General features: G+C 38.5%; 207 protein-coding genes, 1 tRNA gene, 1 pseudogene and 2 riboswitches (2 of these 211 only partly in view). Of the genes and pseudogenes, 132 read left to right on the top strand and 77 right to left on the bottom strand.

Annotation, left to right across the window (positions count from 1 at the left end; genetic code table 11):
* Both CWD90_RS03385 and CWD90_RS03380 read right to left on the bottom strand, forming a co-directional pair.
* Nucleotides 1–527: the 5' portion of a sugar phosphate isomerase/epimerase family protein gene (locus CWD90_RS03385; RefSeq protein ID WP_205161194.1), read on the bottom strand. It extends 340 nt beyond the left edge of the window; the window shows 527 of its 867 coding nt (coding positions 1–527); it begins with the start codon at nucleotides 525–527; its stop codon lies off the left edge, out of view.
* 28 nt (nucleotides 528–555) lie between these two features.
* Entirely contained in the window at nucleotides 556–3,474 is a 2,919-nt protein-coding gene (locus CWD90_RS03380) for a PVC-type heme-binding CxxCH protein (protein ID WP_103474510.1), read from the bottom strand.
* A gap of 456 nt (nucleotides 3,475–3,930) precedes the next feature.
* Between CWD90_RS03380 and CWD90_RS03375 the strand changes: the two genes are divergently transcribed.
* A complete protein-coding gene (locus tag CWD90_RS03375; protein ID WP_103474509.1) occupies nucleotides 3,931–4,641 on the top strand; it encodes a GntR family transcriptional regulator in 711 nt (236 codons plus the stop codon).
* 94 nt (nucleotides 4,642–4,735) lie between these two features.
* Here the strand turns inward: CWD90_RS03375 and CWD90_RS03370 are convergent, their stop codons facing one another.
* The 7 genes from CWD90_RS03370 to CWD90_RS03345 all read right to left on the bottom strand — a co-directional run bounded on the left by CWD90_RS03370 (nucleotide 4,736) and on the right by CWD90_RS03345 (nucleotide 12,340).
* Nucleotides 4,736–5,695 carry a phosphotriesterase family protein gene (locus CWD90_RS03370; protein ID WP_103474508.1) on the bottom strand — a complete coding sequence of 320 codons (960 nt, stop codon included), beginning with the start codon at nucleotides 5,693–5,695 and terminating at the stop codon, nucleotides 4,736–4,738.
* 3 nt (nucleotides 5,696–5,698) lie between these two features.
* Complete coding sequence (locus tag CWD90_RS03365; protein ID WP_103474507.1) at nucleotides 5,699–7,060, bottom strand: FAD-dependent oxidoreductase; 1,362 nt, start codon at nucleotides 7,058–7,060, stop codon at nucleotides 5,699–5,701.
* Nucleotides 7,061–7,120: 60 nt separating this feature from the next.
* Nucleotides 7,121–7,915, bottom strand: a complete 795-nt coding sequence (locus CWD90_RS03360; protein WP_103474506.1) for a sugar isomerase domain-containing protein — start codon at nucleotides 7,913–7,915, stop codon at nucleotides 7,121–7,123.
* Nucleotides 7,916–7,965: 50 nt separating this feature from the next.
* Nucleotides 7,966–8,751 carry an SDR family NAD(P)-dependent oxidoreductase gene (locus CWD90_RS03355; RefSeq protein WP_103474505.1) on the bottom strand — a complete coding sequence of 262 codons (786 nt, stop codon included), beginning with the start codon at nucleotides 8,749–8,751 and terminating at the stop codon, nucleotides 7,966–7,968.
* A 166-nt stretch (nucleotides 8,752–8,917) separates the two neighbouring features.
* On the bottom strand, nucleotides 8,918–10,120 hold the full coding sequence (locus CWD90_RS03350) for a Gfo/Idh/MocA family protein (RefSeq protein ID WP_103474504.1): 1,203 nt from the start codon (nucleotides 10,118–10,120) through the stop codon (nucleotides 8,918–8,920).
* A gap of 500 nt (nucleotides 10,121–10,620) precedes the next feature.
* Complete coding sequence (locus CWD90_RS22960) at nucleotides 10,621–10,794, bottom strand: hypothetical protein (protein WP_157941149.1); 174 nt, start codon at nucleotides 10,792–10,794, stop codon at nucleotides 10,621–10,623.
* A 310-nt stretch (nucleotides 10,795–11,104) separates the two neighbouring features.
* Nucleotides 11,105–12,340, bottom strand: a complete 1,236-nt coding sequence (locus CWD90_RS03345; RefSeq protein ID WP_103474503.1) for an alkaline phosphatase family protein — start codon at nucleotides 12,338–12,340, stop codon at nucleotides 11,105–11,107.
* Between the two features lie 236 nt (nucleotides 12,341–12,576).
* Between CWD90_RS03345 and CWD90_RS03340 the strand changes: the two genes are divergently transcribed.
* Nucleotides 12,577–12,651 (top strand) — tRNA-Val (locus CWD90_RS03340).
* A 27-nt stretch (nucleotides 12,652–12,678) separates the two neighbouring features.
* Here the strand turns inward: CWD90_RS03340 and CWD90_RS03335 are convergent.
* Both CWD90_RS03335 and gldJ read right to left on the bottom strand, forming a co-directional pair.
* A complete protein-coding gene (locus CWD90_RS03335) occupies nucleotides 12,679–13,953 on the bottom strand; it encodes a UDP-N-acetylmuramoyl-tripeptide--D-alanyl-D-alanine ligase (RefSeq protein ID WP_103474502.1) in 1,275 nt (424 codons plus the stop codon).
* Nucleotides 13,954–14,018: 65 nt separating this feature from the next.
* Nucleotides 14,019–15,674, bottom strand: coding sequence for a gliding motility lipoprotein GldJ (gene gldJ, locus CWD90_RS03330; RefSeq protein WP_103474501.1), 1,656 nt, complete (start codon nucleotides 15,672–15,674; stop codon nucleotides 14,019–14,021).
* Nucleotides 15,675–16,113: 439 nt separating this feature from the next.
* Between gldJ and porV the strand changes: the two genes are divergently transcribed.
* From porV to CWD90_RS03295, 7 genes are all read left to right on the top strand, one after another.
* Nucleotides 16,114–17,259 carry a type IX secretion system outer membrane channel protein PorV gene (gene porV, locus CWD90_RS03325; RefSeq protein ID WP_103474500.1) on the top strand — a complete coding sequence of 382 codons (1,146 nt, stop codon included), beginning with the start codon at nucleotides 16,114–16,116 and terminating at the stop codon, nucleotides 17,257–17,259.
* Between the two features lie 87 nt (nucleotides 17,260–17,346).
* Nucleotides 17,347–17,832 (top strand): cytidine deaminase, encoded by a 486-nt coding sequence (locus CWD90_RS03320; protein ID WP_103474499.1) that lies wholly within the window; start codon nucleotides 17,347–17,349, stop codon nucleotides 17,830–17,832.
* Nucleotides 17,833–18,028: 196 nt separating this feature from the next.
* Entirely contained in the window at nucleotides 18,029–19,027 is a 999-nt protein-coding gene (gene pdhA, locus CWD90_RS03315) for a pyruvate dehydrogenase (acetyl-transferring) E1 component subunit alpha (RefSeq protein WP_103474498.1), read from the top strand.
* 4 nt (nucleotides 19,028–19,031) lie between these two features.
* Nucleotides 19,032–20,669, top strand: coding sequence for a pyruvate dehydrogenase complex dihydrolipoamide acetyltransferase (locus CWD90_RS03310; protein WP_103474497.1), 1,638 nt, complete (start codon nucleotides 19,032–19,034; stop codon nucleotides 20,667–20,669).
* A 259-nt stretch (nucleotides 20,670–20,928) separates the two neighbouring features.
* A complete protein-coding gene (locus CWD90_RS03305) occupies nucleotides 20,929–21,954 on the top strand; it encodes a M28 family metallopeptidase (protein ID WP_103474496.1) in 1,026 nt (341 codons plus the stop codon).
* Nucleotides 21,954–22,634: an SDR family NAD(P)-dependent oxidoreductase gene (locus CWD90_RS03300; protein ID WP_103474495.1), complete on the top strand. Its 681-nt coding sequence runs from the start codon at nucleotides 21,954–21,956 to the stop codon at nucleotides 22,632–22,634. The genes CWD90_RS03305 and CWD90_RS03300 overlap by 1 nt, the downstream gene beginning before the upstream one ends.
* A gap of 15 nt (nucleotides 22,635–22,649) precedes the next feature.
* Complete coding sequence (locus tag CWD90_RS03295; RefSeq protein ID WP_103474494.1) at nucleotides 22,650–23,291, top strand: HAD family hydrolase; 642 nt, start codon at nucleotides 22,650–22,652, stop codon at nucleotides 23,289–23,291.
* A gap of 18 nt (nucleotides 23,292–23,309) precedes the next feature.
* Here the strand turns inward: CWD90_RS03295 and CWD90_RS03290 are convergent, their stop codons facing one another.
* Nucleotides 23,310–24,353: an AI-2E family transporter gene (locus CWD90_RS03290; protein ID WP_103474493.1), complete on the bottom strand. Its 1,044-nt coding sequence runs from the start codon at nucleotides 24,351–24,353 to the stop codon at nucleotides 23,310–23,312.
* A gap of 190 nt (nucleotides 24,354–24,543) precedes the next feature.
* On the opposite strand from CWD90_RS03290, the gene CWD90_RS03285 reads away from it, so the two are divergent.
* Genes CWD90_RS03285 through CWD90_RS03275 form a run of 3 tightly spaced genes read left to right on the top strand, consistent with a single transcriptional unit; the run spans nucleotide 24,544 to nucleotide 27,699 of the window.
* The gene (locus CWD90_RS03285; protein WP_103474492.1) at nucleotides 24,544–25,146 is read left to right on the top strand and encodes a SprT-like domain-containing protein; all 603 of its coding nucleotides are present in this window, start codon (nucleotides 24,544–24,546) and stop codon (nucleotides 25,144–25,146) included.
* Nucleotides 25,147–25,156: 10 nt separating this feature from the next.
* Nucleotides 25,157–26,236: a mannose-1-phosphate guanylyltransferase gene (locus tag CWD90_RS03280; protein WP_103474491.1), complete on the top strand. Its 1,080-nt coding sequence runs from the start codon at nucleotides 25,157–25,159 to the stop codon at nucleotides 26,234–26,236.
* Between the two features lie 2 nt (nucleotides 26,237–26,238).
* Nucleotides 26,239–27,699 (top strand): DUF389 domain-containing protein, encoded by a 1,461-nt coding sequence (locus tag CWD90_RS03275; protein ID WP_103474490.1) that lies wholly within the window; start codon nucleotides 26,239–26,241, stop codon nucleotides 27,697–27,699.
* On the opposite strand, the gene CWD90_RS03270 is transcribed toward CWD90_RS03275, so the two are convergent.
* Together CWD90_RS03270 and CWD90_RS03265 are read right to left on the bottom strand one after the other, a co-directional pair.
* Nucleotides 27,696–28,463 (bottom strand): ABC transporter ATP-binding protein, encoded by a 768-nt coding sequence (locus tag CWD90_RS03270; protein ID WP_103474489.1) that lies wholly within the window; start codon nucleotides 28,461–28,463, stop codon nucleotides 27,696–27,698. The genes CWD90_RS03275 and CWD90_RS03270 overlap by 4 nt on opposite strands.
* Nucleotides 28,463–29,200 (bottom strand): MlaE family ABC transporter permease, encoded by a 738-nt coding sequence (locus tag CWD90_RS03265; protein WP_103474488.1) that lies wholly within the window; start codon nucleotides 29,198–29,200, stop codon nucleotides 28,463–28,465. Before CWD90_RS03265 ends, CWD90_RS03270 begins: the two co-directional genes overlap by 1 nt.
* Nucleotides 29,201–29,314: 114 nt before the next feature.
* Between CWD90_RS03265 and pafA the strand changes: the two genes are divergently transcribed.
* Nucleotides 29,315–31,021, top strand: coding sequence for an alkaline phosphatase PafA (gene pafA, locus CWD90_RS03260; protein WP_103474487.1), 1,707 nt, complete (start codon nucleotides 29,315–29,317; stop codon nucleotides 31,019–31,021).
* 36 nt (nucleotides 31,022–31,057) lie between these two features.
* Here pafA and CWD90_RS03255 read toward each other — a convergent pair whose 3' ends face one another.
* The 4 genes from CWD90_RS03255 to gcvP form a co-directional block, all read right to left on the bottom strand.
* Entirely contained in the window at nucleotides 31,058–31,912 is an 855-nt protein-coding gene (locus CWD90_RS03255) for a glycosyltransferase family 2 protein (RefSeq protein ID WP_103474486.1), read from the bottom strand.
* A 112-nt stretch (nucleotides 31,913–32,024) separates the two neighbouring features.
* Nucleotides 32,025–32,594, bottom strand: coding sequence for a methyltransferase (locus tag CWD90_RS03250; protein ID WP_103474584.1), 570 nt, complete (start codon nucleotides 32,592–32,594; stop codon nucleotides 32,025–32,027).
* A 109-nt stretch (nucleotides 32,595–32,703) separates the two neighbouring features.
* Entirely contained in the window at nucleotides 32,704–33,762 is a 1,059-nt protein-coding gene (locus tag CWD90_RS03245) for a 3-oxoacyl-ACP synthase III family protein (RefSeq protein ID WP_103474485.1), read from the bottom strand.
* A 168-nt stretch (nucleotides 33,763–33,930) separates the two neighbouring features.
* The gene (gcvP, locus tag CWD90_RS03240) at nucleotides 33,931–36,780 is read right to left on the bottom strand and encodes an aminomethyl-transferring glycine dehydrogenase (RefSeq protein WP_103474484.1); all 2,850 of its coding nucleotides are present in this window, start codon (nucleotides 36,778–36,780) and stop codon (nucleotides 33,931–33,933) included.
* Nucleotides 36,781–36,919: 139 nt separating this feature from the next.
* On the opposite strand from gcvP, the gene CWD90_RS03235 reads away from it, so the two are divergent.
* A complete protein-coding gene (locus tag CWD90_RS03235; protein WP_103474483.1) occupies nucleotides 36,920–37,750 on the top strand; it encodes a UbiA prenyltransferase family protein in 831 nt (276 codons plus the stop codon).
* Here CWD90_RS03235 and CWD90_RS03230 read toward each other — a convergent pair.
* Nucleotides 37,739–37,966 carry a hypothetical protein gene (locus tag CWD90_RS03230; RefSeq protein WP_103474482.1) on the bottom strand — a complete coding sequence of 76 codons (228 nt, stop codon included), beginning with the start codon at nucleotides 37,964–37,966 and terminating at the stop codon, nucleotides 37,739–37,741. The genes CWD90_RS03235 and CWD90_RS03230 overlap by 12 nt on opposite strands.
* Nucleotides 37,963–38,523: a sigma-70 family RNA polymerase sigma factor gene (locus tag CWD90_RS03225; protein ID WP_103474481.1), complete on the bottom strand. Its 561-nt coding sequence runs from the start codon at nucleotides 38,521–38,523 to the stop codon at nucleotides 37,963–37,965. The genes CWD90_RS03230 and CWD90_RS03225 overlap by 4 nt, the downstream gene beginning before the upstream one ends.
* A 72-nt stretch (nucleotides 38,524–38,595) precedes the next feature.
* On the opposite strand from CWD90_RS03225, the gene CWD90_RS03220 reads away from it, so the two are divergent.
* The gene (locus CWD90_RS03220; RefSeq protein ID WP_103474480.1) at nucleotides 38,596–38,955 is read left to right on the top strand and encodes a rhodanese-like domain-containing protein; all 360 of its coding nucleotides are present in this window, start codon (nucleotides 38,596–38,598) and stop codon (nucleotides 38,953–38,955) included.
* Between the two features lie 66 nt (nucleotides 38,956–39,021).
* Nucleotides 39,022–39,432 (top strand): PH domain-containing protein, encoded by a 411-nt coding sequence (locus CWD90_RS03215; protein ID WP_103474479.1) that lies wholly within the window; start codon nucleotides 39,022–39,024, stop codon nucleotides 39,430–39,432.
* A gap of 7 nt (nucleotides 39,433–39,439) precedes the next feature.
* On the opposite strand, the gene CWD90_RS03210 is transcribed toward CWD90_RS03215, so the two are convergent.
* The 4 genes from CWD90_RS03210 to CWD90_RS03195 form a co-directional block, all read right to left on the bottom strand.
* Complete coding sequence (locus CWD90_RS03210) at nucleotides 39,440–39,880, bottom strand: hypothetical protein (RefSeq protein ID WP_103474478.1); 441 nt, start codon at nucleotides 39,878–39,880, stop codon at nucleotides 39,440–39,442.
* Nucleotides 39,881–39,937: 57 nt separating this feature from the next.
* Nucleotides 39,938–41,956 carry a M3 family metallopeptidase gene (locus CWD90_RS03205; protein ID WP_103474477.1) on the bottom strand — a complete coding sequence of 673 codons (2,019 nt, stop codon included), beginning with the start codon at nucleotides 41,954–41,956 and terminating at the stop codon, nucleotides 39,938–39,940.
* A gap of 61 nt (nucleotides 41,957–42,017) precedes the next feature.
* The gene (gene purE, locus CWD90_RS03200; RefSeq protein WP_103474476.1) at nucleotides 42,018–42,512 is read right to left on the bottom strand and encodes a 5-(carboxyamino)imidazole ribonucleotide mutase; all 495 of its coding nucleotides are present in this window, start codon (nucleotides 42,510–42,512) and stop codon (nucleotides 42,018–42,020) included.
* 15 nt (nucleotides 42,513–42,527) lie between these two features.
* Nucleotides 42,528–43,682, bottom strand: coding sequence for a 5-(carboxyamino)imidazole ribonucleotide synthase (locus CWD90_RS03195; RefSeq protein WP_103474475.1), 1,155 nt, complete (start codon nucleotides 43,680–43,682; stop codon nucleotides 42,528–42,530).
* 144 nt (nucleotides 43,683–43,826) lie between these two features.
* On the opposite strand from CWD90_RS03195, the gene CWD90_RS03190 reads away from it, so the two are divergent.
* From CWD90_RS03190 to CWD90_RS03180, 3 genes are all read left to right on the top strand, one after another.
* Entirely contained in the window at nucleotides 43,827–44,942 is a 1,116-nt protein-coding gene (locus CWD90_RS03190) for an adenylate kinase (RefSeq protein WP_103474474.1), read from the top strand.
* Nucleotides 44,943–45,110: 168 nt separating this feature from the next.
* A complete protein-coding gene (gene obgE / locus CWD90_RS03185; RefSeq protein WP_103474473.1) occupies nucleotides 45,111–46,112 on the top strand; it encodes a GTPase ObgE in 1,002 nt (333 codons plus the stop codon).
* 166 nt (nucleotides 46,113–46,278) lie between these two features.
* Nucleotides 46,279–46,806: a DUF4136 domain-containing protein gene (locus CWD90_RS03180; protein WP_103474472.1), complete on the top strand. Its 528-nt coding sequence runs from the start codon at nucleotides 46,279–46,281 to the stop codon at nucleotides 46,804–46,806.
* Between the two features lie 104 nt (nucleotides 46,807–46,910).
* Here the strand turns inward: CWD90_RS03180 and CWD90_RS03175 are convergent, their stop codons facing one another.
* The 4 genes from CWD90_RS03175 to CWD90_RS03160 form a co-directional block, all read right to left on the bottom strand.
* Nucleotides 46,911–47,285 (bottom strand): DoxX family membrane protein, encoded by a 375-nt coding sequence (locus tag CWD90_RS03175; protein ID WP_103474471.1) that lies wholly within the window; start codon nucleotides 47,283–47,285, stop codon nucleotides 46,911–46,913.
* A gap of 78 nt (nucleotides 47,286–47,363) precedes the next feature.
* Complete coding sequence (locus CWD90_RS03170) at nucleotides 47,364–53,447, bottom strand: alpha-2-macroglobulin family protein (protein ID WP_103474470.1); 6,084 nt, start codon at nucleotides 53,445–53,447, stop codon at nucleotides 47,364–47,366.
* A 241-nt stretch (nucleotides 53,448–53,688) separates the two neighbouring features.
* Nucleotides 53,689–54,474, bottom strand: coding sequence for an SDR family oxidoreductase (locus tag CWD90_RS03165; protein ID WP_103474469.1), 786 nt, complete (start codon nucleotides 54,472–54,474; stop codon nucleotides 53,689–53,691).
* 41 nt (nucleotides 54,475–54,515) lie between these two features.
* Nucleotides 54,516–54,833, bottom strand: a complete 318-nt coding sequence (locus tag CWD90_RS03160) for a cupin domain-containing protein (RefSeq protein ID WP_103474468.1) — start codon at nucleotides 54,831–54,833, stop codon at nucleotides 54,516–54,518.
* Nucleotides 54,834–55,129: 296 nt separating this feature from the next.
* On the opposite strand from CWD90_RS03160, the gene CWD90_RS03150 reads away from it, so the two are divergent.
* A complete protein-coding gene (locus tag CWD90_RS03150; protein WP_103474466.1) occupies nucleotides 55,130–56,491 on the top strand; it encodes a UDP-N-acetylmuramate--L-alanine ligase in 1,362 nt (453 codons plus the stop codon).
* 135 nt (nucleotides 56,492–56,626) lie between these two features.
* The gene (gene murI, locus CWD90_RS03145) at nucleotides 56,627–57,418 is read left to right on the top strand and encodes a glutamate racemase (RefSeq protein WP_103474465.1); all 792 of its coding nucleotides are present in this window, start codon (nucleotides 56,627–56,629) and stop codon (nucleotides 57,416–57,418) included.
* 22 nt (nucleotides 57,419–57,440) lie between these two features.
* On the opposite strand, the gene CWD90_RS03140 is transcribed toward murI, so the two are convergent.
* Entirely contained in the window at nucleotides 57,441–57,932 is a 492-nt protein-coding gene (locus CWD90_RS03140; protein WP_394335815.1) for a dihydrofolate reductase, read from the bottom strand.
* 5 nt (nucleotides 57,933–57,937) lie between these two features.
* Nucleotides 57,938–58,324, bottom strand: coding sequence for a 2TM domain-containing protein (locus CWD90_RS03135; RefSeq protein ID WP_103474463.1), 387 nt, complete (start codon nucleotides 58,322–58,324; stop codon nucleotides 57,938–57,940).
* Between the two features lie 56 nt (nucleotides 58,325–58,380).
* Here CWD90_RS03135 and CWD90_RS03130 point away from each other — a divergent pair, with 56 nt between their 5' ends.
* On the top strand, nucleotides 58,381–59,463 hold the full coding sequence (locus tag CWD90_RS03130; RefSeq protein WP_103474462.1) for an aminotransferase class V-fold PLP-dependent enzyme: 1,083 nt from the start codon (nucleotides 58,381–58,383) through the stop codon (nucleotides 59,461–59,463).
* A gap of 154 nt (nucleotides 59,464–59,617) precedes the next feature.
* Nucleotides 59,618–59,914: an isoamylase early set domain-containing protein gene (locus CWD90_RS03125; protein ID WP_103474461.1), complete on the top strand. Its 297-nt coding sequence runs from the start codon at nucleotides 59,618–59,620 to the stop codon at nucleotides 59,912–59,914.
* Between the two features lie 84 nt (nucleotides 59,915–59,998).
* Here the strand turns inward: CWD90_RS03125 and CWD90_RS23685 are convergent.
* From CWD90_RS23685 to CWD90_RS03085, 8 genes and pseudogenes are all read right to left on the bottom strand, one after another.
* Nucleotides 59,999–60,279 (bottom strand): annotated as a pseudogene (locus tag CWD90_RS23685) (DUF427 domain-containing protein).
* Nucleotides 60,280–60,336: 57 nt separating this feature from the next.
* On the bottom strand, nucleotides 60,337–61,308 hold the full coding sequence (egtD, locus tag CWD90_RS03115) for an L-histidine N(alpha)-methyltransferase (RefSeq protein ID WP_103474460.1): 972 nt from the start codon (nucleotides 61,306–61,308) through the stop codon (nucleotides 60,337–60,339).
* Nucleotides 61,309–61,317: 9 nt separating this feature from the next.
* The gene (gene egtB, locus CWD90_RS03110; RefSeq protein WP_103474583.1) at nucleotides 61,318–62,478 is read right to left on the bottom strand and encodes an ergothioneine biosynthesis protein EgtB; all 1,161 of its coding nucleotides are present in this window, start codon (nucleotides 62,476–62,478) and stop codon (nucleotides 61,318–61,320) included.
* 158 nt (nucleotides 62,479–62,636) lie between these two features.
* A complete protein-coding gene (locus tag CWD90_RS03105) occupies nucleotides 62,637–63,461 on the bottom strand; it encodes a thymidylate synthase (protein ID WP_103474459.1) in 825 nt (274 codons plus the stop codon).
* Between the two features lie 335 nt (nucleotides 63,462–63,796).
* Nucleotides 63,797–65,257: a NupC/NupG family nucleoside CNT transporter gene (locus CWD90_RS03100; RefSeq protein WP_103474458.1), complete on the bottom strand. Its 1,461-nt coding sequence runs from the start codon at nucleotides 65,255–65,257 to the stop codon at nucleotides 63,797–63,799.
* Nucleotides 65,258–65,278: 21 nt separating this feature from the next.
* Nucleotides 65,279–65,908 carry a bifunctional nuclease family protein gene (locus CWD90_RS03095; protein ID WP_103474457.1) on the bottom strand — a complete coding sequence of 210 codons (630 nt, stop codon included), beginning with the start codon at nucleotides 65,906–65,908 and terminating at the stop codon, nucleotides 65,279–65,281.
* A 90-nt stretch (nucleotides 65,909–65,998) separates the two neighbouring features.
* Nucleotides 65,999–66,967 (bottom strand): electron transfer flavoprotein subunit alpha/FixB family protein, encoded by a 969-nt coding sequence (locus CWD90_RS03090; protein WP_103474456.1) that lies wholly within the window; start codon nucleotides 66,965–66,967, stop codon nucleotides 65,999–66,001.
* A 138-nt stretch (nucleotides 66,968–67,105) separates the two neighbouring features.
* Nucleotides 67,106–67,852 carry an electron transfer flavoprotein subunit beta/FixA family protein gene (locus CWD90_RS03085; RefSeq protein WP_103474455.1) on the bottom strand — a complete coding sequence of 249 codons (747 nt, stop codon included), beginning with the start codon at nucleotides 67,850–67,852 and terminating at the stop codon, nucleotides 67,106–67,108.
* A gap of 186 nt (nucleotides 67,853–68,038) precedes the next feature.
* On the opposite strand from CWD90_RS03085, the gene CWD90_RS03080 reads away from it, so the two are divergent.
* The 6 genes from CWD90_RS03080 to CWD90_RS03055 all read left to right on the top strand — a co-directional run bounded on the left by CWD90_RS03080 (nucleotide 68,039) and on the right by CWD90_RS03055 (nucleotide 77,187).
* On the top strand, nucleotides 68,039–69,016 hold the full coding sequence (locus tag CWD90_RS03080) for a pyruvate dehydrogenase complex E1 component subunit beta (RefSeq protein WP_103474454.1): 978 nt from the start codon (nucleotides 68,039–68,041) through the stop codon (nucleotides 69,014–69,016).
* 169 nt (nucleotides 69,017–69,185) lie between these two features.
* Nucleotides 69,186–71,681 (top strand): DUF5686 family protein, encoded by a 2,496-nt coding sequence (locus CWD90_RS03075; protein WP_103474453.1) that lies wholly within the window; start codon nucleotides 69,186–69,188, stop codon nucleotides 71,679–71,681.
* A gap of 69 nt (nucleotides 71,682–71,750) precedes the next feature.
* Nucleotides 71,751–72,281 carry an inorganic diphosphatase gene (locus tag CWD90_RS03070; RefSeq protein WP_103474452.1) on the top strand — a complete coding sequence of 177 codons (531 nt, stop codon included), beginning with the start codon at nucleotides 71,751–71,753 and terminating at the stop codon, nucleotides 72,279–72,281.
* 114 nt (nucleotides 72,282–72,395) lie between these two features.
* Entirely contained in the window at nucleotides 72,396–74,810 is a 2,415-nt protein-coding gene (locus tag CWD90_RS03065) for a sodium-translocating pyrophosphatase (RefSeq protein ID WP_103474451.1), read from the top strand.
* A gap of 85 nt (nucleotides 74,811–74,895) precedes the next feature.
* Complete coding sequence (locus tag CWD90_RS03060; protein WP_103474450.1) at nucleotides 74,896–76,146, top strand: MgtC/SapB family protein; 1,251 nt, start codon at nucleotides 74,896–74,898, stop codon at nucleotides 76,144–76,146.
* 18 nt (nucleotides 76,147–76,164) lie between these two features.
* Nucleotides 76,165–77,187 carry an App1 family protein gene (locus CWD90_RS03055; RefSeq protein ID WP_103474449.1) on the top strand — a complete coding sequence of 341 codons (1,023 nt, stop codon included), beginning with the start codon at nucleotides 76,165–76,167 and terminating at the stop codon, nucleotides 77,185–77,187.
* Nucleotides 77,188–77,258: 71 nt separating this feature from the next.
* On the opposite strand, the gene CWD90_RS03050 is transcribed toward CWD90_RS03055, so the two are convergent.
* Nucleotides 77,259–77,873 carry a deoxynucleoside kinase gene (locus tag CWD90_RS03050; RefSeq protein ID WP_103474448.1) on the bottom strand — a complete coding sequence of 205 codons (615 nt, stop codon included), beginning with the start codon at nucleotides 77,871–77,873 and terminating at the stop codon, nucleotides 77,259–77,261.
* A 199-nt stretch (nucleotides 77,874–78,072) separates the two neighbouring features.
* On the opposite strand from CWD90_RS03050, the gene CWD90_RS03045 reads away from it, so the two are divergent.
* The 34 genes from CWD90_RS03045 (at nucleotide 78,073) to CWD90_RS02880 (ending at nucleotide 119,127) form a co-directional block, all read left to right on the top strand.
* Nucleotides 78,073–78,915 (top strand): GLPGLI family protein, encoded by an 843-nt coding sequence (locus CWD90_RS03045; protein WP_103474447.1) that lies wholly within the window; start codon nucleotides 78,073–78,075, stop codon nucleotides 78,913–78,915.
* A gap of 53 nt (nucleotides 78,916–78,968) precedes the next feature.
* Complete coding sequence (locus tag CWD90_RS03040; protein WP_103474446.1) at nucleotides 78,969–81,656, top strand: TonB-dependent receptor; 2,688 nt, start codon at nucleotides 78,969–78,971, stop codon at nucleotides 81,654–81,656.
* A 245-nt stretch (nucleotides 81,657–81,901) separates the two neighbouring features.
* Nucleotides 81,902–83,158 (top strand): methionine adenosyltransferase, encoded by a 1,257-nt coding sequence (gene metK / locus CWD90_RS03035; RefSeq protein WP_103474445.1) that lies wholly within the window; start codon nucleotides 81,902–81,904, stop codon nucleotides 83,156–83,158.
* 75 nt (nucleotides 83,159–83,233) lie between these two features.
* Nucleotides 83,234–83,344, top strand: a riboswitch (SAM riboswitch).
* A gap of 155 nt (nucleotides 83,345–83,499) precedes the next feature.
* Nucleotides 83,500–84,792 (top strand): O-acetylhomoserine aminocarboxypropyltransferase/cysteine synthase family protein, encoded by a 1,293-nt coding sequence (locus tag CWD90_RS03030; protein WP_103474582.1) that lies wholly within the window; start codon nucleotides 83,500–83,502, stop codon nucleotides 84,790–84,792.
* A 133-nt stretch (nucleotides 84,793–84,925) separates the two neighbouring features.
* On the top strand, nucleotides 84,926–88,312 hold the full coding sequence (gene thrA, locus CWD90_RS03025; RefSeq protein WP_103474444.1) for a bifunctional aspartate kinase/homoserine dehydrogenase I: 3,387 nt from the start codon (nucleotides 84,926–84,928) through the stop codon (nucleotides 88,310–88,312).
* Nucleotides 88,313–88,508: 196 nt separating this feature from the next.
* On the top strand, nucleotides 88,509–88,832 hold the full coding sequence (locus tag CWD90_RS03020) for a GIY-YIG nuclease family protein (RefSeq protein ID WP_103474443.1): 324 nt from the start codon (nucleotides 88,509–88,511) through the stop codon (nucleotides 88,830–88,832).
* 298 nt (nucleotides 88,833–89,130) lie between these two features.
* Nucleotides 89,131–90,300: a trans-sulfuration enzyme family protein gene (locus tag CWD90_RS03015; protein ID WP_103474442.1), complete on the top strand. Its 1,170-nt coding sequence runs from the start codon at nucleotides 89,131–89,133 to the stop codon at nucleotides 90,298–90,300.
* A gap of 94 nt (nucleotides 90,301–90,394) precedes the next feature.
* Entirely contained in the window at nucleotides 90,395–90,805 is a 411-nt protein-coding gene (locus CWD90_RS03010) for an RrF2 family transcriptional regulator (RefSeq protein ID WP_103474441.1), read from the top strand.
* 226 nt (nucleotides 90,806–91,031) lie between these two features.
* The gene (locus tag CWD90_RS03005; RefSeq protein WP_103474440.1) at nucleotides 91,032–91,301 is read left to right on the top strand and encodes a DUF2061 domain-containing protein; all 270 of its coding nucleotides are present in this window, start codon (nucleotides 91,032–91,034) and stop codon (nucleotides 91,299–91,301) included.
* Between the two features lie 38 nt (nucleotides 91,302–91,339).
* Nucleotides 91,340–91,963, top strand: coding sequence for a phosphoadenosine phosphosulfate reductase domain-containing protein (locus tag CWD90_RS03000; protein WP_103474581.1), 624 nt, complete (start codon nucleotides 91,340–91,342; stop codon nucleotides 91,961–91,963).
* Between the two features lie 122 nt (nucleotides 91,964–92,085).
* The gene (gene cysD / locus CWD90_RS02995) at nucleotides 92,086–92,985 is read left to right on the top strand and encodes a sulfate adenylyltransferase subunit CysD (RefSeq protein WP_103474580.1); all 900 of its coding nucleotides are present in this window, start codon (nucleotides 92,086–92,088) and stop codon (nucleotides 92,983–92,985) included.
* Nucleotides 92,986–93,060: 75 nt separating this feature from the next.
* The gene (locus CWD90_RS02990) at nucleotides 93,061–94,308 is read left to right on the top strand and encodes a sulfate adenylyltransferase subunit 1 (RefSeq protein ID WP_103474439.1); all 1,248 of its coding nucleotides are present in this window, start codon (nucleotides 93,061–93,063) and stop codon (nucleotides 94,306–94,308) included.
* Between the two features lie 110 nt (nucleotides 94,309–94,418).
* Nucleotides 94,419–96,509 (top strand): HEPN domain-containing protein, encoded by a 2,091-nt coding sequence (locus CWD90_RS02985; RefSeq protein WP_103474438.1) that lies wholly within the window; start codon nucleotides 94,419–94,421, stop codon nucleotides 96,507–96,509.
* A gap of 2 nt (nucleotides 96,510–96,511) precedes the next feature.
* Nucleotides 96,512–97,345, top strand: coding sequence for a uroporphyrinogen-III C-methyltransferase (cobA, locus tag CWD90_RS02980; RefSeq protein ID WP_103474437.1), 834 nt, complete (start codon nucleotides 96,512–96,514; stop codon nucleotides 97,343–97,345).
* Nucleotides 97,346–97,423: 78 nt separating this feature from the next.
* Nucleotides 97,424–98,488: an NAD(P)/FAD-dependent oxidoreductase gene (locus CWD90_RS02975; RefSeq protein ID WP_103474436.1), complete on the top strand. Its 1,065-nt coding sequence runs from the start codon at nucleotides 97,424–97,426 to the stop codon at nucleotides 98,486–98,488.
* 158 nt (nucleotides 98,489–98,646) lie between these two features.
* Nucleotides 98,647–98,800, top strand: a riboswitch (SAM riboswitch).
* A gap of 190 nt (nucleotides 98,801–98,990) precedes the next feature.
* Entirely contained in the window at nucleotides 98,991–100,004 is a 1,014-nt protein-coding gene (locus CWD90_RS02970; RefSeq protein WP_103474579.1) for a homocysteine S-methyltransferase family protein, read from the top strand.
* Nucleotides 100,001–100,942 carry a pyridoxal-phosphate dependent enzyme gene (locus CWD90_RS02965; protein ID WP_103474435.1) on the top strand — a complete coding sequence of 314 codons (942 nt, stop codon included), beginning with the start codon at nucleotides 100,001–100,003 and terminating at the stop codon, nucleotides 100,940–100,942. The genes CWD90_RS02970 and CWD90_RS02965 overlap by 4 nt, the downstream gene beginning before the upstream one ends.
* 43 nt (nucleotides 100,943–100,985) lie before the next feature.
* Complete coding sequence (gene metH, locus CWD90_RS02960) at nucleotides 100,986–103,700, top strand: methionine synthase (protein WP_103474434.1); 2,715 nt, start codon at nucleotides 100,986–100,988, stop codon at nucleotides 103,698–103,700.
* Between the two features lie 341 nt (nucleotides 103,701–104,041).
* Nucleotides 104,042–104,995 (top strand): methylenetetrahydrofolate reductase [NAD(P)H], encoded by a 954-nt coding sequence (gene metF, locus CWD90_RS02955; protein WP_103474433.1) that lies wholly within the window; start codon nucleotides 104,042–104,044, stop codon nucleotides 104,993–104,995.
* Between the two features lie 141 nt (nucleotides 104,996–105,136).
* Complete coding sequence (locus CWD90_RS02950) at nucleotides 105,137–106,234, top strand: acyloxyacyl hydrolase (RefSeq protein WP_103474432.1); 1,098 nt, start codon at nucleotides 105,137–105,139, stop codon at nucleotides 106,232–106,234.
* 120 nt (nucleotides 106,235–106,354) lie between these two features.
* Complete coding sequence (locus CWD90_RS02945; RefSeq protein ID WP_103474431.1) at nucleotides 106,355–107,089, top strand: head GIN domain-containing protein; 735 nt, start codon at nucleotides 106,355–106,357, stop codon at nucleotides 107,087–107,089.
* Between the two features lie 115 nt (nucleotides 107,090–107,204).
* Nucleotides 107,205–108,281 carry a serine hydrolase domain-containing protein gene (locus CWD90_RS02940; RefSeq protein ID WP_103474430.1) on the top strand — a complete coding sequence of 359 codons (1,077 nt, stop codon included), beginning with the start codon at nucleotides 107,205–107,207 and terminating at the stop codon, nucleotides 108,279–108,281.
* Between the two features lie 218 nt (nucleotides 108,282–108,499).
* Nucleotides 108,500–108,856, top strand: coding sequence for a hypothetical protein (locus CWD90_RS02935; protein WP_103474429.1), 357 nt, complete (start codon nucleotides 108,500–108,502; stop codon nucleotides 108,854–108,856).
* 320 nt (nucleotides 108,857–109,176) lie between these two features.
* Nucleotides 109,177–109,641, top strand: coding sequence for a hypothetical protein (locus CWD90_RS02930; RefSeq protein WP_103474428.1), 465 nt, complete (start codon nucleotides 109,177–109,179; stop codon nucleotides 109,639–109,641).
* A 140-nt stretch (nucleotides 109,642–109,781) separates the two neighbouring features.
* On the top strand, nucleotides 109,782–110,141 hold the full coding sequence (locus CWD90_RS02925; RefSeq protein WP_103474427.1) for a hypothetical protein: 360 nt from the start codon (nucleotides 109,782–109,784) through the stop codon (nucleotides 110,139–110,141).
* A 77-nt stretch (nucleotides 110,142–110,218) separates the two neighbouring features.
* A complete protein-coding gene (locus CWD90_RS02920) occupies nucleotides 110,219–110,716 on the top strand; it encodes a VOC family protein (protein ID WP_103474426.1) in 498 nt (165 codons plus the stop codon).
* Nucleotides 110,717–110,796: 80 nt separating this feature from the next.
* Entirely contained in the window at nucleotides 110,797–111,591 is a 795-nt protein-coding gene (locus CWD90_RS02915; protein ID WP_103474425.1) for a 3-keto-disaccharide hydrolase, read from the top strand.
* A 99-nt stretch (nucleotides 111,592–111,690) separates the two neighbouring features.
* The gene (locus CWD90_RS02910; protein ID WP_103474424.1) at nucleotides 111,691–113,028 is read left to right on the top strand and encodes a Gfo/Idh/MocA family protein; all 1,338 of its coding nucleotides are present in this window, start codon (nucleotides 111,691–111,693) and stop codon (nucleotides 113,026–113,028) included.
* Nucleotides 113,029–113,186: 158 nt separating this feature from the next.
* Nucleotides 113,187–113,885: a RadC family protein gene (gene radC, locus CWD90_RS02905; RefSeq protein ID WP_103474423.1), complete on the top strand. Its 699-nt coding sequence runs from the start codon at nucleotides 113,187–113,189 to the stop codon at nucleotides 113,883–113,885.
* Between the two features lie 92 nt (nucleotides 113,886–113,977).
* The gene (locus CWD90_RS02900; RefSeq protein ID WP_103474422.1) at nucleotides 113,978–115,273 is read left to right on the top strand and encodes a polysaccharide deacetylase family protein; all 1,296 of its coding nucleotides are present in this window, start codon (nucleotides 113,978–113,980) and stop codon (nucleotides 115,271–115,273) included.
* Nucleotides 115,266–115,955 carry a YjjG family noncanonical pyrimidine nucleotidase gene (locus CWD90_RS02895; RefSeq protein WP_103474421.1) on the top strand — a complete coding sequence of 230 codons (690 nt, stop codon included), beginning with the start codon at nucleotides 115,266–115,268 and terminating at the stop codon, nucleotides 115,953–115,955. The genes CWD90_RS02900 and CWD90_RS02895 overlap by 8 nt, the downstream gene beginning before the upstream one ends.
* Nucleotides 115,956–116,016: 61 nt before the next feature.
* A complete protein-coding gene (locus CWD90_RS02890; RefSeq protein WP_103474420.1) occupies nucleotides 116,017–116,559 on the top strand; it encodes a hypothetical protein in 543 nt (180 codons plus the stop codon).
* Nucleotides 116,556–117,992: a DUF5723 family protein gene (locus CWD90_RS02885; RefSeq protein WP_103474419.1), complete on the top strand. Its 1,437-nt coding sequence runs from the start codon at nucleotides 116,556–116,558 to the stop codon at nucleotides 117,990–117,992. The genes CWD90_RS02890 and CWD90_RS02885 overlap by 4 nt, the downstream gene beginning before the upstream one ends.
* Nucleotides 117,993–118,245: 253 nt before the next feature.
* Nucleotides 118,246–119,127: a hypothetical protein gene (locus CWD90_RS02880; protein WP_103474418.1), complete on the top strand. Its 882-nt coding sequence runs from the start codon at nucleotides 118,246–118,248 to the stop codon at nucleotides 119,125–119,127.
* 25 nt (nucleotides 119,128–119,152) lie between these two features.
* Here the strand turns inward: CWD90_RS02880 and CWD90_RS02875 are convergent, their stop codons facing one another.
* Nucleotides 119,153–120,430 (bottom strand): replication-associated recombination protein A, encoded by a 1,278-nt coding sequence (locus CWD90_RS02875; RefSeq protein ID WP_103474417.1) that lies wholly within the window; start codon nucleotides 120,428–120,430, stop codon nucleotides 119,153–119,155.
* A gap of 145 nt (nucleotides 120,431–120,575) precedes the next feature.
* On the opposite strand from CWD90_RS02875, the gene CWD90_RS02870 reads away from it, so the two are divergent.
* Nucleotides 120,576–121,319, top strand: a complete 744-nt coding sequence (locus tag CWD90_RS02870; protein ID WP_103474416.1) for a rhomboid family intramembrane serine protease — start codon at nucleotides 120,576–120,578, stop codon at nucleotides 121,317–121,319.
* 37 nt (nucleotides 121,320–121,356) lie between these two features.
* Here the strand turns inward: CWD90_RS02870 and rlmB are convergent, their stop codons facing one another.
* The 4 genes from rlmB to CWD90_RS02850 form a co-directional block, all read right to left on the bottom strand.
* Nucleotides 121,357–122,100 carry a 23S rRNA (guanosine(2251)-2'-O)-methyltransferase RlmB gene (rlmB, locus tag CWD90_RS02865; protein ID WP_103474415.1) on the bottom strand — a complete coding sequence of 248 codons (744 nt, stop codon included), beginning with the start codon at nucleotides 122,098–122,100 and terminating at the stop codon, nucleotides 121,357–121,359.
* A 179-nt stretch (nucleotides 122,101–122,279) separates the two neighbouring features.
* The gene (locus CWD90_RS02860; RefSeq protein ID WP_103474414.1) at nucleotides 122,280–123,173 is read right to left on the bottom strand and encodes a hypothetical protein; all 894 of its coding nucleotides are present in this window, start codon (nucleotides 123,171–123,173) and stop codon (nucleotides 122,280–122,282) included.
* Nucleotides 123,174–123,190: 17 nt separating this feature from the next.
* Nucleotides 123,191–124,891 carry a SusD/RagB family nutrient-binding outer membrane lipoprotein gene (locus CWD90_RS02855; protein ID WP_239986443.1) on the bottom strand — a complete coding sequence of 567 codons (1,701 nt, stop codon included), beginning with the start codon at nucleotides 124,889–124,891 and terminating at the stop codon, nucleotides 123,191–123,193.
* Nucleotides 124,892–124,902: 11 nt separating this feature from the next.
* Nucleotides 124,903–128,055: a SusC/RagA family TonB-linked outer membrane protein gene (locus CWD90_RS02850; RefSeq protein ID WP_103474413.1), complete on the bottom strand. Its 3,153-nt coding sequence runs from the start codon at nucleotides 128,053–128,055 to the stop codon at nucleotides 124,903–124,905.
* Between the two features lie 580 nt (nucleotides 128,056–128,635).
* Between CWD90_RS02850 and rpsL the strand changes: the two genes are divergently transcribed.
* The 38 genes from rpsL to ctlX all read left to right on the top strand — a co-directional run bounded on the left by rpsL (nucleotide 128,636) and on the right by ctlX (nucleotide 153,608).
* The gene (rpsL, locus tag CWD90_RS02845; protein WP_031445118.1) at nucleotides 128,636–129,010 is read left to right on the top strand and encodes a 30S ribosomal protein S12; all 375 of its coding nucleotides are present in this window, start codon (nucleotides 128,636–128,638) and stop codon (nucleotides 129,008–129,010) included.
* Between the two features lie 77 nt (nucleotides 129,011–129,087).
* On the top strand, nucleotides 129,088–129,564 hold the full coding sequence (gene rpsG / locus CWD90_RS02840; protein WP_103474412.1) for a 30S ribosomal protein S7: 477 nt from the start codon (nucleotides 129,088–129,090) through the stop codon (nucleotides 129,562–129,564).
* A gap of 9 nt (nucleotides 129,565–129,573) precedes the next feature.
* Nucleotides 129,574–131,706 (top strand): elongation factor G, encoded by a 2,133-nt coding sequence (gene fusA, locus CWD90_RS02835; protein WP_103474411.1) that lies wholly within the window; start codon nucleotides 129,574–129,576, stop codon nucleotides 131,704–131,706.
* A gap of 11 nt (nucleotides 131,707–131,717) precedes the next feature.
* Entirely contained in the window at nucleotides 131,718–132,023 is a 306-nt protein-coding gene (gene rpsJ, locus CWD90_RS02830; RefSeq protein WP_010230113.1) for a 30S ribosomal protein S10, read from the top strand.
* A gap of 157 nt (nucleotides 132,024–132,180) precedes the next feature.
* The gene (rplC, locus tag CWD90_RS02825) at nucleotides 132,181–132,801 is read left to right on the top strand and encodes a 50S ribosomal protein L3 (RefSeq protein WP_103474410.1); all 621 of its coding nucleotides are present in this window, start codon (nucleotides 132,181–132,183) and stop codon (nucleotides 132,799–132,801) included.
* Complete coding sequence (gene rplD, locus CWD90_RS02820; protein ID WP_103474409.1) at nucleotides 132,801–133,430, top strand: 50S ribosomal protein L4; 630 nt, start codon at nucleotides 132,801–132,803, stop codon at nucleotides 133,428–133,430. The genes rplC and rplD overlap by 1 nt, the downstream gene beginning before the upstream one ends.
* A 7-nt stretch (nucleotides 133,431–133,437) precedes the next feature.
* The gene (rplW, locus tag CWD90_RS02815) at nucleotides 133,438–133,728 is read left to right on the top strand and encodes a 50S ribosomal protein L23 (RefSeq protein WP_103474408.1); all 291 of its coding nucleotides are present in this window, start codon (nucleotides 133,438–133,440) and stop codon (nucleotides 133,726–133,728) included.
* Nucleotides 133,729–133,737: 9 nt separating this feature from the next.
* Nucleotides 133,738–134,562: a 50S ribosomal protein L2 gene (gene rplB / locus CWD90_RS02810; RefSeq protein WP_103474407.1), complete on the top strand. Its 825-nt coding sequence runs from the start codon at nucleotides 133,738–133,740 to the stop codon at nucleotides 134,560–134,562.
* A gap of 13 nt (nucleotides 134,563–134,575) precedes the next feature.
* Nucleotides 134,576–134,854, top strand: a complete 279-nt coding sequence (rpsS, locus tag CWD90_RS02805) for a 30S ribosomal protein S19 (protein ID WP_026810026.1) — start codon at nucleotides 134,576–134,578, stop codon at nucleotides 134,852–134,854.
* A gap of 3 nt (nucleotides 134,855–134,857) precedes the next feature.
* Complete coding sequence (rplV, locus tag CWD90_RS02800; RefSeq protein WP_103440712.1) at nucleotides 134,858–135,265, top strand: 50S ribosomal protein L22; 408 nt, start codon at nucleotides 134,858–134,860, stop codon at nucleotides 135,263–135,265.
* Nucleotides 135,266–135,275: 10 nt separating this feature from the next.
* Complete coding sequence (rpsC, locus tag CWD90_RS02795; protein WP_103440711.1) at nucleotides 135,276–135,998, top strand: 30S ribosomal protein S3; 723 nt, start codon at nucleotides 135,276–135,278, stop codon at nucleotides 135,996–135,998.
* Between the two features lie 20 nt (nucleotides 135,999–136,018).
* Complete coding sequence (rplP, locus tag CWD90_RS02790; protein WP_103474406.1) at nucleotides 136,019–136,438, top strand: 50S ribosomal protein L16; 420 nt, start codon at nucleotides 136,019–136,021, stop codon at nucleotides 136,436–136,438.
* 17 nt (nucleotides 136,439–136,455) lie between these two features.
* Complete coding sequence (rpmC, locus tag CWD90_RS02785; RefSeq protein ID WP_103474405.1) at nucleotides 136,456–136,647, top strand: 50S ribosomal protein L29; 192 nt, start codon at nucleotides 136,456–136,458, stop codon at nucleotides 136,645–136,647.
* A gap of 13 nt (nucleotides 136,648–136,660) precedes the next feature.
* The gene (rpsQ, locus tag CWD90_RS02780; protein WP_031445107.1) at nucleotides 136,661–136,918 is read left to right on the top strand and encodes a 30S ribosomal protein S17; all 258 of its coding nucleotides are present in this window, start codon (nucleotides 136,661–136,663) and stop codon (nucleotides 136,916–136,918) included.
* A 2-nt stretch (nucleotides 136,919–136,920) separates the two neighbouring features.
* Nucleotides 136,921–137,289 carry a 50S ribosomal protein L14 gene (gene rplN, locus CWD90_RS02775; RefSeq protein WP_066424974.1) on the top strand — a complete coding sequence of 123 codons (369 nt, stop codon included), beginning with the start codon at nucleotides 136,921–136,923 and terminating at the stop codon, nucleotides 137,287–137,289.
* Nucleotides 137,290–137,302: 13 nt separating this feature from the next.
* The gene (rplX, locus tag CWD90_RS02770) at nucleotides 137,303–137,617 is read left to right on the top strand and encodes a 50S ribosomal protein L24 (RefSeq protein ID WP_103474404.1); all 315 of its coding nucleotides are present in this window, start codon (nucleotides 137,303–137,305) and stop codon (nucleotides 137,615–137,617) included.
* Between the two features lie 2 nt (nucleotides 137,618–137,619).
* Nucleotides 137,620–138,171: a 50S ribosomal protein L5 gene (gene rplE, locus CWD90_RS02765; RefSeq protein ID WP_103474403.1), complete on the top strand. Its 552-nt coding sequence runs from the start codon at nucleotides 137,620–137,622 to the stop codon at nucleotides 138,169–138,171.
* Nucleotide 138,172: 1 nt separating this feature from the next.
* Nucleotides 138,173–138,442, top strand: a complete 270-nt coding sequence (gene rpsN / locus CWD90_RS02760) for a 30S ribosomal protein S14 (RefSeq protein WP_103474402.1) — start codon at nucleotides 138,173–138,175, stop codon at nucleotides 138,440–138,442.
* A 67-nt stretch (nucleotides 138,443–138,509) separates the two neighbouring features.
* Nucleotides 138,510–138,908: a 30S ribosomal protein S8 gene (gene rpsH, locus CWD90_RS02755; RefSeq protein WP_103474401.1), complete on the top strand. Its 399-nt coding sequence runs from the start codon at nucleotides 138,510–138,512 to the stop codon at nucleotides 138,906–138,908.
* A gap of 20 nt (nucleotides 138,909–138,928) precedes the next feature.
* Entirely contained in the window at nucleotides 138,929–139,471 is a 543-nt protein-coding gene (gene rplF, locus CWD90_RS02750) for a 50S ribosomal protein L6 (RefSeq protein WP_103474400.1), read from the top strand.
* 11 nt (nucleotides 139,472–139,482) lie between these two features.
* A complete protein-coding gene (rplR, locus tag CWD90_RS02745) occupies nucleotides 139,483–139,839 on the top strand; it encodes a 50S ribosomal protein L18 (protein WP_103474399.1) in 357 nt (118 codons plus the stop codon).
* 7 nt (nucleotides 139,840–139,846) lie between these two features.
* Nucleotides 139,847–140,371: a 30S ribosomal protein S5 gene (gene rpsE, locus CWD90_RS02740; protein WP_103474398.1), complete on the top strand. Its 525-nt coding sequence runs from the start codon at nucleotides 139,847–139,849 to the stop codon at nucleotides 140,369–140,371.
* Nucleotides 140,372–140,384: 13 nt separating this feature from the next.
* On the top strand, nucleotides 140,385–140,564 hold the full coding sequence (rpmD, locus tag CWD90_RS02735) for a 50S ribosomal protein L30 (RefSeq protein WP_072865343.1): 180 nt from the start codon (nucleotides 140,385–140,387) through the stop codon (nucleotides 140,562–140,564).
* A 15-nt stretch (nucleotides 140,565–140,579) separates the two neighbouring features.
* Nucleotides 140,580–141,032, top strand: a complete 453-nt coding sequence (gene rplO, locus CWD90_RS02730) for a 50S ribosomal protein L15 (protein ID WP_103474397.1) — start codon at nucleotides 140,580–140,582, stop codon at nucleotides 141,030–141,032.
* A gap of 12 nt (nucleotides 141,033–141,044) precedes the next feature.
* The gene (secY, locus tag CWD90_RS02725; RefSeq protein ID WP_103474396.1) at nucleotides 141,045–142,388 is read left to right on the top strand and encodes a preprotein translocase subunit SecY; all 1,344 of its coding nucleotides are present in this window, start codon (nucleotides 141,045–141,047) and stop codon (nucleotides 142,386–142,388) included.
* Between the two features lie 3 nt (nucleotides 142,389–142,391).
* Nucleotides 142,392–142,607, top strand: coding sequence for a translation initiation factor IF-1 (gene infA, locus CWD90_RS02720; protein ID WP_013751343.1), 216 nt, complete (start codon nucleotides 142,392–142,394; stop codon nucleotides 142,605–142,607).
* Nucleotides 142,608–142,616: 9 nt separating this feature from the next.
* Nucleotides 142,617–142,733, top strand: coding sequence for a type B 50S ribosomal protein L36 (ykgO, locus tag CWD90_RS02715; RefSeq protein WP_013621733.1), 117 nt, complete (start codon nucleotides 142,617–142,619; stop codon nucleotides 142,731–142,733).
* Between the two features lie 2 nt (nucleotides 142,734–142,735).
* Nucleotides 142,736–143,110: a 30S ribosomal protein S13 gene (rpsM, locus tag CWD90_RS02710; protein WP_103474395.1), complete on the top strand. Its 375-nt coding sequence runs from the start codon at nucleotides 142,736–142,738 to the stop codon at nucleotides 143,108–143,110.
* A gap of 13 nt (nucleotides 143,111–143,123) precedes the next feature.
* Entirely contained in the window at nucleotides 143,124–143,516 is a 393-nt protein-coding gene (rpsK, locus tag CWD90_RS02705) for a 30S ribosomal protein S11 (protein WP_103440698.1), read from the top strand.
* A 103-nt stretch (nucleotides 143,517–143,619) separates the two neighbouring features.
* Complete coding sequence (rpsD, locus tag CWD90_RS02700; protein WP_103474394.1) at nucleotides 143,620–144,225, top strand: 30S ribosomal protein S4; 606 nt, start codon at nucleotides 143,620–143,622, stop codon at nucleotides 144,223–144,225.
* A gap of 19 nt (nucleotides 144,226–144,244) precedes the next feature.
* The gene (locus CWD90_RS02695; protein ID WP_103474393.1) at nucleotides 144,245–145,237 is read left to right on the top strand and encodes a DNA-directed RNA polymerase subunit alpha; all 993 of its coding nucleotides are present in this window, start codon (nucleotides 144,245–144,247) and stop codon (nucleotides 145,235–145,237) included.
* 56 nt (nucleotides 145,238–145,293) lie between these two features.
* Nucleotides 145,294–145,827 (top strand): 50S ribosomal protein L17, encoded by a 534-nt coding sequence (rplQ, locus tag CWD90_RS02690; RefSeq protein WP_103474392.1) that lies wholly within the window; start codon nucleotides 145,294–145,296, stop codon nucleotides 145,825–145,827.
* A gap of 97 nt (nucleotides 145,828–145,924) precedes the next feature.
* On the top strand, nucleotides 145,925–147,037 hold the full coding sequence (gene carA, locus CWD90_RS02685; protein WP_103474577.1) for a glutamine-hydrolyzing carbamoyl-phosphate synthase small subunit: 1,113 nt from the start codon (nucleotides 145,925–145,927) through the stop codon (nucleotides 147,035–147,037).
* A gap of 119 nt (nucleotides 147,038–147,156) precedes the next feature.
* Entirely contained in the window at nucleotides 147,157–148,449 is a 1,293-nt protein-coding gene (gene eno / locus CWD90_RS02680) for a phosphopyruvate hydratase (RefSeq protein ID WP_103474391.1), read from the top strand.
* Between the two features lie 151 nt (nucleotides 148,450–148,600).
* Entirely contained in the window at nucleotides 148,601–150,142 is a 1,542-nt protein-coding gene (locus CWD90_RS02675; protein ID WP_103474390.1) for a glycogen synthase, read from the top strand.
* Nucleotides 150,143–150,267: 125 nt separating this feature from the next.
* Entirely contained in the window at nucleotides 150,268–151,551 is a 1,284-nt protein-coding gene (locus CWD90_RS02670; RefSeq protein ID WP_103474389.1) for a citrate synthase, read from the top strand.
* A gap of 100 nt (nucleotides 151,552–151,651) precedes the next feature.
* Nucleotides 151,652–152,566: a dimethylarginine dimethylaminohydrolase family protein gene (locus CWD90_RS02665; protein WP_103474388.1), complete on the top strand. Its 915-nt coding sequence runs from the start codon at nucleotides 151,652–151,654 to the stop codon at nucleotides 152,564–152,566.
* Between the two features lie 112 nt (nucleotides 152,567–152,678).
* Nucleotides 152,679–153,608 (top strand): citrulline utilization hydrolase CtlX, encoded by a 930-nt coding sequence (ctlX, locus tag CWD90_RS02660; protein ID WP_103474387.1) that lies wholly within the window; start codon nucleotides 152,679–152,681, stop codon nucleotides 153,606–153,608.
* Between the two features lie 4 nt (nucleotides 153,609–153,612).
* Here ctlX and CWD90_RS02655 read toward each other — a convergent pair whose 3' ends face one another.
* Together CWD90_RS02655 and CWD90_RS02650 are read right to left on the bottom strand one after the other, a co-directional pair.
* Entirely contained in the window at nucleotides 153,613–155,106 is a 1,494-nt protein-coding gene (locus CWD90_RS02655; protein ID WP_239986442.1) for a BCCT family transporter, read from the bottom strand.
* A 147-nt stretch (nucleotides 155,107–155,253) separates the two neighbouring features.
* Nucleotides 155,254–155,679 (bottom strand): hypothetical protein, encoded by a 426-nt coding sequence (locus CWD90_RS02650; protein WP_103474385.1) that lies wholly within the window; start codon nucleotides 155,677–155,679, stop codon nucleotides 155,254–155,256.
* A 295-nt stretch (nucleotides 155,680–155,974) separates the two neighbouring features.
* Here CWD90_RS02650 and argS point away from each other — a divergent pair, with 295 nt between their 5' ends.
* The 4 genes from argS to CWD90_RS02630 all read left to right on the top strand — a co-directional run bounded on the left by argS (nucleotide 155,975) and on the right by CWD90_RS02630 (nucleotide 165,087).
* Complete coding sequence (gene argS, locus CWD90_RS02645; RefSeq protein ID WP_103474384.1) at nucleotides 155,975–157,759, top strand: arginine--tRNA ligase; 1,785 nt, start codon at nucleotides 155,975–155,977, stop codon at nucleotides 157,757–157,759.
* A 198-nt stretch (nucleotides 157,760–157,957) separates the two neighbouring features.
* A complete protein-coding gene (locus tag CWD90_RS02640) occupies nucleotides 157,958–160,243 on the top strand; it encodes a LamG domain-containing protein (RefSeq protein ID WP_103474383.1) in 2,286 nt (761 codons plus the stop codon).
* A 151-nt stretch (nucleotides 160,244–160,394) separates the two neighbouring features.
* On the top strand, nucleotides 160,395–161,663 hold the full coding sequence (locus tag CWD90_RS02635) for a Gfo/Idh/MocA family oxidoreductase (RefSeq protein ID WP_103474382.1): 1,269 nt from the start codon (nucleotides 160,395–160,397) through the stop codon (nucleotides 161,661–161,663).
* A 22-nt stretch (nucleotides 161,664–161,685) separates the two neighbouring features.
* Nucleotides 161,686–165,087 carry a DUF1080 domain-containing protein gene (locus CWD90_RS02630; RefSeq protein ID WP_103474381.1) on the top strand — a complete coding sequence of 1,134 codons (3,402 nt, stop codon included), beginning with the start codon at nucleotides 161,686–161,688 and terminating at the stop codon, nucleotides 165,085–165,087.
* Between the two features lie 160 nt (nucleotides 165,088–165,247).
* Here the strand turns inward: CWD90_RS02630 and CWD90_RS02625 are convergent, their stop codons facing one another.
* The 3 genes from CWD90_RS02625 to CWD90_RS02615 all read right to left on the bottom strand — a co-directional run bounded on the left by CWD90_RS02625 (nucleotide 165,248) and on the right by CWD90_RS02615 (nucleotide 169,333).
* Nucleotides 165,248–167,809 carry a TonB-dependent receptor gene (locus CWD90_RS02625; protein WP_103474380.1) on the bottom strand — a complete coding sequence of 854 codons (2,562 nt, stop codon included), beginning with the start codon at nucleotides 167,807–167,809 and terminating at the stop codon, nucleotides 165,248–165,250.
* Nucleotides 167,793–168,701, bottom strand: coding sequence for a FecR family protein (locus CWD90_RS02620; protein WP_103474379.1), 909 nt, complete (start codon nucleotides 168,699–168,701; stop codon nucleotides 167,793–167,795). The genes CWD90_RS02625 and CWD90_RS02620 overlap by 17 nt, the downstream gene beginning before the upstream one ends.
* 119 nt (nucleotides 168,702–168,820) lie before the next feature.
* Nucleotides 168,821–169,333, bottom strand: coding sequence for an RNA polymerase sigma factor (locus tag CWD90_RS02615; RefSeq protein WP_103474378.1), 513 nt, complete (start codon nucleotides 169,331–169,333; stop codon nucleotides 168,821–168,823).
* Between the two features lie 114 nt (nucleotides 169,334–169,447).
* Between CWD90_RS02615 and CWD90_RS02610 the strand changes: the two genes are divergently transcribed.
* From CWD90_RS02610 to CWD90_RS02590, 5 genes are all read left to right on the top strand, one after another.
* Complete coding sequence (locus tag CWD90_RS02610) at nucleotides 169,448–171,208, top strand: hypothetical protein (RefSeq protein WP_103474377.1); 1,761 nt, start codon at nucleotides 169,448–169,450, stop codon at nucleotides 171,206–171,208.
* Nucleotides 171,209–171,347: 139 nt separating this feature from the next.
* Entirely contained in the window at nucleotides 171,348–172,685 is a 1,338-nt protein-coding gene (gene ffh, locus CWD90_RS02605; protein WP_103474376.1) for a signal recognition particle protein, read from the top strand.
* Nucleotides 172,686–172,736: 51 nt separating this feature from the next.
* Complete coding sequence (locus CWD90_RS02600; protein WP_103474375.1) at nucleotides 172,737–173,138, top strand: four helix bundle protein; 402 nt, start codon at nucleotides 172,737–172,739, stop codon at nucleotides 173,136–173,138.
* A gap of 18 nt (nucleotides 173,139–173,156) precedes the next feature.
* Nucleotides 173,157–174,041: a bifunctional 5,10-methylenetetrahydrofolate dehydrogenase/5,10-methenyltetrahydrofolate cyclohydrolase gene (locus tag CWD90_RS02595; RefSeq protein ID WP_103474374.1), complete on the top strand. Its 885-nt coding sequence runs from the start codon at nucleotides 173,157–173,159 to the stop codon at nucleotides 174,039–174,041.
* Nucleotides 174,042–174,226: 185 nt separating this feature from the next.
* Nucleotides 174,227–175,294, top strand: coding sequence for a sensor histidine kinase (locus CWD90_RS02590; protein WP_103474576.1), 1,068 nt, complete (start codon nucleotides 174,227–174,229; stop codon nucleotides 175,292–175,294).
* A 116-nt stretch (nucleotides 175,295–175,410) separates the two neighbouring features.
* Here CWD90_RS02590 and CWD90_RS22955 read toward each other — a convergent pair whose 3' ends face one another.
* Nucleotides 175,411–175,560 (bottom strand): hypothetical protein, encoded by a 150-nt coding sequence (locus CWD90_RS22955; RefSeq protein ID WP_157941148.1) that lies wholly within the window; start codon nucleotides 175,558–175,560, stop codon nucleotides 175,411–175,413.
* Between the two features lie 211 nt (nucleotides 175,561–175,771).
* Between CWD90_RS22955 and CWD90_RS02585 the strand changes: the two genes are divergently transcribed.
* The 5 genes from CWD90_RS02585 (at nucleotide 175,772) to CWD90_RS02565 (ending at nucleotide 181,294) form a co-directional block, all read left to right on the top strand.
* On the top strand, nucleotides 175,772–176,935 hold the full coding sequence (locus CWD90_RS02585; protein WP_103474373.1) for a dipeptidase: 1,164 nt from the start codon (nucleotides 175,772–175,774) through the stop codon (nucleotides 176,933–176,935).
* A 162-nt stretch (nucleotides 176,936–177,097) separates the two neighbouring features.
* Entirely contained in the window at nucleotides 177,098–178,285 is a 1,188-nt protein-coding gene (fabV, locus tag CWD90_RS02580) for an enoyl-ACP reductase FabV (protein ID WP_103474372.1), read from the top strand.
* Between the two features lie 61 nt (nucleotides 178,286–178,346).
* Nucleotides 178,347–179,207 (top strand): alpha/beta hydrolase, encoded by an 861-nt coding sequence (locus CWD90_RS02575; protein ID WP_192877979.1) that lies wholly within the window; start codon nucleotides 178,347–178,349, stop codon nucleotides 179,205–179,207.
* Nucleotides 179,208–179,469: 262 nt separating this feature from the next.
* Nucleotides 179,470–180,441, top strand: a complete 972-nt coding sequence (locus CWD90_RS02570; protein ID WP_103474371.1) for an aldo/keto reductase — start codon at nucleotides 179,470–179,472, stop codon at nucleotides 180,439–180,441.
* Between the two features lie 16 nt (nucleotides 180,442–180,457).
* A complete protein-coding gene (locus CWD90_RS02565) occupies nucleotides 180,458–181,294 on the top strand; it encodes a sugar phosphate isomerase/epimerase family protein (protein WP_103474370.1) in 837 nt (278 codons plus the stop codon).
* Between the two features lie 60 nt (nucleotides 181,295–181,354).
* Here the strand turns inward: CWD90_RS02565 and CWD90_RS22950 are convergent, their stop codons facing one another.
* The 4 genes from CWD90_RS22950 to CWD90_RS02550 all read right to left on the bottom strand — a co-directional run bounded on the left by CWD90_RS22950 (nucleotide 181,355) and on the right by CWD90_RS02550 (nucleotide 184,861).
* Complete coding sequence (locus CWD90_RS22950; protein WP_157941147.1) at nucleotides 181,355–181,780, bottom strand: VOC family protein; 426 nt, start codon at nucleotides 181,778–181,780, stop codon at nucleotides 181,355–181,357.
* A gap of 104 nt (nucleotides 181,781–181,884) precedes the next feature.
* Nucleotides 181,885–182,724, bottom strand: coding sequence for an alpha/beta fold hydrolase (locus tag CWD90_RS02560; protein ID WP_103474369.1), 840 nt, complete (start codon nucleotides 182,722–182,724; stop codon nucleotides 181,885–181,887).
* Nucleotides 182,725–182,737: 13 nt separating this feature from the next.
* Nucleotides 182,738–183,286 carry a hypothetical protein gene (locus CWD90_RS02555; RefSeq protein WP_103474368.1) on the bottom strand — a complete coding sequence of 183 codons (549 nt, stop codon included), beginning with the start codon at nucleotides 183,284–183,286 and terminating at the stop codon, nucleotides 182,738–182,740.
* 63 nt (nucleotides 183,287–183,349) lie between these two features.
* Nucleotides 183,350–184,861, bottom strand: a complete 1,512-nt coding sequence (locus tag CWD90_RS02550) for a helicase HerA-like domain-containing protein (RefSeq protein WP_103474367.1) — start codon at nucleotides 184,859–184,861, stop codon at nucleotides 183,350–183,352.
* 356 nt (nucleotides 184,862–185,217) lie between these two features.
* On the opposite strand from CWD90_RS02550, the gene CWD90_RS02545 reads away from it, so the two are divergent.
* The 5 genes from CWD90_RS02545 to CWD90_RS02525 all read left to right on the top strand — a co-directional run bounded on the left by CWD90_RS02545 (nucleotide 185,218) and on the right by CWD90_RS02525 (nucleotide 197,122).
* Complete coding sequence (locus tag CWD90_RS02545) at nucleotides 185,218–189,300, top strand: hybrid sensor histidine kinase/response regulator transcription factor (RefSeq protein WP_239986441.1); 4,083 nt, start codon at nucleotides 185,218–185,220, stop codon at nucleotides 189,298–189,300.
* A 703-nt stretch (nucleotides 189,301–190,003) separates the two neighbouring features.
* Nucleotides 190,004–193,219 (top strand): SusC/RagA family TonB-linked outer membrane protein, encoded by a 3,216-nt coding sequence (locus tag CWD90_RS02540; protein WP_103474365.1) that lies wholly within the window; start codon nucleotides 190,004–190,006, stop codon nucleotides 193,217–193,219.
* Nucleotides 193,220–193,234: 15 nt separating this feature from the next.
* Complete coding sequence (locus CWD90_RS02535) at nucleotides 193,235–194,950, top strand: RagB/SusD family nutrient uptake outer membrane protein (protein WP_239986440.1); 1,716 nt, start codon at nucleotides 193,235–193,237, stop codon at nucleotides 194,948–194,950.
* 31 nt (nucleotides 194,951–194,981) lie between these two features.
* A complete protein-coding gene (locus CWD90_RS02530; protein WP_103474363.1) occupies nucleotides 194,982–195,785 on the top strand; it encodes a hypothetical protein in 804 nt (267 codons plus the stop codon).
* A gap of 227 nt (nucleotides 195,786–196,012) precedes the next feature.
* The gene (locus tag CWD90_RS02525; protein ID WP_103474362.1) at nucleotides 196,013–197,122 is read left to right on the top strand and encodes a glycoside hydrolase family 16 protein; all 1,110 of its coding nucleotides are present in this window, start codon (nucleotides 196,013–196,015) and stop codon (nucleotides 197,120–197,122) included.
* Between the two features lie 106 nt (nucleotides 197,123–197,228).
* Here CWD90_RS02525 and CWD90_RS02520 read toward each other — a convergent pair whose 3' ends face one another.
* The 8 genes from CWD90_RS02520 to CWD90_RS02485 all read right to left on the bottom strand — a co-directional run bounded on the left by CWD90_RS02520 (nucleotide 197,229) and on the right by CWD90_RS02485 (nucleotide 202,596).
* Nucleotides 197,229–197,627 (bottom strand): response regulator, encoded by a 399-nt coding sequence (locus CWD90_RS02520; protein ID WP_103474361.1) that lies wholly within the window; start codon nucleotides 197,625–197,627, stop codon nucleotides 197,229–197,231.
* Nucleotides 197,602–198,975 carry a PAS domain-containing protein gene (locus CWD90_RS02515; protein WP_103474360.1) on the bottom strand — a complete coding sequence of 458 codons (1,374 nt, stop codon included), beginning with the start codon at nucleotides 198,973–198,975 and terminating at the stop codon, nucleotides 197,602–197,604. The genes CWD90_RS02520 and CWD90_RS02515 overlap by 26 nt, the downstream gene beginning before the upstream one ends.
* A 508-nt stretch (nucleotides 198,976–199,483) precedes the next feature.
* Nucleotides 199,484–200,095, bottom strand: a complete 612-nt coding sequence (locus CWD90_RS02510) for a MarR family winged helix-turn-helix transcriptional regulator (protein WP_103474359.1) — start codon at nucleotides 200,093–200,095, stop codon at nucleotides 199,484–199,486.
* 54 nt (nucleotides 200,096–200,149) lie between these two features.
* Nucleotides 200,150–200,413 carry a DUF2024 family protein gene (locus CWD90_RS02505; RefSeq protein WP_103474358.1) on the bottom strand — a complete coding sequence of 88 codons (264 nt, stop codon included), beginning with the start codon at nucleotides 200,411–200,413 and terminating at the stop codon, nucleotides 200,150–200,152.
* A gap of 65 nt (nucleotides 200,414–200,478) precedes the next feature.
* Nucleotides 200,479–200,712, bottom strand: a complete 234-nt coding sequence (locus CWD90_RS02500; RefSeq protein ID WP_103474357.1) for a thioredoxin domain-containing protein — start codon at nucleotides 200,710–200,712, stop codon at nucleotides 200,479–200,481.
* Between the two features lie 126 nt (nucleotides 200,713–200,838).
* Entirely contained in the window at nucleotides 200,839–201,486 is a 648-nt protein-coding gene (locus tag CWD90_RS02495) for a cation transporter (protein WP_103474356.1), read from the bottom strand.
* Between the two features lie 136 nt (nucleotides 201,487–201,622).
* Nucleotides 201,623–202,111, bottom strand: coding sequence for a GNAT family N-acetyltransferase (locus CWD90_RS02490; protein ID WP_103474355.1), 489 nt, complete (start codon nucleotides 202,109–202,111; stop codon nucleotides 201,623–201,625).
* A gap of 56 nt (nucleotides 202,112–202,167) precedes the next feature.
* Nucleotides 202,168–202,596, bottom strand: coding sequence for a DUF1801 domain-containing protein (locus CWD90_RS02485; RefSeq protein WP_103474574.1), 429 nt, complete (start codon nucleotides 202,594–202,596; stop codon nucleotides 202,168–202,170).
* Nucleotides 202,597–202,999: 403 nt separating this feature from the next.
* On the opposite strand from CWD90_RS02485, the gene CWD90_RS02480 reads away from it, so the two are divergent.
* On the top strand, nucleotides 203,000–204,337 hold the full coding sequence (locus CWD90_RS02480; RefSeq protein WP_103474354.1) for a Gfo/Idh/MocA family protein: 1,338 nt from the start codon (nucleotides 203,000–203,002) through the stop codon (nucleotides 204,335–204,337).
* Nucleotides 204,338–204,651: 314 nt separating this feature from the next.
* On the opposite strand, the gene CWD90_RS02475 is transcribed toward CWD90_RS02480, so the two are convergent.
* The 4 genes from CWD90_RS02475 to CWD90_RS02460 form a co-directional block, all read right to left on the bottom strand.
* Nucleotides 204,652–205,374, bottom strand: a complete 723-nt coding sequence (locus tag CWD90_RS02475; RefSeq protein ID WP_103474353.1) for a diguanylate cyclase — start codon at nucleotides 205,372–205,374, stop codon at nucleotides 204,652–204,654.
* A gap of 330 nt (nucleotides 205,375–205,704) precedes the next feature.
* The gene (locus tag CWD90_RS02470) at nucleotides 205,705–206,283 is read right to left on the bottom strand and encodes a YdeI/OmpD-associated family protein (RefSeq protein WP_103474352.1); all 579 of its coding nucleotides are present in this window, start codon (nucleotides 206,281–206,283) and stop codon (nucleotides 205,705–205,707) included.
* A gap of 308 nt (nucleotides 206,284–206,591) precedes the next feature.
* A complete protein-coding gene (locus CWD90_RS02465) occupies nucleotides 206,592–206,987 on the bottom strand; it encodes a hypothetical protein (RefSeq protein ID WP_103474351.1) in 396 nt (131 codons plus the stop codon).
* 87 nt (nucleotides 206,988–207,074) lie between these two features.
* Nucleotides 207,075–207,986, bottom strand: a complete 912-nt coding sequence (locus tag CWD90_RS02460; protein ID WP_103474350.1) for a DUF5996 family protein — start codon at nucleotides 207,984–207,986, stop codon at nucleotides 207,075–207,077.
* A 408-nt stretch (nucleotides 207,987–208,394) separates the two neighbouring features.
* Between CWD90_RS02460 and CWD90_RS02455 the strand changes: the two genes are divergently transcribed.
* Entirely contained in the window at nucleotides 208,395–209,582 is a 1,188-nt protein-coding gene (locus CWD90_RS02455; protein WP_157941146.1) for a hypothetical protein, read from the top strand.
* A gap of 437 nt (nucleotides 209,583–210,019) precedes the next feature.
* Here the strand turns inward: CWD90_RS02455 and CWD90_RS02450 are convergent, their stop codons facing one another.
* The 3 genes from CWD90_RS02450 to CWD90_RS02440 form a co-directional block, all read right to left on the bottom strand.
* Complete coding sequence (locus CWD90_RS02450) at nucleotides 210,020–210,745, bottom strand: polysaccharide deacetylase family protein (protein ID WP_205161193.1); 726 nt, start codon at nucleotides 210,743–210,745, stop codon at nucleotides 210,020–210,022.
* A complete protein-coding gene (locus tag CWD90_RS02445) occupies nucleotides 210,732–212,516 on the bottom strand; it encodes a glycoside hydrolase family 9 protein (RefSeq protein WP_103474348.1) in 1,785 nt (594 codons plus the stop codon). Before CWD90_RS02445 ends, CWD90_RS02450 begins: the two co-directional genes overlap by 14 nt.
* Nucleotides 212,517–212,769: 253 nt before the next feature.
* Nucleotides 212,770–213,819 carry a ligand-binding sensor domain-containing protein gene (locus tag CWD90_RS02440; RefSeq protein WP_103474347.1) on the bottom strand — a complete coding sequence of 350 codons (1,050 nt, stop codon included), beginning with the start codon at nucleotides 213,817–213,819 and terminating at the stop codon, nucleotides 212,770–212,772.
* Nucleotides 213,820–214,024: 205 nt separating this feature from the next.
* Here CWD90_RS02440 and CWD90_RS02435 point away from each other — a divergent pair, with 205 nt between their 5' ends.
* Nucleotides 214,025–214,657 carry a 7-carboxy-7-deazaguanine synthase QueE gene (locus CWD90_RS02435; protein ID WP_103474346.1) on the top strand — a complete coding sequence of 211 codons (633 nt, stop codon included), beginning with the start codon at nucleotides 214,025–214,027 and terminating at the stop codon, nucleotides 214,655–214,657.
* Between the two features lie 558 nt (nucleotides 214,658–215,215).
* On the opposite strand, the gene CWD90_RS02430 is transcribed toward CWD90_RS02435, so the two are convergent.
* From CWD90_RS02430 to CWD90_RS02405, 8 genes are all read right to left on the bottom strand, one after another.
* Nucleotides 215,216–216,430 carry a DNA polymerase Y family protein gene (locus CWD90_RS02430; protein WP_103474345.1) on the bottom strand — a complete coding sequence of 405 codons (1,215 nt, stop codon included), beginning with the start codon at nucleotides 216,428–216,430 and terminating at the stop codon, nucleotides 215,216–215,218.
* A 389-nt stretch (nucleotides 216,431–216,819) separates the two neighbouring features.
* Nucleotides 216,820–216,990 (bottom strand): DUF6747 family protein, encoded by a 171-nt coding sequence (locus CWD90_RS23165; protein WP_192877978.1) that lies wholly within the window; start codon nucleotides 216,988–216,990, stop codon nucleotides 216,820–216,822.
* 414 nt (nucleotides 216,991–217,404) lie between these two features.
* Nucleotides 217,405–217,536, bottom strand: a complete 132-nt coding sequence (locus tag CWD90_RS02425; protein ID WP_262494939.1) for an acyl-CoA thioesterase domain-containing protein — start codon at nucleotides 217,534–217,536, stop codon at nucleotides 217,405–217,407.
* A 455-nt stretch (nucleotides 217,537–217,991) separates the two neighbouring features.
* On the bottom strand, nucleotides 217,992–218,162 hold the full coding sequence (locus CWD90_RS23160) for a DUF6747 family protein (RefSeq protein ID WP_192877977.1): 171 nt from the start codon (nucleotides 218,160–218,162) through the stop codon (nucleotides 217,992–217,994).
* A 1,160-nt stretch (nucleotides 218,163–219,322) separates the two neighbouring features.
* Nucleotides 219,323–220,189 (bottom strand): acyl-CoA thioesterase II, encoded by an 867-nt coding sequence (gene tesB / locus CWD90_RS02420; protein WP_103474343.1) that lies wholly within the window; start codon nucleotides 220,187–220,189, stop codon nucleotides 219,323–219,325.
* A gap of 43 nt (nucleotides 220,190–220,232) precedes the next feature.
* Nucleotides 220,233–221,774: an acyl-CoA carboxylase subunit beta gene (locus tag CWD90_RS02415; RefSeq protein WP_103474342.1), complete on the bottom strand. Its 1,542-nt coding sequence runs from the start codon at nucleotides 221,772–221,774 to the stop codon at nucleotides 220,233–220,235.
* 45 nt (nucleotides 221,775–221,819) lie between these two features.
* A complete protein-coding gene (gene accC / locus CWD90_RS02410) occupies nucleotides 221,820–223,298 on the bottom strand; it encodes an acetyl-CoA carboxylase biotin carboxylase subunit (RefSeq protein ID WP_103474341.1) in 1,479 nt (492 codons plus the stop codon).
* A gap of 13 nt (nucleotides 223,299–223,311) precedes the next feature.
* Entirely contained in the window at nucleotides 223,312–223,791 is a 480-nt protein-coding gene (locus CWD90_RS02405; RefSeq protein WP_103474340.1) for an acetyl-CoA carboxylase biotin carboxyl carrier protein subunit, read from the bottom strand.
* Nucleotides 223,792–224,406: 615 nt separating this feature from the next.
* Between CWD90_RS02405 and CWD90_RS02400 the strand changes: the two genes are divergently transcribed.
* The 8 genes from CWD90_RS02400 to CWD90_RS02365 all read left to right on the top strand — a co-directional run.
* On the top strand, nucleotides 224,407–224,913 hold the full coding sequence (locus CWD90_RS02400; RefSeq protein WP_103474339.1) for a c-type cytochrome: 507 nt from the start codon (nucleotides 224,407–224,409) through the stop codon (nucleotides 224,911–224,913).
* A gap of 19 nt (nucleotides 224,914–224,932) precedes the next feature.
* A complete protein-coding gene (locus CWD90_RS02395; RefSeq protein WP_103474338.1) occupies nucleotides 224,933–225,514 on the top strand; it encodes a fasciclin domain-containing protein in 582 nt (193 codons plus the stop codon).
* A 34-nt stretch (nucleotides 225,515–225,548) separates the two neighbouring features.
* Nucleotides 225,549–227,510, top strand: a complete 1,962-nt coding sequence (nosZ, locus tag CWD90_RS02390; protein ID WP_103474337.1) for a Sec-dependent nitrous-oxide reductase — start codon at nucleotides 225,549–225,551, stop codon at nucleotides 227,508–227,510.
* 131 nt (nucleotides 227,511–227,641) lie between these two features.
* Nucleotides 227,642–228,286: a hypothetical protein gene (locus CWD90_RS02385; RefSeq protein ID WP_103474336.1), complete on the top strand. Its 645-nt coding sequence runs from the start codon at nucleotides 227,642–227,644 to the stop codon at nucleotides 228,284–228,286.
* 18 nt (nucleotides 228,287–228,304) lie between these two features.
* Nucleotides 228,305–228,739 (top strand): nitrous oxide reductase accessory protein NosL, encoded by a 435-nt coding sequence (locus tag CWD90_RS02380; RefSeq protein WP_239986439.1) that lies wholly within the window; start codon nucleotides 228,305–228,307, stop codon nucleotides 228,737–228,739.
* A 122-nt stretch (nucleotides 228,740–228,861) separates the two neighbouring features.
* Nucleotides 228,862–229,155 carry a cupin domain-containing protein gene (locus CWD90_RS02375; RefSeq protein WP_103474335.1) on the top strand — a complete coding sequence of 98 codons (294 nt, stop codon included), beginning with the start codon at nucleotides 228,862–228,864 and terminating at the stop codon, nucleotides 229,153–229,155.
* Complete coding sequence (locus CWD90_RS02370; RefSeq protein ID WP_103474334.1) at nucleotides 229,155–230,393, top strand: nitrous oxide reductase family maturation protein NosD; 1,239 nt, start codon at nucleotides 229,155–229,157, stop codon at nucleotides 230,391–230,393. Before CWD90_RS02375 ends, CWD90_RS02370 begins: the two co-directional genes overlap by 1 nt.
* Nucleotides 230,390–230,686, top strand: partial view of an ABC transporter ATP-binding protein gene (locus CWD90_RS02365; RefSeq protein WP_103474333.1) — the beginning only. The gene runs 414 nt beyond the window's last position; the window shows 297 of its 711 coding nt (coding positions 1–297); it begins with the start codon at nucleotides 230,390–230,392; its stop codon lies beyond the right edge, outside the window. Before CWD90_RS02370 ends, CWD90_RS02365 begins: the two co-directional genes overlap by 4 nt.

The raw sequence follows: 230,686 nt of genomic DNA, 5'->3' as shown, positions 1-230,686 counted from the left end.
CCTAGGATTATACCCTTGTCTTCCGCCTTTTCCGATACTTTTTTAAGTCTGCGAATCGTTTCTTGGGTGCCTTCCAAATCGTGCTTGAGGTCTCCCTTGTGAAAGAAAGCCAATAATACTACTCCCACGCCCATCTTTTTGGCAACATCTATACTATCTGAAACCCATTGCTCTGCTCGTGGGTCCGATTTATATGGAATGTTGTTCATTTCGCCAATGGCAATTCCTCCAATTTCAATTCCGTATTCGGAGCAGGCATTTTTATATTGTTGTTGAATCCTTTCATGTCTTAAATGCATATTGTTGCCCAGATTCCCCAAGCTGATCTGAACACCATCCAATCCGATTTTTTTGCCAACTTTTATAGCCTCTACTTCCGACATTTTTTGAATGGACCAATCGCAGGCTCCAATCTTAAATCGCCGTTCATTGTCCCTGGCAAAAACTTCATACGCACCTAAAATACTTAAACCGAATATTCCAACTGAGGATTTTAATACATCCCTTCTTGTTATTGAATTGCTCATAAACACATTTTTTAAATGGATCTAATGTCTATAGATTGCTATTTTTAAGCGTTAATAGGTAGGCGGAAAGATCGGCTAAATCTTGTTCCGTAAGACCTAGGGATATTGCATTTGGCATGATGCCCATTTTCATTTTCTCTTTGCTTTCAATGTCGTCAGCCGCTATAACCATCTGTTTTCCGGTCATGTCCTTTAGGACAGTAGTTTCTCCCTCTGAGAGCAGAAAACCGTACAGGGCCTGACCACTTATTGTTTTTATCATAACTGGTTCGTAACCAAATACGATGGAAGCGTTGGGATTAATAATGGCATCCAACAAAGCTGTTTGGTCGAATTTTTCTCCTATCGAAGATAGATCTGGCCCAATGTCGTTACCTGTAGTTCCGTTTTTATGACAGCTTATGCATTTTGAGAGGAAAACATTTTCACCTTTTGCAGTATCTTCCTTTAATTTTAAGAGTGCAGGTATAGAAAATTGCTTCCCCCCGGGTTTTGAAAAATGCTCACTGGCCAAAGTTCGAATTTCCAAGGTAGGGTTGTTGAAAATGTCTTCGGAAATTCCATTGATTATTTCACTTGGAAGTTTATCCATAGCGGCTAGATTTATCAACAGCCGACCTCCGATCAAACTCCCGGCCATTTCTTTTCCTGCGTTGATTCTTTTCGCTATGGTCGCTTCTTTGTTCAAAAGGGTTTCTTGTAAACCTGCAATTTCATCAGGAATACCATAGCCTTCACCGCTTTCTGCTTGCCAGTCCCATAGGGCATGCCAGTCGTTGCTCTTTCTGAAATTTAGCCACCATTGGGCCATTTCCTTTACAGTATTGTCAGAGCTTGATTTTTGAATGTCGAACATGGCAGCTACTGCATCCCGATCATTAATAAAGGCAAGGGCATCTACAGCTTGAATCTTAAGTTCAGTGGATAAGCCCTCCGCAATGGTCCTGTCTTTTAAGGCATTAATGGCCGATTTTGGATGAATACGCCAAACAAGTGACGCAAAGGCATCTGACCATTTGGATGGGTCTTGGGGTTGGTCATTAAGAATTTCTTGATAGATCATTTCTTCCTTTCCGTCCGCAGCCATTCCCAATGCTTCCAGATACCATGCATCGTTGCCATCATAGCCGTTAAATAATTCCTTGATCAATTGGCCACTATCCTTCCAAGACTTGTCGCGCAAGGAAATAGCGACTTCCCTTCTTACTTGTGGTGAAGGATCGTGGACCGCAATAGAAGCAAAATCTAAAAAGGATTCAGAATCATCTTTCAAGGCACGGTAAGCTACTAGCCTTAATCGTGGGTCCGCTTCATTTTTCAATATGTTTTTTACAATCACTTTTCCTTTGGATCCAAGATTGGACAACAGCCAGATAGCCCGTGATTGGTGATAGGGATTGTCTGAATCCAATATTTTTTTAATCTCGTCCAAGACTTGTTCACCTTGCTCTAATAATTTTTCATAGCCTTGGCTTCTTACATTAATTGCGGGATTGAGGAGGGCCGAGATCTGGCCTTCGGTAGTGGTCAGATCTATTTTCGGGGTTTTAAGTACTTTTCCTTTAGGGCTAATTCTATAGATTCGGCCGTAGCCCAAGGTGTCTTTCATCTGGTGACCACCTACCACTGGATCGTACCAATCGGCTACGTAAATGGCGCCATCTGTTCCAACGGCTACATCACTGGGTCGGAACCACTTGCGTTTATCCTCATCAATATCGTTCCAAACATAACCTTCGGTAGATTCCTGTGTTGAGGTAATTAAATCGCGCCTATTTAGGTCAAATCCAGCGCCTTGGGGTGAAGGTTGGTACGCAAATATAACATTGCGCCCGGCATCGGCACTTAAGAGCATGCCCCTATATTCTGGACCAAAGGCGTCTCCTTCATAGACGACTACCCCGGTTGGAGAACCTGCTCCTGAATTATCCCCAGCGGGCATAACACCTGGATCTTCCTGGTGCCAGTGGGCAGAAAAAATGTCCTGGTCCGGTTTGCGGTCCGCCTGCCAGGTGCGTTTGCCGTTAGCATTAAAATAACCAGCGTTGCCACCTTCCATAAGCCAACTTACCCTACAGGTCACTACTTGGTCATCATTGTCGTTTTGCCACATATTACCATAAGAATCCAACGCCACCTCGTAGGAGTTTCTAAAATTGTGGCCAACAACTTCTAGGCCGGTACCGTCATTGTTCATTCTCAGGGCGAGACCGCCAACCCAAATGCGGCCATCATCACTGACCTGTGCGGGCTCATTTTTATCGTTGTATGGAGTTCCCCCAGTATAGACGCTTCCAGAACGGAGTTCCCAACCGGCTTTATCGGTTACACCGTGGGGTCCGGCATTTCCAGTATTGAAATACCATTTTCCGTCTGGACCTACGACGAGCGAATGTAGGCTGTGATCATGGTCGAAGCCGCCAAACCCAGTAAGAAAAGCTTCTTTTTTGTCGGGCACGTCATCCCCATTTTCGTCGGTGTAGACAAATAAGGTGGGTGCACAGGACACGAACACCTTGTTTCCAACCACTGCTATGCCCAAGGGGGCCACTAGGTCTTTATCCTGGACAAATACTTTGGAGGTGTCGCTTATCCCATCCCCATCTGTATCTTCTAGAATCATTACCCGATCTCCTTGGTCGAAATTTAGGTGGTGTTTTGGGTCGTTATTAAAATCCCTATAATTAACAGCTTCGGTAACCCAAATTCTTCCCTTTTCGTCTACATCCATATTTGTCGGATTATATAAGGAAGGGGATTCTGCCCATAAGCTCACTTGCCATCCTTCTGGCACACTAAAATCATTGTCAATATTAGTTTGGAAATTAAGTTCAGGGGTTGTGTAGTTCGCATTTCTAGGATCTGTGCACCCTGTAAAGGAACAGACCATGGCGGTGGAAATACCTAGAGATAATAATTTGACTTTAATTCCCTTTATAAATCCCATATGGAAAATTGATTATTTTAACATGTGCATACAAGTTAAAATTTAATTTCAAATTACAGGACATTTTCCGTGAAAAATTGAGATGGCCATTCTTAGTTTAATATGGTTGGGGTTGGTTTTTATAATTGCGCCAAGTGATAGAGATGTGTTGAAGTCGTCTCCGTGGGCCAGATAATTTGTTTTTATTGTAAAAATCTAAAAATCAACATTATATATGTTTGTTTAAAGCTCGGGAAATGATTTATCGTTTATGGTGTTATGATGGTTGGGTCAATGAGTTAGGAAACAAGCTGGGGATAGTTTATTTTTGTAGTGAGTACAAATCAAAATTCTCTCAATAATTAACTTGTCTGTACAATCTTTGCGGTTTATATGAAGAGGACTTCATTTACGTTGCTCTTGTAAAGTGGCTGAGGGATAATAAATTTTAGGATTAGAATACCAGTATATTGAAAAGTGAAAAAGATAAAGAAATACCATCAGATTCAGGAGTATATAAAAAAAAGGATACAAACACAAAAGTATCCGCCCGATAGTTATTTGCCTTCGGAAAATGAATTTTGTGTGCAGTTCAGCACTACTAGGACAACGGTTAGAAAAGCCTTGGACGAATTATTGAAGGAGGGTTTTATAGAGAAGGAACACGGTAAGGGCAGTAAGGTCCTGGAGCGGGGTAAATATTTAGGACTATTGTCTGTCAAAGGTTTTTCGGGTTCCACGGATTATAATGTAAAGACCAAGGTGACGGAAGAGCCTAAAATAGTGGAATGGGATCCAGTTATAGTTTTTCCTTTATCCGAAGATGAAAGAAGTTCACAATGCGTTTATTTTCAAAGAGTACGCTACATAGAAGACAAACCAGTGGTCTTGGAGAATAATTGGTATGCCTTGAACGCTTTGGAGCCCATTAAGTCAGATGAATTTGTAGAGGGTTCTTTTTTTAAAACCCTTAGTCAAGAATACTTAATAGAGATAATGGGGGCGGAACAAGAATTAAGGTCGATAGCCGCTACCAAGGAAATAGCAGACAAATTAGGGGTGGAGGTTGGTGTCCCAATTCTTCATATCTCCATTAGGTTTAGGACCAGTAGGCCTAATTTGAACCTTTATGGGGATTTGTATTGTAATACCGCTGAATATCCCATAAGAAATAGTTACTTTCTGTAACACAAGGGTTTTGTGTTTTCAATTGGTTAGAACCTTATTTTAGATGCTAACGATCCAATCCATTGGATAATCAATTGCCGGTCAACGCATGGGATTAGGATTTGGAAAAGGCATATAATCTTTTGGGATTGTCAAAAAATAATTTCTTGTAATGGACTTCCAGTCCTTTGGATTTTAGGAATGTGGGGATAGTTTCGATAAGATAATTTAATCCTGGGCCACCTCCGTAACTTTTCCAATAGGCATTTTTGGCCATATCCATTCCTAAGGTAATTTGATCGGGATATTCGGGAAGAAGGTGTTCCAAGAGTTTTAAGGTATAGTTGGGTTCGTTTTCTTTCCAGCGAAAGGCACTGTCGTATTCCACTCGAACTCCTATATCGAGTACGGCTTTGTTGTAGTTGATTTCTTTTGCTCGATCTACATGGGACAATACCACATGTTCTAGGTTTGCTCCCAATTTTTTAAACAGTTTGGCTTGTTCCAAGGCCTGATTTCCAAAATTGGTATGTGTTAAAATTGGGGCTCCTGTTTCCAAATGAGCATTGACCACTGCCCTGAAAATTTTTTCTTGATGCTTGTCAATAGGGTTATTTCCTGTAGCCAATTTTATAAGTCCTGCTCTATATTCAGTCCTCAATACATTAGGTCCGGAATAATCAAATTGATCAATGCCGTTTTCAATATCCGCGATAAAAAGTTGAGACAATTGATCTTCTGTATAGCTAAATCTCCAATGATTTTTGGGATAATAAATCTCCAAATGGATTCCTGTGGGCACAATGATATTTACCCCACTCAACCGACTTACCTTTACAGATTTCAATATATTACGACCACAATTGGCGGGCATGGTATCTACAACGGTTCTACCTCCCTCCTTATAAAAATTTTTTAGCTCCTTTGAAATTTTATCTACATCGTTCAATAAAAATTCTGGGTGTGCGGCGGTTACATAACTATCTTCTATGATAATATGCTCATGGGAATAGGTCAAACCCATTTCTGAAGTTGGCTTGTCGCCCAAAACAGTTCTAAAGAATTCTTGAGACATATCTTATTTATTATTTTCCCATCCGTTTCGGGATGTATCCGCTACTTTATCAGGCATTTCTAAAATTGCACCAACTGCTATCAAAGCATCCTGTAGTTTATTAAAATCGATATTTTTTGCATTTTGATCGGTATCCAAAGAGATCTTGGCAGCCAGACCGGCTGCCTGCCCCATACTCATGGTCTGTGCCATTGATCGGCAAGAAGCATGGGCATCATGGGTGGCCGAGAAGCAACGGCCAACGACCCAAGTATTTTGACTCTCTTTGGGTACAATTGTACCGTAGGGAACCCCATAAGCTCCTCCTTTGGGTACATATTGCCAAAAAGTTTCCGAATCTCCCTTGTCCGATTTGCGATGGTCTTCTATCGGGGCGCCGCAAAGAAAAATTTGATCATCGAAGGTCTTGGCGTTTATACAGTCTTCTTTTGTAAGGCGATATTCGCCGAATACCCGTCGTGTCTCCCTTACTCCAATTTGATGGGAAAGCCCTATGATCTTGGCATTTTGATATCCAGGAACTTCCGCTCTGAAAAAATCTTCAAAAATAAAGGATTGCCGGCGACCTTCTATTTCGGCCTTGGTAATGCCTTCTAAATCCAAAGGGTCTAGATCTACCACTTTTACGGCCACAGTAGAAATGCATTTGGGCTGGCACATTTCATGTGCGGAACCTTCCTTGCGGGGAAGGCCATAAGTTTCTTTTTCATAAGCTTCTGCCATCTTCTCTTTCAACATTTTTTTTCCTCCTGCAGCCTCGTATTCTTTCAGTTCTACATTGGCCATACGGAAGGTAGTGGTCATACTTTGGGCTGATTCTTTTTCGCCGGCACGTTCATAAGGGATACCTGCCCAATGACAATAATCCGCGTCACCCGATGCGTCTATAACCCTTTTTGCTGTTATGGAAAAAAAGCCAATTCCTTTATGGAAAAAAATGCAAGTGGATGTTTCTCCCGCCTTTTCCACTCCCACTAATGTTGAATGATAGTAAATTTGAACCCCATTTTGTTGTAAAAGATGGTCCCAAACGAGTTTTAGCTTTTCCGGGTTGTAATTAACACCTGTACCGGCACCATAGGTATTGGGCCTTAGGAAAATATCACCGGATTGGTTTAAGGTATTCACTATTGTGTCGGGGATGCCACCTGCAATTTTTTTTGGAGATTCTGATGGAGTGAAAAAACCGTAAAAGGTATCCAGCATCTGGGTTGAGGTGCCACCTGGAAAACCATAACGCTCCACTAATGTAACTTTGTGTTTTCCTTTCGATGCGGCAATGGCTGCGGTAGAACCTGCGCTACCGCTCCCAATAATGAGGATGTCTGTGTGAAACGATTTAGAAATTACGGGAGAAAAGTTCATGATGATTATTAGTTAAAATCCAAAAAGGGAATAATAACATAGCATATAGGTGCTGCGCTATTAAATTTCACTGGATTTGTTCCCTATATTTTGATATAATTTTGCTATCAAATGGGCGTGTTCGTCATAAGCCGATTCGAAAAGGTCGACGGCGCGTTTTTCACCTACAATTTTACCACTGCTCAATACTTTAGGCGATTTTCCATTCTCATGTAATATTTTGGCGACCTCCGCTTTGATACAATTTATAAGCATAACCCCGCCTAAGGTAGAACCAGGTGCAACGGGAGAGTCCAAGCCCTCTAAATATATCATGGCATCGCCCAGAGGTGCTCCTGTATCCAATACAATATCTGCAAAATCTGTTAATTTTCTACCATCCGATTTTTTTGAGGTACTACCTTCCAGATGCAGTTTACTTACCAAGGCTACTACCTTTATATTCCTTTTTTGAAATTCTTCTGCCATTTCAATAGGAACCACATTGCACCCACTAGAGGATATAACCAAGGCGGTGTCCTGCGGACTAGTGTCAAAATTACGTAGAATTCGTGCGGCCAAGCCGGATACATTCTCAAGAAACATGGCTTGACGCTGCCCATTGGCACCGACCACCAAATTATGAAAGGATAAAGAAAGTTCTACTATAGGGTTGAAGCCAGGAAAGGACCCATATCGTGGCCACATTTCTTCCACCATCATTCGGCTGTGGCCAGATCCAAAAAGGTGCACCATTCGTCCATCTAAAATGGATTGGGCAAAAATTTGGGCAACTTCTTGAATCTTCGATTCCTGTTCCGCTATAACGGAGATAATTTCTTTACCCTTTGCTAGATACTCTTTTGTTACGCTCATTTTTAAATTATGCTTTTGTATTCTTTAATTGAAGTCCTGTCAAATGTATTTTAACCATACTGCCCTTCGCTAATGCTCCAGCCTCCATCTACAGCTAAAACTTGTCCGGTGATGAATTTAGAATCTGGATGTAAGAACATTAATACGGCGTTGTTGATGTCCTCCGAAACCCCGGGGCGCCCTCCGTCCAAGGGTTGTTTGGTTTTGAGGAATTCTAAAATTTTATCATCTTTTATTGCCCTTTGGGCCATAGGGGTAACAAACAGACTTGGGGCAATAACGTTTATTCTGATATTGTGCTCTGCATAATAGGCTGCAATCGATTTAGAAAAACCTAATATGGCTGATTTGGCCGCGGCATAGGCATGGGTGGTGAAATATTTAGGGGAAGGGGAGTAGCCCAACACTGACCCCATATTTAAAACGGTTCCCGATTTTTTATGTTCAAGGAAATAATTTATTATGGCCTGATTGGACAACATTAGGGAAGTCAGGTTTAGTTCCATGGTTTTGTTCCAGCCTTCCAATGTTAGTTGATCCAATGCTCCATCACCCCATTTTCGACCACTTCCACCGGCAACGTGAAATAGTCCACTAATGTATCCAAAGGTCTTATGTGTTATTTTAATGGCTGTTTTAATGGTCTCTGGGTTGGTGGCGTCACCATCCATGCTAATGCTGCCCATACCTAGGATTTCCTCCGCTTTTTGGCAATTTTCGGAGTTTCTTCCAACTACCATTAGGTTGGCGCCTTTTGCCTTTAAGGCGATGGCAGCGGCCAGTCCCATTCCGGTTGTGCCGCCCATTATTATATAAGTGCTGTTTTTAAAATCCATAGTACTTTGTAAGGTAATCCATAGATGCTTTTTTCGTAAAGGGCATGTACGCCACGTAGTACATTTATGTTTTATTTTTAAAGTATTCTCTACCTTATAGTAGGTCTAATTACTCCGATAATGATTGGAGCAAAAGTTACTTATTACCGACTTGGGCAATATGATTTTATCTTTTGCCGTGGGTTACTTTTTGCGTAACTACACCTGTTTGTTTATGTTTTAATATCGCTTTAGTGTCCCCGTTGGGTAACACTTCTTCCTTTATTAAATAGTGGTCATCATCAAAGGAATTCCATTTTTTTTCGATTTCTTCAGGTTCATCACCCCGCCAATCCTTTAAAATAACGGGCTCCCATTGTTTGGTATCTGCAGATTTGAAAGCCGCATCGAGAATGGCATTCACGACATAACCATCATAGAATGTTTCAAGAGGCTGTCTTTTTTCTTCTATAGCAGTAAACATATCGGTAAACATATGGGGATAACCAAGTTCGTGCGATTCGTCTCCAACGGGAAATAGCCAGCCGGAATTGGATTCTGCCTTTTCGGCAACATAGCCATCACCTCCTTTTCCTGTGGTGAACATTTCAAAGCCGGTCCGTAAAAAGCTATTGATCCAAATGGTGCCTTCTGTGCCCATGACCTCGTCCCGGAGATCCATTCCACCACGGAACGTCCAGCTTACTTCAAATTGCCCAATGGCACCGTTGGCATATTTTACGAGTCCAATGGCATGGTCTTCGGCATCTATGGGATGTACTTGGGTGTCCGCCCAGCACATGACTTCCAAGGGTTTTATATTTTTACCAATAAAATTTCGACTAATTTCCACACAATGGCAACCTAAGTCGATAATAGCGCCTCCTCCAGATTTTTCCTTGTCCCAGAACCAATCACTATGTGGCCCAGGGTGCGTTTCCCTTGATTTTGTCCAAAGTACTTTACCAATGTCACCACGCCGTATACTTTCCATGGATTTAAGGAATTTTGGGGTATAGCATAAATCTTCCAGATATCCTCCAAAAATGCCAGCTTCCTCTACGAAGTCCAACATGCGTTTGGCTTCCTCGGCCGTACGTCCTAAAGGTTTTGTGCAGATGACATGTTTTTTAAATTTGGCACATTCGCGTACAGCTGCTTCATGTAGATGATTGGGTAGGGATATAAGAACCACCTCAACCTCAGGATGTGTAATAGCTTCTACCATTGAGGTAGTGTAGTGCGGTAGGTTATAATCGTCTGAAAACCGTTTGGCGTTTTCCTTATTTCGTGAGAAGACCATCACCAAATGATCTTTTCGTCTTTGTGAATGTAGCGATTCGGCATAAAATCGGGCAATGAAGCCAGAGCCTAGCATGGCAATTTTCATATAGGTGCTTTTTGTTTTTATCGAGCTCTATGGTCTGTTTCTAGGTGCGTATTTTCAATTGACATTTTTTCACCAAGTAATTCCTATTATCTAGAAGAAGTTAGTAAACAAGTTTTAAAACGTGATTAAGTAAATATAATAATTTTACTTGTACGTACAAGTTTTAAAAGAAAGAAGTTTGGTTTGTACCACATGATCAAATTGAAGTTTTGAGAATCGAGGCCTTTTGAATGGATAAATTACCCATTTAATTAAAGACCGTATATGTGGCATTTAATCACGGTATAATTAGAATTAGGATAGGGGATGCATGGCTTGAAGAAATGAGTGAATTCCCAGAACTCAAAATCGATTTTGAAAATATTAAATTGTTAAGGCAAGGATAATAAAAATAACAAGAATGGCAGATGGTGATATAGACTACTATCTACGGCTTTTGGGAAATCATTAAATAGTAGCCCATATCGTTATAATGTGCTATGCCGTGAAGGAGTAAAAGTTTAAAATTGATTCTTTGGCCCCTCATTGTTTTTTCTGTTTTCCAAATCGTAAATGGAATCCAGGTCTATCGTATGGATCCTTTTTGAAAAAAACATTCCATGTAGAATTACTAAAATAGTTCCTCCTGCAAAGCAAAGATTCAGTATGAGTATAATGCTTATGATCTGTGACATGATAATTATTTTTTAAGGTTATACAAATGTCGAAAACAGGGGAAGCTCTATGTTATATAATTATTACAATCAGTTATATAATTACACTAAAATGGACGGTTTAAAAACCGAAAGTGCTTTTATATTTTAATTGGAAAACTAGAGATCCATTCTAATTCTTACGGAAGATAGTAAGTATATGTAATCCCTTGAACGGGAATTGTATAGTTGGTAAGATTTTCTGCACAATCTGCTTAAAAGTAAATGGTTGTTCAATCGGGAAGTGATCTATTTTTATGTTTGGGGTGTATGCCTAAGCAGATAAGAAGCCTTATTCCAAAATAATCCAAGTATTGGACGAATTGTGCTTTCCCTCGATTACTATTTTATAAAATTTGGAGGAGTATTTGCCTAAATTAATTTGTGTCCTATTGCTACTGGCCTTTACTTTTTGGACTAATTTATAACGGTCGTTAATACCATTTTTAAAACCGTTTCGGGTACTTAGATAAACTTTCAGTTTTTCATTGCTGTTGTAGCTTTTCCAGCTAAGGGTTAACTCTTTTTCTTGGAGGGTTGCCTTTAAATCGCTTATAGAAATCGGTCCTGTAATGGATACCCCATCTATTTCGAAAACTCGATCGCGCTTTGGTGAAATTCCCAAACTTCTAATCATGGCAGGCAAAATATCTACTATACCAGGTGTACCTTTCCTAAAGTAATCGTTTACATCGGGAGAATTGGTTACGATCCATGTGGAACGCTCCCGTTCTGTTTGCCCACCATGTCCCTTGCCTGTTTCTTTGTCTCTCCCATGATCAGTAGTGATGAATATTTGCCAATCCTCGCTATAGTTGTTTTGTCTATATTCCATAGCTTCCGATAGTCGCCCTATTTGTTGGTCCATAATGCTTATGGCGTTATGAAATTGCTCGCTGTCTCCATATCGGTGTCCCATATCATCCGTATATTCGAGGTACACCCATGAAATATCCGGACTTTGGTCCTTGATGTATCTAGCGGCCTCATTAACTACTTTTTCATCAATTTTATGAATGTACTGTCGGTCTTCGTCATGGGGAAAGTTTAGGGTGTCCAATTCAAAGCCATCATAATGATAATTTAAGAGTAGGTGATCGGTTTGCGGTAGGCTCTCTCCGACGAGTTTTGTTCTATTGTCCAACCAAGTCGAGAAAATGGCTGTTTTCAATTCGGGCTTATGTTCTTTTGCATATCTAAAAACAGTCCAATAATTATAATTGGGATCTTTAATACTGTTGCCCCATACATTGTGTTTATTGGCCCAGGTGCCGGTCAACAAACTATTGTAACCCACTGCTGAGATAGTAGGCGTTTCTGAATAGCCGTCCTTTATGCCTCCAACATAGGCACGGGTATACCCGCCCACCTTGGCAATTGCATCCAAATTAGGTGTGTCTAATTTTTCTATGACGTCTGCGGAAATGCCATCTACAATAACAAATACTATTTTTGAATTTTGATGCTGTCCAAAGAGGGCATGGCTATAAATAAAACTGAATAGAAGAATTACAATGGAATATTTCAAGGGTTCGGCTTTTTCTTGTTCATTAAATTTAATATGTGCGGTATAAATTTAATTTTATTTATTTTCTATTGGGGGCTCAGTCTTAAAAGTTTTTCTATTTCTCTATGGTTGAAGAAATAATTATGCCTATTTGGATCCTATAATAAATTTAATTTTGGAAAAATATTGCATAAGGTTGTTTTAAACTCTTAAAATTGGTGTAATTTTGGCGCACTATTTTCTGTAATTACAGTAATGGGGTATTAGCTCAGTTGGTTTAGAGCGCTGCCTTGACAGGGCAGAGGTCACTGGTTCGAATCCAGTATGTCCCACAAAAAAAACACCTCGATCTTAATTGGCTATAAGAAATCGAGTATCCTTTCCAAGGCCATGCCTCTGGACCCCTTAATAAGTATCGTGGCGTGGTCCAAAGTATTATTTTGAAGTAATTCCATTAGCTGTTCAAAAGATTTGTATTTGTTTAGGTTACTTTTTGTTTTAAAAAAGTTCTCCCCTATTAAATACACTTGGTCAAATTTCATTTCCATGGCTAGATCGGAAATATCTTGATGTTCTTTTTCTGCGGTTTTCCCAAGTTCGAACATATCCCCTAAAAAAATAATTTTATGGTCGGCCTTTAATTGCTGAAAACTTTCTAGTGCAGCAGTCATACTTGTAGGATTGGCATTATAGGCATCCAATATTATATGATGCCCATTTTTATTAATTATTTGGGAACGATTGTTTTGTGGTGCATAATTTTCTAATCCGTCTTTGATTTTAACAATGTCCACATTAAAATATTTCCCTATTAAAATAGCTGCACAGCAATTGGTGAAATTATAGCGACCTACAAGTTGAGTCGAAATATTGGTATTGTCAACTGCTATCTGAACAAATGGATCGGCACCAATAAGCTTTATGTTAAAGAATTGGGTGTCATCCTGACTATACCCGAATTTTTTTACTACAGAACCTAGTTTGTTTTTTTGAATTGGATCATCTGCATTAAAGAAAATCGATTTATCATGGCTAGTAAGATAGTCGTATAGCTCGCTCTTGGCTTTAATAACTCCTTCCTCGCTACCAAATCCCTCTAAATGTGCCTTTCCAAAATTGGTGATATATCCGTAATCTGGCATTGCCAATTGGCAGAGGAAATCTATTTCCTTAGGGTGATTTGCTCCCATTTCCACAATAGCTATTTCGGTATCAGGAGCTATTGAAAGTAGGGTTAATGGAACGCCTATGTGATTGTTTAGATTGCCCTTAGTTGCAATAGTTTTATATTTTTTTGAAAGCACATTGGTAATGAGTTCTTTTGTAGTTGTTTTACCATTACTCCCAGTTAGACCAATTACCTTTGCTTTGCAATAATTTCTATGAAATTGAGCTAAATTTTGGAGTGTTGTAAGTACATCCTTAACTAATATTAGATTGGCATTACCGGCAGTTTTCCCTTCATCTATAACAGCGTATGCAGCACCCTTTTTTAAAGCTTCCGCTGCGTACTCATTTCCATTGAAATTATCACCCTTTAGCGCGAAAAAGAAACAATTCTTACTAATTTTTCTAGTGTCGGTACAAACCTGTGGGAACTTTAAAAAAAGTTGGTGTATTTGCTCTACTGTCATAAATCTAAGATATAAAAAAAGCCCTTTTTACAAAGGGCTTCTTAATATTTTTTTGAGCGTAAAACCTATTTGGCTTTCTTGCCTCTTGGGGTCTTGTTTTTTGTCTTGGATTTGGAACCTACTCTAGACATGGCACATCTAAATCCGATATAATCCGTTGCCATATATTGAGGTAAATACCTTCTTTGTGCTGGGTCTAACCAATAGGCCCTATCTCTCCAAGATCCACCTTTGAAAACCCTGACCTCGTCATTAATCAATGAGGTCCTGTTGTTGGATTTGTCATAAGCCCTTATGATATTTCCTGTGGAGTCCACTTGTACTTTGCTCACTGGGGAGTCGTACATTTTCTGTTCGTCCTCTTCTCCCTCACTAAACCTGTCGTAAAATCTTGTAGACCCCGGCTCGCCATCTCTATACCCACGGTTGTCACTTGATGAGAAATTAGTTCTTAAAAAGGTTTCTTTTTCATCTACAGGCACCATTTTTATTTCTCCTGGTAAATTTACTGCTACAATTTTTCCGTTTGGTAAGGTATCATAAACTATAGAATCTCGAATTACATTTACTTTTCCATCTTTTCCAATGGCCGTTTTCATATAAACGTTCCCTCGGTAATAGTTAAAGTCGCTCACCTCATCATCTACTATGGGTCGGTAAACATCTGCCACCCATTCGGCCACGTTTCCAGCCATGTCATATAATCCAAAATCATTTGGTTTGTAAGACTTAACTTCTGCTGTTATATCCGCACCGTCATCTGACCATCCGGCAATTCCGCCGTAATCACCTTTGCCTTGCTTAAAGTTGGCCAATTGATCTCCTCTGCCAACTCTTTGACCGCTTCTGGTATAGTCACCTTCCCAAGGATATTTTTTTCTTCCTCTATAGTTGTTGTATTCCCTACTTCCAATTTGTGCCTGGGCTGCGTATTCCCATTCTGTTTCCGTAGGTAATCTGTATTCTGGCAAAATTATTCCTGAACTTCTTTTAGCAAATACGGAAACTGAATCCTTCTTCATTTTTCCTTGTAAAGAATCTATTTGGCCGTTATACACAGATTCCGGCTTATTCAAATAGGCCTCAGTGCTAAAACCTCCTTCAGCCTCGCCGTTAATTACTTTGTATTTAGCCTCTTCTGAAAGATAGCCTTCCCTTTCCAACATTACCTCATTAACTCGGTCTGTCCTCCATTCTGCAAATTGTGTTGCCTGGATCCAACTAACACCTACTACAGGATATTCCGCATAAGCTGGGTGACGCAGGTAATTATTGGTCATAGTTTCATTGAACCCCAATCTGTTTCTCCACACCAAGGTATCTGGTAAAGCCCCGGTGTAAATATGTACATATTTTGGGTTTTCAGGGGGATATACACTCTTTAGGTAATCTAAATATTCCAAATACATTACATTGGTTACCTCAGTCTCATCCATATAGAAAGACTGTACGTGCTGCGAAGTGGCAATGTTGTTCCATTCGTGCATTACGTCATCTTGAACCTGTCCTTTTGTAAAGGTCCCACCTTCTACAAAGACTAGACCAGGCGCAGTTTCTTGCTCTTTAAAGTCTGAATTGTACTGAAATCCACCTTCCTTGGCGTTGATATTCCAGCCGGTAGCTCTTGAAACATTTTTTGAGGAGGATGAGTTTTTACAACTTGAAAAACCACCAGCTACAATAGCGCAAGAGAGTACAACTTTGATGAATTGTTTTTTCATAATTAGGACTTGAGTTCAAAAGACAAACTTCTTCTTAAAGGAGTTTGCGATTCATATTTTATTAATATTTTGTGTCGCTTTCGGCATATAAAACGATGATTAAGGCATAATATTTTGTTAATAGAAAAAAATTAATCAAATTATTTAAAATGCCAAAGCATCGCTTAACATCAATAACGACTTAAAATTTATTATAGTATGGACAATTGATAATTCTTCAAAAAATATCAATTATATGAATTTAGATGCAACCGTTTACTACAATAGTTATTCATATATTTATAACATGACCTTACAATAGGTATAGTGGGCTATATTTTTTTTGTAGTTTATATAAGATATTTGGAAAAAGGGCGTTTGACTATAATGAACCCAAATGAATAAATTTAGGTTTTATGGAATTATGATAGGAACCAAATCTTAATTATAATAAGTAAAAATGAAAAAATTATCACTACTTTTCTTACTCCTAATAGTGTGTAAAGTTTCTGCACAGGAAGACAGGGTAATTACAACAGCTGTGCCTTTTTTGACTATTGCTGCAGATGCGAGAGCATCAGGTATGGGAGATATGGGGGTTGCCACTTCTACAGACGCCTTTTCGCAACAGTGGAATCCCGCGAAATTTGCCTTTGCAGAAAGGAAAATGGGAATCGGACTTAGTTATACCCCTTATTTGGAAAGTATAATAACGGATATAGCATTGTTAAGTGCCAGTTTTCATAGTAAGATCAATGAAAGAAGTGCCTTTGCGTTTGGGATTAGATATTTTACTTTAGGAGAAATTGAACTTAGGCAATTTGCTGGTGATCAGGCAAGATTGGCCAAACCCAATGAAGTTGCTTTTGACGGATCCTATTCCTTAAAACTTAGCGAAACCTTTTCCATGGCCGTTTCAGGGCGATATATCAGCTCCAATCTCAAATTGCCAGATAACGGCAGCGAGGATTCTAAAGCGGCGAGTTCTTTCGCAGTGGATGTTTCTGGGTATTATCGGTCAAGGGAAATAGCTTATAGTAGCTTTGATGGCCGATGGAGGGCAGGTTTTAATGTTTCAAACCTTGGAAGTAAAATTAAATATGATGATGCTGGCCAAGAGAATTTTCTACCTACCAATTTGAAAGCCGGTGTTGGATTTGACTTTATTTTGGATCAAGATAATGTATTGGGGCTAACTACGGAATTTAATAAATTGTTGGTGCCAACACCACAAGATTATAATAATGATGGTGTCATAGATGGAACTGATAATGACCAATATCAGCAAACTACTTTTTTTGAAGGAGTTTTTAAGTCATTCGGTGATGCACCGGATGGTTTTAGTGAAGAGTTAAAAGAACTTACTTGGGCGCTTGGAGCGGAATACACCTATCAAAATGCGTTTATGTTAAGGACAGGTTATTTTAATGAAAGTGATTTAAAAGGCTCAAGAAAATTTTTCACCTTAGGTGCTGGATTTAGATTTAAATCGGCTCAAGTGGACTTGTCTTATTTATTCTCTTCTTCAAAGGTGAGAAACCCTCTGGAGAATACGTTGAGATTTTCCCTTACATTTAATTTAGGGGAGGAATTTTTGAATGATTAAGGTAATAAATCGTTTATAGTTTTAAGTAAAACCTGCCCACAAGCAGGTTTTACTTATTTTTGACTAATTGTATAGCGTTGATCAAATATGAATATAAGAAGGATATCGTTCGATCTTGTGGTTTATGAATCTGCCCGTGAACTTGAAGATCAAGATCAAATACTACTGAAAGAGGCAGTGATAGCGAGGAAAAAAGCCTATTCCCCTTATTCGAAATTTAATGTTGGTGCAGCCGTATTATTGAAAAATGGCGAAATTGTTACCGGTAACAACCAAGAAAATGCGTGCTATCCATCAGGCTTATGTGCAGAAAGAGTAGCAATATTTTATGCTTCTTCAAAATTTCCAGGAATTGCTATTCAGAGCATTGCCGTAAGCGCTACCTCTAAAAATTTTGTGGTCAATAAACCGGCGGCGCTTTGCGGGAATTGTAGGCAGTCCGTATCTGAATACGAAATAAAACAAAATAGCCCTATCTCTATAATCATGTCCGGGGAGACGGGAGAGATATTAAAGTGTAGCTCTGTTTCTGATATTCTTCCTTTGGCATTCAATAGTACTTTTCTTGGTTAGATTTAAAAATTACTGCATTATGTTTTTAAATTTCAGCAATTTCTCAACTATTCCCTATTTTGTTGCATATAATAGCATTATTGGAAGCTTTTGATTTAATTTTTTTTCCTATTGATTTATATATGTATTTTTGTTCTCCATTTTTGTCTTAAACTTGTTTTTGATAAATGCGAAATACTACATAAATTATCAATTAATGGAAAAAATAACCAAAGAGGTCTACCTTAAATGGTATGAGGACATGCTGTTCTGGAGAAAGTTTGAAGATAAACTTGCCGCAGTATACATTCAACAAAAAGTTCGTGGATTTTTACATCTTTACAATGGACAGGAAGCTGTTCTTGCAGGAGCATTGCACGCAATGGATCTTACCAAGGACAGGATGATTACCGCCTATAGGAACCATGTTCAACCAATAGGGATGGGTGTTGATCCCAAAAAAGTAATGGCCGAACTCTACGGTAAAGTTACCGGTACTTCCCAAGGGATGGGTGGGTCTATGCATATTTTTTCCAAAGAACACCGTTTTTATGGTGGCCATGGCATCGTAGGTGGTCAAATTCCTTTGGGAGCTGGATTGGCTTTTGCAGATAAATATTTCAAGAGAGATGCCGTAACCTTATGTTATATGGGTGATGGTGCGGTTAGACAAGGTTCACTTCACGAAAGTTTTAACTTGGCAATGCTTTGGCAATTACCCGTTGTATTTGTTTGTGAGAACAATGGCTATGCCATGGGAACATCAGTCGCAAGAACTTCACATTCAACGGAAATTTGGAAATTAGGTTTGGGATATGAAATGCCTTGTGGACCTGTAGACGGAATGGATCCGGTTACAGTGGCCAAGGAAATGAGTAAAGCTATTGATCGCGCCAGGTCTGGAGGTGGTCCAACTTTTCTGGAAATGAAAACCTATAGATATAGAGGTCATTCCATGTCGGATGCCCAACATTATAGAACAAAGGATGAGGTTGAGGAGTACAAGAAAATCGACCCAATATCCCAAGTATTGACGGTTATAAAAGACAATAAATATGCTTCGGATGCCCAGATAAAGGAAATTGATGCCAAAGTGAAAAAGTTGGTTATAGAATGCGAAAAATTTGCGGACGAATCGGATTATCCGCCTGTAAGTCAATTATATGACATGGTATACGATCAAAAAGATTATCCATTTGTACAACATAAAATATAAGTAAATGGCAGAGGTAATAAATATGCCAAGACTTAGCGATACCATGGAAGAAGGGACTGTTGCTAAGTGGCTAAAACAAGTAGGGGACAAGATAGAAGAAGGTGATATTTTGGCGGAGATTGAAACCGACAAAGCAACCATGGAATTCGAATCTTTTAATGAAGGAACTTTATTATATATTGGAATTAAGGAGGGAGATTCAGCACCGGTAGATACACTTTTAGCCATAATTGGTGAAAAAGGAGAGGATATTTCAGGATTGTTGAACAATTCTTCCTCAGATGCCAAGGAGGAAAAACAAGAGGAACCTGCGCCTGAGACCGTTGAAAAGGAGGTGCCACAGGCAAAAAGTGAAGCTGCTAAAATCCCTGAGGGGGTGGAAATAGTAAATATGCCACGCCTTAGTGATACTATGGAAGAGGGAACAGTTGCCAGCTGGTTGAAGAAAGTTGGGGACGAAGTTGAAGAAGGGGATATTCTAGCCGAAATAGAGACCGATAAGGCTACCATGGAATTTGAGTCTTTTTATTCAGGTATCTTACTGTATGTAGGTATTAAGGAAGGGGAAACAGCACCCGTAGATTCTGTACTTGCCGTAATTGGACCAAAGGGTACGGATGTTGATGCTGTATTGAGTGCAGGTTCTGCTGCAAAAGTAGAAAGTATTCCCGAAGAAACTAAAAAGTCTGAAAGTGCTTCTGCCAACAATAAGGAATCTGCGGTTATTACCACTAATGATGGTCAAAGAATTTTTGCATCGCCATTGGCCAAGAAAATAGCTCAGGATAAAGGAATTAATTTAGGGGAAGTTAAGGGCAGTGGAGATCAAGGTAGAATAATAAAAAAGGATGTTGAGGAATATCAGCCTGCTCAGAAAACGGGGGAAAAAGCAGTGTCTCAAGATAAGGCAGTGTCTTCACAAGCTGCTGTAGCGGCGCCTATTAATTTGCCAGTAGGGCAAGAGGGAACTGAAGAAGTGAAGAACTCTCAAATGCGCAAGGTAATTGCCAAGCGTCTGGGAGAATCTAAGTTTTCCGCACCGCATTACTATTTGACCATAGAGGTTGATATGGACTATGCCAAGATTTCAAGAGAACAAATCAATAGCTTGCCAGATACCAAGGTTTCTTATAACGATATGGTGGTAAAGGCTTGTGCTATGGCGTTAAAAAAACATCCACAAGTAAATACCTCATGGAACAATGATACTACAAGATATAATCACCACGTGCATATAGGAGTGGCAGTTGCGGTTGATGAAGGTCTTTTGGTGCCAGTATTGAAATTCGCCAATCAAATGACGCTAACTCAAATAGGTGCTTCAGTAAAGGATTTGGCAGGTAAGGCAAGGAATAAGAAAATTAGTCCAGCTGAAATGGAAGGCAGTACTTTTACCGTTTCTAATTTAGGGATGTTCGGGATTTCTGAATTTACCTCAATTATTAACCAACCTAATTCTGCCATACTATCTGTCGGCGCAATTGTCCAAAAGCCAGTAGTTAAAAATGGACAGATCGTTGTTGGGAATACCATGAAGGTAACCTTGGCATGTGATCATAGAACAGTTGATGGAGCCACAGGGGCCCAGTTCTTGCAAACACTAAGGGCATACTTGGAGAATCCGGTTACCATGCTGGCATAGTCCCAGAAAGGTATTTTCTTGCTCTGAATTTTTGGGTTAAGGCGTTTGTAGCCATTGAAAGAGGGAATAACATCAAGATAAAGTCCATAAACAATAATAGAAAAAGCATCCTGATTTTCAGGATGCTTTTTTATCTTTAAACCTGTATCATTTCTTCTTGCTATATGGTTTTGTTTGTGCATCTAACATGCCTCTCGTTAGCCTTGGAATGAGAATGAATATTTTTTAATAAGTATACAAAATCATTAAAAATTATTATATGAAAAACATAATTAGTCTTGCAATCCTTTCTCTAATTGTGGGTTGTGGTGCTACCAAGATAAACGAAACCGTAAGGCTAACGAATGGGGCCAATGGGTCTAGCACAATTAGCAATGATGTGGCTATTCTAAACGTTGCAAAGGAAGGCTCTATGTTGGATTTTTCTACCGTGGAAAGGGTAGGTGGAATAATAACCTATTTGGCTTCAGATGAGCTAAAGGGAAGGGAAGCCGGTACTGAGGGGATAGAAATGGCTGCTGAATACATAGAAGAAATTTTCGAAAATAATGGGATTAGGCCCTATTTTGAAAGTTACAGGGATACCTTGACCAATTTTGAGAAGCCAGCGTATAATGTGGTGGGGTATATTGAAGGCACGGACAAAAAATTGAAAAATGAATTTGTAATAATTGGTGCACACTATGACCATATAGGTGTAGCTGTCCCTGTATCCGATGATCTTATTGCCAATGGAGCCAATGATAATGCTTCGGGGACCACAGCCGTTTTAGAATTTGCTCGTTATTTCGGAAAATTTGGAAAGAATAAACGCAGTATAATTTTCGTCTTGTTCAGTGCCGAGGAAAAGGGACTCTTAGGGTCTAAGCACTTGGCTAAAAAACTCAAAGATCAAAATTTAAACCTATACGCCATGCTTAACTTCGAAATGGTTGGAGTTCCTTTGGTAGGGAAAGATTACTTTATGTATGTAACTGGATATGAGGAATCTAATTTGGCGGATATCTGCAATGGCTATGCCAAAGAGAAATTGGTTGGATTTTTACCTACAGCAAAAGAATTCAATTTGTTTCAGAGATCGGATAATTATCCGTTTCACAAGGAGTTTGGAGTTCCTTCCCAGACCTTTTGTACCTTTGACTTTACCAATTTTGACCACTACCATAAGGTAGGTGATGAGGCTACCATAATGGATTTTGATCATATGGCCTTATTGGTAAACAAAACTATTCCGATTTTAAAAAATATTATAAACTCCCCTACTAGGGAAATAGAATACAAATAATGGCGAATATTATAATTACAGGAAGTAGTAGGGGAATCGGTTTTCAAATGGCGCAGTTATTCGCCAATGAAGGGCACAAGGTGTTGGCCCTGTCAAGAAATAATTTGCCCATTGCGGCATTGGAACATTCAAATATCTCCAGTTTTTCCTTTGATTTGTCAAATTTGGCGGATTATGACCAGTTGGATGATTTCTTGAAAAAGAACTGGAAACAAGTAGATGTTCTTGTAAATAATGCTGGCAAATTATTGAATAAGCCATTTTTGGAAACCTCTATGAAAGAATTTGAAGAGGTGTACAAAGTCAATGTTTTTGGAGTGGCAAGCATTACTAAAAAAATAATCCCGCTGATGCCCAAAGATGGACATGTGGTTACCATAAGTTCTATGGGAGGTGTACAGGGTAGTGTGAAATTTCCGGGATTATCTGCCTACAGTTCCAGTAAAGCCGCCGTAATTACAATGACAGAATTATGGGCGGAAGAGTTTAAGGAATCCGGACCATCATTTAATGCGTTGGCCCTTGGAGCCGTGCAGACAGAAATGTTAGAGGAAGCTTTCCCTGGCTATTTGGCACCTACCACCGCTTTGGAAATGGCAAACTATATAAAGGATTTTGCACTTAATGGAAATAAGCTTTACAATGGTAAATTGCTACAGGTTTCCAATTCCACTCCTTAAATCATCTGAAAGATAATGAAAGAATACAAGTGTATTATATTCGATTGTGATGGGGTTTTGGTTGATAGCGAGGTGTTGGGTAATCAGGTGTTTGTGGATATGGCCAATGAAAATGGGGCTGAGATAGATATTTCCTATGCCATGCAGCATTTTAAAGGTGGTTTTTTAATGGACAGTATCAAACAAGTGGAGGCGATCATCCAAAAATCATTGCCCTTGGATTTTGAAAGAGAATATCGCCATAGATCCTACCAAATATTTTCGACGCATCTTAAACCGGTAGATGGTATTCAGGCGGTCCTGGAGAAATTGACTGTTCCGTTCTGTGTTGCATCCAGTGGCCCCCAGGAAAAAATTAAAAAGAATTTGGCTACTGCTGGTCTATTGTCCTTTTTTAATGATAATATCTACAGCTGTTATGATATTGAAAAATGGAAGCCCGATCCGGCAATTTATTTACATGCTTCAGCAGCTATGGGTTTTTTGCCCAATGAATGTCTGGTAATAGAAGATTCCTATAAGGGAGCGCTTGCAGCCACCTCTGGAGGATTTGATGTGTATGGGTATGATCTGCACAATGAAGATCCCAATTTTGAAAAGGAAGTTACCAAAACATTCGAACAAATGAAGGATTTGATATCCTTGTTAAAACTGTAGTCCACTGCCTTTTTTTAGTTAGGTTTTTAGTGGTTTGTTTCCGGAGATAAGACTGGCTATTGTTTTGGTTTGAGGAAATTGTTCCAGAATAATCTTGATAAAAACGGTAATGGGGATGGCCATAATTAATCCTGGTACGCCCCAGATATAACCCCAAAGCATCAACATTACCAATACGGTAATTATGTTTATAGAAAAGGACTTGCCCATAAATATAGGTTCCAATATTGATCCAAACAGAACCTGTACCCCGGTAATAGAAATCACAAAGAATAAAAGGGTACTTGAAGGCTCCAATTCAACGAACGCAAATAATGCTAGAAGGGCTACAGAAATGATGGATCCCACCATTTGAACAAAATTTATTGCAAAAGCGAATAACCCCCAAAAAATAGGGAAGCTTACGTCAAAAAATACACATGCCAGCCCAAATCCTATTCCTGTAAAAAGACTGACCAAGAATTTTACCTTAATGAATTTAATAATATCTTTTTCCACTTTAACAAATGTTTTAACCGAGGTATGCTTTTGTTTTAGAAGGGTGTTGTTCATTAATTTTTGGACGTTAATGGATTCTGCCAGCCAAAGCACTACAAAGAATACCGTCATTAAAATCATGGTAAGCGTATTTCCAATGAAGTCCAATGTTGTCCCAAAGTTCTTCATCATACTTTCTTTGGGGATAATATTATTAATGATACTTTCTTCCTTGGAATAGGGTATGCCTAGATAGTCCTCCATGCCTATTAATAAGGCTTCTAGTTTGGTCTCCGCTTTTTGGAAAAACGCATTGTCGGCAGATAGAATTTCCTTACTGGTAAGTTGAACTAGTTCCCCGCCAATTTTCAAAGCTCCTATAAAAATCAGTATAACAATAAAAATACTGATGGGTTTGGATACCTTCTTTTTGTTTAGCCAACGCATGATCGGCAGGAACAATAGTGCGATAAACATAGAGAAAATGAGGGGGATGAAGATAAATGAAAGAAGTTTTAGCAAATAAAACACTAGGGGCACTACGATAATAAGGAGTAGCTTATTGGTGGTTCTTAAATCGTTCATATATAATATAATAGTTATTTTTTTCAATGATTGTTGGGAATACAAATTTAGTTGAAAGAAGTTGTCTTTGGTAGTTAATAAAAATGTAAATATTGACTATTATCCTATTTTTCATCAAGGTTTAACTTAATTGTGGATAAATTCTTTGTGTTAATTCGATTAAGATCTTTTAATTTCTAATTTTGTTGCTATGCAGGACACTTTGGAAAAGTATCTTCCTGAAAGGGCGGTAGGTTTAAGTATGGAACTTATAAGGGAAAACGGCGTTCACCTAAAGATTGTAAATCAGAGGGTTACCCGTCATGGTGATTATAGGAGGATGCCCAATGGGACTCATCAAATTACTGTCAATGCTACTTTAAATAAATATCGATTTTTAATTACTTTGGTCCATGAAATAGCACATTTGGTTGCTTTTGAGAAATATGGTCGGAAAATAAAACCCCACGGCTTGGAGTGGAAAAGGTCATTTCAATATTTAATGTTACCATTTTTAAGGCCAGAAGTCTTCCCTACTAATCTTTTGCCTATGTTAGCCAGCCATTTTAGAAACCCAAAGGCGAGTAGTGATACGGATGCTAAGTTGTCATTGGCCTTGAAACAATTTGATATTCAGGATAAGGAAAAATCCTATATTTTTGAGCTGCCGCATGGCAGTATCTTTAGAATATATAATGGTAAACTATTTCAAAAGAAAAATAAAAGGGTAAAGCGGTACGAATGTGTTGAGGTGGCTACTGGCAGGGTGTATCTTTTTCAACCCAATGCCGAGGTAGAATTAATAAAAGATTAGAGAAGAGAATATGAATAAAAATTATTATGCCGTTTTAATGGCTGGTGGAGTGGGGTCCAGATTTTGGCCAATAAGCACAACTGCCTACCCTAAGCAGTTTCATGATATGTTGGGAACAGGGGATACCTTGATCCAGAAGACGTTTAAAAGGTTGTCCAAATTTATTCCGGTCGAAAATATATTAATCTTGACCAATGAAAGATATAACGAACTTGTCATTGAGCAATTGCCAGATATACAACAGGAACAAATAGTGCTGGAACCGGCTATGCGCAATACGGCTCCATGTATACTGTATGCTGCCCTAAAAATTCAGAAAATGAATCCCGATGCGGTTATGATTGTGGCTCCCAGTGATCATTGGATAGAGGATGAGGAGGCATTTGCCAAAGATGTTATAACCTGTTTTGATAAATGTAGTGAAGAAAATGTCCTATGCACCTTAGGCATAAAGCCAACTTTTCCCAATACTGGTTTTGGGTATATAGAATTTGACAAGGCAAATGATGCACCTTTAAAAAATGTGCGACAATTTAGGGAAAAGCCAGATTATGAAACCGCCAAGGATTTTATAAAACAAGGAAATTTTTTATGGAATGCCGGTATTTTTATGTGGAGCGTAAATACCATAGTTAATGCTTTTAAAAAATTTCAACCAGAACAATATGCTTTATTCCAGAGTGGGATGGAATATTACAATACCAACAAGGAAAGGGTTTTTATCAATGAAAATTATCCTAGGGCAGATAACGTGTCCATTGATTATGCGATTTTGGAACCCTCCAAAAATATTTTTGTCCTACCTGCTTCTTTCGATTGGAATGATCTAGGTACCTGGGGATCCCTCTACGATAAGTTGGATAAGGACGATAATAATAATGCTTTGGTGAACTGCCAAGTTTTGGCCGAGGATGCCCAAGGGAATATCATCCGCTCCCCAAAAGGTAAGATAATAGTCATTGATGGCCTAAAAGATTATATTGTAGTGGACAAAGAGGAGGTTTTACTGATATACCCTAAATCTAAGGAGCAGGACATAAAAAAAATACTTGCCAAGGTAAAGGATAAATTTGGGGCACATTTAGGATAGTTATGGAGGAAAATTTGAATAAGGATAAGAATCAGGTAGTGGTCGAAGGTAGCCGTGAAGACATTAAGAAGGATTTTAAAGGGCTGTTGGGAAGCACGAAAAAATTCCTCAGCGATTTGCTCGACATTCGTCAGAACACCGATCAAGAGGCAACCAAGGAATCTATTATTGCGGATATTCCTTTTAAAGGACATACCTCATGGATTTTAATTTGTTCCATTTTTATTGCCTCTGTAGGGCTTAACGCCAATTCCACGGCGGTAGTCATAGGTGCGATGTTAATTTCGCCCTTAATGGGTCCTATTTTAGGTATGGGGCTGTCATTGGCCATCAATGACATTGATACCTTAAGGCGGTCATTAAAGAATTTCGCTGTGATGGTAGCGCTAAGTGTTATTACTGCTTTTTTATTCTTTTACCTATTCCCTTTAAGAGATGAGTCTTCAGAGCTTCTAGCACGTACTGAACCAGATATACGAGATGTTCTGATTGCCTTTTTTGGGGGATTGGCGTTGGTTATTGCCCGTGCCAAAAAAGGTACCATAGCTAGCGTTATTTTTGGTGTGGCCATTGCCACAGCATTGATGCCGCCTTTATGTACTGTTGGTTTTGGGTTGGCAATAGGGAATTTTGGTTATGCCACTGGGGCCATGTATCTCTTTACCATAAATACCATTTTTATTGGGTTGGCCACTTTTTTGGTCATAAAATTATTGCGTTTTCCTATGGTGCGCTATGCCAATTCACAACGTAGAAGGTTCATAGCCAGAATGGCATCAATAGTGGCAATTTTAGTAATGATTCCTGCCGGATTTACATTTTACGATGTGTTTCAGGAGTCTCTATTTAAAAAAGAAGCCAATCAGTTTGTGACCAATAATGTTGTACCCTACAAATTGCCCGGTGAGGGCCGGTATTTAGAGAATTTAACCGACATTCAATACAATCATGGGAAGGATGGTTATATAGAATTGGTATTTATGGGGAACGAAACCGTTCCAGATAATGTGATTGCCACTTGGAACTCCCAGAAAAACACTTTTAATAAGCTTAAAAATGTGGAATTGAAGATTGTTCAGGGATCTAAAAATTTGGAATTAGATCAAATGAAGTATGTCAGCGAATTGTACGAATCCAAAAAAGCGGAACTACTCAGTAAGGAACAACAAATTCAGGTTTTAAAGGAGGAGGTTGGCAAAATGAGCAAAATTGTTGATCAGCAGATTCCCTTTCAGGAAATTAGCGCGGAAGCCAAGGCGAATTACGAAAATTTAACCAGTTTGGGTTTTTCATATACCATTACAACAGACTTTAATAAACTGGATACTATCCCTGTTTTTAATGTTCAGTGGAAAAAAGGATTGCCTGCAAAGCAAATAAAAACGGATTCCCAAAAGCTAACGGAATGGTTGCGTTTAAGGTTAAAGAACTCTAAGGTTCAGGTCCGGGAGGAACAAACCTAATTCCGTTCTTCAATGTACATCTGGCGTACTTTTTTAAATAATTCCGAGGAATATACGAAGTCGGTTACGGCTTCGTTATCGGTTTTAAAAATTTCCTTGTTACTGCCTTCCCACTCCTTTAGGCCATTTTTAAGGAATATTATCTTTTCACCAATTTCCATAACAGAATTCATGTCATGGGTATTGATTACAGTGGTAATGTCGTATTCTTGGGTTATTTCGTGAATAAGATTGTCTATGAGGATAGCCGTTTTGGGGTCTAGTCCCGAATTGGGTTCATCACAGAATAAATATTTTGGATTCATTACAATGGCCCTTGCAATAGCAACTCTTTTCTGCATACCTCCAGAAATTTCCGATGGATATTTATGATGGGCATCAACCAGATTGACCCTTTTTAGTACAAAATCTACCCGATCCTGCATTTCTGATTTGGATTGTTTGGTAAACATGCCCAGGGGGAACATAACATTGCCTTGGACTGTCATGGAATCAAAAAGAGCACTTCCCTGAAAAACCATTCCCATTTCCTGTCTTAAATCCCTTTGTTCTCTAGTCGATAGTTTGGCATACATTTTTCCATCGTAACTGATAGAACCCTTTTCAGGAGTGAAAAGGCCTAAAAGGCATTTTAAAAAAACTGTTTTTCCCGATCCGCTTTGCCCTATGATCAAATTGGTCTTGCCTTTTTCAAAGCTGGAACTGACACCTTTTAAAATATGCGCGTCTCCAAACGATTTATGAATATTGTCTACTTCTATCATTAGCCCAAAAGTAATTGCGTTAAAATGTAATTTACAATAATAATAACAACACTAGTCCAAACAAAGGAGGTAGTACTGGCCTTCCCAACTTCTAAGGCCCCTCCCTTCATATAGTATCCGTGAAAGGACGGTATGGTGGCAATTATTAGTGCAAATACTATTGATTTAACAAAGGAATAAGTGATATGAAAGGGAATAAAGTCTAATTGTAGACCTTCAACGAAGTCTGCACTGGAACTGAAGCCTCCGAAAACACCTGCTGTCCATCCTCCAAATATACCCACATACATAGCTATTGCAATCACAAAGGGATAAAACAACATGGCTATTATTTTTGGAAAAACCAGATAATTCAATGAGTTTACGCCCATAATCTCTAGGGCATCAATTTGTTCCGTTACTCTCATTGTACCTATACTGGACGTTATGTAGGACCCCACTTTTCCAGCCATAATAATGGAGGTGAATGTAGGTGCAAATTCTAGGATTACGGATTGCCTAGTGGCAAAGCCGATTAAATTTCGAGGAATTAGCGGGTTGGTTATGTTCAATGCCGTCTGTATGGCAACTACTCCCCCTATAAAAAAAGAAATGAAAATAATAATGCCCATGGAACCATAGACCAATTCGTCAATTTCCTTTAAAATTAAAGTTCTCATTACTGACCATTTGGTGGGTTTTTTAAAAACCTCTATGATCATAATAAAATAACTGCCGATGGATGCAAGGTAATTCATTCAATATGTGATATTGCTTAGGAATGTAAAAATAACAATATTAAGAATCATTTAACTTCCATTTAAAATTTAAAGGTTTTATTTCTATATTTTTGTTTTTTTAAAAATTTAAAAATGCAAAATAAAAGTCTACTGCTATTATTTTTATTGCTGTTTGTGGGATTTAATCCTGGGAAGGTGAATGCGCAACGCAAATCTAAAAAAGATAAGGTTGAGTCCTTAAAGAACAAGGAGGTAATCGCTGTGCCTAATATTGCTACAACACCGAAATTAGTGGTCGGAATTGTAGTAGATCAGATGCGGTACGATTATTTAACTCGTTTTTGGGATCATTATGGAGAAGGCGGATTTAAGCGATTGGTAAATGAGGGCTTCAATTGTAAGAATAATCATTTTAATTATGCGCCAACGGTAACCGGTGCTGGACACGCTTCTGTTTATACGGGGACAACTCCATCTGTACATGGTATAATCGCCAACGATTGGTATGATAAATATGCCGATGAAAGTGTTTATTGTGCAGGTGATAATAATTATAATTCTGTTGGAACATCTTCCGATGCCGGTAAAATGTCCCCACATAGAATGCAAACAACCACAATTACAGATCAAGTAAAGTTGCATACCCAGATGAGGGGGAAAGTAATTGCCATTGCGATAAAGGATAGAGGAGCTGTTTTGCCTGGTGGACATGCTGCGAATGGGGCTTATTGGTTTGATGGAGGAGATGCAGGTAACTGGATTACTAGTTCTTATTATATGAACGAATTGCCTAAATGGGTAACTGAATTTAATGCGCAAAAAAGTGTAAATCAATACAAAAAGCCTTGGACCACCTTGAAAGATATGAATACCTATTTGGAAAGTGGTACGGATAATAATCATTATGAGGGGCTTTTTAAAGGGCAGTCCACTCCAACATTTCCACATGATTTGGCAGCTTTGTGGGATGATAATGGTAAGTATAGTATCCTAAAAAGTACCCCCTATGGGAATAGTTTAACAGCTGACTTTGCCATAGAGGCAGTTGATAAGGAATTACTGGGGGCAGATAGTATTACCGATTTCTTGGCTATAAGTTTTTCAAGTACGGATTATGTTGGGCATAAATGGGGGGTAAATTCTAAAGAGGTTGAGGACACCTATTTACGTCTGGATAAGGACTTGGCAAGGCTATTTAGTAGATTAGATCAAAAGGTAGGTTCTGGGGAGTATACTGTTTTTCTAACCGCGGATCATGCCGCCATTGATGTTCCCGCTTATTTAAGGGATCAAAAACTTCCGGCAGCGGCCTTGGCGTCCGATAATTTTAATAATAGACTTTCGGAATATCTGAAATATACCTTTGGGACTACTGATATTTTGAAGAATACATCCAACAATCAATTGTTTCTAGATTATAAGGTTATTAAAGGTTTGGATTTGGAGATAGCTGAAGTAGAGGAGGCTATTGCGCTGGAGTTAATACAATATGATGGCATATATAATGTATTTACGGCCAATCAGATGTGGCAAAATCAATATACAAGAGGACTCCCCTACATTGTTCAAAATGGATACAATCAAAAACGTTCTGGAGAGGTATTGATGGTCTTCGATCCTGGAAGTGGGAAATACGGAGATACAGGGTCAACACATGGTTCTCCATGGAATTATGACACTCATGCACCATTGTTATTTTATGGGAAAGGGATAAAGAAAGGGAGTACGGTTAATAGAACAGAAATTCCTGATATAGCTCCTACCATAGCAGCTTTAATGGGAATGAATGCTCCTTCAGGTACTACAGGAGAGCCCATTGCAGAGGTAATCAACAAATAGTAATACAAGTATAAATATAAAAGCCAAACTTTTCGTTTATTTGAAAAGTTTGGCTTTTATATTTCTCCATCTTAGCTGGCGAATAAACTTGCCTTCTATAGGGCTTACCAAAAAATCTGCTTTTTCTTTCCTTGCTAAAAGGTAGCCTTGCAGGTTATCCAAAAATGCCTTTGGTTTTTTTTGTTTTAGGGCCATTTTTAGGGAAGCAATCAAGGTAATTCGAAAACCGTACCTCATAGTATACATCGCTTTTCCTTGAAGTAGTTTGGCTTTTTTGTTATAAGCATTGCCTAATGGTCGTAAGTGTTGGGCATGCAAGGAAGTATCGGTATATATGTTATAACCGTTATATTGGGACAACAACTCGTCAACCGTATCCCATCCCATGGCGGTCTTTAGTCCCCCAATGGTCTTAAAACAACTTTTTCTATAGGCTTTAAATGCACCACGGACATGATTTTTATCCATAGGGTGATTTAATTTCCATTCTCCGTTTTTGTCCTGTTCAAAGATAAATCCGCCAGCTATACCAATTTTTGGGTCGTTTGAAAATATCTGGGCTATTCTTTCGAAATACGTATCTGGAAGAATGATGTCGGCATCTAATTTCACTAAAAAATCATAGTCGTCATCTAACAGTTCCAATCCTTTGTTAAAAGCATTGACGACTTTACTGCCCGGCATATGGGCAGTGGAGGATTTGGTGTTGACCTTGTGAACAAATTCATGTTCTGAAGCAAAATGGTCTATTATCTGCTCTGTCTTATCTGTTGAATTATCATTTACTACAATAACTTTTTTTGCAGGCATGGTTTGTTTCACCACAGATTGCAGACTTTCCTTTAAGAATAGGTCTTCATTATGTGCAGGGATAATAATATAATAATTCACCTGTATAATTGTATTTGTTTTCTAGTTTACTAACCTATAAGATGTGTGCATTGCACAGGTTTAAACATTAGATGTTGATCGTTATTCGCGTTTCTTGCTGATGGTGCATTTCCTAATTCTTTTCGCGCTCATGGGCTCCAATGGAATTTGCACGATGTCCGGCTATTCTTTCCGCGTAAACAATGTAATATCTAGGGGTAAAACTCCTTAACAGAGGTCTAATACCTATTTTTTTGACAGGATTGGTCCATTTTGCCCGATCCTTTATTTCCCAACCCGCCTTTTCAAGTAACCAGTCAAATTGCCAGTCCTCAAATTCATGGTAGTGTCTATCCCATGCGTCGGTCTTACTTCTATATGCTGGTGAAAACCATAATTTTAAAGGAATGCTCGCCACCAATCTATCTGTTTTTACTTGGCTGAGAATATTTAATGGAGCTAATAAATGTTCAAAGATTTCGAAGGCTGTTGTAACTTCAGCTTTTGTGGACAGTGCAGAAGTAAAATCAAGGTCCAAATCTTCTCCCTTTGTATTTTCTACGGTGTATCCATTTTCTTTCATAATCTTGGAAAAGGGATTTTCAATGCCAAGATCTAATATGGATTGGTCCGTGGATACATGTTTTTGAAGAAAAGCTAGGGTATGTTTAAAACGTTTATTTGGAAATGTTTTCTCGTACATCAGTTGTAATCCGGTTTGTGGTTTAAAATTGTTCGTTTTGTGGTTTACCAAGGAATAACCCAATAACCAGAAACAAAGATATTAGAAAAAGCGTATAGCGGACCTGGGATTAAACCCTATAAACTATGGCGTTTATGTTCATGCCAGCTCCAACACTGGCAAATATAACAACATCTCCCTTTGTTATCGATTGATTTTCCATTTTTCCATTTTTCACCATATCAAACAGGGTGGGTATTGTAGCTACTGAACTATTTCCCAATTTCTCGATACTCATCGGCATTATGTCATCGGGCATTTCCATATTGTAAAGTTTGTAAAAACGCTTTACTATGGCTTCATCCATTTTTTCATTGGCCTGGTGAATGAATATTTTATTTAACTCGGAGATAGGAACACCACTTTTGTCCAAACAGTCCTTCATGGCCTGAGGTACATGGGTTACGGCAAATTCATATATTTTTCGGCCGTACATTTTTATATACCGCTTATCTTCCTTGGTAGCTTTGGAATTTGACTCGCCGAAAAATAAATAGAACGCTTCCTCATTGGCATAGGTTGCACTGTTGTGGGCCAATATTTGGCCAGCACTATCTTTTGCTTCCAAAATGGTGGCACCAGCGCCATCAGAATAGATCATGGAATCTCGGTCGTGCCTATCCACTACCCTTGATAAGGTTTCGGCTCCTATGACAAGACATTTTTTTGCAATGCCACTTTTAATGAACGCATTTGCTTGGATGAGACCTTCAATCCAGCCTGGACAACCAAATAGGAGGTCATATGCGACGCATTTGGGGTTTTTGATTTGTAATTGGTGTTTTACCCTTGTCGCTAAACTCGGAAGGGTGTCCCCTTGGGATCTGCCTTCGGTTACATCACCAAAATTATGTGCAAAAATTATATAGTCCAGATCCTCTTTGTCAATTTTAGCATCGGCGATAGCCTTTTCTGCCGCAAAAAATGCCAATTGGGAAGTGTTTAGGTTATTTTTAGCATAGCGTCTTTCGCTAATTCCTGTGATACCCTTAAATTTTTGAATTATTACTTCGTTTTGATGTGTAAAAGGACTGCCATCTTCATTTAAAAAATCATGATTTTCAAAATCTGAATTTTTTGTTACAATGGATGGTAGGTAAGAACCAGTGCCAGTAATTCCAATGTTCATAATAATATGTGAATTTAAAAGTATAAATATAAAACAATTGACCTTGGAGGTTGATTGCGCATAATATTTGATATGATGTCCAAGATTATACTGCTTTTAGATTTAATAAGAAAAAAACCTTTCAAATTTAATTGAAAGGCTTTAAAAGGCTTTGTTTCATTGAGGTCTCTATGCTTCCATGTAAGCCTCCATAGGTGCGCAGGTACATATTAAATTACGGTCTCCATATGCGTCGTCCACTCTCCTTACACTTGGCCAAAACTTGTTTTCAATAATATAAGGCAATGGGAAGGCTGCTCGTTGTCTAGTATATGGAAAATCCCATTGGTCACTGGTTATCATTTCCAAAGTGTGTGGGGAATTTTTCAGGGCATTGTTGCTATCCTCAATCGAAGCAGCATCTATTTCTTCACGAATAGAAAGCAAAGCACTGCAGAACCGATCCAATTCAGCTAAGCTTTCGCTCTCTGTGGGCTCGATCATAAGTGTCCCGGCAACAGGAAAAGAGACTGTAGGTGCATGAAAACCATAGTCCATTAATCTTTTTGCAATGTCGGTAACTTCTATGCCATTTTCTTTAAAGGGTCTACAGTCAATAATCATCTCGTGGGCCGCCCTTCCTTTTTCTCCGGTATAAAGAACGTCGAATTTTCCATTCAGTTTATTTTTAATGTAGTTTGCATTTAGTATGGCTGTCTTTGTGGACTGCGTTAAACCGTATTCCCCCAACATTTTTATATATCCATAGGATATAAGACAGACAAGAGAACTTCCCCAAGGTGCTGCCGATATAGCTGTAATTGCCTTGTCTCCTCCTGTTTTTATTATTGGGTTTCCGGGCAAGAACGGAACCAATTGCTCTGCTACACAAATAGGTCCCACTCCAGGTCCACCACCACCGTGCGGTATGGCGAATGTTTTGTGCAGGTTTAAGTGGCAGACATCGGCACCAATGGTTGCGGGGTTGGTCAACCCAACCTGTGCGTTCATATTTGCTCCGTCCATATAGACCTGTCCACCATTATCATGGATCAATTTTGTTATTTCCTTAATAGAGGATTCAAATACACCATGTGTGGAAGGATATGTTACCATTAAAGCAGAAAGATTGTCTTTGTGCAAAGCAGCCTTTTCTCCTAAATCGGTTACATCTATGTTGCCATTTTCATCGGTTTTGGTTACCACTACCTTCATTCCCGCCATAACAGCAGATGCAGGATTGGTGCCATGGGCAGAGGCAGGTATAAGGCATATGTTTCTATGGCCTTCCCCTCTGGATTCGTGATAGGCCCTAATTACCATAAGGCCTGCAAATTCACCTTGTGCTCCAGAATTGGGTTGTAAAGAAGTTCCGGCAAATCCGGTGATAATATTAAGGTCTTTTTCCAGTTCTTTTAAAATGATTTGATATCCCTCCGCTTGTTCAATTGGTACAAAAGGATGAATATTTCCCCAGCGAGCAAGGCTAATAGGGAGCATTTCCGAAGCCGCGTTCAACTTCATGGTACAGGAGCCCAAGGAAATCATGGAATGGTTCAATGCCAAATCTTTTCTTTCCAATTTTTTTATATACCGCATCAATTCGGTTTCTGAATGATAGGAATTGAATACAGCATTCTCCAAATACGTTGTAGTACGGGTGAGGTTGTTTTCAATCGCAGATTGGGGCAGCAGTGCATTTAAAGGAATAGACTTCTTTCCAATAGCTTCGGCGAAAATAGTTACTATTTGTTGCAGGTCTTTTAAGGATGTAGCCTCGTTTAAAGAAATGGATATGGTGTTTGCATCAATATAGAGGAAATTAACCTCGTACTTTTCGGCAATGGGCCTAACTTTTGAAGAATCAGCTTTTATGCTTATGGTATCAAAGTAAGAAGTATTCGTCTGATATAGGCCTAATTTTTCAAGACTTTCGGCCAATGTAGTAGCGGAAGAATTTACTTTACTTGCAATATATTTTAATCCTTTTGGTCCGTGATACACTGCGTACATTCCTGCCATTACGGCCAATAGTACCTGGGCTGTACAAATGTTGGATGTGGCTTTGTCCCGTTTAATGTGCTGTTCTCTGGTCTGTAAAGCCATCCTCAAAGCGGTCTTGCCATCAATGTCCTTGGTGACACCTATAATTCTTCCAGGAATACTTCTTTTGTATTCTTCTTTTGTTGCAAAAAAGGCCGCATGGGGACCTCCATAGCCCAAAGGAATGCCAAAACGTTGAGTGGTCCCTACCACAACATCTGCACCAAATTCACCTGGAGGAGTCAATATTGCCAAACTCAATATATCTGCCGCCACGGCAACTTTTATATTTTTTTCTGCAGCACTGGCTATAAATGGAGCATAATCATGGACTTGACCATATTTTCCAGGGTATTGTAATAGAGCGCCAAAATAATCATCGCTGAATTCAAATTCTTGGTGATTGCCAATAATTAAATCTATTCCCAAAGGTGTTGACCTTGTTTGTAATAAGGATAATGTTTGAGGTAATATTTCCTCTGAAACGAAAAATTTTAAAACATTATTTTTCTTTTGGTCTCTACTTCGAACATCGAATAACATGGCCATAGCCTCTGCAGCGGCGGTACTTTCGTCCAAAAGGGAGGCGTTGGCCAATTCCATTCCAGTGAGTTCCGCAATTACGGTCTGAAAATTCAATAAGGCTTCCAGTCGACCTTGGGCAATCTCGGCTTGATAGGGAGTGTAGGCCGTATACCATCCGGCATTTTCCAGAATATTTCTTTTTATCACGGAAGGAGTTATACTTTCATGATACCCTAATCCGATATAGGATTTAAACACTTTATTCTTCTCTGATAAATTTTGAATGTGGGACAAATACTCGTGCTCATTCATGGGCTGGTCCAAAGCCAAAGGTTTTGCAAGACGTATATCGTCTGGAATGGTTTCGGAAATCAACTGGTCCACGGAGTTTACATGGATGGTTTTCAGCATTTGTGGAAGGTCCTCTTCTCTAATGCCTATATGGCGTAAGGCAAATACGTCTGTCCTCATAATTTAAGCTATTTTAATCAAAAATATAGGTGAGCAAAAATACTCATTATTTATGTTTATTTTGCAGCTTTTACCTCGAACTCGTTCAAAGTTTTTAACTAAAAGAAGAGGTTATAAACACTATTGTTATTTTTAATTTATGAACTGGCTTAAATACATATTTCATTTTTATTTGGATGCCAGTATACATGTTGCCATATCAGTTTTTGCATTTATTGAAATTACCTGTGTTTTTTTTGGACTGTCTAGGGACAACCATATCTCGTATTTGGCTTTTTTTGGAACAATTGCTTGTTACAATTTTGTGAAATACGGGGTGGAGGCTAAAAAGTATTTTTTAGTAGCTAACGCCTATCACAAAAATATTCAAGCATTTAGTTTTATTGCGGGAGCCCTTGCCTTATATCATGCTTATTTTATGTCTTTTGATACATGGATAGGAATTGTCGTATTGTCAATTTTAACTAGTTTATATGCCATTCCTTTATTGCCTAACACTAAAAATCTTAGAAATTTAGGGGGACTTAAAATTTTTATAGTTGCTTTGGTCTGGGCTGGTACAACGGTCGTTCTGCCGGTCATTGCTGCAAATAAGACGATGGACTGGGATGTTGGAGTGGAGGGGGTGCAACGATTTTTGATGGTCTTGATCCTAATGGTGCCGTTTGAAATAAGGGACTTGAAATATGACGATCCAGAACTTAAAACTTTGCCTCAAAGATTTGGTTTTATAAACACAAAAGTATATGCAGCTTTGGGCGTTGTAGTTTTTTTCTCTTTAACCTTTCTCAAAGACGACTTAACATACTTGGAGGTTATAAGCAAAGGGGTGGTGTTTTTAATGTTGGGAATATTTATGTTTATTACTAAACGAAAACAAACTCCATATTTTGCCTCTTTTTGGGTAGAGGCTATTCCTATTTTTTGGTGGGTCTGTATTTTAGGGTTGGATACCTTTTTAGGCCTTTGATTTTAAATTCTCTTTCATCTTTTCTTTTTCTTCTATAGGAAGTGTTTTAAGACTGGCTTGGGAACAGAGTGTAGTTAATTTTGTATTCTTACTGGAAAAAGTTTTGCAGGTTTTACAAAACAACAAGTGAAGTCTGATCTTGATTTTCTCAAGAAAAGAGGCTTCCCTATACTGTACTTTCGTGCAAATTACTTCAACATCCTTACAGGTCTTCATATTTTAAACCAATTGTTATTCAGGCAATCCATGAGAACAGTTCTTGCTCTGTGGATTATAACCCAAAGGTTAGACGGATTAATTTCTAGCTCCTTACATACCTCTTCCGTACTAAGTCCGTTTATGGTTTTAAGGGTAAAGGCCAGTGCGTGTTTTTTTGGAAGCTTGGAGATACAGTCCTGAATGGCCAGGCCTAATTCCTCGTTTTCTATTTGACTATTTTCCAATAGACTCATTGGGTCCGCTACTTGTTCTTCCAAAAAGTTGCTATCAGCCTCACTATTTTGGTTTTGGGTGATGCGGATCATAGATTTCGCTTTTTTGGAGTTTATTTTGCGATAATGATCAATTACCTTTCTTTTTAAAATTGAAATCAACCAAGTGCGTTCGGCAGCCTCCCCTTTAAAATTTTTAGCCGATTTTAAACCAGCAAAAAAGGTCTCCTGTACCAAATCTTTGGCTATTTCCGAATCGTTAACCCGACTTACCGCATAATTAAAGAGGTAATCGGAATAACTATCGACCCATATATCCGGATTTAATTCTTGTTTTGTCATACCTGTTTGTCATTTCAAAAATAAGTGATTTTTCTGAAGTAGAATTCTTATTTTTGAATAAGTAAATAAGATATGAGAGCAATATTTCTTTTTTTGGTAGTATTAATACTGCAAACAGGTTGTTCGCAGGAAGCTGTGAGCAAAATGCCAATAACCGATTTTAATCAAGAATTACTTGATAAAGGGATTTTGGTAGATGTACGGACTCCAGAGGAATTTGGGGCCGGGCATTTGGAGAATGCCGAAAATGTTAATTGGTATGAGCCTAATTTTATGGAACATTTTAGTGCCGTGGACAAAGACAAAACAATATATGTGTACTGCAAGATGGGAGGCCGAAGCCTTAAGGCTCAGGAAAAGCTAAAGTCCATGGGCTACAAGCATGTAGTGAATTTGGAAGGCGGCTATGATGCGGTTAAAAACGGAAATTAATGTTAGGGTCTAAGTCTTACTATTGAAAGCGCCGAAAACCCCATTAATTGGTATACGGAATTAAATATGGTAAAATATAAGTCAAAAATTGGTTGGTTTCTTGTTCCGGTTATTGTGCTTATGGTGGTTGCTCCTGTCTACTTAATGATAAATAATTCTGATGGAGTTGGTCCAATAATTTTATTATTGACCTTTCTTTTTATTATCTATATTTTTTTGTTTACCAATTATGAGGTTGATGACAGTGTGTTCCGTGTTAAAAGTGGATTTCTGATCAAACGGACCATTCAAATAGATACCATTACAAAAATTGAGGCAACCAATAACCCCATTAGTGCCCCGGCTGCTTCATTGGATAGGCTGGAGATTTTTTACAATACATATGAAAGTGTTATCATCTCTCCAAAGGAGAAACGTGCATTTATTGCCCATTTAAAACAGCTGAATCCCAAGATAGAGGATAGATCCGGACTGTAAATGAGGATTAAGACGATATATAATGTAGAAGATTGTTTATAAAGAGCCAAGTAAATACAGAAGCAAATAAGATAAATAGTGCGTTCATGAAATAACTACCAATCTTAAATAAAGACTTCTGCGGAATTTGGTACATCGGGTAGTACGCTATCTGTGTAATAACTTTGCCAATCCAATAGGCTGCTATCAAACCAGTCAATGCAAGAGCCAATCGTGATCCGTTTTGTAAATCACTTGTTAGAAGTATTGCGATTAATCCAAATGAAAAATTAAGACCTTGGATGTATCGGCCATAGGTTTTGGCTATTTCTTGGTTGAGAGGCTTTAATTGTTTTACATCGTTGTACCAATCAAATACATTATGACGTATGTACGGATAGATCAATGCAGTGAAGATCTGACCAATACCTCCCAATATAATTAGCCAATCCGGTACATTAGTGTTCATAAAATAATATTGCAGTATTATATGAGGGTTTTATAATTATTAGAGCACGATCAGCAATTAACTTAATAATCCGGCCCTTTTCAGTAATGCCTCGATCTTTGGTTCGCTTCCTCTAAAACGTTTATACAATTCCATCGGCTTTTCTGTACCTCCTTTAGAGAGTACATGCTCCTTGAATTTAGTTGCCACCTCCTTGTTGAAGATCCCCTTTTCCTTAAAGTATGCAAAGGCGTCGGCATCTAATACTTCCGCCCATTTATAGCTGTAATAGCCTGAGGAATATCCTCCTTGAAATATATGGGAAAATGAGGTACTCATGCAGGTTTCCAGACATTCGGGGTATAGATCGGTATCCTTAAAGGCTAAACTTTCTTGAGCCTTAACATCCGTAATCTTTGACGGATCCGTCCCATGCCAGGACATGTCCAACAATCCAAAACTTATTTGTCGCAATGTGGCCATTCCTTCTTGGAAAGTTGCCGAGTCTTTTATTTTTTGAACCAATTCCATTGGAATTACTTCGCCAGTCTGGTAATGGGTTGCAAACAATTCCAGGGCCTCTTTTTCGTAACACCAGTTTTCCATTACTTGACTCGGGAGTTCTACAAAATCCCAATATACGGAAGTGCCCGAAAGCCCTGGGTAGACCGTATTCGCCAACATACCATGTAATCCGTGTCCAAACTCATGAAATAAGGTGGTTACTTCATTGAAAGTAAGTAATGAAGGTTTGCTAGCGGTAGGTTTGGTGAAATTGCAGACATTGGAAATATGCGGGCGTACATTAATTCCGTTTTGTACATATTGCGATTTGTAAGAAGTCATCCAGGCCCCACCCCGTTTTCCCGATCTTGGGTGGAAGTCGGCATAAAATAACGATACAAGATTTTTGTCCTGATTGTAAATGCGATAAGTCTTTACATCTGGGTGGTATTTGTCTACATCAAAAACTTCTTCAAATTGCAGGCCAAATAATTTTTCGGCCACTTTAAATACTCCTGCAATTACATTTTCCAGTTTAAAATATGGTTTAAGCTTTTCATCGTCCAGATTGAACAACTTCTGCTTTAATTTTTCAGAATAATAGGCGCCATCCCATTTTTCCAATTGGTCTATACTATCTAGGTTTTTAGCAAAATCTTCCAACTGGGTATATTCCCTTTCTGCTGCAGGTTTTGCCTTTTCCAACAATTCGTTAAGGAAATGATATACCTTTTCCGGGGTTTCCGCCATACGCTCCTCCAATACGTAATGGGCATGTGTTTTATAACCCAATAAGTTGGCCCTTTCATGCCTGAGGTTGGTAATCTTGATTATGTTTTTCTGGTTGTCCAAATCATCATTATGAAAACCTTTGCTTCCAAATGCAATGGACAATTCCTTGCGTAATTTTCGGTTGTCGGCATATTTCATAAATGGAATATAGCTTGGATAATCCAAGGTAATCAACCAGCCATCTTTGTTCTTTGCTTTTGCCAATTGGGCGGCAGCTTCTTTTTCTCCATCAGGAAGACCGGCCAAATCCTCCTCATTGGTAATGTGCATTTCAAATTTGTTGGTCTCGGCCAAAACATTCTCTCCAAATTGAAGCTTTAATTTGGATAGTTCGGTATCAATTTCCCGTAAGCGATTCTTTTTATTCTCAGCTAAATTAGCCCCGTTTCTACTGAAACTTTTATATTTTTTATCTAATAGGGTTTGTTCCTCAGTGGTTAATTCCAAAGTATCAATTTGGTCGTATACGGCCTTAACGCGCTTGAACAATTCAACGTTCAAGGTAATGTCATTACTGAATTCTGAAAGCAGTGGAGAGACCTCTTGGGCTATTTTCTGGATTTCTGGATTGGTCTCTGCGGAATTTAAATTAAAAAAAACACTGGATATCCTGTCCAATTGCTGTCCGGTAAAATCCAAAGCTTTTATAGTGTTTTCAAAAGTGGGAGACTCCTTGGTATTGACAATAGCGTCTATCTCGGCCTTAGCGTCATCTATTGCCTTTATTAATGCAGGTTTAAAATGCTCATTTTTAATCTTGGAGAATGGAGCTGTATCGAAAGAGGTTAACAACGGATTCATTTTGGGGTGTTGTGTTTTTTAATTTGGAATTGGAATTCTTAAATATGTCACTTAATGCAGACTACTTTGTGCTTTTTTTCATTTCTTCTGCGCCGGCGATTACCTTTTGCTTAAGGCCTTCCTTGTACAGGATAATTTTATCCAGGACACATTTATCCGAACTTCCGATAATCTGTGCAGCCAAAATTCCGGCATTTTTTGCGCCATTTAGGGCTACAGTAGCCACAGGGACTCCGCCTGGCATTTGAAGAATGGATAGGATAGAATCCCAGCCATCTATAGAATTACTGCTTTTTACAGGAACACCGATCACGGGTAAAGGAGACATGGATGCCACCATTCCTGGCAAGTGGGCTGCGCCACCTGCGCCGGCAATGATTACGGAATATCCTTTTATATGGGCATTCTTGCTAAAATCGAACAATTTTTCCGGTGTACGGTGTGCCGATACAATATCAACATCTACCTCAATATCAAAACCTTTTAATATATCAATGGCTTCTTGCATAACAGGGAGGTCGCTAGTACTACCCATAACTATCGCTACTTTACTCATATCATTGAAAATTTCTTATTCGCTTATCACTTTTATCGTGTTCTTTACTTGTTCGGCTATTTTTCTAGCCTCACTAATGTCGTTGTTTACAATGGTTACATGACCCATTTTTCGAAAAGGCCGGGTCTGCTTTTTTCCATATATATGAGGGGTGACACCTTCTAGTTTCAATATTTCCTCCATATTTTCATAGACAACATTTCCAGTGTGTCCTTCGGCTCCAACCAAATTCACCATAATACCAGCAACTTTACTGGCAGTATTTCCCAATGGAAGGTCCAAAATAGCTCGGATATGTTGTTCAAATTGATTGGTGTAGCTGGCTTCTATACTATAATGACCACTGTTGTGGGGTCTTGGAGCTACTTCGTTTACCAAAATTTTATTCTCTTGTGTCTGGAACATTTCTACTGCCAAAAGCCCAACATGTTTTATTTTATGGGATAATTGTAACGCTATTTCTTGAGCTTTTTCCGCCACCTTGGCATCTATCCTGGCAGGACATAATACATATTCTACCTGATTGGCCTCGGGGTGGAATTCCATTTCCACTACGGGATACGTCTTAACTTCCCCACTGGCGCTACGGGCGACAATAACGGCAAGTTCATTTTTAAAATTTATCATCTCCTCGGTGATGCATTCTCCGGAAGGAAGACCGTTTAAATCTTCCAATTTACGAACTACTTTAACCCCTTGTCCATCGTATCCAAATTGGGTAGCTTTCCATATAAAAGGAAATTTCAAACCTCCATTGGTAATACTGTCCTCAATCTCACTCTTGTAGGCGAAACGCTGAAAATCTGCTGTGGGTATACTATTGTCAATGTAGAACAATTTTTGTTTTGCCTTGTTTTGTATAATGCGTAATGCACCGGTCGGCGGAAATACCTTTAAGCCTTCATCCTCCAGTTTTTCTAGGGCATCCAGGTTTACGTTCTCGATTTCAATGGTTAACAGGTCTACTTTTTTGCCAAAGCGGTATACCGCATCAAAATCCATTATATCACCTTTAAAAAACTCATTGCAGGCTATTTTTGAAGGGGCTTCCTCAGACGGGTCCATTACCTTGGTATGGATGTCAAATTTTCTTGTTTCGTACAAAAGCATCTTACCTAATTGACCGCCTCCTAGTATTCCTAGTTTAAATTCAGAAGAAAAATAGTTCATTGGAAATGATTCGCTTGTATTAAAGTAGATTGTATATTAGGAACAAAAATACATCTAAATCTTAGAAACTAGGCTTAGACCGTTAAAAAAGAGAAATCAAAGTGCTATATTTGGCATCTTAAATTTATTATAAAAACAACAGCCTTGATTAAGCTACACGACAAATATTTTAAGCCTTTTATAAGTGAAGGTGAAATTATGGCCGCAATTAAAAAGATTGCAGACCAGGTGGCTGTGGATTATAAAAAGGAAACTCCCATTTTTGTGGGGGTCCTCAACGGCGCCTTTATGTTTGTTTCAGACTTTTTAAAGGCTTATCCATACCCTTGCGAGGTATCCTTTGTACGCTTAAGCTCCTACCAAGGACTTACGTCTACAGGAATAGTGGAGACCTTGTTGGACGTTCCCGAGAATATTGAAGGTCGCAGTGTTATTATCTTGGAAGATATCATTGATACCGGTAGGACCGTTAAAAAATTAATCGACTTATTTTCCAATACCAAGGTAAAGGAATTTAAAATTGCCACCTTGTTTTACAAATCTGAGGTTTATAACGGGGAGTATGATATAGACTATTTTGGTTTGAAAATCGAGGATAGATTTATAGTGGGCTATGGATTGGATTATAATGAATTGGGAAGAAATTTAAGAGAAGTATATCAACTAAACCAAAAGCACATGATAAACCTAGTTTTGTTTGGAAAACCTGGTGCAGGAAAGGGCACGCAGGCTTCATTTTTAAAGGATAAATATAATTTAAAACATATTTCTACAGGAGATGTTTTTCGTTATAACATTAAAAATGGTACGGAACTGGGCACATTGGCAAAATCTTATATTGACAAGGGAGAATTAGTACCCGATGAGGTTACCATTAAGATGTTACAGGACGAGGTAGAAAAAAATCCTGAAGCCAGTGGATTTATCTTTGATGGTTTTCCTAGGACAACGGCTCAAGCCAAGGCATTGGATAATTTTTTAGTAACAAAGGAAATGAGGATTGATGCGACCATTGCTTTGGAGGCTAACGATGAAGTATTGATACAAAGATTATTGGAGCGAGGTAAGGTAAGTGGCAGGACCGATGATCAGGATGAAAAAATGATACGTAACCGTTTTGATGAATACAATGAAAAAACAGCCCCCTTAAAGGATTACTATGACGATCAGGGGAAATTTCATAGTGTAAACGGAATAGGTTCTATTGAGGATATTACTAGCCGCTTGGCAAAAGTAATTGAAGAGTTACAAGCAATTTAAGATCTGGCCAAAAGCGAGTTTTAAGTCTAGGCAACAATCGTCATTAATAATGAAGGCCTTGGTTGGTTTGTATAATTGGAACCTACAGCGATTTTAGGGTTTAAGGTGTTGAATTATAGACATATGGTGGCCAGGTGTTGATGGACCATGGATAAATAAGCTAAAAAAATGACTGAAGGAAATTTTGTGGATTATGTAAAAGTGCACTTGGAATCCGGTAAAGGAGGAAAAGGTTCTGTGCATTTACATAGGGAAAAGTTTATAACAAAAGGTGGGCCAGACGGTGGTGATGGTGGTCGTGGGGGTCACATTATTGTCCGAGGCAATAAAAATTTATGGACTCTATTAGGGTTTAAATTTACAAGGACTTTTAGGGCAGGTCACGGTGAACATGGTAGTAAGAACCGTAGTAGTGGTGCTGATGGCCAGGATGTATATTTGGACGTACCCTTAGGAACGGTCATTAAAGATTCTGAGACCCAAGAGGTGTTGATGGAGATTACCGAAGATCAGGAGGAAAGAATTCTTTTGGAAGGCGGTATGGGGGGTCGAGGTAACTGGCATTTTAGAACAGCTACCAATCAGACACCCAGATACGCACAACCCGGTGTTAGTGCACAGGAATTGGACCTTATTTTAGAATTAAAAGTATTGGCAGATGTTGGTTTGGTAGGTTTTCCAAATGCGGGTAAATCTACCCTTTTATCTGTACTTACTTCTGCCCAACCTAAAATTGCGGATTATGAGTTTACTACTCTAAAGCCCAATTTGGGAATTGTAGAATACAGGGATTTTAAAAGTTTTGTTATTGCGGATATTCCCGGTATTATTGAAGGCGCAGCGGAAGGGAAAGGACTTGGGCATTATTTTTTAAGACATATAGAACGGAATTCTACTTTACTATTCTTAATTCCGGCCGATAGCAAGGATATTTCCAAAGAATACGAGATTTTGCTAGATGAGCTTCGAAGATATAATCCAGAGTTGTTGGACAAGGACAGATTGATAACAATTTCTAAGTCGGATATGCTGGATGAAGAGCTTATTTCGGAGATGAGGCTTGAGCTGGACAAGGATTTTAAGGATATTCCATATATGTTTATTTCATCGGTAGCCCAGATGGGACTGGTAGAACTAAAGGACAGACTATGGGCAATGCTAAATAAATAATTTCATTTATTTTTTTGAACAGATAGCTATTCAAGCTACCTATTGCCTTGCGTTTTAACGAATACTTACCTTCATAAAAAACGGCATTAATAATTTTTGCTATTTTAGAGCATGTTTAAGAAATTGTACACAATCTCTTAAACATGCTCGTATAAAAATCTGAATAATGAAAAGTATAATCCCATTCGTGTTATTGGTCTTTTTAGTTTCTTGTAGTACTATTCGTGTAAATTATGACTACGATAGGGACACCGATTTTTCTAAATATACCACCTATAATTATTATCCGGATATGGATATTGGTTTAAGTGAATTGGATTCTAAAAGATTATTGAGGGCCATAGATTCCATTATGCGCGGTAAAGGCTTTTTGTTGTCCGAAGAGCCGGAATTTTTAATAGGAATTATGAGTAGGTCTTTTCAAGCACCAAGAAACAATACCGTAGGTGTGGGCCTAGGTGGAGGTGGTAGAAATGTAGGTGGAGGTATGTCTATAGGAATTCCAGTGGGGGCAGCAAATGTTGAACGGGAAATTCAGATTGATTTTGTGGATAGCCAGAAGGATGAACTATTTTGGCAGGCCATTACGGTAAGTTCCCTTAGGGAAAATAGTTCTCCCAATGAAAGGGAGCAAAAACTACAGGCATTGGTTGCCAAAACCTTTGAAAAATACCCGCCAAAAAGTAGAAAATAAGTTTAATACAATCTACATATTAAATATCTGTAATATTGTTAATAAGAAGCGGGACCAATAATTTGGTCCCGCTTCTTATTTTTTGGAATATTTTTTATTAAAAATTATGGTCTAAGTATATCCTTATATCTGTCCTTGTAGGCGTAGAGCATCACTATATTAAGAACAAGCAAGACTAAAGTTAGGCCAATGGAACCTGGTTCCAAAAATGCATTGAACAATAATGCATTTACCGAAACGGTCATAAGGATAATCATCATCAAAGCACCAAATTTGTTTGTCAATAATGAAAGTCCGGAAAGAATTTCCACTATGGCTACCACATAAAGGGTATTTGTACTCATTAAAGCTGAAAAATAGTTCATAGCCGCTTCGGACATTTGCCCTGCAGGCATAAAATGTAAGAATTTATTCGCCCCAAAGACGATAAGGAAAAGTCCAAAAACAAAACGCAATGCAATAAAAAAGGTAGAGTTCATAATTCTTTGGTTTTATGTTAGTTATTTATGAAATTATGAAAAAAAGCAATACCTTTTTATTAATCTTATGTTTTTTTGCTATTCCACTGCAATTCTTGTCCCCTCACTATGGCTACTAAATTCTGGTGCATACATACTTTGTATCGTAGTAATCCCATTACTGAAATCACCTGCATTGTTAACCCTTAAGTCATATTCGAATACATAAACTCCTTTTGGCAAATAGTCGAAAAAGAAATTTGTGCTGGCATCTTTAGTGCTCTCATAGAAGCCCAGTCCGTCTTGCCATTTATAACTGGAAAGTACATTGATGGGTTCCAATCCAGCAGCTCTCATATCTTTCATATGCACAAATTCCATGGGTCTATCTGCCCTTAATTCAATTCTTATTCGAACCAAATTGCCCACATTTAATCGTGTTTCGTCATTGATTTCCGATATTACCTCACCCGTATCTGTGTTCGTTTTTAAGAACACTTTCTTTTTTAATTTCAAAGGTGTATCTGCAGTCGTAATTTTGTCCAAATCCTCAAAATATTGCCAGTACAAGGCTCCCCAGGCAATTCCATTTCCTTTTTTAACAAGTTGAACCTCCGCCATTTTCGGAACTACTTCGTTTTTGGTCCAAGTGGTTTTAAAATATCCAGTACCGGCTTCCACTTTAACATTATCCAGTTTGGAAGCTTCAATTTTTTCTCCTCCCACCGTTACCTCAACAGCATCCGTTATGGATAACCAGTCACTTCCCTGCAATAGTAGTGCATATACCGCATCTGTGGTCGCTTTTGTAGTTTTCCATTGGTTGGTCTGTTTGTGCTTTAACAACCATATTTTAAGGTTGTCTATAGTTTTAACATCGTTTTTAATTTCAGAAAAAGCTTCGATCAATAGTGCCTGGGTCTCTATTGGTGCTTGGTGCCAATGCCAGGAATTGGTGTTTTCTTTCCAATACATACCCAATTCTTCACTAGTAATACTATTTTCTTCCAAGGACTTGATTATTTTATTGGCAGTTATTGTATCATTATTTCTGTATAGGAAAAGGGAAAGAAGTCCCTTGGAATACAAATCCCGCTTTACCCAAAATTTTTGCGCCTGTGTTTTATAGTATTCCATAATTTCATTAACCTTTTTAGGGATTAAAATGTCTGGAAAAAAACTGCGCATATATAGGTAATGCAGCTGGGTCTGGCTCAAGTGATCATCGTTCAGACTTCTGGCGTATTTTTTCATTTGCTCGTATTCCTTTACAAACTCCTTGTCCAAATAAGCAACCGCATTTTCTGTTATTTCCTGTACTTTAGGGTCAACGCCTTTGTTGGTCCCGGATGCTCCTTCTCGTCCTTCGGTGGATGTTAGTTTTTTAAGATGCCCTAAGCCAGTGATAATATGTTGTGTGATAAACCGGTTTTCCGGACCGCCATTAAACCAAGCCCAAGCACCGGATGACATTTGGTTCTGTTCTAGTTTGTTAAGGGCATTGGTCTGATTATTCTTCAATTTATTAAGATCAAAGAGCAATGCTATACGCTTCTTTTGTTCGCTTTCAGATTGGGCATCTCGCAGCCAGGGTGTCTCCTGAATTAAAATCGATTTTAATTCTTGATTCTTCTCAAGATTGCTCAATAAGGCATCTGAATTGGCCCATTGCTTAAATACCTCTTGGATTCTAGGATTGGAATTGGCAATGTATCCACCCAAGGTGTAGGCATAGAATCTCGAAAATATTTGCTCATTACAGTCATAAGGGTATTCCATTAAATAAGGTAGGGCTTGTACCGCGTACCACGCTGGGTTGGAAGTTATTTCCAGGCTAAGTTGGTGATGCTTTAAGGTAGTGGAATTGATATTTTTAAGTTTTTCCAAAGTAAAGGTCTTTGTTTCATTACCTCGTACCCACATTGGTAAGGTTTCGGTAACCAACATACGGTTGGTAAGTACAGGGAGTACATTTTGTTCCCCATCACTAAAATCGCCCGCTTTTGCCATTACTTTATATTGGATTGCTTCAATTCCTTCTGGAATTTTTAGGTTCCAGGATACTTGAGTATTTCCCTTGGCATCTACGGTAAAGGAATTTTCGGTTTTAGCTGTTCCTAGACTGTCATCAGTAATCAATAATTCATGGGTGATATCTTTACCGCTTAGGGCATCCAGCAATTCCAGCCTCGCTATTCCATTAAGCGATTTGTCCGTAAGGTTAGCAATTTTTGTGCTTATAATTATTTTATCGCCCTCACGTAAAAATCGAGGTACATTGGGGGTAACCATCAATTTCTTTTGCGTGACCGTTTCCAAAGTAGTAGTGGCACTTTGCAAGGTTTTGGTATGTGCCAGCAACTGTAATTTCCACTTGGTTAAAGCTTCGGGCGTTGTAAAGCTGAAAGTCACATTACCATCTTGATCGGTCAGCAGTTGAGGGAAGAAAAAAGCCGTCTCTTGAAGATTTTTCCGAATCTGAATATCATCAAACCCATCCTTTTCAACATTGTTGTCCTGTGGAACTTGGCTGCCCGCCTTGTTTTCTGGAGCTGGTGTCCCAAAACCGGTCACTACTGTTTCTTCCAGGGCTTCACTATCCGCTGATATTTCCATTATGGCACCCGGGGCACTGCTCTTCATCATCATTCTTTCCCTCCTGGCGTAGCCATATCCAAAATGGAAGTCGAACCAATCCAAGGAGTCATAATACTGAGGGTCATAGGCGAAACCGTCCCCAAAATTTAAATAGGTGTTAAAAGAGGTAATCCCGTAACTTTTATTGGCATTCAGATTCCCGTGGGTATAATATTGTCCTCTGTAATTGGGGGAAAAATTCCAATGATGCCCTTGAAAAGCATCCAATGAGGCGTCGTACATACTGGCCAGCAATTCTGCCGTTACCTTATCTCCTTTAGGCCCTTTAACTTTAAAGGACCAAGTTTCTTCCGCTCCAGGAAGTAACTTATCCCTGAAAGTAAGCGTTTCTATTTCAAGGTCCGAACTGGGGTAGGGAACAGCAATGGAAAGGCTTCCCGTTTGAAATGAATTAAATGCTGAGTAACTATAACTTATGGCAAATCCACCTAGGTCGTCCGCCGTAACGGGAATTTCGATAGACTTAGAATTATTGTGCAATTCAATGATATGGGTTGCCACAACTTTCCGGTCTTTTTCAATGAATACGGAGATAGAAATATCCTCGGCACAAGAGAGGAAGCTAAGCTGTACTTTATCCCCTATTTCATAAGTACTTTTGTCCGACTTGATTTGAAAAAGCTGATTGTCGGCCAACTTCTTGTCGTTATCACTGTATAAAGTAGTTTGCGTAATATCCTTTACCAGTTGTCCAAATTTATCCTTAGTTTCCAGTTCTATGACATATTTACCGGACATCCATTTTTTAATGGTACCTAGGCTAATTTCCTTAGATTTTCCTGTATCAAAACTGGAATCCCATACCAGTTCACCCTTTTCCCAATAGGCGGAATTGTCTTCCTTACCAAAGGCTTCATGCGGATAAATTTCCTTGAATTTGGACTTTCCAAAGCCATCATAATCAGGCGCTGCCCATGGTCTTGGTCTTAAGACATTGCCGGGCGCTTTTAGTTTATACATTTTCAAGGTTCCTTGTGCTGGAACAAATTGCCCGTTTAGGTTATTGGTGGAAATAGTAATCTTAGGATTCTTTATATCCTTATTTAGGAGGTCTGCAATTTGGATATCAGCGGTAAGCGCATGATATCCAACGTTGATCATGGTAGTTGCACTATGGGTCTCGCCATTGAGGTCTGTGACGTCAGCGGTAACTTCATAATTAAAGGTGGGTAAATTTTCTTTGGCAATACTTAGGTCCGGTAGGGCCTTAAAATTAATGGTGTATTTTCCATTGGCATCAGTAATTATTTTGCCATGGGCAATTTCTTGAGGGGTGCCATCAAAATAGGGTAGGTGCCAATAATACCATTTTGGATAATAGACTACCCGGCGTACGGTGTAACTTACCTTGGCGTCGGTAATAAGGCTTCCTGCATAAGCAGTGGCCTTACCTTGAACGGATATACTATCATTAACCTTGTAAGTCTCCTTAACCGGATCTAAGGCGGTTTCAAATTTGGGACGTTTGTATTCTTCCACTAAAAAATAACTATTACCGCTAATATCAACTTCTTCAGAATCTACTTTCAGATAATAATTACCTGTAAGTCCGTTGTTGGGTAATATGAATTCTCCTGAAAAGGAACCATAATCATTGGTCTTAAATTCTTGTTGGGCAACTTCTTGATGGTTAACATCTATAAGGCTTACCGTTAATTTAGTTTTGGTAAGTACGGAGGATTTATCATCTTTTTGCACTATCGCCAATCCTTTAAAATATAAGGGTTGTCCCGGCCTGTAAATGCTTCTGTCCGTAAATAAAAAACAGGAATAGAGGTTGTCTCCCTCCCCTTGGTCATAATTGCGATTAACATAAAAGTCATCAAAGAAGGCCTCTTCATCTTTTGCGCTAACCAGGATATCTACATTGTTCCAGCGCTGGTTAGATAAGGGAAGGGTTACCATGCCTTTTTCATTGGAAATCAAAGTCTTGGTCAGTACAGGTCTTTCGTAGTTTAGATTATAGGAGAATTTTAAGGTAGCCCCTGAAATGGGTTTTCCGTGGTTGCGATCAATTAGCTGGAAGTGATGATCCGTGTTGGTTTGACTCTCTACCAATGCCAGATTGGTGACTTGGATAGGGCTAAAGGAGAAAGTTGTTTGTGCATCAGGATTTGGGAGGCCTAAAATGATATAGGACCCGTCCGCCAATTCAGGTAAGGGAATTTCAATTTTATGGGATTGATAGTCCTTTTCATTAATGAGTTTTGCATCCCATTTTTTAACTTCCTTTAGCTTTTGAATAAATGCTAATTTCTTGTCCTCAGGATATAGCTCGTTAAGCTGTTTTATTTCCTTTTGGGAAATCTTGCGAGCTGATAAAAAAATCTCATTCAGGTTTTTATATTCTACAAGTATACGCGAAGGCTTGTTGGTCGGAATATATCTTTCCCCGGTCAATTGAATGTCTTTGGAAAGAATCTCTGATTTTAAAGCTTTACATTTTTCTGCGCCCCTAGTATTTGGAAATTGACTTATAACAGATTCGCAAACTGCCAAGGCTTCTTTCTGTTTCCAGCGGTGTACTTCTTTGGTATTAGGTTGATAGGTATTACCCCATTCGCGGTACAACAATGCAATTTCATATAGGTATAAGGCTGAGTTTTTATTATTTCCTAGTGCTTCGGCCGTGTTCTGCAACACCTCCAAATACTGTTGGTCCTTATTCTGGAATACGGCATGTTCCCTTATATATTTTATTCGTTCTATATCAACATCCACAAATGCCAAGCTTGAGGGGTCCTTGGAGTGCATCTCCAAGAGTTGCTGATAAACCAATATGGCCCTGGCTTGCAGAGAAGTTTCGTCATCACTACTAATTTTTTGTTCAACAAATTGTTTTGCTTCAAATAGTATTTCGGGCATATCCAGTTCAAATTTATCAGCTGGCCGTGTAATACTGGTTTCACTTGTCTTATAAAAATCCAAGGCTGAATGGGCTAAAAGATCAAACAGGGTAGGGCGAAAAGTTTCCGAGCCTTTTTGTTCTGACAAGATTTCTTTGAACGAAGCTACTTTTAGCTGTTGTAATTTCGATGAATTCTGTAATGAGGCAACAAAATGTATGCTAATTTCATGGAAAATAGTGGTTAGGTCCCAGGTTCTAAAGTCAACAGAATCTACTTTTTTCTTTGTTTCTGTACGGTCGTAGAATTGATATCTATTTTGTTGAAAATATTGCCAATACATATTCGCCAAATAACTTTCCAGAATATTGGTGGTGGGGAATTGGCTTTGGGCTATTTCCAATTTAAAGTCTTGCACTATTTTTAATTGGGCATCTTCCTCTAAGGTTAAGGCGTATTTGGAGGTGTATAAAAGGGATTTTATGATCTCAACAGAATTCTGCTCTTTTTGGGCCTTTTTGGAAATTAAGGCTACAATATTTAGGGCGGATTTTGTGAGTGCCTCCTTTTCAAATTTTTGTACCCTTTCCCAAAGCGCTGTATAAGAATCGTTGATAGATTGGGAATGTCCCATTTGAGAGAATAGAATTATGGTGAATATTGTTGCTATCTTTTTCATCGTAATAATTTAAGAAACAAAATTGGGCTATATATTATGGTATCGCAAGGGTAAATGAGTAAACTGTACTTTTGAATGAGCAAACCGACCTTGAAGTGCTTAGATGCAAAAAGAATACCAACGTTGCTTCCGAAGTACACCGATTTTTTTCTCAGTCTATAGAAGCATTAATTTCCTTTAAGAGCCCAATACTTTTGGGCAAAGTTGGAAACGCGGGGAATTCTGTTCCGAAGCCAACAATTTATAGAGATTTAAGCAACCCACCATCTATTGGAATATTGGTTCCGGTTATAAAGGAGGCGTACTCGGATGCTAAGAAAGTAACCAAATGGCCATATTCCGCTGGATTGCCAAATCGGCCAACAGGAACATGGGTGAGCATTTGCTTTTCAACTTCAGCAATCGGAATACCCAAGGATTTAGCCTTGGCACCATTAAGTTCTTTTAACCTTTCCGTATTAAAATATCCTGTCAAGGTACTGTTCACTGTAATGTTGTATTGGCCAACATCGGAAGCCAAGGTTTTGGACCAGGTAACTACTGCGGCCCGAATGGTATTGGACAGCGCCAAATAGGACAAAGGTTCCTTTACCGAAACAGAGGCTACGTTAATAATTCGTCCATATTTCTGGGCAATCATTCCCTGGAGGGCCTGTTCCGTTGTAAATACCACGGTCTTAAAAAGTAGGTTGAACGCATCTTGATAATCTTCTGATGTTTTTTCCAAGACCCCTCCCGCTGCGGGTCCCTGGGTATTGTTAACCAAAATATCAACTGTATTTGTTTTAAAGAAATCAGCAATAGTTTGCTTATAGCTGTTAAGATTGGAATTATCTATCACCAAATACTGGTGGCGTTGCCCATTATCAGTAGGAAGATTTGATACGAGAGATTTTAATTTATCCTCACTACGGGCCATTATTGTTACACTAGCGCCACTTAGTGCCAACTGCTGGGCAATGGCCCTGCCTATTCCGCGGCTACTGCCACCTATCAATGCTTTTTTATTTTTAAGTGATATGTTCATCCTTTTTAATTTTTAAACCCGATCCCTTTAGGAAGGGCCTTTTATTTATATTCTTCCCTTGTTGGGCTAAACACATCCATTAATTTACAGGGAGTCAGCGCTCGCCCACTATGGGGAATATTTGAAGGGATTATTACCAGGTCTCCTGGTTCGTAGGTGTTGGTAATACCGCCCAAAGTAAATTCAAATTTCCCTTCGAGCACTTGCATTACCTGCTCGTTTATATGTTTATGCTCTGGAACTTTAGCACCTTCTTCTACTTCCCAAAAGGCCAAACTCATATTTTGTGCATGAATAAGTTTTCCATGATAGCCGGGCATAATTTCCTTAGAAACAATTTCTGCAAGTTTTATTTTCATCAATTGGGTTGTTTGGTACTAAATTAAAAAATAATCAGGTTTTAACGATGCTTTTCGGTCTTATTCGTGAGGTCCGTATTTCAAAAGCCGCAGGCGTGTTGAAATGGGATAGTCGAACGAACCCCGCCTTTTTGGCGGGGTAACTGGTTTAATGTCTCGACCCTTAGATAGGTTCCTTCAAGGGTCCAGGGCAACTTGGGTTTGAAGCTATTTATTTTCCTTAAAATGAAACCTTTCAATAACATTTTTGATAGCCTTGAACAATGATTATCTTTACCCCTTAAATTGATTTTTTCATGCATATTCATTTTATTGCCATCGGAGGCAGTGCAATGCACAATTTGGCCTTGGCATTACATCATAAAGGGTATATTATTTCGGGAAGTGATGACGTAATTTTTGAACCTTCCAAAACTAGGTTGAAAGCTAAGGGGCTTTTACCAGAACCCTTTGGCTGGTTTCCGGAAAAGTTACACTCCAATTTGGATGCGGTAATTTTAGGAATGCACGCCAAGGCAGATAACCCAGAGCTGTTAAGGGCACAGGAATTAGGATTGAAAATATATTCCTATCCAGAATTTTTATATGAACAATCCAAAAATAAAACTAGGGTTGTCATTGGGGGAAGCCATGGCAAGACCACTATTACCTCTATGATCTTGCATGTGCTAAATTATCATGATAAACCAGTAGATTTTATGGTTGGAGCACAACTGGACGGATTTGATCGCATGGTGCACCTTACCGAGGAGAACGATTTTATAGTTTTGGAGGGGGACGAATACTTGTCCTCGCCAATAGATAGGAGGCCAAAGTTTCATTTATATAAACCCAATATTGCCCTTTTAAGTGGAATAGCTTGGGATCATATTAATGTATTTCCTACCTATGATAACTATGTGGAGCAATTTCGAATTTTTGTGGATAGCATCGTAAAAGGAGGGAGTATTACCTATAATGAAGAAGACCTGGAAGTAGATAAGGTGGTAAAGGCATCCGAGAATGCTATTCGAAAACTCCCATATCATACTCCTCAATATGCTGTTGAAAACGGACAAACTATTTTGGAGACTCCAGAGGGGCCCATGCCTATTGAGGTTTTCGGGAAGCATAACTTGAACAATTTGGCGGGGGCAAAATGGATATGCCAAAATATGGGCGTGGATGAGGATGACTTTTATGAAGCAATAGCATCCTTTAAAGGGGCTTCCAAAAGATTGGAAAAAATTGCAGAGGGAAAGACCGCTGTTGCCTATAAGGATTTTGCCCATTCACCGAGCAAGGTAATGGCCACGACCATGGCCGTAAAGGAGCAGTATCCGAATAGAAAATTAATTGCATGTTTGGAATTACATACCTATAGTAGCTTTAATCCCGAGTTTTTAAAGGAGTATAAGGGTGCGCTGGAAGCCGCCGATATAGCAGCGGTTTTCTATTTGCCGGAATCGGTTAAAATTAAAAAGCTAAAAGAGGTGACCCCAGAACAAATTTCAGAGGCCTTTGTTCGGAACGATTTACAAATTTTTACAGAGGCCGAAATTTTCAAAAATTTTGTTTTTGGTCAGGAATATGACAACTCAGTACTACTTTTAATGAGTTCAGGAAATTACGGTGGATTGAATTTAGAAGAGGTTAAAGAGATGGTGGAATGTTATTAAATAGGCATTATTCGTTTGAAATTATGTTAAATAAAGGTGACCAGGGTTTGAGGCAAAAGGATTTTAAATTCGATTAAAGAACCTTTGCAAAAAGCAATATTAATGTAACTTTATGGCTGATTTATCTTTTTTTAAATGAATAAAGGTCCTATAGGTATTTTTGATTCGGGCATTGGAGGCACTTCAATTTGGCGTGAAATCAATAAGATTCTTCCACATGAATCAACAATTTATTTGGCCGATAGTAAGAATGCCCCCTATGGTGAAAAATCAAAAGAGCAAATTCTACAACTTAGTATTAAAAATGTTGAATTACTTTTAAAAAGGGGTTGTAAGCTTATAGTTGTTGCCTGTAACACGGCTACTACTAACGCCATTAAAGAGCTTAGGGCCAGCTACAGCATACCACTTATAGGAATTGAACCTGCTATTAAGCCTGCAGCCTTGAATTCCAAAACTAAGACTGTTGGAGTATTGGCTACAAAGGGGACTTTAACAAGTGCCTTGTTCAATAGTACTTCGGAAATCCACGCTAATGGCATAAAGGTGCTTGATCAAGTTGGTACAGGCTTGGTGGAGCTTATAGAAAAAGGAGAGGTTCATACCCCCAAAACCCGGGAGCTATTGCAAACCTATTTGGAACCAATGTTAAGCCAAGGGATGGATCAATTGGTTCTGGGGTGTACTCATTATCCATATTTAATACCCTTGATAAGGGAAATTTTACCAAATAATATTGAGATTATTGACTCTGGGGAGGGGGTAGCCAAACACACCAAAAACGTATTACAGCAATTTTATTTACTAAACAGCTTGGATCAAGAAGATATAGAACATCAATTTTTTACAAACGGGGATATTTTAGTTTTAAAATCCTTTTTAAAGGAGGATAGGGTTCCTTATAGGGCAGAATATTTGGACTTTTAACTTTTTGCCTTAGTGGTCGTTATTATGACTTTTTCATATACGTTAAATAAGTGAAATCATATTTATGTCGCTCATCCTTAGGGTGGTAATCTTCTTTTGTCAATTGCCATTTAGCTTCGTCAAAATCAGGGAAAAAGGTGTCCGCTTCAAAAGACCCATGCACTCTGGTAAGTTCTATTTGGTTAGCATGCTCCAATCCAAGCCGGTAGATTTCGCCTCCTCCGATAATAAAGGATAAGGAGTCGCCTTTTACCAAGTTCAATGCTTCCTGAATGGAATGTACTACAATGCAATGGGTATGGTTTACGGTATAGTCTTTATCCCTGGTGATAATAATATGGGTTCTATTGGGCAAAGGTTTAGGGAAGCTCTCGAAAGTTTTTCGACCCATGATTATTTTATGCCCTGAGGTAAGACTTTTAAACCGTTTAAAATCGTCGGGTAAATGCCACAATAGGTCGTTGTCTTTGCCCAAAGCGTTGTTTTCTGCGGCAGCAGCTATGATAGATAGAATGTTCACTATTCTTTTTTTTTATTAATGTTGGATAAAGGAAAGTCGGTTTCGATCTCCTTCTGCAATTCGGCTATTTTATGTTTTTGTTTTAAGACCAATTTTTCGCGTTGCGCCCGCTCCCATTCCAAGCCCATGAATTTTGTGGTAACAAATACGTTAAAGATATGAATGGCGAACAAAAAGGCCCAAAAGGTAATGGCCCAGACGAACCAGTTGTATTCCACGCCATACTTAAGTATTTTATTGATGATGATCAGAAATACACTTCCGATCAAAAACACCACAAAGTGGCTAAACAGATTCTTTTTTTGTTTTATCCTAGTTTGAGCATGTTCCAAGAGTTCATGCTGCTCAATTTCTATAAGTGATTTTTTTTTATTCTTGAAGAACATCCTAATTCCTATCTTTAGACAAAGATACCATAAATACAAATTTTACATCTTTGGATATGCAAAAGATTATTAAACAATTCCCAGTTTTAAGTCAATACACCTATGTAAATACAGCCACCTCAGGTTTGCTTTATGATGGTCTTCTGGATTGGCGTCAGGAACATGACCTTGATTTCCTTATTGGAGGGAGTATGATGAAAATGAAAAGTAATGTACTTATTTCAGAAACCAGAAATACCGTTGGAAAATTCTTTGGCTGTAAGGCTGAAAATGTAGCTTTGGTACCCAATTTTTCCATTGGACTCAATTTATTATTGGAAGGAATGGGAGGCAAAAGAAATGTATTGTTGTTGGAAGGGGATTATCCTTCCGTTAATTGGCCTTTTGAGAATAGGGAGTGTACCACCTACTATGTAAAGGTCACCGAGGGTTTGGAGGAAGATATTTATAACAATATCAAATCCAAGAACATCAATGTTCTGGCCCTAAGCTTGGTGCAATGGTTAAATGGCATCAAAGTTGATCTGGAATTCTTAAGGAATTTAAAAATGAAGTTCCCTGATCTCTTGATCATAGCGGACGGTACTCAATATTTGGGTACCGATATTTTTAATTTTGAGGATTCAGGAATAGATGTTGTAGGTGGCAGTTCCTATAAATGGCTTCTTGGAGGATACGGAAACGGATTTATGTTATTTGCAGATGAAACAGCTGCCAAATTTACTTGTCGCTCTGTTGGTTTTAATTCGGCAAATGCGTATTTGAATGGCAAAGATAAGGTGTCCTTCGCAAAACAATTTGAGCCTGGACATTTGGATACATTTAATTTTGGGAGTTTAAATTATTCTCTAGGGTTTCTATCGGGCATTGGTATGGAGACTATTTCGGACCAAATTAAAAAGCTATCTAAAAAGGCAAAAATGGAGTTTGGGAATTTAGGGCTATTAGAAGATTCCGTTGTAAAGCGAAAAGAACATAGTTCTATTTTTAATATTTCGGCAAATAAGGATATATATGCTAAATTATTGGAGAAGGATGTGATTTGTGCCCAGCGGGGAAACGGTATTCGTTTAAGTTTTCATTTCTACAATACAGAAAATGAGATAGATAAGATTATAGGAATCCTTAAGGAAAAATAGTAAATGTTAATTTCTTAGGAATTTTGCCCTGTTAAATTATTAAAGTAGGTCAATTGTTAAACTTATTTTAAGAAAATGATAAAAATGACATTGGTCATTGGTAATGAGGGATTTAATGATGTAATTTTGCACTTTAATCTAAAATTTAGAGGTTATGGGAATTACAAAACAATATTTAAAGAGTAAGCCAGTATGCAAGGTAACTTTTTCAGTTCCTGCAGAAGATGCCAAGAAGGTTGCGGTTGTAGGAGATTTTAATAATTGGAGCCCAAAAGGTAGTGCACTTAAGAAATTGAAAAATGGAACCTTCAAGGGGACTTTCGATTTACCTAAAGAACAAACATATGAATTTAAGTATATAGTGGATGGTAATTTCATTAACGAGGCTGAGGCTGATCGTTACCAATGGAATGAATTCGCTGGTGCTGAGAATTCAGTTTTGGAATTGTAATTATTTATATCTGATACCATTGATATTTAACTTCAATGGTATCAGATTAATGAGAATATTTATTTATCATCGTTCCTTTAGAACTTATTTTTCTACAGTAACCCCTTTCCAAAATGCGATTCTTCCCTGAATCGATTTCGCTAGATCGCTTATTTCCGGATAATACCAAGCCGCATCATTGTTCTTTGCACCATCCACCATTAATTATAATAAGAAGCAGAACCTTTCCAAGGGCATATAGTGTGGGTTGTGCTAGGGGAAAAATACTCCGTTTTAATACTATCGGCAGGAAAATAATGGTTGTTCTCAATAACAATGGTATCATCACTTTCCGCAATTATCTTACTATTCCAGATGGCCTTCATTGTTTTGGTTTTTAATGTTGTTCATATAAATTTTTCTTTTGGGGATATTCCTTAATTCTATTCTTTTATCAGGATATAATTCTTAAAATACTTCTTGGAATCCGTGAAGGCATTCAAAACTTTTAAGCCGGCCTCATTTGCCAAGTTGGTAATGTCACTATCATCATATTTCTGGGAAATCTCGGTATGGATTGTTTCCCAAGCCTCAAAATTAACGACTAAGTCAATAGATTTTATATGGATTTCTTGTGCTTCTTTGGATACCAAATAACTTTTCGCCGTACCAGTTTGCGGATCATAGGTTTCCCAATGCAAAAATTTGTCCAATTCAAAATTCCCTTGCAATTCCGAATTTATTCTCTTTAGTAAATTTTTATTGAAGGCTTCCGTAATTCCGGCCGGATCGTTATAGGCATCCAAGATGGTCTGTGGATTTTTTTTCTGATCGCAACCCAGTAAGATCATATCATCAATTTCCATAGATCTTTCTAACTCCGACAGGAATCCAAGAGCTTGGTCATGCAATAGATTTCCAATATTGGAACCTAGGAAAAGGATTATATTCCTGGAATTCCCTTCCTTTCTTATGGCTTTTAGGGTTTCAATATAAGTGCCCTGTCTTGTCTCAACATTTACGGTTGGGTAATCCAAGGAAAGGGAAGTTTCCAATTGGTCCAGGGCATTTTGGCTAATATCGATAGGAATATATTTAAAATCTATTCCGGTACCCGATAATTGCTCTAATAATATTTTGGTTTTGGTGCCATCACCAGCCCCAAGTTCCAATAAATTTATGCTAGTGGTTTCTTTTGCAAACAGGGCCGTTATTTGAGCTTTATTCAAATCCAATATGTTGTATTCACAACTGGTTAAATAATACTCTGGCATATTCATAATTTGCTGAAAAATCTTATCACCTTTATGGTCGTAGAAATATTTTGAGGATAAGTGCTTTGGGAAATCCGTTAGGCCGTTATATACATCCTTTTGGAATTTAGTGTCAAGTGCTGTTATTGTTTGTTGTTCCATAAATTATTGTTATTTGGCCAATCTAATCCCTGTAAATTGCCATCGTAGATTGGTCGGAAAGAAATTGCGATATGTGTGCCTTGCATGTTTTGCTGGTGTGGCAATAGAACTACCTCTAAGCACCTTCTGGTTTACCATAAACTTGCCATTGTATTCGCCAAGGGCGCCGCTCGCTTTTTTATAATTTGGATAAGGTAAATAGGCGCTTTCCGTCCACTCCCATCTTTTGCCCCAATTAAAATATTGGGAGGCTATTTCCCATTCAAATTCTGTTGGTAAGCGACAGTTTTTCCATTGTGCATAAGCATAAGCCTCAAAATAGGATATGTGGGTAATGGGCGCTTCCCAGTCTATGCTTTGCAGTCCATTTAAGGTGTAATTGTGCCAATCATCATCTATTTGGTGCCAATAGAGCGGGGCGTTGATTTGATTGTTCTTAACCCAATCCCATCCTTCGGCATGCCATAGGTCAAATTTTTTATAAGCATTATCCTCCATAAAAGCTAGGTATTCCAAATTGGTCACCAACTTATTGGATATGGAAAATGGTTGGAGATACACCTTATGAAAGCCTAGTTCATTGTCATAACAAAATTCATCGGAATTATGTCCAATACTATAGATGCCCTCAGCAATTTTTACCCATTCCTGATTGTAATCATCAGGGATATGTTCTTTGTGGGAAGACGAAAATACTGGCAAAAGTGGATTATTGCCAAGTATATATTTAATATCCGTTAATAATAATTCCTGATGTTGTTTTTCGTGATGGATGCCTATTTCGACCAATTCCTCAATCTCCCTCGTTATTCCCTGATCTAAAAACAGCTTCATGTTTTGTGTAACATGGGTCCTGTACTCATAAACTTTGGCAACCGAAGGTCTGGAAAGGTTGCCGCGATCGGCACGAATTACTCTTTTGCCTACCGTTTCATAATAGCTATTGAAAACAAATGAAAAGTTGGAATCGAATGATTTGTAGTCGTGAAAGTGTTTTTTGAGGATGAATTCTTCAAAAAACCATGTGGTATGGCCCAAATGCCATTTTGGGGGAGAAACATCTACTATAGGCTGTACCACATAATCCTCAATTTCCAGAGGCTTGCATATGGTTTCAGTATGCTTTCTAGTTTCTAAAAAAAAATCAGTTATCTGACCTGTAAGGACCATATCAATATTTATCCCTAAATTAAGAAATGTACGCGACTTATGATTAACCCAAAAAAACAGGGAATTAACCCGTTTCATTTTGTAACAGGTTTTTGACTATCACTGAGAATTAGTCTAGAAAAAAAGTTTTCCTTACACTTCTACTGAGGAATAATGTTTTAAATGGCTACTACTGCTTTAATATGTGGGTGCGGGTCGTATTCCAACAAACTAAAATCTTCAAATTTAAAGTCGAAAATGTCCTTTACATTAGGATTTAAAACCATTTTTGGCAAAGGCTTGAGGGGACGACTTAATTGCAGGGCAACTTGTTCAAAATGGTTGTTGTAGATGTGTGCATCGCCAAAGGTATGAATGAATTCGCCAGGTTGCAATCCGCAAACCTGTGCCATCATTAAGGTGAATAGGGCATAGGATGCAATGTTGAACGGAACACCTAAAAATATATCTGCACTTCTTTGATATAATTGACAGGACAATTTTCCGTCGGCAACATAAAATTGAAAAAATGCATGACATGGGGGCAATGCCGCTTTGCCATTGGCGACATTCTCCGAGAATGATAATGAGGTGTCTGGTAGAACACTCGGGTTCCATGCGGAAACCAACATACGACGACTGTTGGGATTGGTTTTAAGGGAGTTTACGACTTCTTTTATCTGATCTATCTCGTCACCATTCCAATTGCGCCACTGATATCCATAAACAGGACCTAAATTACCGTTTTCATCGGCCCATTCATTCCAGATCCTAACACCGTTTTCTTGTAAATAAGTAATATTGGTATCTCCTTTTAGAAACCAAAGTAATTCGTGGACAATGGATTTTAGGTGTAGTTTTTTTGTGGTTACCATGGGAAAGCCATCCGCTAAATCAAAGCGCATTTGATAGCCAAATACACTTTTGGTGCCCGTTCCGGTCCTATCTCCTTTTTGGGTTCCATTTTCCAATACATGGTTTAGTAAATCGTGATATTGCTTCATATGCCTTAGCCTTGTTAATCTCCAAAAAGGAGGGAGTATAGTTTAGATTTTAGTCTAAAAAATTGTCTAGCAAAATTAGGTAAATCTACCTTGGGTACGATGTTCTAAGGTTTGAAGTTATTAAATTTTATTAACGGGAAATAATGCGAATATTTCCGTGTTCAGCAAATCTCTGGATTTGTTTTTTTTTACTCACTTAGTGAGATTTGAATGCTCTGCACTTGTCCGCCTAAACGGAACGGGCAGGCCTGCCGTTCCGTTCAGGCTGGATTCGAACTACTTTTAGTAGTTTCCTTTCGATGCCTCATGGGCGGGCTTGCCTTGAGGTAATTGACTTATCCCAAAATCATTCCCGCTATAGTAGCGGAAAGTAAAGAGGCGATAGAACCTCCCAGTACTGCTTTCATGCCAAATTCGGACAAGGTTTTTCGCTGACCTGGCGCCAAGGAACCTATGCCCCCTATCTGAATTCCAATAGAGGCGAAATTGGCAAAGCCACATAACATATAAGTGGCCATGATAATTGATTTGTTGAATGAGAAATGAGTACTGTTGGCTATATTTTTTAGTTCTGCCAATTGTATGTACCCAATGAATTCACTGGCAGCCAATTTAATGCCCAAAAGTTGCCCCATCAGCATAATATCTGTGGAATCTACTCCGATAAGCCACATAAGAGGAGCAAATATGGTCCCCAGTATGGCTTCCAAAGAAAACTTCTCATAAGGTGAATTGGAGGCGATCCATGGGTTTAGGTCCGTAATATCGCCTGTCCAATTTAATATACCATTTATCATGGCAATAAAAGCAACAAATACTAAAAGCATAGCGCCGACATTTACCGCTAATTTTAAGCCCTCTGTAGTTCCGTTGGATATGGAGTCTAGTATATTGGAACCAATTTTTTCATTGGAAACATGTACCTCAGTGTTTATTTCTTCGGTTTGAGGATATAAAATTTTGGAGATAACAATGGCACCTGGTGCTGCCATAACCGATGCGGCCAAAAGGTGTTTGGCGAACTGTAGCCTAAGGATGGGATCGTCTCCTCCCAAAAAGCCAATATACGCAGCTAGAACGGCGCCGGCCACAGTGGCCATGCCGCCTATCATGACCAAAAGTATTTCGGACCTAGTCATCTTTTCCAAATAGGCCTTTATTAGTAAGGGAGCTTCCGTTTGTCCTAAAAAAATATTACCGGTAACACTTAAACTTTCTGCACCCGAAATCCCTAGTGTTTTGGTTAATAACCATGCCAATGCCTGAACTACTTTTTGTATTATTCCCAGATAGAACAAAACTGAGGTAAGTGCAGAAAAGAAGATAATGGTCGGCAGGACCTGAAATGCAAAAATAAATCCAAAGGTATCCATGTCCACTACCAATCCTTCAAAAAGAAATTTACTGCCTGCTCTGGTAAAATCTAAAATACTGACAAAAATTTCCCCGCCAAACTCAAAAATTTTCGAAACAAAACTAAGGTCAAATCGATACCCAAAAGCATTAAAGCCTATTTTGTCACCAATAAGAATGCAAATGGCCAGCACAAGTTGGATAAAGAGTCCAATTCCTGCTGTTTTCCAATTGATAGCTTTTTTGTTGTTACTGAAAAGGTAGGCAATAAAAATCAAGGATAACATTCCTAAAATCCCTCTCCAAATACTTTGAAAAGATATGCCTTGATTGGGTATGATTTCCAAGCTGCTCTGTAACAGGTTGGGGTTGGGTATTTCTTGGGCGAAGGATGGAAAAGCTATAAAGCAGAAAACAAATAACACCCAAAGTTTATTTCTCATCCAATAATTATTACAGGTAATTTATTTGCGTTTGGAGATTTCATCCCTAAGTTTAGCGGCTTTTTCGTAGTCTTCACTGGCAACGGCCTTGTCCAGCTCCGCATACAATTCTTCGAGGCTAAGTTCTTTGTAGCCATCTGAAGCCCCGGTATTTATTTCTACGGTTTCTCCTTCTTGAAGTATTTCGTCAACCATAATACTGTCGTCAGAATCTTCTTTGTCCTTCTCTTTTGAAGAAAATTTCAGGAAGATACCAGCTTTGTCCAGAATGGTTTTATAGGTAAAAATAGGGGCATTGAACCTTAATGCCAAAGCAATGGCATCACTTGTCCTAGCATCTATGATTTCCTCTATTTTATCGCGTTCACAAATTATGCTCGAATAAAAAACCCCGTCTACCAGTTTGTGGATGATAACCTGCTTTATAACGATATCAAATCGGTCCGCAAAATTTTTAAAAAGGTCGTGCGTAAGCGGTCTTGGCGGCTTAATTTCCTTCTCCAGGGCAATGGCTATGGATTGGGCCTCAAAAGCACCAATGACGATAGGTAGTTTGCGGTCACCATCAACTTCATTCAATATAAGGGCATAGGCACCATTTTGCGTTTGGCTATAGGATATCCCTTTTATTTTTAATCTAACTAAACTCATAGAAATTTATCAACTAAAAAAGGCTGTTCAAAATACTGGACAGACCAAGTATATTTGAGCAGCCCTTTAAGGGGCACAATTTAACAAAAATTAAGCGTTTTGTGCCTTAAATTCCTTTAATTTTTCGATTAGCTTAGGAACAACTTCAAAAGCATCACCTACAATACCGTAGTCGGCGGCCTTAAAAAATGGGGCCTCAGGGTCTGTATTTATGACTACTTTTACTTTGGAAGAGCTAACACCTGCTAAATGTTGAATGGCTCCGGAGATACCAATGGCAATGTATAAATTGCTGGCTACCGGTTTTCCTGTTTGGCCAACATGTTCTCCATGAGGTCTCCATCCAAGGTCAGATACAGGTTTGGAACATGCTGTTGCCGCTCCCAATACTTCCGCTAATTCCTCTATCATTCCCCAGTTTTCCGGGCCTTTAAGTCCTCTTCCTCCTGATACCACTATGTCCGCATCAGCTATAGTGGCCTTTCCGGCTACTTTGTCAATTTCTACGGATTTGGTAGTAAACAAATCGTCGGCCAAGCTGGGGTCAAAGCCTTCAACTACGGCAGTAGCCTTGTTTTCTTTGCTTCCAAAGGCATTGTTGGAAACTCCAATAATTTTAACTTCAGAACTAATCTCGGTAAAAGCAAATCCCTTATTACTGAAAACCGTTCTTTTAACTTTAAAGGGATTAGTACTTTCCGGTGCCGAAACTACGTTGGGCACATATCCGGCCTTTAATTGGGCTGTTAAAATAGGAGCTAAAAATTTAGTGTCCGCACTGGAGCTAAGAATAATCACCTTTGCACTTTCTTTTTGCGCAGCCTGATTTACAACTTCCGCAAATGCTTTTGCGTTAAAGGTTTTAAGACGGTCATTAGAGACGTTCAAGACCTTGGAGATGCCAAAGTCACTTAGGCTTTCCGCTTCATTGGCGTTAATTGATATTGCTGTAGCAGTAGTGCCCATTTGTTTCGCTACCTCATATGCGTAGGAGGCCACCTCATGGGCATTCTTTTTGAATTTCCCGTTTTCGGATTCTGTATATACTAAAACTGACATAATTTTTAATTTTTTATATATGCGCCTAGTGTCAAAGTTGTAATGTTACTGGGCATTGTTATTTTTTTCTTTATAATTATGACAATAGTGCTATTAAAGTCTTTGTCATTGTTGGAAGCTCTTAAAAGAAAGGTAACTTTATATTACCTTCGCTTCGTTGTGCAATAGATTGATCAATTCGTCTATATTGTCGGCATCCACCAATTTAACTTGGCCTTTAGGTGCTGGCTTCTCAAATTTAACGTCGTCTGTTGATTTGTTGGCCGAAATTGGTTCAACTACATTTAATTTCTTTTGTCGTGCCATCATGATTCCTCTCATATTGGGAATTCTTAAGTCACTTTCGGCAACTAAACCTTTTTGCCCGCCAATTACCAATGGCAATATGGTCGTTATTTTTTCTTTTCCACCATCGATCTCCCTCATAGCTGTGGCATTGTTACCCTCTATGTCCAAACTAATACAAGTATTGACGAAATTCATTCCTGACAAAGAAGCTAAGATTCCTGGAACCATTCCACCATTGTAATCAATAGATTCCCGTCCTGCGATCACAAGGTCGTATTCTCCGTTTTTTACGATTTCTGCCAACTGCTCGGCTACATAATATCCATCGGTAGGAATGGCGTTTATGCGTATGGCTTCGTCTGCACCTATGGCAAGGGCCTTTCTTATGGTTGGCTCGGTATTAGCCTCGCCTACAGTGGCTACATGCACGGTAGCACCTTGTTTCTCTTTAAACCACATAGCACGGGTAAGACCAAATTCGTCATTGGGATTAATAACAAATTGAACCCCATTGGTGTCAAACTTTGTGTCTCCGTCAGTGAAGTTTATTTTGGAAGTAGTGTCGGGGACATTACTTAGGCATACTAAAATTTTCATAAATTAATATTTTGTTGACCGTTAATTAAGAAATGGAGGCTAAGATACTTAATAATTTTTAAAAATACTATGCATGCATAGTATTTTTTTGAAGTATTTTTAATTATGAACCACTTAATTTTGACATATTATTTCCTATTTTTGCTTGCGCTTTTAGCATTTTAATATAAAGATTCCATTTTACAGATGAAAACACTACAGTTTAGGGAGGCTATACAAGAAGCAATGTCCGAGGAGATGAGGAAAGACGAGTCCATTTATTTAATGGGTGAGGAAGTTGCTGAGTATAACGGAGCTTATAAGGCTTCTAAGGGAATGTTACAGGAGTTTGGACCGGAAAGGATAATAGATACCCCGATATCCGAGCTTGGGTTTTCCGGTATAGGTGTGGGTTCTGCTATGATTGGCAATAGACCAATTATAGAGTTTATGACCTTTAATTTTGCTTTGGTCGGGATAGATCAGATTATCAATAACGCTGCTAAGATTAGGCAAATGTCCGGGGGGCAATTTAATTGCCCAATAGTATTTCGGGGTCCTACTGGGTCAGCTGGACAATTAGGAGCAACCCATTCACAGGCATTTGAGAGTTGGTTTGCCAACTGTCCTGGACTTAAGGTGGTAATTCCTTCAAACCCAAAAGATGCCAAGGGCTTGTTGAAATCTGCAATTCGCGACAATGATCCGGTAATATTTATGGAGTCTGAACAAATGTACGGCGATAAAGGGGAGGTTCCAGAAGGTGAGTTTACTATCCCATTGGGAGTTGCTGATATTAGGAGGGAAGGTACGGATGTTACCATCGTATCATTCGGTAAAATTATTAAAGAAGCGGATAAAGCGGCCGAAGAATTGGCCAAAGAAAATATAAGCGTAGAAATTATTGATTTGCGTACAGTTAAGCCATTGGACTATGAGGCGGTTTTAAAATCGGTAAAGAAGACCAATAGATTGGTTATTTTGGAGGAAGCTTGGCCTTTTGGCAATGTTGCCACTGAAATTACTTATCATATTCAGGCCAACGCATTTGATTATTTGGATGCGCCTATAGTGAAGATCAACACAGCAGATACTCCAGCACCATATTCTCCAGTATTGTTGGCGGAATGGTTGCCAAATTATGAAGATGTTGTAAAGGCGGTTAAAAAAGTATTGTACAAGTAAACCGTATCTTAAATTAGACTATTAGCTTCGTTAACTTATGGTTGACGAAGCTTTTATATTATAAATCAATTTAAATAGGTAAGAATAGTACGTAGGTTACGTCTATTGGTTCGGTTCTCAAATTTAACGGAAAGGAACTATATTTTTAGAAGTCCGTTTATATTATAAAATGACAAGAAACCTTATAATCTTTTTTTTATTTATAGTTCAATTATCCATATCCCAGACTAAAGTTGGCGGTATAGTACTGGACGAAATGGGCGAACCTGTTGCCTTTGCCAATGTTTTGTTCAAGGATTCTTCGGAAGGGACCATTACCAATGATAATGGGCGGTTTTATATGGAATCAGACAATACCTATACGACCTTATTGGTGTCTTTTATTGGTTATGAAACCAAAGAAATAACCCTTACATCAAAAGTCACCTACAATATGAATATTGTACTGGCAGAGTCCAGTGAGCAGTTGGATGAGGTGGTAGTTTATTTTGGCAAAACTGACAAGAAAAATAATCCAGCCATAGATATCCTAAAAAAAATATGGGCCAAAAAGCGGAAAAATGGGGTCCATATGTTTAAACAATATCAGTTTGACAAATACGAAAAGGTAGAGTTTGACCTGAATACTATAGATAGTGCCTTAATGAAAAGTAGGGTTTTTAGGGGGCTTGAATTTGTTTTTAATGATTTGGATACCTCACGGATAACAGGGAAGACCTATTTGCCAATTTTTTTGAACGAAACCTTCGCCAAGGTATATGGCAACAATGAGACGGGCGCGGTAAAGGAAGATGTGCTTGGCAGCAAGAATTCGGGATTTAACAATAATCAGGCAATAATTGCTTTTATAGCCGATTTGTATTCCGATTACGATATATATAATAATTATTTGAAATTTTTCGATAAGAGTTTTACCAGTCCCTTGTCTAAAACCGGTGTTGATACCTATAACTATGTCTTGGCAGATAGTGCCTATATAGATAACAAATGGTGCTATAATATTATCTACTATCCGCGTAGAAAGAATGAATTGACCTTTAAAGGTGACTTTTGGGTGAATGACACTACTTATGCGGTGAAGAATATAAATTTAGCCGTTACCAAAAGTGCCAATATTAACTGGGTCAAGGAGATTTATATTGAACAGGAGTTTGATGTGGTCAATGATTCCGTTTTTCTGTTGACCAGGGATTATATGTTGTCCGATTTCAGCTTTAATAAAAAAGAAAATTCACGGGGGGTATATGGTAAGAGGACTACGGTCTACGGGGACTATAAATTTGATCAGCCCAAGCCAAATGAATTTTACAGGGCAAAAACTGATCCCTTTGACCCGCTGGTCTTAAACAAGGAAGATGATTTCTGGGCAACCAATAGGTTAGAGTCTTTAAATGCTGATGAAAAAGGGATATATAAATTGTTGGATACCTTAAAAACGGTGCCCAAATTTAAAAGCTACTATAATATAGTGAGTATCTTGGGTTCCGGCTTTGTGGAGATAGATAAGTGGAATTTGGACCTGGGTGATGTTTATAGTGTTTTTGGCTACAATGAAGCGGAAGGGATACGTCTCAGGGCAGGGGCAAGAACCTATTTTGGACAAAATGATCCATGGCGACTTCAAGGTTACGTTGCCTATGGTTTTGGGGACGATAAATTTAAGTATGGAATTTCCGGGAAATGGCTGGTGGATAAGAAATCCAGGTTTATAATTTCAGGTGGTAAACGTAGGGATATAGAACAATTGGGAATAAGTTTAACGGCCACTAACGATGTCTTAGGAAGGAGTATAGCCTCATCCTCTGTGTTTACTGTGGGTTCCAATGATAGGCTTACCAATATTGATCTTAGCACTTTTAACTTGGAAATGGAGCCTGTCACTAATTTTAGGATAGGGGTAGGGGGTTCCTATAGAACACTTAGTTCTGCCTTGCCGAATGCCTTTAATCTAGATTATATAGACCCTTCTTCACCCACAGGTTTATCTTCAGAAATTAATCAATTTGATCTCTCTACAATTCTAATATACACTCCCGGAAAAAGAACCATAGGCAATGGGGTGGAAAGAAGGGATGTGAATGATAACTACAGTACCTTGTTTTTATCCTATACCAACGGAATTAAAAACTTTATTGATAGTGATTTCGATTATAAAAAGGTGCAATTTAGTTATACCCAACCTTGGCAAGTTGGAGGTATTGGAAGATTGCTAAGTACGGTGGAAATTGGTAAAACTTACGGAGAGGTGCCATTGGGCTTGCTTAATGCCATACCTGGAAACCAAACCTTTTTCTCCGTGTACAATACCTTTTCCAATCTTGATTTTTACGAATTTGTAACCGATACCTATGTATCGGCCCATTTGGAACACAACTTTAATGGTAGGTTCCTTTCTCGAATTCCTTTTATGAGAAACTGGAATTTGAGAGAAATAGTTGGTCTAAGGGGTGTTTGGGGCGAACTTTCGGACGAAAATAAGGCCTTGAGCTCACCGGCAAACATTCCGTTGATGGCACCAAATGATAAGATATATTGGGAGTACTCCGTGGGTGTTGGCAATATATTGAAGATATTAAGAATAGATTTTAACTTTAGGGGCAATTATTTGGAAAACCCCGGTGCTAGGTCTTTTGGGGTAACGGGATCTTTCGGATTTCACTTCTAATGTATTTAATTGTCCGTTACCTGATATTATTTTGTTATTTTAGAAAATTGTAAGATTAAACATAACCATATGAGCAGTGAAGAAATTACGTCGTTCGATGTATTGATTGAAATACCAAAAGGGAGTAGGAATAAGTATGAATACGATTTTGCCTTAAAGAAGATAAGATACGATAGAATGATTTTTTCATCCATGATGTATCCTGCTGATTATGGCTTTGTGCCGGAAACTCTGGCCTTGGACGGCGATCCATTGGACGTGCTGGTTTTGGTTACGGAAGCAACGTTTCCTGGATGTGTTATGGAAGTTAAACCTATTGGTGTCTTTCACATGACTGATGAGAAAGGCCCGGATGAAAAGGTAATTTGTGTGCCGGTATCAGATCCGATTTGGAACAAAATCAATGATTTAAATGAATTAAATCCGCATTTAATAAAGGAAATAGAACATTTCTTTAAGGTTTATAAGGATTTGGAAAAGAAAAAAGTCGATGTTGGTGGATGGGGAGAGCAACAAGAAGCTAGGGAAATTGTAGCAAAATGTATACAAAGGTTCAAGGATAGCGATGTGCCAAAACAAGATGTAAGCATAAAGTATTAAACCTTAATTTTTTAAAAAGTCAAAAAGCAATATCATGGAAGTGATATTGCTTTTTTTATTCTCCCATATTTTACTATTTTTGCCCCTCAAATTATATAACAAACAATCAAACAAATGGAATCAATAATTATTTACTTGCCAATAATTATGGCATTGGTAGGTCTTGCTTTTATGGCGGTAAAAAGGTCTTGGGTATTAAAGCAGAATGCTGGAGATGGAAAAATGAAAGAAATTTCAGATTATATCTATGAAGGGGCCTTGGCTTTTCTTAAGGCAGAATATAAATTATTGACCATCTTCGTTATAGGGGCCAGTATTGCATTGGCTGCAATTTCATTTATAGTACCTACTACACATATTCTTATAGTAGTAGCTTTCATTTTTGGAGCATTCTTTTCTGCACTGGCGGGTAATATGGGAATGAAAATAGCAACAAAAACTAATGTTAGAACAACACAGGCTGCTCGTACCAGTTTGCCACAGGCATTAAAAGTTTCCTTCGGTGGAGGAACTGTCATGGGACTTGGAGTTGCAGGTTTGGCCGTATTGGGTTTAACAACTGCTTTTATACTCTTATTTCACTTCTTTATGAACGGTACATGGACTTCAACAGAAGACATGACGATAGTTCTTGAAACATTGGCAGGTTTTTCTTTAGGGGCAGAATCCATAGCCTTGTTCGCGAGAGTTGGTGGAGGTATTTATACCAAAGCGGCCGATGTAGGGGCGGATTTGGTTGGTAAGGTAGAGGCAGGAATTCCTGAGGATGATCCACGTAACCCAGCTACTATTGCAGATAACGTTGGTGACAATGTTGGGGATGTTGCAGGTATGGGGGCCGATTTATTTGGTTCGTATGTGGCTACCGTATTGGCGGCTATGGTGCTCGGAAATTACGTTATTAAAGACATGGGCGGTGCCATTCAGGATGCCTTTGGTGGAATAGGACCTATTTTATTGCCCATGGCCATTGCTGGCTTTGGAATTATTTTTTCCATTATAGGAACAATGTTGGTTAAAATAAAAAACAACGATGCCAAGGAAAAGGAAGTGCAAGGTGCCTTGAATATTGGCAACTGGGCTTCTATAGCGTTAACCTTGATTGCCTGCTTTGTGTTGGTAAAGTATATGCTGCCAGAAACCATGCAAATGGAGTTTTTTGGTGAAGGGTTAAAGGATATTTCTTCCATAAGGGTGTTTTATGCCACTGTTATTGGTTTGGTTGTAGGTGGGGTTATTTCCTCAGTTACTGAATATTATACAGGATTGGGTACAAAGCCGGTAATGGCCATAGTGCAAAAATCCAGTACTGGTGCCGGAACCAATGTTATTGCCGGTTTAGCAACGGGGATGATTTCTACATTTCCAACTGTTCTAATATTCGCTGCGGCAATTTGGTCTTCCTACGCCTTGGCAGGTTTTTATGGGGTAGCATTAGCAGCTTCAGCAATGATGGCTACTACAGCCATGCAATTGGCTATTGATGCGTTTGGACCTATCTCTGATAATGCCGGTGGTATTGCGGAAATGAGTGAGCAAGATCCTATTGTAAGGGAACGTACAGATATATTGGATTCCGTAGGGAATACCACGGCAGCTACAGGAAAGGGATTTGCAATTGCCTCTGCTGCATTGACTTCATTGGCCTTATTCGCAGCTTATGTAACCTTTACAGGTATCGACGGAATTAACATTTTTAAGGCACCAGTTCTTGCCATGTTGTTTGTAGGAGGCATGATTCCAGTAGTTTTTTCGGCATTGGCCATGAATTCTGTAGGTAAAGCGGCTATGGATATGGTTTACGAAGTGCGTAGACAGTTCAAGGAAATTCCTGGTATTATGGAGGGTACAGGAAAACCTGATTATGCCAAGTGTGTGGATATTTCTACCAAGGCGGCCCTTCGCGAAATGATGTTGCCAGGAATTCTGACCATTGGCTTCCCTATAGCAATTGTTCTTTTAGGTAAATTGGTTTATGGAAGCGACAATCAGATGATTGCTGAAATGTTGGGTGGTTATATGGCAGGGGTTACCGTTTCTGGTGTACTTTGGGCCATATTCCAAAATAACGCCGGTGGTGCTTGGGATAACGCAAAGAAATCTTTTGAAGCTGGTGTTGAAATTAACGGTGAAATGACTTATAAGGGATCGGATGCCCATAAAGCAGCTGTAACAGGGGATACGGTTGGTGATCCATTTAAGGATACCTCAGGTCCTTCGATGAACATTCTTATTAAACTTACCTGTTTAATAGGGTTGGTAATTGCCCCCATATTAGGAGGTCATGCTGAGACAGGATTGACAGAGCAAGATGTACAGATGGAAATGAATGTGAAATCCCCGGAATTGGCTCAAGCCGTTATTACCTATACCACAACAGTAAATGGTGAGACCAAAAAAGAGGAGAAAACGTTTAAAGGAACGGCTGAAGAAGTAAAGGTCCAGCTGGAAGCTTTTGAAAATACTACAGTAAAATCCAATAAGAACGGAAGTAAAGTCGTAATAGAAAAGGTAGAGATTAATAAGTAAGTTGTATAACTTATTTTTTGGTATTATCTTAAAAACCCCGTTGATCGGGGTTTTTACTTTTAGGGTTGTTAATACGTTACGGTAAATGGATTATCATGATTTAAGCACATTGGGTATTGCCTTTGGATTAGGGCTGCTGGTAGGTCTTCAGCGTCAGAAAGCCAATAGTGAAATGGTAGGGGTAAGGACATTTACCCTTATTGCCGTTTTGGGTGTATTGGCGGGATTCTTAAGTAGGGATTATCAAAATCCGTTTATTTTACCGGTTCTCGGTATAGCTGTAACCGGTTTACTGATAGTTGCCAACATAATTAAATTAAAGACATTTACTAATCCGGATATTGGACAGACAACGGAAGTGGCTGCCTTGATGATGTTTGCTATAGGAGCTTATTTGGTGATGGGCGATAGGGTTTTGGGTGTAATAATGGGTACTTCCATGGCAGTGCTACTCTATGTAAAGGAAAGATTGCATGGATTTATAGATAAACTACAGGAAAAGGATCTGGCGGCCATAATGACCTTTGCTGGTATATCATTGGTGGTGCTGCCTATTCTGCCAAATAAAACCTATGGACCATATGAGGTGCTAAATCCTCAAAACATTTGGTTAATGATAACCCTTATTGTAGGGTTGAGCATCTTAGGGTATTTTATTTATAAGTTCGTAGGAAAGAAAGTTGGAATTATTTCAAATGGTGTTTTAGGAGGCTTGATTAGCAGCACGGCAACTACAGTAAGTTATGCCCGTAAAACTAGAGATACTGCATCTATAAGCAAAATGGCAGCCTTTGTAATTACAACTGCTTCGGCAATTGCTTTAGCTAGGGTAATGGTGGAAGTGGGTGTAGTAGTGCCGGAAAAAGTGCCTGAAATGCTACTGCCTTTATTGTTGGAATTTGTGGTTATGGCCGTTGTATGCGTTGGATTGTTTTACAGTATAAATAAAGATTCGGATACTGATAGAATGCCAGAGCCAAATAATCCCGCCCAGTTTAAAAGTGCATTGATCTTTGGATTGCTTTATGGTGCTATTTTATTGGCCGTAGCATTTGCCAAGGAGGAGTTCGGGAACGAGGCTTTGTATCTGGTTGCAATCATTAGCGGGTTAACGGATGTAGATGCCATTACCCTTTCTTTGTCCCAACTTATAAAAACCGAAACATTGAACACATCCACTGGCTGGCGACTTATTCTTATTGCCTCCATGTCCAATTTAGCTTTTAAGGGGGTTGTGGCTAGCGTGTTGGGAAGTAAACAGTTAGGGCGATGGATCGCAATTGCCTTCGGAATTGCTATTACTGCAGGAGTGTTATTAATCTGGTTATGGCCATAGAATTTATATTTTTAAACTATGGGATTATTTAGTAGTCGAGACCCTTTACAGATTATTGTTTTTCAAACATATGGCTCCAATACGCATTTGTATGTTAAGGGACGTGCCTTGGAAGACGAAAATATTGACCTTACCAAGAAGAATTTTATCCACCTTTTAATTAATTCCTGGAAACGCTTTGAGACAGATGTAATAGGAAACTGTACTCTAGAAATAAAGCTTCCCAATGGTGCTTTAAATGAGTTTGAAACGGATAAGGAAGGTTATTTTCTGCTGGCCCTGGATAAAACCGATTTGCAATCCATGTGCAATAAGGAAGGGTGGTTGGCATTTGAGGTTTCATATGCCGATAGATCCCTAAAGAGAAATATTCAGCTTGAAAACCGATTTCCTGGGGAAATGTTGATTCCTTCTAAGGATGCCGATTTTGGGGTTATCAGTGATATTGATGATACCATTCTGCAAACCGGTATGGTGTCCTTATTAAAATGGCGTGTTTTGTACAATACTTTCTTAAAAACCCCGGAAAGAAGGATTCCCCTAGCTGGGGCGCCGGAATTTTATCATTTGTTGCATAGAGGGGATTCTGGAGATAAGGCGAACCCTATTTTTTATGTAAGTAACAGTCCTTGGAATCTATATCTATATCTAGAGTTTTTTTTAAAGAATAACAATTTTCCAAAAGGCCCCATTTTATTGAGGAGCTTAAGCTCATTTTTTAAAAGAAAAAAGTTAAAGGGCCCCGATGATCGACCACATAAAATCAACGAAATTTTAAATATCCTTAAAACTTATCCCAGACTTTCTTTTGTACTTATTGGAGATGGTGGCGAGAAAGATGCAGATATCTATTTGGAAATTGCCCAAAGGTTTCCAAATAGGATCAAGGCCATTTATTTACGTAGTGTTAAGCATAAGAAAAAAATGTTACGGGTAGTTGGTTTGTTTCAGGACAACAAAGCCATACCCGTACTATTGGTAGAGGATAGTGATCAGGCTATAAAACATGCCAAAGAACAGGGACTGATCATTAAAAAGTAAATCTTTTCCTTGTTGTATAAAACTCGTTTCAGTAAACCAGGGTATTTTAATCTCTAATAAAGTCTTAAGATTTAAAACAGGCCGTTGATCTCGGCGTCAATTTTATTGATCACCAAACCTAAATCTTCGGGCTCGTCAACAAAATTAAGTTTATCTACATCAATGACCAAGAGATTGCCTTTTCCATAACTTTCGGCCCAAGCCTCATAGCGCTCGTTCAATCTACTTAAATATTCAATGGAAATACTATTTTCATATTCTCGTCCCCTTTTATGAATTTGATTTACCAAATTGGGAATGGAACTTCTTAAATAAATCAGTAGGTCTGGGGGTTGCACCAATGTTTCCATCAATTCAAAAAGACTGGTATAGTTGTTAAAATCCCTGTTCGTCATTAACCCCATGGCGTGGAGGTTTGGCGCAAAAATATGTGCATCCTCATAAATGGTACGATCCTGTATGGTGTCTTTACCGCCTTTTCTAATCTGTATTATTTGTCTATATCTGTTATTTAAAAAGTAAATCTGGAGATTAAAGCTCCATCTCTCCATTTGATTGTAAAAATCGTCCAGATAAGGATTGTCAACTACATCTTCAAATTGGGCTTCCCATTGGTAGTGTTTCGATAATAGTTTGGTCAAGGTGGTTTTGCCAGCCCCAATATTTCCTGCAACGGCGATATGCATAGGTTTTGTAATTATGGTTAGTGTTGTGCTCACTTATAATTAAGTGGTACAATATACGAGATATCGTGTGTATGTTAAAATCTTTGATAGATTATCCGATAAAAAACTTATACGGAGGGATAATTGTTTTTTTTATTGGTTTTCTGATTAAACCATAACCTATAATTGTAGTCTTAAGGTTGACTTAAAATGTAAAATAATGAAAAATTTCTATTTTTTCTCTTTGATGCTAGTTGCATCGCAAATTGGAATTTATGCCCAGGACTTTCAGGGCGAAGCAACTTATTTTAGTAAGACCACGGTAAATATGGATTTTGACGGTCGGCAAATACCCGAAGATCGCAAGAAGGAAATAATGCAAAGGATTAAGGCAGCCAACGAACGGACCTATATTTTAACCTTTGACAAATCCGCCTCTATTTATAAGGAAGAAGAAAGATTGGAGCAACCAGGCAATGAAAGAGGTGGTGGTCGATTTGGAATGATGGGCGGAGCCGGTGGCGATTATTACAAGGATGTGAAAGAAGGTAGGTATTTAGTTAAAAATGACCTTTTTGGAAAGATTTTTTTGGTTGATGATGAATTGCCAAAATTGGAGTGGAAACTTGGAGGAGAGTCAAAACAGATTGGTAATTATACCGCCTTTAAGGCTACGGCCACCAAAACTATAAAAAGACCCAATATACGGGCAATTTTTAGTAGGGGTAGGGATAATAATGAAAACAAAGAAGAAGAATTCACAGAAAAGGAAATCGAGATAATTGCTTGGTATACGCCAGATGTTCCAGTAAATCAAGGCCCAGGGGAGTACTGGGGGCTTCCTGGTATTATTTTGGAAGTAAAGGATGATATTACAGTTATACTGTGTACAAAATTAGTGCTCAATCCAACGGAGAAGAAAGAGATAAAGGCACCCAGTAAGGGAAAAACGGTTACCCAAGAGGAATATGATGAAATTTCCAAGGAAAAGATGGCAGAAATGAGGCAGAATTTCCGTCGTGGTGGTGGTGGAGGTAACAGAGGCGGAGGGGGAAGGCCTTAATAATCCCTGGTACTTATTTTCATAATTAATCATTTTTATTTTACTCTTTAGAGATGTATAAAAAGAATTTATATTCGTTACTGGCTGCCTTTTGCATTTTTTCAACGGCTTTTTCACAGGAAATTACCCTTACGGGAATAGTTAAGGATTCTACAGGAGTAGGAATCGATATGGCAAATGTTATCGCCATAAATACGGAAACAAAGGCATTGGAATCGTACGGCATCACAAATCATAGTGGGTTGTATAAGCTAAACTTAAAATCGGGCGCCAATTTTAACGTTCGTATTAGTTATTTAGGTTTTAAAACGGAGGATTTTTCCTTTACGGCACCTACCAACGATGCTAATAAAGATATTGTTCTATATGAACAAACCAACCAACTGGATGAGGTTGAGGTAACTTATGAGATGCCTATTTCTGTCCGGGGCGATACTATAGTTTATGATACGGATTCTTTTGTAACAGGTACCGAAAAGAAGTTAAAGGATGTATTGGCCAATTTACCTGGTGTGGAAATTAATGACGACGGGCAAATAGAGGTGGAGGGTAAAAGGGTTACCAAAGTAATGGTAGAGGGCAAGGATTTTTTTGACGGGGATTCCAAGTTGGCCGCAGACAATATTCCAGCCAATGCCCTTGATAAAATAGAGGTGCTAAGAAATTTTAATGAAGTAACCCAGATGAAGGGGCTAACCAATGATACGGACAATGTGGCCCTGAATATAAAACTCAAGAAAGGGAAAAAGAATTTTTGGTTTGGTGAAATAACTGCAGGGTATGGTACCAACGATAGTTATTTGGCCCATCCAAAACTATTTTATTACAGTCCTGATTATAGTATAAACATAATTACCGATCTTAATAATATAGGTGAAGCACCTTTTAATAGGAGGGATTACCAAAGCTTTACAGGTGGATTTAGAAACTTAGGTAGTACAAGTGGAAGTTCAATAGATATTGGAGGCGATGGATTGGGGCTTTCCAGTCTTCAAAACAATAGGGCCAAGAATATAAACACGAAGTTTGCTGCGGTCAACTTTAGTTACTCCCCCATAGAAAATTGGGATTTAAGTGGTTTTGGTGTTTATTCCTATACAGGGACCTTGATGGAAAACCAAACTCGACGAGTTTATATATCCTCCAACGAGACGGAGGATGCCACCACGGCAACAGATCAAACCGCACATTTGGGTTTGGCCAAATTTAGTTCCGTTTATAAACCCAATGAAAGATTGCAAATTGATTACGATGTACTTTTAAAGAAATCGGACGACTATGAATTGCAGAATGTGCTTTCCATTTCCAATATTACGGATGAAATTACGGAAACCAAGAAGCAGAAACCAATTTCTATAAGTCAAAATGCCAATATTTACTATACCTCCCTAAACACAAAAAATATTATTGCCTTTGAGGCCCAACATGTCTATCAGGATGAAGATCCTTTTTATAATGCCATTAGGGATAATTTTGCGTTTACGGACATATTTCCAGTAGATGAAGGTCAGAATATCTACAACCTAAACCAAGGTAAAAATACAATAACCAACAAGGTGGATGCCAAGGTGGACTATTATTTGGTTACAGGTATGAAAAGTAATTTACAATTTACCTTGGGCACCACTCAGAGTCGTCAAAATTTTAATTCAAATATTTTTCAAATATTGGATGGGGGAGAAGCATTGGATTTTACGGAAACCGAATTTAACAATGATGTTACCTATTCCATTTCGGATTTGTATTTAGGTTTTCATTACAAGGTAATTGCGGGAATTTTTACTTTTAATCCAGGCGCTACATTGCATCAATACGGGGCTAACAATACCCAGTTGGGAACAACGGTAAAGGATAATCTAACCGCGCTGCTGCCTGACCTATATATTAACGCACAACTAAAAAAATCGGAAAACATTCGATTTAATTATAGGGTTTCAAGATCTTTTACTGATGTCAATAATTTTGCCGAAGCCTATGTCCTTAATAACTACAATTCGGTTTATTCTGGTAATAGGGACCTGGAAAGCGCTTTGAACCATAACTTATCTTTGAACTTTTTTAGTTTCAATATGTTTAATTTTACCAACATATTTGCCAATGTTACGTATACGAAACGAATAGATGCGCTTAAAAGTGCTTCGGAAATTATAGGTATTAATAGGATTGGCACTACCATAAACTCAAACTTGGAAGATGAATCCTTAAGTGCCAATAGCAGGTATCAACGTACTTTTGGAAAAATAAAGGCATCTGTAGGGGCCAATGTATCCTGGTCCGCCACAAATAACATCATAGATTTGCAACCAAGAAAATCGGAATCGTTTACTCAAAATTATACCTCTTCACTGGCTACCAATTTTAAGGATGCCCCCAATCTAGAGGTGGGGTATGGATATTCGGTAAATAATTATGATAATGGTGGACTTGCTACTACCTATTACACAAGCAGGCCCTTCGCCAGATTGGATGCCTCCTTTTTAAAAAGCTTTATTTTTAACTTGGATTATGATTATTATAAGTACAATGACAAGGAAAATACCATAGATAACACCTATAGTTTTTTGGAGGGCAATTTAACCTATCAGAAAAAAGACAGTCACTGGGAATTTGGAATTAAAGGCACTAACCTTTTGGATACAGCAACGTTGAACAGGGATAGCACCAATGAGTTGTATTTTACTACTTCTTCTTACTTTATTCAACCGCGTTATGTCTTGTTCACGGTAAAGTATGATTTATAGGATAGAACAAGGTAAATTTTAAAATAGTTGTTAAACATTTTTAGATACGTCAAGAATTCTTGTACTTTTGTACCCTAATATATCGAGGAAGGATTTGACTGATTGCAACCTCAAGTGCTGAAATAGGTTCGGCATAACAAAATGCTAAAGCAGTTTCTGTTGTTTATGTCTATTAAAGACTGTAACATCCACTCTTCTTTAACATGCTTCGTCAAATTCTTATTAATTTTATTTAGAAAGGATTTATGGCATATTTATTTACTTCGGAATCGGTTAGTGAAGGGCATCCAGATAAGATAGCGGATCAAATTAGTGATGCATTATTGGATAATTTTTTAGCTTTTGACTCGGAAAGTAAGGTGGCTTGTGAAACTTTGGTGACCACTGGTCAAGTGGTTTTGGCCGGGGAGGTTAAAAGTCACACCTATCTTGATGTTCAGCAAATTGCAAGGGATGTCATTAATAAGATTGGTTATACGAATGGCGATTATAAGTTTAGTGGAGATTCTTGTGGCGTAATTTCATTGATCCATGAGCAGTCCAAAGATATAAGCCAGGGAGTAGATCGTGGTTCTAAAGAGGAACAAGGTGCAGGAGATCAAGGTATGATGTTCGGCTATGCCACTAAGGAAACGGACAATTATATGCCCTTGGCCTTGGATATATCACATAAGATATTACAGGTTTTGGCCGATTTGAGAAGGGTTGGGGATAGTATAACCTATCTAAGGCCGGATGCAAAGGCACAGGTAACTATTGAATATTCCGATGATAATGTGCCGCAACGTATAGACACTATTGTAGTCTCTACCCAACATGATGAGTTTGATAAGGACGATGAACTGATGTTGGCCAAAATTAAAAAGGATATTATCTCAATTCTAATTCCAAGAGTAAGAGAACAATTACCGGAGAATATACAGAAACTTTTTAACGACACTATAAAATATCATATCAATCCAACAGGGAAATTTGTAATTGGTGGGCCCCATGGTGATACTGGTTTAACTGGAAGAAAGATCATTGTGGATACCTATGGAGGCAAAGGTGCCCATGGCGGAGGTGCCTTTAGTGGAAAGGACCCCAGTAAAGTGGATCGCAGTGCTGCATACGCGGCAAGGCATGCCGCCAAGAATCTTGTAGCTGCCGGTGTTGCTGATGAAATGTTGGTTCAGGTAAGTTACGCCATTGGCGTAGTAGAGCCAACCTCAATATTTGTGGATACCTATGGGACGTCTAAAGTTGGTTTGAGTGATGGTGAGATTGCTAAAAAAGTCGCACAATTGTTCGACATGCGCCCGTTTGCCATTGAGGAACGATTGAAACTTAGAAATCCAATTTATTTGGAAACAGCAGCTTATGGGCACATGGGCAAGGAGCCTAAATTTGTTGTAAAGGTTTTCGAATCGCCTTATAATGGGCGTATAGAAAAAGAAGTGGAATTATTTACTTGGGAGAAATTGGATGCCGTTGATTTGGTGAAACAAGCCTTCAATTTATAATTTTTTTAAAAAGATTAGGAGAAAAGAATTTTCCATACCTATATTTGCACACCTAAAGTTCAAACACTTATTGAATTGTTATCAAGAAAGGTGGAGGGAATAGACCCTTTGAAGCCTTAGCAACCCTTTAGTCATTTATTAAAGAAGGTGCTAAATTCTACCTAAATGCTGCTCCAGAATTAATTGGAGATTTTTGCAGTGTCCATGGCAGATAACACTAACGGTTACTTCTGTAATTGACTTTCTTTTTAACTTTTTGATTTTACAATATTGCATTGTCCGCATTATTTGTTTTGGCTTTTTATTTTAGCTATTTTAATAATATAAAAAAACAAGAAATCATGAGTACTCAAAAATTTTCAACAAATGCATTGCATGCTGGACATGACACAAAATTAACAGCTGGAACCAGGGCTGTACCCATTTATCAAAATACCGCCTATGTATTTAACAATTCTGATCATGCGGCAAATCTTTTTAATTTGTCAGAACCTGGATTTATCTACACCAGACTTAACAACCCAACCAATGATATTCTAGAGCAGCGCTTGGCGGCTTTGGAAGGTGGACTTGCAAGTGTAGTTACCGCGTCAGGTACAGCTGCTATTTCAACAGCATTATTGGTTTTATTGAAAACAGGTGACCATATTGTGGCTTCTAGTAGTCTTTATGGAGGTACTTATAATTTATTGGCAGTAACCTTGCCTAGATTTGGTATAACGACCACTTTTGTAGAGCCTGGGGACGAAGAGAATTTTACTAACGCCATTCAGGAAAATACAAAGACAATTTTTGTGGAATCTTTAGGGAATCCAAAATTGGATGTATTGGACCTGAAAGCGATATCTGAAGTAGCTAAAAAGGCAAAAATACCTTTTATTGTAGATAATACAGTGGCCACTAGTGCTTTGGTGAAACCTATTGAACACGGAGCAAACATTGTTATACATTCACTTACAAAATATATAAACGGAAATGGCACCTCTATGGGTGGTGTTATTGTTGATGCAGGTACCTTTGATTGGAGTAGTGGAAAATTTCCAGAATTCACAGAGCCATCTGCAGGATATCACGGATTGGTTTATCACGATGTTTTAGGGGCCGCTGCCTTTATTGCAAAGGTTAGAATAGAAGGCTTAAGAGACCTTGGCGCCGCTTTGAGTCCGTTTAATGCCTTTCAGATTATTCAAGGATTGGAGACTTTAGAACTGCGTATCAAGAAACATAGTGAAAATGCATTGGAATTGGCGAAATGGTTGCAGGATAGGAACGAAGTGGCATGGGTGAACTATCCAGGTCTGCCAACCAGTCCTTATTATTCGTTGGCCAAAAAATACCTTCCAAACGGACAAAGTGGTATTGTGACCTTTGGAGTTAAGGGAGGGTTTGAGTCGGCGAAAAAGGTTGTTGACGAAACCAAATTATTCTCTTTATTGGCCAATATAGGGGATACTAAATCTTTAATTATCCACCCAGCCAGTACTACCCACCAACAATTGGATGACAATGCCCAACAAACAACAGGAGTTACAAAAGATCTGATACGTCTTTGTGTAGGTTTGGAGGATATTGAAGATATAAAGGCAGATTTGGTGCAAGCCTTTTCGGTCATTGATAAATCGGTTTTGGCGTAAAAATGATTTTATTTTTTTATGGTCATTGATTAAGTAATATGGGAGTGCAGAATTTAATATCTCAAGGCACTCCCATATCATTTAAAAAGCAATGCAGTGTTCTTTCAGGAATAATTACTTGTACAAATAACTTATGCTACATCATATTTCAATAAACAAATACATTACTTATAGCGGCAAAACATTGGACATTAACTTGTCTTACGAAGTCTTTGGCCTTCCCTTGCATTCCGCACCAATTATACTGGTAAACCACGCCCTAACAGGTAACTCTGATGTGGCTGGAGAAAATGGTTGGTGGACGACATTGGTCGGGGATGGTAAATGTATAGATACTAAGAAATACACTATTCTTTCCTTTAATATTCCAGGGAATGGGTATGATGGATTTGTTATAGAAAATTATAAGGATTTTGTAGCGAAGGACATTGCCAAAATTTTTCTTTTGGGATTGGAGGCTTTAAAAACAAGTAAGCTTTATGCCCTGATAGGCGGTTCTTTAGGGGGGGGTATAGCTTGGGAGATGGCAGCTTTAGATCCTCATTTAACGGAACATCTTATTCCAGTAGCGTCCGATTGGAAGTCTACGGACTGGCTAATTGCCAATTGCCAGATACAGGAACAGTTTTTAGTGAATTCCAAACAGCCGGTGCATGATGCGCGTATGCATGCAATGCTGTGTTATAGGACACCTGAATCTTTTAATGACCGCTTTAAAAGAAGTACCAATGAGGAGTTGAAAGTCTTCAATGTGGAGAGTTGGTTAACACACCATGGTAAGAAGCTACAAGAGCGTTTTCAATTGTCTGCCTATAAATTAATGAATCAATTGTTAAAGACCATTGATATCAATAGGGAAGGGGAGGAAGCCTTTATTAATCTTCAAAATAGCGATACCAATATCCATATCATTGGAGTAGATTCAGATCTTTTTTTTACGGCCCAAGAAAATAAGGATACCTTTAAAAAATTGGCCCAAGCCAATAGTAATGTAACCTATGGTGAAATTCATTCCCTTCACGGGCACGATGCCTTTTTGATCGAGTTCAATCAAATGGAGGAGTTGTTAAAGGGCATTTTCGACCGAAACGGCAGGTCTAAAAAGGTGAAGGTGCTAAAGTTCGGCGGCAAGTCTTTGGCTAATGGAGAAGGACTGGATAGTGTTTTGCGGATTGTTACCGATAAGGTGGCGAATGGTGAAAATATAGCGGTAGTGGTCTCCGCTAGGAATAAGGCTACTGATGAATTGGAAGCCATGTTGAACAAGGCCGCCAAGGGGTTGGATTATGCAGAGGATTTTGAGCTATTTGAGAAATATCAACAGCATGCCTATGGCAATGTCAATCTCTCAGAGGAATTTAAGGGATTGGTAAAATTGTTTGAAGGGGTAGCTCTGTTAGGGGATTATAGTCCTAAAATAAAGGATCAGGTATTGGCATATGGAGAATTGCTCTCGGCAAAATTGGTAACAAAATTACTTATAGGGAAAGGGGTCAATGCCAAATTTATGGACTCCAGACAGCTTATTAAAACAGATTCCAATTTTGGTGATGCAAAAGTTCTGGAGACTTTGTCCAAAGAAAATGTAAAAAGGGAGTTCGGTAAATTGGAACTTGATGCCGTAATGGTGACTACTGGTTTCATTGCCTCCAATGAACTTAACGAAACAACTACATTGGGTAGAAATGGGAGTAATTACTCGGCCGCTTTATTGGCCAATTACTTAAATGCAGAGGAGCTGCAGAACTATACTCATGTAGACGGCATTTTTACGGCTAATCCAGATTTGGTGGCAGAGGCAAAAAGAATTTCAGAACTTTCCTACAGTGAAGCCAATGAATTGGCGAATTTTGGCACCAACATCCTGCATGCGAAGACAATTATTCCATTAATAGAAAAGAATATTCCACTTCGGATCCTAAATACCTTTAACAACGATAATGAAGGTACTTTAATAAGTGCCAAGACCAGTAAGGAAGGTATAAAGTCATTGTCCGTAATAGAGAATATGGCCTTGATTAATTTGGAAGGCCGAGGTCTATTGGGCAAGGTTGGGGTAGATGCCCGTATCTTTAGAACAATGGGCAATAATAATATTAGTGTAAGTATTATTTCTCAGGGATCCTCTGAAAGGGGTATTGGTTTAGTGGTGGACGCTAAAAATGCCAACTTGGCCAAAACTTCTTTGGAAGAGGAATTTCAAACCGATTTTAAGCTACAGGATATCAATAATATTACCGTGGTTGATCAGGTCTCCGTTATTTCTATTGTAGGTCAGGATTTGAGCACTTTTCATAAGCCTTTTAATGCCCTTATTAAGAATCAGGTAGTTCCATTGTTGTTTAACAATACCATTTCGGGCAAGAATGTAAGTTTAGTGGTTAAGAAATCGGATCTGCACAAGGCCCTTAACGTGGTCCATGGTCAAATTTTTGGCATAAGTAAAAAAGTAAATTTGGCCATATTTGGCCATGGAAATGTAGGTGGTACCCTCATTGATCAAGTGCTTAAGTCTAACAAGACTATCGAAAAAAGAAAAGGGATTAACATCAACGTTTTTGCGGTTGCGAATTCTAAGAAGGTTTTGTTGAATAAAAATGGGATCTCTAAAAACTGGAGAACTTCCATGAAAACCAAGGCAGTGCCTTATAATTTAAACGATATATTCAAGTTTGCAAAGGACAATCATTTAGAGAACCTTATTGCGGTAGACAATACGGCCAACGAGGACTTCGTAGCTTCGTATTTTGATTTTGTGGACAATGGTTTTGATTTGGTGTCGTCCAATAAGATTGCGAATACCTTGCGTTTCGATTATTATCAGTTGCTCAGGGAAGAACTTGCTAAGAATCAAAAGCAATATTTGTATGAGACCAATGTTGGTGCTGGATTACCATTGATAGATACAATCAGGTTGTTGCATCTCTCAGGTGAGAATATTACAAGAATTAAAGGAGTGTTCTCTGGGTCTTTGAGTTATATTTTTAATACTTTTTCGGAAAAGGATGCCCTGTTCTCTACAATTTTAAAAGAAGCTATGGAACTGGGATACACAGAACCAGATCCTCGGGAGGACCTATCCGGTAATGACGTGGGAAGGAAATTATTGATTTTGGCCAGGGAATTGGACCTTAGCAATGAGTTTTCAGATATTCAAATTGAAAATTTAATTCCTGAGTCACTTCAAGGTGGCGAAGTAAAAAGCTTTCTGGAGCAATTGGATATTTTGGATGAAAAATTTAGTAGGATAAAGAAAGCACAAAAACCAAATCACGTCTTGCGTTATGTGGGCGATCTATCAGGCGACCTGCAGAAGGAAAAGGGAAAATTGGAAGTTAAATTAGTGTCTGTTCCCAAAGAGAGTGCGCTTGGACAAATAAAAGGGTCCGATTCCATTATTGAAATTTATACAGAATCGTATGGGGAACATCCATTGGTTATTCAGGGAGCGGGTGCAGGTGCGGCAGTTACAGCCAGAGGTGTTTTTGGCGATATTTTACGAATAGCAGAAAAGGGCTAGGTATTTGTGGCTTCGACTCCGCTCAGCCGTTGAGGAATGCCGGAGATTGAGCGTAGTCGAAATCGGGTCTGATTTTAGAATGAAAGAATTTGGATGTGGCTTCGACTCCGCTCAGCCACCGGGGATAGTCGGAGATTGAGCGTAGTCGAAATCGAAATTTGCTTATTTGAGATAGAATAGTTTTAATTTTTTAAAGGTGAATGGTTTCCTGTACATATTGGAATGCTCAGATGGAAGTTATTATTGTGGTAGTACGGTGGATTTGGACAAGAGGTTAAAGGAACACAATGATGGAAAGGGGGCTAACCATACAAAAAAGAGGCTTCCTGTTAAGTTGATGTATGTAGAGGAGTATGATAGGATTGATAAGGCATTTTATCGTGAAAAGCAAATTCAAGGTTGGAGTCGAAATAAAAAGGAGGTGTTGATAAATGGGGATTTAGCTAAATTAAATGGCCTTGCTGAATGTAAAAATGAGTCCCACTTTAAACATTATATAGAGGAGAAGTTTAAACCATAATCGATTGGTGGCTTCGACTCCGCTCAGCCGCTGAGGAATGCCGGAGATTGAGCGTAGTCGAAATCGGGTCTGATTTTAGAATGAAAGAATTTGGATGTGGCTTCGACTCCGCTCAGCCGTTGAGGAATGCCGGAGATTGAGCGTAGTCGAAATCGAATCAGGTTGTGGGCCTACATTATGAATATCCCTACCAACAGGTCCAGCTAGAAAAATTGACCGGGATTACAGTTGGCATAAAAATGAAATAAATGCTTATCCTTTACGATGGATATTATAAGAATTTGATAGATTAGAAATAATGAAGAAGAATTTTAAATTTGAAACGGAAGCGATACGAACCCAGACAGAACGTACCCAATTTCTAGAGCATTCCACCCCCTTGTATTTAACCTCGAGTTTTATTTTTGAGGATGCAGAGGATATGCGTGCCTCGTTTGCAGAAGAAAAGGATCGTAATATTTACTCTAGGTATAGCAATCCCAATTCCTCCGAGTTTATAGATAAGGTTTGTAAGATGGAAGGGGCTGAGGATGGTTTTGCCTTTGCGTCGGGGATGGCGGCGGTGTTTTCTACATTTGCGGCCTTGTTGGAAAGTGGAGATCATATTATTTCTGCTAGAAGTATTTTTGGGTCAACCCATAGTTTGTTTACTCAGTATTTTCCTAAATGGAATGTTTCCACGAGCTATTTTAAAATAGATGAGCTGGATAAATTGGAGGGATTATTGACCCCTAACACCAAAATAATCTATGCGGAATCGCCCACCAATCCAGGAGTGGATGTTTTGGACTTGGAAGAATTGGGTAAATTCGCCAAGAAGCATAATTTAATATATATCATAGATAATTGCTTTGCATCTCCCTATTTACAACAGCCCATTAAGTTTGGAGCCGATTTGGTAATCCATTCCGGAACCAAATTAATGGACGGACAAGGTAGGGTGTTGGCAGGGATTACCGTTGGGAGCAAAGCTCTAATAGATAAGGTGTATCGCTTTTCAAGGATTACAGGCCCTGCCCTGTCACCTTTTAATGCATGGGTACTGTCCAAAAGCTTGGAAACTCTGGCGCTAAGGGTAGATAAACATTGTGATAATGCGTTAAAATTAGCTGAATTTTTAGAAGAGCACCCGAAGATTAACTGGGTGAAATACCCCTTTTTAAAATCGCACCCTAATTATGAAATAGCTAAGAGACAGATGAAGGCTGGTGGTTGTGTTGTGGCTTTTGAGGTTAAGGGAGGGGTAGAGGCCGGACAAAAGTTCTTTAATGCCATTAAAATGTTGTCTTTGTCCGCAAACTTAGGGGATTCTAGAAGTATAGTTACCCATCCAGCGTCGACTACACATAGTAAATTATCTCTCCAGGATAGACTGGCATCTGGTATTACCGATGGTATGGTCAGGGTATCGGTAGGATTGGAGCATATAGATGATATTATTGAGGATATATCCCAAGCGCTGGAATAGTCTGTATCTTTTAAGAGCATCGCATGTTCTAAATCTGATTTTGTAAAATAAGGATGGGTCTTAGACCAATGTTAATTTTCCTTATCTTCGCTGAATGCTTTCCAAAAAGACTAAATACGGATTAAAGGCACTAACCTTTTTAGCGTCTCAAAAAGGGCGTTCACCTGTTCAGATTTCTGAAATAGCCAAGCATGAGAACATTTCTCAGAAATTTCTGGAAAGTATTCTTCTAACCTTGCGAAAAACAGGACTTCTGGGTTCCAAAAAAGGAAAGGGTGGAGGTTATTACCTTATAAAAGAACCAAAGGATATCCCCATGACTACTGTCATGAGGGTTTTGGAAGGGCCTATAGCCATGGTGCCCTGCGTGAGTTTAAACTTCTACGAAAAATGCGAGGATTGCCCAGATGAGGCCAGCTGTTCTGTGCATAAATTAATGTTGCAGGTGAGGGATAGTACTTTGGAAGTTTTTAGGAACAACACTCTTGCAGATTTGGTTCCCTGAAGTGGGGCGTACGACTTAAATTTGCTATAATTCAATGTAAATTGTGTAGTAAATACTTTATAAAGCTTTAATAATCTTCAAATTTTAATGGACTTTTTTATTAATCTACTAAATTTGTAGGGTAAGTTGAATTTTATGAAGCTTTTATCATTGTGTTTTGAAAATAATTTCTATTTTTGCTTACTCTATTAAATCGATAGGGTAATAAATTTAAGTTTTTTATCATATGATTGCTGATCAATTAATTGCAAATAATAATACAGGTACTGCAACTAAAAGCTATAAGGCTGATAAGAGAACCGAAAATCCCAAAAGGAGTATTGCTAAATCTATTAGTTGGAGAATTATTGGAACGTTGGATACCATCCTAATTTCTTGGATCGTTACAGGAACCATGACCGTTGCACTTTCTATAGGGGTCGTGGAGTTGTTTACCAAGATGTTGCTATATTTCTTCCATGAAAGGATTTGGAACAAGATTAGTTGGGGAAGGTAGAGGTAATTAAATCCAAAGAATTTAAAGAATCAGAGACAATGGCATTTACAGAGGAACAAATACATAAATTAAACCAACAGTTTAAGGGTATACCACCGGAAGAAATAATTTCTTGGGCTATTCAATATGCCGAGAATCCATTGGTGACAACAAATTTTAGGCCTTATGAAGTGGCTATTTTACATGCGGTAACGGATGTTGCCCCTAATATTCCTGTGGTTTGGTGCGATACTGGTTATAATACACCAAATACCTACAAACATGCCGAGGGGTTAATTGCAAGGCTACATTTAAATGTAAAATTATATGTTCCCAAACAAACGTCCTCACATAGGGATGCGGTAATGGGAATTCCTGGTATAGACGATCCTAAGCATCAACTTTTTACGGAACAGGTTAAATTGGAACCTTTTAGAAGAGCTATGGAAGAGCATAAGCCAGATGTTTGGTTTACAAATCTTAGACAGGGACAGACTGCTTTAAGGGATTCTTTGGATATTTTGAGTTTAAGTAGAGACGGGGTCTTAAAGGTAAGTCCGTTTTATCATTTTAACGATAGTCAATTGGATGCTTATCTCCTGGATAGGAATTTGCCCAATGAGCATAAATATTTTGACCCCACCAAGGTTTTGGAAAATCGGGAATGTGGGCTGCATACCTAAGAAAAGAATATTAACAATTGGCGAATGCTTCCTTTGGAAGAAAACCAATTAAAGACATAATTATTGTGAGCATTGTAGAATCAGGATTGGAAACAGTAGTAGACGTGAGCGAATCAAATGAATTGGAAGTATTGAATAACAATGCTTTGGAGAACGAGGCAATTTATATTTTAAGGGAAGTTGCGGCACAGTTTGAAAAACCAGTGTTGCTTTTTTCGGGTGGTAAGGATTCCATTACCTTGGTGAGATTGGCGCAGAAAGCCTTTTTTCCAGCTAAAATACCATTTCCTCTAATGCATATAGATACGGGACATAATTTTCCGGAAACCATCGCTTTTAGGGATAAGTTGGTTAAGGAGTTAGGTGTTGAATTGATTGTTCGTAACGTTCAGGATTCCATAGACCAAGGAAAAGTGGTAGAAGAAACTGGAAAATATTCCAGTAGGAATATGTTGCAGACTACTACCTTGTTGGATGCTATTGAAGAATTCAAATTTGATGCGTGTATTGGTGGAGCCAGAAGGGATGAAGAAAAGGCACGTGCCAAAGAGCGTATCTTTTCGGTTCGTGACGATTTTGGACAATGGGATGAAAAAAATCAACGTCCTGAATTGTTCGATATGTTGAACGGTCAGATCGAATTGGGTCAGAACGTAAGGGTTTTTCCTATCAGCAACTGGACGGAATTAGATGTTTGGAGTTATATCCAACAAGAGGATATAGAAATACCTTCCATCTATTTTGCGCATAAAAGAAATATCTTCCTAAGGGACGGATTTATATGGTCGGCAGAAGATGATGTGGTTTTCCGTGCTGAAGATGAAAAGGTGGAAGAGCGCATGGTGCGCTTTAGAACTGTTGGGGACATGAGCTGTACTTCGGCGGTATTATCCCATGCGGATACCATTGAAAAGGTGGTAGGTGAAATTAGGGAATCTAAGATTTCGGAAAGAGGAGCTAGGATAGATGATAAGCGATCCGAAGCCGCAATGGAGAAAAGAAAACAACAAGGATACTTTTAAAATCGGCAGTTGAGGTAGGTTGACGCTCGTAAAAATTGTCAATGGAATACTAGCCAATTACAAAACACAAAAGAAATGGAAGTACTAAAAATAGCAACAGCAGGAAGTGTAGATGACGGTAAAAGTACCTTGATCGGGAGATTGTTGTATGATACAAAGTCGCTGACAGACGATAAGTTGGAGGCCATAGAAAAGACCAGTAAGCAAAAAGGGTATGATTATCTTGATTTCTCTTTGGCAACAGATGGTTTGGTAGCAGAGAGAGAACAAGGAATTACTATAGATGTAGCCCATATTTATTTCTCCACACCCAATAAGAGTTATATCATTGCGGATACTCCTGGTCATGTGGAATATACGCGTAACATGGTTACTGGCGCTTCTACCTCACAGGCTGCCATCATTTTGATCGACGCCAGAAAAGGGGTGATAGAGCAAACGAATAGACACTTTTTCATCAATAACTTATTGAGGATAAAAGATGTTATCGTGGCCATAAATAAAATGGACTTGGTTGATTACTCAGAGGAAAGATATAATGAGATCAAAGCTGATTTTGAGGAACTGATGAGTAAGCGCGATTACCAAGATCAGAAAATCACCTTTATTCCCGTGAGTGCGCTTAAAGGCGACAATGTGGTTAACAGGTCAGAGGAAATGACGTGGTACAAGGGACAAACGTTGTTAGAGCATTTTGAGGGATTGGATAGAAAGGATATCTATAATGTTGGAACTCCTAGGTTTCCGGTTCAATATGTGATACGCCCTAAAACAGAGGAATTCCATGATTTTAGAGGATTTGCTGGAAAGGTATATGGCGGTGAACTTAGTGTTGGTGATGAAGTAGTAGTCTTGCCATCTATGACCAAATCCAAGATCAAGGATATTTATTTTTACGACAAAAAGTATAAAACAGCAACAAGACGTTCATCAGTGACTATAACATTGGAAGATGAAATCAATGTTAGTAGGGGAGATATGTTGGTCAAAGTAGGTGATTTGCCTACAATCGACAAGCAATTTACGGCTACAGTTTCATGGATGGATTCTCAAAATTTAACCGTAGGAGGAAAATACGTGGTGCAGCACGGAGTGAACAAGGTGTTGGCCAAGGTAGAGAACATTCACCATAAAATTAATCCGGATTACTCAGGTATAGATACATCTATCACTGCCTTGGGAATGAACGATATAGCACAGGTTACCTTTAGATTGAATAAGCCTATTTTTTATGATTCTTTCAAGAATCACCGTACCAATGGCTCTTTTATCCTAATAGATAATCAAAGCAATACAACAGCTGGAGTTGGGTTTATAAATTAAACCTCCTTCCATCCCCTTGGGGTATGGTGTTGTTGCCAATTTAATCTATTATCCCTATGGGCTAAAGGTTTTAAAATTAATAATCAATTTGAACAAAAAATAAAAGTAGCATGCGGACTTTCAGAACAGAAGTGGAAAACCCGGTTGTAGAACAGGATATCATAGCATTAGAAGCTAAGATCCGTGAATTTCAAGGCGGTAGTTTGGACGAGGAAAAATTCCGTAGCCTAAGGTTGGCCAGGGGAATTTATGGGCAAAGACAACCTGGTGTCCAAATGATTCGTATAAAATTGCCCTACGGGAAAGTTAGCTCTCAGCAGTTAAGAAGGATATGTGATGTTTCGGAAGAATATTCAACCGGAAGACTACATATAACTACCCGTCAGGATATACAGATCCATTATGTGGACATAAACCGTACACCGGAATTATGGGCCCAGTTGGAACAGGACGATATTACGATCAGGGAAGCTTGTGGAAATACAGTGAGGAACGTTACCGCCAGTGAAACTGCCGGAATAGATGCAAACGAACCCTTCGATGTTTCCCCCTATGCACATGCCTTGTTTCAGTATTTTTTAAGGAATCCTATAAGTCAGGAAATGGGGAGGAAGTTTAAAGTTTCCTTTTCTTCCTCTGATGAGGATACAGGTCTTTCATACATGCACGATCTTGGCTTTATAGCCAAGGTGGAGAATGGTGTAAAAGGATTTAAGGTGCTTTTGGGTGGTGGATTGGGATCACAGCCAAGACATGCAGATGAAATTTATTCTTTTCTACCTACCGACAAGATTATTCCTTTAATGGAAGGTGTAGTTCGTGTTTTTGACCGTTTTGGGGAAAGAAAAAGTAGGGCTAAGGCTAGAATGAAATTCCTTTTGAAGGATATTGGCTTGGACGGATTTAAAAAGTTGTTGGAAGAAGAGCAATTGGCAATACCTGTCCAAACTTACGAAATAGATGCGGATGCTTATCCAAAGGTAAATATTGCAGGGAATGAAGCTCCTGAAGTTACCATTAAGGATCAGAAGGCCTTTGACGTATGGAAGGCTACCAACTTGGTTCCCCAAAAGCAGCAGGGATATGTGGCTATTGGGATAAAGGTATTATTGGGTGATTTTTATGTAGAAAAAGCCAGACAATTGGCTGATCTAGTAGAAAAATATGCAGCAAGTGAAATTAGATTGAGTTTGCGTCAAAATATATTGATTCCTTATGTTAAGGAATCCTTAGTGCCCTTCTTCTATCAAGAATTGGAAAAATTAGGATTTGCCGAAGTTGGGTACAATACGGCATTGGATATTACGGCCTGTCCTGGAACGGATACCTGTAATTTGGGAATTGCCAGTAGTACTGGGATTGCTGATGAATTAGAGAGAGTAATTAAGGCAGAATACCCACATTATATCAATAATCAGGACGTGGTTATTAAGATTAGTGGATGTATGAATGCTTGTGGACAGCACAATATGGCCAATATTGGTTTTCAAGGAATGTCCGTTAGAACAAAAGGTAAATTAGTAGCTCCCGCACTTCAGGTGCTTTTGGGAGGTGGAAATTTAGGAGATGGTAACGGTCGTTTTGCAGATAAAGTTATTAAGGTACCTAGTAAAAGAGGCCCTGAAGCATTAAGGTTCATTTTAGATGATTTTGATGCCAATGGTAACGGAAAATCCTTTGTGGATTATTATGAGGAAAAAGGTCAAATGTATTTTTATGATTTCCTTAAGCCGTTGTCAGATGTGGATAACCTAGAGGCATCCGATTTTATTGATTGGGGTACTACGGAAAAATATGAACAAGCTATTGGTGTTGGAGAATGTGCCGGAGTAGTAATCGATTTAATTGCCACATTGTTGTTTGACAGTGAGGAAAAGATCGAAACGGCAAAATTGAATTTGGAAGACGAGAAATGGGCAGCCAGTATCTATCATTCCTATTCATCAATGGTGAATACGGCCAAGGCTTTATTGACTGCAGAAAATACCAAGGTAAATACTCATATCAGCATTATTAAGGATTTTGATGAGCTATTTATAGCAACTGGTAAGTTTAAATTGGATCAAGGCTTTGAGAAAATGGTACTTCAATTAAATCAGAACGCCCCAACAGAAGCCTTTGCCAAAGCATATTTAAAGGATGCTTCTGAATTTTTAGGAAATGTGGAAACATACAGAAAATTAGAATTGACAAACGTATAGTAATGATTGGTAAGGAGGATAATATTCATATTAATACCACGTCAGCTGACCTTGATTCAAAAAAGGAAGCTAATGTACTTGGGCAGCTGACCGTAGTAGGGGCTGGACCTGGCGATGTGGAATTAATAACGCTTAAGGCCATAAAGGCCTTGCAGGCGGCAGACGTGGTATTGTACGACGCCTTGGTGGATGACTCCCTATTGAATTATGCTCCTAACGCCGAACATATATTTGTTGGTAAAAGGAAAGGATGCTATGCCTATCAACAAGAGCAAATAAACGAGCTTATTGTGAGTAGGGCCAAAACATCCGGACATGTAGTAAGATTAAAAGGAGGAGATCCATTTGTTTTTGGTAGAGGAGCGGAAGAAATGGAATTTGCGGCCAGTAAAGGCCTTAAGGTAACCATGGTTCCCGGAATTTCATCATCAGTTGCAGTACCTGCTTCCCAAAACATTCCTGTAACCAAGAGAGGTGCCTCCGAAAGTTTTTGGGTAATTACAGGAACTACAAAAAATCATAAACTATCCACCGATGTTGCCTTGGCAGCCAAATCTAATGCTACAATAGTAATACTGATGGGTATGAGCAAGCTTGCAGAGATTGTTGAGCTGTTTAAGAAGGAGGGGAAATCCGATATGCCGATTGCCATTATTCAAAATGGCACACGCCAAGATGAAAAGGTAGGAGTAGGAACAATAGCTTCTATTGAAGCACTGGTAGTTAAAGACCAATTGAGCAACCCGGCCATTATTATTATTGGTGAGGTGGTCAATCATAGGAATACCCTATTAAATTATACCGAAATATTAAATAGCCACGAAGTGGCGCAGTAAATAATAGTAGAGACATTCAACTAAGTAGGCTTAAGCCTAAATAGGTGTCATAATTAATTAGGAATTAATCAAAGTAGTATGATAAAGACAGATATACTTATAATTGGGGCAGGTCCAACAGGGTTGTTCACGGTTTTTGAAGCGGGATTGTTGAAATTGAAGACGCATCTTATAGATGCATTGCCTCAACCAGGAGGACAATGTTCTGAAATTTATCCTAAAAAACCTATTTATGATATTCCAGCATTTCCGGAAATTCTTGCCGGTGATTTGGTTAAAAATTTGATGCAGCAAATTCAACCTTTTGAACCTGGGTTTACCTTGGGTGAAAGAGCTCAGACCTTGGATAAATTGGATGATGGTTCTTTTGTGGTTACCACAAATAAAGGGACAAAACATCAGGCTCCAGTGGTAGTTATTGCCGGTGGATTAGGGTCTTTTGAACCTAGAAAACCTTTGATTCCCAATTTGGTAGATTTTGAGGATAAGGGTGTAGCGTATATTATAAAAGATCCTGAGGTGTATAGGAATAAAAAAGTGGTTATCTCTGGAGGAGGTGATTCTGCCTTGGATTGGGCAATATTTCTAACCGATGTGGCTGCTGAAGTATCTTTGGTGCACAGGAGAAATGAATTTAGAGGAGCTTTGGATTCTGTAGAAAAAGCCGCTGAACTGGCCAAGCAGGGTAAGATAAAATTATTTACTGAAGCAGAAGTAATCAAACTATACGGAGACGATAATTTGGAAGCCGTAGTGGTAAAACACAATGATGAGTCCAAAGGCGAAAGCTATGTAGAGGTGGACAATTTTATTCCACTATTCGGACTTTCCCCAAAATTAGGGCCTATCGGCGATTGGGGACTTGAAATAGAAAAAAATGCGATCAAGGTGAACAACGCCTACGATTATCAGACCAATATTCCAGGAGTTTACGCTATTGGGGATGTAAATACTTACCCAGGAAAACTTAAATTAATATTGTCTGGTTTCCATGAAGCCGCCGTTATGTGTCAGAGTGCTTACCAGTTGATCAATCCTGGAAAGCGTTATGTAATGAAATATACCACTGTTGGTGGGGTAGAAGGATTTGACGGCAGCAAGAAGGAGGCTAAAAAAGAAGTAGTTCAAAGTATATTGGCGTAATAGCCATATAAACCTGTCAGGCTTTACGACCTGACAGGTTTAAATATTAAATGATTTTCCTGAATTCTATTTTTTGGGAGTTTCAAAAAAAAGTAGCGATTCCTTGCTTTTAAGGGCACTGTTGCGTTACTTTGCAACCCGTTCATTAATACATTGAAACGTTATCAAGAAAGGCGGAGGGACTAGACCCGTTGAAGCCTTAGCAACCCTTTTTTCTTTTTCGATACCTATCGTGAAGAATAAAGAAGGTGCTACATTCTAATCCTGTTTTTATTCTGTTTGTTTAGAATTTTAAACTGGAATAGATAACATAAAGAAAGACGCTGGTCTAAAACTTTTCCTTACTTGATTTTATTTATTTTTTTGATACCGATAACTGTGGTATAATCCATTGTTTTAGGGTGTTAATTATTTAATTTTGTGTTTCCCAAGTAATTTGGGGTAACGTAATAATAGCATTATGGTTTGCCCCATGTGGGGACAAACATTTTTGAAAAGTAATATGAAGAATATTCAAGACGTACTTAAAGAAAGAATTTTGGTGTTGGATGGAGCTATGGGCACCATGCTACAACGACATAAATATACGGAAGAAGATTTTAGGGGAGAGCGATTTAAGGATTGGGAACACCCCTTACAAGGAAATAACGATCTTTTGTCCCTCACTCAGCCTGAGGCTATCGCTGAGGTACACCGTCTGTATTTTGCAGCCGGTGCAGATATTGTTGAGACAAATACTTTTTCCAGTACTACTATAGCCATGGCAGACTATCATATGGAAACCTTGGTTTATGAATTAAATTATGAATCGGCCAAAATAGCCAAGGCCGTAGCGGATGAGTTTACCGCGAGGGAACCTAATAAGCCACGATTCGTTGCAGGGAGTATTGGACCTACCAATAAAACCGCCAGTATGTCGCCGGACGTGAATGATCCCGGCTTTAGAGGGGTGTCTTTTGATGAACTGCGTATAGCGTACAAGCAACAGGTAGAAGCGCTTTTGGATGGAGGGGCAGATATTTTATTGGTTGAGACCGTTTTTGATACCTTAAATGCGAAGGCGGCTTTATTTGCTATTGAAGAGGTAAAGGAAGAAAGAAAGATAGACGTGCCTATTATGATCAGTGGGACAATAACCGATGCTTCTGGTAGAACCCTTTCTGGACAAACGGCGGAAGCATTCTTAATATCCATAAGCCATATTCCCATTTTGTCCGTAGGATTCAATTGTGCCCTGGGAGCTAGTCAGTTGGTACCCCATTTGGAGGTGTTATCTGCGAAGACGGAGCATGCGGTTTCAGCCCACCCAAATGCGGGATTGCCAAATGCCTTTGGAGAATACGATGAAACACCAGAGGAGATGGCAATGCAGATCAAGGAGTATGCCGAAAAGAACTTGGTTAATATTGTTGGGGGATGTTGTGGGACCACTCCCGAACATATAAAGGCGATGGCAGATATTGTTAAGAACTATTCCCCTAGAACCCTTAATACCTTAGAAGCGCATAAAGTATGATACCTTCTAGGCAAATTGTTCTTGAAGCAGGAAAACGGGTTGCACCATATGTTCATAGAACACCAGTGCTCACCTCCCGTTTGTTGAACGAATTGGCAGGGGCTGAAGTTTTCTTTAAATGTGAGAATCTTCAAAAAATGGGTGCTTTTAAAATGCGGGGTGCTATAAATGCCATCCAGCAGTTAAGTGAGGAGCAGAAAAAGGCAGGGGTCGTAACCCATTCCTCCGGAAATTTTGGTCAGGCTTTGGCCTTGGCAGCAAAGAATTTGGGAGTGAATGCCTATATAGTAATGCCGTCCAGTGCACCAACGGTAAAGATTGAAGCAGTTAGGGCATATGGAGGTTTGGTTACTATTACGGAACCTACTTTGGAGGCGAGGGAAAAAACGGCAGCAGCAATAGTACTGGAAAAGGGAGCTGTTTTTTTACACCCTTCCAATGACCTTAATGTAATATTAGGTCAAGGTACTGCAGCTTTGGAATTCCTGGAGGATCAATCTGATTTGGAGTATATTATGGCGCCTGTTGGAGGTGGCGGACTCATAGCGGGCACGGCATTGGCAGCCCACTATTTTGGAACTAATTGCAGGGTCGTTGGTGGTGAGCCAATGCAAGTGGATGACGCCTTTAGGGCCTTGAAAAGCGGTAAAATAGAGTATAATACGTCGGTAGATACAGTCGCGGACGGACTAAAGACAAACTTGGGGGACAAGAATTTCCCCATTATTGTCGCATTGGTTTCTGAAATTATTAGAGTGGAGGAGGAGGAGATTATCAGTGCCATGAGGTTAATTTGGGAGCGGCTTAAATTGGTGATAGAACCATCAAGTGCTGTACCTTTTGCGGCTTTATTAAAGGAAAAAGAAAAGTTTAAGAATAAAAAAATAGGGATCATCCTCTCGGGAGGTAATGTGGAGCTATCAAATTTGCCATTTTAAGGATACGCATTGTATTTTTAATATTGAGGTCAATACATAAATAATGAGCAATACTAAGGATAAGGAAGAACATAGTACAAAACGGTTTTTAAAACTTTCCGGTTTGGAACCTTTGGTGATAACCCCAGAAAGTAATTTCGTAAATGTGGGGGAACGTACCAATGTGGCAGGTTCCAAAAAATTCTTGAGATTGATCAAGGAAGAGAAGTTTGAGGAGGCTTTGGATATTGCCCGCGAACAAGTAGAGGGAGGGGCTCAGATCATTGATGTTAATATGGATGATGGGCTTATTGATGGGAAGGAGGTTATGGTAAAGTTCCTGAACCTTATTGTGGCCGAACCGGATATTGCCCGGGTTCCTATTATGATCGATAGCTCTAAATGGGAAATTATAGAGGCCGGTCTGCAGGTTGTTCAAGGAAAATGCATAGTTAATTCCATAAGTCTCAAGGAAGGTGAGAAAGAGTTTATACATCATGCCAAATTAATTAGACGTTATGGCGCTGCTGTCATTGTTATGGCCTTTGATGAGGTAGGGCAGGCGGATAATTACGAAAGGCGATTGGAAATAACCCAACGCTCCTATGATATTTTGGTGGATAAAGTAGGGTTCCCACCCGAGGATATTATTTTCGATTTAAACATCTTTCCTGTTGCCACAGGGATGGACGAACATAAATTAAATGCGCTCGACTTTATAAAGGCCACGGCTTGGGTAAAGGAAAATCTGCCTTATTGTAGTGTAAGTGGAGGGGTAAGCAATGTGTCCTTTAGTTTCAGGGGCAATAATCCGGTACGTGAGGCCATGCATTCTGCATTTCTTTATCACGCTATTAAGGCGGGTATGAATATTGGCATTGTAAACCCCAGTATGTTGGAAGTGTATGATGATATTCCAAAGGACCTTTTAGAGCGGGTAGAGGACGTAATCCTTAACCGAAGAGAAGATGCAACGGAGCGCTTATTGGAATTTGCAGAAACCGTAATCGGCAAGGAGAAGGAAAATAAGGTAGATCTTTCTTGGAGGGAAGAGCCTTTGCAAAATAGGATTACCCGGGCCTTGGTCAAGGGAATCGATCAATATGTGGTAGAGGATGTTGAAGCTGCCCGTTTAAGTGTGAAAGCCCCTATAGAGGTGATCGAAGGACATTTAATGACCGGAATGAATGTGGTGGGAGATCTTTTTCAAAGTGGTAAGATGTTCTTGCCCCAAGTGGTAAAATCGGCCAGGGTAATGAAAAAAGCAGTGGCTTATCTGTTACCGTTTATTGAAGAGGAGAAGCTTAAAAATCCGCAGCCGGAAGGAAGCAGCTCGTCTGCCGGAAAAATTCTTATGGCAACAGTGAAAGGGGATGTGCACGATATTGGAAAAAATATTGTTAGTGTGGTCCTTGCCTGTAACAATTATGAGATTGTAGATTTGGGGGTAATGGTACCCCCAGAGAAGATAATTAATGCGGCGAAGGAACAAAAAGTGGATATTATAGGTCTGAGCGGACTTATTACCCCTTCCTTGGATGAAATGGTCTTTCTGGCCAAGGAAATGGAAAGGCAAAATTTTACGGTGCCATTGCTCATAGGTGGTGCTACCACCAGTAAGGCACATACCGCCGTTAAGATAGATCCACAGTACAAAAGTGCCGTGGTACATGTAAATGATGCTTCCAGGGCAGTAACCGTGGTGGGCGACCTTTTAAAAAAGGAGGCTTCCCAAAAGTATAAGGAGGGCATTAAATTAGACTATGCCGATTTTAGACAAAAATTCCTGAACAGAGGAAAACATAAAGAATATCTGACACTAGAGGCAGCTCGGAAAAATAAATATAAATTAGATTGGTCAAAGGCGGAAATTGTAACCCCAAAGTCCTTGGGAATTCAAATGATCGAGGATTTTGATTTTCGGGAATTGGTGCCGTATATAGATTGGTCCCCCTTCTTTAGAAGTTGGGAACTGCATGGCAAGTACCCAGATATTTTGGAAGATAAGATAGTAGGGCAACAGGCGACGGAACTTTTTGACGATGCCAAGGCAATGCTAAAGAAAATTTTAGATGGTAAGCTTTTCCAAGCAAAAGCCATATTTGGGTTGTTTCCTGCCAATATGGTCAACGATGATGATATTTTGCTGACCCACAATGGGGAAGAATTTACCTTTAGGACTTTAAGACAACAGGCCAAAAAATATGTGGGGAAACCTAATTTTGCTTTGTCCGATTTTATTGCTCCCAAAGAAAGCGGCTTACAGGATTATATAGGTTGTTTTTGTGTTTCAACTGGGTTTGGGACAGATGAATTGGCAGACGAATACCGTAAAAACCTGGACGATTATAACAGTATTATGGTCAAGGCCCTGGCAGACCGTTTTGCTGAGGCCTTTGCGGAATATTTGCACAGGGAAGTACGGATTAAGCATTGGGGATATGCGACTGATGAAGGGCTTAGCAATGAAGATCTGATCAAGGAATCCTATATGGGAATAAGACCTGCGCCTGGTTATCCCGCCTGTCCGGACCATTTGGAAAAGTTGACACTTTGGGAATTATTAGGGGTCAAGGAAAAGATCGGGGTAGAATTGACAGAGAGCTTGGCCATGTGGCCGGCAGCCAGCGTCAGTGGATATTATTTTGGAAATGAAGAGGCCCGGTATTTTGGAGTAGGTAAAATAAAGGAAGACCAGGTAGCCGATTTTGCAGCACGTAAAGGGATTTCCTTGGAGGAGGCCACCAGGTGGTTGGCGCCCAATATTGCAGATGATTAGCGACCTGCAAGGTTGTTGAATGTACCTGCAAGGTTTTTAAAACCTTGTAGGTCTCTAGATCTCTAGGTCATGTTGCAAGTCTCGCAAGAAAATGTGAACTTAAGTTGAAGTTGAACTTCAGTTAGCATTAGAAGGGAAATACTTTGCAGCAGGGATAGGAACGATATCTTTTTTATGTCTTTAGACATGAAAAAATTAAGTGGATAGCCCGGTCCCAAACCGATGGCAAGGAGTGTTTGGGAGCTGCCATATTAGAATATGAAAAGTACAGTTGTGCAGGGAATTAAATATAACAATATACATTAGGTCCTTTTCTTTAGGGAAAGGTAAGAGGAGTAATTATGAAAGTAACGGAACACATAAATAAAGCTGAAGGGAAGACCTTGTTCTCCTTTGAAATTATACCACCTGTTAAAGGAAGGAGCATTCAGGAATTATATGACAATATAGATCCCTTAATGGAATTTAAACCACCCTTCATTGATGTTACTACCTCTAGGGAAGAATATGTGTACATAGATAAGGATGGCTTGTTGGACAAAAAGTTGACGCGTATGAGACCGGGAACGGTTGGTATATGTGCCTCCATTCAACATAAATACGGAGTTGATACCGTTCCTCATGTGTTATGCGGTGGATTTACAAAGGAAGAAACAGAGTACGTTCTTGTGGATTGTCATTATTTGGGAATCGAGAATGTGATGGCACTACGCGGAGATGCCAGGAAGGAGGAGCAGTATTTTAATCCTACAATAGGAGGACATCCATATGCCACAGACTTGGTTAAGCAAATTTACGCCCTTAGTCAGGGTAATTATTTACACGATTCGGTAGAAAAGGTTAATTGCGCCGATTTTTGTATTGGGGTTGCAGGTTATCCAGAAAAGCATTTGGAAGCACCTTCCTTAATGACTGATTTAAAACGATTAAAAGAAAAGGTGGATGCTGGGGCCGATTATGTGGTGACACAAATGTTTTTTGATAATCAGAAATATTTTGAATTTGTAAAAGCAGCCAAGGATATGGGCATCAATGTTCCTATCATTCCAGGTATTAAGCCCATTGCCGTAAAACGACATTTACAATTATTGCCTCAGGTTTTTAAGATCGACTTGCCACAGGATTTAATAGAAGCTGTGGAAGGCTGTTCTACCAATGCAGATGTGCGACAAGTAGGTATTGAGTGGGCAATACAACAATCCAAGGAACTGAAAGCAGCAGGTGTTCCGGTGTTGCACTACTATTCCATGGGGAAATCTGATAATATTGAGGCCATTGCCAAACAGTTGTTTTAGGTATTACTTTCAGTAACAATGGATATAAACGGATTGAATAAGTTGCTATTCTGACATTGATTAAAGGAGTTAATGTATGGCGTTACAGCCTTGTCAAGTTTATAAATTCCTATTTTTATTTTTTCATTACATTTGCTCCCCATGAAACTGAAGCTATTTCTTTTAGGCTGTCTGTCGACAGCTTTTTGCTTTTCACAAAACCGGCAAGAAACCAAGCGATATACCTTGGATGTTAGCCAATTCTACGGATCTGTGTTATTGCACAATACGGATATTTCCCATTTAATCACCAATCATCCTGGCGGATTTATCTTGGGATATAATAGGAAGAACTATGGGGACGAGGAATGGCAACAATTATATAATTATCCTGACACCGGTTTTTCGTTCGTTTATCAGAATATGAACAGTAGTACTTTGGGGGAAAATTTTGGACTTTACGCCCATTACAATTTCTATTTTTTTAAAAGAAACATTCAATTTAGACTGGGACAGGGAGTGGCCTATAATACCAATCCCTTTGATAAGAACGAGAATTTCAGGAACAATGCCTATGGTTCACATTTCTTGAGTTCTACTTATTTAATGTTTAATTATCATAAGGAGAACATATTTAAAGGCTTGGGGCTAAAGGCCGGAATTTCTCTAATACATTATTCCAATGCCAATGTTACGGCACCCAATACCTCTACCAATACTATGGCCTTAAATGTGGGTGTCACCTACGATTTGGATGGCGGTTTGGAAAGGGAATATTTAAGAACCGAAAAATTAAAGGTTACTGAACCTATTCGGTTTAATTTAGCCTTTAGGTCAGGTATTAATGAAAGCGATGTAGTGGATTCCGGTCAATATGCTTTTTATATTTTTTCGGCATATGCAGACAAACGCCTAACAAGAAGAAGTGCCCTTCAGTTTGGTGCAGATGTTTATTTTTCTAACTTTTTAAAAGAACTTATACGTTACCAGTCTGTAGCATTCCCAGAATATGGGGTGCAGCCTGACGACGATTATAAACGTGTTGGACTGTTTTTGGGTCATGAACTTTTTATCAATAAAATGTCCGTTATTGCCCAGTTGGGGTATTACGTGTATTATCCTTTTGATTTTGAAGGCAAGGTGTACAATAGAATTGGATTAAAGCGATATTTTTCGGATAAGGTATATGGGGCGGTAACTTTAAAATCTCATGGAGCAAAAGCCGAAGCTGTGGAATTTGGGGTAGGGGTACGACTTTAGGAGCAAAATAAATTGGTTAAAGGCATACTAAAAATATTTAAATTGATATACTATTTTATTTTGATGATAAAATTAGGGTGGAGAAACAGTTTTCGAATTGTTTCCAAATGTTGCTTACTTATGTTTGCAGTGCTCTTGCTTTGGAATTGTAACAGTGAGAACGCTTCTGATTGCTTTCAAAATGCAGGCGACATTAGTAGGGAGACGGTAGTAGTGCCCGATTTTACGAAGATTACGGTATATGAAAATGTGCAACTGACCCTTAAACAAGGAAGTACTCAAAAGGTAGAAGTGGAAACAGGGGAATATTTGCGCAACGAAGTTATGGTGACAGTGGAGGATGGCCGATTGTTGTTACGCGATACCAATGATTGTAATTTTACACGAAAATACGGACTTACCAAAGTATATATTACCACGCCCAACATTACTGAGATCAGAAGCAGTACAGGCTTGGATGTCGTAAGTGATGGGGTATTGGCTTACCAAAGTTTAAGTCTTATTTCTGAAAGCTTTAATGATCCCGATGCAGGCTATACCAGTGGAGAGTTTAATTTGGAATTGGATACTCAAAGTTTGAGCATTGTTTCCAATGGTATTTCCTACTATAATTTACGGGGCAAAACACTTAATTTTAGTATTGTTTTTGCCTCTGGGGATTCGCGTTTGGAAGCAGAGGCTTTAATTGCCGAAAATATTAGTTTTAACCACAGGGGGTCCAACGATATGCGCATTAGCCCACAGCAATCGCTAAAGGGCACCTTGCGGGGTACCGGCGACGTGTTGAGTTTTAATAGACCGGCCCTAGTGGAAGTGGAGCAATTGTATAAGGGGGAACTTGTTTTTATTAATTAAGGTCCATAGCCTAGCCCATGCTACTTTGGATAGTGCCCATTGTCTAAGTTTGATCTTCCGAGTTGGCAAAAAAAAATGTATACCACGAACATAAAGAAAGCATAGTCTTTAACCGATGAATCCTATTTTAAAATGTTTAAAGAATTTATATGCTTCCCAACGGGTTATAGGTGGGGATAAGAAATTATCGGGCAAGATCCAAGCAGATTTAATATTGCAAAAACTCATTACTGATAATATAGTTCCAGGTCTGGCGATTACGGTTCGTAAAAACAACCAGGTATATTTTCAAAAAGGCTATGGCTATTCGGATTTGGATAAACAAACTCCCGTAGATCCCCAAAATTCAATATTTAGGGTAGCCAGTGTGTCCAAACCCATAGCTGCGGCCGCCTTGGCTACCATGGTTGAAAGCGGACAACTTGATCTAGATACTTCTATTTATAAATACCTTCCCTACCTTCTAAAAAAGGAATTCGACTTTACGCTGCGGCAGTTGGCAGGGCACACAGCGGGAATCAGAGGTTATAGAGGTGGTGAATATGGACTTAACAAGCCCTTGACCATTAAGGATGCCCTTGCCCTATTTCAGGATGATGACCTACTTTTTGAGCCTGGAAAAGGCTTTCAGTATACCAGTTATGATTGGGTACTGATTTCCTTGGCTATTGAGGAAGTTAGTGGTATTCCCTTTGCCGATTATGTCCAGAAAAAGATTTTAAAACCTTATGGTTTAAAAAATACATTCCCTGAAACTCCTGGGAAACTCCCCCCTAGTTGTGCCACTTTTTATTCGAAGGGCAGATTGGGTTTCAGAAAAGCCATTCCCGTAAATAATACGTACAAATTGGCCGGAGGTGGCTATTTGTCCACTTCTGCCGATATTGCACTTTTTGGACAGGTTTATTTGGATTCAAATATAAGGGAAGCTACAGTTCAATCCCAATTCTTCACTTCCGGGATTGTTAATGGTGCACCAACCTATTACGGCCTTGGATGGCAGGTTACTCAGGATAAGTTGGGTAGGACCTATTATGGTCATGTGGGTAATGGAGTAGGTGGCTATGCGGTGTTCTACTTTTTTCCGGATCATGATATGGTTTTTTCTATTCTAGTAAATTGTACAAATCCTGGGGTTTTGGATACTTTGGAAGAGGTGATAAGTCTTCTGCTAGGGGAGGTTGCTGTCTAGCGCTAATATTTTGAAACCTTTATAGATAACGCTATACATTAAGGTTGAGGTTGTATGGTTGGTACAGTGGAGATGTCGATATAAGGTGAAAACTGCCTATTTTCTATTTAATTGTGCCTAAAATAACGATATTTAAAAACTGGCAATGAGGGTAGAGGGTATATTTAGGTTTTCATTAAACCCGAACCTTAAAAATTAAGTTGAATAGAAAATTATCGATGAACAAAGATATAATACCATTATTGTTGGCCGTATTTTTAGTTCTTCTTTCCATAGGGATGAATTTATTTACAGATATTGAATTGGATGGTACGCTCTATATTGGCATTGGCTGGCTAACCTTTGCGGCCTGTTTTTTCTTTATCAATAAAAAGGTTTACCTATTAGTTTTTGGATTAACTCTTTTGGCCGGATTATTTAGTTTGATCGATTTTTTTTACGTTTCTATAAAATTCAGTGTTGGATTCCTTTTGATAAATCCAATTTTCATCATTTTGATTATTTGCTTTATTATTTTTAATAAGGAAGAACTGAGGATACTAATGACGAACAAGTCAAAATTGAACAGCGATTAATCTCCAACATTGAAACGATTGGTCCAGACACTTTTTCCATTGATTTAACCGCTCTTTTTGGTTTGTGTTGGAATAAATTATTTGGGAACTTCCAGTTAACAATAATAGCACTTAAGGACTTTATAGGAGCATTTGGGCATTATTCCAAGTTGATTTATGAATTTGGGAGACCTTGGTTGTTAAAAGGTTCTTGTAATTGGAAAAATGGGCTACGCAACCTATATAGAATATAAACATCTTTAGGATAATGAATTAGCCAACTGGGAATTATCTTTGGAAATTCATTTGGATACGGACGATTTTAATACACAAAACAAAGGATGAGAATAAATAAATATCTTTTTATAATGGTCGGTTTATTGATGGCCTGTGATAAAGATGACAATAATCCTACGGAATTGAAACAGCTGGGGTATGGGACTTCCTTTGGCATGTGTGTAGGTTATTGTTCAAATACCATTTTGCTTAAGTCGGGCTCGGTAATTTATTCCCGTTCAGGTTGGAACGATGATGTGAAACCTATTAAATGTACAGAAAAACTGACCCAGATTAATTGGGATTCTATTAAAAAAACGGTAGATTTAGATGTGTTTTTTTCATTGCCAGAAATCATTGGATGTCCAGACTGTGCCGATGGCGGAGCAGAATGGTTGGAAATTGAAAATTTTTCAGGTAAAAAACATAAAGTGACCTTTGAATACGGAAACGCGCCCGGGGAATTAAAAAAAGCCGTAGCTGCGTTAAGGCAACAATACGAAAAGGGGATTCACTGCGGGGAATTTTAAAGATGCTTACTCAAGTGGTGTCCATAAAAATAGAACACTAATTAAGTTGCTATAATTTAGGATACTAAACTAGATGTTTATTGTTGGACTGAGTTCTATAGTTTTTGGGATACCTTTAAGGGACAATTATATATAAACAGATGAAAAAAATTATCTTTTTTGGCCTCGTACTATTTCTAATTGGGACGGATTTAAATGCACAGCAATTTTCAAAACTGGCAAATTCCGAGGACAATAACGATCTTTTGGAAAAGGGTTGGAGCTTTCATGAGGACAATGTTCTTAAAAGGCGTAAAACTACCTTAGTAGACACTATTTTGTTTGACTTCAATTATAAAGATTATCTAAGTAATTTAATGGATAATCAACAATCAAGACCAAATTCGTCCAAGGTTAAGCCTGTGGAAATGCCCAATATTAAGCCTAGGGGAAATTATCCCATGTCCATTTATCCTATAGACTCTACTGCAACATACGCTGCAAGAATTTATAAGGACTAACGCAATATGTGATTCCTAAGAGATGTCTGCCAAGGCATTGGAATGAATATTTACATACGGCATAAAACTTTCCCTATATGGAAAACGAATATAAAATACCTTCCCAGACAAGAATAGGGCATGTGCATTTAAAAGTGGCCGATTTGGAGAGGTCGTTAAATTTCTATTGTAATCTTTTGGGTTTTGAAGTCACCACAATGTATGGGGACCAAGCAGCCTTTATTTCAGCGGGTGGTTACCACCATCATATTGGTTTAAACACATGGCAGTCCAAAGGGCAACCCCCAGCGCCTACCAGTAGTGTGGGCTTGTTTCATACGGCAATTTTATATCCAACCAGGAAAGATCTTGCCGAAATATATTCCCGTTTACGCATTGGGGAATACCCCTTAACTGGTGCCAGTGACCACGGAGTTTCCGAAGCACTTTATCTGAACGATCCAGATGGGAATGGAGTTGAATTATATTGGGACCGTCCAAAAAGCCTTTGGTCTTACGAAGCTGATGGATCGATTGTAATGTTCACAAAAGCTTTAAATATGGCAAGTTTGTTACAGGAATTGGATACAGCGTAAATTATGCTTTCATATCTTGAGTCTTTTGTGAAAAAAATTTTATCTTCCATTTTTTAAAATACTTCAAAAAAAATAAACAAATGAAACTCATAATTGCCTTTTTTTCTGTTGCATTAGTACTTACTTCTTGCAAAACAAATACCAAATCCGGTGTTGAAGTTAAACCTGAAACTATAGCTGAATCCGAAAATTGGATAAACTTGTTCGACGGTGTCTCTACCAACGGATGGCGAGCCTACAATGGTGATTCCTTGCCTCCTGGGTGGGTCGTAAGGGATAGTGTATTGACTTTTGATACCGAATTGGGGTTAGAGCAGGATTATACCGGAGGAAAGGATATAATTTATGGACTGGAGGAATTTGATAATTTTGAGTTCTATGTGGAATGGAAACTACCCAAAGGAGGTAATAGCGGAATTTTCTACCACTTAAAGGAAGGTATACCCAATGCGGGCCCACCAAATATTTCCCCGGAATACCAAATTATTGATGACGAAAACTATGATAAAATCCACGATCTTACTGCCTATAATATGAGTCTTGGGCATACTGAAAATCCCGCGGCACTTCAGCCTTTACAGCAAACTGCTTCTGATTATGCCATGCATGTTGTTGATCCAAAGCAAAAAGTATTACATCCGGTCGGTGAATGGAATTCTTCAAAAATTGTATTTACTCCTGAGCAAGTGGAGCACTGGCTCAATGGGAAAAAAGTACTATCTTTTGTGCCTTGGTCCAAAGATTGGTATGAAAAAAAGAATTCTGGAAAATGGAAGGATGAAGAAAATTATGGGAGGTTTAAAACCGGTTATATTGGATTTCAGGATCATTCAAGCCCCATTTGGTTTAGAAATATAAAAATCAGAAAATTATAATGCCCAATATGATTTTAATAATCCTTAACAAAGAAGGGTTTAATTATTTGAATCAGCAAGGGTCACTTAATTCCGTAGAAGAACAATAAAAATATAGATATGAAAAAAAGAGACTTTCTTAAAAGTACCGCTGCCTTGGGTTTAACGGCACTGTTGCCATCCTCTATTTGGGCTCTGTCCAAAAATGGTCGCTTGAGGACGGCCCATATAGGTGTCAGTAATATGGGAGGAAATGACCTTGCGTCCATATCATCACATGAATTGGTAGATGTGGTAGCCCTTTGTGATGTTGATTCCAATGCCTTGGCAGCAGCAAAAAAACTACATCCCAATGCTGTGGTATTTAAGGATTACAGAGTAATGCTTAAGGAAATGAAGAATGAGATAGATGCGGTAATAGTCTCTACTCCGGATCATACCCATGCTCCTGCTTCAATGATGGCCATGGAAATCGGGAAGCCGGTTTATTGTCAAAAACCCCTTACCCACCATGTAGTGGAAGCTAGGGCGATGCGGAAAATGGCCAAAGAAAAAAACTTGGTGACCCAAATGGGAATTCAGGTACATTCTTTCTATGATTATAAACTAGCCACCTTATTAATCCAATCTGGAATTATAGGAAAAGTAAGTAGCGTTAGGGCATGGAGTCCAAAGAATTGGGGGTTCGATGGACCTGAGCCAAAAGGAGCCGATCCAGTTCCCGATAATTTGGATTGGAATCTGTGGTTGGGAACTTCTGCAGAAAGACCGTATAAGGAAGGGTATTACCATCCAGCTAATTGGAGAAAGTTATTGGACTACGGTTGTGGTACCTTAGGTGATATGGGTGTGCATATCTTCGATACGCCTTACAACGCCCTTAAATTGGATGTACCCATGACCATAAAAAACAAGTGCAGAAAACCCACTGGATTTGGATTTCCTGAAAAAAATACCGTCACTTATACCTTTCCGGGAACCGAATATACCGCTGATACCTTGAAGTGGATTTGGTACGATGGGAAAGGGGCACCAGAGAAACATAAGGATTTGGTATTGCCAAACAAAGAGAAGCTACCAGGTCAAGGGGCCATGTTTATAGGAGAAAAGGGAAGACTTTTATTGCCGCATTTCATGGAATTGCCTAGGCTTATAGTAGATGGTAAGTATCAAGAACTAGATTTGTCCATAATCAAGGATCAAGCGGCCATTGGGGAGCCGGTTAGGGACTACGATTCCGAAGGGGACAAGCACTATCACCAGTTTGTAGATGCTTGCTTGGGCAAAACCGAATGTACCGCCCCATTTGAATATTCCGCTAGATTGACCGAAACCATATTGTTAGGTGTTATTGCCGGCCGTTTTCCGAATAAAACGTTGCATTGGGATAATACCACTGCTAGATTTTCCGAACCGGAGGCCAATAAGTTTTTGGACGCACCCTATAGGGATTTTTAAGAATTCACCTATTTAGACAACCACTATAGCCCATCGGTCATTTTTAATAAGAATGACCGATGGGTTTTTTTTGCATCCCTATAAATTTAGTTGGTAATTTTGAGGTAATTATTAACCTTATAATATAGATAAAAGGTTAAGATTATTATCTTTAGGATATGCAACACAAGCAATCTTCTTTCTCTATTAAAAATTGGTCCGATGATGACAAGCCACGGGAGAAATTAGTGCAAAAAGGTAAATCCCATCTCTCAGATGCTGAATTAATAGCCATACTTATTGGCTCGGGAAGTCGCAATGAAAGTGCTGTTGAACTGTCGAAACGTATTTTAGCATCTGTAAACAATAATCTGAACGAATTAGGGAAATTGTCTATAAAACAGCTCATGCAATTTAAAGGCATTGGGGAAGCTAAAGCTGTTTCTATCGCTGCTGCTCTGGAAATTGGGCGGAGACGCAGGGAAGAAGGAGCTCAGAAGATAACAAAAATTAGCAGCAGTAAAAATGTATTTCAACTTTTACAGCCTAAAATGGGCGAACTGCCACATGAAGAGTTTTGGATAGTTTTTCTGAATAATTCCAATGCCGTGCTGCATGCCGGACAATTGAGTAAAGGTGGCATTACAGGAACATTGGTAGACGTTCGTCTCGTATTAAAACAAGCGTTGGAACTTGGTGCTGTTGGATTGATCCTTGCGCATAACCATCCTTCGGGGACCTTAAAACCAAGTGAGGCCGATAAACAAATTACCAGAAAATTAAAAGTGGCCTCCGAAGCTTTGGATATAAAAGTTTTGGATCATATTATAATCACACAAAAAGAATACTTTAGTTTTGCAGACGAAAATATTCTTTAGACCGCGGTTTATAATTTAAGGTTTAACAGGACGAATTTTGAAATCGAAAACCGAAGGCCATACACTTTAAAAAAAGTTAAAAGTATATTTCTATGTTGCTCATCTACACCCATAAAATTACGCATCGTTTTAGTTATATCATGCGACATATGTTTACGACTATTTTGGGGGTAGATGTAACCTACACCACCAAAGTAGAGGATTTTATAAAGCATACTGGTCCAAAAATTACCTACACGAAACAACCTTTACAAAATGAGTTTTTTGTACGGAGCAATGATTTGTTGTTTGAGCAGGGTATAAATGATTTACAGATCCACATGTCGGATTGGGATGGAACACCGTGTTTTTTCTCTACTGGGGATAGGAGCAATTTGCCTTTCGACATCTTTTCGGCCAGTTTTTATCTATTGAGTAGGTACGAAGAGTACTTGCCCCATGTAAAGGACATTCATGGAAGGTTTTCGCCAAAAGATAGTTTGGCTTTTCAACACGATTTTTTGGAAAAGCCTTTGGTCGACATTTGGGCCCAAAAACTTTTATATGCGCTAAAGGATAAATTCAAAGATTTAAAACACAAGCCCAGGAACTATAAATATACTTCCGTAATAGATGTTTCCAGTTCCCATTGTTTTGCCTATAGAGGTTTTGTTAGAGGGATGTCCGGGTTTCTATTCGATTTGGCATCGCTTAAAATTAGACGGGTTTTTGACCGTATTTCGGTTTGGGCAAAGCTGAAAAAAGACCCTTATGATAATTTTTTTGAGCTTATAGAATTGCATAAAAACAATAAGGTAAAAGGAATGTTTTTTTTTCAATTCGCGGAGTACTCCACCTATGACAAAAATGTCTCCCCCAACAATAACAACTTTAAGCACCTAATTAAATCGGTAGCAGATTATGATAAGGTTTCCTTATCCTGTTCGTATAGTTCGTTTAACGATATCGACCTGCTAAAGGAGGAGAAAAAGAACCTTTCCAATGTGATCAATAGGCCGGTTACAAGTTCTAGAATGCGCTATAACAGGGTAGATATCCCTGAAACCTATAGAAATTTGATAGAAGCAGGTTTTACGGATGACTATACAATGGGATATACCCATGAAATAGGATTTAGAGCAGGGACCAGTTTGCCATTTTATTTTTATGATATCCCTTTGGAAGTGCAGCAACCTATTAAGATTCATCCGTTTGCCGTACACGATTATGGCTTATTGAAATATAGAAATAGGACCGAAGCTTTTACAGCAGTTAACAGGCTTTATCTGGCAACGAAAATGGTAAACGGAAATTTTATCACTGTTTTTTCAAATGAATTAATTGGGGCCGAAAGCAAATTGAATTGGAAGAAATTGTATAGTAGTATCCTAAAACAAGTTCATGTTTAAAACCCTTGTAACCGATATTTTTTTTGATTTGGACCATACCTTATGGGACTTTGAAAAAAATTCTGCACTTACGTTTCAAAAAATCCTTACAGAAAATTCAGTGGGTATTGAGCTAAAGGATTTTTTAAAAGCCTACATCCCCATAAATTTTGAATTTTGGAAGTATTATCGGGAGGGAAAAATATCCAAGGATGAACTTAGATTCGAAAGATTGAAAGTTACTTTTGATACGATCGGACTTTCCATATCCAATGAATTGATACATGTTTTGTCCGATCAGTATATAGAGAACTTATCCACCTTCAATCATCTTTTCCCTAATACAGTGGAAGTTCTGGACTATTTGAAGCCCAATTATAAATTACATATAATTACCAACGGGTTTCAGGAAATACAGGATAAAAAGTTGCAAAGTTCCAATATCCATAATTATTTTGATCATATAATTAATTCCGAAATGGCAGGTGTTAAAAAGCCCAACCCAAAAATCTTTGAACTGGCCCTTAGTAAAGCCAATACTTTGCCGAATAAATCCTTAATGATCGGGGATAATCTTGAGGCAGACATTCTGGGAGCAAGGGCTGTTGGACTTCATACGCTGCATTTTAACGCGAATAATGAACCGGAGCACGAATATTGCGACATGATTAGCGATTTAAGTGAAATAAAGTTTTATTTATAGAGTTATATTAAAGTAACGTTAGTGCAACAAAATAGCAAGTGTTGTTCTAGAAGGGTTTGGTATGAAAAATAAAATATTGCTTTTCTCCATTATTTTGCTTGCATTCTATTCTTGTATAGAAAAGCAAAACTTCGACCAATACGATGATTTAGAAATTATACCTACAGTAGAAGCAAGTATCTTGTATGTAGAATCGCCCGAAAGAATAATAAATGAGGCCGTTGGCCAATATTATTATTCCCAGGATTTTAATTTTGATGCCTTTACTTTTGATGCCTTTGCTGATCGGGTTTTGGATGGCTCTATATTTTTTGAAATAGATAATACTACCAGTAAGGAGTTTAGGCCTACTGTAGAATTTTTGGATGAAGACGGTAATACAATTGATACTATAGATTTTCCTGTACAGCCATCTGCCCCAACACCACTTTATAGAAGGCAAGTGCCTTATGGCCCAGGAAAGGAAAGAAGCATAGAAATTATAAAAAATACTTCAAGTATAAAAGTCAGTGTTCTTATAGAGGACAACAGCAGTGTTTCCAACCTCCCAGATCCGAAAATTATTTTTAGGTCCAGTGGTAAATTCAGGGTCCGTTTAAAATGAGGCAATTCAAAAAAGTCTTATTGACCTGGTTATTGGGCTGTGCTTTTGTTATGGCGCAGAACAAGCAAATACTGTACGATTTTACAGAAATCCCTCAGGCTTTAATGATCAACCCTGGAATGTCAACCGACTTTCAATGGTATGCCGGTATTCCGGGATTGTCCGGTATTTCCTTTCAGGCCGGCAGTAGTGGCCTTACAGTAAACGATTTGTTCGCGGATGACGGAGTGGATTTTAATGTAAAAGTTAGGGAACGTGCAATTTATGGTATGAACACCCGTGATGAGCTAAGTGGTACCTATCAAGTGGAATTGCTGAATGGAGGTTTTCGTGGACGTAATCCTGATAATTTCTATTCTTTTGGCATTTATAATGAAGGTGATGCCATTGGCTATTGGTTTAAGGATTATGCCATCCTGGCCTTTGAGGGCAATGCTGATCAATTGGGTAGAAAATTTGATCTTGGTCATTTAAAAACAAGGGGGGAGATGCTCAATGTATTTCATTTTGGGGTCAACAAGGTAGTTGACGGCGCCCTAACCATAGGGGCTCGTGCCAAAGTGTATTCCAGTGTGTTTAATTTTTCGTCGACCAAAAACAAGGGTTATTTTGTTACTAACCAAGGGCAAAACAATATCTTGTCCCATACTATTGATGCCGATCTGGAATTAAGGTCTTCTGGCCTTAATGAAATTGAGGATGCCCTGGACAATGATAGTTCTCTTTTGCCAGGAATTATAACAAGTAGAATGTTCTTTGGGGGTGATTTAGGATTTGGTATCGACCTGGGATTTACCTATAAGCTTAATAAGCAAACCGTGATTACTGGAAGTTTGTTAGATCTAGGCTTTGTTTATAGTTCTACAGACGTTAAGAATTATACCATAAAAGGAAATGCTACTGTAGAGGGAATAGAAGTAATCCTACCCGATGCATTTTCTAATTCCAATGACGATTTTTGGCAAGATTTAGTGGATGAGGTGGATGCTCTTGTCCCTCATGGTACTAATAATAACAGTTATATTTCCTTTAGGCCTACTAAATTATACGGTTCCATACGCCATAATTGGGGGAAACCCATGAAACAAAATATAGATTGCGACTGTAACTATATGGTCTCTAAAAGGAGGGATTACACTAAATATGCCAACGGTATTGGTGGTCAATTGTACGTGATTAATAGGCCCAGAGGGCCACAAGCAGCACTTACCGCCTTTTATTTAAGAAGATTTGGTAGGGCTTTGGCATTAAAAACAACCTACACTGTAGATAAGTTTTCTTGGAGCAATATTGGTTTGGGGCTCAATCTACAAGCCGGTCCCGTAAATATCTATGTCATGGCGGATAACTTATTGGCCTATAGGAACCTTGCGGATAGTAACTACTCCTCTTTTCAATTAGGATTAAATATCATATCTTGGGGGAAGAAATAATATATGATTTTTGAAAAGGTACATTATTGTATTTTGGATGTCCACTTATCTTAGAGGTATTTAAGATTATAAATGTGGGAATCCATGGATTCATAAGTTTTTTAGTGTCATATTTTATTCCTAATCAAATAATTATTTAGATGTAACCTTTAAATGAAGCTTGACTGGAAGTTAAGGACTTCTGGCATGTTTTATGATGAATTATTGCTAGAGGCAACTAGCCTGATGAGTAGAAACCATGAAATTTGAACTGATGAAAAATATTTTTTTAACCCTGTTTTTAATATGCAGCTTTTACGGAATGTCCCAAGCTGAATTAAATAAATACAAATACATAATAGTTCCAACCAAATTTGAGGCTTTTAAAAGTGAAAACCAGTATCAGACCAGTACCTTGATCAAATATAATCTTGTGGAAAATGGTTTTATCGCGGTATATGACAACGATATGCCTGCGGATTTGGTAGCCAATAGATGTCTTGGGTTGTCTTTGAATCTTTCTAATGATTCGTCTATGTTTACCACAAAGGTCACGCTTATACTTAAAGATTGTATGTCCGACGTTATTTTTACAACAGTGGAAGGCAGCAGTAAACAAAAAGACTACAAATCGGCTTATTCGGAGGCAATAAAGGAATGTTTCAAATCCTTGTCAGGAGTAGGGTACAAATATGAATCCTTGGGAGATAACGTACCTTCAGCTGTTGTAAGCTATAAAAATGATGTTAAAAGAATAGAGGAGAAGGCCAGTGCCCAGCCTCAACAAAATATTCCCAATCCAGTAGTTCAGCAAAAGGCTACCTTGGAGGAGCAGTCCTATAAAAATAGGGAACCGGTTCAGTCCAATATTACCAAGGCCCAAAATATGCCTGATATGGCTTTGCCAGAGGTGGAGTATGCCACAGAAGGATTGGGAGTGTTATATGCCCAGCCAATAGACAACGGCTTTCAATTAGTGGACAGCACGCCTAAAATCGCAATGTGGATGTGGAAAACATCGGTAGCCAATGTCTTTATTGCACAGGCGACCGGAGGTGTTCAACATGGCGTGGTTTTAAAAAAAGGAGACAAGTGGTATTTTGAATCTCGCGGTGATGACAAAATAATGGCGCAGGAACTGAATATTAAATTCTAAATACCCTTAGGGATCTGTTGCCCCATTAAAGTTCATATTTATCTTTCCATCGCTTTTTTAGGAAATCTTTGATGGCGTTTTCTCTTTGATTGTTGCCAGGTCGGTAAAAACTTGTTTTGGCTACCTCCTTGGGCATAAATTCCTCTGCTATAAAATTATTCTCGTAATCGTGTGCATATTTGTAATTTTCTCCATACCCTAGGTCTTTCATTAATTTTGTTGGGGCATTCCGCAATGCCAAAGGAACAGAAAGGTCCCCGGTTTGCTTTACAGTTTGCTGCGCCTTATTTATGGCCATATAACTGGCATTGCTTTTAGGGGATGTGGCGAGATAGATGACGCATTGACTTAATATGATCCTTGCTTCAGGATATCCTATGGTAGTTACGGCCTGAAAGCTGGTATTCGCTATTACCAAGGCTGTAGGATTGGCATTACCAATGTCTTCAGAGGCTAAAATAAGTAATCGTCTTGCAATAAATTTCACATCCTCTCCTCCCTCAATCATCCGAGCTAACCAATATACTGCTGCATTGGGGTCACTTCCCCTGATCGATTTAATAAAAGCCGAGACAATATCATAGTGTTGCTCCCCAGTTTTGTCATAAAGAACAGTGTTCTTCTGAATTTTACTTGTAACCAGATTATCGGTTATGGTAATAGTATTCGTCTCCTCAGAGTTGATGATTAGCTCAAATATATTGAGTAATTTTCTGCCGTCTCCACCAGAAAGACGGAGTAAGGCTTCTGTTTCCTTAAGCTTTATTTTTTTCGTTTTCAAATAAGCATCCTGTTCCATAGCTCTATGGAGAAGAGCCTCAAGGTCTTCTTTCCCAAAAGGATTTAAAATATATACCTGACACCTGGATAGGAGCGCTGGAATTACCTCAAAACTCGGGTTTTCTGTAGTGGCACCAATTAGTGTGACCCAACCTTTTTCCACAGCCCCTAAAAGTGAGTCTTGCTGCGATTTGCTAAAGCGATGAATTTCATCAATAAAGAGAATTGGGTTTTTGGTTGTGAACAATCCACCACTTTGCTTGGCCTTTTCTATAACTTCCCGTATATCCTTTACACCACTACTGATGGCGCTTAAGGTGTAAAAAGGTCGGCCACTGGTATGGGCTATTATATTGGCCAAAGTGGTTTTACCAGTTCCAGGTGGTCCCCATAGAATTAAGGACGGTAAAATCCCTTTTTTTATTTGATGTGTCAATGATCCATTTTCCCCCACCAAATGATTTTGGCTTATATATTCCTCTAAGGTTTTTGGGCGTACCCGTTCTGCTAGTGGCTCGTTCATAATGTAAAAATAAAACAAAGTTGGTATAGAGCGGTTTCTTTTTCGGGACTTTAAAAGGGAATTTTAATTAGAAAAAAAACAAATGACATTTTAACCGATTTTAAATTTTTGGTAAGCATATTGCATAAATAATTATATTTCCGTTATGACAGAGAGCAACTATTTTAAATTTTCCAATGCCGTAATTGCTATTCCATTATTGGCGGTGCTCTCTATTTGGACTGTATATTGGTTTGAAATTCGGTTTCAGGTTAACTTTAACCATTATGGTATTTATCCTAGGACACTAAAAGGGATGCGGGGTATAGTTTTAAGTCCTTTTTTGCATGCCTCCGTAGAACATTTGTACAATAATACTATTCCGTTGGCCATGCTTACAGCATCCTTGGTTTATTTCTATAGAAGCATAGCCTTTAAGGTGTTGTTATGGGGAATACTTATTTCGGGCTTTATAACTTGGCTCATAGGAAGGCCGTCTTATCATATTGGAGCAAGCGGATTAATTTATGTTCTGGTCAGTTTTATATTTTTTAAAGGAATTATTTCCAAACACTACCGATTGGTAGCCCTATCCTTGATTGTAGTTTTTATCTACGGCAGTACGCTGTGGTATATTTTTCCGGTTAAGGACGGAATTTCATGGGAGGGCCATTTAGGCGGCTTTGTTACAGGCTTGTTTTTGGCATTCGTATTGAAGGCCCCTTTGCCCAAAATAAAAAAATACGATTGGGAAAAGGAGGATTATAACGAAGAGGGGGATGAATTCTTAAAGCATTTTGATGAAAATGGTAATTTTATTGAAAACAGACCACAGGACCCAACTGAAGAAGAAATTAAAATCACTTATCATTATAAAAAAAATCCCGAAGATTCGGGATTGGAATTATAATATGGCATGTCCTTATAAATTTGGGCAATCTATTTCCTTAAGGGGTTTCTTGCCTTTGCCTTACCGCTTCATAAAGGAAAACGCCACAGGCTACCGAAACATTTAGAGAACCAATCTCACCCAGCATGGGTAGTTTTGCCATGTGGTCTGCAACCTTTAAAATAGAGGGGGAGATACCTATATCTTCAGAGCCCATAATAATGGCACAAGGTTCTTTAAACGAAACCTCATAAATGGTGTTTTCTGTTTTTTCGGTTGCAGCAATAACCTTTATTCCAGAGGCTTGTAAATAAAATACGGCATCTTTTATATGGTCTATCTTGGCAATAGGCACACGAAAAGCGGCACCTGCCGATGTTTTAATGGTATCTGCTGTAACTGGAGCAGCGCCTTTTTTCTGTATAATGATTCCATCTACCCCAGTGCATTCAGCGGTTCTGATTACTGCACCAAAGTTGCGCACATCCGACAGTTGATCCAATAATAGGAATAGTGGTGTTTTTTTGGTTTCCAGCACTTTTTCGACCATTTCTTCCACGGTCAAAAAGGTTATGGGAGATATATTGGCAACCACACCTTGATGATTGCTCTTGGTTAGTCGGTTTAATTTTTCAATGGGCACATAGGAAGCGGTAATACCATTTTTCCGGATTAGGGTTTCCATATCCTTAGAAAGGTCGCCTTTAAGGCCTTTTTGGATAAAAACCTTATCTATGGGTTCATTCGCTTTTATGGCTTCAATTACGGCTCTGATGCCATAAATTTGTTCAGTATCTTTCATGTCGGTAAAGGTAGAAAATAAGTGAGAAATAAATACAACTTAAAAGTATTAGCTGGCAATAATTAATGAGGCCTGATCTAATTAAGGCCAAAGTTTGAACTATTAGTAAAAAAAGAAACCGCTGAAAAGTAATTTTCAACGGTTTCTTAATAAATTATTACCTAGATTTTATACTGGGTTTACTGTGGAGTATAAACAGCATCCGCAGTATCATCATAGCCATTTATCCAAGTAATGGAAAGTGTCCCATCTGGATTAACAGTTCCAGTAACAGTAACATCGGTTCCAAAAGGTTCTCCCCAAGTCCCTGATAATTCACCACATATGTCGGTGAAATTACCCGGAGTTTCACCCGAGATACCGTAGATATCATACCATAGTATATACAGACCGGCAAAACCATCTGAAACAGTATAATTTCCGCCACCATTGTCCGTTAGAACCACAGTGTATGGATAATCAACAATAGGGTTTTCATCTGGTGTTGGTCCTGAATCAGTAGAAGATCCACTACTAAGAACCGTGTAGGTGCCAGCCAAATCGGAAGGACAAGATACAACATACTCCAATTTTACCGTAAAGTCGGAGTAGGTATTAAAATCGGAAGCAAGGTAATTTGGTTCCGCTTTGCTATTTAGAATATCAATCTGGGAACCATCTTTAAATGTATAAGACGTGAATAATTTTAAAACATCTCCAACTTGAATATCATCAGCGCTACTGAGTTCTGAAAAGGCACCTACAAGATCGGTCCCCGTAATTGAATATTCCTTAGGAAAAGTGGTTACGCCGGCATCCAAAACTATTGGGCCATACAAATTGCCATCCACCGTAAGGTAGAATGCTTTAAGGTCAAAAGATGTTGGTTCTCCTACCCCAACACCAACTGTGAATTGTAGTTTTAGGTCGTCCAAGCCTGTAAGGTCAATAAATGCAGAACTACCTGCAACTACTGCGAAATCGGGTAGAGCACCATTTGTGGTCGGTACTGCCGACGTGCCTCCGTCATCATCACAAGATGTGTTTAGCGCAAATACGGCTAAAAAGAGGCTTAGAATATATATATTTTTCATGATATGAATTTTATGAATTAGTTATCCCAAAATATTTTATACGTGGTTGCATCTTTCTGGGCAGGTGCATTTTCATTAACGTTTAATTCAGCTTGCGGCCAGAATATGGAAACCTGATATGGTCTTAGTAAGTTTGTTTCACTGTCAAGCAAAGGCCATTCATCTTCATTGTCCAATTGATATTCCAGAGAGGTAGAATTTGGATCGGCTAAAACAGGAAATCCAGTTCTTCTATAATCATTATATTGATCAAATGGATCGCCAAAAGTGGATACCCATTTTTGGGTCATAATGATTTCCATTTTCTTGGTATCGGATGCCGCATCGAATTCAGCCAAAATACCATCAATAAAATCGGTTACAGCAGTAGTTCCAATTAATTTAGGAACGGTCTGGGATGTTTCTGAATTTGCTACTACATCATCTACCTTTTTAAAGGCCGCGGTCATTGCGTTTTCCAACATTGTTCTTGCATCGCCAGATATGACATTGGCTTGAATTAATTCTGCCTGAATAAACAAAGACTCATGAAAGGTTAACATCCTATGTGGAGCTGCGCCGGTACCTGCATTTACATCGGCATCACCACCTAGACCATCATCATATCTACCTCCAGCAGGATATATTCCTGGATAGGTGGAAGATTCTCTGGAAGCGAAATCCCTGTTGGCACTTACGCTACCAAATCTAATAGTATGGAATCCTGTATTTCTATCCCAGTAATCCGCTTTGGGATCTCCTGTTGTAGGGTCACCAACATCCGGAGGTAACTGACCTGGTGTTAATTGATTAAAGAAATAGTAAGGAAGCCTTGGATCGGCCAATCCGTTGTGAATGTTCGGATTCCATCCGTTTAATATTTCGTAGAACCAAGGGCTCGCATAATGGGAAGTTTGTCCTGTTAAGTAAGTAGTTCTGAAAAGTGGATTTCTTTCTTCTGCCGGTGATTGGGTAGTAGAATAAGGAAATTCGAAATCGTCACTGCTACTAGCCATAAAGTTATTTGCAGAAATTAAAGCATTCAATTTACTGGCATTAAACATAGTGGACAACCTAATTTCGTTGTACAATTTTAATTTTAGGGTATTCACAAATTTGTTCCACTGAGGAATACTGCCATCGTAAAATAAATCTTGGGTACCAGGATTGGCACCTTGTCCACTATTAATGTTGGCTAGACCTTCGTCAATAAGCGACAATGCATTTTCGTAGATTGCGGTCTGACTGTCAAAAACAGGGCTTACAACGCCGGTGGCAAGTTTTGAGGCTTCTGAATAAGGAGCATCTCCCCAAATGTCAGCAATAATGGTCGCAGTATATCCTTTAAGAACCTTGGCCATTCCAACAATGATCATCTCGTTCTCAGCAGTACCTTGCTCAATAATAATATCAGCTTCGGTGATTACCGAATAGGCAACGTCCCAAGAATTTTGAATATCGGTATTGTCTTGTTTGGTACCATATTGATCCTGCTCTTCACGGAAGGTAAATTGGTGTACATAGGCGGAAAGTTCCTCTGCCATATAAACCCTAAATTCCGTTATCAAGTTAAAGTTCCTCTCCGTGTCTGTCAATAGTTGATCCAAGGGAGCTACTGTAGGATTGTTTGGGTCTGTATTCACATCCAAATAGTCACTACAATTGTAGAAAAGTAAAGACACCAATGCTACGGCGAACATTGTGCGGCTTTTCAGATTTATTTTAAATATATTTTTCATAGTTCTTTTTATTAAAATGTTACGTTAAGTTTAAACCCAAACCTTTTGGAACTAGGGGCAGATTGAGTCTCAATACCTTGTAGGTTACCTGACCCATAAGCAGTAACATCTGGGTCAAAATTGGTGTACTTTGGAACGTTAGGTGCAAAATACCATAAGTTGTTCCCTACCACTGAAAATGTCATACCACCAATAAAGGTTTTGTCCAAAAACTTCTTTGGAACTTCGTATGCCAATGCTATTTCCCTTAACCTAAATACAGTTCCATCATAAATGGTAGCCTCATCTACGGAATTAATACCGAAGGTGTTACTATTGGTTGGTGAGAAATATAGGTTGTTCATTGTCATTTGGGTAGTATTTGGGATTTTGTTCCCAGAACCATCCAAAATAGGTTCCCCTGTGGTGGGATTACCATAAAAACCTGGAAGAATAAAAGTGCGTTCACGGTCTTCTGTATCCTTGGTTACTCCTCTACCTAATAAGGCTGCAATTCCTGAAGAGGAAATGTCGCCACCTTCTTTCCAGTCCAATTGGGCCTGTAAACTTAAAGTCTTATATTTAAAGGTATTGGTAAAACCAATTTTGAAATCAGGGTTAGGGTCACCAACTACTTGGTTGTCCAAGGCTTGTAAGATACCCCCCTCACTTTGTTCAATTAAATAATTCCCCTCATCATCCCTCATGAATGCGGTTCCGTAGAATACTCCAAAAGCTTCTCCTTCGTCTACAAAAGCTATCTGGTTAACATCTATTGGAAACCTGTCTAGACCTTCGATCAATTTGTTTACCACGTTCTTGTTCTTTGTAAAAGAGGTGAAAGTGGACCATTTAAAGTTGTCGGTTCTCACTGGAATAAGTGTTAATCCAACTTCGATACCTTTATTTTCCATTTCACCTATATTGGTCAACAATGAAGTGTAACCGGAGGAAGTAGGTACATTAACTTCAGAAATAAGATCGGTAGTCGTTTTTTGATACCATGTAAAGTCAACTATCGCTCTTTTGTTAAAGAGTTCCAAATCTATACCTACTTCAAACTCTTCGGTGTTCTCCGGACTTAAATTGGGATTACCAAGAGTAGTAGGAACGAATACGGAAGGTTGCCCTGAGTAAACTGTACCTACCGTAAATATTTTATTGATTTGGTAAGGATCGGCATCTCTGCTTACGTTGGCCCAACCACCTCTAATTTTACCATAGCTAAGGATGTCATTACTTATTCCTAAAGCCTCAGTAAAAATAAATGAGGTAGAAACTGATGGATATAGGAAGCTGTTGTCTGATTGAGGTAGAGTAGAGGACCAGTCATTTCTGGCCGTAGCATTCAGGTATAGAAAATCCTTATATCCTAATCCTAAATCAGCAAAAACACCAACGATCCTTTTTCTTGTTGTTTCATCTACATCCGAAACTACATTGGCCGTATTGTTCACGGTAAAGATATTGTCTGCAATTAGATTCGTACCGGTATAACCAACACGATGGCTGGAAATTTGGTTCACGTTATTTCCGACCAAGAAGTTCATATTTAAATCCTCGGCAAGGTCATAATTAAAGTTTAGCACGAAGGTAGATTCGATTTCTTCGCTCCCGTAATCATCAGTTACCACGCTTCCAGTGCCCGAAGCACCTCTAGAACCTTTATCTGTTATTTCTATACGAGCTAGATCGTACTTATTAATACCCAATTGATACCTTGCATTAATGTGCTCATTAAAGTCATAGGCAAAATTTACATTGGCAACAGTCCTGTTTACTCCAGTCCTAATTTGATTGTGTTCCCAAGACCATAATGGGTGATCCCAACCACCGTTGGGTATTACTGGCGCTCCATTGGCATCTTCATACGGAAGGCTTAAGTCCCAAGTTCTACCTAGAACCAAAGTCCTTGCAAAGGAAGAAGCGGCTCCTGTGAATTGGTTTTCTCCAAGGAACGGGCCAACTTGGTAACTGTCAGAGTAACTTAGATTGGCTCCAACTTTTAAACCATTGTCCAATTTGAAATTACCACCTGCAGAAATATTGGTCCTTTTGTATGAGTTAAAAGGGATATAGCCTTGTTGGTCTATATTGGATATGGTTAAGCTGAAATTGGAATTTTCCTTAGCAGAACTAATGTTAACCGAATTATCGGCAACAAATCCTGTTTTAAACAAGTCCTTTACGTTGTTAGGTTGTGCTACATAAGGAACCGTAGGCCCAAATTGGTCAGGAAATGCATTAAGCAAATTTGCCCAGGTAGGAATGGTTTCGCGAGAATCAAATCTTGCGCCCCAAGAACCGTTGGCATTATTGTAATTGAAATTGGTTCCGTTACCGTAAGTGTTTTGGTACTCTGGAAGATTGGCAATTTTTTCAAAATATACACCGGTATTTAGTGATACTTCGAATTTTTTATTGGACAATCCGCCGGATTTACCAGCTTTGGTGGTAATGATGATAACACCATTTACCGCCCTAGAACCGTAAAGTGCTGCGGCTACTGCTCCTTTAAGTACTTCAACATTGGCTATATCATTAGGGTCCAAAGATGAAATACCGGATTCATATCCTCCACCGCCTGTAATTTGGCTAGTAGTGGTTATTTGGTCATTGCTATATGGTGTGCCATCAACTACAAATAAAGGTTGGTTTCCTCCTTGAAAGGAAGTAGTTCCCCTTATGCTTATTTTGTTGGCGGCACCGGCAACACCCGTTGATACATTAACGTTTACTCCGGGTACCTTACCGTTAAGTGACTTTATTAAATCTGGTTCTGAGTTGTCGGTTATGGCTTCAGCCTCAACAGACTTAACAGAATATCCTAAAGATCTTGGGTTTCTCTTAATACCTAAGGCTGTTACAACCACTTCTTCCAGTGCCTGAGCATCTTCCTCCATTTGGACGTTGATGGTGTTGCTGGCGCCAATGGTCATTTTGGCATTACTTTGACCTATATAGGAGAACACCAAAATTTCACCAACACTTGCGTTAATAGTGTAAAGTCCGTCAAAATCGGATTGGGTACCTGTTGTAGTTCCTTCTACTAGGATGTTCACTCCAGGTAGCGGCAGACCATCTTGGTCCGTAACCGTACCTGAAATCGTCTTTTCTTGTGCAAAAGATAGTTGCACAATCAACGCTAGAAACAGCGTTAGGATTCCATTTAACTTTGTTTTCATTTTATAATTATTTGAATTAGCGATGCAAAAATCCTAATTTATTGTTAATAAAACAACTTTTTAGGCACATTTATTATGCGCGCATAATAAATAACTGTTAAAAATGACTTCTTATTGCATTATAATTGATGTTTTGTCACAGATGTTAAGCTTTATTTTATATTTATAACAATTTATTGACGTGATCGTAGGAATTTATTGCAACTAAACAGTTAAAATAATGACAATTCAATAATAATCTCAATGATTAACGGTTATTTGCATTTAAAATTGCGACATTATACAAGATTAATCGATTAAGCTGAGAATTTATCAAAAAAAGAAGTTATGTGTAGTATCTATTTTCTGATTATTCACGGACTTTAGTTCTGGTTTTTCGTTTTTATTCGTGATATTATCCTTCTTTTTAGTCCATTTGGGCATCTTGATATGGTTTGTTAACATATAAAACCTAGCCATTGAATCTGTTGAGTATAAAAAATATAAAAAATAAATTCCATAGGGTTTGAAATATTGCGAATAATTACTACATTTGCCAGCCCTTAAAAGAGGGGTTAAGTTTTTATTATACAAAAATAGTATGCCAACAATTTCACAATTAGTACGAAAAGGAAGAGTCACGATTACTAAGAAGAGTAAATCGGCTGCTTTGGATTCGTGTCCTCAAAGAAGAGGTGTATGTACACGTGTTTATACAACCACTCCTAAGAAACCAAACTCTGCAATGCGTAAAGTAGCAAGGGTTAGGTTGACCAATGGAAAGGAAGTAAACGCATATATACCAGGTGAGGGTCACAATTTACAAGAGCACTCGATAGTATTAGTAAGAGGCGGAAGGGTAAAGGATTTGCCAGGAGTTAGGTATCACATCGTTAGAGGTGCTTTGGATACAGCAGGTGTTGCTGGAAGGACACAACGTAGATCTAAGTACGGAGCAAAACGCCCTAAGAAGTAAAAATTTGTTAACAGTTACTATTAAAGGTAGGAATACTTTTGATAATTGACTATTGACCATTAACTCAAAAAGAAGAAATGAGAAAAAAGCAGGCAAAAAAGAGACCACTTTTACCCGATCCAAGGTTTAATGACCAATTGGTGACACGTTTTGTGAACATGATGATGTGGGATGGTAAGAAGTCGGTTGCCTTTAAAGTGTTTTACGATGCTATAGATATCGTAGAGGAAAAAAAGACAGACGAAGAAAAGACTGCGTTGGAGCTTTGGAAAGATGCATTGTCCAATGTTATGCCTCATGTTGAGGTGAGAAGTAGAAGAGTAGGTGGTGCTACTTTTCAAATTCCTATGCAAATTAGACCAGATCGTAAGATTTCTACCGCTATGAAGTGGCTTATTAGTTTTGCTCGTAAGAGGAACGAAAAAGCGATGTCGCAAAAATTAGCTGGAGAAATTTTGGCAGCAGCAAAAGAAGAAGGTGCTGCGGTTAAGAAAAGAACAGATACCCATAAAATGGCAGAAGCAAACAAAGCATTCTCTCACTTTAGATTTTAATAAGCAGAAATGGCAAGAGATTTAAAATTAACAAGAAATATTGGTATTGCTGCTCATATAGATGCAGGTAAAACAACTACGACAGAGCGTATCTTGTTTTATACTGGGGTTAGTCATAAAATAGGTGAGGTACATGATGGTGCTGCCACAATGGACTGGATGGAGCAAGAACAGGAGCGTGGTATTACCATTACTTCTGCTGCTACAACTTGTGAGTGGGTTTTTCCGATGGAAAATGCAGAGCCAACAGCAGATGCTCAATCCTATCACTTTAATGTAATAGATACTCCGGGTCACGTGGATTTTACGGTTGAAGTAAACCGTTCTTTGCGTGTATTGGATGGCTTGGTCTTCTTGTTTAGTGCAGTTGATGGTGTTGAACCACAGTCTGAAACTAACTGGAGATTAGCGGATAATTATAAAGTGCCACGTATCGGTTTCGTTAATAAAATGGACCGTCAGGGTGCTGACTTTCTAATGGTTAACAAACAGGTTAAATCCATGTTGGGGTCCAACGCGGTGCCTATTGTATTGCCAATCGGAGACGAGGCGGACTTTAAAGGTATTGTGGATTTGGTGAAAAACCGAGCTATAATATGGCATGAAGATAATTTCGGGGCAACTTTTGATGTTGTTGCTATTCCGGAAGATATGAAAGAAGAAGTTAGGGCTTGCAGAGCTGAATTAATAGAAGCTGTTGCTGAGTATGACGAAACCTTGATGGAGAAATTCTTCGAAGATGAAGATTCCATTACTGAGGATGAAGTTCATGCTGCCTTGAGAGCTGCAGTTATGGATATGAGTATCATACCTATGATATGTGGTTCTTCATTTAAAAATAAAGGGGTTCAATTTTTATTGGATGCGGTATGTCGTTATTTACCTTCTCCATTGGATAAGGAAGCGATTATTGGTACCAACCCTGATACTGAGAAGCCAGAGTCTAGAAAACCAAGCGTTAAGGAGCCGTTTGCGGCCTTGGCGTTTAAAATTGCTACGGATCCGTTTGTAGGTCGTTTGGCATTTTTCAGGGCTTATTCCGGTAGATTGGATGCGGGTTCTTATGTATTGAACAATCGTTCAGGAAATAAGGAGCGTATTTCTAGGATTTACCAAATGCACGCCAATAAGCAGAATGCAGTTGATTATATTGAGGCAGGGGATATTGGTGCGGCAGTAGGTTTTAAGGATATCAAGACTGGAGATACTTTGACAGATGAAAAACATCCGATAGTGTTGGAAAGTATGAATTTCCCTGATCCTGTAATTGGTATTGCTGTTGAGCCTAAGACAAAAGTAGATGTTGATAAGTTGGGTATGGCTTTGGCTAAATTAGCAGAAGAGGATCCTACTTTTCAAGTAAAAACAGACGAGGCATCAGGTCAGACTATTATCTCTGGTATGGGTGAGCTTCACTTGGATATTATTGTTGACCGTTTAAGACGTGAGTTTAAGGTCGAGGTGAACCAAGGAGAGCCACAAGTGGAGTACAAAGAAGCGTTGACCAAAACGGCTTCACACAGGGAAATTTATAAAAAACAATCTGGGGGTCGTGGTAAATTTGGGGATATCGTCTTTGAGATGGGACCTGCTGATGACGATTTTGTTGGAACTGGTTTGCAGTTTGTTGATCAAATTAAAGGTGGTCGTATTCCAAAAGAATTTGTAGGTCCAGTTGAAAAAGGATTTACTGCTGCTATGAAGAATGGTCCTTTGGCTGGTTTTGAAATGGATAGAATGAAGGTAGTTCTAAAGGATGGATCTTTCCACCCTGTGGATTCCGATGCACTATCTTTTGAATTAGCTGCCAAAATGGGTTATAAAGCTGCTGGTAAGGCTGCTGGAGCAATAATAATGGAGCCAATCATGAAAATGGAGGTGCTAACTCCAGAAGAAAACATGGGTGATATTGTAGGTGACTTAAACCGTAGAAGGGGAACAGTTACTAATATGGATGATAGAGCCGGTGCCAAAGTAATTAAAGGTGAAGTGCCTTTGTCCGAAATGTTTGGATACGTTACTTCTTTGAGAACTTTGTCTTCAGGTAGAGCAACTTCAACAATGGAATTTTCACATTATGCTGAAACTCCTTCCAATATTTCGGAAGCGGTTATTAAGAAAGCAAAAGGATTAACAGCTTAAATCGTACTAAGATGAGTCAAAAAATTAGAATTAAATTAAAGTCGTACGACCATAACTTGGTAGATAAATCTGCTGAGAAGATCGTAAAAACGGTAAAGACTACCGGTGCGGTTGTAACTGGACCAATTCCTTTGCCAACCCATAAGAAAATATTTACTGTGTTGCGTTCGCCACACGTAAATAAAAAAGCAAGGGAGCAGTTCCAATTAAGTTCTTACAAAAGACTTTTGGATATATATAGCTCTTCATCAAAAACTATCGATGCGCTAATGAAGTTAGAACTTCCTAGTGGTGTTGAGGTTGAGATAAAAGTATAGTTCTAATTTCGGAATTCATAATTCGAAATTATGAAAGACATGTCCTAAGCGTTTCGCGAAGGAAAAACGGAAAAAAATATATTCAGGGTTGAATTGTTTTTTGACCCTGTTTTTTTGTCAATAATTTAAATAGTAATCAATTAATAATTAATTAAATATGTCTGGGTTAATAGGTAGAAAAGTAGGTATGACCAGCATTTTCGATGAAAATGGAAAGAATATTCCATGTACAGTAATCGAGGCTGGACCATGCGTAGTTACCCAAGTCAGAACCGAAGAGGTCGACGGGTACAATGCCCTTCAGCTTGGTTTCGATGACAAGGCAGAAAAACGTGCTAATAAAGCGGCTACAGGTCACTTTAAAAAAGCAGGCGCTTCTCCCAAGAAAAAGGTCATGGAATTCAGGTATTTTGAAGAAGGAGCACACAAATTAGGAGATACTCTTGGAGTTGACCTTTTTGTAGAAGGAGAATTTGTTGATGTAATCGGTACCTCTAAGGGTAAAGGTTTTCAAGGTGTTGTTAAAAGACACGGCTTTGCCGGTGTTGGTCAAGCAACCCACGGTCAGCACAATAGGTTAAGAGCTCCAGGTTCCATTGGTGCTGCTTCATATCCTGCAAGAGTTTTTAAAGGAATGAAAATGGCTGGTAGAATGGGAACTGATAGAGTTACCGTTCAAAACTTGAGAGTATTAAAAATTGTTCCAGAAAAGAACCTTATAGTAGTAAAAGGTTGTGTTCCTGGTCATAAGAACGCTTACGTAACTATTGAGAAGTAATGAAGGTAGCAGTTTTAGATATTAAGGGAAAAGAAACAGGTAGAAAGGTTGAGCTTTCTGACGCTGTATTCGCAATAGAACCAAACAATCATGCTGTTTATTTGGATGTTAAGCAATATTTAGCACACCAAAGACAGGGTACGCACAAATCCAAAGAGCGTGCCGAAATAGCAGGTAGTACAAGAAAGATCAAAAAGCAAAAAGGAACTGGTACTGCTCGTGCGGGTAGTATTAAGTCTCCGGTGTTTAGAGGTGGTGGACGTATTTTTGGACCAAGACCAAAGGATTATAAGCAGAAATTGAACAAAAATGTTAAGCGTTTGGCCAGAAGGTCTGCCTTAACTTTGAAGTCAAAGGACAATGCTATAATGGTGGTTGAAGATTTCAACTTTGAAGCTCCAAAAACTAAGGATTTTAAAGAATTTTTGAAGTCTTTGGGCTTGGAGAATAAAAAATCCTTAATTGTGTTGGGTGATTCAAATAATAACGTATATTTGTCCTCACGCAATTTAGAGCGTTCTGAGGTTATAACTAACTCAGAATTAAGCACTTACAAAATATTAAACGCTAACAACCTAGTGTTGTTGGAAGGTTCTTTGGAAGGAATCGAATCGAACTTAATTAAATAAGCGAACCATGGGTGTGTTGATAAAGCCAATTATTACGGAAAAAATGACTGCTGATAGCGAGTTGCACAATCGTTATGGTTTTCTTGTTGATCCAAAAGCCAACAAGATTCAGGTCAAACTTGCAGTTGAAGCAACTTATGGTGTTTCTGTTGAGAAAGTTCGAACAATGAATTATGGTCCTTCGCGCAAGTCGCGTTACACTAAAACTGGTGTACAACACGGAAAGACAAGTGGTTTTAAGAAAGCCATTGTCGATGTCGCAGAAGGAGATATTATTGATTTTTACAGTAATCTATAAAGACAAAAAATGTCAGTTAGAAAATTAAAACCAATCACTCCCGGGCAGCGTTTTAGAGTAGTAAACGGATTTGACGCCATTACTACTGATAAGCCGGAAAAAAGCTTGCTTGCTCCGTTAAAAAAGTCGGGAGGTAGAAACAGTCAAGGAAAAATGACCATACGCCAAAAAGGTGGAGGTCATAAGAGAAGGTATCGTGTTATTGATTTCAAAAGGGATAAGCAAGATGTTGCTGCCACGGTTGAGTCGATCCAATATGATCCGAACAGAACAGCTTTTATAGCTTTATTGGCGTATGCTGATGGTGAAAAGAGATATATTATTGCTCCAAATGGTTTACAGGTGGATCAAAAGGTATCTTCGGGAGCTTCAGTTGCTCCAGAAATCGGGAATGCACTTCCACTTAGTGAAATACCTTTGGGTACAATTATATCTGGAATTGAATTACGTCCTGGTCAAGGAGCTGTGATGGCAAGGAGTGCCGGTACATTTGCCCAGTTAATGGCGAAGGACGGTAAGTTTGTTACCATTAAATTGCCATCAGGTGAAACCAGATTGATTTTAGCGAATTGTTTGGCCACTATAGGTGCTGTATCTAACTCTGATCATCAATTATTGGTGTCAGGTAAGGCAGGTAGAAGTAGATGGTTGGGAAGAAGACCAAGAACAAGGCCAGTTGCAATGAACCCTGTTGATCACCCCATGGGTGGTGGAGAAGGTAGGGCTTCTGGAGGTCATCCTAGATCTAGAAACGGTATTCCTGCAAAAGGATTCAGGACCCGTTCCAAGACCAAGAGTACCAACAAGTATATTTTAGAACGTAGAAAGAAATAAAAAGTAGAAAGAAATGGCACGTTCATTAAAGAAAGGACCTTACGTTCACTATAGTTTGGATAAAAAAGTCCAACAAAATGTTGAATCTGGTAAAAAGGCAGTCATAAAGACATGGTCTAGAGCTTCTATGATTACTCCTGATTTTGTAGGTCAGACAATAGCGGTTCACAATGGAAAGCAATTTGTACCTGTTTTTGTTACAGAAAACATGGTGGGTCACAAATTAGGTGAATTTTCTCCAACACGATCTTTTAGGGGTCATGCAGGGGCAAAAAATAAAGGTAAAAAGTAAGCTATGGGAGTTCGTAAAAAACAAATGGCCGAAAGAATTAAGGCAGAAAAGCAGCAAATAGCGTTTGCAAAATTAAATAATTGCCCTACTTCCCCTAGAAAAATGCGCTTGGTTGCGGATTTGGTTAGAGGTGTAAAAGTAGAGAAAGCGCTTGCTATTTTGAAATTCAACTCAAAGGAATCGTCACGTAGACTGGAGAAGTTATTGTTATCCGCAATAGCTAACTGGCAAGCTAAGAATGAAGATGCCAGTGTTGAGGAAGCTGAACTTTTTGTTAAGGAGATTAGAGTGGATGGTGGAAGTATGTTGAAAAGACTACGTCCTGCTCCGCAAGGAAGAGCACATAGAATTAGAAAACGTTCCAACCACGTTACTTTGGTTTTGGGATCTAACAATAACACACAAAGCTAGAGCATTTAGTATGGGACAGAAAACAAATCCAATCGGAAATCGTCTAGGAATTATCAGAGGATGGGAGTCTAACTGGTACGGTGGAAACGATTATGGTGATAAACTTGCCGAAGACGATAAGATCAGAAAATATGTTCATGCACGTTTGGCAAAAGCAAGTGTGTCTAGAATTATTATTGAGCGTACTTTAAAATTAATTACGGTTACTATTACTACTGCAAGACCAGGTATAATCATTGGTAAAGGTGGACAAGAGGTAGACAAATTAAAAGAGGAGCTTAAAAAGATTACGGACAAGGAAGTTCAGATCAACATTTTTGAGATTAAGAGACCTGAATTGGACGCTAATTTAGTTGCCGCCAGTGTAGCTCGCCAAATAGAAAGTAGAATTTCTTTTAGAAGAGCTATTAAGATGGCGATCGCAGCTGCAATGAGAATGAATGCTGAAGGGATAAAAATTCAGATATCTGGACGTTTGAACGGAGCTGAAATGGCAAGATCTGAATCTTATAAAGATGGTAGGATTCCATTGTCTACTTTTAGAGCCGATATAGATTATGCTTTGCATGAAGCGCATACAACCTACGGAAGATTGGGTATCAAAGTATGGATCATGAAAGGTGAGGTTTATGGAAAAAGAGAACTTTCTCCATTGGTAGGTATGGCAAAGAGCCAGTCTCCAGGAAAAGGTGGCAAGCAAGAAGGACCGAAGAAACAACGTCGTAGAAAGTAATTTTTTAAAGAAGTAAAGAAATGTTACAGCCAAAAAGGACTAAGTTCCGCAAAATGCAGAAAGGTCGTATGAAAGGGATCACAGGTAGGGGTCACCAACTTTCAAACGGTATGTTTGGTATAAAATCAATAGATACCTCTTTTATAACATCGCGCCAAATTGAAGCAGCACGTATTGCGGCAACTAGGTACATGAAAAGAGAAGGCCAATTATGGATAAAAATATTTCCGGACAAGCCTATCACCAAAAAACCGTTAGAGGTTCGTATGGGTAAAGGTAAAGGTGCTCCAGAATATTTTGTAGCTGTGGTATTACCAGGACGGATTATGTTCGAAATAGCTGGTGTTTCTCTTGATATTGCAAAAGAGGCTTTGCGTCTTGCGGCACAGAAACTACCAGTAAGAACAAAATTTATTATTGCTAGGGACTATTCTGCTTAATATAATTGCAAGGAATCATGAAACAATCAGAAATAAAAGAATTATCAGTTGAGGGGTTAAAAGAAAAGAGTACTGAATTTAAAAAACAGTATTTCGATTTAAAATTGGCTCATTCTGTTACACCATTGGAAAATCCTTTACTTATTAGGAAAGTGAGAAGAACTGTGGCGAGATTGGCAACTGAATTAACTAAAAGGGAATTACAATAATTGGTTCTGCTTTATGGAAAAAAGGAATTTAAGAAAAGAGAGAATAGGAGTTGTGACTAGCAACAAAATGGAGAAATCAGTAGTGGTTTCAGAAGTTAAACGTGTTAAACACCCTATGTACGGAAAGTTCGTGTTGAAAACTAAGAAATATGTTGCACACGATGAAAAGAACGATTGCAATATTGGCGATACTGTTAAGATAATGGAGACTCGTCCATTGAGTAAGACCAAATGTTGGAGACTAGTGGAAATCATTGAAAGAGCTAAATAATTATGTTACAGCAAGAATCTAGACTAAAAGTAGCAGATAATACGGGGGCGAAAGAAGTTTTGACCATTCGTGTGTTGGGAGGTACAAAAAGAAGATACGCTTCTGTTGGGGATAAAATTGTAGTGACCGTTAAGGAAGCTACTCCTAACGGAGCTATTAAAAAAGGTGCGGTTTCCACAGCAGTTGTTGTAAGAACAAAAAAGGAAGTTAGGAGACCGGATGGTTCTTATATTCGTTTCGATGATAATGCCTGTGTACTTTTGAACCCAACTGGGGAAATGAGGGGAACACGTGTTTTTGGACCGGTAGCTAGGGAACTTCGTGATAAGCAATTCATGAAAATTGTATCATTAGCTCCAGAGGTGCTTTAATAAAAATAGCAAAATGGGAAAATTAAAAATCAAAACAGGGGATACTGTTAGAATTGTTGCCGGAGACCACAAAGGTGTAGAAGGTAAGGTTGTAAGTGTAAACCGTGAAAAGAACAAGGCAATCGTTGAAGGAGCCAATATGGTTTCTAAACACGAAAAGCCAAGTGCTAGCAATCCTCAAGGAGGGATTGTTAAGAAAGAGGCTCCCTTACAAATATCCAATCTGTCATTGATCGATCCAAAATCTGGAGAGACCACTAGAGTAGGATTTGAGGTAAGAGATGGTAAGAAAGTAAGATTTTCTAAGAAATCTAAAGAAGTAATTTAGTTATGGCCTACGTTCCAAGATTAAAACAGGAATATAAAGAAAGAGTTGTTATGGCTCTTAAAGAGGAGTTTGGTTACAAAAATGTAATGCAGGTTCCTAAATTAGAAAAAATTGTTGTTAGTAGAGGTGTTGGTGCCGCTGTTGCGGATAAGAAGCTTATTGACCATGCGGTAGATGAGTTGACCAATATTACTGGCCAAAAAGCAATTTCAACGATGTCTAAAAAGGATGTTGCTGCATTTAAATTACGTAAAGGGATGCCGATTGGGGCAAAAGTAACCTTGCGTGGAGAGAGAATGTACGAATTCTTGGATAGATTGGTAACATCTGCGTTGCCTAGGGTAAGGGATTTCCAAGGGATTAAGGCCACTGGTTTTGATGGAAGAGGGAATTATAATCTAGGTATTACGGAGCAAATCATATTTCCAGAAATAAACATTGATAAAATTAACAGAATCAATGGTATGGATATTACATTTGTAACTTCTGCAGATACAGATAAAGAAGCTAAATCATTATTAACCGAATTAGGACTACCTTTTAAAAAGAATTAGTATGGCTAAAGAATCCATGAAGGCCCGTGAGGTCAAGAGAGCTAAGACTGTAGCAAAATATGCTGAGAAAAGAAAAGCCTTAAAAGAGGCTGGTGATTATGAAGGGTTACAGAAATTACCTAAAAATGCTTCACCTGTTCGTATGCATAACCGTTGTAAGATAACTGGTAGACCAAAAGGTTACATGAGAACTTTCGGTGTATCTAGGGTTACCTTTAGGGAAATGGCCAATAATGGCCTAATACCTGGTGTAAGAAAAGCTAGCTGGTAATAAAAGAATATAAACTGGTTTCAGGTTTAGCAAGAATGTTAAAAACCGTTACCGTAAATCAATAATTATGTTTACAGATCCAATTTCGGATTATTTAACTAGAATTAGAAATGCAAGTAGTGCTGGCCACAGAGTGGTAGAGATACCTGCATCTAATCTAAAGAAAGAAATCACTAAAATATTATTCGATCAAGGATATATTTTAAGCTACAAATTTGAAGATAATGCGGTTCAAGGGGTTGTTAAGATAGCTTTGAAATATGACAAATTGACTAAAGAGCCGGTTATAAAGAAAATTAAACGAGTTAGTACACCAGGACTTAGGAAATATGTTAACTCACAGGAGTTGCCAAGAGTATTAAATGGTCTTGGTATTGCAATTATTTCTACTTCCCATGGTGTAATGACCAGTAAGCAAGCAAAGCTTGAGAATGCAGGTGGGGAAGTATTATGTTATGTTTATTAATACTATAAAGATTTAGAATAATGTCTAGAACAGGTAATAATCCAATAGCAATTCCAGAAGGAGTAACCGTAGAGGTTAAGGAAGATGTTATTACCGTAAAAGGTAAGTTGGGAGAACTCTCTCAAGAATTTTCTGGTGCTGCGGCTAAAGTTGAAGATGGTCAAGTTTTTGTTACAAGACCTTCAGATTCCAAGGAGCATAAAGCGAGACATGGTCTTTATAGATCATTGTTCTTTAATATGATCGAAGGAGTTTCTAAAGGATGGGTAAAGGAATTGGAATTGGTAGGGGTAGGATATCGTGCCAGTAACCAAGGACAAACATTGGACCTAGCTTTGGGATTTTCACACAACATCGTTTTGGATGTGGCTTCAGAAGTAAAAGTGGAGACCGTATCCGAAAAAGGAAAAAATCCAATTATAAAGCTAAGTTCGCATGATAAGCAATTAGTGGGGCAGATCGCCGCTAAGATTAGATCTTTGCGTAAGCCAGAACCTTACAAAGGAAAAGGAATTAAGTTCGTTGGTGAACAATTAAGAAGAAAAGCTGGTAAATCGGCTTAATAATTAGCATTATGGGATTAACGAAGACTGAAAGAAGACTACGTATCAGAAGGAGAATTAGAAAAATATCCTCAGGTACTGCAGAAAGACCAAGGCTAGCTGTTTTCAGAAGCAATACTGGAATATACGCACAAATTATTGATGATGTTGCCGGAACAACTATAGTGTCCGCCTCCTCAAGGGATAAAGCGTTAGCTAAAACTAAAGGGACAAAAACAGAAGTAGCCAATATAGTTGGTAAGGCTCTTGCCGAAAAAGCAAAAGAAGCCGGAATAGAAGCTGTTGCTTTTGATAGAGGTGGTAATTTATACCATGGTAGAGTAAAATCATTAGCCGACGGCGCTAGGGAAGCAGGATTAAAATTCTAAGAATATTATGTATCAGAAATACAAAAACGTAGAGACTGTTAAGCCGGGAGGTTTAGAATTAAAAGATAGATTGGTTGGGGTACAACGTGTTACCAAAGTTACTAAAGGTGGTAGGGCGTTCGGATTTTCTGCTATCGTTGTGGTAGGTGATGAGAATGGTGTAGTAGGTCATGGTCTAGGTAAGTCTAAGGAAGTTGCTACGGCAATTGCCAAGGCTATAGAAGATGCTAAAAAGAATCTTATTAGAATTCCATTGAACAAAGGTACTTTGCCGCACGAACAAAAAGGGAAATTCGGTGGAGCTAGAGTTTATATCCAGCCTGCATCGCATGGTACCGGAGTTATCGCAGGTGGTGCTGTTAGAGCGGTATTGGAAGCTGTTGGTGTTCAGGATGTATTGTCTAAATCACAAGGTTCTTCTAACCCTCATAACGTAGTAAAAGCTACTTTTGATGCTCTTTTGCAACTTAGAGGTGCAAAGACAGTTGCAAACCAAAGAGGTATTTCTTTAGAAAAAGTTTTTAAAGGATAAAACCAAGAATATAATGGGAAAGATTAAAGTAAAACAGGTAAAGAGCAGTATTAAAAGAGCTCAAAATCAAAAGAGAACATTAGAGGCTCTTGGTTTACGTAGAATAGGACAAGTAGTTGAACATGATGCTACTTCTAATATTCTTGGGATGATAAATAAAGTTAAACACTTAGTTTCCACTGAGGAGGCTTAATATAATTTTGGTGTTATGAATTTAAGTAATTTAAAACCAGCGGAAGGAGCTGTCCGAAAAGCCGGTAAAGTCATAGGTAGAGGTCAGGGTTCCGGTAAAGGAGGTACTGCTACCAGAGGGCATAAAGGTGCTAAATCCAGGTCTGGTTATTCTAAGAAAATTGGTTTCGAAGGTGGTCAAATGCCATTGCAGAGACGTGTGCCAAAGTTTGGTTTTACGAATATCAATAGAAAGGATTACGCAGGTATCAATCTTGAAAAATTACAGGAATTGGTAGATAAAGGAGCTATTAAGGATATAGTTACTTTAGAAGCCCTTGTGGAAAATGGATTGGTTGGTAAAAACGATTTGGTTAAGATTCTTGGTAATGGAGAGCTAAAAGCTTCCCTTAAAGTTTCTGTACATAAATTTACAGCTACAGCAAAAGCCGCTATTGAGGCTGCAGGTGGTGAGGCTATAAGTTTATAAGCAAAGAATACTATGAAGAAATTTTTCGAGACATTATCAAATATTTGGAAGATTGAAGAGCTTAGGGGCAGGATTATTGTTACCCTTGGTTTGCTTTTGGTGTATCGTTTCGGTGCCCAGGTAGTTCTTCCGGGTATTGATTCTACCCAATTAGGTGCTTTGGCATCGAGTACTGATAGTGGTATTTTGGGAATATTGAATGCCTTTACAGGTGGAGCTTTATCCAATGCCTCGGTTTTTGCGTTGGGAATTATGCCCTATATTTCTGCATCTATTGTTGTGCAGTTAATGGGTATAGCTATTCCTTATCTTCAAAAATTACAAAAGGAAGGTGAAAGTGGAAGAAAGACGATCAATCAAATAACCAGATGGCTTACCATTGGAATTTGTATTGTTCAAGCTCCAGCTTATTTGTATAGTTTGGGTGCCTTGGGTGTTCCTGATAGTGCCTTTGTATTTGGTAAGGGGTTTGATTTTATTATCCCATCGGTAATAATTTTGGTTGCAGGAACAATTTTCGCAATGTGGTTGGGTGAGAAGATTACTGATAAGGGTATTGGTAATGGTATTTCCTTATTGATTATGGTTGGTATTATAGCCAATATGCCACAGAATTTTGTTCAGGAATTTATATCAAGAACGGCAAATAACAACGGTGGACTTATGTTCATGCTTATTGAAGTTATTATATGGTTCGCTGTGATATTGTTATGTGTATTGTTGGTGATGGCGACGCGTCAGATTCCGGTCCAGTACGCAAGAAGAACCGCTTCCGGTGGTTATGAAAAAAATATCATGGGATCTAGACAGTATATTCCTTTAAAACTGAATGCTTCTGGAGTTATGCCTATTATATTTGCACAGGCTATAATGTTTGCACCAGGATTATTGGGTAAGACCTTTAACAACACGGCCGTGGGGCAGTGGATGGAGGTTCAGTTCCAAGATATATTTGGATTGGCTTACAATCTGTTGTTCGGATTTTTGATAATAGTTTTTACATATTTCTATACGGCGATTACGGTACCTACAAATAAAATGGCTGATGATTTAAAAAGAAGTGGTGGTTTTATTCCTGGAATTAGACCAGGAAAGGAAACTGGAGATTTCTTGGATAAGATTATGTCATTGATTACTTTACCAGGATCTGTGTTCCTTGCATTATTGGCGGTATTGCCGGCAGTGATTGTAAAGCTTATGGATGTACAGGCAGGTTGGGCATTGTTTTACGGTGGAACCTCATTGTTGATTATGGTAGGTGTTGCGATTGATACAGTACAACAAGTAAATTCATATTTGTTGAACAGACATTATGACGGGTTGATGAAATCAGGTAAAAATAGAAAGGTAGCATAGATTATGGCTAAACAGGCAGCGATAGAGCAGGATGGAAGCATAATTGAGGCATTGTCAAATGCCATGTTCCGCGTGGAGTTGGAAAACGGTCATGTGGTAACAGCACATATCTCTGGAAAAATGCGGATGCATTATATTAAGTTACTTCCAGGGGATAAGGTTAAGCTCGAGATGAGCCCCTACGATTTGAGTAAAGCAAGAATTACATATAGATATTAAGTAAATAGGATGAAAGTTAGAGCATCAATAAAGAAAAGAAGTGCCGAGTGCAAGATTGTGCGTAGAAAAGGCAGATTGTACGTAATTAATAAAAAGAATCCTAGATTTAAACAAAGACAAGGGTAATTATGGCAAGAATTGCAGGTGTAGACATACCAAAACAGAAAAGAGGGGTAATAGCCCTAACCTATATCTTTGGTATAGGTAACAGTAGGGCTAAGGAGATTTTATCTACCGCCCAAGTAAGTGAGGATACCAAAGTATCTGACTGGAACGATGATGAGATTGGTCGTATTCGTGAGGCAGTTTCTTCTTTGACAATAGAAGGGGAATTGCGTTCTGAAAACCAATTGAACATTAAGCGTTTAATGGATATAGGTTGTTATAGAGGTATTCGCCATAGATCTGGTTTGCCTTTAAGAGGTCAACGTACCAAGAACAACTCTAGAACAAGAAAAGGTAAGAGGAAAACAGTTGCTAACAAGAAGAAAGCAACTAAATAATAATTAGGATATTATGGCAAAGGCAAGTGCAAAAGCAGCAAAGAAGCGTAAGGTTATAGTAGAGTCTGTGGGCGAAGCTCATGTTACTGCTTCTTTTAATAATATTATTATTTCTTTAACCAACAAAAAGGGTGATGTAATCTCTTGGTCTTCAGCTGGGAAAATGGGTTTCAGAGGTTCTAAAAAGAACACTCCGTATGCAGCTCAAATAGCTTCTGAAGATTGTGCTAAAGTTGCTCATGAAGCTGGTTTAAGAAAAGTAAAGGTTTATGTAAAAGGACCGGGAAATGGTAGGGAATCTGCTATTCGTTCCATCCATAACTCAGGAATTGAGGTTACAGAGATTATCGATGTAACTCCAATGCCGCACAATGGTTGTAGACCACCTAAAAGAAGAAGAGTATAATTAATAGTAATCAATTGCCCCAAAGGGGCGTTTCAAGGAAATGTAGTTACGATTATCGAAGGATTAGCCTTAATTCATGATCACGTTTCCAAACTAAAAGAAAATGGCAAGATATACAGGACCAAAAACAAAGATCGCCCGTAAATTCGGGGAAGCGATTTTCGGAGATGATAAATCTTTTGAGAAAAGAAATTATCCTCCAGGACAACACGGTAATAACAGACGTCGTGGTAAAAAGTCTGAATACGCTATCCAGTTAATGGAAAAGCAAAAAGCAAAATACACTTATGGTATTTTGGAAAAACAATTCCGGAACATATTTGGGAAAGCAAATAGAAGTAAAGGAGTTACTGGTGAGGTATTACTTCAATTATGTGAATCGCGTTTAGATAACGTAGTTTACAGAATGGGTATCTCTCCTTCTAGAAGTGGAGCAAGACAATTGGTTTCCCATAGACATATTACGGTTAATGGTGAGTTGGTTAACATACCATCTTATGCTTTAAAACCCGGTGATGTTGTTGGTGTTAGGGAAAAGTCTAAGTCTTTAAGAGCAATCGATGATGCGCTTTCTGCAAATAGCAGCGTGTACGAATGGATTACTTGGAATTCTGAAAAAATGGAAGGTAATTTTGTTTCCATTCCTGAAAGAATGCAAATTCCAGAGAATATCAAAGAACAATTAATAGTCGAGTTATACTCTAAATAAATACAACACTGATCCAATTATGGCATTATTAAATTTTCAGAAGCCCGATAAAGTTATAATGATTGATTCCTCCGATTTCGAAGGTAAATTCGAATTTCGTCCGTTGGAACCAGGTTATGGCCTAACTGTTGGGAACGCATTAAGAAGAGTTTTGCTTTCGTCCTTGGAAGGTTTTGCTATCACTTCTGTTAGAATTGATAAGGTGGAACATGAGTTCTCTGTAATTTCTGGTGTTGTGGAAGATGTTACCGAAATCATTCTAAACCTTAAACAGGTTCGTTTCAAAAGACAGATAGATGATGTTGATAGTGAAACAGTATCTATCTCTGTTAGTGGAAAGGAACAATTGACTGCAGGTGATTTTCAAAAATTTATTTCTGGTTATCAAGTATTGAATCCAGATTTGGTTATTTGTAACATGGACCCCAAGGTTAGCATTAACATGGAGGTTACTATAGATAAAGGTAGAGGGTATGTACCAGCAGAGGAAAATAAAAAATCCAATGCACCAATTGGTACAATTGCTGTAGATTCTATCTTTACACCTATAAAAAATGTAAAGTATAGTATAGAAAACTTTCGTGTAGAACAAAAGACCGATTATGAGAAGTTGGTTTTTGAAATCGCAACCGATGGTTCAATTCACCCAAAAGAGGCATTGACCGAAGGAGCTAAAGTTTTAATACACCACTTTATGTTGTTCTCCGACGAGCGTATTACGTTGGAAGCTGACGAGATTGCACAAACAGAGACGTATGATGAGGAATCATTGCATATGCGTCAACTATTGAAAACCAAATTGGTTGATATGGATCTTTCTGTTAGAGCATTGAACTGTTTAAAAGCTGCTGAAGTAGATACACTTGGTGATTTGGTTTCTTTTAATAAGAACGATTTGATGAAGTTTAGAAACTTTGGTAAAAAGTCCTTAACTGAATTGGAAGAATTGGTTATCAATAAAGGCTTAAGCTTTGGAATGGATTTGTCAAAATATAAATTGGATAAAGATTAATTGAACTTTCAAAGGAACTGGGAAACCAAGACTAAGAAGGATTATAGAAAAGAACAATGAGACACGGTAAGAAAGTTAATCATTTAGGAAGAAAGAAAGCCCATAGAAAGTCTATGTTGGCAAACATGGCTTGTTCATTAATAGAACATAAGAGAATTAATACAACTGTTGCCAAGGCAAAAGCCTTAAAGCAGTTTGTAGAGCCATTGATTACCAAATCTAAAGCTGAAAATAATCAATCAGTGGAAAAAGGTACTCACAACAGACGTATTGTTTTTAAAAATCTTCGAGACAAGTATGCAGTTACCGAACTTTTTAGCAGTGTTGCTGAAAAGGTAGCTGACAGACCAGGAGGATATACCAGAATTATTAAATTGGGAAATCGTCTTGGGGATAATGCAGATATGGCCATGATCGAACTTGTAGATTTCAATGAAATTTACAATGCAGGTAAGCCTAAAAAGCAAAAGACCACAAGAAGGGGTAAAAGCAAAAAAGTAGAAGATGCTCCAGTTGCAGAAGAGGCAGCAAAAGCAGAAACAAAGTCAGAAACTGAAGCCGAAACAAAAGCAGATGATTCTAAAGAGTAAAATTGTTATTAAATATTTATAATTGAAAAAGGATAAGCCTAAAAGCTTATCCTTTTTTTATGTTATTTTTGCAAAACGAAAAATTGTAAAACCAAAAATGAAGTATCAAACAAGAAAAAAAGCAATATTGTTGCTGGCCGATGGGACCATTTTTCACGGCAAGGCAGTAGGGGACAAGGAAGGAACTGCCTTTGGAGAGGCTTGTTTTAACACTGGAATGACCGGTTATCAGGAAATATTTACGGATCCTTCCTATTATGGACAAATAATGGTAACCACAAATGCCCATATAGGGAATTATGGGGCCAATGACGAGGAGGTCGAATCTGATTCTGTGAAGATATCCGGCTTGGTTTGTAAAAATTTCAGTTACAACTATTCAAGACCTAATGCTGATTTAAGTTTACAGGAGTTTTTGGATAAAAGTAATCTGTTCGCTATTTCTGATGTGGATACAAGGGCTTTGGTTGGCTATATCCGAGATAACGGAGCCATGAATGCTGTAATTTCTACTGACGTAGAAAATATAGAGGAGCTTAAAAAGAAATTGGCAGATGTACCAAGTATGGAAGGTCTAGAGCTTTCCTCTAAGGTTTCTACCAAAGAACCGTATTTCTACGGCGATAAGAATGCGAAATATAAAGTTTCTGCCTTGGATATTGGAATTAAGAAAAATATCCTCCGCAATTTAGCGAAAAGGGATGCCTACATAAAGGTTTTTCCGTACAACGCTACTTTCAAGGAAATGAGCGCCTGGAATCCGGACGGTTATTTTATCTCCAATGGTCCGGGAGATCCAGACCCATTACATGAGGCAATAGCTTCGTGTAAGGAAATAATTAAAACAGACAAGCCATTATTTGGTATTTGCCTGGGGCACCAAGTATTGGCATTGGCTAATGGGGTTTCTACCTATAAAATGTACAATGGGCATAGAGGTATCAATCATCCAGTTATGAATCTGGTGACCGGCAAAGGGGAGATTACTTCCCAAAATCATGGTTTTGCCATTAATAGGGAGGAGACAGAAGCAAATCCAGATTTGGAGATAACCCACCTTCATCTTAATGACAATACCGTAGCTGGGATTAAAATGAAAAATAAGAACGTATTTTCTGTTCAGTACCACCCTGAAGCAAGTCCAGGTCCACATGATGCAGATTATCTTTTTGATCAATTTTTTGAAATGATCCAATCCACAGCAAACTAAAACGTTATAGTTTTAATTTATTGTTATTAAATGGCCAATAAAGCCAATAATAGTGGGCTAAAAGCACTGCCTTTGCTATATTTGCAAATTAATTTAACTAAAAAATAAAAGAAAGACATATGAGTATCATCCTAAGTGTTCATGCACGACAAATTTTGGATTCAAGAGGCAATCCAACAGTAGAGGTAGACGTAATTACTGAAAACGGAGTTATGGGTAGGGCAGCAGTTCCATCTGGCGCTTCCACAGGTGAGCATGAAGCTGTAGAGCTTCGTGATGGAGGTAAAACTTTTATGGGTAAGGGAGTCGGAAAAGCTGTAAATAATGTAAACACGCTTATTGCTGAGGAGATACTGGGTATGTCCGTTTTTGAACAAAATTTGGTAGATCAAACTATGATCGATTTGGATGGTACGCCCAATAAGTCGAAATTAGGTGCCAATGCCATTTTAGGAGTTTCTCTTGCTGTTGCCAAGGCAGCTGCAAATGAATTGGGATTGTCCTTGTTTAGATATGTAGGGGGTGTTAGTGCTAATACCTTGCCTGTTCCAATGATGAATATTATTAACGGAGGTTCGCATTCTGATGCTCCCATTGCTTTTCAGGAATTTATGGTGATGCCAGTGAAGGCCAATAGCTTTTCGCACGCTATGCAGATGGGTACTGAAATATTCCATAACCTTAAGAAAGTATTACACGATAGAGGTCTAAGTACAGCAGTTGGTGATGAAGGTGGATTTGCACCTAATCTTGCGGGCGGTACAGAAGATGCATTGGATACGATTGCTAAAGCGGTTGAAAAAGCAGGATATAAATTAGGGGACGACGTAATGATCGCCTTGGATTGTGCTGCTGCAGAATTCTATGTAAATGGTAAATACGATTATACCAAATTTGAGGGTGATAAGGGAGTAGTAAGAACTTCTGAAGAGCAGGCTCAATATTTGGCAGAATTAAGCGCCAAATATCCAATTATTTCTATCGAAGATGGAATGGATGAGAACGATTGGGACGGATGGAAATCCTTGACCGATAAAATTGGGGATAAAGTACAATTGGTAGGTGATGATTTATTTGTTACAAATGTAGAGCGTTTATCCAAAGGGATTAAAAATGGTATAGCCAATTCAATCCTTATCAAGGTAAACCAGATTGGAACATTGACAGAAACTATTGCAGCTGTTAATATGGCTAAGAATGCGGGATATACTTCTGTAATGTCACATCGTTCTGGAGAGACTGAGGATAACACTATTGCGGATTTGGCAGTTGCCTTAAATACAGGTCAAATTAAAACAGGTTCAGCTTCTAGGTCGGACAGAATGGCGAAATATAACCAATTGCTAAGAATCGAAGAAGAATTGGGAAGTACTGCGTATTACCCAGGGGTAAATGCCTTCAAAATAAAATAATACAACATTTTAGTGCCAAAAAAAAGCCATTCTACCAAGAATGGCTTTTTTTTTTAAATATAAAGGAGGTTTGTTTACTTATCAGAAATAAATAATTATATTATCATACTTTTATCAATAAACCAAGATGTGCAACCAAATTCTAGATTAAATGAATAACTTTCTATTTGTAGCTGCAGAGAATGATGGCATTCTAAAGTGTAAGGCTGGTGGTATGGGTGATGTTGTTAGGGATGTTCCTAGGCAGATTTCAGAAAGGGGAGATACGGCCCATGTTGTGGTGCCTTCCTATTCTAGATTACACCAGAATGGTACTTTGATCACGAATCTAAATCTTAACTTGCGGGGCACCGTATATGTTGCTGAGTTGTATGAAGTGGCGCCTAAAAAGGAGTTTGCAAATTTACACCATTACGTAATACATCATCCGGAAATTACGGCTGGAGAAATTGGTCATATATACCATGATGATCCTGAAGAGGCCTTTTATACTGACAATATTAAGTTTACCATTTTTTGTACTGCCGTGGCTGAGGCCATTAAAGTGGATGCTTTTGGCCATTTGGATATTGTACATATGCACGATTGGCATTCAAGCCTATTGCTGTTCTTGAAAACCTACCATCCGGAATATCAGGCGTTAAAGAAAATGCGCTATGTTTATACCATCCATAACCTTGCAATTCAAGGCATACGTCCGTTCTACGATAATTACTCCTCACTCGGAAATTGGTTTCCCAATTTGTCTCTTGATGTAAAAAGGTTAATGGACCACAGGTATCAGGATTGTATTAACCTGATGGCCGTGGGTATTCGTTTGGCAGATGCCGTGCATACCGTGTCTCCTTCCTACAAGGATGATGTGCTTAGGCCCAGCACTCCACCAGAGTTTATTGGGGGAGAGAGTTTGGAATTGGACTTGCAGGAGGCCAATAATCAGGGGCGGCTTTTTGGAATACTTAATGGTTCCAATTATAAGAACATTAGGGTTGCCGAAAAAGGATTATTGTACCGCAATACCGTTAAGGCCTTATTTAGATGGTTGCAGGAGGAATCCAAAAAGTACAAAGCTGATTTCTTGGCTCATACGGGAGAGAAAGTTATGGAATATGTCACTGACAGGCCAAAATTTATAGTCTCAAGTGTGGCTCGTTTAACGGAACAGAAATTTTATTTTTTTAAACGTTCTCCAGAAGCTTTCGTTGAGATTCTTAAGCGACTTAAAAAGGTTGATGGAATTTTCATGTTGTTGGGTACGGGCGCACCTGAATATGAGGAGTTATTTCGTCAATTGAGTTATGAACATAAGAATTTCATATTTACCAACGGGCAATCTGAAGATTTAATAGATTCGATCTATTTGGAAACAGATCTCTATTTTATGCCTAGTTTGTTCGAACCATGTGGTATTAGCCAAATGTTGGCTATGCGTAACGGGAATCCTTGTTTCGTGCATAATACGGGAGGCTTAAGAGATACGGTAGAACATATGAAGACTGGGTTTAGCTTTGATGGTAAAACCTATGACGATAAAATTAAAAATATGCTCGTTGTATTAGATCAAGCTTTAGATGTATTTGTAAATGATAAACCTAAGTGGAAGGAGATCCAGAGCAATGCAAAAAAGATGAGGTTCACTTGGGAAAAATCTGTTGATGACTATTACAAAAATTTATATTCCATTAATCAATAGATTCAAAATCATATCAGGTTTCCTGAAGATTTCATAATTATATAATAATTAAGAATTGTTGAATTGTTAACCTTGGGTGTTTTTAGTATTTTTACGAAGAATCGAATAAAACAGGAATTTAAGAAATGGCGAATAACGCAAGTTTAGAATACAACGGAAAAAAATTTGAATTTCCAGTTATAGAAGGTACCGAAAATGAATTGGCTATAGACATCAAAACGATGAGAGCCACTTCGGGAATGATAACAATAGACCCTGGATTTAAGAATACCGGCTCCTGTGAGAGTGCTATTACTTTCTTGGATGGTGAAAAGGGGATTTTAAGGTATCGAGGATATTCTATAGAGGAATTGGCTGAGAAAGCCGATTTTCTTGAAGTAGCCTATTTGTTGATTTTTGGGGAGTTGCCGGATAAGAGCCAGTTGGAAAAATTCCATCATGATATTAAGGGTGAGTCCCATGTAGATGAGGAGATGAAGAAGATTTTGGATGGTTTTCCAAAATCAGCACATCCAATGGGCGTACTCTCCAGTTTAACTAGTGCGTTGATAGCTTTTAACCCTACGTCTGTAAACGTGTCGTCGGAAAAGGAAATGTATTGGGCCATTGTCAGAATCTTGGCCAAATTCCCAGTGTTGGTAGCCTGGACCTTAAGAAAGAAAAAAGGATTACCATTAGACTATGGGGACGATTCTTTGGGTTATGTTGAGAATATTCATAAAATGATGTTCAAAAAACCCAATCATGGATATGAATCCAATAAGATTGTTATAGATGCCTTGGATAAATTGTTGATCTTACACGCGGACCATGAGCAAAATTGCTCTACTTCGACAGTGCGTATTGTAGGTTCTTCACATGCAGGTTTATTCGCATCTATTTCTGCCGGTATTTGCGCTCTTTGGGGCCCATTGCACGGTGGGGCAAACCAAGCAGTATTAGAGATGCTAGAAGCTATTGAGGCTGATGGCGGAGATACTAAAAAGTATATGGCCAAGGCCAAGGATAAGAGCGATCCATTCCGTTTAATGGGCTTTGGACATAGAGTTTACAAGAATTTTGATCCAAGAGCAAAGATTATCAAAAGTGCCGCGGAGGAAGTTTTGGCAGATTTGGGTATTGATGATCCTATTTTGGATATAGCCAAAGGTTTAGCCAAGGAAGCCTTGGAAGATAAATATTTTGTAGATAGAAAATTATATCCTAATGTGGATTTTTACTCAGGTATTATATATAGGGCTTTGGGTATCCCAACAGAAATGTTCACAGTTATGTTTGCATTAGGCCGCTTACCGGGCTGGATTGCCCAATGGAAGGAAATGAGATTGAAAAACGAACCAATTGGTCGTCCTAGACAAGTATATATAGGAGAGACTTTGAGGCCTTTTATTCCGGTGGAGAAGCGATAAGCAAAATATCAATTGTTTTAAACTGCCCTTTGTATATTTTATACAAAGGGCAGTTTTATGTATCAAAATAAGTATCTCTATCTTTACCTAAAATTCAGGAATGCTAAAGTTAAATGTACAGGATGAAACTTCGCGTTTAAGATCCGTGGTGCTTGGAACTGCTAAAAGCTGTGGACCTGTTCCAAAGCCTGAGGAAGCCTACGATCCCAAATCCTTGGAGCATATTTTGGCCGGGACCTATCCCATGGAGACAGACATGGTAAAGGAATTGGATGGTTTTGCCAAGGTATTTGCCAAATATGATGTGCAGGTTTTTAGGCCTGGGGTTATCAAGGATTGTAATCAAATATTTTCTAGGGATATTGCTTTTGTTATAGATAATAAGCTAGTTAAAGCAAATATTCTCCCAGATAGGGAGAAGGAATTTCAAGCTATTAAATATGTACTTAATAAGATCGATGAAGATCAGATAATCTATCCTCCTAAAGAGGTACATATTGAAGGTGGTGATGTGATGCCTTGGGGGGACTATATTTTTATGGGAACTTATTCGGGTGCAGACTATCCCGATCAAATTACGGCACGCACCAATAGGGAGGCAGTAGATTTTATTACCGAACAATTTCCACATAAAAAGGTAAAGGCTTTTGAACTTCGAAAGTCGAACACCATAGCCCGTGAAAATGCACTGCATTTAGATTGTTGCTTTCAGCCAGTAGGGAAGGATATGGCAATTTTGCATAAAAATGGCTTTTTACAGGAAGAGGAATATCAGTGGCTGTTGAATTACTTTGGAAGTGACAATGTTTTTGAGATTACCAAGGATGAGATGTACAATATGATGAGCAATTTTTTTTCCATTTCCCCAACTGTAGTAGTTTCTGAGCGTAATTTTACCAGGTTGAATAATTGGTTAAGGGAACATGGTTTTACTGTTGAAGAAATAGCCTACTCAGAGATTGCCAAACAAGAAGGGCTTTTAAGATGTAGCACCTTACCATTGGTAAGGGATTAAAATAGTCTTAATTTCTTCGTAATGCCCATACAAGGAAATAAATAAAATTAATTTTACACCGCTTTAATGCGAAAGTATTTTGTAATACCCAATTTGATAAGTGAATAATAAAATGCAAATTTCCAATAATATATTAATGGTGCGCCCTGTCAATTTTCGAATGAACGAGCAAACTGCAGTAAATAATTATTTTCAGGAGGATCTTGATTTAAAAACTCGGGATATTAACGTGAAGGCACAGGAGGAGTTTGATCGGTTTGTTTTGGCTTTAAGGGAAAAGGGAGTAAATGTTATTGTGGTCGATGATCGAAAAGATATGGATACACCAGATTCTATATTCCCCAATAATTGGGTGTCTTTCCATGCTGATGGAACAGTAGGTATTTATCCAATGTTCGCGGAAAACAGAAGAAATGAACGAAGGGAGGATATCCTTGCCATTTTGGAGCAAAGAGGATTCCTGATAGAAAATGTAATGGACTATACTTCTGCTGAGGAGGAAGGCTTTTTTTTGGAGGGTACCGGAAGTATTGTTCTAGATAGGGTTAATGAAAAAGCGTACTGTGCTCTTTCCGATAGGGCAGATGAAGATTTATTTATTGAGTTTTGTGAGGATTTCGAATATACTCCCATTTTATTTACTGCCAATCAATCCGTGGCCGGGACCCGAAAACCTATTTATCATACCAACGTAATGATGTGTTTGGCAGAAACGTTTGCTGTCATATGTTTGGATTCCATTGACGACAAAAAAGAAAAAAAGAATGTCCTAAACCAGTTAAAGCAAGATGGCAAAGAGATTATTGCCATTTCCGAAAAGCAAATGCACCATTTTGCCGGGAATATGCTTCAAGTCCTTGGTATGGGAGAAAAACGTTATTTGGTAATGAGTACGGCGGCCTACACTAGTTTAAGGCCGGAACAACTAACGTCTATAGAGAAGCATTGTGACATTATCCACAGTTCTTTGGATACCATTGAAACATGTGGGGGTGGAAGTGCTCGCTGTATGATGGCTGAAGTGTTCCTGCCTAGAACATAATACCTTAATTATTCCTTTTTTTACTTTTAAGGGAATAGTTATTGTGATGCCCCAAAAGTTCCCTGAGAAAGATATAAGTCATAAAGACCATAAAAATGGCAAAGGGTAACGAGGTAATTATCAATAACTTTTGGGCGGCTATCAATATGTTAATTTCGGGTTTTGCATGGCCCAATAGAATTAATGCAATCGTAGCCAAAAAAATAAAAAGGGACCAAATTAAACGATGCTTCTTGCTGGGGTCTTTTTTTCCACTGTCCGAAAACATGCTTAACACAAAAACAGCTGAGTCTACCGAGGTTACCAAAAAACCGATCAGCAATACTATTGTGGTGATATTTAGAAGTGTGGCAAAGGGATAATTCCCAAAAAAAACGAATATAGAGGAAAACACGCCATCAAATTCGTTGTTGTAACTTCCCCATACTTCTATAAACTGAAAGGCCGAAGTGCCAAAAACTGAAAACCAAAAAAAGGTGCCCAAACTGGGAATGATCAATACTCCCAAAAGCAACTGCCTTAGGCTACGCCCTTTAGATATTCTCGCGATAAAAATCCCTGTAAAAGGGGCCCATGCCAACCAAAATGCCCAATAATAGAAGGTCCAATCAGTAAGAAAATCTATGCCTGGATTGTAACTGCCATATGCCAAACTTAGGGGTATGAAGTCTATTATATAATGGAATGTGGCGCTCAAAAAATTTCCTATAACCTTAAGAATGTCACTATTTATGAAAGTAAATAGCAGTACGGCCAAGGTAATAATGATGTTAACCTTAGACAATACCTGTATTCCCTTGTTAACGCCTTTCCACGCCGAATAAAAAGCCAAAGCAGATATAATAGAAGTGAGCAATAAGGTAGAGGTCAGGCCGAAATTGGATGAGGTTATGTGATTTAAACCACCGTTAATTTGGGTAGTCCCCAAGCCTATCGCTGCAACTAACCCGAAGACTGTTGTCATAATGGTGAGCACATCTATACTTGTCTGAGCAGCTTTGTTTGGAATAATATCTTCTATGGTTGAACTTACCAGTACTTTTTTCTTTTTTACAAAAAGATAATAACCAATAATCATTGCAAAAAGTCCATAAAATGCCCAAGCGGTAAATCCCCATTGGTAAAAGGTGAACTCCAAGGCCAGAATATCTGGGGATAAATCCGAAAGGTAAGGAGGGTTTTGCTGCATATAAGTGGGTTCCTGTACCGCCCGAAGTAAAATTCCTGCCCCCATACCAGCACTATATAACATAGCGGTCCATGCCCAAATGGTGAATTCGGGTTTATCATTTTTCTTGCCTAGTTTAATTTTTCCCAGAGGAGATAGGGCAATTGCAACCAAAAGAAGGACACATCCCAGTCCAAGATATAAATAAAAATAACCAAAATAGTTTCTTACCCAAATAGAGCCTTGCTCAATGGCATTGTAGGAGGCTTCAGTGGCCACAAATACAATTAAAGTAGATAAGGATAAGATTCCAATCGAGATGGAAAGCAATGGATTTTTACGGACGGAATTGAATATTTTGATAATATGGATTTTAAAACAAGTTACTAAAAGTTGCTTAATTTTAGGGCATGATGTTTTGATCTATATCCCAGTAAATCATTGGCGGTCTCTTGGTGGTAGACCTAACAGCTATTTTTAGATGTCCTCTATGTTCGTCGGCGAATTGTCCGCCCTATGACCCAATAATTTTGTGAAAAATTTCTGTACAGCCTTGGTGTCAGATTTAATTTTGATAAAGTATTGGTCCCTGTAAATGGTGTATATGCCAAGATCGGTCTTGTAAAGGGTAAACTTGTAATATGGGATGATAAGCCCAAAGGTTTCCAACAGTGATCGAAAACGAATTATGATTCCTTTTGGTCTCAATTCTATATTACAGGAATTGGTATTGTGGTCTAAAATCAATAGATTTTTAATTTCTATGCTACTGTCCACAATAAATAATTTGGGAGAGCCTATTCCGTCCAAGGCAAAGCGTTCTTTTAAGGTAAAAGGTTTTCCAACTTCTTTGTCTATTTTTTTGGTAATTTCTTGATTGTTATAGGAAACGTTTAAAAGCATAGATAGGTTTAGTTAGTGTACTTCGGATCTTTAGAGAAATAAAGTTAAAAAAATCTTTCCTCTTTATGGTGTACTCGTCTATATCATTAACAGCCTGCTCAAGAAAATATGATCAGAATTTTTTTAAGTTGATTTTTGATATCGAAAAGTTATATGATTAATCGCTAGGATTAAATATTTTAACGGAATAATGAGCAAAAAGGGCTATAAAAAAGCAATTGACGAATTCTTGAACAAGCTCTGAGGGGTGAAGAATAAAAATTGCTTAATTTTGCAGCCGTAAACGACGAAATTAATGAACATTCAAGAAGTCCTTGCCCAAAAGGTAAAAGAAGCCGTTAGCTCAATTTTTAAAGTTGATTTGCCTAGTGTGGAATTTCAACCTACCCGAAAGGATTTCGCTGGTGATATTACAGCGGTTATTTTTCCAATGTTGCGATTTGTTAAAGGAAATCCTGTGCAAATAGGGGAGCAAATAGGGCAGTTATTGAAAGATCAAGTAAATGAAGTAACCGACTTCAATGTGGTTAAAGGATTTTTGAATATTACCCTAGGGAACGAATATTATCTTGATTTTTTTACAGGAGTAAGGGATCTGAAGGATTTTGGTTTTGTAGGCCAAAGTGAAGGAGAGGCTATTATGGTGGAATATTCTTCGCCCAATACCAATAAACCATTGCATTTGGGACATGTAAGAAACAACCTATTGGGATACTCCGTGGCGGAAATCCTAAAGGCTTCCGGGAAGAAAGTTTATAAGACTCAAATCATTAATGATAGAGGGATTCATATTTGTAAAAGCATGTTGGCATGGCAACGCTTTGGCAACGGGGAAACGCCAGAGAGCACTGGGTTAAAAGGCGATAAGCTGGTAGGGAACTATTATGTGGCCTTTGACAAAGCCTATAAGGCGGAAATAGCTACTATGATTTCTAATGGAGTAGATGGAAAGGTGGCAGAAAAAGAGGCTCCAATCTTGTTGGAAGCTCAAGATATGCTAAGAAAATGGGAGGATGGTGATAAAGAGGTTGTTTCTTTGTGGAAGACAATGAACCAATGGGTTTATACTGGGTTTGAGGTTACTTACAAAAACATGGGAGTTGATTTTGATCAACTTTATTATGAGAGCAATACCTATTTGTTGGGAAAAGATTTTGTGGCTGATGGCTTGCAAAAAGGTGTGTTCTATAAAAAGGAGGATGGCAGTGTTTGGATCGACTTAACAGAGGAGGGGCTGGATGAAAAAATTGTACTTCGCTCAGATGGTACCGCCGTTTACATGACCCAGGATATCGGGACGGCCATACAGAGAGTTAAAGATAATCCTGATGTAGGCGGAATGGTTTATACCGTAGGCAACGAGCAGGATTATCACTTTAAGGTATTGTTCCTTATCCTGCAAAAATTAGGATTTTCGTGGGCGGAAAAATTATACCATCTAAGTTATGGTATGGTAGATTTACCGAGTGGAAAAATGAAGAGTAGGGAAGGAACCGTGGTTGATGCCGATGAGTTAATGGACGATATGACCAGGACTGCAGCAGAAATTTCTGAAGAATTGGGTAAGTTGGAAGATTATTCCCTAGAAGAGAAACAAGAACTTTATAAAATTATAGGGCAAGGTGCCTTAAAGTATTATATACTAAAGGTTGATCCCAAAAAGAGAATTTTGTTCAACCCGGAGGAATCTGTGGATTTTCAAGGAAATACGGGGCCATTTATTCAGTATACCTATGCCAGGATCCAATCTATTTTGAGAAAGGCGGAAGAATTGAAGAATGACTTGAACAGCTCTCCAAAGTTGGAAGATCTGCATGAAAAGGAGAAAGAGTTGCTAAAGCAATTACAGTTATTCCCAGATACGATACAGTTGGCAGCCGATAACTACAGTCCGGCTTTAGTTGCCAATTACACCTATGATCTGGTGAAGGAGTTTAATTCTTTTTATCAGAATGTCTCTATTTTGGGGGAGCAGGATGAGAACAAAAAGATTTTTAGGATTCAATTGGCAAAGAAGGTGGGTGATGTTATTAAATCAGCCTTTAGCCTACTAGGAATACAGGTCCCGGAAAGAATGTAAGCAGTTCTCAGCTTTTTTTACGAGGGGGGTATTTTTAATACTTAAAATTGTATTGTTAGGTAAAGATATACTTCGGGTAATTTCCTTTGATGAAACTTTATTTATTCTTAGTAAATTGCGTAGTCAACAGAAATGCCCAAACTGGGATTTATTCCGTAAATATTGCTAAGATTAAGTCTATTTTCTAAATTGTGCTTCGTGTTTTTGCTTCTTTTTTTGAAGGTGGCTACAGCACAGGATTATCATCTTCTTTCGGAAGAGGATAAATGGAAAATACGCCTACATTCCCACGTTTTAATCGACATTGATCAGATCACCACGGATAATTTACCTGATCTTCTCGGAGGTAAAGCCCCCATAGCCCTCTATATTTCAAATTACAATGAGAATTACGAGCCATTTTTAGGCCAATTAATAGGGCAGAGGGATTCGCTTATCTTGGTGGGAAATAAGGTTTTTGATGAAGATTTTTATCCACAGTCATGGGTTCCGTGGATACCTATTCAAAAGGTAGAAACGATACTATTGGACACCATGGTCGCGAGTGTAGGTTCTTTGAGGTTTCCTGTCGGCAAGGAGTTGTTAGTGTTTAAGGTGTCGGATAAGGAATTTATAAAGGATAGCATTTTTGAAGATTATTGGTGGCATTTGGGAAAGATGCCCAATTTTATTCAAGTTGATCCAAAGTACTTTGGTTCCGCGGATAGTCTTGCCATGGTCCTCAATAAGAAAAGAAAAGTTTTTGGGGCCGTACGGTCTAAAGAGGGATTGTTGAATGGTGTAAATTTTAAAAATCATAAGAATCTTATAGTGGACGGGTATTTTAGTCTTCCAATGGATTTTAAAGATAACTTGCCAGCTTTTATTCCACATAAAGCCGGTTATTATTTTTCCCCTGATATTATTTATACCACTCCAGAAAATAGGAATAACCTAAAAGAATTTATTGGATTCCCCTTGGATTTTGAATATGGCTTAACGGATCATTTTGTATTTGGGACGACAATAAAGAATGCGATCAGAAAAAACTATAAAGAACTGATTGTTAATGATGTAAAAATTCAGGAGGATGAAGTTCATGGAAAGGTAGGCTATTTTAGCGATGGGGCTTATGTAGATGCCGGACTTGACAGCAGAACAGCCTTAAAGGGCAGTTTTACTATATCTGCCTGGGTAAAACCTACTGTTTTAAATAACAACAATAGTATACTTGGAAAAGGGGATAATTTTGTATTAAAACTGCATGAGGGCTTATTAACCTTTACCATGGCCGGTATTAAAGACTATATATCGGAGGCATCCCCAGTGCCACTAAATGAATGGACCCATGTTGCTTTAGTGCATTCCAAGCTGAACAATGAGCTCTTGTTTTTTGTTAATGGGGTGCAGACAGACAAGATTCAGCTTATCGAAGACTATGACACGTCTGACTACAATATTTTAATAGGTAGTAATTTGTGGCAAGAATTTTTTGTGGGATACTTGACAAATATTAAAATATGGGAACGCGAGCTAAATGCTTTTGAAATTGCCAAGGAATACCATAAAATAGAATTGAACAGTGCTATGGAATTGTCCTTTTATGCTAAAATAGGAATTGGTCTTGCTGTGGCTATTCTTGTTTTATTGACCCTTGGTATTTGGAGGAAAAGAACTGCCAAGGCAAATTTGATGTCAAGACCAAAAGTGGGGCAAAAAAGGAAAGTCAACAGTGCCTCCAATAATTTAAATAATGCTTCTGAAAAAATACTTTGTTTCGGTCCTTTGCGCATTACAACTTCTGAGGGTGATGATATTGCCAAAAAATTATCGCCCAAGTTAAAACAGTTGTTTGTTATTGTTCTGCTGCATAGCCTTGGTGATAAGGAAGGGATCAACACTAAAAAACTTACGGAATCGCTCTGGCCAGGGATGAGTCCAAAGAATGCTAAAAATACTAGAGGTACCAATATACAGAACTTAAGAGCCATATTGTCCGTTACCAGTGGAATGAATTTGGCATTTCGTGATAAACATTGGTATTTGGAGATAGGGGAAGATTGTTTTTGTGATTATCAAGAGGTACTCAATCATTTAACTGACTTAAGTAGAAGTGATGTGACGGTAACCTATTTGGAAGAAAATTTACCCACCCTTTTTTCAATATTAAAGGAGGATCGTTTTTTTGTTAATATGAGTGACTCTTGGTTAGACCCAATAGTAGAAAAAATGAGCAATAGAATCATTGAATTCTGTTATGATATTTCAAAGAAACTGGACTTGGATAAGAACAGTTCCTTGTTGTACGATTTGGCATCGGTGATGTATATCTATGATGATTTAAATGAGAATGCGCTCCAGATAAAATTACAAATCCTAATTGGACAAGGAAAATTGAGCTTGGCACGGAAGGTTTATGACAATTTCGCGAAGCTTTACGCGAAGGTATATGGCGAAATATATACCGTTAAATTTGAGGATATGGCTGTTAATAATATTCCTTAGCATTTACCTGGGTTCGAAAAATATTTGATAATTCATTATTTTTCAATTTTATTACCCCATATATTACCCCTAGTTTTACGCATTACAGTGTTTCTTTGTGTTTTTAATATCGAAACTTCAATTTATTAATAGAATAATAGAATAGAAATCAATGGAGAAAAAATCAACCAGCCGCAGGGATTTTGTAAAAAGGTCGCTTGTGGTAGCTGCAGGTATCAGTATTATTCCAAGACATGTCATGGGTGGGACCAATTTTATTCCTCCAAGTGATCAATTGACCAAAGCGGTAATTGGAGTTGGAGGCATGGGTCAGGGACATTTGGAGTATGAAGGAACTAGGCTTTTGGCAATTTGTGATGCGGACGCCAATCATCTCTCCAGTACTCTTCAGAAAGTTGGAAGCAGTGTAAAAGGTTATCGTGATTTTAGGGAAGTTTTGCAAAGACCGGATGTTGACATTGTTCATATAGCGACCCCTCCGCACTGGCATGGCCTTATGTCTATAATGGCTGCGGAAGCAGGTAAGGATGTTTGGTGCGAGAAACCCATGACCAGAACCATTGGTGAGGGTAAAAAGGTAGTGGAAGCCATGCAACAGCATGGTAAGATGTTCCGTTTAAATACATGGTTCCGTTTTAAGGATAATTTTTACGGCATGGGAACTCCTGTGAAAAAATTAAAGAAGGTGGTGGATAGTGGTGCCCTAGGATGGCCATTAAAGGTAACCATCAGTGGTGTTACTGGTTTTAATTGGAAATTCTATTGGGTAGGGAAGGAAAATTTAACGCCTCAACCCGTACCTGCGGAACTGGACTATAACATGTGGCTAGGACCTGCACCTGAAAAGCCCTATCATCCGCATAGAGTGCACGGTACCTTTAGGGGATATTGGGATTATGACGGTGGTGGATTGGGCGATATGGGTCAACACTATATAGATCCCGTACAATACTTTTTGGGTAAGGATAATACCAGTCCGGTAAAGGTGGAAGTAGATGCGCCGCAGCAGCATTATGATGCTATTGGTACTTGGAGAAGAATTACTTATACCTATGCCGATGGCTGTCAGATTATTTTGGATGGCGAAAACAGCGATAAGGATGCCGCTTATATAGAAGGCCCCAATGGCAAAATTTATAATGGATTTAAATCTACGATCCCCAATATTGAGGGATTGATCAACAGTATGCCCGATCCAGAGGAACAGATAACCGTTTTTTCGGAATCTGTGAAAACTAGACAGAAATTCGCCTTAAATGAAGAAAATGGTCATCGTTCTGCCACAGTAGTGAATATGGGTATTATTGCCTTGAGACTTGGGCGTACTTTGGAATTTGATCCGGTAAAACAAGAATTCATCAATGATGAAGAGGCCAATAGATTAATAGACCAACCAATGAGGTCCTCTTGGGCTTATTAACCAATTAATTAGAATTAATAAAATGAATACATTATATAAAAATATAGGTGTGCTAATGCTGTTTATTGGTACACTTACTATAAGTGCTCAGGATAACAGAACCTTGGATACCAAGGTAGCCGATATTTTGATGCAGTTGCCAACGGAAGACCTAGGGCATTCCGATCGCCTTATGCAGGAAATAATTGGATTAGGTGAGGATGGAATCCTAAAATTTACAGAAAAGTTGGTGCCTCTTGGTACCGGGGACGATACCAAAGCGAGATATGCCATACAGAGTGTGGCTATCTACAGTGGAGGACAGCAATCAAAAATACAAAACAGCCATGTTGAAAGCGCCTTGCTGAAAGCGTTGGAATCATCGTCCAACAAAGAGGTGAACACCTTTTTAATAGATCGTCTTATCTATGTTGGAACAGATGTTAGCGTTCCGGTATTGAGCAAGTATTTGTCCAACAGCGACTTGTTTAAACCTGCTTTGGCTGCTCTGACCGCAATTGGCACTACGGATGCCGCCATGGCAATCTTGGAAGCTACTGAGGTTGAGGATGTAAACAAACAAGCTGCTTTTGTAGAGGCTTTGGGCGCTCTGAAATATGCTCCGGCCGAAGAAGTGTTAAAGGCTAGGGTGAATTCAACTTCAATTATAGTTAAACAAAGAGCCTTAATGGCATTGGCGGAAATTGCCAGTCCAAGTTCTTATGAGGTACTTGAAAAAGCGGTCGAGAATTCGGCATATCAACTGGATGATACTAAAAGTATTATTGCCTTTATACACTACGGAAAAGAATTGCAGAAGAATGATAATACAACATTAAGTAATTCTGTTGCCAAGGCCCTTCTTAAAAATTGCAAGATGGATAATCAATTGCATTACCGGTCTGCAGGAATTCATATATTAAGTGCCAATGAAGGAACTTCCTTTACCAAGACTTTGCTTAAGGAATCCAAGAATAGTAATAAGAATTACGTAGGTGCCGTATTGGACGCTGCAGATTCCAATTTATCACCTACTGAAGTGGGACTCTGGGTAAAACAGTATAAAAAGTCGTCTTCGGAAATTAAGCCGCTTATTATCAGAATGCTAAGCAAAAGCAGTGCAGCAATTGTTTTTGATAAGGTTATTTTGAACGCGGTAGCGGATAAAGATGCTTCGGTACGTGAGGCTGGAATAAAAGCCTTGTCCTATCAAAATAAAAGCAAGGCATTGCCTGTTTTGTTCAAGAGTTTAAAATCGGCTACATCCGTCGAGGAATATAAGGCTATTGAGGAAACCATGCTTAGATTATGTGATGCCAAGGATAATCAATTATTAGCAAGTCAGCTTACCAATAACAATGATGCGGGGAAGGAAGTGTTAATTGATGTAATGGCGGCCAGAAACGCAACGGATCAATTTGATACCTTAATAGGTGCTATCGACAATGGTAGTGAAAATGTTATCGGCGCTGTCTACAAGGCTTTGCCTTCCATTTCAACTGAAAAGGATTTTTCCGCTTTAATAAATCTATTGAACAAGGCAGATAAGCCAGAAAACATTAAAAATTCGCAGTTGGCCATTTTAAGCATTCTGAACGAAAGCAATGGAAAATATTCGGATGCCGTGTTTAAGGAGTTTAAAGGGGCATCGGATAAGTCTAAACTATTACCGGTATTAGCTTCTTTAAGTAGTCAGGAGGCCTTGGAATTGGTTTCCGAAAGACTTTCTATGGGTAATGTCAGTGAGAAAAAGATAGCTTTGGATGCACTGGCCAACTGGAAAAATAATGATGCTTTGCCATATCTTTTTAAAACGGCCACAGCTAGCTCTGAAGGAGCTATCAGAAAAAATGCTTTCGATAACTATCTTACCAAAGTGGGGAAATCGGATTATCCAGCAGACCAGAAGTTGCTTTTGGTTAGGAAGTTGATGCCCGAAGCTAAATCAATAGCAGAAAAGAAACAAGTGCTTTCTGCGGCTCGGAATATAAAAACCTTTCTATCCTTGGTTTTTGTATCGGAATATCTGAATGACCAAGAGTTGTTGACTACGGCCTCCAATGCAGCTATTTCCATTGCTTTGCCAACTCCCGGAGTACAGGATGGCCTAAGCGGTGAAATGGTTAGGGATATAGTCTCTAGAAGTATCGACAACCTTACAGGTCCCGACAGTCAGTATATAAAAATTGATGTAAAGGAATTTTTAGATAAAATGCCAAATGAAAAAGGCTTTGTGTCGATATTTAATGGAAAGGATTTTACAGGATGGGAAGGCTTGGTACAAAACCCAATTGCCCGTTCCAAAATGTCCTCTAGAAAATTGGCAGCAGAACAAGCCAAGGCCAATGAGCAAATGATGAAGGATTGGTATATTGAAAATGGAGTAATCGGTTTTAAAGGGGAAGGATATAATAATATCTGTACCGTAAAGGATTATGGCGACTTTGAAATGATCGTAGATTGGAAGATTACCAACGGAGGTGATAGTGGCATTTATCTTAGAGGTACTCCTCAGGTGCAAATTTGGGATATCGCTAGAGTGGATGCTGGTGCGCAAGTTGGTTCAGGTGGTTTGTACAACAACCAGAAACACGAGAGCAAACCGCTACAGGTGGCCGACAATCCAATTGATGAGTGGAATACCTTTAGAATTAAAATGGTAGGAGAGCGAGTTACTGTACATTTAAATGGTGTCTTGGTTACGGATAATGTGGTTTTAGAAAACTATTGGGACCGCAAACAAGCTATTTTTACTAAAGAGGCCATTGAATTGCAGGCCCACGGTGAAGACCTAGGCTTTAGGAATATTTATGTTAGGGAAATTAGTTCTGGTGAGGATCAATTGACCGAAGCTGAAAAGAAAGAGGGTTTTAAATCCTTGTTGAATGGAAGGGACTTGGATCATTGGGTCGGAAATAAAACCGACTATATTATGGAAAACAATGAGTTGTTGGTGCGCCCAAAAAGAGGTGGACATGGAAACTTGTTTACGGCCGAGGAATATTCGGATTTCAATTTCAGATTTGATTTTAAACTAACCCCTGGCGCCAATAACGGTTTGGGTATCCACGCACCATTGAATGGGGATGCTGCTTATGACGGTAAGGAATTACAGATTTTGGACGACACCGCTGAAATATACGCCAATCTACAACCCTACCAATACCATGGTTCCGTGTATGGAATAATTGCGGCAAAAAGAGGTGCTCTTAATCCAGTAGGGGAGTGGAATTCACAAGAAGTGGTTGTTAAGGGGAATCATATTAAAATAACCTTGAATGGTACCGTTATAGTGGATGGAGATTGGAAAGAAGCTTCCAAAAATGGAACGGCGGACCATAAAGATCACCCTGGCTTGGAAAGAAATACAGGACATATTGGTTTCTTGGGACATGGTGCCGAATTGGCCTTTAGGAAAATCAGAATTAAGGATTTAAGTAAGTAATTTGATTTTTATTTATATCAGCCGGAAGTTTGGGATTATCTCCAAAGCTTCCGGTTTTTTTGTGGGAACAATTGGAGGTCACAGGATTGTTGCATTGGCAACTCTGTTCGAAGACGGCATATAAACCGGTTGATTAAATTACAATGATTTGTTTTAATCATTAAAAGCTCATTCGGAAACTAAAGTTGGGTGTAATGCCAAGTGAGATTCTTTCCACTGTTTCAATTTCGTTTTGATCATTTACACGGTAATAGGTATTCAGGATGTTTTTTTTGTTCAAAATGTTTAATACGGAAGCACCAACGGAAGATTTTATACCTGTGCCAATTTTAAAGTTATAAATAATTGAAGCATCCGCCCTCAGGTAGTAGGGCAGTCTACTGCTGTTAGGTTCCTCGTAGTTGATTTTGTTGGGGAAAACATTGAGTATTATGGAATTGTTTCCCTCTTGCGGTTTGGTGTAGGGTTTTCCCGTATGATAATTGGCTCCCAGTCCCATTCTAAAATTTTTATAGGTATAGGTTCCAGCAAAAGTAATGGTGTGTTTAATATCCAGATTATTGGGAAATTTGTTAGGGGTTATATTCTCAAAAGTATAATTGTTGGTATTATAGGCATAGCTAAACCAAGTGCTGTAGGTGGCTGTTTTTTTGTTGACCAAAAATTCGATGCCTGAAACATCATACTTTCCAATTTCACCACTAAATTGATCCTGGTTTTGAAATCCCTGTGTTGCTGTGCTTATGCCGTCCACTTTTTTGTAGAACCCCTCAATACCCACATAAAGTGTGTTTTTGTCGTAGTTTAGGCCTAGGGATATTTGCTTACTTTTTGTAATGGGCAAGATATCGTCGTCCGATAGTATCCATCGTCTTTTTTCAATCCCAAGAAAATTCTGCTCCAAGTCTATTATTTGGTTGGTGGTCTGACTTTTGAATTCTCCCAATAATTCGGTCTTAATACCATCAGCCAAGGTGTAGTTGATGTTTACTCTAGGCTCAAGGATAATTTTCTCAAAAGTTTTGAAGGTTTTAAGGTTTTTAATGTAATTCAACCTAAGTCCTCCCCTGGCAATCAATTTTTTATTTTTGGATTCGTAATCCAACTCCGAAAAAAGGGAATGGGTCATTATTACCCCTTTAATATTGCTTTTGTAAGGAGGTTGGCTAACTTGGGTGAAGTTGGTTATGCCCACTTCGTTCAATTGATATCCATTAAGCCAATTAAGGCCATTTCCCAATTTGTAATTGGTATTTAGCTTTACGGCCTTCTCCAAAACCTGGTTACTTTGGAAAAGTTGTTGGGATTCTGAAGGAATATTTTGGGAGTCCAAGTTGTAACTTGTGTAGTACAGGTTTAAATGTGTACTCCAGTTAGAATTCCATGTGCTTTCCAGGCTCCCCCCAAAGGAAAGGTTGGCTTGATCCAATAAACTTGTTGCTGTGCGATCTTCGGTTTTTTCGGTATACCTAAGGTGATTGTTGGTGTTGATGAAGCTAATTCTTACTTTTTGATTTTCATTGATGTCATAAAGCAATTTGCCAGTAAAATCATAAAAGTAAAAATCCTCGTTCCGCACAATGTTTTCATCATTGGAGCTGTTGCCATTGTCCTTGACTTCACTATCCTGAAAAACCTTATCAAAAAATCGATTGTAGGTAGGAGTGTTTATAAAATCTGTAGTAGAACGTCTGCCTGAAAATTGAACTGATACTTTTTCGGAAAGTGGGAGATGTCCATATACATCGCCACTCAATAAATTAAATCCTGCACCCCCAACGAATGAATCGGTTATTTCGTTTCTAGTCCTTATATTGATTACACTGCTCACTCCATCGCCATATTGAACACTGGTACCGTTTTTTATAATGTTTACCTTTTCTATCAAATAAGGGTTAAAGGCGGATATCAGGCCAAAAAAATGTCCGGAATGGTACATCTTGATTCCGTCCCACAGTACCAAATTCTGATCGTTTGTGCCTCCCCTAACGTTAATGTCGGATACTGTCTCGTCTACACTCTTAATACCAGGTAGAGCCTGTATGGTCTGTAGGACATCTGGTTCTATTAGCCCAGGTAGAATTCCGAATTTATCAGTATTTAATTCTATACTTGCATCGGGTTTCTTAGTTATACCAGTGGTTAGGAACTGATAAACAACCACCTCTTCCAGTTGTTGGTAGTTTGGTGACATTAGGATAGTCTTACAAGGATTGTTTCCCGTTAGTTCTTCCGCTGTCAAATATTTCGTTTTAAACCCAAGGTGTTTAATAGCGATATTGGCGTTTCTAGGAACCTCCGTTAAATAAAACCTTCCCTCCAAATTTGTAATTTGGGAAACATTGTTGCCCAAAACTTCGACAGTGGCATTCATGATAGTGCTGTTCTCATAATTGTCTACTACATTGGCACAAATATCCACAAAGTTAGGTTTGGATATGGTAAAATACCGCTCATTCAGCTTGGTTATGTTAAGCAAGGTCTGCTTTCGAAGTTCCTCAATTATTTCAGGTAATAAATTGGTGTCCGGAACGATAATCTGTAGGAGTTGTAGGTCTTCATCCGCATAAGAGAACTTAATATTAAATTCCCTTTCCAGTTCCTCAATATAGCTAATTAGGTTTGCTTTTTGGGTAGAGCTTTCCTGTGCACTAGTGGAGAAAGAAACTAGACATATATAGAGACCAATAAGAAAAATAAATTGTTTATGGCGTTTCAGCATAGAATAGCACTTTATTCCCCTCTAATTTATATTTCATTTGAGAAGGAGTACTTATACTTTGCAACGCTAAATCTTTGTCCGTATTGCTAAAGGACCCAGTAAATAATTGATCGGTATCAATATTTTGGGTGGTGACCACTAAATTGAACTGTCTTTGGAATTCATCCAGGACATATTTCAATGGAATACTCTTGAAATTACTTTCGTTGCGTATCCAAGATGGTTCCTTAATATTTGGGATTTCCAAGGCCTGTAATTCGCCATTGATGACTACTAAAGAATTTCCGGCAGGAAGTTTAACCTCCTTTTTGTTGTAGATAACACTTACCAATCCTTCATAACAAGCTACTTCAAAATAGCCTTTTCTATTTTCTACGTTGAACTGTGTACCCAATACAGTAACGGTTCCGTTTTCCGTAGTCACTGTAAACCGTTTGCCTTTGGCTACTTTAAAAAAAGCTTCCCCGTTAAGCACTATATTTCGTTTATTATCCCAATTCTTTTTACTGTAAGAAATTTGTGAATCCGCGTTCAATTGAACTTCCGATGCATCGGGAAGTACTATTTCCGCTCTTTCCGCAAATTGTGTGCTTACTTCTTCGTTCAGTGTACCATAATATAAATAGGAGGCCGTAAAAATAACGGCTACAGCTGCAGCAATGCTCAAATACTTTTTAAAAGGATTTAGTTTAACTACTTTACTCTCTTTGGAAGTCTTTTGCTTGTTGAGGTCTTCCCAAGCTTTTGCCATGTCAAAATCCGGGCCAACCAAATTATCGGTGGCCTTACGTAATTTTACATACGAGGCGTACTCCTTGGACTCTTTAAATCTAACGACCTCCTCTTCAGAAAGTTCGTTGTTGAGCCATTTTGCCAAATAATTTTCTTGCATGGTTTCTAGCTTTATATAAGTATAACAATTAGGAAGTAAAATACCCTACCTTATTTATTAATAGTTTTTATAAGCCCTTAAAAGGGTTTATTGTTTTTAGTAAATTACGGTGATATTTTTTATATCCCTTCAATTTGATCTCTTAGCGTTTTTAAGGCCAAGTGCATCCTTTTTTCGATAGCTTTTACACTTACCCCTTCCATATCGGCGATTTCAGCATATTTCTTTCCATCGATCCTATTTAGTAAAAATGTAGTACGCTGGTTTTCGGGCAAGGCCTGAAGCACCCGTTCCAATTTTTCTTTATATTCCTGTTCTTCCAAAATAAAGTCAGGCGATTCATGCACCACGGCATTGGTTTCCGGGGCGTATTTTAATCTAACTTTTTCAGCCTTTATAACATTTAGGTATAAATTGTTGGCAATGGTATAAACGTAGGACTTTGCCTTTTCTGGAGCAACCTTGGAACAGTTCTCCCATAATTTTATAAATGCCTCCTGTACAACGTCATACGCTTTCTCTTCGTTACCGAACTTATAATATATGTAATTAAAAACCGTTTTGGAATGGGTGCTGAAGATTGAAGCGTAAACTTCATCCTCGCATACATGTTCTTCTTTGATAGCTTTCAATCCTTCTTGTTTTTTATTTTTTCAAAGATATTTTAAAAAAAACGAAATATGGGGTAGGGTATTTTAAAAGTGAGTTGTTTTAGATATATACGAACAAATAAAAACCAAATCGTTATGAAAAAGTTTATGTCATATTTAATGTACGGGAGCCTACTTCTGGTGGCATTAAATTTCACCTCTTGTCAAGAAGAGTTTGAAGAATTACCTGGTGAGGATAACCAGGAAGCCATTATGGCAAGTTCTAGTACTGGACAATTAATACAAAGAACTTCTTCCAAAGATGGTTCTTATGATAATATTGTGGATGAAGCCAGTTGTTTTGCTATTAACTTTCCTTATGTAGTAAATGTTCATGGTTTAGAAATTAATATAGATGCCGTGGAGGATTTAAAGTTGATCAGGAAACTTTTTGATGAAGTGGAGATTGATGATGATGTTGTGGATATTGTATTTCCTATTCATATAACCTTGTCAGATTATACTGAAGTTAAGATAAATAATAAAGAAGAACTACGCGAGAGAGCCAAGGAGTGTCTTGAAGGTGGGGATGACGATGATATTGAATGTATCGATTTTGTGTATCCAATTGTGGTTTATTCCTTTGATATTAATCTTCAACAAACAGGGAATGTAACTGTACAGAATGATATGCAACTAAGACGATATTTCGCTGAGCGTGGTGATGACGATCTACTTAGTTTTGATTTCCCTATTACATTGGAATTATATGATGACACTAAAATTAGTGTAAGCAATAATGCGGAATTGGCCCACGCCATTGAAACTGCAAAGAGTGAATGTGATGAGGATGATGATAATGATTTTCATGATAATGACTTTACACAAGAGCGTTTGGAAGAATATCTTGTTGCTTGTCCCTGGTTGGTTCGAGAAGTGTTTAGACCTAATTTGGAAAACTCCGATTACTACTATGATTATGTAATGAATTTTACAGAAGACGGTAAGGTTGTAATGAAAGATAGGATAGGCAATAGTATTATAGGTACATGGAGCACCAGGATAGCTGAGCACAGAGTATTGTTCAAACTTGAATTTGAAGCATTGGCCGATTTTACTTTGGAATGGTTTGTGTATGACTTGGATAATGGTAAAATAAAATTTTATGCCGGTGAAGGAGAGAGAATAATAATGAAAAAGGCATGTGATATAGTAGATAATACACCGGATACCTTAAGGGAAATATTGAAAGAGTGTAGCTGGGTCATTAAAAAGGTGAAGCTTAATAACGAAGAGGTTGATCGACTTTTAGGATATGAATTTAATTTTCATGCAGAAGGAGTGGTTACTTTAAGCAACGAATCCAATATTTCTGAAGGACAATGGGCTATTACAACCAATGCACAAGGACGTTTGGTGATGGCAATTACCATGGGTGATGAGCCTGGAGTGAGTTTTGAATGGTTGTTGTCCGATCTTAGGGACAAACGTTTAAAGTTTAATATTGAAGATGACAACTATGAACTTATCTTGGAAAGGGTTTGTGATAACAATGCCAACGACGGAGATGTTCCCGAGATAAGGAATATTCTTATGGGTGGCGAATGGATGGTGGCAAAGTATATGGATGGTGACAACGATGAAACCCAGAATTATGCCGCATTTACCTTTGCATTTCAAGCAGAACTTGCTGTTAATGTTACAGCAGGGGTAACTGGACCAACCTACCCAGGACTTTGGAGAATAATCAGGGATAGCGAAGGTGAATTGAAATGCTATCTTAATTTTGGCCTAGTGGAAGCTATGCGGGGTTTAATGGACGATTGGAAAATTGTCTCCATAACCAATAGCCGAATTGAGCTGAAAAATATTAGCGGAGATAACACCACGGAAATCTTGGTCTTCGAAAAGAAATAAAAATTTTGCCCCAATTTTTGGAAAAGGGTGGCTTCTTTAAGAAGCTGCCCTTTTTTTTGCGTTTATATTTTTCACGTCTGGCTTCAGACTTACGGCAGTTATTCTTAAATTTGCCCTTTCTTGATAATACAGTAAGACTATGTTCGACAATTTAAGTGAAAAGTTAGATAAGGCGTTACATGTTCTAAAGGGACATGGACAAATTACGGAGATCAATGTTGCGGAAACCTTAAAGGAAGTGCGTAGAGCACTTTTGGATGCGGATGTCAACTTTAAAATAGCCAAAGAGTTTACCAACAAGGTAAAGGAAAAGGCATTGGGCCAAGATGTATTGACATCGCTTCAGCCGGGCCAACTTATGGTTAAACTGGTAAAGGATGAACTTACAGAGCTTATGGGTGGTGACGCCGAAGGCATCAATCTGTCAGGAACACCTTCCGTTATCCTAATGTCTGGTTTGCAAGGTTCAGGTAAAACTACCTTTTCTGGAAAACTGGCCAATTATCTTCAAACAAAAAAGAATAAGAAACCATTGTTGGTAGCCTGTGACGTTTATAGGCCAGCGGCTATAGATCAACTTCATGTGGTTGGTGAGCAGATCGGGGTAGAAGTTTTCTCAGATCGGGGCAATAATGACCCAGTATCCATATCCAAGGCCGGTATTGCACATGCCAAGGCCAACGGTTTTAATGTTGTTATTGTAGATACGGCAGGTCGTTTGGCAGTGGATGAGCAAATGATGAATGAAATTGCCAACATTCGTAAAGCGATACAGCCTCAGGAAACACTATTTGTGGTCGACTCTATGACTGGTCAGGATGCCGTTAATACGGCCAAAGCGTTTAACGATGTACTTAACTTTGATGGTGTTATACTGACGAAATTGGATGGTGATACCCGTGGTGGAGCTGCAATTTCCATTAAGTCGGTTGTTAATAAGCCCATTAAATTTATCGGTACCGGAGAAAAGATGGATGCCATAGATGTCTTTTATCCTTCCCGTATGGCCGAGAGAATCCTTGGGATGGGAGATGTAGTGTCATTGGTGGAAAGGGCCCAAGAGCAGTTTGATGAAGAGGAAGCCAGAAAAATTCAAAAAAAGATAGCCAAGAACAAGTTTGGTTTCGACGATTTTTTAAGTCAGATCCAGCAGATAAAAAAGATGGGTAGTCTTAAAGATCTTATGGGAATGATCCCAGGTGCGGGAAAGGCATTAAAAGGGTTGGATGTAGATGACGATGCCTTTAAGCACATAGAGGCCATTATACATTCTATGACGCCCGATGAACGTTCTACACCTGCAAAATTAAATGCGAGTCGCAAAAAGCGAATAGCTACAGGTAGTGGTACCAGCATTCAGGAGATAAATCAATTGCTAAAGCAATTTGATCAAATGAGTAAGATGATGAAAATGATGCAAGGTGGAGGAGGTAAAAAAATGATGCAAATGATGGGTGCCATGAAAGGGATGAAATAATATTATTCAAGGTTCAAGGTTCAATGTTCAAGGTGTAAAAGAGATGTCCTAATGGCAAAGATTGAAAGGTTTGAAGATTTGGAAATATGGCAGATGGCTCGGGAGATATGCAATAAAGTACATCAAATTTTTGAAACCACCACCTTGGGCAATAGTTATGCTCTTCGGAATCAGATGGATAAAAGTTCTGGATCAATTATGGATAATATTTCAGAAGGGTTTGAGCGCAATGGTAATCGGGAATTCATTCAATTTTTGAGTATAGAAAAGGCTTCGTGTGGTGAACTACATCCCCAGCTTTATAGAGTACTGGATAGAAATCATATAGACCATGCCTCTTTCGAGGTTCTTTACGAAATGGTTCTTTTGGAAAGTAAAAAAATTAGTTCCTTTATGAATTACCTGTCCCGGTCAGAATACAAGGGCTCAAAATTCAACAAACAACAACCTTGAACATTAAACTTTAAATGAATGGAATTACTAGACGGTAAAAAAGTATCGAATCAAATAAAGGAGGAAATAGCTGCAGAGGTAGCTAAAATGAGGGAACGTGGAGAAAAGGTGCCACATTTGGCAGCGGTAATCGTTGGAAACGATGGGGCAAGTCTTACTTATGTTGGTAGTAAGGTAAGGTCCTGTGAGAGAGTAGGTTTCGAATCTACCTTGGTGCAGTTGCCCAGCACAACTTCCGAACAAGAGTTATTGAACAAGATTCAGGAGCTCAATCAAAATGAAGATATAGACGGATTTATAGTTCAATTGCCATTGCCGGAGCAGATCAATACCCAGCGCGTTTTGCTGGCAGTGGATCCAGATAAGGACGTGGACGGATTTCATCCTACCAATTTTGGAAAGATGGCCTTGGATATGAGTACTTTTATTCCAGCAACTCCTTTTGGAATTTTAGAACTCCTTGAAAGATATAAGGTAGAGACTAAGGGAAAGCACACCGTAGTTATTGGACGTAGCCATATTGTGGGCAGGCCTATGAGTATTCTTATGGGAAGAAAAGGCTGGCCGGGTAATTCTACAGTAACCTTGACACATAGCCATACCAAAAATATTACCCAAATAATTTCGCAAGCGGACATTGTTATTTCTGCATTGGGGGTTCCTAATTTTTTAAAGGCAGAAATGGTTAAGGACGATGCCGTAATTATCGATGTTGGAATTACGCGTGTCCCTGATGAAACCAAAGAAAGAGGTTATTATATTACTGGTGATGTCGATTTTGAAAATGTGAGCAAAAAGGCTTCTTTTATTACTCCGGTCCCCGGAGGTGTTGGGCCAATGACGATTGCCATGTTGTTAAAAAACACATTGTTGGCAAGGGAAAGGCATAGAAGCCAAAAATAATTGATAAGACCGCAATTCATATGGTTTGCGGTTTTTTGTTTTATTGATGTCTTTATCTACAATTCCCAAAAATCAAGGATCGGATGGTTCTTCTTAGGTGTGAGAGAACTGATTATGGTCGATCAAAGTGTTTGTATTTAGTTTTTAATTAAAAACCGTATATTTCAACAATGCTAAAAAGTATTATGCAGAATACCAAAAATCTTAGCCTTGAACCGTTTTTTAACCTATCTATGGACCTGCTATGTATAGCTGGTTTTGACGGGTATTTTAAAAGAGTAAACCCAGCTTTGATCCAACTATTGGGCTATTCTGAGGAAGAGTTGTTTTCCAGAAAAATACGGGAGTTCATTCATCCGGAAGATAGGGACATGACGGCCAGATACCGGGATAATTTAAAAAATAACGTGCCCTTGGTCAATTATGAAAACAGGTACGTTACTAAATCGGGAGATATAATTTGGTTACATTGGACTTCAATTCCTTTGGAGGATGAAAATTTGGTTTATGCTATTGCCAAAAATATTACCCACAAAAAGAGTTTGGAAAAAGAGCGTATAGAACATCTTATAAGCCTTGTTGATAAAAACCAAGAATTAAAACAACTCAATTATACCACCTCACATGATCTAAGGTCACCCGTAAACAATTTATTGTCCATTTTCGGATTTCTGGATATCGATAAAATTGACGATCCTGAAATTTTGGAAACTTTGGATTATATGAGGAGGGCCACTGAGGGTCTCAATAAGTCGCTTAATAAATATGTGGACTTATTGAGCAAGAAAGATGTCTCGGAGTTAGAATTGGAGGAAGTGGATTTTAAGATGGTTCTACAACAGGTTAAACTTTCCATCAGTTCCTTATTGAACAATGCCAATGTAACCTTCAATGTTGATTTCTCAGGCTTGCGTGGTGTACAGCACAATGTTAGTTATATGGAAAGTATTTTCCTAAATCTGCTGACCAATTCCATAAAATATGCCAGACCGGATGTTTCGCCTGTTATTTCTATTACATCGCGTATTTCAGAGGGCAAGAAGCAGTTGGTTTATACCGATAATGGCCTAGGATTTGACATGGAGAAATTTGGAGATAAAATTTTTGGTCTTAATCAAAAGTTTCATCATAATGGCGATAGTAAAGGAGTTGGACTCTATTTGGTATATAGTCATATTAATAACCTGGGGGGTACTATTGCCGTAGAAAGCGAAGTAAATAATGGAGTTACTTTTACTATAACCTTTAAATAGAATGAAGGGCCTCCAATATGTGGCTTCAAAAAGATTTTAATGGAAAAAATGTAGAAGTAAGTATAAAGGTCGATTTAGGAAAGGATATCAACTTCTAAATCGACTTTTTTTCTACCCTAAGCCGACGGTACAAGAGCTTCTTGTGCAGTTTGGGTACTGTCGTTTGGTGTTAGAAGATCAATTTTTTCATCATTTTCGTCATTGGTGCAACTGCTTATGGCAATGATGCAAAAAAGTACTGTTACTATATAGCTTATTTTTTTCATGAGTTCAGAGTTTAGTAGGAATATCCAAATTCAATTTGTTTTAATAACGTTTAAATTTCACTTTTGTTTTAGGACCGTTTCTTGTTTACGAGTGACAAGAAAATTATAAATAATACCTGAGGATGCCTACAATTTATAAATCCATAGGGTTTATAGCTATTTTTAATTTTTAATTCATTAATTTTTTGGCTAATTAAAGTGGCGAAATTGCATGAAAAAATTTCTTAGATATACTTTGGCCATTGTGCTGTTCCTTTATTTCTTGGCGACGCTTATTGTATCCCCTATTTTAGATAGGCGGTTGAACCTGGTGCAATACAACGACCCAAGAGAGTTGGGGGCCGAAGCAACAGCATTATATAATTCGCTCCAATTCATTGCTGATTTGCATTGCGATGCCCTTTTGTGGGATCGTGACTTGACCAAACGACTGGATTATGCCCATTTAGATTTCCCGAGAATGCAGGAAGCTAAAATGGCTTTACAGGCCTTTACCATAGTTACCAAATCTCCTAAGGGGCAGAATTTCAATCAGAATAGTGCAGATGCATTTGATGAGATTACAATGTTGAATTTTGTACAGGGACGGTTTCCGGACAAATGGTTTAGTCTGTATAAACGGGCTGAATTTCAGGCAAGGGCTTTAGGTGAATACCCTAAGAAGTATGACGGCAAGTTTATATTGGTGAAATCGCGCCAAGATTTGAAACATTTGATAGACCTAAGGAAAGTAGATCCTGATGTTATTGGTGGTTTTTTGGGAATTGAAGGAGCGCACTGCCTAGAAGGTAAATTGGAAAATCTGCAAAATCTTTATTACGATGGGGTGAGAATGATAGCTCCAACGCATTTTTTTGACAATGAACTTGGTGGGTCTGCACACGGTATGTCTGGGGAGGGACTTACGGATTTTGGCAGGGCGGTAATCAATAAGATGAATCAATTGGGGGTAATTATTGATGTAGCACATGTGTCCCCAAAAATGATCGATGATATTTTGGACCTATCTACCAAACCAGTATTGGTATCCCACACTGGAGTAAAAGGGACTAAGGATAGCCCTCGTAATATATCTGACCACCATATACAGAGAATCGCTGCCTCAGGTGGACTTATAGGAATAGGGTTTTTTAAGGGAGCTATAAAAGGGGAAATTAAACACATTGTAGAGGCCATGAAATATGTACGGGATTTGGTGGGTGTAGATCATGTAGCCCTAGGCTCCGATTTTGATGGTGCAGCCACCACGCCAATAGATGTAACCGGCCTACCTTTTTTGGTACAGGAATTAATGAATCAAGGATTTTCGGAAAAAGAGATAAAAGCTATTATGGGCGAGAATGTGAAGCGATTTTTAATGAAGCAATTGCCCTAGGATAATGATGATCTTACTAAAATTGACATTAAAAGATGCAATTTTGGCCGCTACAACTATGTCTTTTGAATCTTTTATATATCTTCGATAATTGGGAAAATTGTAAATAATATGCACCTAGAAATGCCCTAAGCAAGGGGAGTGCAATAAATAAATTAAGAAATGATAATAGAGCCTAGAACACGTGGATTTATATGCCTAACCTCTCATCCTAAGGGATGCGAACAAAATGTTATTGACCAAATAAAATATGTAAAGTCTAAAGGAACCATAGCTGGAGCAAAAAAAGTGCTGGTAATAGGGGCTTCCACAGGTTTTGGCCTGGCTTCGAGAATTACAAGTGCCTTTGGTTCAGAAGCGGCTACCATTGGAGTATTTTTTGAAAAACCACCTTCAGAGGGAAGGCCTGCTTCACCAGGATGGTATAACAGTGCCGCTTTTGAAAAAGAAGCAAATAAAGCAGGACTTTACGCCAAAAGTATTAACGGTGATGCTTTTTCCAATGAAATTAAAAAACAAACCTTGGACCTTATCAAAGCTGATTTAGGACAAATAGATATGGTTATCTATAGTTTGGCTTCTCCCGTTAGGACACATCCGGATACAGGAGTAAAATATAAATCGGTCTTGAAACCAATAGGGGACAAATTTCAAAATAAAACTGTTGACTTTCATACCGGGGTTGTATCGGAGGTGTCCATAGAACCTGCTCAAGGGGATGATATTGAGAATACGGTAGCAGTTATGGGCGGTGAAGATTGGAAAATGTGGATCGATGCCTTAAAAAAGGAAGGATTGCTTTCAGAGGGATTTACAACAATAGCCTATTCTTATATAGGCCCATCACTTACCGAGGCTGTGTATAGAAAAGGAACAATAGGTCGTGCCAAGGATCATTTAGAATCTACCGCCTTTACAGTTACGGACAGTTTAAAATCATTAAACGGCAAGGCTTATGTATCTGTAAATAAGGCTCTGGTAACCCAAGCAAGTTCTGCCATTCCGGTTATTCCATTGTATATATCCTTATTGTACAAGGTAATGAAGGAGGAAGGAATACATGAAGGATGTATAGAGCAGATTCAACGCTTGTTCCAAGAACGTTTATATGTGAAGGATATGCCTGTTGATGGTCAGGGGAGAATACGGATAGATGACTGGGAAATGCGGGATGATGTACAGGCCAGGGTGGCTGAACTTTGGAAGGAGGCCACCACGGAGACCTTACCAAAAATCGGAGATCTTAAAGGATATGAAAAAGATTTCTTCAATTTGTTTGGGTTTATGGTTGATGGAGTGGATTATAATGCGGACGTGAATGAAATTGTTGAAATTCCAGGCCTTCAATAGATAGGCTCCGTTTAATCACACTTTAATTGATTATTGCCATATTAAAGAAAACTTTTATAAAATGAAAAATCACGTGCTATTGCTATGGGTATTATTTTGCGTTGTGCCCGTTACTGGGCAGAGCGGAAAAGTTTTCGACGCGCTTACTATGAAGAGCGAAATCCTTAAAGGTGAAAGGAAATTTGCAGTGTATCTGCCGCCTGATTATGAAACCTCCAATAGGAGCTATCCCGTACTGTATTTGCTACATGGTGCTGGTGATGATCAAACGGGCTGGGTACAATTTGGGGAGGTACTGCGGATTACCGATAATGCCATAAAAGACGGAAAAGCTACATCGATGATCATTGTAATGCCAGATGCCAATACGGGCACCAGGGGTTATTTTAATTCCATTAAAGGGGATTGGCGTTATGAAGATTTCTTTTTTGAGGAATTAATGCCTTATGTGGAAAAAAAGTATCGGATTAAGGGCGAAAAAAAATACAGGGCAATTGCTGGTCTTTCCATGGGGGGTGGTGGGTCCTTCATGTACGCATTGCGTCGCCCCGAGTTGTTTTCATCCGCTTGTCCTTTAAGTGCCTATATCGGGGCTTTAAGTTTGGACGATTTTAAGCAAAGGCTAAAAAACAATAATGAGAATTATGAAGATAGCATTGTTAGCGCTTATCATGAAAAGCACAATGCATTGTCCTTAATTCAAGCTTCATCAGTTGAAGCTATGAAGACCGTTAGATGGTATATAGACTGCGGGGATGACGATTTTCTTTATGAAGGAAATAGTTTAGTACATATTGCCTTTAAAAAGAAAGATGTACCGCATGAATATAGGGTGCGTGAGGGGCGTCACAGTTGGACGTATTGGAGGGAATCACTACCCGAAGTTTTGGGGTTTGTTTCCGAGGCCTTTCATCAATATTAAGCAATAATTAACGTGAGTTCAATTGATTTTTAATTGTAAATGAATTGTTTAGTGTAATGTTGTCCGGTCGAGCGCATTTCGATGGTTATCGGGAGAGACCTCATTTTAAAGCTGTAATTGTCAATAACCTCTCGACTGTGCTCGAGGAGACGGATACATTATCTTTAATCAATTGGTCTTAAGTAATTTGTGTTTAATATTAAATCGAACTCACCTTAACTAGTATCTGGGATTTCTGGGAGCAAGAAAGTAAAGAATAAATATGATTAAAAGAAAATTTGGCAGGACCCTCTGGGATGTTAGTGAAGTAGGATATGGAATGTGGGGCATGGGGGGTTGGACCGAGTCCGATGACCTATTGTCAGCAAAAGCTTTGGATTTGGCTGTTGAGAAAGGGGTTAATTTTTTCGATACCGCCTGGGCTTACGGCCACGGCCATAGTGAAAAGTTACTTGGGGATTTGTTGCGTAGGCATCCCGATAAAAAAATATATACGGCTAGCAAGATTCCTGCTAAAAATTTTAAATGGCCTGCCAAACCGGAATACAGTTTGGAAGAATCTTATCCTAAAACGCATATTTCGGAATACACTGAAAGGACACTTAAGAATTTAGGCACTGAACAAATTGATCTCATGCAATTCCATACTTGGGACGACAGTTGGTCCGATAGGGAAGAATGGCAAAGGGCGATAGAGGATTTAAAAACGTCTGGAAAGGTAGCCGCCATGGGTATCAGTGTAAACCGATGGGAACCCGAAAATGGTGTTAAGGCACTTAAGACCGGCAAGTTCGACGCTGTACAGGTGATTTACAATATTTTTGACCAAGCCCCTGAAGATATCCTATTTCCTCTTTGTGAGGCATTGGATATTGCTGTAATAGCAAGGGTTCCCTTTGATGAGGGGACCTTAACAGGTAACATCACCAAAGAAACCACTTTCCCCGAAGGAGATTGGAGAGGGACTTATTTTGTTCCTGAAAATTTAATTCAAAGTGCGGAAAAGGCGGATCAATTGAGACCTCTTGTCCCCAATGGAATGACAATGGCAGAAATGGCTTTACGATTTATTACCATGAACAAGACGGTAAGTACCATTATTCCAGGAATGCGCAAGGAAAGAAACGTTCTAATGAATACGGCATTAAGTGATGGTAAAGGCTTGTGCCAAGAGTTATATCAAGAATTGAAAGGCCACAGGTGGGATAGGAAACCTACTTCATGGTCGCAGTAATAAAAAGAATAAATATATGACAACAAGAAAAGATTTTTTAGTCCAGTCAGGTATGTTGGCAGCTGGGATGGTTTTACTGCCATCGTTTACCTTGCCTTTTAAGAACCCAAGGAAGAATTTGGGAGTGCAATTGTATACCTTTCGTAAGGAAATGACCGAAGATGCTATTGGAACTTTAAAAAAGATAGCCGCTTTGGGAATTAAACAAATTGAATCTGCTAGAAGCACAAAAGGACTTTATTACGGGCTAAAGCCTAAAGAAATGAAAGATGTCTGCAGTGATCTTGGGATGACGCTTAGGAGTGGTCACGTTGCCTTGGACGAACATTGGCAGAATACCATGGATCAAGCTGCTGAGGCCGGTCAGGAATATTTGATTTGTTCTTCCATGCCTTCTGAAGGGCAAACAGTGGATAATTATAAGTCGGTTGCGGAGGCTTTTAATAAGGCCGGGGAAGAATGTAAGGCTAGAAATATAAAATTTGGGTACCACAATCACGAATATGAATTTGAATCCGAGAACGGAGAGGTGTTTTACGATATTTTATTAAATAATACCCAGCCAGACCTTGTACATATGGAATTAGACCTTGGATGGGTAGTCGTGGCAGGTAAGGACCCTTTGGACTATTTTAAACGCTTTAAGGGAAGATTTCCGTTGTGGCATTTGAAGGATATGGACATGGTGAAAAAGGAAAGTACCGAGTTTGGTAAGGGAGGATTGGATATAGTACAAATGCTTGACCATAAAAAGGAATCTGGGTTAAAATACATATTTATAGAGCAAGAGGAGTATGCTAGTACCCCTTTTGAAAGTATGGCGCACAATATGAAGTTTATGAGCAATCTATAAAGTTCTATTGGATTACCGATATCGGATGTAAAGAGGAAAATGAAGTAATTTGAGGGGCGATTATTTGGCAAATAATTGTCCCATATCCTTAAAGGCTTTGAATTCCAGGGCATTTCCTGCGGGATCCAAAAAAAACATGGTCGCTTGTTCACCTACCTCACCCTTAAAACGGATATAAGGAGCTATGACAAAGTTGACCCCTTTGGCAATAAGTTCTTCAGAAAAGGATATAAAGGTATCCCAAGGCAGTACTACTCCGTAATGGGGTACTGGTACATCTTTTCCATCTACAGGATTAAGATGCAATTCTTCGTCCTTGCCCTTTGGTTTGTAATGGATTACCAATTGGTGTCCGAAAAGATTAAAATCAACCCAATGGTCACTGCTTCTTCCTTCTTTACAATTTAATATTTCCCCATAAAAGGCACGGCATTCGGCCAAATTATGTACGGGTATGGCAATATGGAAGGGTGTTATTTCTGACATTGATCAAAGTATTATGTTAACAGTATTAGGGCCAGGTATTTGCTCCTAAAAATAAGCATTTTTAAAGAAGTAAATTTGTCCAATTCTGGAAATAGCCTCAAATGTCAAGACTTTAAAAAATCTACAATCTGGAGGTTGAGGTCTTCTTGGTGCAAGGAATGGCCAAGCCCCTTAGTTTTTATCAGTCTGCTATTTTTCCAGTTTTTGTGAAGTCGTTCCGAGGCACTAAATGGCGTAATGTTGTCCCATTCATCATGTATGATCAACCCTTTTTGGGTAATGGATTGGGCAAACATGGGCGTGGAAATATCCTTGATTCTAAAATTGTGATGCTCGTAAAGGTGTTGGTCCAAACTTTGTAAAACCTTGTTGTTGAACTTGAGTAGGTTCTGGTAATGTGCCATTAATTCCGATAATTCGGCCGGAGCCCCAAGGGTCACTATTTTTTCGATGGAAGTGTTTGGGTTTTGATACTGGTTATGGAGTGTGGCAAGTCCGCCCATAGAATGCCCAATTATATATTTTGGCTTGTAAATGTCTATAAGATGCCTGGCACTTTCGGCATAGGTGACCACATTCAGATTTTTTCCTTCCGAATAGCCATGTCCTGGAGCATCGAAGGCAATGATATTAAATTCTCTTTCCCGTAATTTTTCAATGAGATTCCTCCACCTAAAGGCATTGCTTTCCCACCCGTGCAACAATAGGACGGTTTCTTGTGCCCCAAAACATGTATATGTCTGCAGTCTGGTGTTGTTTACCAATATTTTTTCTCCCAAAAACTGTTGTAGATATTCCATCTGGTCGGGCAGAATCCTGCCTTTTCTTGGAGTACTAAAAAGATTGAATGCCTTTTGTCCCACATCTATAGTGGAAAAAAGAGCTATGGAATTAAAATAAACACCATAGGAAAGTGCTAGTATATGGTATAATAATTTTTGCATAGGATAGTTTTGGCTAGTCCCAGCCTACCATCATGTATTTTATTTTGGCATTACCAGGAATCTGTACAGCTTCAATATTGGTGTTTGGTCCATATTGTAAATTGCTGGGAAGTTCTGTTTTGGCAATTGTAAAATAGGCGTCGGAGTCATTTAGGAATATGACCACATTATTAAGGGCGGAAGTAATTTTTTTGATGGAGTGCTTGTCCTCAATATCTTTAAACGTACTATTAAGGCCAACTCCTTTTTCGGTTACATACCTAGGGTCGTAAATACGTAGAATTCCAATTTTTGGAATAGTATCGGTATTGGGAGTAAGGGCCAGTAATTGTTTGCCGCCTTTTTCATAAATATTTATTTTTTTGACCGCTGAGCCTATTCTGGTCAATGTGGTATCCCTAACTATGGAATCGGCAGCAAATATGGTTTTAAGTTCCTCAATGGTGTTAGATTTAAGCAATTTGCCCACCTGGTCTTTGGCAATTACAAAATCTGTATTGGTGTTACATTGAATAAATAGTAGTGACGTTAAGGCCACAGTAAAAATCGATTTTCTTATCATTGTATGTAGAACAAAGTTCCTAATTAAATTGTTTATTGTTTAAAAGTGTTACCTATTAATGCATTAGCGCATTACCTTTTTTAAAACCCCCAAGACTCCCCTAATAAAAGTAGCACTAGTTAAAACTTTTATAATCGGATTTTGGCGTGTGCTGGCTCTTCTGGTCGTTGACCGAGTAGACCTACTGCTACTACTTTTTTCTTTTTCTGCCAGCTTTTCTGCCTGTTCTATCTTTATGTTAAGGAGCTCATAGGCACTTTCACGATCTATTGTTTCGTTATATTTTCTAACCAATCTTGAGCTGTCTATTACATCTTTTAGTTCCTTGTCCGTTAATATATCCATACGGCTCATTGGAGCCCTCAACATTGTAGCCGCCAGCGGTGTTGGTCTACCTTTTTCATCCAAGGCAGAGATTAGGGCCTCACCTATTCCGAGGGAGGTTAATACTTCTTTGGTGTCATAATATTCTGAAATGGGATAATTTTCCGCAGTAAGTTTTATGGCTTTCCTATCTTTTGCTGTAAATGCGCGTAAAGCATGTTGCACCTTTAGCCCCAATTGGGATAGGACTGCATCCGGAACATCGGTAGGGTTTTGGGTAACAAAATAAATACCTATTCCTTTGGAACGTATTAATTTTACAATGCTTTCTATTTGATTTAAAAGCGCTTTTGAGGCCTCGTTGAATATGAGGTGTGCCTCATCTATAAAAAGAACCAATTCCGGTCTACCAGTATCACCTTGTTCAGGAAAAGTATCGTAAATTTCTGCCAATAGGCTCAGCATAAAAGTAGAAAATAATTTAGGCCGGTCTTGTATATCTGTTAAGCGAAGAATATTGATATAGCCCCTACCATTTTCGTCTATGCGAGTAAGGTCTTCAACATCAAATGATTTTTCGCCAAAGAACAGGTCCGCACCTTGCTGTTCCAGTTCTATTATTTTTCTTAGGATCGTTCCGGTAGAACTGGTAGAGATTCGGCCATAGGCATCGGAGAATTCCTTTTTACCCTCTTCAGTGGCGTATTGTAGTACCTTTTTAAAGTCTTTTAGATCTAGCAACGGAAGTTTATTGTCATCGCAATATTTAAAAACAACCGCTACAATACCTTCTTGAGTTACGGAAAGGTCCAAAATACGGCTTAAAAGAACAGGGCCAAACTCTGAAACCGTTGCACGTAATTTTACGCCATCTTGCTCGGAAAGTGAAAGTATTTCCACTGGAAAAGCCGTTGGAGCAAACGGTATACCTATCTTGGTGTGACGTTCATCTATTTTTGGATGCCCAGGACTGGGTTGTGCCAATCCACTTAGATCTCCTTTAAGGTCCATCAGCAATACAGGGATACCTTTGTTAGATAAGTTTTCGGCTATTATTTGTAGTGTTTTTGTCTTCCCAGTACCAGTAGCCCCGGCGATCAAACCATGTCTGTTAAGGGTCTTTAATGGAATTTTTACGTGGGCATTGGTTATGGTTTCCCCATCTAACATGGCCGCTCCCATAGTAATAAAGTCTCCTTTTGTGGTATATCCTTCCTCTATATGAGCAAAGAATTTGTCTTTGATGTCCATTGGGCTAATTTTTGATAAAAATAGGCTAATTTTAGTCAAAAGAAAAGTTGTGGATTTTTAAGTAGTCCCTATATCTTTAAAATTATAGGTACTTATATATTGATTATGGGGTGGGAAACCTTTGTAATTACTTTGTTCATTTTTGAGCAATATTTCCTAACCTCAATTTGTATAATGTTAATTTGAATTTTTATTGGATTTGAGTTTTTATCTCCATTTTAAGCGTATTTTCATGCACCCGAATTAAATTAAACTCAATGTCAATAGATTTTAGAAGAATCTGTATTTTTTTTATCGTCTTGTGTCTTTTTATACCAAATTCCTGGTCTCAAAAAGCTGTTCCTAAATTAAATTTCGTGAATATAAAGGAAGGAGTCTCCAAAGTAGGGGTTTATTCCATTTTACAGGATGATTATGGTTTTATATGGATTGGGACCAACGGTTCTGGCCTGTACCGCTATGATGGAATAGATTATAAATCCTACAAGCATATTATTAATGATCCCTCTTCTATAAGTAGTAGCCAAGTTAATTGTTCATATTTGGACAGTAGGAATAGATTATGGGTAGGTACAGAAGTTGGACTAAACCTTTACGATCGCGAAAAGGACCAGTTTAAGAGAATTCCGGTAGTATCTGCCAATATGCAGGACGGCCCGATAATGCCTATAAGTGCTCTAAAAGAGGATAATGATGGTAACCTGCTTATAGGTTCTTTCCGATTTGGAATGTTCAAAATGAATCTCGATAATTTTGAGGTGGAAAAAGTAACTGTCAACAAAGCGGATGATTCAGACCTTTTGGTGGTAAGGGCCATTCAGACGGATTCCAATGGTAAAATTTATGCTGGGACCAATAGGGGTCTATATGTAATGGATGATAAAACTGGGGTTCTTGAACGTTTTGGTATTTGGAACAAAGGGGAGTCGAAATCCATTGAGGTCTCCGTAAGATCTTTACTTGTTGATGATGCCAATAATATTTGGGTAGGGACTTTCTACGATGGTTTGTATAAGGTGAAAATTGGCAATTCTAGTATAGGTGAACCTTCGGTTATAGAGAAATACGCTTTTTCAACCCATCCCTTTTTTACTTTAACGGCGCTCCCCGATGGTACGCTGATGTGTGGGACGGAAAACGATGGCTTGTTTCATATAAATGATAGTGGGGTTGTATTGAATCATTATTTAACCAATAAAAAAGATGAAAAAAGTCTGCTGTCCAATTCTATATGGACCTTGTACTTGGATAACGATCAAAAAATATGGCTCGGTTATTACAATAAAGGGGTAGCTGTCTATGATAAGTTATATGACAAGTTTAAAGACATAGAAAGTCTGTACAATAACCCCAATTCTTTGCAAATTAGTTCGGTTACGTCAATTGTAAAAGATCCCTCGGATAAGCTATGGATAGGAATGGACGGTGGTGGAATAGATATTCTGGATTTGAAAAATAATAATTACACTCATATAAATAAGGCCAGCAATAAAGAATATTCAGGTTTGAGCAGTGATTATATACAGACCATTTTTATAGATAGTAAAGAAAATATTTGGGCAGGAAGTTGGGATGGTGGAATTTATTTCTTGAAAAAAGGATCTAATAGGTTCATTAATTACAATACCAGTAATACCCATGGAGGCTTAAGGTCCAATACGGTAATGAGTTTTGATGAGGATAAGGAAGGTACTGTTTGGATCGGGACTTATCACAGCGGTTTACATTCCTACGACCCAAATACAAAACAGTTTAAACAATATAATTCTCAACCCTTTACAAATCAAGGAATAAATAGTAGTAGTGGGTATAAGGTTTTGGTGGATTTTCAGGACAATTTGTGGTTGGGTACTACCCAAGGGCTGTATAAGATAACGAAGCAGGCAGGCCAAAAGTTTTCCGTGGTTTCCATGGTAGATAGAATGTCTCAGGAGTCGACCAATAATTCTGCCTCCAATTACATTTTGTCTCTTTATGAGAGTAGTGACCGCACTATTTGGATAGGGACTAAAGGAGCAGGTCTATGTAATTACCAGCCTAATACCGATTCTTTTATGTGGTACGATAAACGCAAAGGCCTGGAAGAAGAAAATGTGTGTGGTATTATTGAAAGTTTGGATGGCAACATTTGGGTAGGGGGTAATGCGGGAATTTCAAAAATGGACCTAAAGACTGGGGAATTCAGCAATTTCACCACAGATGATGGTCTCCTTGCCAACGATTTCAATATCAATTCCACTTTTAGGGATAATGAGGGTAATATTTATTTTGGAAGTTATCAGGGGGTCAATTATTTTAATCCTTCGCAGATAATTACCAATACCAACGAGACTTCTTTGTATCTGTCAGAATTTAGGTTATTCAATGAAAAAGTCTTGCCTACACAAGAAGATTCCCCATTGAAGAAGGTGATTTCCGAAACGGATAGTATTGTGTTGAATCATGGTCAATCTGTTTTTACTATTGAATATTCCGGCATAAACTACACCCGTCCAGAAAAAAATGAATATGCCTATTATTTGGAGGGTTATGAAGAATCATGGAATTATGTTGGAAAAAAAAGAAGTGCTACCTATACCAACTTAGATCCTGGGAATTATACCTTTAAATTAAAAGCAGCCAATAATGATGGCGTTTGGAACGCTTCACCTTTAACTTTGCAGATTACCGTTTTGTCGCCTTGGTGGAAAACAAATTGGGCTTTACTGTCTTATATAGCATTGTTTGTTTTAGGCGTTTATCTTCTAAATAAAATGACCCAATCTAGGATAAGGGAAAGGCAAATAATACATTCTGAACGCGAAAAAAGGTTACAGGAAAAAGATTTAGATGAAAAAAAGTTTCAATTTTTCACTAATATATCTCATGAGTTCAGAACCCCACTCACCTTGATAATTAATCCACTTAAGGATATCCTTAATGATGATAGTCTAACACTGCCACCCAGAATAAAGGAAAAGCACAGTATAATTTATAAGAATACAGATCGACTTTATAGGTTGGTTAACGAGTTGTTGGACTTTAGGAAATTGGAGTTAAATAAAATTGGGGTTAGAGCCAAGGAACTCAACTTGATAGATTTAACTCAGGAGGTTATAAGCCATTTCAAGGAGGAAGCATTGGATAAAAACATACATCTTAGTCTGGATTCGGATGCAGATGATCTAAATATATGGGCGGACGAGAGTATGTTGGAGAAAATTATTTTCAATCTCCTTTCCAACGCTTTTAAGGTTACCCCAGAAGGTGGGGCCATTAATATTCAACTCCTTTCAAAAGATGAAATGTACGCCTTGCCGTTGGTAGATATAACAAATCCTACACCAGGAGTAGAGCTAATTATTTCGGATACTGGCCCAGGACTCAAACAGGAAGAAACGGAAAAGATTTTTGAGCGCTTTTATCAAGTAGAAAACTTGAATAAGACCTATTACGGAGGAACAGGTATTGGTTTGGAAGTGGTCCAAAGTTTTGTGGACCTGCACAAAGGGAAAATTGATGTTAAGAGCGAGGTTGGTAGTGGAACGTCCTTTAGGATAATTTTGCCAAAAGGAACCGGGCATTTTAAAGCGAATGAAATTTTGTCGGATATTAAAGAGCCTGATTCCCATAAGGAGCGGGTCAACTTGGTAAAACCCAAAATTGAAGAGGTGTCGGAGGTTGGTTCAGAAGAAGCGACCACGGCCTACACCTTATTGATCGTTGAGGATAATGGTGAGCTTAGGAGTTACCTAAAGAATGAACTGAAAAATCAATATAAGATACTTTTGGCTAAAAATGGCAAGGAGGGATTGGAATTGGCCAAGTCGGCTCTCCCCGATATTATTATAACCGATGTTATTATGCCCGAAATGGATGGTTTTGAATTTTGTAAAAAAATTAAGGGGGATTTGAGGACCAGTCATATACCTCTATTGATGCTTACGGCAAAAGCGCGGATAGATGATAGAATGGAAGGGATTGAAACGGGAGCAGATGCCTATATGGTAAAACCTTTTGATCTTAGGCTGTTGAGACTTCGATTATCCCAACTAATAACCAGTAGACAACTAATTTTTAATAAATATTTCAGTGTTATCAGTGATGTGCCAGTTAACAAGAATACTAGCTCCTTGGATAAGGATTTTATTGAAAAAGTTTTGAATTACATCAATAAAAATATAGATGATCCAGACTTAAGTGTAGAAGCTTTAGCATCACATTTAAATTTGAGCAGGAGTCAGTTTTATAGAAAAATAAAGGCGCTTACCAACCAAACAGCCAATGAATTTTTGAGAAATATAAGGATCGAAAGGGCCAAACAAATTATTGAAAATGGAAACACTAATATAAGTGAGGTTTGTTACAAGGTTGGGTTCTCCACCCCTTCATATTTTACAAAATGCTTTAAAGAACATTTTGGGATTCTGCCTACAGAGGTTGATCCAATAAAATCTTAAATCCTTACTCTTGGATTCTGGTTTAGGAATTATAGATATGTCATTATGTTGGGGTAGAGCATTGGTCTGTCCTATTACAAAATGTTTCAAGCGGACTGGTTTAGTGCTGCCTTTTCTATTTTCGTCAAATGCTTAAAGGCAACGCAATTAATTTTTGACAAAAAAACATATACGGTTGCCCTATATTTTAATTTTTATAATTCTTCATTTCAAAAGATGAACTTTTTGATCTACAGTTCATGTCCTCCAACCTATTATTTTATATAAAAGGGCCTCTGCATAGCTTCTTTAACCCCAGATAATTTTAACATAAGGTTAAGTTTCCACTTTAAGGAAGTCCTTTAAAATTAGTTTCTCTCCACTGTGTTGAATAAATACTATAACAAATGATGCACGGTATGCAAATGATGTTGCATGCCGGAATTATATATGAAAGTTGCAGCAAAACTTCTACAGGTTGCACGATATCTGGTATACATAATTTAATATTTATTTAACATTTGAGAGAATGAAAAACAAGAGTTCAAAATTCAATTGGAAGCAGTTGATAGAGATACTGCTGATAATAGCCATCGTTGCATTGCTGGTTTTTGTCATCGTGTTTATTCTCTAATGAAATAATAATTACGGCCTTTTGGTTCACTGAAGAAACATAAGAATTAATACTAATGAAAACTCAATTAATTAACCTAAACTATTTTATATGATGCTAAAGTTTAAATTCTTGATTATCACTTTGGTAATGGTTTGCGCGCAAAACGTCGTTTCGCAGACCAAGACCATAACAGGACTGGTGTCCGATGAGTCGGGCTTACCGTTGCCTGGAGTAACGGTCGTTGTAAAAGGTACCGTTAATGGAACCAATACCGATTTCGATGGAAATTATTCTATTGATAACGTAGGACCTGAGGATCGACTTGTTTTTACCTATATAGGAATGGTTGACCAGACAATTTTGGTTGGACAACAAACAGTTGTAAATGTAACGTTAAAAGAATCCTACGAATCTTTGGAAGAAGTGGTTGTGGTTGGTTACGGGGTTCAAAAGAAAGCTTTGACTACTGGAGCCAATATTAGCGTTAAAGGTGATGATATTGCTGAGTTGAACACGTCAACAGCGATGGAGGCACTTCAAGGTATAGCACCAGGGGTAAGCGTTACCAGAAATAACGGCCAGCCTGGCGCAGGAACCAAGGTTACCATTCGTGGTCTGGGTACCATTGGGAATTCCAGTCCATTATATATTGTGGATGGGGTAGCTGTTGGCAATATCGATTATTTAAACGGTTCGGATATTGAATCTATTGATGTTCTGAAGGATGCTGCTTCGGCTGCAATTTATGGTTCCAGGGCTGCCAATGGGGTAGTGCTGGTAACAACGCATAAAGGAAGAAAAGGAAGACAAGCGCAGGTGCAGTACGATACCTATTATGGCTTTCAAAATATTTACAAGAACTTATCGCCACTTAATGCCCAAGAATACATGTATATTATGGACGAGGGCAGGGTCAATGATGGGTTGGCACCGAACGATTGGGAAGCCATTCTTCAAAATAATAGTTGGCTAAATAATAATTATCCCAACAATTTGGGAACCCAACTGGGTACGGAAATATGGGGCATGCTGCAAAATGGTTGGGAAGGTACCAATTGGATTGATGAAATGACTACCAAAAGTGCTCCTATTTCAAGTCACTCCGTGAATATTACAGGTGGAAGTGAGGATAGTACCTATGCATTTGGGGTTTCTTATTTGGATCAAACCGGGATGATCGGGGGCAATATCACCGAAGCTGGTTATAAGAGGCTTACCGCCCGTATGAACACAGAATTTGTACTTTTCAAAAATGAGGATCACAGTATTGTTACCGTAGGTGAGAATTTTACCTATACCAATACCGAAAACAGAAGCGTGGCTACAGGAAACATTTACTGGAACGACCTTCATAATGCGTTGGTACAAAACCCTTTAATGCCGGCCTATTGGGGTGAATCACCCGATGCCAATGGGTTTACTCCTACCTTGGACGGATTGTCAAATAACCAGACCAATCCACTTGCAGTAATGTTTTACAGACATAACTACAGTAATTTGGGCAACAAGAACAATACGATAGTAGGAAACGTGTATTTGGAGATAGAGCCAGTAAAAGACCTGAAATTTAGATCTTCATATGGCTTGGATTCATGGTTTGGCCATGGAAGATCCTGGACACCTACCTATGCTTTGGGAGTTCTTTATAGCAATGCCAATGATGGGGCAGCCCAAAATCAGTATTTGGGAGCCAACCTAACATGGACGAATACCATTTCCTATGAGCGTCTTTTTGGTGATCATAAGGTGACTGCCTTGATCGGTAATGAGGTATATAAAAATCAGATCAACAATTCTGTTGGAGGGAGCAAGGCCAATACCAGATTTGGATTGCCAGAATACGCCTATTTGAACAATGTGGATAAGACCGATGTAAACTCCATAAATACCTACGGTGCGGATTGGGCTGCAGGTGGTGGTGGACTACTATCTTATATAGCTAGGGCACAATACAATTACAAAGAAAAATATCTATTTTCGGCTACCATTAGGGCAGATGGTTCGTCCAACTTTGCCGAAGGCAATAGATGGGGCTATTTTCCTTCTGTATCCGCAGGATGGATTTTGACCAATGAGGATTTTATTGGAAATGACAATGGTATTTTAGACTTTGCCAAATTAAGGGGAAGTTGGGGGCAGAACGGAAATCAATCCATAGATAATTTTATCTACAGTTCCAATATCGCATATCTAAATCCAGGTTATTATTTTGGTGATACAAAACCTATTTCCGGACCTACAGCGGTTCCTGCTAGGGTAACCAATCCTGATGTTACTTGGGAAACCTCAGAACAGTTGAACTTAGGTTTGGATGCCAGATTCTTTAATTCAAAACTTGCCTTTACCGCAGATTGGTACAAGAAGACTACGAAAGACTGGTTGGTTATTGCTCCAATTCAGGGTACGTCTGGAGCGGGGGCACCTTATATAAATGGCGGTGATATTGAAAACTCTGGTTACGAACTTATGTTATCCTGGAACGATTATGATGGGGAATTTAAGTATGGAGCTACTATAAGCGGAGCCTTCAACAAGAATGAAATTACAAAAATTGCGAATTCGGATGGAATAATTCAAGGTCCTAGTTCGGTGTTGTCCCAAGGAACCGCTTCAGTGTCAAGGGCAGAAGTAGGTAAGCCTATAGGATTCTTTTACGGCTACGAAACAGACGGTATTTTGCAAACACAGGATGAGGTGGATGCTTATGTGAAGCCAACGGATGGTACACCATACTTTAGCGATCAGCGTCCTGGAGATGTAAGGTTTGTGGACCAAAATCAGGATGGTGTTATAGATGAGAGCGATAAAAAGATGTTGGGGAACCCCAATCCGGATTTCGAATTGGGAATTCAACTTAATGCGGAATACAAAGGTTTTTACGCCAATGTAACCCTATCCGGGAAATACGGCATGCAGGTAATGCAATCTTACCGTTCCTTCGCCGATAATTTTGATCAAAACTATACCACGGAAATATTCGGACGTTGGCATGGTGCCGGAACTTCAAATACACTACCTCGCTTAAGTTCTGTATCCAATAGGAACACTAACTGGATTTCTGATATATATATGCAGGATGCAGATTACCTAAGGATCAATAACTTAACGGTAGGTTTTAAGTTGGGCGACTATATCAAGGACATTAAATTTATTTCCGATATTAAAATTTACGGTGCAATCAACAACCTATATACGTTTACAAATTTTAAAGGCATGGATCCGGAAGTTTCCTTTGGTCACGATGCAGGTTGGGCATCGGGTATCGACCTAGGTCTATATCCCTTACCAAGAACTGTAATGTTCGGATTTAGTGTTGATTTTTAATTTTAAAAATAGTAGATGATGAAAAAACTAGTATATAATATATGCATTGCGGCTTTGGTTTTTACTACAAGTTGCAGCGAGAAATTTTTGGACACTGAAAATCTTTACGAGAAAAGTTTAGACAACTTTTACAGTAGTCCAAAAGATATAGATGAGGCCATGTCAGGTGTTTATAATGCCATGTACACGGGCGGGGTTCATAGTGATGAGGGTATTGCCGCCAATCTGCTTTCAGATATGATGTTGGGTGGTGGTGGACCTGATGATAAATCGGCAAAAAATGTGGATAAATTCGAAGATCCTGAAGAGGATACCTACCGCGATCTATGGGTGGAAACCTACAATGGGGTTACCCGGGCAAATGCCATTATTGAAAAGGTTGAGGAGGTAGATTTTGCTTCTTTCTTTGACACGCCCGAAGAGGCCGTAACTTTTAAAAACCAGACTATTGGCGAAGCCTATTTTATGAGGGGGTATTATTATCTTAGAGCAGCAAAGTTCTTCGGCGGTCTGCCTTTGATTCTTGCGATCGACGACCCACGCGATGCGCCTAGGGCCTCCTTTACCGAAACTTTTGCCCAGATAGCATCAGATTTTAAAGTGGCCATAGAAACTATGCCCTCTACCAATTCCAATGACATCCCAACTTCCAGTTACGGCCATGCCAATAAATGGGTGGCGGAAGCGTATTTGGCAAGAGCTTACCTTTTCTATACTGGGTATATGAGCAATATTGAAGGACAGTCTACTTCGGATTTGCCTTTGGCGGATGGAGGGTCATTGTCCAAAAGCAGTGTTCTTGCGTATTTGGATGATTGTATTAATAATAGTGGTTACGAATTAGCCACTGATTTCAGAAATTTATGGCCTTATTCCTATGTAAATCAAAGTGCAGGTACCACTGTGCTTCCATGGGCACAAACAGAAGGATTGGCCTGGGTTGGACAGGATGGGCATTCACCTACTTTTGGCACTGGAAATAAAGAAGCCATGTTTGCTCTGAGATATTCCACAACCAGTTGGGATGAAGGACAAAAATATAACAACAGAATGCCGTTGTTTATGGGAATACGTGATAACTCCATGGTCCCTTTTGGACAAGGCTGGGGCTGGGGAACTGTGAATCCTAAACTTTGGAACCAGTGGAACGATGCTGATAAAAGAAAAGTAGGTTCCATTATAGAGGTAGGGAATGCCGATCAGGGAACTGGGGGGTACGAAGCCGACAAAGGTGATCATGAGACCGGATTTTTTAATAAAAAATACACTACGGTACAACATCCTGATCCAGACGGAGTGGACGGGGTGAAAGGTATGTTCTACTTTTTGTACGATATGAACAATGGAGATCCTATGCAGTTATGGGCAGCACAAGATTATATATTGATGCGCTTTGCAGATGTACTATTGATGCATTCCGAAATTTCCGGTACAGCAACAGGAATGAACAGGGTACGCGTTAGGGCCGGTCTAGGAGAAATAGGTTATTCTTTGGAGGCCTTAAAGGAAGAGCGTTTACATGAATTGGCTTTCGAAGGAATACGATGGTTCGATTTGGTTCGTTGGGGCGATGTAAATACTGCGTTCGGCGATCCCATCAATGTTAGGAATTCGGGTATAGATGCCGTATATAAAGTTACCTACCGTCCTGAAACCAAAGGATTGGTTCCAGTTCCAGAAACTGAGATAAGATTATCCGGAGGTGGGTACACACAAAACCCAGGCTGGTAAAATAGTTGAAATCTAAAAAAAATATAGACAGATGAAAAACAATAGAATAATAATTTTAGTATGGTTTATTGCTTCTCTATTCTTGGTGACCGTGGGCTGTGAGCCTATTGAAGACCGGGATTATTTGGAGAACACGACCGATGTGGCAGGGGTACAGCTTGTTGCCACCCAAAGTTCAGTCGGTGGTAATAAGATAGAACTTAATATGGCTACCCCAGGGGTTACAGGCTACTGGGACTACAACCTTGGTAGGGCATATACCGATAAAGTAGAGTTTATATATCCAATTCCGGGGACAGCTACATTTACTTTTACGGGAACCTTAGGGGCCGAATTTTTCACTAAATCCATCGACGTACAGATTGATCAGTTGGACAGTGCCTTGGACCAAGATTGGTATGATTTGGTGAGTGAGAGTACGTCTGCAGGTAAAACATGGGTTTTCAATGGTGGTCCTTCGCCAGATGGAGGCAGATGGTGGTATATGTCCCCACCTAACGATCCAGGTGCCTGGGCAACTGCTTGGTGGAATGCTGCCGGGGATTGTTGTCCTCCAGCTGATGCTGCCGGTAAAATGAAGTTCGATTTGGATGGAGGTGCAAATTTCACCTATTATTCAGGCCCGGATGCCGCTCCGCAATCAGGGAATTTTGTTTTGGATGTTGCAAATCAGACCTTAAAAATTAACAATGCAAACATTTTAGGTGCAGAGGAGCCTAGAGGAAATCCAAACGGTCTTTATACTATTATTTCCTTGACAGAGGATGAGTTGGTGTTGTATGTTGCCAATAATGATGGTGGTACAGGTTGGACCTGGATTTTTAGACCGGAATAGTTGTTATAATCCAGTAGTACATAGATTTTAAAAAGGGTTCAGAGGTCTAATCCAAACCTTATTTTAAAATTATTGAAAAGGATTGTGTTGCACTTTTTGCAATCATAATGGAATTTAAACCTTTTCGAGTTGGTTAATTTAGTTTTTTGGAAGCCTTGCTGGTCTATGTCAAAGTCAGCAAGGTTTTTAATTATAGCTACGCTTGATTTTTTAATTAACAGTCGATTATGAGATTGATATTATTTATTTTGATAGCAATTGTCGTGGCTTGTGGCGGCAGTAAGAATGAGGAGGGTGGCTTTGTCTATACTGATGCGGAAATGGAGAAAATTTCACCTACCGAGCTTAGCCTGTCCGTTGAGGTTTTGGGAGTAGATGCCAGTAATCCATATGGCGATGGTAAAGGCGTGGTAAAGTTTTCGGCTATAGCCAAAAATGCCGTTAAATATGGTTATAGGTTAAACGATGGAAAAGAGGAAGTAAGTACGGATGGCACTTTCACCTATACCTTCAAGGAGGTAGGATCCCACAATTACAAAATAACGGTCTTGGCCTATTCAAGTACAGGCGATTCTATTAATATTTCTGAAACACTAACTGTTTTTGTTGCAGAACATGAAGCTAAACTTATCTGGTCCGATGAGTTTGAGGTGGATGGAGCCATTTCTTCAGAACACTGGAAATTTGAAACTATTGCTCCAGATAACGGAAGTTGGTGGAACGGGGAATTACAACATTATACCAATAGAATTGACAACGCCTATGTTTCGGAAGGGACTCTTAAAATTGTGGCAAAAAAAGAACAATATACAACTCAGGGTTCCACCAAGGAATATACTTCGGCCCGATTAAACTCGCTGTTTTCCTTTACCTATGGCAGGGTAGAAGTGAGGGCAAAGCTTCCCTATGGACAAGGTACATGGCCTGCCATTTGGATGTTGGGGTCTAATATTGAAACCGTAGGTTGGCCTGCTTGTGGTGAAATAGATATTATGGAACATTGGGGACATGAACCGGAGAAAATCTCTAGTGCCACCCATACCCCTTCATGCTCAGGTGGATGTTCTCAAGTGACCGTGGGCACTACGAATATTACGGATTATGACTCTGAATTTCATGTTTATGCGGTTGAATGGACAAAGGATTCGTTACGATTTCTTATAGATAATGAATTTGTGTATTCCTATAATCCCATCGTAAAAAACAGTGATTCGTGGCCTTTTACGGCGGATCAGTTTATAATTTTAAATGTGGCTATGGGTGGAAGTTGGTTTGCAGTGGATCCCGATTTCGTGTCCTCCAGTATGGAGGTCGATTATGTAAGGGTCTATCAATAGGCTTTAAAGTCTATTTGATTGGTAACAAAACCTCTGGTAATGGGAATGGATTAAAGCTTGCTAGAAAGTGTTATATAAAGCCATAAAATGTGGACGACGATACAGCTTATTCCTGTAGATTCAAATATTCCATAAGTACTGGTATTTTTTCAATCTTTTCCTTCGTCAAAGGTTTTTGAATAAAATTTACTATGTTGGAATAGGTTTTGGATTTATCTAAATCAGCGTAATCCGCAGAGGAAGTTAAAATTATGACACTGATGCTCTTTTCCAAGTCATGGTTGCAAATCTCATCCATAAATTCCCAACCATTCATAACGGGCATATTAATATCCAAAAGCAACATATAGGAAATGTTAGGACCATTATTATCGAGTATATGGTCCAATGCCAATTTGCCATTCTTAAATTGTTCAATTTTGGAATTGGTGTATTTTGAAAACAGTTTGTTATGTAAAAAAAGAATTACGGGATCGTCATCAATCTGCAATAATCTGTATGTCATTCTTTTTCTCTTTTAGTTGGGTATCGTTAATAATCTTGGCTATATTTTTGGTCATTATATCCATTTCATTGGCCGAATTCGTAATTTCGGTATTGATGTAATGCCTTTCCTCCTTACATATGGAATCATGATCGGTCAGTAAATTTATTAGACCCATTAAGCGTACCAAAGGGGCCCTGAGCTCATGGGATTGCATCCAGCCAATCTTTTTTAAACTCTTATTTTGATTTTCTATAAATTTTAAATATTTCATTTTTTCTGAAATATCTATAGCGATGATCTGTCGGCATTTTTGGCCATTATAGGTAATAGGACTACTATATAGATGCACTGTTAATATTTCTCCCTTCTTGGTAATATGTTTAAAATGGCCATCGAATAGGTTTAAATAATTTTCCCGTGTTATTTCAACCTGTTTTTCCAGATTTGTCATCTCACATTCTGGCCTTATGTCTGCCAAAGTCATGCCCATGTACTCATCTTTGCTGTAACCATATTTTTCAATAGCAGCAGTATTAACATTTAAAAAAGCTAATGTTTCTAGGTCATACACCCATGAAGGCTGGGGCGAATGCTGAAAAAGGCTATGGTATTTTTCTTCGGATACCTTAAGTTGTTCGGTATACAATTTCTCCTTGGTGATATCTGTAATTACAATGTCCAGAAAACAACTGCCATCTTTATCCTTTATAGGTGTTCCTACACCCTGACACCAAATAATCATATCTTCCTTTGAAACCACACGCCATTGGCATTCGAAAAATTCCATTTTCGCAAAAGAATTGCTTAAGGCGGATCTAATTCTACCAAGATCATCCTTATGTGCTAAATTGCGTAAATAGTCTTCATCTTTTAAAAGGGTTTTACATGGAATATTCCAGTGATGTAGGGCTTCCTCACTTATATATTCAACTTTAAGATTGTTGTTGGAATCTTGTCGTAAGCGCAGTATTACAATGGAAACGTTTTTAAGGATGGATTTTAATTGGGTATTCTTTTTTTTCTTGTCCGTAATCTCCTGTATGGTGCCAATTCCGCCAATAGGATTATTGGAAGTGTTAAATTCATTGGCTAGACCAGATTCTTTAATCCATCTCCAAGACCCATCCTTATGCTTAAACCTATAGGACATTTCAAAGGAATGATTGGTGCCTTTTTTATATTCCTTCCATGATTTTTGAAGTAAATCAAAATCTCCAGGATAGAATAACTCCTTGAAACTGTTCGAAGTAAATGATTGATCGGCGGGTTCTACATATCCAAGGACATTTTGAATGTATTCAAGATTCTTGAATATAGGGTCTTCTTCATCCCATCTCCATCCATAATACTTGTTCTGCGTTCCCATATTCCTTAAAGATCACCTTGTTGCTTGTCCTATTATTGCTAATTACTTAGTAGACTAACCTGGACTTCGCCTTGTCCAAATTAAATTTACATGTTAAGATATGATTCAATTTAGATAATATATAATGCAAACGGCTTATTTTTCAAATACGTATGTGCTTTTATGCTTTTTGTGCCTTTAATTGGTGCAGAATTCCTTGGTGAAAAGGAATATTACCCTTAAAAAGTGACGATGTACTATGCTTAATCTATTTGAGGTACAGTCTAAATGACCGTGTTATTGTGTGTGAAATTGAATAATGGGTTTGTCCAGGTTACCATCGAGCATCGGCCGACCGGTCATGGTGTACTGTGCTTGGTTCGACTTAGTTTTTATTCAACAAACTTTCTTGGAACAGCTTAAAGATACGGGTGTATTCATCTGTCCAGCTACTTGGTACCTATCGAAATAAAAGGTTTGTCCGTCTTGGGGCCATTAGGAATTACAATAGGAGGTTTGACGGGCGGATTTAGTGGGTGGGCTTTTCTTCAAATTCAGGGCAGTCTAGCCTGATATCCGTATTTAACAATGCCTTGTCCAACAAATGGCAATAGTCCTGCTTGTTGTCCCTACTGTAGAATTTACAGGCGTAACAGGTTCTTTGAACGGTAAGTATTCCGCTTCTATTTAATTGATAGATAAGCTTGCTTAGCGTACCGAATAGAGCATCTAAATCGGGTTGATTTATAGTAGTAAGTTGGGTTTTTAATGGATTGGCAAAATCGGATGTTTCATCCACCATTGTTCTCCCCGTTGCAGACAAACCAATGGCATAACTTCTGCTATCACTGGAAGAGAATTCTTTGGTAATCAAACCTTTCTTGTCCAACACTCTAATAGCATCACTTATGGTGGGTTTGGTAATATTGAATTCTTTGGCTAAGTGGCTTACATTACAAAATTCGGTTTTGTGGTAAGCAATGAAAATTAAGATTTGAATCTGGATCGGACTTAATCCCAATAATTTGGCTTTATCCCAAAGCAGTACTTTAAATGCTTCCGATATACGTTCAAGTCCGGCAACAATTTTACTTGAAACGTCGGTTTCTTGATGTTCAGGGTTAAAGATGCTATTGTCCATATAAAAAGCCTGCCGGGATTTGCCCGGCAGGCAAAGTTAGTTATCCTAATTAAATTATTGGCAATTTTCCATTTCTATGATAAAATACCCCTTTTCATTTATGCCTTCTTTTATAATATGGCCAGCCTGTTCCATATGACAAAATTGGCATTCTTTAGAGGATAGTCCAGCTGTTTTAAACGGCTTTGTGGATAGAAATTCACGACCGTAATTAAAAATACTATCCTTGTCTTCCATAGTATTGGGTACCAGTATATCAAAATGCATGGTCTTGCCGTCTTCACGGGCCACGTAGGTGTCCCAAACAGATATTTTCATGGTGTTTACTTTTAAAATTACTTTATAAGATATTAGGAATCCTAACTTTCAGAGTTAATTTTTTTTTAACCCTTTACATCTGCCATGGAAGCACCGAAATTGATGTGGAGTACATTTCCAGTAGGAGTAACCAAAGCTGGAACCGATTTAACACCTGCTTTTTCGGCTTCAGGAATGCGCGATTTGCTGGTTCCGAAATGTACAATTTCGACATTGTCCGTTCCTACTAGTTCTAGGATTTCATGCTCTGCACTTAGGCATACTGGACATCCTGCGTGATAAAAAACTGATTTTTTCATTGTTCTGAAATTTAAATTACTGCACAATTGCCCCACAAATATAGTAAGGAATCCTAACTATACAAATTAATTTCTTGTTTTTTATGGTATCACTAATAATTTCAGATTAGTTCATGACGGTGGGAATCAATGGCAGCCACAATATTTATCGCTATTGGCCTTTTCAAAGCATTCCTTCCCTTCTTTAAAAGCGAAATAAGAAAGTGCCAGTGTACCCATACTGTCTATATAGGGAATGTTCCAGATTTCATAGATACCACTACTGATCAACAGGATAATGGACATATATACGCAGACCATGGTACAGTTGGCATCCGAGAGAATAGGGTCTGAATTTAGTTTTTTGCCCACATTTCTTTTGCCCAGAACCAACATCCACATAATGGCAATTGAGATGATAGATATTACTACGCCCCAAACCGTGGTAATGGGTTTGTGACCACTCCATATGTTATAGAGGCTCGTAACCACCAGGGCCACAACCAATCCGTAAAAGGCTAAGCCAGTAATCTTCAAGGCGGTTCGTTCAAATGGGTCTTTGTTACTATCAGGTTTTTTTTGAATTCGGATAATCATATGTGCAATTCCAATACCGGAAATGACCTCTATAAAACTGTCTGCACCAAAACCGAATAGGGCCAGACTTTCGTCTTCATATCCCAAATAGGTAGAGATAAGACCCTCCGCTATATTGTAGAATATGGTAAATAAGGCAAATCCCAGGGCAATTTTATAAAGTCGGTTATTATCTGTGGTGCTGATTATATTTTCCATGTGGTACGGTTTATACAGCCGAATAGGGCTGTTGTTTTACGGATTATTTTTGAAACGATCCATGGATTGCGATATCTTGAATCCTATTTAAGTAAAGATATTTAGACTTTAGCGAAATCTTGGTCTCCCTTACTGTTTAATTAGGGTTCTTGGATAAATCATATTCAAAATACCGGGCCGATGCATGTGGATTATGGCGATAAGCAGCAATTTCCACAAAACCATGGTCGGTATATAATTTTATGGCCGATTTCATAAAGTCGGCTGTGTCCAATTTTACACTGTTGTATTGTAGTTTTCTGGCGGTTTTAAGACATTGCTTCAACAACAGTTGCCCTATTCCCAAACCCCTACTATTCGGTTTTACGTACATTCTTTTTACTTCACATTCCAGCTCGCTGAATCTTCGGATACCGGCGATGCCAACTGCCTCCTCGTTTATATAGGCAATAAATAATCCGCCATCCTTTGGGTTGTACATTTGCGGTAAGCCTTTCATTTCTTCATCAAAATTTTGAAAGGACAGATCAATGCCCAACCAGGCAACATACTCCAGGACCAATTCTTTGGCAACCGAGAAGTCGGTCGCAGTTTGAGCTATTTTTATTTCAATCTTGGGCTTCATGCAGGATTAATTAAGTGTGTTTTAATTGGGCCAATTCCAAATTCCATCCTCAAAATTTATATACCCAAAGTAGGTAAATGTTTTACCTTGTGATAGGTTAGGGCTGCAGCAATGCAAGCTTGCAATTCCTCTTTTGGAATGGGGTCGTTTAAATGAAAAATTATGGCCCTACTGCCTTCGAACTTAAATATATTGTTGAAAACCATTTTAAAGGTGGGTACCAATTTACTGGTACACTTAAAGTACATGGCATACTGATCTGGGTTTTTGGGTTTCCAATCTATTCTAATGGTACTGCCCATATTGGTTAAATAACTGGGTTCGCTCCATTTCAGGGTTTCTTCCAATACTGTTAGGCCTTCTGTTTTCTTGGCAGATTCTATAATTAAATTCCGCAGGTATTCTATTTTCGTTCGTATCTCAGGAGGGTAATTGTCAAAAACCAATTCAACCTTGGGGTTCGACTTTATCTGTAAACTTGTCATAGTTGATAATTTGGATTTAAAATAGTTTGCAACCATCATATGGTTGGAATTATAAAATGAGTAGATAAAGTAAATTAATCCAATGGAATCAAAAAACTTTCCCAGATACCCTGTTTTATGCACCTAAAGTTAAAAAAAATACGAAAAACTCTAGTTGTTAACGTTAACGAATAAAAAAATAATGCTAACTTTCATTGCAAAAGTAAATAGCTGTCGATTTATTGTCCATAGCAATATGACTTTTTTGGATTACTAATGCCTTACGGGGTGGAAAGAATCAAGAGTCTACTTGGCTAAAACTAAGTGGTCATGGGGCTTTAGCTTAAAGGTTTAAACAGTGTATGTTATTGAAAGTCTAATAAAATTTACCGTGTAATTATAGTTAATGTAAATATAGAGTCAAATGAAATCAACGAGAAGATCCTTTATTAAAAGAACGGCTGTGGCCGGATCGGCTGTTATTGCTGCTCCTACCATAATCTCATCCACAGTTTTTGGAGCCAACGACCGTATTAATGCGGCCGTTTTGGGCGTCAATGGCCGTGGGAAAAGCCATATCCAAGGCTTGATGGCACAAAAAAATGTACGGGTAACCACCTTATGTGACCCGGACATGAACTTGTTGCGGGAGCGCCAACAGACCTTTAAGGAAACCTATAATAAAGATGTTGCCTTGGAGCAGGATCTTAGGCGGGTAATGGATGATAAGGATATTGACGTGGTTAGTATAGCAACGCCAAACCATTGGCACGCCCTTTCTGTAATTTGGGCCTGTCAGGCCGGTAAGGACGCCTATGTTGAAAAACCTGGATCGCACAATATCTGGGAAGGCCGTAAAATGGTGGAAGCCGCTGAAAAGTATGGTCGTATTGTACAGCACGGAGTTCAATTAAGAAGTTCTCCTGCCGTTAATGAGGCTATTAATCTAATGCGAGATGGATATATAGGTCGAGTATATATGGCCAGAGGTATTGTTTTTCGTTGGAGGGGAGATATCGGTGACCAAGGTTTCTCGCCTGTACCAGCAGGAATAGATTACGACCTGTGGACTGGGCCAGCTCCAAAGCGTCCGTTTACGAGGAATTTAGTGCATTACAATTGGCATTGGCACTGGGATTATGGAAATGGCGATGTGGGCAACCAGGGTATTCATGAAACTGATCTTTGTATGTGGGGATTGGATGTGGGGCTTCCAACAAAGATTACTTCTATGGGTGGTAAGTTCCTTTGGGACGATTGCAAGGAAGTGCCAGAAGTTCTTACGTCGGTATATAATTATCCTGAAGAAAGGAAAATAATACAATTTGAGGTACGTCCTTGGTGTACCAACTCCGAAGAAGGTGCTACTGTAGGCAATATTTTCTATGGAGATAAGGGAATATTGGTCGTAGACGGTTATGACAAGTATAAAACATATTTAGGACAGGACAGAACACCAGGTAAATCTGGTGAGGATGGTGGAGAGTCTGGATCTGGAATGGACCGCGGTGCTGGTGGTACGGACGGCCATTTTGCCAACTTTATAGAGGCAGTGCGCAAGCGCGATAAAACTATTTTGAACGGGCCAGTAGAAACGGCGCATCTTTCCTCAGGATTGGCGCATTTGGGCAATATTGCCTACAGGACGGGTCGTGTCCTGGACTTTAACCCAAAATCTGAATCTTTCGTAAACGATGCGGAAGCGGATAAGATGCTTAGAAGGGATTATCGTAAAGGATTTGAGGTTCCTGAAAATGTATAATTAGACAGAGCGCTATATAATGCCATTTACATTGAATGGTATGGCAGCTTAAAAACAATGCCCAAGGTCTTGAATCTTGGGCATTGTTATATTATGAATATCTTTTCCGTTTTTTATTCGGGAATTTTTTCACCGAAGGAGAGAGGTCAGAACTGCAATTTTTGGTAGGTCTCGGCGACGTAAAATAGAAAATTTCGGTTTTAGACTCTGAGGTCAATATGACGCCTATAATTATGGGAAGGGTAATACTTGTACTGTGCGCAGGCAAGATCCCCTATAGCCTGCCATTGGGAAAGTCTGTTTGAAGAATTGGACTAGGTTTTTTTCTTTTCATGGGGCTCAGTGTCCTGTCCCGTTTTTCCTTCTTTGCTAGATATATTTTGCATAAATACCGTAAATTCTTTTGTAAAATTATCTAAGTCCAGTGCTGAAGGTTTTAAATAACCGACAATTTTTTTTAATTCGTAAGTAGAATAATCTATTGATTCGTCAAGAAGGTTGGTAATGCCTAAAATTTGTGTAATAGGTTGCCTAACATTATGCGAAATCATGTGTATCATATCTTCTAGTCCCTCAATATAGTTTCTTAAAGATTCTTCGGTTTTAATAAGCTCGGTGTAAGCAATAGTAAGTTCTGATGCCAATTCTCTTTTTGCCCCATATTGCACAGCAAGTTCATTGTTCAAAATGATTAGCTCTTCAGCCCGTTTCTGTTTTTCATCTTTTTGAAAATTAAGTTCATCATTAGCAATGATTAGTTCATCTGCCCGATTTTGCTTTTCATCCCTTTGAAAATCAAGATTATTGTTTGCAGTGATTAGTTCATTGGCCCGTTTTTGTTTTTCATTTTTTTGAAAAGTAAGTTCTTTGTTTGCAATGATTAGTTCGGCAGCCCGTTCTTGTTTCATTTTATAATCAGTTACATTTTCATTTTTAAATTTAATTAGTTCAGCTTTTAATGTTTCAATTTCTACATTTTGAAACACTAATTCTCTTTTTAATCTTTGAAAATCTTCTATTTCTATTTTTTCATTCATGATTGAGAGATTTGAAGTGCCTACTCCATTAAAGTGGGTTGGTTTCAAAATCGTTTAAAACAGAGGTCCACGAAGAAATCCTACTTTGTTTAAAGGTAAGTGATTTTTTCTAATTGGAACGGGATAGGGTTACTTAGGCGGATGTTTCCATGGCTGAGAAATAAAAAATACCTTTTCTTTATGATAAAAATACTTGTAGGTTTTTACAAGGTTTGAATATTTTTTTATTGTTTGAAGCTTCAGAATGGGAACTAGGCAGTAGCTCGCTATTCATTGGTACTGTTTTTATACAGATTTCAGGTAGGGGATTTTAGTTATTATCTATCTTTATCAATCGTTTAATCCCTTGCCGTTGAGAATTTGCACCATACATTTTTCAATCCTAGATGTTCTGGTTTTGGATTGTTTGGGTTGGGAAAAATGGAGAAGATATCCTCTTTGTCGGCCTGGGGTGAGCGATTCAAAGGCAGATTTTAATTCAGGAGTTTCATCCAGTTTCTTTTGAAATTCCTCTGGCACTGTATATTCCTTGGTCTTTTTAAATTCTATTTTTAGCCCGGCTTTTTCGACCTCCATGGCCTCAAAGATATAGGCTTTCAGGGTTGCTTCCATCCCAGCTATTTCCTGAGCATTGGTAAACCTGATCTGCCGTGCTGCCTGTACATTCTCGGTTTGTTGAATAAGGATGTTATTGGTATCCTTTAATAGGGCACCTTTGTGGAAAAGCAGGGCACAATATTCTTTAAACCCATGTATTAAAACAATGTTTGTTTGCTTATAAGTATAACAAGGTTTGCCCCATTTTAATTCTTCGGATAGTCCACAGTCGAGAATAAGCTTTCTCAATTGCTTATAGGCGACCTGCCACTTACCAGCTTTATTAAAGAAAAAATCAACCTCGGGATTCATAGGGTCAGCGTTTTTAAATGTTATCTAAGGGGTTCTACTTTGTATATCAACTGGAAGTTTCCGATCAGAGACATCTTTTTGAATAAAAATAACGAATCTAAACTGTTTATAAAATGAAGGACTTTATGCTGGAACTGATCGATATTTGCCTTTGGTTATTTCATCCAAATAGCTTTTGATTTCTTTTTGTAGCTTGTTTATTCGCTTTTTCAAATCAATTTAATTTCTTTTGATTATTGATGCCTGAATTGAACTAGCTTCCAGTTAGTAATTGTTTACGTTTATCATTAAAAAATTTAAGCCCTGGTTTAGCGTGTTCGTTTTTTGTCTTTTGTTAAAATTACCCAAATCAGAAATGAAAAGCCAAAAGTTATAATTGCGAAAAACTTCTCGAAATTTGTTTCTGCAAAAATATTTCCAAGGGTGTTAAATCCAAAAATCACTAAAAATGCCCATAAGGCTAGGTTAACAAATTTCAGTGGTATAAATTCCTTTAAATATTTTCCTTTTATTAAAAGAATAGCGAATAGAAAAAAATTGATTGCCATTGAAATAGTTTCAAAAACATACATTGAAGAATCATTTTTTAGTCTTCCTCCCCAAGCGATTTCATAGGGTATTATTTTTAATATTATACTTAAATGAAAGAGCATTACCGCTACTAAAGACCAGAGCATTAATCTAATCGCAATTTTAGAATTCATTCTTGTTTCAATTTTCTTGCAAGGACATACGAGTGCCTTAATAAGATGGTCACATTAATGCGGATAGCTCCTAGGCCAACCGTGTTTTTACTTCTTTTCTAATTTAGTCCGATCCCATTTAGAAGTGTTAGCTGCCGCTATATAGGTTGTTCTTAAAAAGTCATGTAATGTTGCTTCCGGATTTTTTGAATTTTGTACATCTTCATATTTCAAGAAAAACTCCCCCATTTCGGGGCTATAAAAAGCCTCTTTCGGTAAAACTTTTTGCTCTCCAAAACTGGCGTCACTTGGGTAGGCGTAGGCATAAAAAACGGGGTTGGGAGAATCCTTAGAGCCAGGCCAAAAACCGGCACTGCATACCTCTTGGGAATAGGCTTCCTGCATTACGTCCAAAGGCATATTGGGCATACCTCCTTGATGAAGAGGAGCTGGGTTTCCTGAAAATCGGGTAACTGCCAAGTCGAATGCACCCCAAAACAAATGGACTGGACTGGCTTTGCCTATAAAATCGCTTCTGAATTCATTAAAAACGGCATTCACTTTTAACATGGCTCTCCAAAGTGCATTCGCCACATCTGGATCATAGGATTTATTGATCACATTCTCAGAGAATGGAATTGCAGGGTCCATTTCATTTGGCTTGGAATGAATATTTATATTAATGCCAATACTGGATAACTTTTCGAATAGTTCCTTATAAAAGTTGGCAACAGTTCTTGGTTTTAAGTCCATAGACACTGTTGCTGCATTTGAACATTGAATAAAGAGTTTATGCGTTTTGAAATTAAAATCTATTTGGAATATTCGCCCCTGAAATGTAATACCATTGGTTGAATATCCTGTCGGGGTAATATAAAGGGTGGTATGCCAAGAGTGATTTTGCCAGGGCATGGTCTTTAGACGTATTTTTCCAACGATTTGTAACCATTGGTGAAGTGTTTCAATGGTGTCTTGCATATCTGCAAAATTTAATACTGGCCAATGCTGTTCATTTTTCATTTCATTTTTATTAATACTCACATACGGTGAGTGGATGGAATGTAGCGAGTATAAGATAATGCATTTTCAGTTTAATGCAGAGTCAAATTGTTATATTTTGCTGTTATCCTATAAGTTTTGAAAGCTGAAAAGGAACATTTCTAGCGCTTTTGGAATAGGCAAAAACCTTTTGAAAAGCCAATAATGAGGGTGTTTTTAGGGGTGTAGGTATATGCACTTCTTTAATCGCGGGTTATTACAAAGGGTCATTAGTTCCTAAATATAGGGGCCACATTACATACCGAAATTCAAATTATTCCATACTTTTATTGGCAAAGATTGGTTGCAAATTATTAAGATGCAGATAACCTTTCTTTCAACTAGCTCCTAAATTTAAAAAGTTAATTTAGCTGCCAACTTAGTAATACTATGAAACTAAAATGCACTTTACTTCTATTTCCGCTGCTCTTTTGTCTATTGTTATGTGGAAACGTGTCATATTCCCAAACAACAAAAACACCGGAAGTTTTCTTAGACCCTATCTTCAAGGTTAATTATGGGGATGCTACAGCGGATAAGCCCCAATCAAAATCATGGACAACTGATCATGGGCAATGGCTAATAGTTGGTGATGAAGATGGACCTAAACTATTAAAAAGAGATGCTTCAGGATGGACGAGTCAATCTGCGGTGAATCAGGCATGGCATACTTTGCCGAGCAAGGCCGATGTATTCAGCAAAGGAAATGAGGCGCAAATAGTGCTAGTTGGAGAATGTGCTTTGAATGTAGTTCAAATAACTTATTCTCGCCATAGCAAGCAATATGAGCATCAATGGAAGGCTAATCTGCCCATTCCTCAGGACTGCCACTCCATTGAAACTGCCACTATTACAAAAGATTCAAAAAATCAATATTGGGTTTGTGCGGACATGAATGAAAAAATTATGGTTTGGCATTCCTCCAATGGACAAGATTGGTCGGATCCATTTACATTGGCAGATAACATCAATAAAGATGATATCTCCTTAATAGCCCAACTAAAAAATCAAGTATCAGTTATCTGGTCTAACCAAAATACCCAATCCATCATTGAGCGAATTCACTATGACGGGGATGCTCCTAATAACTGGTCAGCACCTATAATTGTACAAGAGGGTGATAATAATGCAGACGATCATTTAAATGCTACTGTGTTTAAAAATGGGGAAATGGCTTTGGTCACCAAGAACAGTGTGGACAAGATCAATCAACCTCAGTTTGTATTGCGAGTAAGGGATCGGAAGGGTAAATGGTCAAACATTCCATACGAAAACCTCAAGCCCGGATTTAGTCCTAGCCGTCCTATTATCAATCATATTGAATCAGGGAAAATATTTGAAGTGCATTCAGTGAAAAATCGAGAGAATAATCGATATTATATTTCTGTCAATGAAATAGTAAAGCAGAAAGATGGCTGGGAGTTTAGGGAACTCATCCAATTAAAAACCAAAATAAATGGAAAAAATGGTGATGCTACTTCTAGTAAGGCCAGCTTTTTACCCAATGAAGCGAAACTAATATTTTTCTCTGATGATTTGGGAAATGTTTATTCGTTTGACCTAGATACGTTATTATAGGTTTAGCTTTTTTTTCAAGAACTATTGTCCTTCCCCGAACTCATCATATGTAAAAACATATTGTTTAAAAGGTCTTTTTAAGGCTCGACTAGGTAGAGAAGTTAGCAGAGGTCATAGTAGTTGCTGGAAACGAACTGATATCAAAATCAGAGGTCTCACAAGCGATGAAGGACCGAACGTAAATTTCCTTGAAATTAGAATAGGAATTCACTTTGTTGTATAGTCTATTCATAAAGTAGCGGATAGCTTTAGTTGGTGAAAAGAACAGCTATGTGATGATTTACGAACCGCCGTATACGAGACCCGTACGTACGGTGGTGTGAGAGGCGCACTCCGTCAGTCAATGGCGGAGCCGTATACTCGATTGTGCGGTCGTTATTTCTCTTTTCATTAAAAATATTTGATGTTTCGTAAATCTTGATCCACCTTTGTAAAAATTAAAATTTCGAAAATTGATAGCCTTCCTTCTTTAATTTACTAATTAGTTGATCTAGGTGTAAATAGAATTTATCCTTTCTTCTTGGGCTAGTACCAGGATGAATTAGTAAGTGAAAACCATTCATGCTATTTAATGATAGGTAGCTATATATACTTTCTAAAATATCATTACTTGAGATGTAGTTGGGCATATCGGGTGTTGTATAATCAGCATTGGAACGAGTACCGCTAGAAAAATTGACCGTTATTTGGTCTAATTGTGAGGCAATATGAACCACTTTTTTATTGTACCATTCATAAGGTGGCATAAAATATTTTGGTCGAATTCCTAGTTTTTTCAACGCATGTAGGTTCTGTAAGATATCCTCTTTTATACGATTTTCTGAATGTAAAAGACTGTCTCTTTTTGTCCAGTCACAGTACAAGAGATGTTTGTCCGAATGAGCTCCCACAAAGTGTCCTTTTTTTGCAATACCTTGTACTAAGGCCTCGTTGTTCCGTACAAAATCGCCAGTAAAAAAGAATGATCCTTTCACTTTTTGCTTATTTAGAACATTAAGCACATATTCAAAACCTTCAATATGGTCATGACCTGTAAAACATAGATAGATATTTTTCTTTAAGGTATCTGACCTAATAATTGCGCCTTCCTTATCAAATATACTTTGTGCATAAAGTGATATACTAATTAGTATAAATAAGAAACTTAAATTAATTCTGTTCACTGCTTAACTTGGTTAAAATAAGAAGTAATTCCGCCGAACCATCTAAGGTTGGCTCATTTGTACTATAATCTGCCCAATCATCCATATACTTGATGTGCTTAGGTTGTAAATGGTTATATTCATCAGGTTCTGATGGCGTAATTCCTATCATTTTATCATGAATAGTGGACCAAAGTGGACCATCAACAAGACTTCCTTTTATTGGTTTTTTATAAATTCTCCAAAATGGCATATGTACATCAACTGGGGTATCAGTATTTTCTGGAATTTCTGTAATCATACTCGAATTCCATGGGTTTAAGCCTAATAACCAATCTATATGATTTTGCATTAGAACACGATATTTTGTTGAACCTGTCATTTCTTCATACAGCATTGCTTGCGTGGAGACAGCTGCTGCTAAATTATTGGAGCACCATATAAACAATTGCCCTGCCCCATAAGGGTTTTCATCCGCTCTCTTTTTTATGTTTTCTAGATTGTGGCCATAATAGTCGACCATTTCTTTTTTATCTTTTGAATTACCAACTTGCCATAATGCATAATGTCCCATGTTTACATATGGATACATCTCGTAGTGGCTGGTGGAGTCTCGTTCCATCCAAGACCAATTACCAATGATTTTAGCGTATTTTCTTGCGTCTTTCAGGAATTTTTCATCTTTGGTAATCTTATATAAAGAAGCCGCCGCCCATTCCATATCGTCGGCCCAAGTATTTTCTTCATAACGATAGGGAGCACCAAAACTGTTTCCTTGTTGGTATCCTTCTTGCTGTTTTCCCATATTGTAAAGTTCGTGTGCGGCATTCAGACATGTTTGTGCAAAAATTTCATATTCCTCAAACTGGCTAAACACTTCATACCCCAGTACCAGGGTAGCAGCTGAACGACCCGCTAAATTTGCAATTCCTGTAGCCTTACTTTTGTATTTCGAAAGACCTTGTGGCTTGCCTGTAGCAAAATAAACAGGCCTAAAACTATTTGGCCCCCATCCATAATCAGCATTTTCTTCATGAGGAAGTTTAAAACCTTTGTGGTCTCTATCATCCGCTACTTGATGGTACAACTCATCTGGGCTTGGATGTAGTTTCAATATCCATTCCAGGCCCCACTTTGCTTCATCTAGTACGTCGGGTAATTTATTTACACCATCTAAGCCTCTAGCATCAACTTTATCCTGAAAACTACTTGGATCCATTTGATAGGCCATTAATAATCTAGCAGTTGTATTGCTACTTGTTATTAGATATTTTAATTGGTCACCAGCATCGTGCCAACCACCAGTGGCATCAATTCTAGTAGAATCTAATCTTTTACCAAAAAAACTTAACCCGTCTTTTTGATGACAGAACTCCTTCGTGTAAGGATTAAACCCACAACGTTGTGTTCTTATAAAACTAACGACATCTTCTTGCCATTTGGGATAAGGTTCAATCGAGAAAGGTTGACTAGTAATTTCACTTTCTTTAAGTTTAAAGAAATAGTTTCCACTTTTTTCAAAATCAGAAAAATCTACTGTATAGTAATGAGAAAATGGATGCCAAGACTCTTCATGAAGTAAGGACTTGTACTCTTTTAGAGTTACTCCTTTCTCATTTTTTAATATCAATATTGGATTGTTCAGTATTCCTTTACTAAGAATAACTGCTTTTTTGGGCATATTGCTTGGGTAGCCTTGTAAGTTAACTCTAATCTCTACCTCAGATTGTGCATGAGAATTAGTGACATAAACTCCAAACAACAGCATATATAATATTCGAATAATACTCATAAGACATTGCTTCTTTTACTACTTAATTTCATTACTCCATTTTTTTACATTACTGCCAACGACTATGAATAAGAATAGTGCGGTTTTGTATGCGAGATTTTTCCGAAGGAAAATCAGATGTAACAAATCAGCACTAACATTTGATTAAGCACTAACTACCGCATTATTTTTGTACGGTGTTCTCGGTAGTAATTTTTTATATTTACAATCCGATTTGAACACAATTTCATCTTATAATTGTTTGCTATACACATTACTTCTGACCCTCTTTACCTTTAAAGGCGGAAATGGTATTTCCATCATAACGATATACCCCATCTAAAGCGCCGAACCAAATACCTCCATCATTAGCTTCTAAAATCCCAAAAATCATTCCTCTATTATCTTCATATTCTGATACTATTTCGGTTACAGTTGGCTTTTTATTTGACAATGCCTTTTCATCATAACGGGAAAGCAACCATCTTCGGTCATTAGACCTTTGTGAACCAGTCCAAATGTTTCCATTTTTATCTTCGTAGATACACCCAACAAAATTCTGTGTGAAATTGGTAAATGTACGACCGTCATAGCGCCAAAGGCCATCAGTTCCGCCGAGCCAAATATTGCCTTTTTTATCTTCGATTATAGTACGAACATTTATAAAAGGTTTGCCATTATGGGTAATAACGGTAAATGTTTTTCCATCATAAACGGAGGCCTTACCACCTGTGCCAAACCATAATTTTCCAGTTTTATCTTCAATAATAGAATTAACATCATTGTGGGGAAGTTCTTCTTTGATTGTAAAATTTCGAAAAGATTTCCCATTGTACCTGCTTGCTCCGCCTTCAGTACCGAACCAAATATTGCCGGTTTTATCTTCATAAATATCAGTAACTCGATCATTGGCAAGTCCGTCCATTTTTGTAAAATTCAGAAAGGAGTTCCCATCGTAATAATAAACCCCTGAACCAACAGAACTAAACCAAAAATTTCCTTTTCTATCTTCTAAAACAGAAAAGAAGCGAGCCGAACTTACTTTACTTGTGATATTGGTAAACGATTTTCCATCATACCGAAAAATACCGTCAAATGCAGCAATCCAAATGTTGCCCTTTCTATCTTGCTTGATAGTACGAGTGATATTGTTAGGTATGGTGGAAGTGATTACATCTTTGGTTAAAGGTCCTTGGGGAGTGATTATGTCTTTGGTTTCGGACTGGATAGTATCTTTTGGTAGCTCAGTCTTTTTTTGTCTTTTACATAAAGTGCAAAAAATAAACATCAAGAACAAAGCCAATAATTTTATGATTTTCTTCATTTATTACAGAGAACAATTGTATATAGTTACTAGTAGCTATATATCTTTTATTTATCCTTTTTCAAACACATATTGTACGAATGTGCCATGGGCATTTATTAAGGTTTAATTTACAATATTTTTTAATGTGCTAGGGTTAAGAGGTATTGTAATATCTTTTTCTTAATTAGTAGTAGTAGAGCGGGGTATTTTCTATCTTTGCGCCATGGTAAAAGAAGATGTTTTAGCGTTGGTCGACCAGGGCCTAATGCTGCCGTTAATGGAAGAGTTTTACACTATTCAGGGCGAAGGGTTCCACAAGGGAACCGCTGCTTATTTTATTCGTGTGGGTGGTTGCGACGTAGGTTGCCATTGGTGCGATGTTAAGGAGAGCTGGAATGCGGACACCCATCCGCCAACGGGCATAGACCATATTGTGGCCAATGCGGCTAAACATTCAGATACCATAGTCATTACCGGGGGGGAACCACTCACCTGGGATATGGGCCCCCTAACAGATGCACTAAAGACTAAAAATCTAAAAATCCATATAGAAACTTCTGGAGCCTATCCACTTTCAGGAACCTGGGACTGGATCTGTCTTTCCCCCAAAAAGAATAAGTTGCCCGAAGGTATTATCTATGACAAGGCACATGAATTAAAGATGATCGTGTATAATAAGCACGACTTTATTTTTGCCGAGGAACAAGCGGCCAAGACCAATAAGGACTGTATTTTGTACCTGCAACCGGAATGGAGCGTAAGGGATAAGGTGACTCCTTGGATCGTAGATTATGTAATGCAAAACCCCAAGTGGAAAGTGTCTTTGCAAACGCATAAATATTTGAATATTCCGTAGACGTAAGTTGAATGTTCAAAGTTGGAAAGTTCAAGGTTAAGGCTCTTTGAATACTAGATACTAACTACTCAATTCTCAATACTGATTACCCACAACTGTGTACTGGCGCCACTGCAATTAACAGATTGCCGCGCTGCGCCTCCCTTTCGGTAGGCTGGCTAGCAATGACGTTTTAAAAAAAGCCTCCCTATATCAGGAATGTAAAATTATCATTATGAACATCCCTGATTAGAGTTGACCGATTTAATTAATTAATTGATTGTCAACTGCCAACTGCCAACTGTCCACTGATTATTGACCACTGATTACTGATTACTGAATACCACCCATTGTTAATTGTTTATTGTCCACTGCTAATTGCTCATATCCCGCTATCTTCTCCTCCGATTGTCGGAGAATCCACCTCCCTTCGCACTTCGACTCCACTAATAGCACAGGGCTGACGGGAAGAGCTTTTTTGTTTTATGCCCATTAAGAAACAATCCTGTTGTCAGGGCTTTTAATTTTCCTACTGCAACTCGTTTTTAAACTTTCCAACTTTGAACTTTTAATACAGTCTCACTGTTTCCTATGTGCCAATACTATCGGGGGTTGTCCGTTGAACGGATTCTGCATTCTGCCAATGGTCTTGGCTCCCATACCGGAGGCCCTTATAACACTTTTGTCCCCATAGCGTTCCCTGATCTTGTCCAAGGCGCTGTATAGATTTAATATCTCCTCGGTGTCGTCGAATAAATTGATCTGGTAGTGGCCCTGTACCAAATGACTGAAGCGAATACCTACCAACCGGATCAAGAGTCTCTTGTTGTAAAGTCTATTGAAGAGGTCCAAGATTTGGGGAATCAGAATATGGTCTGCACTGGTGTAAGGAATTTTTAGTTGTTTGGAATAGGTATTAAAATCCGAATAACGAATTTTTACAGCAATACAAGCGGTAAGTTTTTTTCCCCTCCGTAATTGATAGGCCAGATTCTCTGTCATGGCAATAAGGATCCCACGTAGTTTAATGACATCTATGGTATCCTTGTCAAAAGTACGTTCGGTGGAAATGGATTTACGTTCGGAAAAAGGGATAACAGGGGTATTGTCTATGCCATTGGCCCGCTTCCAAATTACGCCCCCGTTGGCACCCAATACCCGCTGCATCATATCCATGGGCATTTCTTGAATGGTTTTTATTTGTCGTAACCCTAAATTCCGGAGAGTCTGATAGGTTTTGTCACCCACCATAGGTATTTTTTTAATAGATAAAGGCGCTAAAAATAGCTTCTCGTACCCTAAATCTATCCTTAATTCATTATTGGGCTTGGCTTCATTGGTGGCTACTTTGGATACCACCTTATTAGCCGATAGACCAAAGGAAATGGGAAGTCCGGTTTCTTTAATAATTTTATGGCGTAGCTCGGTAGAATATTGATGGCAGCCATAAAACCGGTCCATTCCGGTTAGATCGGCGTAAAATTCATCGATACTGGATTTTTCGAATAGAGGTACGTGTTCTTTAATAATATCGGTTACGATATCGGAATGCTTGCTGTAGTTTCCTGCATTCCCTTTTATGACAATAGCCTCTGGGCAAAGTTCCTTGGCCATTTTCATAGGCATGCCGGAATGTACTCCAAAACCTCTGGTTTCGTAGCTGCATGCTGCCACCACCCCTCTGTCGCTAACGCCACCAACCAGTATGGGCCTATGCTCCAATTTACTGTCTTGAAGTCGCTCTACGGATACAAAAAAAGTATCCAAATCCAAATGTAGTATTGTTTTGTTCATTGCACACCAAAAAAAGGTATGCTAAATTATGGAATATATCCATGAATTAGGATAATATCCAATATTTATTTTAAAAGTAACTTTATCCTTAGGTCAACATGATAAAATGTAACCTAATTAAGTTGTTCAGATAGGGGGAACTAACATAACATCAAAAAAAATAAGAAGATGGTATAAAGTTGAAAGTGTACAAAACCTAATGATTTGGAAGCAAAAATATGCTATTCAAAGGTGTATAGCATAATCGAGAAAAAGGCAAGGAAAAAGCAAAGGAAAACTAAGAGCAACAACAACTTTAGTGTTATTGGAACTTCAAATCCATCACTTTTTCCTACCAACAATTCCTTTAAATACTGCATAACTTTCATACTAATGCATTTCGTCTTTTTTTAATCCCAAGCAAATCCGGTAGACAATCTAAATATGAAAGCGTACAATACTACGGCAAACATAGCTATACTGAACCATAAGAAAGCTTTGAAATAATTTCTAACAATGATGTTACCTAGGTTCTTAAATCCTTCGGCATAAATTTCTTTAACGAGTAATAATGTTTTCATCCTTTTTGTTTAATGTTATAGGGCAAAATTCGACTAGCATTGCCCTAAATGGAAATTTAGTTGTTAAAAGGAATAAAAACGGGTCAAAAAACGAGTAGAAAAATTTTGCTCGGATGTATGGTTATTTACAAAGGATAAACCGCAATTGGGCCCCTGAACATGAGAGGTATTTCAAGGGTGTTAATGGCGGTTTAACGGAGGGTAGTTGGTCTATAAGAGCCTGAAAATATTTGACTTGGGAAAGATTGGTCCAAGACACGTTCTCTGGAACAAGCAAGGGTATTGCTTTATACAGAAATCTTTTTGTATTGCTTTATCCAGAATTAGACGGCTCTAAAAACTTGTTATAATAGTATACTTTCCAAGAAGGTATGAGGTATTTTGTAAGTTAATATGAGGCTATTGCCAATGGCATTAATCTGTTCTAGTGTTACGCATTAATCCTTCTTGTGCCACCGAGGCGACAAGAACACCATTTCTGTCAAAAATACTTCCTCTGGAAAAACCTCTTGAATTAGAAGCACTGGGACTGTCCATGGTATACAAAAGCCATTCCCTTTCTTAGTTCTTCACGATGGGGTAGGGAATCTTTAACAAACTATAATTATATATAGGTCGATAATTCCTGTTGCTGGGAAGTTGACTTTTATTTTCCTTAGAAGTATGCCTATAATTATGGGTACTAGGAATAATTCGCTTCCAGAGAATTCTTTTCTCTAGGCAATGATGAAAAGAATAGTCCTACCTTATTTAAAAATAATAACTATTCTATATGCAATTAAGATAATGGGACTTGGTTAAATGGATAAAATCGCTATGGATTTCGTAACCGAGTTATTTTCCTAATAAGAGTATAGCAAAATAGAGGCCAATGATAAGAAAAAGCAAAGGAACACAAAAAACAATAATTTCAGTGTAATTGAATCGTCCATGCCTTCACTTTTTTCTATCAAAAATTCTTTTGCCAACTGCATACTTTTCATACTCAAGTATTTTCTTATTTAGTCCCAAGCAAATCCGGTAACCAATCTAAAAATGAAAGCGTACAATACTACGGCAAACATGGCTACACTGAACCACATAAAAGCTTTAAAATAATTTCTAACTATAACGTTTCCTACGTTTCTAAACCCTTCGGCATAAATTTCTTTAACGAGTAATAATGTTTTCATATTTTTTGTTTAATGTTATATGGCAAATGTCAAACAGTCATGCGCTAAATGGAAATTTAGTTGTTAAAAGGAATAAAAACGAGTTCAAAAACGAGTAGAAAAATTTTGCAAGGATGTATGGTAGCATATAAATGATAAACTGCAACTAAGCTATTGCCCTTGAAAGCTATTTCAAGGGTATATATAACAATTAAGAAGGGGCATTTGGTATGTTGGCTATAAAGTATTTAGTCAAAAAACGTTTGGTCCAAGACACCTTCTAAGGAACAAGTAAGGGTGTGTTTTGTACAGAAATCTTTTTGTATTGCTTTATTCAGAATTAGACGACCCTAAAAATGGATCAATCCCAATTGTTGGATGTAAATTGGAAAAAGATAGAAAAGTCTATTCTAGAATTCGTGCTCTGTTCATTTTTTGCATCGCCCAAAAAACGAACCAAAATCCCGATAACTATCGGGAGTAGGCTGATTTTAAATTTCTTTAAATCCACGCACTTTCCACAGCCGCACCGTCCAGGCCGCTTTCACTAAGGTGAAATGCTCTTTGGACGGCTACCTAGACCCAATGTGGAAACTACTTGATTTGAGACGAAATTGAAAATAGGCCGTTCCTTTGTTCTTTCAACCTACTTAGTTCAGATAAATCATTGACCAGCCTTGAACATTGTGCTCAAAGTTTATGGTTTGCTTGGTCTTCTTCTGTAGTGGAGATGTCATGGCCGTAAAGAATTATTGAGGCCTTGGAAATAATTTAGGCCATGGCATCGGTCCATAAAATCCCAAGATTTTATGGACCACCTAGCGAAGAAGGGTCTTTTCTTTTGTTTCGTTTTATTCATTGCCTGTTTATTTTAGAATAAGGTATTCATGAACCTCCTGCGTCGGTTTCATTGGAAAGCAAAGAAATCGAAGATTCACGAAAACAGATAAAAGACAATAAAAACCACCTGAGTAAAATGAAAGAATAATTTCAACTTAAGTTTTAATCAATTCTTTATGATAAACAAAACTAACGATTTAAAAATGCGACAAATTATATCAATCCAATTTTTGCAGAAACACAACCATTAATAATGATTCCTAAAAACTTGTTATAATAGGATTCTTTCCAAGAAGGTATGAGGTATTTTGTAAGTTAATATGAGGCTATTGCCAATGGCATTAATCTGTTCTAGTGTTACGCATTAATCCTTCTTGTGCCACCGAGGCGACAAGAACACCATTTCTGTCAAAAATACTTCCTCTGGAAAAACCTCTTGAATTAGAAGCACTGGGACTGTCCATGGTATACAAAAGCCATTCGTCTATTTTAAAATTGCGGTGAAACCAAATGGCATGGTCTATACTGGCATAAAAAGTCTTTCCCTTTCTAAGTTCTTCACGATGGGGTAGGGAAGCGGTCGTAAGAATGTTGTAATCCGAGGCATACGCCAATAATTGCTGTTGAAGGGGCAAATCGGCTTTTACCTTTTCCGTGGCACGCATCCACATATGGTTAAATGGTGGGCCGTTTTTTGCAAGCAGGGCCGTTAGGCGTTCTACCGGTTTAAATTCAAATACCTTGGGATGGGTAAGCTTTATAAGATTATAGGAGTCCGGATCTGTTTTTTCCATTTCCTCAATTTGCTCCAAGCTGTTCATTAATTTTTTCGGAGTAATTAAATTTGGCATGGTAATCTGATGTTCTACCCCATCTTCCCTCACTTGAAAAGATGCCGCCATATTAAAGATGGCCTTACCGTTTTGTTTTGCTACCACCCTACGGGTAGTAAAACTACGTCCGTCCCTTAGACGATCTACTTCATAGGTAATGGGTATGCTCAAATCGCCTCCCAAAATAAAATACCCGTGCATGGAATGGGCCATTTTATCGTTGGATACTGTTTGGTAGGCCGCATGTAAAGACTGTCCCAATACCTGTCCCCCAAAGACTCGACCCCAAGGGGCCTGATAGTTTTGTCCCACAAAGGTATTGTCGTTGATACGCTCCAAGGTTAGTAATTGTATAAGTTCTTCTAAATTGCCCATGAGATGTTATTGATTCAAAATTACTTTAAGTGATCAGGAAATATTACAAAGGTATGTTTCCATGTTTTTTCTTGGGCAAATTCACCACCTTATTTTCTAATAGGGCAAAAGCCTTTATTAATTTTCTACGGGTATTCCTAGGGAAGATGACTTCATCTATAAATCCTCTTTCCGCTGCACTATAGGGATTGGCAAACTTATTGGCATATTCCTCCTCTTTTTCCTTAAGCTTAGCTTCCGGGTCATCTGAAGAGATGATTTCTTTTCTAAAGATGATCTCACTGGCTCCTTTGGCGCCCATTACCGCAATTTCGGCTCTTGGCCAGGCATAGTTGAGGTCTGCTCCAATATGTTTGGAATTCATTACATCATAGGCTCCGCCGTAAGCTTTTCGGGTAATAACGGTGACTTTAGGAACAGTGGCCTCACTAAGGGCATACAACAGCTTGGCTCCATTGGTAATGATACCGTTCCATTCCTGATCGGTACCCGGTAAGAATCCAGGAACATCCACCAATACCAGAAGTGGAACATTGAAACAATCGCAGCAGCGAGTAAATCGGGCTGCTTTTTTGGAACTGTTCACATCTAAAACACCGGCCAAACTCATGGGCTGATTGGCTACGATCCCAATACTTTTTCCCGCCAATCTTGCAAAGCCTACGACTATATTTTCCGCATAGTGTTTGTGGACCTCAAAGAATGGTGAGTCATCAATAATTTCATTGATGATATGACGCATGTCATATGGCTGATTTGCATTCTTGGGAATAATGTTTTCCAACTTTTCCCGAATCTCCGTATTTAGGGAATAGGGGAGTGGTTTGGGAACTTCCTCACAATTCTGGGGTAAAAAACTAATGAGTTTCTTTATTTGAGCAATGCATTCCAAATCGTTTTCAGCCGTAAAATGGGTAACCCCGGATTTGGTGGCATGGGTCATTGCCCCGCCCAGTTCCTCAGAACTAACCTCTTCATTAGTCACCGTTTTTACAACATTGGGTCCGGTGACGAACATATAACTCGAATTTTCCACCATCAAGGTAAAATCGGTCATAGCTGGGGAGTAAACCGCTCCCCCTGCACAGGGCCCCATAATAGCAGATATTTGTGGGATAACGCCAGAGGCCATTACATTCCTATGAAAGATATCTGCATATCCACCTAGCGATCGGACCCCTTCCTGTATCCTTGCGCCTCCACTATCGTTCAGTCCAATAATGGGCACTCCTATTTTCATGGCCATATCCATTACCTTGCAAATTTTTTCGGCATGGGTCTCGGAAAGGGAGCCTCCGAATACGGTAAAATCTTGGGCAAAAACGCAGACCTGTCTGCCGTTAATAGTTCCATAACCGGTTATCACCCCATCGCCATAAAAAATTTGTTTGCCCATACCAAAATCATTGGTTCTATGGGTGACCAAGGCACCTAACTCTTCAAACGAACCTTGGTCCAACAAAAAATGAATGCGCTCCCGAGCGGTAAGCTTGCCCTTGTCATGTTGGGTGTCAATACGTTTTTGGCCGCCACCTAATTTTGCGAGGGCAATTTTATCTTCGAGTGATTTTATTTTTTCCTTCATAAAGCAATGTTTTTTGCCGTTTAAAATTAGGGGTACATTTACTGCTTATCGCTCTGTTCTTTTTTGTGGCCAATTGGAGTTTTCATGTTCAGGAAGCTTTATTTTATCCTTATTCTCCAGAAACAGTTTCAGTCCCACCATGGCTGCTATTTTACGTTCCTGTCCATATTTAAGGTGTAAGAATTCCGGAGTGAAGTAGTTCTTGATAAAATGGGTGTCGAAATTCCCTGATGAAAAGGCCTCATGTTCACAAACAAACTTCCCAAAGGATAGGGTAGTGGAAATCCCCTTGATCTTAAACTCCGAAATTGCACGGATCATTAATTGAATGGCTTCCTCGCGATTTTTACCGTAGGTTATTAACTTGGCCAACATGGGGTCGTAATAAATGGGAATGGTCATGCCTTCCTCAAAACCGTCATCTAGTCTTATACCTTGTCCCTGTGGGCGCTTATAGGTTTCCAATGTGCCCATGCTGGGTAAAAAATCATCTAAAGGATCCTCAGCATAGACCCTAACTTCCAAGGCATGACCTGTTATTTTTAAATCTTCCTGCGAAAATGCCAATTTTTCTTTTCTGGCGATTTTTATTTGTTGCTCTACCAAATCAATACCAGTAATTAATTCTGTTACCGGATGCTCTACCTGCAAACGGGTATTCATTTCTAGAAAATAAAATTTGTTTTCACTATCCAATAGGAATTCCACGGTTCCTGCACTTACATAGTCACAGGCCTTGGCTACCTTTACGGCCGCTTCTCCCATGGCTGTTCTTATTTCCTGGGTCAATATGGAAGATGGAGCCTCTTCCACAACCTTTTGATGTCTTCTTTGTATACTGCATTCCCGTTCAAAAAGATGTACAATGTTGCCATAGGTATCGGCGAGAATTTGAATTTCTATATGTCTGGGAGATTCAATATATTTTTCTATAAAGACGGAACCATTTCCAAAAGCTGCTTTGGCTTCGCTTATGGCGCGCTCCATTTGATCTGGCAATTCGGAAAGGTGGTGGACCACCCGCATGCCTTTACCACCACCACCGGCGGAGGCTTTTATTAGGACAGGAAATCCGATTTTTATAGAAATTTGCTTGGCCAAAGCAATATCGGTAATGGCCTCATCTATTCCAGGTACCATGGGGATATTATAACCTCTTACAGCCTCCTTGGCCGCTAATTTATCACCCATAACTTCTATGGCATGTGGTTTAGGACCTATAAAACTTATGCCGTTTTTGGATACCAGTTGGGCAAAAGTGGCATTCTCACTTAAAAAGCCATAGCCTGGGTGAATACCTTCAGCCTTGGTCTGCAAGGCTGCATTCATTATTTTATCCATATCCAAGTAAGATTCGGAAGAGGGTGAATTTCCCAAATGCACCGCTTCATCGGCAAAGCGTACATGGGGCGCTTCCCTATCTGCATCTGAATAAACGGCAACGGTCTTTATTCCCATCTTTCGGGCTGTTCGCATGATGCGTAAAGCTATTTCTCCCCGGTTGGCAACCAATATTTTTTTCATCCTAAAACTAAAATTATTCCATTTCAATTATAATCTGTCCTTTGTCAACAGCATCATTGACATTGACTTCAATGTTCTTTACTATGCCTTCCCCAGAGGAAGTAATGACGTTTTCCATTTTCATGGCCGATAGCACGATCAAGGGGGTCCCTGTCACAACCTTCTGCCCTATCGTGGCCATAATAGCGATAATAAGCCCTGGCATAGGGGCCTTAATGCTGTTTATTTTATGAGTTTTGGTGGTTAATAAACCCATTTTTTCAACCATTAGATCGTATTCGTCCCCAAGGGTCATTTCATAACTATTACCGTTAACCTCTATCGTCATTGTTTTGTTGGTGAAATCGGCATTCAAGACTTTAATGATAAAAGATCGGTTGTTCTGGATGGTATGATATTGATGTTTTCCAGTTTTAATAATATCCATGGATTCAATATCCTTTGGGCTAATATTAAAATTTTCTTTATCAATAGTGATATTAAATTGGGTCATACATTAGAGGTTCATAACTCGGCACAGGATTATATAAATAAAAACAAAATGCCAAGATTAATTAGCTAAAAATAATTAAAGGGAATATAAAGTACCCACTAAAGTTAAAATGGCAATAACCATTAAGTAACAGTGGGCATCCTACATATCCCAAACTTGTACTTTCAATTTTAAGGTTGAAAGTAATTCCGAAATAGCCCTAAATCATATTGGGTCCTTCATTCCAATAATTCTGGTTTAGTACTTTCACTAAGATATATAAAAGATTTAAATGCCATATGCATCAGGGCTATTTCCATATCCCTCTGATTCTTGAGTTTTTATAGGTGGTTAGGTAAGCTATTTATAATCAACTATTTGAAGTTTATTTAAAAGATTGTTTCTCTAAAAAGAAGCTGTATATAGATTTCACTTCCCTTATAATTTTAAAAAAGGACATTTTTATCCTTAATATGATTTTTATCATGTTTTTTGTTTCAATGGCTGCCTAATTTTGTCCAAATGAAATGTTAAAACGAATAATCGATTAGTACAATTGACAATTTTATTGACATGGATTTGCCAAGTACAATTAATTAATAATCAAGTGACCTATAACAATTAAATGATAAGCAGATGAAAATAATTTTAAAGAGTAGCGCAGTTCTATTTTCAGTTTTGATGATGAGCTGTGGGGGTAAAGAAGAAAAGAAAAAAGAAGGTTTTAGTGTAGACAGGGCAAAAACGACAACCGAGCAAGCTGCACCAGCTCCAGCGGCAGATGCAACGAAGGCTTCGGAAACCGTGGATTTGAGCAATAAGGGAGTTGGACCCATTACCTCCGTAACCTTGGCGGCCGAAATAGATCAGGAAATGGCTAAAAAAGGCGAGGAAGTTTACAACCAAATGTGTCTGGCCTGTCATAAGGTAGGTAAGAAGTTCATCGGACCTCCACCAAACGGTGTTTTGGAAAGACGTAGTCCAGAATGGGTCATGAACATGATTTTGAATCCTGAAGTTATGGTTAAGGAAGATCCTTTGGCAAAAGCCTTATTGGCCGAATTCAACGGCGCTCCAATGGCCAATCAAGGTCTAACCGAAGAACAGGCCAGAGCAGTATTGGAATACTTTAGAACCTTATAATATTAAAATATACAAAACTATGTTACCAACAACCAATATAAAATTATTGATCGTATCATTTCTGATGCTGGGCCTTGCGTTCAGTTGTAAAAATGAAGCAAAGACGGCATCTTCTCCAACTCAGGACAATGTTGGAACGGAGGAAGTGGAAAAACAGGGACAAGCCTTTATAGAGAATGATGGTTCTACGCCCAATGTATTACAAATAGCCATAGGCTCCCCGGACCATACCACCTTGGTGGCGGCTGTACAAGCTGCGGAATTGGAAAACGTCTTGGTGAATGCAGGACCGCTAATGGTATTTGCCCCTACCAATGAGGCTTTTGCCGCCCTACCGGAAGGCACTGTGGCAGACCTTTTAAAACCGGAGAATAAAGATGCTTTGGCAAATATTTTAAAGTTTCATGTTACTGCCGGCAATTATAGCAAGGATTTTTTAAAGAAGTTTAAAAAATTGGGACAGGCAAATGATCAGAACACTATTGTTGAAGTAATAGGTGATGATGTTTTTGTTGGTGGCGCAAAAATTATTGCCAGTATACCAGCCGGCAATGGAATAGTACATGTGGTAGATAAGGTAATGTTACCTCCTACAGAATAATTATAAAACTCAATAATCAATTAAATTATAAATAATGAAAAAGCATACCTATTTAGTATTGGGACTCTTGGGCTTTGCCGCGCTATTGACTAGTTGTGGTAACGGTAACCAAGGTAAAGGTTCTTCCGGAGCATTAAACTCGAGCAATGCCGAAAAAGTCTATGTGGCGCCAGGGGAACATGACGAGTTTTACGCTTTTATGTCTGGTGGATATAGCGGTAACCTAACAGTTTACGGCTTACCTTCTGGACGAATGTTCAAGGAAATTCCGGTGTTTTCACAATTTGCTACCTCTGGCTACGGCTATTCGGAGGAGACCAAGCCCATGTTGAACACCTCTTTCGGTTTTGTGCCTTGGGATGATTCTCACCACCCGGATATCAGTCAGACCGATGGTGTATTGGATGGAAGGTGGATTTTTATAAATGGTAACAATACCCCCCGTATAGCAAGAATTGATCTTAAAACTTTTGAAACCGCTGAGATTATAGAGGTGCCAAATAGTGCTGGTAATCACAGTTCTTCCTTTATTACGGAAAACACGGAGTATGTGGTAGCTGGAACCCGTTTTTCGGTTCCTGTGCCTCAAGCCGATATGCCCATTAAGGATTACAAAGGCAATTTTAAGGGAGCACTTTCTTTTATTAGTGTAGATCCAGAAGATGGTCGAATGGATATTAAGTTTCAAATATTGATGCCAGGATTCAATTATGACCTATCACATCCAGGGAGGGGGAAATCGCACGGTTGGTTCTTCTTTACTACCTATAACACAGAGGAGGCCAATACCCTATTAGAGGTAAATGCTTCGCAAAATGATAAGGATTTTATTGCAGCTATCAATTGGAAAAAAATTGAAGAGTATGTAAACAACGGAGGTGGAACAAAAATGCCAGCTAATTATGCACATAATGTGTACAGTGATGAAACGCACACGGCTACTTCTACTATGATGAAAGAAGTACTTACAGTAGACCCTACCAAAATACCGGGGGCGGTGTTTTTCTTGCCAACTCCAAAATCACCTCATGGTTGTGATGTAGATCCTTCTGGGGAATATATTATTGGTAACGGAAAACTGTCAGCTGATTTAACGGTTCATTCTTTTGATAAAATGATTGCTGCCATTGAAGGCAAAAAGTTTGATGGTGAAGCCTATGGCATTCCCATCCTAAAATTTGAGGACGTGCTTGCCGGAACTGTAAAAAGTGGTGGTCTTGGACCATTACATACCGAGTTTGATGGGGAGGGTAATGCCTATACTACTTTCTTTATCTCTTCAGAGGTAGTTATGTGGAAACTGGGTACTTGGGAAGTTATTGATAGAAAACCTACCTACTATTCTGTTGGCCACTTAATGATACCCGGAGGCAATTCTAGAAAACCATTTGGTAAATATGTAGTAGCCATGAATAAGATTACCAAGGATAGGTATTTGCCTACAGGTCCAGAATTGGAGCATTCTGCCCAATTATATGATATATCGGGTGGAAAAATGGAACTTATTTATGATTTCCCCACACATGGTGAGCCACATTATGCAGCAGGAATCCCTGCGGAACTCTTAGCTCCAAAATCGCAAAAGATTTATAAACTGGCAGAAAACAAACATCCCTATGCCACCTTGGGCGCAACAGATGCCAAAGTGGTACGTGAAGGTAAAGATGTTCATGTTTACATGTCAACAATACGAAGTCATTTTACTCCGGATAACATTGAAGGAGTTAAGGTGGGTGACAAGGTCTATTTTCATATAACGAACCAAGAGCAGGATTTTGATGTACCACACGGCTTTGCAATGATAGGGGCCAACACTTCGGAATTGTTGGTTATGCCAGGGCAGACCAAGACAATAATTTGGGAACCCAAGCAAGTTGGGGTATGGCCATTCTATTGTACCGATTTCTGTTCGGCACTGCACCAAGAGATGCAAGGTTATGTTAGGGTTTCACCAGCAAGTTCCAATCTAGAACTTTCTTGGTCCCTTGGCGATTAGCTTCACTTATTTTTAGTTTTTAATAGAAAAAGCGGGTTTGGTTTATGAAACTGCCCGCTTTTTTAACAAGTTGAAAAAGAGGACAACCATCCAAGACATTTTTCGATTTGTAACTTATAAAGACCATAGTAATGAAAAAAGCAAGTTTATTAATGATTATTGGCCCATTGTTATTATTGGGTTTATTTGCCTTTCCTTTATGGAACATCATGCTGGGGGCACCGCAATATCCCGAGCCCTTGGGTATGAATATACATATTTCAGGAATTCAGGGAGTCTCTGAATTTGATTTGCAGAATATAGACGGACTCAATCACTATATAGGTATGAAGACCATACCCAAACCTGGTGAAATGTGGGAATTTGATACTTTTCCTATGATTATTATCGGAATGGTAGCCTTTGGAGTATTAATTGGGCTGTTGGGCTTTTTGGGAAAAGTAGATTACAAATTGTTTTTGGGCTGGTTTCTACTAATGTCTGTTTTGGGAATCTTGGGCATGTACGATTTTAATCAATGGTTAACCGACTATGGCTCCAATTTAGATCCACACGCCATAATAAAAGTGATTAATGAGGATGGAACGCCAATGACTTATAAACCGCCATTGTTTGGGAATCAAAAGATGTTAAATTTTGATGTAACTTCACTTCCAAGTACTGGTGGCTATATGATGTTTGTTGGAATGTCTCTTACTTTGGTAGCCTCATATTTAGGTTGGAAGAGCAAGAAGTCGGTGGTAGAAAAGGAATCAAAAGAAGCGGTGGCCGCATAAATTTAAAAATTTGAAGGTATGATGTACTACAGAATAGTTATGTTTTTATTCTTATTATTTGCAACTTCCTGTAGTATTGGTCCCCAACCCATAGCCTATGGGTCTGATGGATGTCATTTCTGTAGTATGACCATTGTTGATAGGCAACATGCAGCCGAAATTGTTACGGACAAAGGTAAAGTCTTTAAGTTCGATTCCAGTGAATGTATGTTAAATCATCTTAAGGATATAGGCAATAAACAAATTATCCTTTATTTGGTCAACGACTACGATCAACCTGGTGAATTAATAGATGCTACCAGTGCAACCTATCTCAAAAGTAATCGTATTCCAAGTCCGATGGGTGAATTTTTAACAGCCTTTAAAAGCGAGAAGGCGGCAGTAGATGCTCTATTGACTTATGATGGGGACTTAATGACCTGGGAACAATTAAAACTTAGATTTCAATTATAGGCAGTAGCATGGTGCCATAAAATTATAAAAGCAAGGGTAACCAGAACCAGGATAGATAAGTTTCATTTTTCCACGAGGACCCTGAGCATTAAAAAATTAATGCCTAAAATAAAACAACAGTTATGTACGTCATTAGCGATCAGATAAAAAATCAGGAATACAATAAGCTTCAGGTAAATAAATTGGTGAAAACTGAGGTTTTGGAAATATTGAACATCAGTTTGGAAAAAGGGGCGATTTTTCCTGAACATATTGCTCCTACAGATGCGCAATTGATCGTTTTGGAAGGGGAAATTATCTTTCATATCAATGGTAAATCCTATCCCATTAAAGGACAACAACACTTTAGTTTCCCCAAAGAAGTACCACATTGGGTGTTGGCCGAGAAAGACTCCAAATTCTTGATTATTAGATAATGGGAAAAAGAAGTATCCTTTTCGGTCTTTTATTGCTAGTCTTAAGTAATCATTTATGGGCAGAGACCATAACGGTCTGTAATTCCTGTAAGGTAAAGACCATTAAGGAGGGCGTAGCTGCGGCAGCAGATTTTGATACTCTTCTAATTAAAAAAGGAACCTATCGGGAATTCAATATTCAAATAGGGAAGCCCTTGACAATAATTGGGGAAAACTATCCCGTAATTGATGGTGAAGATCAAGGGGAGATTATAACTATAGTTTCAAATAATGTTACCATAGACGGATTGTTTATTATTAACGTCGGTACCAGTTACACGGCAGATTATGCCGCAATAAGGGTAGTGAAGAGCGAAAATTTTTTGATACAGAATGTGGTACTGGAGAAGTTGTTTTTCGGCATTTACCTGGAAAAGTGCAAGAACGGAAAAGTATTAAACAATAAAGTTACCGGTGATGCTGTAGATGAATACAATTCTGGCAATGGCATACAGCTATGGTATTCCCAAAACATAGTTGTTAAGAATAATATAGTTCAACATGTACGGGATGGCATCTACTTGGAGTTCTCTGACAACATAACAATTGAAAATAATATTAGTTCCAACAACCTTCGATATGGTCTGCATTTTATGTTTTCAAATGATGACATTTATAGGGACAATACTTTTGAAAATAACGGGGCAGGAGTTGCGGTAATGTTTTCCAAAAGAATAAAAATGTTGGGCAATACTTTTAAGAAAAATTGGGGTACCGCCTCATTTGGAGTGTTGTTGAAAGAAATAAATGATGCCGAAATCTCAAGCAATACTTTTGAAGAGAATACTATAGGCATCAGCATTGAAGGATCTAACAGGATAAATTATTCAAAAAATAGCTTTATAAGAAATGGTTGGGCCATTAAGGTACGGGGAGCCTGTTACACAAACACCTTTACCCATAATAACTTTATGTACAACTCCTTTGATCTAGCCTACAACAGTAATTTGAACGATAATATTTTCGAAGAAAACTATTGGAGCAACTATACAGGTTATGACCTGGACAGGAACGGCACCGGTGACATTCCCTATAGACCTGTGAAGTTATTTTCATATATCGTAAACAGAACCCCTGAAACTATTATTCTGTTGCGTAGTTTATTTATGGATATTATTGATTTTTCGGAGAAAGTATCCCCAGTATTTACACCAGATGAATTAGTAGATGCAAAACCGTTAATGAAAAAAATTAAATGATACACGTTGAAAGTTTATATAAGAAATTTGGCAAAAATAAAGTCTTGTCCGGATTGGAACTCGATATCGACCAAGGCGGTATTTTTGCAATCCTTGGGCCCAATGGCTCTGGTAAAACAACGCTGATCAAGACCATTCTGGGAATGGTGATTCCTAACAAAGGGACTATTTCAGTAATGGCTTCAAAGATCAAAAATAAGTGGAAGTATCGTCAGGATATAAATTACCTCCCCCAAATTGCCAATTTCCCAGGAAACTTAAAGGTTAAGGAATTAATAGCAATGATAAAGGAC

It is taken from the genome of Arenibacter catalasegens, from assembly GCF_002909235.1.
Classification (GTDB): Bacteria; Bacteroidota; Bacteroidia; order Flavobacteriales; family Flavobacteriaceae; genus Arenibacter; species Arenibacter catalasegens.
This window is presented reverse-complemented; position numbering and strand designations above follow the sequence as displayed.

Excerpts from the sequence above, each read along its gene's own strand:
- CWD90_RS02890 (WP_103474420.1), top strand. The coding sequence starts at position 116,017 with ATGAAAAATAAAATATTGCTTTTCTCCATTATTTTGCTTGCATTCTAT.
- CWD90_RS03195 (WP_103474475.1), bottom strand. The coding sequence starts at position 43,682 with ATGAACTATTTTTCTTCTGAATTTAAACTAGGAATACTAGGAGGCGGT.
- CWD90_RS02860 (WP_103474414.1), bottom strand. The coding sequence starts at position 123,173 with ATGAAAAATATATATATTCTAAGCCTCTTTTTAGCCGTATTTGCGCTA.
- CWD90_RS03105 (WP_103474459.1), bottom strand. The coding sequence starts at position 63,461 with ATGAAGCAATATCACGATTTACTAAACCATGTATTGGAAAATGGAACC.
- rplR (WP_103474399.1), top strand. The coding sequence starts at position 139,483 with ATGGGATTAACGAAGACTGAAAGAAGACTACGTATCAGAAGGAGAATT.
- gldJ (WP_103474501.1), bottom strand. The coding sequence starts at position 15,674 with ATGAAAAAACAATTCATCAAAGTTGTACTCTCTTGCGCTATTGTAGCT.
- rlmB (WP_103474415.1), bottom strand. The coding sequence starts at position 122,100 with ATGAAAGATACTGAACAAATTTATGGCATCAGAGCCGTAATTGAAGCC.
- CWD90_RS03015 (WP_103474442.1), top strand. The coding sequence starts at position 89,131 with ATGAAGAAGAATTTTAAATTTGAAACGGAAGCGATACGAACCCAGACA.
- CWD90_RS02455 (WP_157941146.1), top strand. The coding sequence starts at position 208,395 with ATGAAACTAAAATGCACTTTACTTCTATTTCCGCTGCTCTTTTGTCTA.
- CWD90_RS02505 (WP_103474358.1), bottom strand. The coding sequence starts at position 200,413 with ATGAAAATATCTGTTTGGGACACCTACGTGGCCCGTGAAGACGGCAAG.
- rpsK (WP_103440698.1), top strand. The coding sequence starts at position 143,124 with ATGGCAAAGGCAAGTGCAAAAGCAGCAAAGAAGCGTAAGGTTATAGTA.
- CWD90_RS02610 (WP_103474377.1), top strand. The coding sequence starts at position 169,448 with ATGAAAAAGTTTATGTCATATTTAATGTACGGGAGCCTACTTCTGGTG.
- rpsS (WP_026810026.1), top strand. The coding sequence starts at position 134,576 with ATGGCACGTTCATTAAAGAAAGGACCTTACGTTCACTATAGTTTGGAT.
- CWD90_RS02930 (WP_103474428.1), top strand. The coding sequence starts at position 109,177 with ATGAGAATAAATAAATATCTTTTTATAATGGTCGGTTTATTGATGGCC.
- CWD90_RS02695 (WP_103474393.1), top strand. The coding sequence starts at position 144,245 with ATGGCATTATTAAATTTTCAGAAGCCCGATAAAGTTATAATGATTGAT.
- rpsL (WP_031445118.1), top strand. The coding sequence starts at position 128,636 with ATGCCAACAATTTCACAATTAGTACGAAAAGGAAGAGTCACGATTACT.
- CWD90_RS03275 (WP_103474490.1), top strand. The coding sequence starts at position 26,239 with ATGGAGGAAAATTTGAATAAGGATAAGAATCAGGTAGTGGTCGAAGGT.
- obgE (WP_103474473.1), top strand. The coding sequence starts at position 45,111 with ATGACTGAAGGAAATTTTGTGGATTATGTAAAAGTGCACTTGGAATCC.
- CWD90_RS03355 (WP_103474505.1), bottom strand. The coding sequence starts at position 8,751 with ATGGATTTTAAAAACAGCACTTATATAATAATGGGCGGCACAACCGGA.
- rpmD (WP_072865343.1), top strand. The coding sequence starts at position 140,385 with ATGGGAAAGATTAAAGTAAAACAGGTAAAGAGCAGTATTAAAAGAGCT.
- CWD90_RS03065 (WP_103474451.1), top strand. The coding sequence starts at position 72,396 with ATGGAATCAATAATTATTTACTTGCCAATAATTATGGCATTGGTAGGT.
- CWD90_RS03060 (WP_103474450.1), top strand. The coding sequence starts at position 74,896 with ATGGATTATCATGATTTAAGCACATTGGGTATTGCCTTTGGATTAGGG.
- CWD90_RS03250 (WP_103474584.1), bottom strand. The coding sequence starts at position 32,594 with ATGTACGAGAAAACATTTCCAAATAAACGTTTTAAACATACCCTAGCT.
- CWD90_RS22960 (WP_157941149.1), bottom strand. The coding sequence starts at position 10,794 with ATGTCACAGATCATAAGCATTATACTCATACTGAATCTTTGCTTTGCA.
- CWD90_RS02895 (WP_103474421.1), top strand. The coding sequence starts at position 115,266 with ATGTTTAAAACCCTTGTAACCGATATTTTTTTTGATTTGGACCATACC.
- egtD (WP_103474460.1), bottom strand. The coding sequence starts at position 61,308 with ATGGAACAACAAACAATAACAGCACTTGACACTAAATTCCAAAAGGAT.
- CWD90_RS03220 (WP_103474480.1), top strand. The coding sequence starts at position 38,596 with ATGAGAGCAATATTTCTTTTTTTGGTAGTATTAATACTGCAAACAGGT.
- CWD90_RS03265 (WP_103474488.1), bottom strand. The coding sequence starts at position 29,200 with ATGAATTACCTTGCATCCATCGGCAGTTATTTTATTATGATCATAGAG.
- CWD90_RS03040 (WP_103474446.1), top strand. The coding sequence starts at position 78,969 with ATGTATAAAAAGAATTTATATTCGTTACTGGCTGCCTTTTGCATTTTT.
- CWD90_RS02380 (WP_239986439.1), top strand. The coding sequence starts at position 228,305 with ATGATGTACTACAGAATAGTTATGTTTTTATTCTTATTATTTGCAACT.
- CWD90_RS02485 (WP_103474574.1), bottom strand. The coding sequence starts at position 202,596 with ATGACAAGTTTACAGATAAAGTCGAACCCCAAGGTTGAATTGGTTTTT.
- ctlX (WP_103474387.1), top strand. The coding sequence starts at position 152,679 with ATGCAAATTTCCAATAATATATTAATGGTGCGCCCTGTCAATTTTCGA.
- CWD90_RS03310 (WP_103474497.1), top strand. The coding sequence starts at position 19,032 with ATGGCAGAGGTAATAAATATGCCAAGACTTAGCGATACCATGGAAGAA.
- CWD90_RS02405 (WP_103474340.1), bottom strand. The coding sequence starts at position 223,791 with ATGACCCAATTTAATATCACTATTGATAAAGAAAATTTTAATATTAGC.
- ffh (WP_103474376.1), top strand. The coding sequence starts at position 171,348 with ATGTTCGACAATTTAAGTGAAAAGTTAGATAAGGCGTTACATGTTCTA.
- CWD90_RS02945 (WP_103474431.1), top strand. The coding sequence starts at position 106,355 with ATGTTTGCAGTGCTCTTGCTTTGGAATTGTAACAGTGAGAACGCTTCT.
- CWD90_RS02490 (WP_103474355.1), bottom strand. The coding sequence starts at position 202,111 with ATGAAGCCCAAGATTGAAATAAAAATAGCTCAAACTGCGACCGACTTC.
- CWD90_RS22955 (WP_157941148.1), bottom strand. The coding sequence starts at position 175,560 with ATGAAAAAAATAAGCTATATAGTAACAGTACTTTTTTGCATCATTGCC.
- CWD90_RS02965 (WP_103474435.1), top strand. The coding sequence starts at position 100,001 with ATGATACCTTCTAGGCAAATTGTTCTTGAAGCAGGAAAACGGGTTGCA.
- CWD90_RS02585 (WP_103474373.1), top strand. The coding sequence starts at position 175,772 with ATGAAAAAATTTCTTAGATATACTTTGGCCATTGTGCTGTTCCTTTAT.
- rplB (WP_103474407.1), top strand. The coding sequence starts at position 133,738 with ATGTCAGTTAGAAAATTAAAACCAATCACTCCCGGGCAGCGTTTTAGA.
- CWD90_RS03320 (WP_103474499.1), top strand. The coding sequence starts at position 17,347 with ATGAATATAAGAAGGATATCGTTCGATCTTGTGGTTTATGAATCTGCC.
- CWD90_RS03335 (WP_103474502.1), bottom strand. The coding sequence starts at position 13,953 with ATGACAGTAGAGCAAATACACCAACTTTTTTTAAAGTTCCCACAGGTT.
- carA (WP_103474577.1), top strand. The coding sequence starts at position 145,925 with ATGAAGTATCAAACAAGAAAAAAAGCAATATTGTTGCTGGCCGATGGG.
- CWD90_RS02495 (WP_103474356.1), bottom strand. The coding sequence starts at position 201,486 with ATGGAAAATATAATCAGCACCACAGATAATAACCGACTTTATAAAATT.
- CWD90_RS03010 (WP_103474441.1), top strand. The coding sequence starts at position 90,395 with ATGCTTTCCAAAAAGACTAAATACGGATTAAAGGCACTAACCTTTTTA.
- CWD90_RS03350 (WP_103474504.1), bottom strand. The coding sequence starts at position 10,120 with ATGAAAATTGCCATGCTAGGCTCTGGCTTCATTGCCCGATTTTATGCC.
- CWD90_RS02985 (WP_103474438.1), top strand. The coding sequence starts at position 94,419 with ATGCGGACTTTCAGAACAGAAGTGGAAAACCCGGTTGTAGAACAGGAT.
- CWD90_RS02630 (WP_103474381.1), top strand. The coding sequence starts at position 161,686 with ATGAATACATTATATAAAAATATAGGTGTGCTAATGCTGTTTATTGGT.
- rplQ (WP_103474392.1), top strand. The coding sequence starts at position 145,294 with ATGAGACACGGTAAGAAAGTTAATCATTTAGGAAGAAAGAAAGCCCAT.
- CWD90_RS02910 (WP_103474424.1), top strand. The coding sequence starts at position 111,691 with ATGAAAAAAAGAGACTTTCTTAAAAGTACCGCTGCCTTGGGTTTAACG.
- CWD90_RS03050 (WP_103474448.1), bottom strand. The coding sequence starts at position 77,873 with ATGCATATCGCCGTTGCAGGAAATATTGGGGCTGGCAAAACCACCTTG.
- CWD90_RS02885 (WP_103474419.1), top strand. The coding sequence starts at position 116,556 with ATGAGGCAATTCAAAAAAGTCTTATTGACCTGGTTATTGGGCTGTGCT.
- CWD90_RS03295 (WP_103474494.1), top strand. The coding sequence starts at position 22,650 with ATGAAAGAATACAAGTGTATTATATTCGATTGTGATGGGGTTTTGGTT.
- rpsH (WP_103474401.1), top strand. The coding sequence starts at position 138,510 with ATGTTTACAGATCCAATTTCGGATTATTTAACTAGAATTAGAAATGCA.
- accC (WP_103474341.1), bottom strand. The coding sequence starts at position 223,298 with ATGAAAAAAATATTGGTTGCCAACCGGGGAGAAATAGCTTTACGCATC.
- radC (WP_103474423.1), top strand. The coding sequence starts at position 113,187 with ATGCAACACAAGCAATCTTCTTTCTCTATTAAAAATTGGTCCGATGAT.
- rpsJ (WP_010230113.1), top strand. The coding sequence starts at position 131,718 with ATGAGTCAAAAAATTAGAATTAAATTAAAGTCGTACGACCATAACTTG.
- CWD90_RS23165 (WP_192877978.1), bottom strand. The coding sequence starts at position 216,990 with ATGAAAACATTATTACTCGTTAAAGAAATTTATGCCGAAGGATTTAAG.
- CWD90_RS02385 (WP_103474336.1), top strand. The coding sequence starts at position 227,642 with ATGAAAAAAGCAAGTTTATTAATGATTATTGGCCCATTGTTATTATTG.
- rplF (WP_103474400.1), top strand. The coding sequence starts at position 138,929 with ATGTCTAGAACAGGTAATAATCCAATAGCAATTCCAGAAGGAGTAACC.
- egtB (WP_103474583.1), bottom strand. The coding sequence starts at position 62,478 with ATGGTCCTTACAGGTCAGATAACTGATTTTTTTTTAGAAACTAGAAAG.
- CWD90_RS02675 (WP_103474390.1), top strand. The coding sequence starts at position 148,601 with ATGAATAACTTTCTATTTGTAGCTGCAGAGAATGATGGCATTCTAAAG.
- rplD (WP_103474409.1), top strand. The coding sequence starts at position 132,801 with ATGAAGGTAGCAGTTTTAGATATTAAGGGAAAAGAAACAGGTAGAAAG.
- CWD90_RS03045 (WP_103474447.1), top strand. The coding sequence starts at position 78,073 with ATGAAAAATTTCTATTTTTTCTCTTTGATGCTAGTTGCATCGCAAATT.
- gcvP (WP_103474484.1), bottom strand. The coding sequence starts at position 36,780 with ATGAGGACAGACGTATTTGCCTTACGCCATATAGGCATTAGAGAAGAG.
- CWD90_RS03125 (WP_103474461.1), top strand. The coding sequence starts at position 59,618 with ATGGGAATTACAAAACAATATTTAAAGAGTAAGCCAGTATGCAAGGTA.
- CWD90_RS02595 (WP_103474374.1), top strand. The coding sequence starts at position 173,157 with ATGGAATTACTAGACGGTAAAAAAGTATCGAATCAAATAAAGGAGGAA.
- murI (WP_103474465.1), top strand. The coding sequence starts at position 56,627 with ATGAATAAAGGTCCTATAGGTATTTTTGATTCGGGCATTGGAGGCACT.
- metF (WP_103474433.1), top strand. The coding sequence starts at position 104,042 with ATGAAAGTAACGGAACACATAAATAAAGCTGAAGGGAAGACCTTGTTC.
- CWD90_RS02470 (WP_103474352.1), bottom strand. The coding sequence starts at position 206,283 with ATGAATCCCGAGGTTGATTTTTTCTTTAATAAAGCTGGTAAGTGGCAG.
- nosZ (WP_103474337.1), top strand. The coding sequence starts at position 225,549 with ATGAAAAAGCATACCTATTTAGTATTGGGACTCTTGGGCTTTGCCGCG.
- CWD90_RS02600 (WP_103474375.1), top strand. The coding sequence starts at position 172,737 with ATGGCAAAGATTGAAAGGTTTGAAGATTTGGAAATATGGCAGATGGCT.
- CWD90_RS03165 (WP_103474469.1), bottom strand. The coding sequence starts at position 54,474 with ATGAACATATCACTTAAAAATAAAAAAGCATTGATAGGTGGCAGTAGC.
- CWD90_RS02555 (WP_103474368.1), bottom strand. The coding sequence starts at position 183,286 with ATGATAAGAAAATCGATTTTTACTGTGGCCTTAACGTCACTACTATTT.
- fabV (WP_103474372.1), top strand. The coding sequence starts at position 177,098 with ATGATAATAGAGCCTAGAACACGTGGATTTATATGCCTAACCTCTCAT.
- porV (WP_103474500.1), top strand. The coding sequence starts at position 16,114 with ATGAAAAAATTATCACTACTTTTCTTACTCCTAATAGTGTGTAAAGTT.
- CWD90_RS03175 (WP_103474471.1), bottom strand. The coding sequence starts at position 47,285 with ATGAACTCTACCTTTTTTATTGCATTGCGTTTTGTTTTTGGACTTTTC.
- rplX (WP_103474404.1), top strand. The coding sequence starts at position 137,303 with ATGGGAAAATTAAAAATCAAAACAGGGGATACTGTTAGAATTGTTGCC.
- pafA (WP_103474487.1), top strand. The coding sequence starts at position 29,315 with ATGCAAAATAAAAGTCTACTGCTATTATTTTTATTGCTGTTTGTGGGA.
- CWD90_RS03305 (WP_103474496.1), top strand. The coding sequence starts at position 20,929 with ATGAAAAACATAATTAGTCTTGCAATCCTTTCTCTAATTGTGGGTTGT.
- CWD90_RS03300 (WP_103474495.1), top strand. The coding sequence starts at position 21,954 with ATGGCGAATATTATAATTACAGGAAGTAGTAGGGGAATCGGTTTTCAA.
- CWD90_RS02500 (WP_103474357.1), bottom strand. The coding sequence starts at position 200,712 with ATGAAAAAATCAGTTTTTTATCACGCAGGATGTCCAGTATGCCTAAGT.
- CWD90_RS03360 (WP_103474506.1), bottom strand. The coding sequence starts at position 7,915 with ATGAGCGTAACAAAAGAGTATCTAGCAAAGGGTAAAGAAATTATCTCC.
- rplN (WP_066424974.1), top strand. The coding sequence starts at position 136,921 with ATGTTACAGCAAGAATCTAGACTAAAAGTAGCAGATAATACGGGGGCG.
- CWD90_RS03075 (WP_103474453.1), top strand. The coding sequence starts at position 69,186 with ATGACAAGAAACCTTATAATCTTTTTTTTATTTATAGTTCAATTATCC.
- CWD90_RS02925 (WP_103474427.1), top strand. The coding sequence starts at position 109,782 with ATGAAAAAAATTATCTTTTTTGGCCTCGTACTATTTCTAATTGGGACG.
- CWD90_RS03000 (WP_103474581.1), top strand. The coding sequence starts at position 91,340 with ATGGCATTTACAGAGGAACAAATACATAAATTAAACCAACAGTTTAAG.
- rpsN (WP_103474402.1), top strand. The coding sequence starts at position 138,173 with ATGGCTAAAGAATCCATGAAGGCCCGTGAGGTCAAGAGAGCTAAGACT.
- CWD90_RS02975 (WP_103474436.1), top strand. The coding sequence starts at position 97,424 with ATGATAAAGACAGATATACTTATAATTGGGGCAGGTCCAACAGGGTTG.
- CWD90_RS02850 (WP_103474413.1), bottom strand. The coding sequence starts at position 128,055 with ATGAAAACAAAGTTAAATGGAATCCTAACGCTGTTTCTAGCGTTGATT.
- rpmC (WP_103474405.1), top strand. The coding sequence starts at position 136,456 with ATGAAACAATCAGAAATAAAAGAATTATCAGTTGAGGGGTTAAAAGAA.
- CWD90_RS02650 (WP_103474385.1), bottom strand. The coding sequence starts at position 155,679 with ATGCTTTTAAACGTTTCCTATAACAATCAAGAAATTACCAAAAAAATA.
- rplO (WP_103474397.1), top strand. The coding sequence starts at position 140,580 with ATGAATTTAAGTAATTTAAAACCAGCGGAAGGAGCTGTCCGAAAAGCC.
- CWD90_RS03235 (WP_103474483.1), top strand. The coding sequence starts at position 36,920 with ATGAACTGGCTTAAATACATATTTCATTTTTATTTGGATGCCAGTATA.
- CWD90_RS03215 (WP_103474479.1), top strand. The coding sequence starts at position 39,022 with ATGGTAAAATATAAGTCAAAAATTGGTTGGTTTCTTGTTCCGGTTATT.
- CWD90_RS02990 (WP_103474439.1), top strand. The coding sequence starts at position 93,061 with ATGGAAGTACTAAAAATAGCAACAGCAGGAAGTGTAGATGACGGTAAA.
- CWD90_RS03285 (WP_103474492.1), top strand. The coding sequence starts at position 24,544 with ATGCAGGACACTTTGGAAAAGTATCTTCCTGAAAGGGCGGTAGGTTTA.
- CWD90_RS02940 (WP_103474430.1), top strand. The coding sequence starts at position 107,205 with ATGAATCCTATTTTAAAATGTTTAAAGAATTTATATGCTTCCCAACGG.
- CWD90_RS02400 (WP_103474339.1), top strand. The coding sequence starts at position 224,407 with ATGAAAATAATTTTAAAGAGTAGCGCAGTTCTATTTTCAGTTTTGATG.
- CWD90_RS02900 (WP_103474422.1), top strand. The coding sequence starts at position 113,978 with ATGTTGCTCATCTACACCCATAAAATTACGCATCGTTTTAGTTATATC.
- CWD90_RS02440 (WP_103474347.1), bottom strand. The coding sequence starts at position 213,819 with ATGAAGAAAATCATAAAATTATTGGCTTTGTTCTTGATGTTTATTTTT.
- CWD90_RS02540 (WP_103474365.1), top strand. The coding sequence starts at position 190,004 with ATGATGCTAAAGTTTAAATTCTTGATTATCACTTTGGTAATGGTTTGC.
- CWD90_RS02970 (WP_103474579.1), top strand. The coding sequence starts at position 98,991 with ATGAAGAATATTCAAGACGTACTTAAAGAAAGAATTTTGGTGTTGGAT.
- pdhA (WP_103474498.1), top strand. The coding sequence starts at position 18,029 with ATGGAAAAAATAACCAAAGAGGTCTACCTTAAATGGTATGAGGACATG.
- CWD90_RS02590 (WP_103474576.1), top strand. The coding sequence starts at position 174,227 with ATGCAGAATACCAAAAATCTTAGCCTTGAACCGTTTTTTAACCTATCT.
- CWD90_RS02665 (WP_103474388.1), top strand. The coding sequence starts at position 151,652 with ATGCTAAAGTTAAATGTACAGGATGAAACTTCGCGTTTAAGATCCGTG.
- secY (WP_103474396.1), top strand. The coding sequence starts at position 141,045 with ATGAAGAAATTTTTCGAGACATTATCAAATATTTGGAAGATTGAAGAG.
- CWD90_RS02445 (WP_103474348.1), bottom strand. The coding sequence starts at position 212,516 with ATGAGTATTATTCGAATATTATATATGCTGTTGTTTGGAGTTTATGTC.
- fusA (WP_103474411.1), top strand. The coding sequence starts at position 129,574 with ATGGCAAGAGATTTAAAATTAACAAGAAATATTGGTATTGCTGCTCAT.
- CWD90_RS02465 (WP_103474351.1), bottom strand. The coding sequence starts at position 206,987 with ATGAATTCTAAAATTGCGATTAGATTAATGCTCTGGTCTTTAGTAGCG.
- CWD90_RS22950 (WP_157941147.1), bottom strand. The coding sequence starts at position 181,780 with ATGTCAGAAATAACACCCTTCCATATTGCCATACCCGTACATAATTTG.
- CWD90_RS02515 (WP_103474360.1), bottom strand. The coding sequence starts at position 198,975 with ATGGGAACGCAGAACAAGTATTATGGATGGAGATGGGATGAAGAAGAC.
- CWD90_RS02915 (WP_103474425.1), top strand. The coding sequence starts at position 110,797 with ATGAAACTCATAATTGCCTTTTTTTCTGTTGCATTAGTACTTACTTCT.
- infA (WP_013751343.1), top strand. The coding sequence starts at position 142,392 with ATGGCTAAACAGGCAGCGATAGAGCAGGATGGAAGCATAATTGAGGCA.
- rpsD (WP_103474394.1), top strand. The coding sequence starts at position 143,620 with ATGGCAAGATATACAGGACCAAAAACAAAGATCGCCCGTAAATTCGGG.
- CWD90_RS02475 (WP_103474353.1), bottom strand. The coding sequence starts at position 205,374 with ATGAATGAAAAAATAGAAATAGAAGATTTTCAAAGATTAAAAAGAGAA.
- CWD90_RS03030 (WP_103474582.1), top strand. The coding sequence starts at position 83,500 with ATGAGTACTCAAAAATTTTCAACAAATGCATTGCATGCTGGACATGAC.
- CWD90_RS03135 (WP_103474463.1), bottom strand. The coding sequence starts at position 58,324 with ATGTTCTTCAAGAATAAAAAAAAATCACTTATAGAAATTGAGCAGCAT.
- thrA (WP_103474444.1), top strand. The coding sequence starts at position 84,926 with ATGCTACATCATATTTCAATAAACAAATACATTACTTATAGCGGCAAA.
- CWD90_RS03095 (WP_103474457.1), bottom strand. The coding sequence starts at position 65,908 with ATGAGTTTAGTTAGATTAAAAATAAAAGGGATATCCTATAGCCAAACG.
- argS (WP_103474384.1), top strand. The coding sequence starts at position 155,975 with ATGAACATTCAAGAAGTCCTTGCCCAAAAGGTAAAAGAAGCCGTTAGC.
- CWD90_RS02395 (WP_103474338.1), top strand. The coding sequence starts at position 224,933 with ATGTTACCAACAACCAATATAAAATTATTGATCGTATCATTTCTGATG.
- CWD90_RS03230 (WP_103474482.1), bottom strand. The coding sequence starts at position 37,966 with ATGAAGACCTGTAAGGATGTTGAAGTAATTTGCACGAAAGTACAGTAT.
- CWD90_RS02935 (WP_103474429.1), top strand. The coding sequence starts at position 108,500 with ATGAACAAAGATATAATACCATTATTGTTGGCCGTATTTTTAGTTCTT.
- CWD90_RS02550 (WP_103474367.1), bottom strand. The coding sequence starts at position 184,861 with ATGGACATCAAAGACAAATTCTTTGCTCATATAGAGGAAGGATATACC.
- CWD90_RS03090 (WP_103474456.1), bottom strand. The coding sequence starts at position 66,967 with ATGTCAGTTTTAGTATATACAGAATCCGAAAACGGGAAATTCAAAAAG.
- CWD90_RS02670 (WP_103474389.1), top strand. The coding sequence starts at position 150,268 with ATGGCGAATAACGCAAGTTTAGAATACAACGGAAAAAAATTTGAATTT.
- CWD90_RS23160 (WP_192877977.1), bottom strand. The coding sequence starts at position 218,162 with ATGAAAACATTATTACTCGTTAAAGAAATTTATGCCGAAGGGTTTAGA.
- CWD90_RS03005 (WP_103474440.1), top strand. The coding sequence starts at position 91,032 with ATGATTGCTGATCAATTAATTGCAAATAATAATACAGGTACTGCAACT.
- CWD90_RS03170 (WP_103474470.1), bottom strand. The coding sequence starts at position 53,447 with ATGAAAAAGATAGCAACAATATTCACCATAATTCTATTCTCTCAAATG.
- CWD90_RS02950 (WP_103474432.1), top strand. The coding sequence starts at position 105,137 with ATGAAACTGAAGCTATTTCTTTTAGGCTGTCTGTCGACAGCTTTTTGC.
- CWD90_RS03270 (WP_103474489.1), bottom strand. The coding sequence starts at position 28,463 with ATGATAGAAGTAGACAATATTCATAAATCGTTTGGAGACGCGCATATT.
- CWD90_RS03365 (WP_103474507.1), bottom strand. The coding sequence starts at position 7,060 with ATGAACTTTTCTCCCGTAATTTCTAAATCGTTTCACACAGACATCCTC.
- CWD90_RS03280 (WP_103474491.1), top strand. The coding sequence starts at position 25,157 with ATGAATAAAAATTATTATGCCGTTTTAATGGCTGGTGGAGTGGGGTCC.
- CWD90_RS03370 (WP_103474508.1), bottom strand. The coding sequence starts at position 5,695 with ATGTCTCAAGAATTCTTTAGAACTGTTTTGGGCGACAAGCCAACTTCA.
- rpsM (WP_103474395.1), top strand. The coding sequence starts at position 142,736 with ATGGCAAGAATTGCAGGTGTAGACATACCAAAACAGAAAAGAGGGGTA.
- CWD90_RS02570 (WP_103474371.1), top strand. The coding sequence starts at position 179,470 with ATGATTAAAAGAAAATTTGGCAGGACCCTCTGGGATGTTAGTGAAGTA.
- CWD90_RS02575 (WP_192877979.1), top strand. The coding sequence starts at position 178,347 with ATGAAAAATCACGTGCTATTGCTATGGGTATTATTTTGCGTTGTGCCC.
- cobA (WP_103474437.1), top strand. The coding sequence starts at position 96,512 with ATGATTGGTAAGGAGGATAATATTCATATTAATACCACGTCAGCTGAC.
- CWD90_RS02430 (WP_103474345.1), bottom strand. The coding sequence starts at position 216,430 with ATGAACAAAACAATACTACATTTGGATTTGGATACTTTTTTTGTATCC.
- CWD90_RS03205 (WP_103474477.1), bottom strand. The coding sequence starts at position 41,956 with ATGAATCCGTTGTTAACCTCTTTCGATACAGCTCCATTCTCCAAGATT.
- CWD90_RS03080 (WP_103474454.1), top strand. The coding sequence starts at position 68,039 with ATGAAAACACTACAGTTTAGGGAGGCTATACAAGAAGCAATGTCCGAG.
- CWD90_RS02920 (WP_103474426.1), top strand. The coding sequence starts at position 110,219 with ATGGAAAACGAATATAAAATACCTTCCCAGACAAGAATAGGGCATGTG.
- CWD90_RS02635 (WP_103474382.1), top strand. The coding sequence starts at position 160,395 with ATGGAGAAAAAATCAACCAGCCGCAGGGATTTTGTAAAAAGGTCGCTT.
- rplC (WP_103474410.1), top strand. The coding sequence starts at position 132,181 with ATGTCTGGGTTAATAGGTAGAAAAGTAGGTATGACCAGCATTTTCGAT.
- CWD90_RS03085 (WP_103474455.1), bottom strand. The coding sequence starts at position 67,852 with ATGAAAATTTTAGTATGCCTAAGTAATGTCCCCGACACTACTTCCAAA.
- CWD90_RS03210 (WP_103474478.1), bottom strand. The coding sequence starts at position 39,880 with ATGAACACTAATGTACCGGATTGGCTAATTATATTGGGAGGTATTGGT.
- rplE (WP_103474403.1), top strand. The coding sequence starts at position 137,620 with ATGGCCTACGTTCCAAGATTAAAACAGGAATATAAAGAAAGAGTTGTT.
- CWD90_RS03150 (WP_103474466.1), top strand. The coding sequence starts at position 55,130 with ATGCATATTCATTTTATTGCCATCGGAGGCAGTGCAATGCACAATTTG.
- CWD90_RS03055 (WP_103474449.1), top strand. The coding sequence starts at position 76,165 with ATGGGATTATTTAGTAGTCGAGACCCTTTACAGATTATTGTTTTTCAA.
- CWD90_RS02375 (WP_103474335.1), top strand. The coding sequence starts at position 228,862 with ATGTACGTCATTAGCGATCAGATAAAAAATCAGGAATACAATAAGCTT.
- rpsQ (WP_031445107.1), top strand. The coding sequence starts at position 136,661 with ATGGAAAAAAGGAATTTAAGAAAAGAGAGAATAGGAGTTGTGACTAGC.
- CWD90_RS02875 (WP_103474417.1), bottom strand. The coding sequence starts at position 120,430 with ATGAACGAGCCACTAGCAGAACGGGTACGCCCAAAAACCTTAGAGGAA.
- CWD90_RS02560 (WP_103474369.1), bottom strand. The coding sequence starts at position 182,724 with ATGCAAAAATTATTATACCATATACTAGCACTTTCCTATGGTGTTTAT.
- metK (WP_103474445.1), top strand. The coding sequence starts at position 81,902 with ATGGCATATTTATTTACTTCGGAATCGGTTAGTGAAGGGCATCCAGAT.
- CWD90_RS03245 (WP_103474485.1), bottom strand. The coding sequence starts at position 33,762 with ATGAACATTGGAATTACTGGCACTGGTTCTTACCTACCATCCATTGTA.
- CWD90_RS03130 (WP_103474462.1), top strand. The coding sequence starts at position 58,381 with ATGCAAAAGATTATTAAACAATTCCCAGTTTTAAGTCAATACACCTAT.
- CWD90_RS02620 (WP_103474379.1), bottom strand. The coding sequence starts at position 168,701 with ATGCAAGAAAATTATTTGGCAAAATGGCTCAACAACGAACTTTCTGAA.
- CWD90_RS02510 (WP_103474359.1), bottom strand. The coding sequence starts at position 200,095 with ATGGACAATAGCATCTTTAACCCTGAACATCAAGAAACCGACGTTTCA.
- CWD90_RS03225 (WP_103474481.1), bottom strand. The coding sequence starts at position 38,523 with ATGACAAAACAAGAATTAAATCCGGATATATGGGTCGATAGTTATTCC.
- CWD90_RS02870 (WP_103474416.1), top strand. The coding sequence starts at position 120,576 with ATGACAGAGAGCAACTATTTTAAATTTTCCAATGCCGTAATTGCTATT.
- CWD90_RS02565 (WP_103474370.1), top strand. The coding sequence starts at position 180,458 with ATGACAACAAGAAAAGATTTTTTAGTCCAGTCAGGTATGTTGGCAGCT.
- purE (WP_103474476.1), bottom strand. The coding sequence starts at position 42,512 with ATGAGTAAAGTAGCGATAGTTATGGGTAGTACTAGCGACCTCCCTGTT.
- CWD90_RS02880 (WP_103474418.1), top strand. The coding sequence starts at position 118,246 with ATGAAAAATATTTTTTTAACCCTGTTTTTAATATGCAGCTTTTACGGA.
- metH (WP_103474434.1), top strand. The coding sequence starts at position 100,986 with ATGAGCAATACTAAGGATAAGGAAGAACATAGTACAAAACGGTTTTTA.
- eno (WP_103474391.1), top strand. The coding sequence starts at position 147,157 with ATGAGTATCATCCTAAGTGTTCATGCACGACAAATTTTGGATTCAAGA.
- CWD90_RS03100 (WP_103474458.1), bottom strand. The coding sequence starts at position 65,257 with ATGAGAAATAAACTTTGGGTGTTATTTGTTTTCTGCTTTATAGCTTTT.
- rplP (WP_103474406.1), top strand. The coding sequence starts at position 136,019 with ATGTTACAGCCAAAAAGGACTAAGTTCCGCAAAATGCAGAAAGGTCGT.
- CWD90_RS02855 (WP_239986443.1), bottom strand. The coding sequence starts at position 124,891 with ATGAAAAATATATTTAAAATAAATCTGAAAAGCCGCACAATGTTCGCC.
- rpsC (WP_103440711.1), top strand. The coding sequence starts at position 135,276 with ATGGGACAGAAAACAAATCCAATCGGAAATCGTCTAGGAATTATCAGA.
- CWD90_RS02535 (WP_239986440.1), top strand. The coding sequence starts at position 193,235 with ATGATGAAAAAACTAGTATATAATATATGCATTGCGGCTTTGGTTTTT.
- rpsG (WP_103474412.1), top strand. The coding sequence starts at position 129,088 with ATGAGAAAAAAGCAGGCAAAAAAGAGACCACTTTTACCCGATCCAAGG.
- rpsE (WP_103474398.1), top strand. The coding sequence starts at position 139,847 with ATGTATCAGAAATACAAAAACGTAGAGACTGTTAAGCCGGGAGGTTTA.
- rplV (WP_103440712.1), top strand. The coding sequence starts at position 134,858 with ATGGGAGTTCGTAAAAAACAAATGGCCGAAAGAATTAAGGCAGAAAAG.
- tesB (WP_103474343.1), bottom strand. The coding sequence starts at position 220,189 with ATGGGCAATTTAGAAGAACTTATACAATTACTAACCTTGGAGCGTATC.
- CWD90_RS02530 (WP_103474363.1), top strand. The coding sequence starts at position 194,982 with ATGAAAAACAATAGAATAATAATTTTAGTATGGTTTATTGCTTCTCTA.
- CWD90_RS02415 (WP_103474342.1), bottom strand. The coding sequence starts at position 221,774 with ATGAAGGAAAAAATAAAATCACTCGAAGATAAAATTGCCCTCGCAAAA.
- CWD90_RS03290 (WP_103474493.1), bottom strand. The coding sequence starts at position 24,353 with ATGAACGATTTAAGAACCACCAATAAGCTACTCCTTATTATCGTAGTG.
- CWD90_RS02625 (WP_103474380.1), bottom strand. The coding sequence starts at position 167,809 with ATGCTGAAACGCCATAAACAATTTATTTTTCTTATTGGTCTCTATATA.
- CWD90_RS03380 (WP_103474510.1), bottom strand. The coding sequence starts at position 3,474 with ATGGGATTTATAAAGGGAATTAAAGTCAAATTATTATCTCTAGGTATT.
- CWD90_RS02370 (WP_103474334.1), top strand. The coding sequence starts at position 229,155 with ATGGGAAAAAGAAGTATCCTTTTCGGTCTTTTATTGCTAGTCTTAAGT.
- CWD90_RS02525 (WP_103474362.1), top strand. The coding sequence starts at position 196,013 with ATGAGATTGATATTATTTATTTTGATAGCAATTGTCGTGGCTTGTGGC.
- CWD90_RS02520 (WP_103474361.1), bottom strand. The coding sequence starts at position 197,627 with ATGACATACAGATTATTGCAGATTGATGACGATCCCGTAATTCTTTTT.
- CWD90_RS02435 (WP_103474346.1), top strand. The coding sequence starts at position 214,025 with ATGGTAAAAGAAGATGTTTTAGCGTTGGTCGACCAGGGCCTAATGCTG.
- CWD90_RS03160 (WP_103474468.1), bottom strand. The coding sequence starts at position 54,833 with ATGAAAATAAAACTTGCAGAAATTGTTTCTAAGGAAATTATGCCCGGC.
- CWD90_RS02460 (WP_103474350.1), bottom strand. The coding sequence starts at position 207,986 with ATGAAAAATGAACAGCATTGGCCAGTATTAAATTTTGCAGATATGCAA.
- CWD90_RS03070 (WP_103474452.1), top strand. The coding sequence starts at position 71,751 with ATGAGCAGTGAAGAAATTACGTCGTTCGATGTATTGATTGAAATACCA.
- ykgO (WP_013621733.1), top strand. The coding sequence starts at position 142,617 with ATGAAAGTTAGAGCATCAATAAAGAAAAGAAGTGCCGAGTGCAAGATT.
- rplW (WP_103474408.1), top strand. The coding sequence starts at position 133,438 with ATGGGTGTGTTGATAAAGCCAATTATTACGGAAAAAATGACTGCTGAT.
- CWD90_RS03180 (WP_103474472.1), top strand. The coding sequence starts at position 46,279 with ATGAAAAGTATAATCCCATTCGTGTTATTGGTCTTTTTAGTTTCTTGT.
- CWD90_RS02480 (WP_103474354.1), top strand. The coding sequence starts at position 203,000 with ATGAAATCAACGAGAAGATCCTTTATTAAAAGAACGGCTGTGGCCGGA.